Raw genomic sequence first — 187,290 nt, 5'->3', positions numbered from 1 at the left:
TGCTTTTCGGTCACTTGCTTGACCGCCTGGATTTTGAATTCTTCGGGATAACGCTGGTTGCTCATGGCACCTCCTAATGGGCCTCATTTTAAGGCTTGGAGGTGTCTACGAAACTAGGGGCGATTCAAGGACCTAAAGAAAATACCGCTAAAAAAACCTTTTAGCCGAGAAGCGCACACCTTTCTCTTAGAAGAAAAAAGCAAGCCCGCACCACTTCTCACAACAACCCGCACCACTTCTAACATCAACAAACCATGTGAACTTAGCATGTATTTTTTAATAACTACAGCATAACCAATTGCATACATCTGATATTTTTTAGGTAGAATATCAGACCCACAAAAATCATCATCGTGAAATACGGAAGCCTTGTCACTGAAATAAGCTTGATAACCGTACTTTATCAATCTGAAAAACAGTTCAGTTTCTTCAGAACCACCTAGATTAGTACCAGCCCCCAACCTTTCATCAAATCTGATGTGAGATCTATCATCGAGCGACCGCAATGAAATGAATGTCCCCACACTTAATGAGTATTTAATTACACCCAGATAGTTAAGTTTTTTGAATTTTGCAGGATAGGAGCGTGAGGCATAAGCTTTTCCAGTTACACCATCTCGCACAGGAAATGAAATAACAGCGCCGCGCTCTAAGCCACCAACTAATTCTGCAAGAATATCATTATTATAATAAGCATCGTCATCACAAAACCCGATAACCTCACCTAATGCATAATCAAGAGCTATATTTCGGGCAACAGACAACGGGCAAGGCTGACTCTTTAACAACTTGAAGTTTACGACACCAAAAAAATCATTGAAAATAGTTTGTAATTTGTCACCAGAAGTTTGGTCTACAAAGATTATCTCTAATGAATCAAAGTAGCCTACCAAACTATTTAATAAACGGCGTACTTCTTTCTCGCGCCCACCCTGACTTGTTCCAATTAACGACAACCGCACGTTACTCATCTCACACGCATCCTTATTTTTTCAAAAAAAACTTGGCAACTTTAACAATAGATTTAGGAAGTAACGATTTGACAAGGTACAGGCAGCGTAAGCGATAACTTTCACCCTTAGCTGACCTGATCATTGCGAGGGTAAATGGAACATCGGGAACACTACTGGCCTCCGCTGCAGACGTTAAATACGCCCGATTGACGGCACGAGAATAAAGATGACTCTGTGTAAAAAAGCTGAGTATTTTCAATCGTTGCTCATGCATCAACTTGTATTTTTTTGCGGTGTTATTTTCATGTAACCGGTATTTGACAACGGGTTCTTTGATCGATCGCAAACGCTGCCCGGTGTTGGTTAACGTCAACCACATGTACCAATCTTCGACACTCAAAGATTCAGGGTACCCACCTACACGTTTTAATACAGGCGTTCTCATCAGCCCGGCAGGCGCTCCGGGGACTGTTTCCCCCATGATGATCTCATCAAATGTGTGAACTTTATCAGCCCCGTACACACTGGCAACAGGACGGTTTAGATCATCAATCAATTCAAGGCCGCCAAAGGCTGCCACGATGGAATCGTCTGTCTTTAAAACGTCAACCAATACGCTGGTTTTATTCTCCAGCAAAATATCATCACTGGCGATTAATGAAAAAAATTCACCTTGAGACCACTCCAAGGCTTCATTGAGGGTGGCGCATAAACCTTTATTGGGTCGCGAGCGAAATTCGAATCGCTTGAAGCGTTCACGGCAAGTGTCCAGCATGGATTCAATTCTAGACACTGAACCATCCGTTGAGCCGTCATCAATAATAATTAACTCAACGTTATTATAGGTTTGAGACACCACCCCTTTTATACTATCCACGACATAGCGTTCATGGTTATAGGAGGGAATCACAATGGTTACTAACGGCTCAGAACTCATAAATTGCCTACTCAGTTAATGTCGGACTGCTTATTCAGGACTCAAGACGATCGATTCTTTTCCAGACGATAGACCCCATCACAAGCCAATATAAAAAGTATGTGAAGGCATATCCAATAGCTGCGCCCTGAAAACCCAATACCACAGTGAAAAACTTAACACTCGCGACAAAAACTAACGCACAGATTATTTCGGAAACAATGTATAACCGAATCATTGCCTTGCTGATCATTAGATAACCAATGATCCAGCTGCCAATTTTTAGCGTATCACCTGTTAACTGCCATGCAAAAAGGTCGCGCATGGGATAAAAATCAGGCGTAAACAGCACACTGATGATGAAATCCTTCAAAACATAAACGCTGACACCGATAATAACAGCGACCGGTAGTATGTATTTGTAACCATTGATGATTTCAGCACGTATGTCCGTTGATGCTTTCAATTCAGATAATTTTGGAAGGTAATACACCCCTAACGTCGTCGTGACCAACATCAGATACGCGGTGCTCAAGCGCCACATTGCTTCCCAATAACCAGCACTGTCCCAGCCAAAATGTTCGCCAAGTGTGTTACGAATTAAAATTGACGTGAGGGGTAAACATGCTGCGGACGTGAGTGCCATCGCTGTAAATTTTGAGAGATTAAGAGCAATCGTTCCATCAATACGCCCGATCATATCCTTCACACGGAACCAGGGTTTTCGCCCACAGATCGCTAATGTGACAAAAAACGAAATAGACTGGTAAATAGCCAACGCGACTAAAGCACCGTAGAGCTTGTAGTACATCGTCATTAACACGGTTACGGCTAAAGAAAATATACTCCCTGCAATATTGGCCAATACATAACTATGGATTTCTTTTTTTCCATTAAGAATAGCGAGTAGCAAGGCATTGAATGTAAATAATACCAAGGTCGCTGCAAACCAGAGAAATACACCAGACAACGTCACATCATTGAGAAAATAGCGTGCAAGCGGAACACAAAAAATGGCAACCAAGAGTGCGACTGCAGTAGAGGCACAAATCACAATCATGCCTGCCGTTTTCCATAACCGGCGTGTCAACTCAACATCGCCTTGGTATTCGGCGGTATATTTTGTAACGCCAGTATTGATTGCCCCACTGGAAAAAGCGGTAATCATCTGTACAGCGTTTTGAAACTGCCCTATCGCTGCATATCCAGAAGGACCAACGTACACGGCAAGCACCTTATTGATCCCCAACAAGGTGAGCATTTTTATGATGACTGCAATCGCATTGAGCAGACTCGTTTTGATTAGCGTCATACTTAATGTTTGACGCTAAAGCTATTGCAGACTGACACAATATGACGTGCTTCTTCGGAACTTAACTCAGGACCAATAGGTAAACTTAACACTTCAGCGTGCAGTTGTTCACTCACGGGCAGTTGGAGGTGCGCAAACTCCTTATAAGCATCTTGCTTGTGAGGTGCTATCGGGTAATGAATTAACGTTTGCACGCCATGTTCTTGCAAATGGTGTTGCAGGGCTGCTCGGTGTTTAGTCCTGATGACGAATAGATGCCAAACCTGGTTCGACACGTCCACGCCAGGCAAACTGATTTCCGGATTTTTAATTTCATTCAGATACAGAGAGGCGATGAGTTGTCTATGTGCAGTCTGGGCATCGAGGTACTTCAACTTAACACTTAGCATCGCAGCCTGAATTTCATCCAGACGGCTATTCACACCCTTGTATAAGTTTTTATACTTTTCTTGAGATCCGTAGTTTCTAAGCGCTCTCAGTGTGTCAGCTAACGCATCATCATTTGTAGTGATAGCACCCGCATCCCCCAAAGCGCCCAAATTCTTCCCTGGGTAGAAACTGAAGCCTGAGGCATGTCCCCAACTACCTGCTTTTTTTCCATGCAAACTTGCCCCATGGGCTTGAGCGGAATCTTCAAGAACAAGCAAATTGTATTCTTCGGCTATCTGCATGAAAGCAGGCATATCAGCTAAATGCCCGTATAAATGCACGGGCAAAATGGCTTTGGTCCTGGGCGTTATTGCCTGCCTGGTGTTTTCAGGGCATAGATTATACGTATTAACATCCGGCTCTGTTAACACAGGCACCAGACCGTTCTCACTGACAGCAAGAATACTTGCGATATACGTATTTGATGGAACTATAACCTCATCTCCCTCTGATAGCTTACCAAGCTCCTTCCAGGCTCGTATAGTCAAACTCAATGCATCAAGACCATTTGCAACGCCGATGCAATGCTGTGCTCCGCAATAATGAGCAAACTCAGCTTCGAAGGAGGAAAGTTCACTACCACCAATATACCAACCAGAATCTATTACTCTGGCACAAGCCGCTAACAGCTCAGAAGACATAGTTGAGTTTATTTTTTTTAAATCAAGAAATGGAATCATGCTTCACCGTCCTTATCCAAGTGATTTCTGCAAATCGCAAATCTGAGCAGAAGTCAGATAGTCATACAACTGCTTCCCTGAGTAATCTACCTGAACTAGGTCAGCGCCAGCACTCATTAATAAACCAAAGGTTTTAAAGCATCTCCCGGAAAAAAACGCATCCTTCGCATACATCAAAGGCGTGGTGCCCTTTATATTAGGCCTCTGGGGATCAGCACCTTCACTCAATAGGTATCTCACCACTTCAAATGAACCAAAAAAACTAGCGACAATCAATGGTGTCCAGCCGTTGACAATAGCATCATTGATTCCAGAAATATTAAATCGCAAACGCTTAACTGCAACAAGATCATTGACTTTACAGGCCGCCAAAAACTCATCAAGGCAATCGAAATACAAGCGAAGATCATAATCTATCGACGCCAGATCGACATAATTTTTAGTTGCATTAAAAAGCTCTCCACATTTAGCTGTGGACTTAGCAGGCAAGATTTCTGCCCAAACTACTTTACTACCCTCCACACTAACGAACTGATATTCCCTGAATGAAAATGCTCTTATATAATTCCTATACTCCCAAGCGGTAGCTTTTTTGGGCAGTAATAGATTCGAGAAATCGATGGATTTATTTGAGTAATATGTGGAACCTATACACTCTTGAGGCTTACCCTTGCATAAGCCACTGACAACCGATTCAAAATTCTCCTCTAACAAAGAACAAGAGTATTTGATATAGGCAAAATAAACATCACGCGAAACCCAATTACTTTCTATTGAAAACTCAACTTGGGATATAACATCGCCGGTGTCAATACCTTTATCAAGGTAGTGGAGTGTCACACCAGACTTTTTGTCAGCGTTGTATATAGGCCACACCGAGGTGAACATGCCTTTGTATTTTGGAAGCAAAGAAAAATGTATATTAAATATATTTTCTGTTTTGAAACGTTCAGGCACAACTAAAGAATCGAATTCTAAGGACAAGAAACAAATAGACGTACGCGCATATGCTTCTTCTAGGGTTATTTCTTGAACCAGATTATCTAAAGCAAATTTACGTAATGATCTTTGCCAACCATCTACACCCGTTTCATTCTTATTACATACCACTGCTATCTGATTACGATCATATTTACGCAGCGCAAGCTCCAACCCATGGACTGCTATATTATTTTTTCCCGCAATTACTATCATGATTTAGCTCGCACGATTTCCAGAAAATCATCATATATTCTTATATAGTCTGCTTCATCATAGATATCACTAGCCAAAACTAATAGCACACAGTCTTCGCTAAAATTATGCATTTCATGCCACACCATTGGCTCAATAAGAATACCGCGCTCAGAAGAGTTCATTAGCACAGTTTCCCTTACATACCCATCATCCATCACCATCTCGCACTCGCCCGAAATGCATACGGCCATTTGTCTCAATGCAATATGCGCATGAAAACCGCGAGATACTTTTGGTTTAGTCCGTGTGAGGTAGTAAACGCGCTTAATTTCGAAAGGGAGGTCATTCCCACCCTCCAATACAGTCAGCCCACCTCTGTCATCGCCAAGCGTTCGCAAAGGAATCAAATCAGTCAAAAACATAGCGTTAATTTCCTGCAAGAGAAAGAATATATTTCCCATAACTATTCTTACTTAATGCCTGACCGATACGATACATCGAATCAACTGACAACCAACCATTGTTAAATGCAATTTCTTCCAGGCAGGCTATTTTAAAACCTTGCCTCTTTTCAATGGTTTCAACAAACTGACTTGCTTCGAGCAGGCTTTCATGAGTACCGGTGTCTAACCAGGCAAAGCCACGACCGAGCAATTCAACGTTCAGTTTATTACGATCCAGGTAGGCTTGGTTGATACTGGTTATTTCAAGCTCACCCCGCGCCGAAGGCTTGACTGACTTAGCAATTTCAAGCACTTCATTGTCGTAAAAATAAAGCCCAGTCACGGCATAGTCAGATTTCGGTTTAAGTGGCTTCTCTTCAATCGAAATAGCTCGCTTTTCTTTATCAAATTCAACCACACCGAAGCGTTCAGGATCTTTAACCTGATAACCGAAAACTGTAGCACCATCGGTTATTTTGGCTGCATTGCGCAACATGGTGCCAAAACCATGACCATAGAAAATATTGTCGCCTAGCACTAAACACACTGAATCCTGACCGACGAATGATTCCCCGATAATAAAGGCTTGCGCCAGCCCGTCAGGTGATGCTTGCTCCGCGTAACTCAAATTAATACCGAAGTCTGAACCATCTCCTAAAAGGCGCTTGAAGCTATCAATATCTTGCGGCGTACTGATGAGCAGCACATCTTTAATGCCCGCCAACATCAATACCGAAAGCGGGTAGTAAATCATCGGCTTGTCGTAGACGGGTAAAAGTTGCTTAGAGACGCCTTTAGTAATCGGGTACAACCTTGTACCCGATCCGCCGGCTAAAATAATGCCTTTCATGACTTAGTCGTCCGTAATAATTTTTCAGCGCTTGGTGAGCACTCAACCAACCGAAGTGTCAGCTTAAAGTTTAAACACGCTACCGCCCCAGGATTGATCGTCAATTTCCTGAGAACGGTTTAATCCATAGCTGCCCAGGATGCGATCCTGAGTATTGCTTTAGCGACTGGCGATACTCGCCAGAGGCAAACTGATCTGTTGCTGCCGATTTAGCAGATTGATAAGCAAAATGACCCTTTCATCTCCCTCCATTGCCATGAAGATGGATTCAACGCCTTCAAATCCGTGATCCTTGATGACAACGTGCTCACCTGGCGTGAACTGGGAGATCAGCTGCGTTTTGACACGCGACTGGAGTGTTTCGATGAGATCGTCAGCGACTGCCAAGGGGCGTCCACCAAACGCAACAATACGTGCCACACCTCGCGTCGAGCGCAGAGGCGCCCAGTTTGAACCGGCTGGCATGTGGATGAAGAGATAGCCTGGAAACAACGATTCTTCGATGATTTGACGCTTGCCTCTTAGCATGCGCTCACGGCGGCAGACTGGACGTGAACATCCAAAGCCCTGACGCATAAGGTTTTCTTCTGCGCGCTCATCTTGTTGAGGTTTGCACTGCACCAAGTACCAGTTGCCCTGCTTTGGCGCAACGGATGTCGGGGCATTGTGGTTGCTTCTCAGGTCCATGGGTCAATCATCAAGCGGTCTTCCGTGGTCTGCCATCGTGCCTGTCATGATTGCGCGGGCAAACCGTCAGGGTCTTTTGATAGTGGCGATATGTCATCGCACGTGTTCAGGTTTAATCTTCAGGAATCAGCAGCTCAAGTGATTGGCTTCGAGTGTTGTAGAACTGGCAGAGTTCATTCGCTAAGGTTTGTTTTGCAAAAAGCTCGCCGTGCACCAAGCGTATTTGTTTGGGCAACGGGTCGATACCGGAGACAAAATTGAGCAAGTCTTGTTGGTCAGCATGGGCAGAATATCCGCCTAAGCTCGAAACGCCTGCACGGATAATACAGCGCTCACCTTCTAACTCAACAAAACCACCTGTCGATCCGTATTTTTGAATATTTGCGCCAGCTGTACCCTGCGCTTGGTAACCCACAAAAAGGACATTATGCCTTGGGTCTGAAAGCATGGCTTTGAGGTAATTAACAATTCGACCGCTGGAGCACATGCCACTTGCCGCTATCACAATGGCGGGGCGACCCGTACTGCTCAAATAGTTGACCGTTTGCAGGTGTTTTGCGTGGCTATCGATAGTGATTAATTGCTCAAAAAGCAGAGGGTTACGATTATCGCGCAAGCGCTCACGTGCAGGCCCATCCCAGTAAGGTTCCAGTTGGCGATATGCAGCTGTTAGCCGACCTGCCAGGGGGGAATCGATGATGACAGGCAATTGCGGCCAATTCACCGGCAAGGATTGATCCTTGTTCGCCGCTGCAGGATTCACTGCAAGGATTGCTTTTCGGTGCAGGATGTCTTCAATTTCGCAGAGCAGTTCTTGGGTACGGCCTATGCTGAATGCCGGAATCAACAAAGTGCCGTGGTCTGCCAATGCCTTGTCGATGGCGTGTTCAAGCTTGAACTGACGGCAAGCTCTGTCCTCATGTAAACGATCGCCGTAGGTGCTTTCCAGGACCAGTACATCCGCACGTTCGGGAGATTGAGGAGACGGTAACAAAGGGGTATGCGGAGCACCCAAATCGCCAGAAAACACGATTCTTGAGTTATGGTCATGAGCCGGGTAGCTCAGATCACATTCCACATACGCCGAACCCAGGATGTGGCCTGCGCGCTGTAAGCGGATTCGCGGCAGTACATGCTCACCGGATTCAATCGCGTGCCATTGTCCGTAGGGCAACGCCACAATGCGGGCATCTACATACTCTAGATAACGCTCAACTTTTTTGGAGTCGCGACTTATTTCAAGCTTGAAAGCATCCTCAAGAACCAATGGCAAAAGCTTGGCCGAGGGTTCGCTACAAATGATTGGCCCATCGAAACCCGCTGCCAGCAACCAAGGAATTCGACCCACGTGGTCAGCATGCACATGCGTAACCACCAACGCCTTGATACCTTCCAGGCAAAAATCGATGCCTTGCTGCTGGCCATGAACGCTGGTATTGGCACTTTTTTCATTTCCCTGAAAAAGGCCACAGTCAATCAACAGACTGGCATTAGCGTCCATCACCAGTTGGTGGCATGAACCTGTGACGCCATTAACGGCCCCATGGTGAATGATGTGTGGATACGGCATAGGCTTGCTCTCGGCTCAACTCTATGAAGAGGCAATTAGTCCACAAGTCAGGTCGAGATGCATCCAGGCATCTAACCGATCAGCGACGATCACTTTGCAAGACTTTTCCGTTACCGCTCACCACACCCTGTGCTCCGCTTAACGTTGCAGAGAGCACTGGCGACAGTCTTTGCTGCTGAAGTCGATGCGACTTGACCCAGTAACGCATCAGCGCAATGAAGACTCCAAACATGCCACCGAGCAGCAACCCCATCACTACAATCAACGACTTTTTGGGTTTAACAGGCGCCATAGGTTCCAACGCTTTACGGTCGATGGAAACAAGCTTCAGGTTTGTGAAATCCAGATTGTTCAAGTTGCCCAACCGTACGACTTCAGCACGCAGAGGTTCAACCCCACTCAAAAACACGTCTTCATTTTGACGCTGCTTGAGCACTTCTACTTCCCTGTTGCTTTGCAGTAATTGCAACTCACGGGCGATCTGTGCAATGCGCCCTTCGGTAAAGTCATCTGTTTTACGCTGCTGCAAGGCCGCACGCTCCGCCTCCAGGGCTTCAACACCCATAAAGTACAGAGGAATCTGCTGGTTGTTGATTTCGGTGCGCATGACGCTGGTATCGCCCGAACGTACAGAGTCGCCCAAGGCAGAAGGCGTGGTTGGCTTTTGAATCCCCAAGGTTTTGGCAATGCCAATCGCTTCGGACAATTGCGCCATTCTGTCTGAACGCGCTACTTTCAGCTGCTGACGCAAGGCTTTCAGCTCGTCTTGTAGCTGAGCACGCTTGAGGTTATCTGCCTCCTGCAACGTGGCGATACGAGCGGCCTTGTCATTTTCATAACTTGAGCGGGCAGCGTCGATCTTGCCTTTAAGCTCAGTCAGACGGTTATTGACGATGACTTTCAGGTCAGCAGCGATCTGCTCGCGCTCTGCATTGATTGCGTAATCAACAAAGCCATTGAGAATCTGCACACCCTCCACGCCCTTGGGGTAATTCAGCTCAAGACCAATGAAAGCACTGAGTGCATCCGCTTTTTTAGGGTCTGGCAGAACCAGCTTGAGCGAGTCACGGTTGAACTCTTCGAAACTTTGCTCAAGTGTCCGGCCTGGACGCTTGAATTGCCTGAAGAGTTCCTGATTGTCCCGGAAGAAGCCCAGGCGCGAATCGTACGACTCCAGGCTGGCCCCCACTTTCATCAACGCTTCGCTGGGTGGCAGCGTGTAGACGCCTGACCGGTTCAGCGCGTCCAGCTCATTGATCGCCGCAGGGCGAAGAACGCTGGTGACTTGATATTCAGGCGTTGCGTAATAGGCATAGCCCAGTGCTATCATCCCGCTGATGATAGTTGTGGCAATGATCATTTTCTTTTGTTGCCAAATCGCCTGAAACAAGGCAATCAGGTCAATCTCATCGGATGATGAGCCACTGGGTATACGAGAAATACTGGTCACAACAAGGGCCTGCCTTCAAAAGAAACTGCGGGCTCGTCATGCAGAAATTTTTCTTGCGTGCTTGAAATACGATTTATTTTCAACCGGGTAATGGCATCACTGCGCACCTGGTGAAGCACAAAAAATAGCTGGCAATCGAGAACAGCCCGCATTCTGCCAGTATTACAAAACAATACAAGGCTTGAGAATAAGTAGGGGTTCTCCTGAGAAATCGCTTACACAGAAAAAGCCGTATTTCTTACACCGCCTCACTCAACGCGCCTGACTCGCCTCGTAAAAGCTCAAGCGCATGAACGTTGAACGCGCAGGTCAGCTAAGGTGCATGCGGCGCTTCAAGCCGGCGGTTTTTCGCCAGTAGGCAAGAAAACCAATAAGCGGGCCAATTGCTAGCCCTAACAACAGAGCCCCGACAAAGAACATTGCAGCTGGCAGCTGTGGCGTATTCCAGCCAAGAAACGTCAGTGATGTCGCTTGCTGATTTTCAAGAATGAAAATAATCACGCCAAAGAAAATCAGCAGAGACACCACCACGACGGCTGTGCGCTTAATAGCACGCATGAGCAGCTCCTTTACTCTTCAGGATTAAAGTCATCTTCCTCGTCCTCATTCACCCGATCCCGCAATTCCTTGCCCGGCTTGAAATGAGGGACGAACTTGCCGTCCAAACTGACAGACTGCCCGGTTTTTGGGTTACGCCCCACACGCGGTGCACGGTAGTGCAGTGAAAAACTGCCAAAACCGCGGATCTCTATTCGATCTCCGGTCGCCAGGGACTGTGACATTTGTTCAAGCATAGTCTTGATGGCCAGCTCCACATCCTTTGATGAGAGTAGCCCTTGATGGGTGACAATTCGTTCGATCAACTCCGACTTCGTCATATTTTTCCCTTCTTTTTCAAGCAGCTAGATCAGCGCTTGAAAGGTTTTAGCATGATCAAGTGACTTTGAACAGCCCAGGGATTGACTTATCTGAAGAAATATTGAAGGGGAACTTTTAGGTATGTTCGGGTTAATGAAGAGAACCACAGACACGCTGCGATCAGCCCTGCAATAAGCGACACCTGGATTGGCTTGAATTCGACTCAACCAGCGAGAACGCTCCACAACCTCGCAGGGCATGAGAACCCCCCAGGAAAGCAAAACACAAAGGACAGAAAACACTATCAAACCCGCGCGCACAAAAAAGGGCGACCGAAGTCGCCCTTTTTAATGGTCAATCAGAACTTAGTTCTGCTTTTCCATTTGTGCACGCAGCAGGTCGCCCAAAGTGGTCGGACCAGCAGCAATGTCAGAGGTAGCTGGCTTGTCGCGCAGGCTCTGGATTGCTTCTTTCTCTTCAGCATCATCTTTCGACTTGATGGAGAGTTGGATTACGCGGCTCTTACGATCAACGCTGATGATCTTGGCTTCTACTTCTTCGCCTTCTTTCAGAACGTTGCGCGCGTCTTCAACGCGGTCACGGCTGATTTCGGAGGCTTTCAGAGTCGCTTCGATATCGTTGGCCAGAGTGATGATGGCGCCTTTAGCGTCAACTTCTTTCACGATGCCCTTAACGATTGCGCCTTTGTCGTTCTCTTGTACGTACTCGGAGAACGGATCGCTTTCCAGCTGCTTGATACCCAGGGAGATGCGCTCACGCTCTGGGTCAACAGACAGGATAACGGTGTCCAGCTCGTCGCCCTTCTTGAAACGACGTACAGCTTCTTCGCCCACTTCGTTCCAGGAGATGTCGGACAGGTGAACCAGACCGTCGATGCCGCCGTCCAGACCAATGAAGATACCGAAATCGGTGATCGACTTGATGGTGCCGGAGATTTTATCGCCCTTGTTGAACTGGCCAGAGAAATCTTCCCATGGGTTAGATTTGCACTGCTTGATGCCCAGGGAGATACGACGACGCTCTTCGTCGATGTCCAGAACCATAACTTCCACTTCGTCGCCGACTTGTACGACTTTCGAAGGGTGGATGTTTTTGTTGGTCCAGTCCATTTCGGACACGTGTACCAAACCTTCAACGCCTTCTTCCAGCTCAGCGAAGCAGCCGTAGTCGGTCAGGTTGGTTACACGAGCGGTAACGCGAGTGCTTTCTGGGTAACGGGCTTTGATAGCAACCCATGGATCTTCGCCCAGTTGCTTGAGGCCCAGGGAAACACGATTGCGCTCGCGATCGTACTTCAGAACCTTTACATCAATCTCGTCGCCAACGTTGACGATTTCGGAAGGATGCTTGATGCGCTTCCACGCCATGTCAGTGATGTGCAGCAGGCCGTCAACGCCACCCAGATCCACGAACGCGCCGTAGTCGGTGAGGTTTTTAACGATACCTTTAACTTGCTGACCTTCTTGCAAGGATTCCAACAGCGCTTCGCGCTCTGCCGAGTTCTCTGCTTCCAGTACGCTGCGACGCGAAACAACAACGTTGTTGCGCTTCTGGTCAAGTTTGATGACCTTGAATTCCAGCTCTTTACCTTCCAGGTGCGTGGTGTCGCGCACTGGACGAACGTCAACCAGAGAACCTGGCAGGAACGCACGGATGCCGTTAACGTCGACAGTGAAGCCGCCTTTAACCTTACCGTTGATAACGCCCTTGACCACTTCTTCTGCTGCGAAGGCTGCTTCCAGAACGATCCAGCATTCAGCGCGCTTGGCTTTTTCACGGGACAGTTTGGTTTCGCCAAAGCCGTCTTCGACCGCGTCCAGCGCAACGTGAACTTCATCACCGATGTTGATGTTCAGTTCGCCAGCGTCGTTGTGGAACTGCTCCAGCGGGATGAGGCCTTCAGACTTCAAACCAGCGTGAACGGTAACCCAACCAGCTTGGTAATCGATATCAACGATGATAGCGGTGATGATCGAGCCAGCCTGAAGATTCAGGGTTTTTAGGCTTTCTTCAAAGAGTTCTGCAAAGCTTTCGCTCATTTTAATTCCTGTTGAATAAGGGCGAAGGAATACGCCCATCTGCCACATTCCAGACAATGTGGGTTACGTTCATATAAAAGAAGGCATACAGGACTATTTCTGGTCTCCTGCATGCTTTCTTGGTCATCCAGCGATATCGCGCAGGGCGATTTCACTTCTGATGCGTTCAAGCACCTGCTCGACAGACAACTCCGTAGAGTCAAGCTGTATGGCATCAGCCGCCGGCTTAAGCGGGGCTATTGCACGCTGCGTATCACGCTGATCGCGGGCACGTATCTCGTCCAGCAGACGCGGGAGACTAACATCATCGCCCTTGGCCTTCAACTGCAAGTAGCGACGCCTCGCCCTCTCTTCAGCGCTGGCGGTGAGGAAGATCTTGAGCGGAGCGTCCGGAAAAACCACCGTCCCCATATCACGCCCATCCGCAACCAGGCCCGGCAATTCCTTAAAATCTCGCTGACGCTGCAGCAAAGCCTCACGAACAGCGGGCAACGCCGCAACAGCAGATGCCCCCGCCGCTACCGCTTCATTGCGAATATCCAGTGTGACATCCATCCCTTCCAGGATGATCTTGGCAGGCTGACCATTTGTCGCTCCGACGAACTGCACGTCCAGATGCGCCGCCAACTGCTGCAGCAACGTCTCGTCATTCAGTGCGACACCATGATCCCGGGCTGCCAGCGCCAGCAGACGATACAAGGCACCTGAATCCAGCAGCTTCCAGCCCAACTCCGTGGCCAGCCGCCCCGCTACTGTGCCTTTACCCGAACCGCTCGGTCCGTCAATGGTAATCACCGGCGCCAACGGATTCACGACTGCGCCTCTTCAGCGACATTCATGCCGACCTGCTTGCACAGCGCCAGGAAGTTGGGGAAGGACGTGGCAACGTTTGCGCAGTCATGGATGCGAATAGGCGCAGTGGCACGCAACGAAGCCACGCTGAACGCCATCGAAATACGATGATCACCATGACCATGGACTTCGCCGCCCCCTATCGCACCACCGTCAATGATGATGCCGTCCGGGGTCGTCTCGCACTTTACGCCCAGTGCATGCAAGCCATCAGCCATTACCTGAATACGGTCCGACTCCTTCACACGCAACTCTTCGGCGCCTCGCAGTACAGTCCGGCCTTCTGCCACCGCAGCCGCCACAAACAATACCGGGAACTCGTCAATAGCCAGTGGCACCAATGCTTGCGGGATATCGATACCTTTGAGCTTCGCTGCACGCACATGCAGGTCTGCAACCGGCTCGCCCCCCACCTCGCGCAGGTTCTCGAGGGTAATATCGGCCCCCATCAGACGCAGAATGTCGATCACACCGGTACGGGTCGGGTTAATCCCGACATGTTCAAGCACCAGATCCGAACCTTCAGCGATCGAAGCGGCAACCAGGAAAAACGCTGAGGAGGAGATATCACCCGGCACTTCAATGTGTGTCGCTGTCAGCTTATGGCCCGACTCAACGGAAGCAGTGGCACCGTCGACCGTCACCGGATAGCCGAAGCCACGCAGCATGCGCTCGGTGTGGTCGCGTGTTGGCGCAGGCTCGGTCACCGAGGTCTTGCCTTCAGCGTACAAGCCAGCCAGCAGCAGACAGGACTTAACCTGGGCACTTGCCATCGGCAGGGTGTAATTCATGCCCTTGAGCGCATGCCCGCCTCGAATCGTCATTGGCGGACGCCCTTCGGCAGCGGTTTCAATGACGGCGCCCATTTCACGCAATGGATTGGCCACGCGATTCATTGGACGCTTGGTCAGCGAGGCATCCCCGGTCAGGGTGGTATCAAACGGTTGCGCCGCCAACAAACCTGACAGCAAGCGCATCGAGGTGCCGGAATTGCCCAGATAAATAGGCCCCGGTGGCGCTTTCAGGCCGTGCAGCCCGACACCGTGAATCGTGACGCGCCCCTGATGCGGCCCTTCGATGACCACGCCCATGTCACGAAAAGCCTGCAATGTTGCCAGCGCATCTTCGCCTTCAAGGAACCCTTCCACTTCGGTCGTGCCTTCAGCCAGCGAGCCAAGCATGATCGAGCGGTGAGAAATGGACTTGTCGCCTGGTACACGGATGCGGCCGATTGCGTGTCCACCAGGATTTGCCAGGAAAATCAGATCATTCGTATTCATAGGGTCCACATATGCCCGGCGGGCCAGGATTTTACCGAAATGCTCGCGAGCAACACGGGCGCGCGTGAACACGCCCAATAATTGATGCCCGTCCCCTGCATCGACCGCGTCGCGCAAGGCGTCGAGGTCTGTGCGAAATGTATCCAATGTGCGCAGCACTGCCTCGCGATTGGCGAGGAAAATGTCATGCCACATCACCGGGTCGCTGCCCGCGATTCTTGTGAAATCGCGAAAGCCACCCGCAGCGTAGCGAAAAATATCCAGATTCTCGTTGCGCTTGGCCAGAGAATCCACCAGACCAAATGCCAGCAAGTGTGGCAAATGGCTAGTCGCCGCAAGGACTTCATCGTGACGCTCAACCTGCATGTGCTCGACGTCAGCCCCAAGGGCGCGCCACATCGCATCCACAACCTTGAGCGCTCCGGGGTCCGTGTCGGCTACCGGGGTCAAAATAACTTTGTGCCGCTCGAACAGACGCGCATTTGACGCTTCTACCCCACTTTGCTCGGAGCCCGCAATCGGATGGCCCGGAACAAAGCGCGGCGGCATGCCGCCAAACGCTTGAGTGGCTGCGCGCACAATATTGCCTTTGGCGCTGCCGACATCGGTCAGGATGGCCTGGCCCAGATCCATGCCCGCCAATTGAGCGAGCATTTTTTCCATGGCCAGGATCGGCACCGCCAACTGAATCACATCAGCGCCGCGGCAGGCTACTGCCAGATCCGCCTCACAGCGATCAACCACGCCCAGCTCTACGGCCAGGGCACGGGATGCAGCATTGAGATCGACGCCGACCACTTCCACGCACAACCCGCTTTCACGCAGCCCCTTGGCAAAGGAGCCGCCGATGAGCCCCAATCCGACCACTACCAGTCGGCCCACCAAGGGCTTGGCCGACTGTTTCGAGATGACATCACCCACGAGCGAGAACCTTGGTCAACGCTTCAAGCAAGCGGGTGTTTTCAGCGGGCAGCCCCACGGTGATGCGCAGGTGGTTCGGCATGCCGTAGTTGGCGACAGGGCGCACAATCACCCCCTCCTGCAGCAACCCGTGATACACGGGCGCTGCGTCTTGCCCTACATCCAGCGCAATAAAATTGCCCTTGGACGCAATCCAGCTCAGGCCCAGCGCCTGGAAACCCTCTTGCAACTGCTGCATACCGGCCTGGTTCAGACGCCGGCTTTGTGCCAGATACTCCACATCGCGTAACGCAGCGCAGGCAGCCGCCAATGCCAGACTGTTGACGTTGAAGGGCTGACGCACGCGGTTCAGCACATCTGCCACGCCGGCCGCTGACAGGCTGTAACCCACACGCAATGCCGCCAAGCCGTAAGCCTTGGAGAAGGTACGCGATACCAGCAGGTTTGGATAAGCAGACAGGAATTCCAGACCATCTGGCAAATCGCCGCCATCCGCGTATTCGATGTAGGCCTCATCCAGTACCACCAGCACCCGTTGCGGAACATCCTGCAAAAACTCGTTCAACGCATTCGCATCGAACCAGGTCCCGGTCGGGTTGTTCGGGTTGGCAATGAACACCACTCGCGTGGACTCGTCGATCACGGACAGCATGGCGGGCAGATCATGACCCCAGGCTTTGGCTGGCACTACGCGCGCTTGCGCACCCACAGCCTGCGTGACGATCGGGTACACCGCAAACGCATGCTCGCTGAAGACGGCATTCAGGCCCGGCCCCAGATAGGCTCGCGCCACCAATTCCAGAATGTCATTGGAACCATTCCCCAGCGTGACCTGATCCAGCTCGACGCCACACTGCTCTGCCAGCAATGTCTTGAGTGCGAAACCGTTGCCATCGGGATAACGCGTGAGTTCTGCCAGCGCGTCGCCAATAGCCGCCAACGCTTTAGGGCTGGGCCCCAACGGGTTTTCGTTACTCGCCAACTTGACGATCGTGTCCGGGTTAATCCCCAGCTCACGCGCCAGCTCGTCCACAGGCTTGCCTGGGACGTAAGGCGAAAGTTGTTGCACGCCCGGCAATGCCAGGGCGAGAAAATCACCGCTCATGTGAAATCGCCTTAAAGAACCGCTTTCGGGTAGGAACCCAACACTTTGAGTGCTACAGCTTCCTGACTGATCTGTTCCAGCACGCTTTTGACCAACGGATCTCGGTGGTGGCCAGCAAAGTCAATGAAGAAAACGTAAGTCCATTTACCACTGCGCGAGGGACGCGTCTCGATGCGCGTGAGATCGATGCCGTTTTCATGAAACGGCACCAGCAACTCATGCAGCGCACCCGGCCGGTTGCTCATGGACACAATGATCGATGTTTTGTCATCACCGGTCGGTGGCACTTCCTGATTGCCGATCATCAAGAACCGCGTGGAGTTGTCCGGGCGGTCTTCAATCTTTTCGGCCAGTCGCGTCAACCCGTAGAGGCCCGCCGCCATATCGCCAGCAATGGCTGCCGAGTTCCACTCACCTTTCACGCGCTTGGCCGCTTCGGCGTTGCTCGATACAGCAATACGCTCGACGTTCGGATAGTGCGCGTCCAGCCACTTGCGGCACTGGGCCAGCGACTGGGCATGGGAATAGATACGGCTGATGCTGTCGGTCTTGGTGTTCTCGCCCACCAGCAAGTGATGGTGAATGCGCAACTCAACCTCGCCGCAAATCACCATATCGTGCTCAAGGAAGCTATCCAGCGTGTGGTTAACGGCCCCTTCAGTGGAATTTTCCACCGGCACCACACCAAAATTCACTGCCCCGGCCGCCACTTCACGAAACACCTCATCGATGGCAGCCATTGGCTTGCTAATGACGGCATGACCGAAGTGTTTCATTGCGGCGGCTTGCGTGAAGGTCCCTTCAGGCCCCAGGTAAGCCACTTTAAGCGGCTGCTCCAGCGCCAGGCACGACGACATGATTTCGCGGAACAAGCGCGCCATCTCTTCGTTACCCAGCGGGCCTTTGTTGCGTTCCATCACCCGCTTGAGTACCTGCGCCTCACGCTCAGGCCGGTAAAACACCGGCACCTCGCCCTCCGCCAGCGAGCCCATTTTGACGCGCGCGACCTCTTGCGCGCAGCGCGCACGCTCACTGATCAGCTCCAGGACCTTTTCGTCCAGGCTGTCAATGCGCAAACGCAGGGCTTTGAGTTCCTGTTCGGACATTAGCCGTGTTCCTTCTCGAACGCCGCCATGTAATCCACCAGCGCATTGACGGCGTTGATGTCCACAGCGTTATAGATCGAAGCCCGCATACCGCCTACCGAACGGTGACCCTTAAGGTTCAACAGGCCGCGTGCCTCGGCACCCGCCAGGAACGGTTTGTCGAGACGGTCATCGGCCAGACGGAACGGGACGTTCATCCACGAGCGGTCTGTCTTGTTGATCGGGTTGCTGTACAGGCCGCTGGCATCGATGAAGTCGTAAAGCGTGCGCTTTTTCACTTCATTGAGCTTGCCAATGGCTTCTACACCGCCCTGCTCTTTCAGCCACTCGAACACCAGGCCAGACAAGTACCACGCCAGGGTCGGCGGCGTGTTGTACATCGAGCCGTTATCGGCCGCGACCTTATAATCAAGCATCGTCGGGCAGATGGAGCGCGCACGCCCCAGCAGGTCTTCACGGATGATATTGACCACAATGCCGCTCGGACCGATGTTTTTCTGCGCACCGGCGTAAATCATGCCAAAACGCGATACATCCACAGGGCGCGACAGGATGTCAGAGGACATGTCGGCCACCAGCGGCACATCACCGGTTTGCGGAATCCAGTCAAACTCCAGGCCACCAATGGTTTCGTTAGGCGCGTAATGCACATAGGCCGCGTCCTTATTCAGATTCCATTCGTTCTGACCCGGGATCGCGAAGTAGTCATAAGGCTTGGCCGTGGCAGCCACATTGACCGCACCAAAACGCGACGCTTCTTCAATGGCCTTCTGGGACCAGATGCCCGTGTCGATGTAATCGGCCTTGCCATTTTCCGGCAGCAGGTTCAGCGGGATCTGAGCAAACTGCTGACTTGCGCCGCCTTGCAGAAACAGAACCTTGTAGTTCGAGGGGATAGACAGCAGGTCACGCAGGTCCTGCTCAGCCTTGGTGGCAATGGACACGAACTCATCGCTGCGATGGCTCATTTCCATGACCGACAGGCCTTTGCCATGCCAGTCGAGCAACTCGGACTGGGCACGCAACAGGACAGCTTCAGGAAGCGCAGCTGGACCTGCGCAGAAGTTATAGGCTCGTTTGCTCACATCCACTCTCGCTCTGATTTGGTGGGTCATGCAATAAATCGGTTCTCGGCACTGCGGTTGAACGCGAGACCGCGCCCACGGGGATGCCGATTTTTCATACGGGACAAACAACAAGGGGGCGAATTCTCATCCGCCCCCTGTGTGTCCGCTTATTCTTGCGGTGCTTCTTCGTCAGCGGCAGCCTCTAGCGGTTGCTCGTCGTCAGCGCCGTCCCGGAGGACCTCGCCTTCGATCTCGATACCGTCTTCGCCCTCACCTTCGAGTTCTTCGCCTTCGACTTCCGAAGGCTCCTGAACCCGCTCAAGCCCGACCAGCGTTTCATCGCTTGCCAGCTTGATCAAGGTGACGCCCTGCGTGTTACGCCCCAGACTCGATACTTCATCGACACGGGTACGCACCAGAGTGCCCTGATCGGAAATCAGCATGATCTCTTCACCGTCCAGCACCTGAACCGCACCGACCAGACGGCCATTGCGCTCGTTGCTGACCATGGCAATCACGCCCTGACCGCCACGCTTGTATTCAGGGAACTCACTGATCGGGGTGCGCTTGCCATAACCACGCGCCGAAGCCGTCAGGATCTGGCTGCCCTCTTCAGGAATCAGCATCGAAATCAGCTTCTGGCCTTCCGGCAGACGCATGCCGCGCACGCCTCGCGCCGTACGGCCCATGGCACGCACGTCAGACTCTTTGAAGCGCGTCACCTTGCCGCCATCGGAGAACAGCATGACTTCGCGCTCGCCGTCAGTAATCGCGGCGCTGATCAGCACGTCGCCTTCATCCAGTTCCAGGGCGATCAGGCCGACGCTGCGCTGGCGGCTGAAGGCTTCCAGAGGGGTCTTCTTCACAGTGCCGTTGGCAGTGGCCATGAAGATGAAGTGACCTTCGGTGTATTCCTCGACTGGCAGCATGGTGGTGATGTATTCGCCATCATCCAGCGGCAGCAGGTTGACCAACGGACGACCCCGGGCTGCACGGGAGGCTTCCGGAATTTCATAGGTCTTGAGCCAGTACACCTTGCCTTTGCTGGAGAACAGCAACAGCGTGGTGTGGCTGTTGGCTACCAACAGGTGAGCGATGTAGTCCTCATCCTTGACGCCGGTAGCCGACTTGCCCTTACCGCCACGGCGCTGAGCCTGATAAGCCGCCAGTGGCTGGGTCTTGGCGTAACCACCGTGGGAAATGGTGACCACACGCTCTTCTTCCGGAATCATGTCGCCCAGCGTCAAGTCGAGACGGGCATCCAGGATTTCAGTACGACGCACATCACCGTATTCGGCGCGGATCACTTCCAGCTCTTCGCGAATCACTTCCATCAAACGCACAGCGCTGTTGAGGATACGGATCAGCTCGCCGATCTGATTCAGGATTTCCTGGTATTCGGCCAGCAGCTTCTCGTGCTCAAGACCGGTCAGGCGGTGCAGACGCAATTCAAGAATGGCCTGAGCCTGCTCAGGCGACAGGAAGTATTTGCCATCACGCAGGCCGTATTGCGGGTCCAGGTTTTCCGGACGGCAGGAATCGGCCCCTGCGCGCTCGACCATGGCCACCACGGCGGTAGACTCCCAAGGCGTGCTAACCAGCGCTTCCTTGGCTTCCGACGGCGTGGGCGACGCTTTGATCAGGGCAATCACAGGGTCGATGTTGGACAGTGCAACGGCCTGACCTTCAAGGATGTGACCGCGCTCGCGGGCTTTGCGCAGCTCGAATACCGTACGGCGGGTAACGACTTCGCGGCGGTGGCGCACGAAGGCTTCCAGCAGATCCTTGAGGTTCAGGATGCGCGGACGACCGTCGATCAGGGCCACGATGTTGATGCCGAACACGCTTTGCAGCTGTGTCTGGGCATACAGGTTGTTCAGGATGACTTCCGGGACTTCACCGCGACGCAGCTCGATCACGACACGCATACCGTCTTTGTCGGACTCGTCGCGCAGCTCGGTAATACCTTCGAGCTTCTTCTCTTTGACCAGTTCGGCGATCTTTTCGATCAGACGCGCCTTGTTCAACTGGTAAGGGAGCTCGGTGATCACGATCTGCTGGCGACCACCGACCTTGTCGATGTCTTCGATGATCGAACGGGCACGCATGTAAATACGGCCACGACCGGTGCGATAGGCTTCGATAATGCCGGCACGGCCGTTGATGATGGCCGCTGTCGGGAAGTCCGGCCCGGGGATGAACTGCATCAGCTCATCGACGCTCAGCTCAGGGTTGTCGATCAGCGCCAGGCAGCCATCGATCACTTCACCCAGGTTGTGCGGGGGAATGTTGGTGGCCATGCCCACGGCGATGCCGCTGGAGCCGTTGACCAGCAAGTTGGGAATACGGGTTGGCATGACCGCCGGGATCATTTCCGTGCCGTCGTAGTTCGGCACCCAGTCCACGGTCTCTTTGTGCAAGTCGGCCAGCAGTTCGTGGGCCAACTTGCTCATGCGCACTTCGGTGTATCGCATGGCGGCGGCGTTGTCGCCGTCGACCGAACCGAAGTTACCCTGACCGTCTACCAGCAGGTAGCGCAGGGAGAATGGCTGAGCCATTCGAACGATGGTGTCGTACACCGCAGTATCACCATGCGGGTGATACTTACCGATTACGTCACCGACCACACGGGCAGATTTCTTGTACGGCTTGTTCCAGTCGTTGTTCAGTTCGCTCATTGCAAACAGCACACGCCGGTGCACGGGCTTCAAGCCATCGCGTGCATCAGGCAGTGCCCGCCCGACAATTACGCTCATTGCGTAGTCGAGGTAGGACTGTTTCAGCTCGTCTTCGATATTGACCGGGAGGATTTCTTTGGCCAGTTCGCCCATGAGAAGCCTGATTCCTTTTTCGGGTGAAACTTCGCCACATCCATTCGGGACGAACGAAGCTCGCCGATGCTGGCCACGTGCCAAGCAACGACTTACGACAAATCAACGAGTTATGACACGGATTTGCGCATTAAGGGCAACCCCTGCGGGCCACCCTGGAAACCGCTGGATGTTATCACAATCGCCGCCACGCACCTATCCCCCTGATGCGCATGGCACACAGTAAGTGCACCAATTATCGGCTTAAACGCGCTCTGGGGAGCCGAGAGCGTCTTAATGCAGCCGCTTGCGACACATTAACTGGGCCATTTTGGCGGCATCCGGACGTTCGACGATGCCCTTTTCGGTCACGATCACATCGATCAGGTCCGCGGGCGTGACGTCAAACACCGGGTTGAACGCTGACACCTGCGCGCCCACGCGCTTGCCGCCCACGCTCAGCAATTCTTCGCCGTCCCGCTCTTCGATCGGGATCGACTCACCGCTGTCCAGCGCCATGTCAATGGTCGAGCTGGGGGCGACCACCATAAACCGCACGCCATGGTGCATGGCATTGACGGCCAACTGGTAGGTGCCGATTTTGTTCGCCACATCGCCGTTTGCCGTGATGCGGTCAGCCCCCACAATCACCCAGGTCACCCCTTTGGTCTTCATGATATGCGCCGCCGCCGAGTCGGCATTCAACGTCACCGGGATCCCTTCATTGGCCAATTCCCAGGCGGTCAGGCGCGAACCTTGCAGCCACGGCCGGGTTTCATCGGCATAGACCTGCTCAATCATGCCTTCCAGGAAGGCCGCACGAATCACCCCCAGCGCCGTACCAAAACCGCCAGTCGCCAGCGCACCGGTATTGCAGTGGGTCAACACGGCCTGGGCGTTGCCTTGATGCCGACGAATCACATCGACACCCAGTTGCGCCATGGTCAGGTTGGCTTCGCGATCACTGTCATGAATGGCCAAGGCTTCGGCTTCGAGCGCCTGCAGCGCATCCTCGCGATGCTGCACGCGGGCCAGGCGCTCGCGCATACGGTTCAGCGCCCAAAACAGATTGACCGCCGTCGGCCGCGAATCAGCCAATAGCAAAAAGTCGGCTTCCAGCGCCGCCACCCAATCACCGCCAGCCGCCTTGCGCGTGCGTGCAGCGAGCACCACGCCGTAGCCGGCGGCGATACCGATCGCCGGCGCGCCACGCACCACCATGTCGCGAATGGCCTGTGCGACACCCTCAGCGCTGGTGTAGGGCAACCAGCTTTCTTCGAACGGCAAAATACGCTGATCCAACAGATACAGGGCCTCGCCCCGCCAGTCGATGGCCTTCACCTTTTCCGCCGCCAACAGTCGATCGCGCATGCCTTCCCCCATCACCCAGAAACAAAGCCGCCGATTATAGCGAGCCCTCCAGCAAGACGCTCGGGTATACTTCGCCTCCTTTTTATAAAGCACTGGACACCCTTTTCGATGCCGACTGCGACTGCGCCCCTCGACTTATTACTGTTGCCAACCTGGTTGGTGCCTGTCGAACCGGCCGGCGTCGTACTCAAGGACCACGGTGTCGGTATTCGTGACGGGCGCATCGTGTTCATCGGCCCGCGCGCGACCGCCCTGAAGCTCACCGCTGTCCAGACCCGCGAACTGCCCGGCAATCTGCTTTGCCCGGGGCTGATCAACGCCCACGGCCATGCAGCCATGACGCTGTTTCGCGGGATGTCCGATGACCTGCCGCTCATGACCTGGCTGCAAGATCATATCTGGCCCGCCGAGGGCAAGTGGGTCGACGAAGCGTTCGTGCGCGACGGCACCGACCTGGCGATTGCCGAACAGCTTAAAGGCGGCATCACCTGCTTCAGCGACATGTACTTTTTCCCCAAGGTCGCCTGCGACCGTGTTCATGAAAGCGGCATCCGCGCGCAAGTCGCGATTCCGATCCTCGACTTCCCGATCCCCGGCGCGAGTTCGGCGGACGAGTCGTTGCGCCAGGCGGTGGAACTGTTTGGCGACCTTAAATTTCATCCACGGATCAACATCGCTTTCGGCCCGCATGCGCCCTACACCGTCAGCGACGAAAACCTGGAAAAAATCCGCGTGGTGGCCGATGAGCTGGACGCGTCGATTCATATGCACGTGCACGAAACCGCCCATGAAGTGCATCAGGCGCAGGCGCACACGGGCGAGCGGCCGCTGGCCCGCCTCGCTCGCCTGGGGTTGCTGGGTCCGCGCTTCCAGGCCGTTCACATGACCCAGATCAGCGATGACGACCTGGCGATGCTGGTAGAAAGCAACGCCAGCGTGATTCACTGCCCCGAGTCCAATCTGAAACTGGCCAGCGGCTTCTGCCCGGTCGAGCGTTTATGGCAGGCCGGGGTGAATGTGGCGGTAGGCACAGATGGCGCGGCCAGTAACAATGACCTCGATTTGTTGGGCGAAACCCGCACCGCTGCCTTGCTGGCCAAGGCCGTCGCAGGCTCGGCCACGGCACTTGACGCCCACCGCGCGTTACGCATGGCGACCCTTAACGGCGCCCGCGCCTTGGGCCTTGAAAGCGATATCGGCTCCATTGAACTCGGTAAATATGCAGACATGGTGGCTTTCGACTTGAGTGGGCTGGCCCAGCAGCCGGTCTACGACCCCGTGTCGCAACTGATCTACGCCACAGGCCGGGACTGCGTCCAGCACCTGTGGGTGGGCGGCAAGCAGTTGGTCGAAGACCGGCGCCTGACCCGCCTGGATGAACAACAGCTGATCGCGAACGCCAAAGCCTGGGGCGAGCGCATCGCCAGCCACACCCATTGAGACCAACGCGGGGGTGTCAGCCCGCCGCATTACCCGGATTTTTCAGTTTTAGAGGATTGACCCATGAGCAACGTTGACCACGCCGAGATCGCCAAATTCGAAGCGCTTGCCCATCGCTGGTGGGACCGTGAGAGCGAATTCAAGCCACTGCACGACATCAACCCGTTGCGCGTCAACTGGATTGACGAGCGCGTGCAACTGGCCGGCAAAAAAGTCCTCGACGTGGGCTGCGGCGGTGGCATTCTCAGTGAATCCATGGCCCAGCGCGGCGCCCAGGTGACGGGCATCGACATGGGCGAGGCGCCATTGGCCGTAGCCCGCCTGCATCAACTTGAATCCGGCGTGGAAGTGGATTACCGCCAGATCACCGCCGAAGCGCTGGCCGAAGAAATGCCAGAGCAATTCGACGTGGTCACCTGCCTTGAAATGCTTGAGCACGTGCCCGATCCGGCCTCGGTCATCCGCGCCTGCCATCGTCTGGTCAAACCGGGCGGCCAGGTGTTCTTCTCCACTATCAACCGCAACCCGAAAGCCTATCTGTTCGCGATCATTGGCGCCGAATACATCATGAAGCTGATCCCGCGCGGGACCCACGACTTCAAGAAGTTCATTCGCCCTTCCGAGCTGGGTGCATGGAGCCGTCAGGCCGGACTGAGCGTCAAAGACATCATCGGCCTGACCTACAACCCGCTGACCAAGCATTACAAGCTGGAGTCGGACGTCGACGTCAACTACATGATCCAGACCCTGCGCGAGGAGTAAGCCATGCGTTTAAGAGCAGTTCTTTTTGACATGGACGGCACCCTGCTCGATACCGCGCCGGACTTCATTGCCATCTGCCAGGCGATGCGGGCCGAACGCGACCTGCCACCTATCGCTGACAAGCTGATCCGCGACGAAATCTCCGGCGGCGCACGCGCCATGGTAGCCGTGACGTTCAACATGGACCCAGAGTCCCCGGGGTTCGAAGCCCTTCGCCTGGAGTTCCTGGAACGCTACCAGCACAATTGCGCCGTTCATACGCGGCTGTTCGATGGCATGGCCGAGCTGTTGGCCGACATCGAAAAAGCACACCTGATCTGGGGCGTCGTCACCAACAAACCGGTGCGCTTTGCACAGCCGATCATGGAGCGGCTGGGGCTGGCCGAGCGCTCGGCACTGCTGATCTGCCCGGACCATGTCACGCGCAGCAAACCGGACCCCGAGCCGCTGACACTGGCATGCAAGATGCTCGATCTCGACCCGGCCAGCGTGCTGTACGTCGGTGACGACCTGCGCGATATCGAATCGGGCCGCGATGCAGGCACCAAGACCGCCGCCGTGCGCTTTGGCTATATCAACCCCGACGACAACCCGGATCACTGGGGCGCTGACGTCGTGGTCGATCACCCCTGCGATTTGCGCAAAGTATTGGATAACGCGATGTGCAGTTGCTAAGCAACAAGCGCCGCCTTAGACCCCATCTTCTCGTAGAGGCTTTATATGTTTGATTACACCGCCCGCCCCGACCTGCTTCAGGGCCGCGTCATTCTCGTTACCGGCGCTGGCCGGGGTATCGGCGCTGCCGCCGCCAAAACCTACGCAGCCCATGGCGCCACGGTGCTGCTGCTGGGCAAAACCGAGGCCAATCTGAGCCAGGTGTACGACGAAATCGAAGCCGCAGGCCACCCACAGCCTGCGGTTATCCCGTTCAATCTGGAAACGGCACAGCCACACCAGTACGACGAACTGGCCGCCATGATCGAAAGCGAATTCGGTCACCTGGACGGCGTGCTGCACAACGCCTCGATCATCGGGCCGCGCACGCCTTTGGAGCAGTTGTCGGGTGAGAACTTCATGCGCGTGATGCAGGTCAACGTCAACGCCATGTTCATGCTCACCAGCACCCTGCTGCCGCTGCTCAAGCTGTCGCAGGACGCCTCGGTGATCTTCACCTCAAGCAGTGTGGGTCGCAAAGGCCGGGCTTATTGGGGGGCGTACGGCGTGTCCAAGTTCGCCACCGAAGGTTTGATGCAAACCCTGGCCGATGAAGTGGACGGCATCGCGCCGGTTCGCGCCAACAGCGTCAACCCGGGCGCAACCCGCACCAGCATGCGGGCGTTGGCATACCCGGGCGAAAACCCGGAAAACAACCCGCTGCCCGACGCGATCATGCCGGCGTACCTGTACCTGATGGGCCCGGACAGCACCGGCATCAACGGCCAGGCCTTCGACGCGCAGTAAGCGTCAACTAAAAAACCGCAGGTTGCGCTGTACGCGACCTGCGGTTTTTTATGCGCTCACATTCAAATCAAACGCCTTAACCGGCCTCGACCATCTCCTGGCGCTCGCGCGCCACGGGCGCCTTCTCGTACTGCAGGCAGCTTTGCAGGAACAGGTATTTGTAGTCATAACTTTTGCAAATCGCTTTGCGCAGTTCAGTTTGCAGCGCCTCGCTCGGGTTCAAGCCCGCCAGCGTGCAAATAATCTCCAGGGCTTCCCAGGGATGCTCGTCATCGTACTGAGCATGCATCTTCAGCCACTTCATGGCGCGCTTGCGCCCCTCCTGCGGGAATGAGTCCTCATACACCGTACTGGAACAGACCACCGCTGACCATTCACCCACGGCGCCCTCAATGGCGTAGTTGGTCGCTGCCATCGAGACCGCCAGCGAGTCCGCCGTGCACGTGTGCCAGCACCAGTCGTTCAATGCCTGGAATTCTGCCGGGATCTCCTGGGCGATCATGTCGTCCAGGCTCACATCATGGGCACGCGCCCAATGCACCCAGTAATCGGCATGGTTGAGTTCGACGCGAATGTTGCGAATCAGCCAGCGACGCGCCATGTCTTCGCCGGGGTGGCGGCCATAGCGGGTTTTGCCCAGGTTATGCCCCATGTACAGCGAGAATTGCTCGACAACCGGCCAGCCACCGATCAGGTACATGCGCATGGTTTTGGGGTTGATCGTGTTGTCGCGCATGCGTTGGTAGATTTCATGCTCCACGACCCGGCGTTTGCTCGGCGCGCAGTCACGAATCAGCTGCTGAGCCCATTGCGGATAACTGGTGGCTTCCATGAGCGGGCCAGTACGAACAAATGTATCGATCACAATCGGGTTCCTTTTGAGAGGTGATTAGACAGACCTGCAAAACCTCAACGCAACGAGCCCGGCGCCTTCAAAGCCAATGGCCATGAGCGCTTGGGGCGGGACAACAGGCTGTCACTGGTGAACAATCGCGGCCGTTCAATGATGTAACCCTGAGCATAATCGACACCAATCTCGATCAATGCCTGCTCAATCTGCGGCGATTCAACGAACTCTGCAATAGTGCGTTTGCCCATAACATGCCCGATATGGTTAATAACCTCAACCATAGCGCGGTTAATGGGATCGTCCAGCATATCCTTTACAAAACTGCCATCGATCTTCAAAAAGTCGACGGGCAGATGCTTGAGGTACGCAAACGATGACATTCCGGCGCAAAAATCATCCAGCGAGAAGTGGCAGCCCAACCCTTTGAGGTCATTGATAAAGCGGATCGCACTGCCCAGATTGGAAATCGCGCTGGTTTCGGTTATTTCGAAACACACCCGCTCCGGCGCCACGCCATAACACGCGAACTGTTCATGCAGGAACTGCAAAAAGTCCTCATCACCGATGGTGGAGCCCGACAAATTGATGGCACACATTGCCATCGACTGATCAGAACCCAAGGCCGAGCATTCAGAAATCACTTTGAACACGTTCTCGACCACCCAGCGGTCAATCGATGTCATCAAGCCATAGCGCTCTGCGGCCGGAATAAAGCTGTCGGGCAGGATGATGTGCCCCGATTCATCGTGCAGCCGCAGCAGGATTTCAATATGCCCGTCTTGCACGCCCTGCCCCAGCGGCGTGATTTCCTGGGAATACAGGCAAAACCGGTTCTCCTCCAAGGCCACGTGCAGGCGTTGCACCCACGCCATTTCGCCAAAACGCAAAGACAACTCCGAGTCGTCGGCATGGTAGACCTGCACCCGGTTACGGCCTTTTTCCTTGGCCATGTAACAGGCCATGTCCGCTGCGCGCAGCGAGCCTTCCAGCGTCACAGGGGCTTGGTGAATGTGTACCAGACCAATGCTGATGGTGTTAAGGAAAGGACGGCCTTTCCAGGCAAAATGCAGGCTTTGAACGGTCTGACGCAAACCCTCGGCAATTTTTTCCGCCATATCCGGCGCGCAGTTCTCCAACAGGATGCCGAACTCATCACCGCCCAGACGCGCCAGGGTATCGCCCTCGCGCAAACCCGAATGCAGCAGCGCACAAATATGGCGCAACAGCTCATCGCCTGCCGCATGGCCACAGGTGTCATTGACCAATTTGAACTGGTCCAGGTCGAGGAACATCAAGGCGTGCCGCCCCTGCTGACGGCCCAGGTTTTGCAGCACCAGATCCAGGCGGTACTCAAACTCACGGCGGTTGGCCAGTCCGGTCAGAGCGTCGTGGGTCGCTTGCCAGGAGAGATTGGCGATGTATTGCCGCTCCTGGGTCATGTCATGCAGCACCAGCACAGCGCCGCTCACTTTACCTGCACTGAAAATAGGCGCGCCCACCAGCGTCACGGCGACCGTGGTGCCATCCATGCGCTGAATCAGCTTGGAGTGGTCGCTGCTGTTGCCCAACTGGCCGCTCAAAATATGGTCGATCAGCTTTAAGCCGTCATCGGGCGCATTTTCATCCAGCAACCTGAACAGTGCCGCCAACGGCACGCCCTGCGCCTGCTTGGAGTTCCAGTGAGTGAGGTGTTCGGCAGCCGGGTTCATGTAGTCGATGGCGCCGTTGACATCGGTGGTAATCACCCCGTCGCCAATCGACTCCAACGTCACCAGCGCACGCTCTTTCTCCACCTGCAACGCCTCGGCAAAGGCCCGGCGCTGCGCCAGGATTTTATGCGTGCGCAACAGGGCCAGCAGAATCAACATCAGGGCGGTGGCGAGGTTAATGAAGATCAACAACTGTTGAATGAAGCGCGAACCTTCACCCAGGGCGTCACTGAACGCTTTGGCGGCCGGAGTCACGCCTTCGTTGATTTCGAAAATCCGCTGCTTCCAGCGCTGCACGTCCGCGTCGGTGGCCTGATTGGCACTGATTTTTTGGTGCATTTCCTGCGCCAGCGTATCGAGCTGAATCAGGTATTCGTCACCCACCGTCCATTTTTGGATAGCGGTGTCCAGGTAACTGAAATGGCGAAAGTGGCGATAGAACCAAATAATGCTCGCTACATCATCCGGGCTGTTGCCGCCCTGCAAGATGCCTTCGCGGGCGGCATTCAGATCGGGGGGGGACTGGTCCAGCGCCAACCGCAGATTATGACCACCTTGCGGCACCCGGATAGCCTGCTGATATTTGTCAAAAATGGCCGGATCGCGGCTGTCTGCGTACAGATTGAGGTAGTAAATGGCATCTTTTTGACCCTTGGACCACAGGCTTTCGCCCGCCACATAACCCCGAACCGCCGAGAGCATATACAGGCTCACGCAGCCTAATAACGCCTGGAACAGCACCACCGCGATAAACGGCCACACAATGCCCAACAGCCGCGGTGTACCAAGTTCACGCTTACGCTTCATGAGTTCCCTTTCATTCAGATTGCTGGATGAAAACCAGAGAAAATGCCTCACGGCTACTTGAGACTAGGTCAATTTCTGACAAGCAAAACAACCAGACGTGCAGACCCACTCTAAAGGCTTCGGGCGGGCAATCAGGCACAAAAAAGAGATTGATGTTGGGGATTCAAGCACTCAACAGGGAAAACGCAACGTCGACGCAGGCTCAACTTTGCTGCAAGTGCCCGTATAACTTGGCGTAGAGCCCGCCTTCAGCCATAAGCTGTTGGTGATCGCCCTGCTCGGCAATGCGGCCGCCATCAAACACCAATACCCGATCCGCCTGTTTTACCGCAGATAGGCGGTGGGCAATGATCAAAGTCGTGCGCCCGCTCAAGAATTTTCCCAAAGCGTGATGCAGGTTGTATTCCGTGGCAGCGTCCAGCGCACTGGTCGCCTCATCGAGGATCACCACTTTGGGATCGGCCAACACCATGCGCGCGATGGCCAGCCGCTGACGCTGACCGCCGGACAGGCGCACGCCGGAGCGCCCGACAATGCTGTCCAGCCCTTGGGGCAAGGTATGAATGGTGCCGTCGAGCTGGGCGATTTCCAGCGCCCGCCAGCAGGCTTCGTCGGTGCGCTCGCGGCCCATGGTCAGGTTGGCGCGCACCGTGTCGTTGAACAGGGCCGGATGCTGCAAGACCACGGCAACATGCTCACGAATGGTGTCGAGCCCGATGGCCGGCTGGCTTTCGCCAGCAAAGAAGATGCTGCCTGACTGAGGCGTGTACAGCCCCAACAGCAACTGAACAAGGGTACTTTTGCCGCCACCGCTGGCCCCGACGATGGCCACCTTTTCGCCCGGTGCAATGGTCAGGTTCAAGTGATCGAGCACGCGCTCTTCGCCATAGCTGAAACACAAGTCCCGCACTTGCACCCCGACGGTCTGCCGGCCCGTGAACGGATCGGCCCCACCGGGGTACTGCGGCTCGTCAGCGCGGGCCAGCAATTGGTTGATACGCGTCACCGCCCCGCCCGCCGCATAAAACGCATATTGCAGGTTCAGCAACTGCTCAACGGGGCCGATCATGAACCACAGGTAACTGAAAACCGCGAGCATCTGGCCAATCGACAAGTCCGAGAACAGCACGGTCAACATCGCGGCAGCGCGGAAAATATCGATCCCGAACTGAAACAACAACCCGCTCGCCCGGTTGGAGGCGTCGCTTTTCCATTGCGAGGCCACAGCAAAATCACGCACCTCTTTAGCCCGGTGCCCAAGGCGCCCGAGGAAGTAGCCCTGACGATTGCCGGCGCGCACCTCCTGGATAGAATCCAGGGTTTCAGTCAGCGCCTGGGTGAAGCGCGCGGTGCTGTCGTTTTCGAGCTTTTTGAGGTGCTTGACCCGCTTACCCAACTGCACCGTGGCGTAAATCACCAGCGGGTTGAACAGCAGGATCAACAGCGCCAACTGCCAGTGCATCCACAACAAAATCGCGGACGTGCCGACCAGCGTGAGCATCGCCACCAAAAACCGGCTCAGGGTCTCGCCCACGAACTTGTCCAGGGTGTCCAGGTCGGTCACCAAATGCGTGGTCACGGTACCGCTGCCCAAGCTCTCGTATTCCGCCAGCGAGATGCGTTTCAGGCGTTCGATCAACCGCAGGCGGATGCGAAACACGATGTCCTTGGCCAACCGCGAAAACAACCGCGCTTGCAGCACGTTGAACAACAACGCGCCACAACGCAGCATCAACGTCACCAGCAGCATCAGGCCGATATACCCCACTGAAGACTGCAGCGTGGTCGGCAAGAACTGATTCATCACCTTGAGCGCGGCATCGCCATTGCCCAGCAGCACTTCGTCCACCAGCAAGGGCAGCAACAACGGGATCGGCACGCTGCACAGGGTGGCCAGCACTGCGACGCCATTGGCAATCCACAGCGCTTTTTTGTGACGCAGGGCCAGCCGACGGATTTCAGCCCAGGTCAGGCGATCCGGTTGGGAAGTACTCAGAGGGGATTCCTTGGGGTTACCCACGCGCGGCACGGTCCAGCCAGCGCCCGAGCAGATCAGATAAAGGGTCGAGCGGTTGATAGCCATTGGTGAGCAACGCCAACTGGCCATTGCGCTCAGCCAGCAGCGTCGGGAACCCGGCAATGCCCAAATCTTGCACCCATGTAAAATCAGCCGCCGTCGCGGCGTGTTGCTCGACACTGTCGAAGGCCGCCGCAAATTCGATGCGCGGCACACCGGCTGTTTCAGCCAGCTCCACCAGCACACTGGCCTGGGTCACATCACGGCCCTGCACGTAGAACGCTTGCTGGATCAAACCCGTCAGGGTCCACGCACAATCGGGGGCCAGGCTGCGCGCGGCAACGATCGCCCGACAGGCGGGTTCGGTGTCATACACGAAACCCTCGGGCAACGCTCCGTCAACCGTAAACGGCTGGCCGGTGGCCTCAGTGACCGCCTGCCAATGCTCCAAAATGTAGCGTCGGGTGTGCGGTTCGAGGGCTGATCCACTGCCCGTGCGCAACTCGCCGACCACCAGATGCAACTCCACTCCGGCGGCCTGCGCCTGCTCGACCAAGGCCCGGGCGACGGGCGCAAAGCCCCAGCACCACGAACACATGGGGTCCATCACATAGAGCAGGCGCGCTGACATGGCTCAGGCCTCGGCAGGTTTACGGTAGTTGTGGCCAATCGGATGCGGCTGGTTACGGGCTTTGGCCAATTCGATCTGCTTTTGGCGGTCGATGGCGCTGCGACGGGTTTTCTCGCTCAGTTTGTCCCAGCAATGCGGGCAACTGATACCCGGCTGATAATGCTCGGACTCACGGTCGGCCGCGCTGATCGGCGTACGGCAGGCGTGGCATTGATCGTACTCACCTTCGGTCAGGTCATGGCGCACGGTGACGCGGTTGTCGAACACGAAACAGTCGCCCTGCCATTTGGTTTCTTCCTGCGGCACCTCTTCGAGGTATTTCAGGATTCCGCCCTTGAGGTGATACACCTCGTCAAAACCTTGGCTGAGCATGTAGCTGGAGGCTTTTTCGCAACGAATGCCGCCGGTGCAGAACATGGCGACTTTCTTGTGTTTGGCCGGGTCGAAGTTGGCTTTGATATAGTCCGGGAACTCACGAAAACTGGTGGTTTTCGGGTCGATAGCGCCTTCGAACGTGCCGATGGACACTTCGTAGTCATTGCGGGTATCGATCAGCAAAACTTCTGGGTCGCTAATCAGCGCGTTCCAGTTTTCGGGGTCGACGTAGGTACCGACTTTCTTGTTCGGATCTACGCCTTCAACGCCGAGGGTGACGATTTCTTTCTTGAGCTTGACCTTGGTCCGGTAGAACGGCTGGTCGTCGCAGTAGGATTCCTTGTGGTCGATATCGACCATGCGCGGGTCATTCCTGAGCCAGGCCATCAGCCCGTCGATGCCTTCCCGGCTGCCGGAAACCGTACCGTTGATGCCTTCTTCAGCGATCAGCAAAGTGCCCTTGATGCCATTGTCGACCATGGCCTTGAGCAGCGGCTCACGCAGTTCGACGTAGTCTTCAAGGGTGACGAATTTATACAGTGCAGCGACAACGATTGGCGCAGTCATGGGACTCTCTCCAGGTGGCTACCCTCGTAAGGGGTGAACCGGATGCAAAAAAAACGCGCCGGCTAAGCGGCGCGCTGCGGATTCTAACAAAAAGCCCCCGGGTTAAGCCAACGGGCGATCACCGCCAGCACAAGTCGGCGATGCCGGGGCCGTGCCGATTTTCGCCCATTCTTCAGGCGTGTACGTGTGCAAGGCCAACGCATGGAACTCGCCCATCAAGTCACCCAGGGTGGCGTATACCTTTTGGTGACGCTTGACGCTGTTGAGACCGGCAAACTGCTCGCTGACCAGCACGGCCTTGAAGTGCGTCTGCAACCCGCGGCTGTGCATGTGACTTTCATCGAGCACGCTTAGGTGCACGGGCTGCAAGGCGGCAAGCGTCGATTCAATACGTTGTTGCATGTTCATTGAGGCTCCGCTTACTTCTTCTTGGCCGGGGCCGCTTTTGGCTCCAGCTCTGCGGTCATGTCTGCCAGCAGCTTATTGACCACCGGTACGGCGCTTTCGAGTTTGGCCTGGGTCATTTGTGCCGATTGCTGGGTCAACTGAGGCATTTTTTCCAGGACTTTTTTACCCAGTGGCGACTGGTAGAACGCAACCAGTTCCTTGAGCTCGGGTTCGCTGAAGTTGGTGGTGTACAACTTGACCATGTCCGGCTTGAGCTTGTCCCAGCCAATGGCCTGATCCAGCGCAGTGTTGGCCTTGGCCTGGTAGGTTTCCAGCAGGGCTTTCTTGGAGGCAGGTGCTTTGGTCTGCTCAAAGCGTTGAGCGAACATTTGCTGCACTTGCATGTAGACCGGGGTACCCAGCTTGTCGGCATGGGCCAGCTTCAGGAAGGTTTCAGCACTGGCAGCGTGGCTGGCAGCATCGGCAAAAACCTGGCCGCTGGCGCATACCAGAGCAACTGCTGTACAGATGGCGCGAAGACGGGTCATCGAGTTTCCTTTATCTAGCAAGCGAGGTCGAACCCCAAGGACGCCCATTCTGCGCCTAACAAAGTGTGTCACTCAACCCCGAGGGTGATAAGGGTTCTCATCCTGTCGACAAAAGTCGATAAAACCAAAGATTGAACCCCTTTCCCCGATCCGGGCCTAAGCTCAGTGATCCATTTCTGAGAGGAAGCCACCAGATGAGCCGTATCGAAACCGACAGCCTGGGTGAAGTGAATGTGCCGGAGGAGGCCTATTGGGGCGCGCAGACCCAACGTTCGCTGATCAACTTTGCCATCGGCAACGAGAAAATGCCGCTGCCCGTGCTGCACGCCCTGGTGCTGATCAAAAAAGCCGCTGCCCGGGTCAATGACCGCAATGGCGACTTGCCTGCCGACATCGCCCGCCTGATTGAACAGGCCGCCGATGAAGTGCTGGCCGGTGAACACGATGACCAGTTCCCGCTGGCCGTCTGGCAAACCGGCAGCGGCACCCAAAGCAACATGAACGCCAACGAAGTGCTGGCCGGACGCGCCAACGAGCTGGCGGGCAAGGGCCGGGGTGGCAAGTCGCCGGTGCACCCCAATGACCACGTCAACCGCTCCCAAAGCTCCAACGACTGCTTCCCCACTGCCATGCACATCGCCGTGGCCAAAGCGGTGCATGAACAATTGCTGCCCGCTATCAGCGAACTGACCGGCGGCCTGGCGGAGCTGTCGGCACGCCACATGAAGCTGGTGAAAACCGGGCGTACCCACATGATGGACGCCACGCCGATTACTTTTGGTCAGGAAGTGTCGGCGTTTATCGCGCAACTCGATTACGCCGAACGCGGCATCTACGCGGCCCTGCCTGCGGTCTACGAGTTGGCCCAGGGCGGCACAGCCGTCGGCACCGGCCTGAACGCACCCCACGGGTTTGCCGAAGCGATTGCCGCTGAACTGGCAGCGCTGTCCGGCCTGCCCTTTGTCACTGCACCCAATAAATTCGCCGCGCTGTCGGGGCACGAGCCCCTGACCAACTTGTCAGGTGCGCTGAAAACCCTGGCGGTCATGCTGATGAAACTGGCCAATGACTTCCGCCTGTTGGGTTCCGGCCCACGCGCGGGACTGGCCGAAATCAAACTGCCCGCCAATGAGCCGGGCAGCTCGATCATGCCGGGCAAGGTCAATCCGACGCAGTGCGAAGCCCTGTCGATGCTGGCCTGCCAGGTGATGGGCAACGACGTGACCATCGGCTTTGCCGCCAGCCAGGGTCACTTGCAACTGAACGTGTACAAGCCGGTGATCGTCCACAACCTGCTGCAATCGATCCAGCTGCTGGCAGACGGCTGCAGCAACTTCCACAAGCATTGCGTCACCGGGCTGGAAGTCGACGCGGCGAAAATGGCTGAACATCTGGAACGTGGCCTGATGCTGGTGACGGCACTCAATCCGCACATTGGTTACGACAAATCGGCGGAAATCGCCAAAAAAGCCTACGCCGAAGGCCTGACCCTGCGCGAAGCCGCGCTGGAGCTGGGTTACCTCACAGACGAAGAATTCGACCAGTGGGTGCGGCCAGAGAACATGTTGGGCACCGGTAAGCACTGACGGCAGGCGCGCAGCGACGACACCACTGTTGTCGTCGCTGCCGAACACCGAGAAAGATCGCGTTAGTTACTTCTTGTGCTTTTTATCGTGCCGGTCGCGTTTCTCGAACGCGGCTTGCAGCGCATCGTTAAGGGTGCGCAACACTTTGACCCGCGCCCAGCGCTTATCATTGGCTTCTACCAGGGTCCAGGGCGACACTTCAGTACTGGTGCGGTCCACCATGTCGCACACGGCCGCGCGGTATTCGTCCCACTTTTCGCGGTTGCGCCAGTCTTCCTCAGTGATTTTGAAGCGTTTGAACGGGATGGTTTCGCGCGCCTGAAAACGCTCCAGCTGGGTGTCCTTGTCAATCGCCAGCCAGAACTTGACCACGATGACGCCCGCATTGTGCAACTGTTCTTCGAAGTCGTTGATCTCGCCATAGGCGCGCAGCCAGTCCTGTTGAGCGCAAAAGCCTTCAATGCGCTCCACCAGCACGCGCCCGTACCAAGAGCGGTCGAAGATCGTGAACTTGCCGCGCGCCGGGATCTGCCGCCAAAAGCGCCACAGGTACGGTTGCGCCCGTTCGTCTTCCGAAGGGGCGGCAATTGGCACGATGCTGTATTGACGGGGGTCCAGGGCGGCGGCCACGCGCCGGATCGAGCCGCCCTTGCCCGCCGCATCGTTGCCTTCAAACACCGCCACCAACGCGTGACGGCGCATGCGTTTATCGCGCATGAGTCCGGACAGACGCGCCTGCTCGGTAATCAACTGCTCCTCGTAATCGTCTTTGTCCAGACGATGGGTCATGTCCAGACAATCGAGCAGGCTCTTGCCGTCTATAGGGTCCGGCAAAGGCGGCACCGTGATGGAGTGCGGCTTGACTTTGGGGGTATTGATTGCTGCTTGCAGGCCTTCGAGCAGGATTTTGCCCACCGTCAGGCTGCGGTAATACGGGTCCACGCCTTCAACGATGTTCCACGGGGCGAAGTCGCGGCTGGTGCGACGAATCATCCGCTCACCGAAATGCACCACCTTGTCGTAGGTTTCGGACTGTTGCCAGTCCAGCGGGCTGATGCGCCAGCTGTGCAGCGGATCGTCCTTCAGGGCTTTGAGCCGGGCTTTCATCTGTTTTTTGGACAGGTGAAACCAGAACTTCAATATCACCGCGCCTTCATTGCAGAGCAGTTTTTCCAGCCGTTCAGCGCCGTTGATTGCCTGATCGAGCACCGCATTCTTGAACTGACCATGCACGCGCCCTTGCAGCATCTGGCTGTACCAGTTGCCGAAAAACACCCCCATTCGCCCCTTGGCCGGCAACTGACGCCAATAGCGCCAGGCCGGCGGGTGCGCCAGTTCTTCATCGGTCTGGGTGTCGAAGGTGCGCACTTCGATCAGTCGCGGGTCCATCCACTCGTTCAGCAACTTGACGGTTTCGCCCTTGCCAGCCCCTTCGATCCCGTTGATCAGCACAATCACTGCAGAACGTTTCTGCTGATGCAGCTCGTATTGCGCTTCGAGCAAGGCCTCACGCAACGCGGGCACTTCGTTGTCGTAAGTTTCTTTGTCGATGACATGGCCAATTTCAGCGGATTCGAACATGGAAAACTCCCTGGCACGATGCCCACAAGACTAGCGGAATGATCTGTCATGCGTAGGGGAGAATGATCACAAATCTGTCATGGGTCATGCTGTCATCTGCCAATCCGCTAGAATGGCCGCCTTGCCGATACCGAGCCCCCCATGACAATTGAAATGCCCAATGCCCAGCTCGACTGGGATGACCAGGGTCGCCCCCACTCGCGACTGTTTGACGACGTGTATTTTTCGGACAAATCCGGTCTGGAAGAAACCCGTTATGTGTTCATTGAACAAAATGCCTTGCGCGAGCGCTTTGCCGCCCTGCCCGCCCACGGGCATTTTGTGGTGGGCGAAACCGGTTTCGGCACCGGCCTCAACTTTCTGTGTACGTGGCAATTGTTTGAAGAAACCGCCCACCCTGACGCCCGACTGCATTTCGTCAGTGTCGAAAAATACCCGCTGACCCGCGAGGACCTGCAACGCGCCCTCAGCCTCTGGCCAGAGCTGGCGCCGTACAGTGAACCCTTACTGGCGAGCTATTTCGCGATTCATCCGGGGTTCCAGACCCTCAGTCTGGCCAACGGGCGGGTCACGCTGACCTTGCTGATTGGCGATGTGCTGGAACAATTGCCGCAGCTCGATGCGCGAATCGACGCCTGGTTTCTGGACGGCTTCGCTCCGGCAAAAAACCCGGCGATGTGGACCCCCGAACTGTTTGCGCAGTTGGCGCGTCTGGCAGCACCCGATGCCACGATCAGCACCTTTACCAGCACCGGCTGGGTGCGCCGCGCGCTGAATGAAGCCGGCTTCAAAATGCGTCGCACGCCCGGGATCGGGCACAAGTGGGAAATTCTGCGGGGCGTGTTTTTGGGGATGCCTGAAACTGCGGTGGCCGAACCCGGCGTCAAACCCTGGTTCGCTCGCCCGCCGCAAATCAACGGCCCGCGCACGGCATTGGTAATTGGCGCCGGGCTCTCGGGATGCGCCAGCGCCAACAGCCTGGCCAAACGCGGCTGGCAAGTGACCCTGCTGGAGCGTCACGAACGATTGGCCAAGGAGGCTTCGGGCAACCCGCAGGGCGTGTTGTACCTCAAGCTTTCCGCGCACGGCACCGCGCTGTCGCAGATGATCGTCTGCGGCTTCGGCTACACCCGTCGTGTACTTGAACACTTGCAGCGTGGTCGGGACTGGGACGACTGCGGCGTACTGCAACTGGGTTTCAATGCCAAGGAGGCTGACCGTCAGGCACAACTGGCCGCCGCCTTTCCTGCTGCGCTGGTTCACTTGCTGGATCAACCCCAGGCCCAAGCCCTGGCCGGTGTCGAACTGGCCCATGGCGGCCTTTTCTATCCTGAGGGCGGCTGGGTTCACCCTCCAGCCCTGTGCCGCTTCCAGACACTGCACCCGAATGTGAAGATCCTGACGCACCATGACGTGCTGCACATCGACAAGGTAGACGGCCAATGGCACGCGTTGCATAACGATCGCGTGCTGGCCAGTGCTTCAGTGGCCATATTGGCGGGGGCCGCCGAGGTTAAACGCTTCCCGGCCAGCAGCGGCTTGCCCCTCAAGCGCATTCGCGGGCAAATCACCCAATTGATCGAAAGCCCCGGCAGTGCCGCGCTGAACACCGTCGTCTGCGCCGAGGGTTATGTGGCGCCCGGCCGACTTGGCGAGCACACCGTGGGCGCCAGCTTTGATTTCCATAATGACGATTTGACCACCACGCCCGAAGGCCATCAGGGCAATCTGGAGTTGCTGCAAGAAATTTCGCCGGATTTGGTGCAACGTCTGGGCAAGGAACACCTTGATCCCGAGTCATTGCAGGGCTGGGCTGCGTTTCGCTGCACCAGCCCGGACTACCTGCCCATCGTCGGGCCGCTTGCCGACCCGCAGGCGTTCGACCAGGCGTATGCCGTACTGAGCAAGGACGCCCGGCAAGCGCCGGACGTACCGTGCCCATGGCTCGACGGTTTGTATATCAACAGCGGTCATGGTTCACGCGGCCTGATAACCGCGCCTTTGTCGGGCGAGTTGTTGGCGGCGTGGATCAACAATGAGCCCCTCCCCCTGCCGCGTGACGTTGCCCAAGCCTGTCACCCCAATCGCTTTGCCGTACGCGCGTTGGTTCGCAGGCGCTGACGCCGCCCCTCAACGGGACGGGGGCGCTGGCAATATGGCCTGTGTTTTGGCCAGGCTCCACCCGTCAACGGCCGTGTCCATTGCGGCACGAACCTCATTCACCAACCTGAGGTAGCGTTCACTGTTCATTTCCGGGGAGTTGCGCAGCAATTCACTCAATTGCTCAAAATACGGGGCCGTCAGCTGAGAAAATTCAGACTGATATTTTCGAATCAAATGCTCACGCCAGAACTCGGTGCTGCTGACAAATTCACCTAACGCTGGTGTTTTTTCGGCGGCTTCAACCCGCTCTTTGGCAGCGTCCAGGTCCGCTTGCCTGACACCGGCAATCTCTTTAAAGGGCATGCTGCGAGGCTGATCAGGCAGGTTCAGGGCCTGACTTAAGCCAATCCTGTAAGCCAGATGGACTTCCACCTCATCGGGAGCAGGGCCTCCTGCAGTCAATCGCGCCTCACACGCATCACTGGCCACTTTGCCCACTTGATCGAGCCTGAACAGACCCGTGGCGAAGTTCAGCAGGTCGGATTCCTGCGCTGACCCGCCAGCACTCAGCTTGGCCAGTTGCATGGTCACCTCCAATGCGCTGAAAGTCAGGGCAACACTGTCTGTGCAACTGCGCGGCGCCGCGGCGATATTCATCAAGTCGCGACGCAGCGTGTGATTTCGGTTGGCCGCCTCAATCATCTCCCAGATCCGGCGGCTCAAGTCCTGGCGCACGGTCTGGGCATCTGCGGTTGAGGTCAGACGGCCAATCACCGTGAAGAAGTCTTCTGAAGACGGGTCTGTTTTCAACTCGGCCCAGAGTGCCTCACGTCGCACCAACTCATGATTGGTGATACCGGTGGTCCAGAAATCAAAAGCCGCCGTTTCACTCATCAAGGTCTCCGTGTTGATCCCGAAGCTGCTGCCACCGTCCTGGGCGACAAAGCGTGAAAGGCGCAAGCGGGTCGCTGCTGACAATGGGTTGCCCGACAAGGAAATATTACGCGTGACCGTGGCAGAGGCCTGATAAATCAGTTCGGGAATATCCACCAACTGATTTTCTCGCAGATCGGCCGCTTCCAGCATGGGCCGCGAGAGCAGCCCCATTGGCCACTGCTCAATCCAGGTGCGGCGCAGATACACCCGGCGCAAGTACGGCAGTTCACTCAGATCCAGCGAGGGGCCCAGCAGATTGTCATTGAGATTCAACGTTTCAAGCACATGCAGTGAACCCAGTACAGCGGTGTCTTCTGCCGTGAAGTACAACAGGTTGTGTGCCAGTGAAAGCTGTCGTAACTGCCGCATAGTCTTCAATTGCGAGGGCAGATTCACCAGTCGGTTATGGTCCATCTGTAACGACCTCAGCCCCGTGAACGACTCAAGGAACGTGTCAGCGTTATGACGGCAATCCATGTTGCTGAGGTTCAAATCCGTGATGTGGCTGAAATCGATCTGCGTGGGCAATCTGGGCATATTGCCCACGCGCAAGCCGTCAAGATTCAACTCATAGGTTTGATGACGACCGATCCAGGGCATGTGGGTCGGATCTTTACGCCAACTGCGTTGAATCATGCGCGATGCCTGATACCGGCTTTCCGGGTAATCGTGCAAAGCGGGGGCACCGGCCATGTCCAGAGGGGCTGCATCAATCCACGCCTGAAGCGCCTGACGCAGTATTTTCCTCTGCCGCTTGCGTGCCCGCAGATAAACCAGCGGTTCAAGCTGGCTCTCGGTGATGGAATCCAGGTACGCCTGCACGTGATGGTCGGCAAATTCAGGGTACAGATCGCGCACCCGGCGTTGTAACGACTGGGCATAACGCCCCTGATCCAACCCGCAAAGCGGATACCCGATTTGACCGTCGAGCATGCGCACCGGCGGTTTGAATTGCGGTTTGATCGATTGCATACCCAACGCGTGTGCGGATGCTTCACGCTGACTGACCGCCACTGAACCCAACACTGCGTTAAAAGCAGGCGCGTCATTGGCTGTCGAGAACCCTAACGCCTCGCGCTCGCGATTGTTCAACAACTTGAAAACCGCACCTGACAACAGCGCATCCTCACCCGGTTCCAGGGCATAACGCTTGTCTTTAAGTGCATACCGCTGATAACCGTGTTGTGTTTTGACCAGCAAGCGCGTCGGTTGTGTAGAGCGCCCCCACCGTTGCAATACCGCACCCAAAGGAGAAGCATCGCGCAGTTCAAATGAGGCACTGACCGGCCAATGGGGCATCTGACCGAGAAAATGACCGGCCAGACGATTGGTATCGATGGCGTTCGGTATGTGGGAGGTCAGGTAAAAGCCTTCAAACGCGCGATTCAAACGCCCGTCACGCAGGTAGGCACGGGCGTGTTCAGCCAGCGGCAAGGGCACCTTACCGGTGCGCAACGTATCGCGTTCAACATCGGTGGCCGACTCGACCAGCGACTGGGCCACCGGTTTTGGCAGCCCGGAAAAAGCCGTTTCAATGGGTGTGACCAGCGCGGAATCGGACACATTGAAACGTGCGTAGAGGCGCTCAAACAAGGCCGCCCGATTATCACTGGCATAAGCACTCAAGGCGTTGGACAAGGCTGCGACAGGGAGGGGCGACACCGAGATGTCGCTGCCCAGCAACGTCTTCACTTGCTCTGGGGACAGCGCCGCCAGCACCGTCTCAAGCACCTTGCCTTGTTCAAGCGCCGTGTGCGTGAGAGTGACAAGGTCGGGGCGTTCCCCTTCCACAACGCCGTACTCAAGGTGGGAGCCTCCCGCCCCATTGACCAGCACCAGCCCTTTGCCTTCGGGCCAACCCGACAAGTGCGGCAGCAGGCTCAGTTGCAAATCCGCCCACTTGGGCTGTGTGTACCCCCCCGCCCTCATCTGTTCGATAAACCCGGTGATCTGGCGGTCCATCTCGAAGCGTTTGAGGCTGACGTTCAACATCGGGGGCGGCTTCAGGTTTTCCAGATGCACACGACGCATTACATCGGCTTCTGTCCCTGTCAACGCACGAATCTGCTCCAGCGTCGATTCATCCAGACCTGTCGAACCGTGCCCCAATCGCCCTATCAGCACCCCACTGCCCTGCCACTCAAGGGGACGTTCGTGCGCGTGCTGCCATGCCCCTTGCTGATTGTGCAAAAGCCCGGGCTTGAATGCCTTTGGCCGACGCGGGTGGACGATGCGCCACTGCCTGGCGGATCCATCGTGTTCGACGGCATAGTGTTTGCCATCCACGGTGACCAGTTGCTTGCCATCGACCTTGAAAAAACCGGTTGCATCGCGCGTGTGCTGGCGGTGCTCGGCCGCCCCGGTATAGGCATAGTGCTCAAGCTGCTTGTTCCATAACCGCGCCGTGCCGTCTTCGCGGCGAATGGGTTCGAAATCTTCAAAAAAGGCGGTGGTGGTCTCGCTCAAGCGGCTGGCGACCTTTTTGACCACCACGCCCCCGACCACGGTGGCAGCCGTGGTCACGATGTCCAGTGCGACGTTCAACAGGTGCTCGCGCGCATGATCAACATCACCATGCGCCCAGTCATCAACGCCTTCATACACTTCTGAGAGCATTTGTCCTACCGCAACGGCCAGCATGGCACCCCCTAGCACCGGGACAAACAACGACGCCACGTTAACGATAAACAGGCCGACGCTCTGATAGAGCTGCCACTTTTGCTCGCGTTCCTGCTCGTCCAGCACCCCCGTCGGCACGGCCAACACCCGGGCATCGGCAAACATGTTTTTCAACTGAACCGTACACAGATAATGCGCGGCGCTCACGCGCAGCGGTGAGGTCACCAGCGCCAGCCATTGAGGGGCGGCCTTAACCTTTTGCAAAAAGCCGGGCCTTGCGCCAAGTGCGACGAAACGCGAGAAGAAATCCACGTACTCCGACCGTTTGAGGCGCACCTGCAACTCTTCAATAAACACCTGCAATGAGTTGAACTCAAAGAACGGTGAAACCGGGTCGTTGGGGATGTAAACCAGCACGCGTTCATTGGGGTGCAACAACGGTGGATGGGCCGAAAAAATCACCACACCGTCAATCACGGTGTCCAGTATCGACAGCGAGCTTTGTACTAACGCGTTGCCGTCAAGCGTGGGGCTGCCTCGTCCTCTGGGGTCAGCACTCTGCGACAACAACCCCACGAGGGCATGATAGGCCGTGTCGCTGAGGTTGTTTTTCAGGTGCGCAATGTGGGCATCCACCTCCATGTCATAACGCTTGAGTACACGCAGATTGGACACAGTTTGGGCGTGAGCGTCCGTTTGTTCAGACGCCCCCGTGGGGGCAACACCCAAAAACGCCTGCAAATACTGCTGATATTTGAGTCCCAGGTTCAGTTCACGGCTCAAGGCGGCGAATTGGTGAGGATGAACAGGGCTCGCCGTCCCTGGGTAACGTGCCAGACGGATTCGACTTTGCGGGCTAAAACCGCCGGGCAGGGCCTCGCCTTCCGAAAAATTTTGCAGGGCCGCCCACAGCAGGGTTTTGGGTTCATCGAGTACGGTGTAATGACGAAGCGTGCCCAGCAGCGTGTCATCTGTCATCAGGTGCACGTGTGCCACATGCAGATGGTCATGAAAAATGTCGAGCACATTGCCGAACCTGCGTTTGACTTCAGCCTCAAGCAACGGGGCGCAATACGCTTCGATGCCTTCCAGCTCGGAAAAACGCTGCCCTGACACGGCATGGTAAGCACGGCTCTGGGCCATGGCGGTATTCAGCGCCTTGAGGGTGTTCGCCGGAGCATCCAGCAGCCACTTGGGCATGTGCCCGCGTACCAGTTCAAGGGGCTGCAGATCACTCAGGGTTGAATCGCGTGCATCAAGGGGCAACGTTGCGAGGGTATCGGTCATATCAACAGCTCTGCCTAGGTCGAATAAGCTCACCAACCTATCCCTGCAACCCCTGCCTAATGACCTAAATAAATATGACCGGCTGATGTTTGAGTACGCGTTCACGGCCTTCAGAAAACGACCATTTGTAATTTTTTTGAACGATCACGCTTTTCAGGGACTCACAAAAACCATGTCACTCACAGCGGCGCGCTCTGACTGTGTATTCGCGCCGGAAGGATCGGGAGACAGGTCAGAGCATTACGTCCGATCCAAAACAGGGCCTGAACGCTACTGGTTGTTAGCACTGCGCACGCTGGGTGTGAGGCACCGCAGGATGCATGACACCCGGCACACGTGTGCCAGGGTGTGTTTGATGTCTATCGCCCGACTTGATCCACGCCAGCAGACCGTGCTTTTAACCGGTGCAACACGCAGCCACTGCTCCATGACGGGGTGCGGGCTGTACACGCTGAACATCCTGCAACACGGTGCCCAGTGCGTACCGCAACCCGGCAGTAGCGTGAAAGGCCCCGATTTAAAAGGGTTCAAGCAGTATGTGCGGATTAGCTGGAGTATTTCAAAGGCGCTAGACAAGGGGTTTCAGCGCCTTCTGAGGCCCCGGAGAGTCCCTCAAGGGAACATCAGTTGGTACAAAAAGTGGTACGAGATCCATCCTCCCCCGGCGTCCTGCCGACCTATATCAAATACCCGCTGTACACCTACTGCTACGCTGTTCATTCAACCGAGGAACAGACATGCCTAATTCAGATTTACTACCTACCCTTTTTTCCAAGTTCAACGAAAACCAAGTCGCCCTAGGAGCCGCCATCATGGAACTCGCGCAATGGGTCGAGCGACACGGCGGCGTCGAAGCAACAGCAAACGTCCGTGGCGCACTAGAAATACTTGATTACAATGACGAATTCATCAAGCTAACTCTTGCTGTCCTGATGACTCCTGAGTGATAGGCAGACAGCTCAGCTGAAGAGCCACATAACGTCAATCACCGCAATTACCCAGCAGAGAGTCAACAAGAACGATAGCCCCGCCAGTCTTTTATCCACAAGGTCCTTCCCGTTTGGATGGATGTTGATGGCTCTCACTGTAGGCCGACCAACTCAGCGTAGCCGACTCTGTGCGCCATCATAAGCCCGGCACCCTTAGAGCGCGATCAGACCTTGATCGCGTGTTACTGGCAGCTCACCGCCGCAACGACTCTCCTTTTTTTATCCGATCTGCTGCCGGCGCTCAGTAAGTAACGTGCGCATCTTTCGATCCATGCCTGAAACACCCACCCCCGACGTCCCGCCGACCGATTACAATCTCCTATAGTCGTAGTGAAATATCCGAAAGTCGCTGGTAATCTCCCAGCCACGTTCGTCAGCCATTAAGGGATGGAGGCGAAAATAGAAGCCCTGGAGCCGCGAACCTCCGGGGCTTTGCTTTTCTACTTGGCCGCTACGTAAATAATAAGCGCAATGGCAACCATCCAGGCGATGACCAGCAGCACTCCCAGCCCTACAAAATCCTGACCCATAGCCTTTCCTTGTGCGCGATTCAATCCATTCGGTCTAGCTTAACGCAACACAGCCCTGACGTACGCCTGGCACGCCCGTAACGCGATCAGTCCTTGGTCGCCGGCGTCGGTGATGGCGATAATTCGTTGAGCATGCGCTGGGTCAAGTTGGGCTCGACGGGCTGCATGAACCACGCCGACGGCGCTGGTGGTGGAAGGCACGTTGCAGCCACTGGCTGAATCCGTGGCGTCGATAAGGACTGACAGCCGCACATCAGCAGTGGCAAGGCGATCACGCAGCCTTGAAATATTTTTCTGTGCATCACTAAATTCCTTGAAATGCGCTTCGTCTATAGATTGAAGACGGCCTTCTAGGCCCAGGCGCTTGTCCTGCTCGATACGGGCCTGGGCGGCCGCGGCATTGCCGATAGCTGTCAGGTCCGACTGGTGCAAGCCGTCCTGCACGGCCAGTCGCTCGCCCATGCGCCAGTCCTGCACCTGCCAGGCACCGCCAAATCCGATGGCGAGCGCCAGCAGGATAGCGGCCAGGACTTGACCGGGCGTCATGCCAGCACCTTCAGCGCCTTGTCGTACAGCCCCTGGCGGTCGGCCTGGCCGTTGAGCCCACCGTTGATGCGCCGAGTGATCTTCACGAAATCTCCCTTGTCCGCCAGCGTGTTCAGGTCTTTCATAGACCAGAACCAAGCCGCCGACATCGCGGCGTGCTGCGGCAGCTCCAGCAGTTCTGGCTTGCTGAGCAGGTCCAGGCCCAACGCTTCGCCGCACGCGTTGTAGTTGGCGCGGCCCGTGATCTGGATCAGGCCACGGCCGCGATACTTGGAGCCGTCACCCGGCTGAGTGTTGCCCAGATCAGCGCGGCCTTCGTATCGGGCTTGAGCAGTGGTAGGCCCCCAGATTTCTTTGACGTATTTGAGCTGGCCCGATTCGTGACCAATTTGGGCGATGAAGGCGGCGACACGCTTCGGGCCGACGATCTGATACCGGTTCATGGCGGAGTTTAAGACAGAAACAAAAACGCCGGCTGATTGGCCGGCGTTTGGGAGGATCTGCAACAGTTGCTGCGTGGTGATGGGCATGGCTTTCTCCGGGCAAAAAAATACCCGCACTCGGCGGGGTTCGGGATAACGGCCGGGCTTACTCTGGCGCCAACGGCCAATCGATGGCGTCTGGGTACCCACTCTGTTCAAACACACGATTAAGCGCCACGCGGTATTTCTTCCAGGCTTTGAGCCGGACGGCGTCTTCTTCTGAGGCTTCGTCGATATCGACAGCATCCTGAAGCGGGGCGATAGCGTAGTCGGCGATGGCGCGCAAGTGAGTGTATTCGCGCTGGGCCTCTTGGGCTGGATCCATGTCAGGCACCTGCTCAGGGGGTGGCATGGATGAGACTGGTAGCTCATCGACGGCCACGTGCAAGGTAATGCTGTGGCTCAGGTCGGTAGGCTTGTCGTCCAGGGACACACAGACGCGCAGCACCTGCTCGTCATAGGAGATGGCCACGGTTTTATCCACGTCCATCTGGTTGACGACATAGCCCCACCCCTCTGGCGCCCTGGCCATGCCCTGCGTTCCGATCAGTTGGTAAATACCGGGGCTTTCTCGCTTCGATTCGATGGTGCTCACGCCCAGCGATGTGATGTCGATGATTTCACCGGTGGAGCCGAGAATGTTGATAGCTGCACGAGTCGTCATTTAAATAGCCTTCAGTGTGCCGTCGGCGGCGCGGGTGGTGTTACCAGAGTGGTAGAACTCAACCCATGGGGAGAACGAGCCACCATATTGATTGCGCATCATGTATCGAGGATTTGGAGACGATGAAATCGCCTCTTGGGTCTGGTACCCGGGCGCGGCTGTTGTGAGCCGGACATGCGGGAACACACCAGCGGGCACGTTCTGACCCCCGTTGGAGTAGAGATAGATCCCTGAGCGCCCCAACAAATTCGCGTCACCCGATGCAGACTGGGCCAAGGAGTTACCACCGTTCCAGCCCAGGGCACCGACCTGCAACACTTTACCTGCCCCGTAATCCTCGGGAGAGCTTGTGAGGTTTGCAGTCGCTGCGGTCCCCAGCCCCAGGGCTGTACGAGCACCCGCTGCAGAGTTTGAGCCCGTGCCGCCATTGGCAATCGGAGCAATGCTTACGCTGGACAAAGGCCCCAACCCTGCCAAGGTCGCGCCCCATTGCTGAACGATCGCCCTCACCTGGTCAGCCAGGTCTTTGACATACCCCTGCATGGGCGCGAGCGCATAGCCGCCGGCAGCGACGGTGGGCCCTTGATAGTTTGGAGAAATCGACAAGGCCGTATCGCTGGCGATGTTGGTGACCTCATACCACGCACCATCCGGGCCGCGAAACGCATCACCCGTTCGTGCGTTCGCAATAAAAGCCGTGCCCGTTCCGATAATGGCGTTGCTGTTGTTGGTGGTTTTAACAGTCCCGGCTTTATACCAAGGCATAGGCTACTTCCTTAATCATTGTAGTAACGCTCAATTGGAAACTTACATACCGGTATCGAAAAGGCCGAGCCTGCTGTGCCTTGAAATAGACCGATATCGGTACGATTTAAGTTAGTTAATATTTTAATCACAGGGGCGCCGCCCTCCCTGATCCTTAGCCCCGCATAATCCACCGACCCCATGAACCATGCATTACCCCGATCCACACTGGATATACTGATAAAGTCATCGTGAGCCAAAGGTAGGTTGCTATTAAAAACAGCTACCAGCCCGTAGGCGACTTGGGGAGGCACATAGGTCCAGTTCTTCGTAAACTTACCGAACCTCACTACCCTGTCACTGGATGTATAGACTACCCCCTCTTGAGCGTCGTATATCTCAAGCCCATACTCATCAACACTCTTTTTATCAGAGTATTTACACGATACATATTCAAGGTTGAAATTTTGCACCACCCCACCGCCAAGAGCCGCACTCACTACGCTAAAGCCTGTCCAGTTACCGGGACTTCCGAGCACCCTTGTATAAAACGATAACGCCGGGTGGGATGCGGAAATGCACCTGACAAATATTTGAGGCGGCTCTTGTGTCTGGATCGGTTTTACAAATGTAACTGCCCCATACCCCTCACCATCTGAGTAGCGAGACAGTATCTGGAAATTCCCTCTCTCAGAAAACACTAAGGTTTTATAATCGCTGCTGATTACAACGGAACCGCCGTTATTTGTCGCAGACAGGCCGTAGCTCATTAAATAACCCTCACCACTTCGACAACACTTTCAACCACTTCGGACTTCCACTTGAATATCCAATCCCCCTTGTAGTCTACTTCAAAGTAATTGCCATACGTGATGATCCCTATCTGCGTTCCACCGAGGTCTTTGTAAGTCGGCACACACCCCCAGTACGCCTGCCCCGCACCTTGTGGGTACGGGGAGTACGCTTTGGGTGTAATGGTCACGAAGCATGTGGCGGGATCATAGCCATCCACATTAATGAGGATGTAATCACCCCTAATGCCAAGCCCACCACTTCGACTTGCAGGGATGGTCATGGTGGCCAGTCTCTGAATGGTGAAATCCTCCATCCCCAGCGTCTGCACGCCTTTCGCATCGAGCACTTCTAACCCATAAATCATGACTTCAGCCTCCGGCCTTCAGTAGCGTTAGATTCCCTGCCCGCAGACGAACGCTGTCATCTTCATCCTGCACAAGCAGTCCGTTGTTATTGAGCGTCGTAGAGCCGCCTGCTCCAGGGCTGCGCAGGGTCAGCATTCCTTGTGGAATATTGATTTCCAGCAACGGCAAGCCCTTGGCATTCAAAGCGCTGGATCGCAGCGTCATCCCCAGCACCAGGTTCTGAATGAACGCCGTATCGATCATCGCGTAGTTGATGAACACCTGACCGCCCTGCACCACAAAGGGTGTTCTGAGCTGCCCAGTGACTTCGTCGATGATGGCGAAGCGTTGCGCAAAGGCCAGAATCTCCGAGGTGTCCCCATCAGAACCCAGCGCGAGACCCGCCATGACCTTGCGCCCGCCCACGATGGTTTCGGCCTTGATCGTGGTTTGGGCCGACACCCGCCCATTCACATCGACCACGGCCTTGCTGACCTGCTCCACGGAAGCCGTGGTTTGATTGAGGTTGACTTGCAGCTGCTCAGTTTTCATCGCCAAGGCTTCTTCCGCCGTAGCGCGCACCTTTTTCTCCAGCGCGAAGTTGGCTGTTGAGCTCCAGGCTTCCAAAGCACCCGCCAAATCCCCCTCGCCTGTGTCACTTCGCGCGTCTGCTCGTAGTGATTCCAGGCTGCTGGCCGTTGCTACAACCGCCCCATCTATACGAGATATTTCACCGCTGAGTGTTTCCAGCGCCTGAGTGTTACCCGTCACGCCTGAACCGACATCGCTCAGCTCGCCTTTCAGTTCCGTGATGCGCTTGGCAGCGACTGAATCATTGGTGGCCACGACCTTTTCAAGGCTCGAAAGCCCGGCCTTGTTCTCCCCGACCTGCGCACCGAACGTGGTCACACGCTCGGAAATCGCCTCGTCTTCAGTGGCCCGCACACGCTTTTCAACGGCCAGCTCAGCCGTGGATTGCCAGCTCTTGAGGGCGTCGGCCAGCTCGCCCTCGCCCGTGTCGCCCCGCGCCGCGGCCCGCAAGGCTTCCAGCGATGACGCAGACGCCGTGACCTTGCCGTCGAGATCTTTGATGCTGGTGGTGTTCTGGTTGACCTGAAAGGCCAGGCCATTGGCGGTTTCGAGGATCTCGCCGATGTCCTTCCAGTAGGCCGGGTTGGGCGGCGGTGTATCGAGTGGTACGGCCTGCAGCGCCTGATAGATGTGCCGTCCTTCGCGGGCGTTTTCGCCGGTCTTGTAGGTCAGTTTTGGGTCGTAGATGAAGGTGTCGACCAGGCCTTCGACCTTGTCGCCCAGCTCTTTAACCTGCTCAGCCAGCTCCTTGACCGAACCCGGCCCGTCACCGGTGATGAGCTCGATGTCCTTCTTCAACTCCGGGTAAAGCGCGCCCGTGCCGATTTTCCCCGCAAAGTACTTCTCGTACTCCGTCTGGTCCGAACTCGGCTGGCCATTGACCCCGAACTTCTCCGGAAACCACGGCCCGACATTGCCGGTGCGGTCCACCAGCCGCGCCCAGAAAAACAGGCTGGTCCCGGGCACGATGTTTTGCAGTTCGTGTCGGGCCTGCGGGTAGGCGTAGTCGCCAAGCTTTATTGCGGACTGCAGGTCATTGGCCTTGTTCTGCCAGATCTCAGTGCGCTGGGTGTCTTCGGCGCCAGGTGGGAAACCCCAGTTCAGGCGGATGCCGTAGACCAGGCTTTCTGTGGTCAGGTGTGTGATGGCAGGCGGCAAGCCTTCCTTGCCTTTCAATTGCGTCAGTTGCGAGTTTCTCCAGATGGACGAAATTTCAAATGCACTGACCGCACGCACCCGAGCCAAATAAGCGCCAGCGTAAATACCAGGTACCTCAACACTGGATGAGCCGGTGCGCTGCACCTTGATCCAGTTGCCATTGTCTTTACGCCACTCCACGTCATAGGCGACTGCGCCGGGTACCGACGCCCAGGCAATGGTCATGGTGGTCACGGCCAAGCCTTGGGCAACCGACGAACTCGACGTCAGCGCCACGCTGGCCGGTGCCGGAACCACAGTGATTGGGATTACGCTGATCGGGCGCTCTTCCAGTCGGGCCCCAGTGTCGATATGCGCGAACTTGCTCGGGTCGTACTGCACGGCCGAGATTTCAAATACGCCAGGCTCCGGCCGCGACACGCTGGTAACCCGGTAAAGCGGTACCGCCAAATCATCGGCATCCAGGCACCAGACCAGCTCGGATTCAGGCGCAACGGAGTAAGCCGTGGTCACCGTGAGTTTGCGGCCGCTGACCAGTTGAATGGTTCGGCCCTCACACTTGCCGTCGGGAAGGTTGAGAATCAGACGGTCGCCTGGCTTGGCCGAAGTGTCGCGATCCAGCGTGATGACCTTGCCTGCTACAGCAGACACAAGCCCGCCAACCGGCCGCCCGGCAATCAACTCGTCTGCAATCGGGATGACATAACCCGGCAGCGGAATGCGCCCGGCCAAGCCGGTCCTGAACGTAACGGCGCGGTCTTTGGCATTGGTCAGCAGCGCCCACTTACCCCGGCGCTGCGCCTCGGATTCACGCGTGCAGCCAATAGCGCTGATCTCCAGCGGATTGTCGCCGTAGCGGCGCTGCAACTTGCTGTCGGTTACCGCCGTGACGTCAGTGTCGTAGTTGTTAGCCGGGTTGTCGTAGCTGATCAGTGCCCGGCTGTAACGGGTGCGCTCCGAGGCGCTGGCATAGGTGAACTTGCCATCGATCACGTTGGCGCGGGTGTAGGCGAAGTCGAAGTCAGTGGCGCGTGGCATATCCGACAGCGAAAACACCTGGCCCTGCGCCCAGTAGGTCATGCCGCGGTAAATTGCAGAAATATCCCGCAGCAACGTCCAGGCATCCGCCTTGCCTTGCAGGTTCAGATTGCAGATAAAGCGCGGCTCCATCCCGCCTTTGCCGTCTGGTACCAACTGATCGCAATACTGAGCAATGCGGTACAGCTCCCACTTATCGACCTGCCATGGCTTGATGCGCCGGCCAAGGCCGAAGCGGTCGTTGACGGTGACGTCGTAAGTCATCCAGACCGGGTTATCGGTCCATGCCTGTTTGAACGTGCCGTCCCAGATACCGCTGTAGCTCCGGGTGCGCGGATCGTAATTGCTTGGTACCGACATCTTGCGTGCATCACATTCAATCGTGACCGCCGGGATGTTGCGGAACTGCTCAGCCGAAAACTCAATGTAGAGCAGCGCGGTGTTCGGATAGCGCAGCTTCGCATCGATGACCTCGGTGAAGCCCGCGATCTGCATGGTGTCGGCGATTTTGTTGTTGTTCTGGTTGGCGGTTAGGCGCGTGATCCGCAGCAACCAGCCGCTCACAGCTTTGGGCAAGTCGATGCGCCGCGTGCGCTCGTAAACGCTTGTGGTCTTCCCGTCTACCGCTTCATTCAGCACCTCTTTGTAAGCACCGCCATCGGTGGCCACTTCGATCTTAAATTCGATCCGGTAACCGTTGATGTTTCCACTGGCATCAATCGATTGCAGCATTGGCCAGGCAAAGCGCAGACGCACAGCAGAAAGCTGGGTATTGCTGATCGCCCTCACCCACGGTGTACCGCTGCGCAGCTCAATGCCCAAGGTGGTCTCATTCTCCACCGATGGAATGCCTGGGATGTAAGGCTGCTCAACGGAGCCAGTACGCCACTCCCACTTAACATTCGGGAAGTTGAGATTGCCTTGCTCGTCCTGCAGCGGGGTATTGTCGAGAAAGATGTTTTTGGCCGTAGGCGTTCCGTCAAATTCGCCCTCACCCACAGCAATCAGCATTTTCGCCAAGGCAATAGAGCGCAGGCTGTCCGGGGCTTCGGTTGGGGTCTTCGGCTTGTCTGATCCGCCCTTGGCGCCGTGGATATCGATTAACTGTGCTGCGCCCATGCTTTTCTCCAGGCAATAAAAAACCGCCTCATGGGCGGCGTGGCGTTCGGTAGTGTCTACATCTGGTCTTCGGCATAGATCGCAGCACTGATGATTGCCCCACCCCAGCGCCGACGGCCGTAGCACAGTGAGACCGGATTGCCGGAGGCTGTGGTGTTCTTGGCGCTGCCGAAGGCGTAGCCGGGGGTGTTCTCAGGCGCTGCGCTGGTCTTCAAACCGCCGGCCTGGGGACTGAGCATTTGGATCACGCCTCCAAGCGCAAGAGAAGCGCCCATCATCATCATTCCAGAAGTAAACGGTGTGGCAGTACCGCCAGAGGCATAAGTCAATACCGCCCCTACCGCTAGCAAAACAACACCCACGACTGTTTGAAGCACACCACCACGCTTACTCCCGCAGATAACCGGAGCAATACGAATATCTCCAGTTCCGCCGTAGCTAAGCTCTTTTTCTTCGAGATTCTTGCTTCCGCGAAATATAGCGAACTCGATGCCTCTCGATTTTGCATTTGAGATGAATCGCTCAAAACCAGGAATCTGGACGCAAAGAGCTTTAATTGCCTCGGCGGGCGACCTGACGGAAAGCCTGAAAGATCGCCCAAACTGGCGGAGCTGCCCATACAACAAAATCGTAGTCATGGGCTGATATTCGATAGCGAGTGCGGCCATTACTTTTCTCCAGATAATAAAAAACCACCCGAAGGTGGTCTGCATGCCTGATCTAGCGGTCACATGGATGTCGGCCTGATATCAAGGCCGACTTGGGTGTCACCGCCTATCCTGAATTTTTTAACGCTTCCGTCCTGAACAATTGTTGACTGCTCCTTTCTCAAACTACCCCAGCCGCACGTTCCTCCGCTGCGCTCATCACCAGACAGCCCAATTAGGTGCTCTCCGGATGGGACGTACAAGCGAACCACCTCTCCAGTATCGATGCGCGCTGAAAACTTACCATCGACTAATACTCCTACGTAGCACGCACCACCTACAAATCCTGTATCTCGCGTGACGATAACCGTCCCGTGCGGTCCAGATGGCTTTTTCGAGAATGCCAAAACCCTATCAGCCGGCACAGGCTTGGCCTTGTCCGCCGACACTTGAGATGTCGAGCACCCCGCCAGCGCAACCAGGGCCATCGCCCCTATGAATAATTTCATGTCGTTCCCTCGTTGATGTGTGGCGAGACTTTATCACCAACGAGAGAGCAACACGAAAGCCCCGCATGGGCGGGGTTCTTCGGGTTCGTGGGAGGCTAGGCTGCGTCGAGGCCGAGCGTGAGCTGCAATTGGTCTCGCCAGTAATCAACGTCATGCACAAGCTTCGGTTTTTTCCACCGAAACTTTGAAAGCTCTTTTCCGCTGAGGCTGGCAATGCTCTGAGCGTCGTTCAGGGCCTTGCATGCCCGGTCAAATTGTTGCTTTTCGTTGAGCTCGCCACGCAGGAGCGCATCAATATGAAGGTCAGCCCAGACCGCAAAGTCGTCATCCAGCCATCGGGCAAACGCAACCGCAAGCTTTGGATGCAGCCAAGTACCGGCGCGACCACGAACCCGGGAAGCCTCGACCATTTTGAAGTCCGAATTGCGGACATCAAAACCGAGGTGCCGAGAAAGCGCCGCCATGTAGTTTTTCGTGCTGGCCAGCTCTAGCCACTTGATTGGCTTCTTCCCGTAACGCGCCGCCACTTCAGTGGCATTGATCCAGCCATCACTATTGAAGCTGACGGCCTGCCCCTCATAGTGGAACGGAATAATTCCTGTATTCATGCCGCCACCTCCGCACACATTGCGCCTGGAGCGCCAGGGTTAAAGCCGTCCAGAGGCATCAGCGTCTTCTCGCTGACCGAGTAGCGCTTGCCCTCGACCAGCATCAGCCAGTTTTCTTCGACCTTGCGGATCAGTTGGCCGGAGCGCCCGACCAGATTTGGCCGCTCCAGGGAAAGGATCAAGGCGCGGCCGCCAGCTTTGAGGGTGAAGTTCATGCTGCCTCTCCCGAATCAACCGCGTAGCGATGCGGCTCTTCGACGACACGATTCAAACCGGTGACAAAGCTGCTGATCCCCCTCAGCTTATTGCGGTAGGTCGCGAGCTCCCATTGGGCGGCGTCGACAACGTAACCGGCACGCTGAAGCTCGAAGATGATCAGCTCGCAAAGCGAATCGTGGTGGTAGCCGACATCCTCAAGCCGAACATCCAGCCATGCCCGACCATCGCCACGATCCGTCAGCATCCCCTGGCGACGGCCGGCGAGCGCCTGAATCGGGAAGTGAATGTTCAACCGCTCAGATTTTGGCTCGCGCGGAAGGTATTCGCCCTCAAGCACCACATAAGCGGCGATGAAGTTACGCGCAGAATCCAGCTGATCGGCTGGGATGTCCGCTGCCGACCGAACGCCGAATGCGGCGTGGGTCTGTGCCCAGATCTTTGCGGTAGCGCGGCGCTGAGCTGGAGCAGGGAGATTAGAAACCTTCCCCTTCACCACGGCTCCGAGCATGTGAAATCCGTCCGTGCCGATGGTTTGGCCGAGAACGGTCATCGCCTGATCGGGACCGCGATGGTTCACGGCGCGACCTTCATTCCAGTACGCCCACAGCGCGTCGTCGCACTCGTCCTGATAAGCCAGCACGTTCTCGCGCAGATCGGGACGGACCTTGCTCGCGTGAATCGACATAAGCCAGCCCGGAAGCTTTTTCAATGGCAAGCACGCCATTTCGTACTGCTTACCATCAAATCCAGTTGTCACCATCATGGTGATAACTGAAGCAAAGCGTCCAGCCATCAGCTTACGGTGCTGGGTTTGCCAGGCCAGGCCCATCCCCTCTACTACTGGCTTCATTGGCACGAAAGGCTGTCCGTCGCGCTCAACGAGTAACAGCTTGGTCGAGCGGAACGGGATGACATTGGATTTCGCTACAGCTGTGCTAATATCGCTCATGACGATTTCTTCCTGGTAGTTGATCTCGTTAACCAAGACCTCAGCGCCTGCCAGCACTGAGGTTTTTTTATGCCTGTTTGATTTGCTGTTCATCCTTCCGCTTCGCCTCCTCAATAAGCCCTAGAACAACGGCTTGCATGCTATGGAAGCCAGCTTTTGCCTTCCGCTCGACCCAGTCTTTATGTTCGTCGGGCAAACGAAGCTTGAATTGCGCTTTTGGTCTCAATGCTAAATCCTCCGATGGACCCAATGGGTGCAACACAAGTAGAACCCATTGGGTCCGTTTACGTCAAGACCCATTTGGTCCATTATTTCAAAATGAATAGAACAGACCCCCAATTCAAGCTTCGGATACCCGTCGAACTCAAGGAAACCCTTGACGCAAAGGCGGACGAGAACTCGCGATCGTTGTCCAACGAGATGCTTAAACGCCTTGAGGTAACGATTGAACTGGACGAGCTGCTAGCCGTCAGTGGCGGCTTTATCTATGCCGCTGGGGTCTTGGCCAACTTGATCAAAGAGAACCAGGCACTTAAATCAGAAAGGGATGAGTTCAGGTCTCTTGTTAAGAGCGAATTTTCAAAACTACTCGATGAGCGAATAGATCTTCTTGAGTCCAGGCTGCTCAGCCTTCCAGGCTCGTCCTTCGGGAAAGCTGTTGCGAAGACTAAGACCTAGCCTCCCCCAAGCCCGGCCCGCTGGGCTTTTCTCGCCTGTACCAATACTCAGAAACGAAAAAGCCCAGCGGTTAGGCTGGGCGTTCTGGCACACGGCAAAACGGTTTTATGGGGGGCCGGCTGAAATCCACTCAGGAGACGGGAAATATTTTCCGATATCCTGCCTCTCTGTTTCAAAGAAAACGCCCAACCCCCTTACAAGGTCCGGCTGCTCCATGAACGAGTGCCCAGGATCAAGAATAGTCAGTAACAGATAAGGGTTATGCTTCATCTCACCAAGCTGCCCATATACGAGCACTCGGTTTGATGTAAATCGCTGAGGGTCTGTAATCCCACGGCGTATCCCGCGGTCCCACTCTTGGGAGACGGAAGGCTCTTCCAGATGAACCTTCCTCAAGCCCATATCAACTAGACTCTTCGGTTTCTTAAAAGCTGAGTCTTTACCGAACGTATCGCCTGGCCCAATACCACCTTCGCGCCATAGCTTAAATTCGGAAACGAGGGAAACCGCTTCCTGTCGCGGTATCAGAAGAGTGAGCCTCCTGCTCAGGATGACTGCTGTCATTTAGCGCCGGACTTCTTACCCAATTCAATCAGATAGGCGGCACTATCCTGAGCAATGTAATCAAGCGTGGCTTGATTGAGAAAAGCAGGGCGCTGACGGGCCATCTTGCGCTCGTAGGCGCTAAGCGTGGATTTCTTTCCATCCAACCGGATTTCAGTATTTGTCATTTGATTCGCCCTACTTGGGTCGATAGCGTTTCAGCTGCCTATTCGGCTTTGTAGCTGGTGTCAACCAATTATAACGTTTGCCCAACCATTTACAACCGTAAACAAGTATTCGCAACCTTTTGCAAGGATCTATTCGGATTATCATTCAGGGTTGAATGCTGTTTTGTGCCTCAGGATCAAGCGTGTTCTGTCTAAGTATGGCCCCCCGTAGACGATGATCTCGGAAGGCCTGCCGTACAGGTGGTGTAGTAGGAACGGGCCAGGGCCGAACGTGCCTGACTCTTCACCCGGCAGCACCGGATCCGTGCCGAGGTAGATCCCGGCATGGTTTGGGTGAGCCGTCCGCCCGACCTGCATAACAATCATGTCACCGCGCTGCGGCCGGTCGACGCGAACGAACCCGGCCGCCTCGTAGTTCGCCTCGTACAGGCTGGCGTTCTCAGCACTCTCCCACCAGCCATCGGCGCGCTGGAAGGCTTCGAACTCCAGCCCCCACTCACGCTTGTACCAGTCAGCGCACACCTGCCAGCAGTCCCAGACACCATGCACGAAAGGCCTATTCAGCAACGGCGTGCTTCCGGTCGGGGTAATGCTGCGCAGATCCGCCTCGGGCCAGCTCAGGATGTGCCAGGGCAGCCCCGTCGCCTCGCACATGGCCAGGTCGCGCGGTGACGGTCGGCTGGTAGCGTCCGGGTGGGAGTGAACAATGCCAATCACTTCGCCCAAGTCTTCCGCGGCGGCGTAGTCCTCAGGATCAAGGCGAAACTCTTCGTTCGGCTCACTGGCAATGTTCCGGCACGGGAAGTACTGCTGCTTGCGCCCAATTGCCAGCAGCAGGCCGCAGCTTTCTTTGGGGTATTCGGCAGCTGCATGCGCAGCAATCGCGCTCAGTATGTGTTTGCGCATGATCAGCTCCGGGCAATCAGTGACACAGCGGGGAATCCGCCGTGGGGAAGCTCTTCGTTTTCGCCGAAGCGTAACTTGCAGGACGACAGGCAGCCTTTGCAGATGTCCTTGCTGGGATCGTCTGTTGGGACGTCCTCATCATCGAACATCTGCCTGCCGGTGTAGCCACAGTTCGGGCCACGATAGCCGCCGGTCATTGCCCAGTGGCAGAAAGTCGTCATTTGGCGCCCGGGCAAGCCGTGGTTGTCGATTTCGCCAGGCGAGGACAGTTCCCATTGCACCTGTTCGCCGTCTTCACCGGTTTTCTGGTCGATAAACCAGATTTCCAGTGCTTCTTGCGTCGGGTCGGCCGTGGGATTGCCTTCGGGGAAGTTCTCGGCATCCAGGTACTGCGCCAGTGTCTCGCGTACGGTGAGTTTGAACTTGAGCAGGTCTTCAAAAGCCAAGCACAGCGCCGTCACCCGGCCGTTGATGTTGCCTGCTATGAACGTAGGCCGAGTGGCTGTGCCGTCGCTGTCAGAGCCAATTCCTTCAATGTTCACGGGCCACGCAGCGTATTCGTTGCCCTGCCAGAAAATCGACTTGGCAGGCAGATCTTCGTCAGAGCCTTGATAGGCCAGCAATTCATCCGGGGTATGTGGAATGGCATGCCCATGAAAGCGCAGGTAATCCGCGCCGTATTCAGTCCCGTCGATTTCGAACAAGCGAATTTCGCCGCCGGGTTCCAGTTTCTGGATGTCCGTGATTAATGCCATGTGAGGATTACCTTAGGGGTGAAACACTTGCTCGAAGGTGGCCGACAGGGAGTAGGTCAGCCCGCCACGGGGTGAAGGCTTGTAACCGTTGCACTTGTAAAGACCCAGCTCGCCCAGTGGCGGTGTCCAGAGGAAGGCTTTCGCCCCTTGGTGCCGATCCAGAAACGCCATAATGGCCTTGATTCGGTCCTTGGGGCCGGTGTGCATAAACGGCCAGGACTGGGATTTGTTGTTGATCCCGTCCGTAGTCGTCTGCGCGTAGCCGTCGCCGAATTGCTTGGTGCGCACGCGCTGTTTGATCTCGCCTTCGCCCTTTTCGGTTTGCCAGGTGAATGTTTCGATTGCCATAAATCATCCTTTTACGTTTCGGCTGCTGACCCCGCCTTGGCGCCACGACTTGGCGATTTCTTCCTTGGCCACGACGCGCATCCGGTCTTGCATGTTGCGCTGGAAAGCTTCGGTATCGAGCTCAGCCCCATCCGGGCGGCCTGACTCTTCGTCGGTCATCACCATTAAGGGCATGTTGAAGCTCAGGGAAGTACCGCCGCCCCCGCCGCCCACAGCCATTACGCCGAGTTTGCCGTTAGCTGTGCGGGTCAGTGGCATGATTGCTTCAGGCCCGGCTTCGGCGAATACGCCCGCCCCTTTCGCGAACGCAAACATTTGCGGTGAGTCATGCACCTGATTGCTAAAGCTCGAAAGGCTTGGCGAATCGTAAACACCGCCCTTGGCGTTCGCTACCGGCGTCAAGTTCTCGCTGAATCCCGTTATGCCGCTATTTGAACCGCCACCGAAGTACGCGCCCAAAGCAGACCCCGCAATACTACTCAACAGTCCTGAAGCCGCTTGCCGGGTCGCAATCCTTGCCATGTCCGCCAAAATTGACTTGGTGAAGTCCGCAAACGAAAGCTTCCCGGTCATGGCGAAGTTAACGACCGCATCTTCCATCGAGCTGAACGCGTTGCTGAACAGGCTTTTTGTTTGCCCTGCCACATCCCGGGCACTGTCCATGTAGTTCTGGAAAGCGGCCGTTGCCCCGTTGCGCCAATCACTTTGAGCGGCCGACATCTGCTCATAATTGCTGAGCGTGGTCTGCGCAAGGTCGGATTCGCTTTTATTGATGGCAGCGAGCTTCTGGTTGTACTCGTCCGCACTCATGTTGCGCGCGGCGTCGGCTTTGTCCCGGGCCAGATCTAGGCGCTGCTGGTTGGCTTGGTCAGCAATGCCATTCAGCTCACCGTTGAGGGCGTTTTGACGGTCACCCTGACCAACGCCGAGCGCGGCCCGCTGCCCCGCCTGCTGCAACGCTTGATTCTGCCGACTCAGCGCATCGGTGTAGTTATTGATCGCCAAGGTTTGCTTTTTAAGGCGCCCCTCTTGATCAATCTCCAGCACTTTAAGCTTACTGTCCGCGTCCTGCTGAGCTTTAACCATGTCAGTGCGGGCATCGGCGATCTTTTTGTCGAGTTCGATCGCTTGCGCAGCAGAGGTGGTCTTTCTGGTTTTGGCTGACTCAAGCGCTGCTATCTCGGCCTCATACGCCGCGGTGATTTCGTCTTTCTCATTGCCTATCAGGCCTGCGCGCTTCCAGCCGTACTCTTCCTGCGAAACCAAGCCAGCCTTTTGCAGTGCATCCAACTCCTTTTGGGCGTTGGTGTACTCGGCGAGGATTGTTTTGATAGCGTTTTGAGAGGCGTTGAACTCCGTCAGGTCTACGGCGCCGACCGCTCCTTTTGGGACTTTCGGGTCTTTGTACTTGTCTTTGATGTTCTGAAGGGATTTAGCCACAAACTCTGCCTGGACCAGAGGATCGTCCGGATTGGCCTTCTTCAGCACTTCTACATCACGTAGATAAGCCTTGGTGAGTTTGTCGCGCTTTTCTGCATTTGTAAGGCTGGCATCACTAATTTGCTTCAGCCGCTGCCCGGCATCTATACCTTCTTTTTGTATTCGGTTTCGCTCGCCGAGATAGCTGTTTTTGGATTTCTCCGCATCAATTTGAAGCTCGAGATAAGCCAGCTCACGCTGATCATTAGCAATGTCTCTGGTCTCAATACCAAGCGATGCTACTCGCCCGCGTCGACCCTGATTGGTTGCGAGGCGATCCCGAATGACCTGCGCCTGCTGCTCCATGGTCAGCACCCGACCGATATTTAACGTCGCATCCAGCGCGCCGGCAGCCGCATCCTTGATCCCTTTCCATGCCCGTTCAATCGTCCCGAGGTTGTCGGTAATCTGCCTGGATCGATCTTGAACCGTTTCGGCGTAGGTTTTGGTGAGAAGGTCGGTCGCTGCCGTGGTATCGCCCTGCTCCTTCAGCGCGACAATTTGCGAGTAAACCGAGGCGGTCAGGAAGTGATATTGATCATTGAGTTCTTTTGCTGCCGCCACCGGGTCCTTTGCGATTTTGACGAACTCGGCAATGGTTGCATCTACCGACCTGCCAGTAGCGTCTTCCATTGCTGAAGCTGCATCAGCTATTTCCTTGAAGCTGCTACTTGCAATCACACCACTACCTGCGAGCTTAGCCAGTATGGCTGCCGCATCGCCGATCGTGCCATTGGTAGCGCTGACCTGCAGTGCCAAGTCAGCCAATTGCCCGGCGCTGGTTCCGGCATAGTTACCGGTGAGGATCAGTGCCTTGTTGTACTCATCAGCCTCCTTGCTCCCCTGGCTATAGCCATAGATCAGTACGCCTACCGCTGCCGCTGCGGCAAGTACGGCGAGCGCCATCCCTGCCGCACCAAGCGTCACGCCACTCATTGCTGGGCTGATCGCCCCTACGGCTTTCTGTGCGTTCTCAGCGGCCTCCGCTGCTGTGTTCGAGCTTTCAGCCAGATCAGAAAGACTCTCGCCAGCTTCGCCAGCACTCTCAGCCAAATCTTGTGAGTTCACTGCCATGCCGGCCAAAGAAGCCCCTAAATCAGCGGCGCCGGAGCCACCTGAAAACAGCGACCGAAACTTCTCCTTGAGCACGGTCAGGGTGTTATCAATGCCTCCAAACGAGTCCTTGATCTGCCCGCCCTGTTGGATCAACACCATCAGCGGGTTTTGCCCGCCTGCCAGGCTGGTAAATATATCGGTGAACTGAGCTGGTAATTGACGCAGTGCCGCCTCGGTTTGCTTCGCACTCAGGCCGGTTTTCGACAACCCATCGTCAAACCCGCCAAGGCTCTTGCGCGTCGAATCGATGCGCGTCGAGTAATCCTTGAAGGTCTCTGCATCAATCAGCCCGGCCTTGCGGTATTGCTCGAGCTTGGCCTGCTGTTCATCAAGACGCCCCAGCGCTGCAACGGCAGGATTGATTTGCCCCAGAAGCTTGGCCAGACCGTCGGCCTGCACTCCGGTCGCCGCTGCTGCTTGGCGGGTGGATTGCGCTTGTTGGTCTACCGTTCCAACCAAAGCGTCAGCATCCGCCTTAAGTCGCCGGTTGAGTGCAGCAAAGTCGGTGGTGGTGGCTCGAGCCGCATCCATGGCGGCGGTATTGGTGTTTACGCTTGAAGCCAGGCTCTTCAGATACTCGCTTGAGTCCAGAGAGGCCTTGGCCATTGCAAGCAGGCGAACCTTGGCATCCTCCGTGGTTTCAGCCAGTTTGGTTTCTGCGCCCGACAAACCAGAAGCCGCCGCCGAAGCCTTGTCGAAACCATCACTGATCCCTGCTGCTGCCTTTTCAGCTTTTTCACCAACCTGAACGAGTTTTTCCAGCTCGTTATTGGCCTTGGTGACTTCGCCGGTCTGCACGGCAATCCCAAGGCTCGCAATATCGCCACTCATGCCGTCACCCTTTATTCATTTGCTCAGACATGACGAGCATGGCCTCGGCTTCCAAAACCCGAAGGTCAGGGAAGAGCTTAATTGTGTGTTTTTTGGTAAAGCCCGAGAGGCTGGCGGTGTCGTAGATCGCCGAATAATCAAGGCCGGTAGCCCCGCACGCGCCGGTGCGCCACTGCGTCGACAGGGCTTCAAAAAGCCGGAATGCCTGCCAGTTATCTGGCCAGACTTCGACGGTGTCGTCGTAGTCTGTCGAGGTCAGACCGAACAGACTGAGCTGCTCGGATGACGCCGAAGGTTCATACAGCGCGCGACCGACCTCGATCAGTTTCCCAAGCGTGCCGCTTCGAATGCACCCTGATAGGCTTTAACGATTGCATCCCCAGCGCCCGCTGACGTTTCCACCAGCGCCCGAATGGATTCTTGGCTGAGTTTGACGTCATAGCCCCAGCCAACAACCAAGGCTTCGACCTGACTCACTTGGTGCTCGATATTGGCTTCCGTCAGAGCAACGATGGTCAGCTCGGCGCCCATCTCCTTGAAGCGCACCTCATCAGCTTTGAACGCCTCCTGCCACGACAGGAACAATGCAGCCAAGGCCTTGCGGTCTCGATACTTGAACTCGAAAGGTACCTTGTCGGGCTCAGCGCCAACGCGAGGGATTTCAACGGTGACCTTGAACGTGGGGTTTTGCTGAATTTTGAACTTGGCCATGAGTGCTCCTTACACCAGATAGCGGGTCGGTTCGGCCTGCAAAGCCAGGTTAACGGTGCGAGTCAGGACGTTGTTGCGCGAGACCGTTGGCTGCTTGGAAAACGAGGTATAGGCACCGTAGAAAATGGTGTCATTGCCGGGTAGATTCAGGCGCGCAGCTTCCACCTTACGACCTGCGTCAGCGGCCTCCAGTACTTTCACGAATGGCTTGCCCGGGTCATCGGCAATGGTCAATGCCATGCTCGCTGCCGACTTGTCGGTTGGAACTTGACGACCTTGTTTGTCTTCCAGAAAAACCACGTCCGTGTACTGCTGCTCGCCGCCGGAAAACGCCACGTCAGTGACTTGCGGAATCTGCACCCACGTTTCGATCTTCTTCAGGGTTCCGCCGCCCGAGCCTGCGGGGAAGCTTTGCGTGTCCGAGGTATCGATATCCTCAAGAGTGATCGACACCGCTGTTGCGGCCTTAACACGTACAACGCGCCCATTGAGGGTGCTCCAGCCGGACTCAACCAGCACGATATCGCCCACCTCCAGATCGGCGTCTGCGACCGTGGCCACGGCTTCAGTCGCGTTACTGATTGCAGTGAACGCCAGAGCAGCGGCATAGGTGGCGGCATGCTGGAATGTTCCGCCGTTGGGGAGTTTGTAGCCCATGGTTTTTACCTCTCTCAGAAATAACAAAACCCGCTCAAGGCGGGTTCGGGGTTTGCCCAATGGGCGGGATTAGTTGGTGTCGGCGCGATATGAAAACGAAACAGGTACCGTGTAAACGGAATCGCCCGTGATACCTGGGCCCGGATCAACGGGCGACATGGTGATCACAGTGACTTCACCTTTCGTATTTCTGGCATAGAGCGGAAACAGGCTTGTCAGCGCAGAAACGAGTGGATTGGTTTCGAACTTCCCAGTGCCCGCCGGGGCAATGATGCTTACCTGAAACACGCCGGTGTAGAGCCGGTGATCGCCACCGAGCGTGTTGCTCGCGGTATCACCCGGGATCGTGAACGCGCGAAGGTAGGTCTCACCCGCCGCCGGCGTGTAGGCCTTGTTCTCGAAAACAATCTTCAGCTTCTCCGACCTGGCAGCGTTCCAGGCGATGAGCTTTGCCTCGTAGATCGAAGCGATGATTGCGTGTGACATTCGGAAGCCCTGTATGATTGCTCTGTGCAGCTAGGGTCGCCCCCGAAAAGCCGTCTAATCACCGGCCTGCTGCACTCCATTAGTGATTACCCTCTGTGATGGAGAGCAAAATGAATGAGATATGGAAGCCTGTTCCCGGCTACAACAACGCCTATGAAGCGTCTTCGTTCGGCCGCATACGCTCAATCGACAGAGTAGGATTGGGCCGTTTTCGCTCCGGGAAGCAGGTCGCGCGCAAATTTTCAGGCGTGGTACTCAGTCCCAGGATTAGCAATTCCGGATATCTACGCTGCCTGATGGCGGGAAAAACGGTGAGCGCTCATCGAGTGATCGCAGAAGCATTCATCGCTAACCCCTCCGCACTGCCTTGCGTCAATCACATAGACGGGTGCAAGACAAATAACCAGCCAGCAAATCTGGAATGGTGCTCCCACAAAGAAAATACGGCACATGCTCACTCAACAGGGCTTCTGGTTCCCAAAACGTGCCAAGAAAGCCACGCAGCCAAACTCACAGATAATCAAGTTCGAGAAATTAGGAACCTGATGCAAGAAGGCGTTTCTCAGCGCCAGATTGCTGCAATGTTTGGCATGAGCCAGCGCGCTATCGCTGCTATTAGCACGGGCCGGTCTTGGGCAAACCTTGCATGACGCACAGACTCATACCTGGTTGTTCCTGATGGCCTCCAGCACGATCTGCTGGAAGCGAGCTACGGTTACCCGGACCATACCGCCGGGCGCCTGGGTCGAATGGCCGAACTCCAGCGGGATGGCATAACCGAGACTGTTGGTGATGTAGCAGGTGTCGCCCGCCTTGAATTCAATGGCGCCGGCCGTAATACGTGCCGTTGACTTGGTGCCCGTAGGGTCGACCTCTTCTGTCGTGGCGCTGTTCGGTGTACCGATGCTGAACATCCAGTTACCGCGGAACCTGCCGCCGACGTAGCCCTCCGGTGCGACGATGTCCATGCCGTCGTGCACCTTGCGCCCTGGCCTTAGCCTGCCCGCCTTTGTGAGGTTGGCCGAGTCGCTACGCAGCGCGCTGTTGTGGTCGTCGACGGCCTTGTTGTACTGGGTCGCTACAGCGTTATGCGCCCAGATCTCCGGGTTACCCACTGGAGACATGCGAATCAGGCTGCTGCCCACCTCGATGATGATCTCGCGCAGGCTTGCGTCGAGGGCTTCGGTAGCCTGGGCGGCAAACGCAGCGAGGCTCAGAGCGAAACTGCCCGACTGGCCGGCGCCTGCCCTACTCATGACCGCACCTGCAATTCATACAGGATCGGCGTGCCGGCGGGGTTAACCTCTTTCAGTGGCGGAACGATTGACCAGGTGCGCCCTTGGACGACCACCTTGTCGAGCAGGCCGGGCACCCACTCAAGTCCCTGGGCAGCGATCTTGAGCTTCTTGTCACCCTGCCGGATGAGACTGTTGTTTTGAAATTCTTGGCCGGTGAAGTCGAGCAGGATGCCCTGGGCGATCTGTTCGACAGTTGCCCCCGGAGCTTCGCCGCCCGTCTCTGGGTCGTACTCACCCGGCTCCGTCTTGCTGATGGTCACGGGCTGGCCGAACTCTGTGATCATCTCCAGAGCCATCGCGGCCATTTCGTCGTAGAATTCCATAAATCACAACCCAAGGAAGAATGATGAACTACCAGAAAATTTCTGACGAGCTCAAAGCCCGTATAGCTGCCATACCCCGACCGTCCTTGCCAGGGCAAAACCCGTCGATCGAGGACAAATTCACTGCTAGAAAGGCTTTAGTCACTGCTATTTCGGCTACCGACTACCCCTTCATTGCGGAGAGAGCCGGATCTAGAGTGGTGCCACTCTGCGCGCCACTCAGCTTTTCAGACTTGGCGGATGCCGCGAACGCTATCGAGAAAGGGCGTGACGGGATGATGGATTACTTTGGTGATGACATGACTGGCGCAATGCTCGATTACTGATCAGGCTCTTACCGAAAACAATCCTCGCTTCTGCAGATAGTCGGCAAACTGCGTGACGCTTGGACGATTTGGAGCAGCCGGCATCAGCCGGTTGCTGGTCGACGGAATCGCCGCGTACTGTCGCGTCACCGCGCCCTCGACGCGATCCAGCAGCACTGCACCCTTGCGCTTCTCCACCGGGTCAATGTCGTCCTGGTGAATCTCAGCGGCCAGGGCCATCTGCCCGTACTGGATGCGGGCCGGCAGGTAGTTGTTCGGCTTGATCTCGTGATCCAGCAGCACTTCCCGGCGCGGCCATGACAAGGCCTGCTCGCTATTCATCTTGCGTCCCCTCCAGGTCATGCCATCCATCGCCAAGGCGGCCCGGCGCAGCAGCGCTTCCTGCTCGGCAACACCTGCAGGGATGACCGTGCCAAACTTCACGGCATACAGGGCCAGGTCCTCGGCGCTTGCATAGCTTTCGGCGTCAGGAAGACCTTGCCCGGTCTCGATGATGAGTGTCATGCGTCAACTCGCTGGAATGGTTTGTAGATTGGCCGCCGGGTGACCGACAGCCAGCAGTATTACTCCTTGGTCAGCTCGGCGACGAGCTTTTCCAGGGATTCTTTGGAGGCGTTGCCCCGATACTGAATCTTGGCTTCGTCGAGCTTTGCTTTCAGCGCCGAGATTTCACCGGCCTCATCAGCTGGCGGCGTGAGAGCAGACTTCTTCAGCGCTTCAACCTCGGCGCGCAGCGCGTCGACAGTCAAGGCCAGGCCGTCACGTTCAGTGGTCAACTCACCAACCGAAGCATGAATGGTGCCCAGCACATCAAACAGGCGTAACGCCAGTTCCCCAGACTCTGGACGGTGGATTTCGCCAGCCTCCAGGCCGTCGACCAGCAGAACCATTGCGCCACTCTCGTCTTGCAGAGCGGCAAGCAACTGAGACAGCTCTCCAGATGCCACCGCCTGCGTGCCGACAACAACAGGCTCTGGCAACGCAACCACCTCAACATCGACGCCAGCATCTTCGTATGCCGTGACGATTTCGGGATAGTCACCTACCACGGTCACTGCCGTTGCATCGCGCTCAATACTGCGGAATAGGCCCGGGACGCGGTAACGCTTGCCAGGCTCAAAGCCGTCAAGCTGGTTTGTATAAACGAGTTCCATCGGAATCTCCGTGGCGGCCATCGCTGGCCGCTTCCTGGGGTGGTTATCAGCCGCCGACTGGTGGCGTGGTGGTGAGGTTGATCATCACGCCGGCGGTGACCTTATTGCTGTCCGAGTGCTTGACCCAGTTCGCAGCAGAGCCGACGGCCGCCAGGGTTGGGTTGGTGCCGCCGGTGGTTTCCTTCCAGCTGTAACCCAACACATCGATGTTGACGGTACCCTCAGCGCGGTAACCGATAGCCAGGTTTTCCTCGTCGTTCACGTCGTACGAACGGAAACCCGGGGCCTGTGATTCGGTGATGACCACGGCATTCGGCAGCAGGCCGAAGATCGCATCCACTGGCGCCTTGTCGGTCACCAGCACCGGCTTGCCCAGGGTGCCAGGCAGGCCGCCGTAGATAACGACGCCCGCTTCTTCGTAGACTTTGTTCGCAATCGCTTCATCAACGATGTCGAAGTAAGCCGACGAGTGCATGACCCACAGCGCGATGCGACCGAACTTGTCACCGAATTTGCGCATGCCACGGGTCAGCGTCTTCTTGCCGTCGGTTTCGATGTTGGCAGACACCACCATTGCGGCGTTGGAACCGATGGCAGCCTTGAGCGCGCCGGTGGCGTACTCAATGAAGCCTTCGATGGTAGCGTCAGCGACGTCGGCGCCGATGATCTGGGAGAACTCATCTACGGCACGACCGCGACGCTTGAAAGCCTCTTCGGTGGTCTGGTACGGGCCGTATTTCCACGGAGCCTTGACGCCTACAGCTTCGCCAGCGCCGATTTTCTTGGCGGTGACCTTGCCCTCGGAGTTGACATCGCGGTGTTCCAGGCCGCCGCCGAGCTTGTAGAACGCACGCTTGCGGAAGTCGCCTTGGATCAGTTCGTTGTCGAGGACGATTGCGCCGTTGGACGAGGCGTTAAACACATCCAAGTTGTCCTGGATGCGCTCCAGGTATGCGGTTTGCGCCTCATCGTTGTAGATGATCAGGTCGCTGTTGACAGTTGTAGCCATGGGTATTTCCCCTTACTTGGGCAATGCGAGATATGCGGTTTGGCCGTGCTTGCGCTGGAAATCGCGCTTCTGCTCGGAGGTCATTTCGGAGCGCTTGGATGCAGCCTGGCCGCCGCCCCCGCCCGGGGCATGTGTCCCTGAAGCCCTTGGCCACAGGTGGGGTGCGCTTTCGCGCAGAGACTCGGCCCATTCGAGCGGAGTCAGAGGGGTCTTGCCGTCTTTGCCGAGGATGGTCTGGCCATGCTCATCGACAGCGACCGCTTCGCCCTCTTCGTTCAGAGAGAACACGCCTTTGGCGCGCAAGATGATGTCGTCGGTGGCTTCCGGCAGTGCGCCGGCCTTCAGTGCTGCACCACGCACCGAGTCGCCCAGGACTTTGCCCTGGAACTTGGCGGCGAAGGCTTCAGCCTTCTCAGCGCGACCGGCGAGCGTCTTCAGTTGCTTGTCGTGCTCACCACGCAAGCGCTCGGTGCGCTTATTGAACACCTCGTCAACCTTGCCCTCGGTCAGCAGCTTGGTTTCTTCATCCTGTCCGGCGCGGCTGAGCAGGCCTTTGACGGCGTCGATGTCGATGCCCTCAAACTGGGTTTCGAACTGGGTCAGCTTGCCGGAGGTTTCCTTCAGCTTGCCCAGCAGTTCCGAGTTCTTGGTTTTCAAGCCAGAAACGGATGCTTCAACGGCAGTCGCGATAGCGGCCTTGATTGCCGGGTTTTCCAGGTCGATTTCGTTTTCTTCTGCCACGTTGATGCACCCCTTGGGTTTGGTTTGCCCGCTTTGCAGGCAATAAAAAACCGCCCGAAGGCGGCTGATTGAATGTGTTCGGTTAGATCCCTGCTCGCTCGAAGGCCAGCGGCTCCAGCCCCTTCATCTGCACCAGAGTCAGCGGCGCAAAGTTGCGATCAAGCTGCAGCTCGGCGAAGCGCTCGACGGTCAGCCCACCCTCCCTGAACAGCTTGGCCCTGACAGGACCGATGGCGACGTCCTGGAACGAAGTAGGCTGCTGCTGGAGCCAGTGGTAGTAATCGAGGGCAGCACTGACCTGCTGTCCGCCATCAGCACCCACCGAGGCACGCGTTGCGCCCTTGGCGAACATCGCGCTGAGCTTGGTCAGCAAGATGAACGTGGTTCGGCAGTTCGGGTGGAATGGCGGCCTTGGGCCTGAATCCACCGGAAACCGGCGCTTGTCCATCGAGCGGCATAGCTGGCTGGTCTTGCTGTCCAGCGTGGCGATCATCTGGATCTCAAGCACCACATCAGTATTGGCCTTGGCCACCTCCATGCGCGCCTGGGACGACACATGCTGAATCGCGGTGTGCACGACCGTGCTGGCATTGCGGTTGGTGGTGGCGAGAACTCCATCCTTGTAGCCTGCCGCCTTGGTGCCGCGAATGTTGCGAATGATCTGGAAGTTCGTTTGCCCTTCGAAGAAGCCCTGTCGAATCGTGCCGGTGACGCGCTCGCGCTCAGCAATGGTCCAGCCCTTAATGAATGACTTCATCAGCTTGCCGCCGCCGGTGCCGCGCACACTGAGGGGGTTGGTCAACACCGCGGTGCGGATAGCCACTGCCGTCGGCGCGACCACATCCAGCGCGACGCCCACCGGCGCTGACCGGACCAGACTCGACGCCTCAAATTCAGCCTCGTAGTTGGCGATATCGATCAGGTCGAGGTTCAGTTGCAGGCTGTAGCGGTCGAAGATACCCAGCAGCAGGCTGTCGACCTCCTTCAGCAACGCTTCCAGGCGCTTCGTGTTGTATTCGGTCAGATCCGACTGGGTAAGCCGGTCGCGGATTGAGCGGTCGATCTCCTTCAGGAAGGGAGCGAACTTGCCGACCTCACCTGCCTTCAGCTTTTCGAGGAAGACCGCGTGCCGAATCGTGGCGTCAAGGACTGCTTGATTTGCCGCCATCTAATTTGTCCTCGTCGTCTAGGCCCAGGCCGTCGCCCTGCTCTTCCAGTTCGCCGTCGATTTGCTGGTCAGTGCGCTCTGGTGCGATTAACCCCAACTTACGCAAATACGAACGCAGGTCAGCCTTGGCGAAACCGCCGTTCTGCCACAGCCCAACAAGGGCAGTGATCATCTGCGGATCAGCTGTCAGCTCTACGAATTCCTGATTGATCTGGTACGCGACCTTGTCAGTCATGCCCATGTAAGCGCCGCACCACATGATGGCCCGGGTATACGCCTCGCTGACGTTTGCCACACACCCCGCAAGTACTGAAGTAGATGCTGACTGGTCGCCGCGGGCCTCGGTGGCGGTCTTGGACGATACCGAAGCCACCACCATACGAGCGCCCAGCTCAATCATCATCTGGTTTTTGTCTGCCATGGCCTCTTTGACCAAGGTGTTTGGCAACGGCTGCGCGTAAGCGAAAGAACCGCCCGCCGGAAGCAACATAGGCGCCCGGGAGCCGACATAAATGCCGTTCTTCTCCATGTGATCGCGCCACTGCTCATCAAGGCCTGAGATATAGGGCTGGGCCTGGCCGCACCAGAACACGCTGTCTTCATAGTCAGCACTGTTTCGATAGTGGCCAAGGTTGATCATGGCGATGTCGTACAAGGGCGACTCATCGATGGTCGGATCGTTGTTCTGCGCGCCGACAAAGGTAAACGGGATCTCTTTGAGGCGGCCACCTGTGCCTGTGGGTGCAAAAGCCTCGACTACCTCCAATGGCCCGCCACCTCTGGGCCCAGACCTGCGCCAGACACGGCAAACAAAACCCTCCGGCTCCAACGCCAACTCCCGATATTGCTCGACCACTTTGAAGCCGAAGCCGTCTTCAATTTCTGGCGCCTCGCGCAGAACTACCATCGTCAGCACGTTATGGCCGTTAACCATCCCGGTGCGCCAGTTGATGATGTCTTCCGCGCAGTAGGAAAGGATCACCGAGTGCCCGCCCACGCCTTCATCTTGGTGATAGTCGACATAGAGGCCGTGACGCCCGGCCTCAAGCACCTTTTCCAACGTGCCTTGCGAGTGCTGATAGATGCTGACGCCAGAACCGTTGGCATTGTCTTGCAGGTACTCCAGCTTCTTCGGCACAGTCAGCGTCGGGTCTTTGTGGAATGCCAGGCCAAGCAAACCGTTCCGAGTGTGACCGGTGGCATTCTTGAACACCGCCCGTTCACGGTAAGCCTTGTTGCGATCAGCATTTTCTGGGGATTTGTCGTGCGAGTTGATATAAGGCAGCCGGGAGACAACACGATGCTGGCCGGCGCAAACATCGCGCACGGTGGCCCAGCGATCCAGCACTTCGGTGTAATCAGCCCGCTTGTAGGAGACGTCGTTGCTCATCGGGCGAATCCCATTTTGATAGAGGTGACAACCGTTTTGATTGGGTAACGCTTGGCGATGAAGTAGCCCGCAGCGTCGTTCATATGGTCATGGCCCTTCTTAGGGTCTTTGTCAGGCTCTCCCTTGTCGGTATAAGTCTGACGCTCTAGGCACAAGGTGAGCTGCGGGCACTGATCGACATTGACCTTTAAGCGGCGCTCACCGTAGGTGTTCAGGAACATGGCGTTGACCGCATTCACACGGTCTTTAACCCCCGGATTTGTCGAATCAACAATGACTGAAAACCCGGCCTTCTTAAGCAGCGACAAATCTGACTCACTGGCGTTCTTACTACTGGTGTTCTGGCCACTAGCATCTGGGTAAACGGCAATGTTGTGTCCCGAGAAGCGAACCTTGATCTTTTCGATCATCTCCGGCGTGTCACGCACAGCGTGGAACTCATCCAGAGCCAACGGCAGATCGTCGCGAACCACGTAGACCACGGCGCTCATTTTCATGACGTTGAAGTCCATGCCAATGTGCAAAGCCTCGCCCGGCTTGATCCGCTCGCTGGTGCGACATTCAGCACGATTGAACGTGTAGTAAACGACGCCAGCGTAATTCTCAAAACCGGCCTCGTACTCTTGCCGAAACGTCCGAGGGTCCATCTTGCGGCGGGCCGCATCCAGCTCTTCAGGAGGAACATTGCCTCCCTGTAATGACGTGTACTGCCAGCTCTTGTGGTCAGGCTCGCCGCCTGGTTTGCCGTCCAGATACGTGTCGTAGCAGTGATTGAAGCCCTTAGGTGTGCCAATCCGCAGCGCATGGCCGCCCTTGCGCACTCCGATACCCGGAATCGTGTATTGGCAGGTCGAGAGCATCGGCCGCAGCACTTCTTCCCACGCGGCCCACGGGCAGTCCGCCCATTCATCCACCAGAACGAAGAAAAGGCCGGAGCCCCGCAGGTTATCGTAGTTGTCGAGCCCCACCACGCGCATGACGTGGCCGGACTTGAGGGTGATAGAGCATTCGGTCTCGTTCGGGCGGTGCGCACGCCACGCCTCAGGGATGGCTTGCTTCAGGCGCCGCCAGAACACGCGCTTGGCTTGTTTGAACGTCGGCGCGCCGTACCAGATCTCGTCTTCAACACTCACGCCCCATTCAGCAGCCAGTCGCGCAGCGCGCCGCATCTCAGCCTTGCCCAAGAATGTCTTACCGAACCGGCGCCCACACACCGCGTCGCGAAAGCGCGCCTCAGGCTGGAAGCCCCAGCAATAAATGTTCGCCTGCTTGGGCGTCAGCTTGACCGGAGGATCAAAGGTGCGGGGAAGTCGGGACATGCTCATCAGGCTCCAGCGTGTACTCAGCAATGGCGTGCTGCTGGTCCGCGTGGGAGCCAAGAGGTTTTTCAGGTTCAAGGCGGCGATTTACGTAAACGTCGCCGACTTCTTTGGCGGCCTGCTCGTACAACTGAGCGGTCAGCGCCAAGTTGCGCATGGTTTCGGCCTTCTCAGCCATTCTCCCAAGACCACGCAAACGGAAGGCGCGGTTGGCTATAGGGATCTCGGCAGTTTCTTCCCTGAATCGCTTGCGGGTGTCGTGAAACAAGGTCATCCACTTCACTGCGAGCCCCTTCCCGGCAGACTTGGTTGGGTCGTGCGTCTCCACCTGCTGGCGGCTCACCACAACCCCGTATTCGTTCTTGACGGCTTCCACCACCTGGGACGGTGTGTCAAAGCACGCCAGCGCCTGAACGATGAAGCTCTTCACCTCATTTTTCAGGACTGCCATAAATTCTCATCCGTCTAGAGCCTGTCAAGAATCAGGCCGACTTGAGCAGACAGGTTCCGCAGGCCCTCGATATGTTCAATTTACCCACCTCGGCGGGCTTGTTTGCAGCATCCACCATCGCTTGAACATCAGGGCTTGCGCCATAGCGGCGGACAACACCAACGAACTCTTCCACGTCGTGGCCCTGCAGCTTGATCTTCGGTGCGCCGTCTTGGGTGAATGCAGGTTGACCGTATTTGTCGGTCGCGTGAGCCAGGTGATACAGCTCGTGCTCCAGGAGCGCACAGAACTCAAGGTCGCTGCACTGGGCGCAGTAGTCGGCAGCCAGCGTGATGATGAAAGCCGGCACATCGCCGAACCAATCACGCATCTGTTGCTCCATACGGGCTTTCTGCCAGCCACCGGCGCGGAACGCTACCTGTTCGGCCTGACCGAGGACTGTGCGGCCTTGCTTCTCGAAGCTCGACGATGCCCACATGATCTGGATGTCTGCGTCCAGTAGATGGGCATGGTCTTCGTTGTGAATGCTGCCGGTATCGGCAAGTATCTCGGCTTGGAGCCATTCCCAAACTTCAGGGGCGGGCGTCAGGCGGACACCGAAGTCCGAGAGGTCCGATAGCTCAAGCAGTGACGCCGGGGGTAGTGGTCTTTGCATCAGCCATCCCCTCGTTGATGAACGCACTGCGGATCGTGCCGCCTGTGTAGATGTCTCGCTTCATCGCAGCACGCACCGCATCTTCTGCGCTTGCACCCATATCCATTGCGGCAATTGCATATGCAGAGCCACTGCCAATGGCATCTGGATTGGAAAGGTCGAGCTCCTGTTTCCAGATTCCTGTCTTATCGTCATGACCTACCATCATTAGATTGCCGCCATCGACGACATAGCCTGAGCATTCGACAGGGACCGCCGAGGGAGTGCCGAAGTAGGCCGCGATAAGCGCCTTCTCGTCGCACACCGCACCCGACAGAAAGAAGCTGACCCCACTGACAACCTGGCACTTCGGGGCATTGTCAGAGACAATGCGATCGTTTCGGGTTTGGCGAGAGTCATAGGCGATCACGCCGTCTTTGTAGGCAATGGTCGTCATCAAGTCACCTTCGACGATACAGGCTGCCACTGACATTCCGTGGAAAGCACATAGCGAGAGTCGTCCAAACGGATGATCATCACCCCTGGAGCCTCGGCGTCATCGCGGATGACCTCCCCGAAGATGCAGGCCGAAGTGTCGTAGTTGAAGCACACCCGAACCCTGCTGCCTGTAAATGAACCCTGCTTTGGGAAAGCTGTAGCGGAAATGTTACTTACACAACCCATGATTTTTCCTCGCGCCACGATTTGGCGCATTCGAAAACGTGGCGCGGCTCAATCCATCCGCAGAATGCGAGCGACATTGCCCCGAGCGCGATATACCAGTACCGACAGAACAATCAGTACCATCAACAGGAAAGGCGACACCGTCGGCACGGGCTTGGAAAACATCACCGACAACGTGATAAGTAGTGACTCGCACCCTGTGCCAACGGCCAGCAAGTAAGCCAGCCATGACACTCCTGCGCGGTACCGAGCACCGTCACGGCGATAAGCCGCAATGCGGTAGCAGATGGCACCGCACAAGGTGCCTGCTATTAACGTCCAAGGGTCAACCATTGCGACCTCCAAAGCGGTCAGCGATGAAGCGCAACCAGCCAGGCGTCTTTCCGCCTTGAACCCACTCCAGCAGGCTGATGCAGATCACCACGCAAAACAGCGCGCCGAAAAAGGCCACCAGACCCGAGGTGTTGGCCCAGTTACGCCCCATCACTTCGCTCGATACGTAATAGCCCAGCACCCAGGAGGCAAGGAAGTAACCGAAGCGCGACCATGGCGTCAGCTCTCTGGCAAATACCACAAAGAACATGGCACCGGCAAAAGCCCCGACCACTGCATTTACATCAATTCCAGGGATAAGGCTGGCAGTGGTCATGCCAACAGCAGCCGTCACCGCCAGCGCACCGGTACTCGGTTCGGCCATCGTTGATACTCCACAAAGAAAAAACCCGCACAAAGGCGGGCGTATGGCTCCGTGCTATCGTCGACGCCCCTACAGCAAGACGATGGACCGAGCCATGGCAAAAACAAATATCGAGCGTTTTGATGAGATGAGCGCAGACATACTCGCCCACCTGTATGAAGCATTCCCTGTGCACACAGGTGTATCGCCCCGGACTGCAGGCCTCGCCGAGGTCGAAATCCTGGACTATGACCCTGTGACTGGAACTTCCGAAACCGCCGGAGAGCGCGACCCGGAAACCGATTTCTTTGAGGCGACTTTGGCTTGGCTGGTCCAGTCAGGATTTGTGCTGCGCAAAGATAACGGTCATTTCTCCTGTACCTACGTACTGACCTCGCTCGGACTTCAGGCGCTTAAGCACGTACCAAAGCCATCACTCGGCAGCGAGACCCTTGGAGAAAAGCTCTCCACCGCCACCAAGAGCGGAGCCAAGGAGATGGCCAAGGAGGCTCTGAATCAGGCTTTGTCCATCGGCATGCGAGTGCTTACAAAGAGCACCGAACTTTAGATCTCGGTTCTCACGCTTTCCCGACAGAGCAGCCGTACAGACGCTTGCAGCGACTTGACGTCTCCCCTGAGCGCCCGGATCTCAGCACCACCATCGGTCGGAGCGAGATCCTGGGGCGCCGCTTTACCGCCACCACTCGCCGGACGAGCCCGATCAAGCAGCTCATCTAACCGGCTCAGCTCTATACGCCTGGAGTCAAGGCGCTTACTGACAGCGACAAGTGTTTCTGCAGCCTTCTGAAAGCGCTCCAGCGCCTCCGCATGGAGCTTCGTCGCCTCGGCCAACTTCCGCTCGTCGCTAATAATCATTTCAACCAGGCAGCGGTATTCACTCTTCATCGCCGAACTCCGAAAGCAAATGCCCTGCGCATGCAGAGACACGAATGAGGCCCTCGTTGAACTTGCAGGCAGAGGTTCCGAGGGGTTTGGGTAAATCGTGGGCACAAAAAAACCCGACACAGTGGCCGGGTTCTTTGTTGTCATTCTTAACACGCAAGAAGGACAAGATAGGCATTAATCTATGCCATTCTGCCACTATCCGTCAAGCAGCATTTTGAGCAATCAACCCTTCCCCATCCAGAATGCCCTGAGCCTCACTCAGCGCCTCATCAACTCTGCGCCGCAGGTCCTTGCAGATGGCGGACTTCCAGCGGTATTGGGTGCGCTCGGGTACCGGATCATCTAGCCAGTTATCCATCGAATACCAGCCCGCAGGCAGGACGCTAGTTGAGCGCTTGCCCTCCTGACCTGGGAGCTTGGGCATAGCCCATGTCACGACGGCCGCATGTCTGAATCGCTCCGGCGCTGGCGACCTAATGGCCTTGGCAATCAAGATTATCGCGGCGTGTTTGCGCTCCGCGTGGGTCGAGTACTGGGCGACCAGCGCATTCCAATGATCAGGGGCGAGCTGGGCACGAAGCCTTGCGTGAACCATGCAGTCGACGAGGAATTCAGCCTCCTTCCCGACGATCTCCCCCTTCTGCTTGGCGCACTGCACCTTTGGCTCGAAGTCATTCCCGCCGGCTGAGTTGATCGTTTCGGCGGCCAGGGCCCGGACTACTGCTGCCACAACATTTCTGTAAGTCATGCCGCCTCTCCTTTCTTCAGTTCTCTGGTCAGCGCCCGGTAATGCGCGGTCAGCGCCTTCAGCTCATCGATCGTGTATTTCTTCACCGACTGGTCAGCCTCGAGCGCTTCGACGGCAGCCAGCCCGATCCTGACGATCAGCCCGATCCGGTAATCCACGGCATTGCCAGACAGAAACCGGTTGTCCTGCTTGCTTTGTGCATGGCAGTTGCGCTCATCGAAGCGGAGGTGCGGTGCCGAGCCGACGCTGCGATAGTGGCCAGCATCTGTCTGGTTGCCGCTCCAATCCAGCGGCCGGCCGCTGGAGATGCACGCACGGCCCGCCGACCGGTCCCGCCACCGGATGAACTCGTTGAAAGCCTGCTGGGCGTCTTTCATGTGGTCGCTACGTGACTTCAGCTTCTCCTTGCGAACCTTGATCTCGCGGCGCTCAACCAGGGCCAGCGACTTGCGCTTTTTCTCCTGCTTGCCGCGAGCAATGACGACAGCGCAGTCCGGCGAACACCAGGTCTGGAAGCTCTCCCGGGGGACGAATGAGGCCCTGCACTGTGGAACGCTGCATTTCTTGGGGCGAGGCTGCTTGACTGCGAGACTCATGCATAGCCCCCGATCTGATCAGCAGCACTCAAGGCGTCCTGCTCCGTTTCGAAGTGCGCCGACAACACCAGCCGCCAGCAGGCATTGAAAACGTCGCGATACAAAGGCTCAAATGCCAGATCATCCATGCTCGACCAGCTGATCGACTTGGCTTCTTTGCGAACGCCTTCAGGGGTGTGCACCAGGTGGAAGTGTCCCGCCTCAATCGTCACCCACTCGCGAAATGCTTCACGGCTTTTGTCCACCGCTGGAAAACGATCTGCGCGAGAGGACTCAAGGCCTGAGATGTACGCAGCCACCGCATCCGACAGCTGCCCAGGCTTACCGCTTTGCGCTTCGAAGAACTTGGCCAACCCTTGAATCCCGCGGAGCTCTTGCCGAGGAATCAGGCCGCCAACCGGCTCCCAATACTCCCAAGCCAGATCCAGCATGGAGAAGAACTTGCCATGAAATTTTGCGTTGCGCATTTTGGTGAATTTGCCGTGGATGACCTGGCCCAGCTTCCACTTCTGGGTCAGCTCGCGATCAGCTTCAGTGGCTGGCACGAGGCCTTGGGCGGTACGAATAAGAGCGACCTCAGCCATTTTTCACCCCCGTCTTCATACTCACTTTCCCCTCAGCCTCAAGCTGGCGCATGGTTGCGCGCAGGGTCTTGAGGTCGTAGATGCGGATCAGCGCGCGAAGGCTCTTGTTGGCGACCGCAGCAAACGCGCAACCGCCAACGAAGAGCATCGACGTGATCAGCAGCACGGCGCCAACAATCATTGAGCCGTAGCCAAGCCACAAAGCGATTGAATCCAGGGTCATGGCTGCTCTCCCTTGCCCATGGCGGCCGCATGGAACTTTGCTACGCAGCCAGCAAGGTCATGCTTTTCCTGGAAGTAATCACTTGCGTATGAGCCCCATGCATCAATTTCTTCGGCTGCATCCAGTAGGGACTTGCGCAGCTCCTCCACCTCAGCCTTCAGCTCAGCATTCACCCGCTCGTAGGCTTCGTAGCCGGTGCGTAGGCCGGCTACTTCGGCCTTGAGTTGAACGACCATCGCCATGTGTTCACGCACCGAATCCTGTGCGGCTGCTGCGCGGTCCCATTCAGGGTTGAATCTCGCCAATCCGGCATAGTCGGCACGCAGCCGCTCGTTATCGGCCTTGAGCTGGTCGCGCTCGGAAACTACCGTCTTTACACGGGATGGTAGGTCGTGGAATCCGTGGCGCGATTTAGGCTCTTCCGGGCCGCGCACCGCCACTGCGATTTCCCCGAGAAGAACGGACAGGGTGTCGCAAAGCTCGGTCGCCTCTTGATCGCTCTCATGAAGCCGCTCGTTCTCGGCGATCAGGGCCAAGACTGCAGCAGGCGTTGCAGCAGCTTCAAACTCACCCCAGGCCTCACCAATCGGTTCTCCGCCGTCAAGCGCCTCGATGTCGATTACGCGCTGGGCCAGCCGCTTCAGATCGGTGTTGTCGCTCATGACTTCACCTTCACGCCAGCGGCTTCGATGGCTTCACGAACCTCAATGCTGCGACACAGAGCAAACACCTCATCAGCATCGAAAAGCTCGCTGCTTTGTGAGGCGTATTCGTTTTCGCGGATCGAGTCGTAACCGGCCTCGTACCCAACGATCTGGGGCAACTCAATCACCAGCACCTCGCGGGATTTCTTCCATGCCCACCAGCAATGCTCAATCGTGGTGCTTTGGTACTCGCCGGTGGCGAATTTGCCCATGTTTTGATTGGGGTATTCGCTCAGCACCGAGGCTTCAAACTCTTCACGCATCTTGTCGGTCATGTCCGCTTCTCCGCGCCGCACACCGGCTCGCGCTTGATGTTCATTTTCGCCAGCAGCAGCTCGCGGGCTGACTTGCCGTCGGCCGGGATGCCTTGCTGAAGGATTCGCGCCTGGGCTTGTTGGTCGGCCAGTTCGTTGGCGAGTTCGAAGTCCGTCTTCTGGCTGTCGTGGCCGATGCCGGTGAGGATCTTTCCGTCGAGCGGCTGACCTTCCTGGGCGCGGCGGATCACGACGGCGTAGTTGTGGTCGAAGCGCTGGCGGAGGCCCTTGTCTTCCTGCTTGGCGGAACGCAGGTCGAACAGCCCGGTGGCGATGGCAGCGATGCGCACGCCTTCGTGGCTGTAGGCCTCCATCAGCGCCTCCATCCACGCCCCGGCGGCCGAAGGCATGCCGAAGTCTTCCGGGCCTGGCACGCACATCGCGATGAACTCCCCCACACTCGGCGCGAAGGGCTTCTTGAGCTTTCGGCACTTCTGGATACCGAACTCGATCTGCTCCAAGGTACGAATGCCTTCGTCGGCAAACTCCTTGATCCACTCGGCCTTGGCAGCGTCGAGCGCTTCCGTGGACGGCCACGCCTGACGCCATGCCGGGAATATCCCGCGCAGGCGACGGAACAGGTCATTCACCACTTCTGCCGTCTGCGGTGTGACGTGCAACGGCTGAGCGTGAATGGCTGGCGGCAGGTTGCCCATGGTCGCCATCAATTGGCTGACTGGCTTCATGGGCTCACCACAAGCCCTTCGGCCCAGGCATTGCTGTCGAAGTCGGGCTCATTGCTCTGGCGCGGCGTGAACTGCCTGACGTTCGACGATGCTGCTCGATTCCGATCGCTCAGCACCCACTTCACCAGCATCTGCACCCATTCGGCCTGGGTATTCACTTGGCCGCGCGGCTCGTAGTGGGCAGTGAATGCCCGGCGCGCATCTTCGGTGAACAGGTCCAGCGCTACGCCTGAGTGAACCGAGTAGGTTTTCAGCAGCTTGTCGTCCGGGTGCCAGTCGAGGGTCATTTCGCTGGGCATGCGAGGGTCGACAGCTTCCCGCGCAGAGAGAGGGTTTTGATCTTCTCTTCTCTTCTCTTCTCTGGTCCGAATTTCGTCCGCATCACTTGCGGACATTTTGCGGACACTTCCCGACTTTCGTGCGGTGCGCTTCCTCTCATTGTCGTTCGCACGGCGCTTGGCGCTTGCCCCGTTGTGCTCGTCAAAGCGAGGCATTACAAGGCTTCCAGCCTCATCTATAGAAGCCCACTGCACGTCGATCATGGCCTGCGTGAACCCTGGCCAGCCGATCACAGCGTCCATCGCATTGCAGTCATAGCCCAGCAGCACGCCATCAGCAGAATGAGTGTCGAAGATGCTCCAAGCGACATGCAGTCCGCCAATCACCCGCAACCTGTCCGCTTTCAATGCGGACACAATGCGGAAAACTTTCGGGTGGGTTTGGAGGTCGATTCGCATTTTTATCCAGTCTCCGGCCATTACGCGGCCTCCAATTTGGCGATGATGCGTGCGGCTTCGCGCTCAATTGCGAGGCGTTCGGCTTCTGGCATCTGGTTGTAATAGAACAGCGCGCGCTGGAGCTTCTTGGTTGTCTCGAGAAGCTCTGATTGGTCGCCGAGGCATGCGCTTGTGAGGCGACCGCCAGCTAGCGTCATGCCCAAGTGGATTGGCTCTGTGGGGCTGTCGAGAACGATCGTTATCCGGCTCATGCAGCACCCCGCATAGCCTTGTCGTGAGTGAACAGGCCGTCCCAGGTCTTCTTCATGGGCAGCTCGCCGGCCAGGTACAGGTCGTACAGGCGTGCAGCGCCCTTCTTCAGCAGGATGGGTGTGTAGGAGATGAATGCGTCTTTCCCATGCGGGGTGACTTCGTGCTGGTGCTCGGTCATGTACTTGTCGCGGGCATAGGAGGAGACGCGCCACCGGGTGCCGGACCGGCCCTCAGTGAACAGCCAGTTTTTAGCCTTCAAGCAGGCGTTCACCTGCATGACGTTCAAGCCGTTTAATCGCTTGCAGAACTGAGCTGCCGTCTCGCCCTCCCTGAACAGGTCTTCCAAGCATTGAATCTTCGTGGCCTGCTGGTGGTTTTCTACGCGCAACACCTCTGTCTGCTCGATCTGGTCGGCATACAGGCGCAGGGCCTCGGCGTATGAAGGGAGTGCGACCTTTTGCGAAAGTCGCTCCTCCAGCGCTGTCATATGGTCGAAAACTGCGGCCTGGAGATCGTAGCTGTACGACATTGCCATCAGGCAGGATTCGCGCTTTGGGAATGAATAGCCCTTTCGCGGGCGCCCATAGCTATCAGGGAGATCGGCAATAAATTTTGCCGATGCCTGCTCGCCCAAAACCTCGGGCACTTTGCCTAAGAAGCTCTTGTGCATGAGCAAAGCAAATTTAGAACCGGTCTCGGCGGATTGCCGTGAGCGATGAGCATTTATGAATTCGACAAGCTCAAGGCTGGTCATCGAAACTTCCCGCGCCACGTTTTGCGATTGCAGAAAACGTGGCGCGGATTCGTTGGTGTTGACGATCGATTGGGGAATAGGCATTATTCGCTCCAGACATTAGTTTTAAGTGCTGCACAAGAAGCCACCATTGCCCGGTGGCTTTTTTGTGCCTGCGATTCGGTAATCAGTTGTTTCATTGGCAGCTCCTTAATAGTCCCTAAGGGGCTAATCAGCCCTTCGCCCTAGCGACCTGACCTTGCCCCTGCTTGGGGGTGGTCTAGACATTCGGTCCAATTCCTTGTTGATGATTCTTGCTGCCAGCTCTTCCGGTGTTACGCCTGCTTGCCTGGCTAAAAACTCCAGATTGCTGACTCCTTCCCATTCGAGCTGGACATCCAGCTGTTTTGTTTCAGGCACAGGGCCTCCTCGGCAACTTCAGGCCACATCGGTCTTTGCGTTAAGCTCTTCCATCATCTGGTTCAGTCCGCGCTCAAGTATTTCCCGAGCAAGAACGGCTTTTTGTGTGCGCTGGTATCTCGCCATTGCGGTAAGCAGATCGTCAGCCACCTCGTCGAGGCGCACCTTTGTCGGCTTGTCGTGCATGTGGCTTGGGTCGTAATGCATGTGTTGCTCCTTGTGGCTGATGAATTGGGTTTAAGCGGCTGTTAATGGCTGTTTTTCGGGAGGGAAGGCGTCATCCAGCTCGCACTCCGCGCCGAGCACATTTAAGGCGTTGACGATGAGTCGGGCCTCGCTGAGCCCTGGGCAACGAAGACCGGACTCGTAATTCGCCAGGCGGGATTGATTCCAGCCGAGCGCCCGGCGCAGCGCTGCCTGTGTGACGCCAGCCCTCTCGCGGATCATTCGGACTTGATTCATCTGGTGCTCCTTCATAATTAAACACAGGATAAACACGCATCGTGTTAAAGGCAAACACAATAAGTGAAAGCCGGGTATTTCAATTCGTGATTGAATCCCGCGAATGAACGAATCTTTAGCGCAGCGCATAAAGCGCCTCAGGAAAGAAGCTGGCCTCTCCCAGGCCCAGTTGGCAGATGCTTGCGGCTGGAAGTCTCAGTCGAGAGTGGGTAATTACGAGGCGGGGACCAGAGAGCCAAACCTGGCTGACATCTCCGCGATAGCCAAAGCGCTCAGAATTGATGACGCACAGCTACTGCTAAGCACACCACCAGCCGACCTTAGCCCCCTCAGCTTTGAGACTGCGCAGACCTCGGTCGCCCCAGGCAGCGCCGCCGATGCAGTCCGGGCAATGCTCGCCAAGAGCGGGAAGAATGTGCCGGAGGCTTTGAAGCAGAAAATTATTGCCGTAGCGGATACTGCAGACAGCAACGTCGTCACGGTGGACTTCTCCCGCCCCGGCCTTGTTGGGGACGAGGTATGGATTGCTCACTACGACGTGCGCGGAGCTTTGGGCGGCGGCGAAATTGCTCATGATTTCCCCGAGATGCTCCAGGACGTGCGCGTCAGCCCCTCCAAGCTCCGAGCCATGGGCGTCGAGTTCAAAGAGCACTTCCATCTGAAGATGATCACCGGCTGGGGGCAGTCCATGACGCCAACCATCAAGCATGGCGATCCGCTACTGGTCGATGTCAGCATCAAGGAATTCATCGGCGACGGGATTTACTTCTTCTCCTATCAGGGCTTCCAGTACATCAAGCGCCTACAGATGAAGGGGAAAGACAAATTCAAGATGATCTCGGACAACCGTAAGCACAAAGCCGAGGACATTTTTATCGATGAGACCTACATCCAGGCGCGCGTGCTCCTCGTCTGGAATGCCAACTTGGTGTAATGCCATGCCCCTCACCAAGCCCAGCCAAGACCTCAAGCGCTACCTACAGGGCATCGCCTCAGACCTGAAGTGGTCGGCCGTAGAGCTGAAGAGGATCGCTGATGGGCTGAGTCAAGCGGGGAATGAGGCGGATGCGCAGGCGGCACTGAAGATGTGCACTGTGTTTCATGCTGGGGAGGATCGGCTGGCGGGGTATGCGGATGAGGTGAAAAACGGTCAAGTGACGCGAGCCAAGTCTAGATAGGTATCCCGACGCAGCATTAATAGATTTTGAATTGGAGAGCAGCATGGATGACGATAAAAGCGCGGATCAATTTCAGGAGGTACTGAAGCTGAAGCTTTTGGTATCCAGGTTGCACGCCCTCAGTATTGCGAACACCGAAACAATCATGAATTTGGTTTCCTCCATGGCCCAGGAGCCAGACCTCCCCTCTACGCTCAGATCAAAAATGCTCGATGAGTTCAAAGGCTTGAAAAAACAGATGGATATTCTGGACGAGCTTTCAAAAATACAGGTGCTCAACGGTGGAAGTTAAGGCTGGCGACCCTATGCCGGAAGGAAATGTGTCCTCAACCCTGCTCCAGCGACAGTACGCAAAGCAAGAAGAAACAATTGCTGACCTGGAGAAGAAGATAGCCATAGCCGCACATGACAAAATGCTCTTAGCGCGCGATACTGATCCCATGAACGACATCACACGCGAAGAATTCAACGCTCGAATGGAGACCATCGAAGTCAAGATGGATGCTCGGGTTGAATCTGTCTCGTCCAAAATTGATGGTTTCCTTGCAGCTCAAGCTGAGAGAGACAAGGCGCAGGCTGAGCGCGACAAGCGATTTGAGATGCTCGCAGAGCGGGCTACAAAGGCAGCCGAAGGCGCGGAAGAAGCAGCCAAGCAGGCCGCGACAGTAAAAAACAACTATTGGGCCGCCGTTGGTGTGCAGCTGCTGGCAGTGGCTGCAATCTTGGTCGGTGCTTATTTTACCAACCAAGGGAATGCCCTTATGGTTGCCCAAACTACGCTGGCGGCCTTTTCATCAGGCAAAGACTCCGCCTCAGGTAACGAAAGTAACAAGGCCAACCCGCCCGCTACACAGCAGCCCACCAAGTAATCTCATTCAAAGCCCGGCCCAGCGCCGGGCTTCTTGTATCTGCCCTTCGTCATGCCACCATTGAACTGGCAATCCGAGGGATTGCACACTGGCAGTGCTGAAGGATCGGCGTCCCAGGTGTTACAGAAAGCCCGCCACCGAGCGGGCTTTTTTGCGACCTTCAGAAAGGCGCTGGCTCCTCCTCTACCGCCTCGACCACTTCAATTGGGCGCTCATCATCCGCGCTTGCTTCCCACCTTAGCGTCACCGTCTCGTCATCGTTGAAGGTAATGTCGATGCCGTCCGTCTCGGCCAGCAAGCCCATTACCTCGCCCCACTCCCTATCCCCGTCGGTATCCAGCCGATGAATCTTCACCCAGCGCCGCTCTTGCGAAAATGGGTGATTGATCATTCCTGAAACTCGCAGCCCTAGGCGCTCTACTCCGCTCATTTCCTGCCGTGCTGTAGGTTTCGCATGCTTATGCCCCTTCGCCATTTCAATCCTCCTTAGCTGTACATATAACCAGTAGTAGAAAAATCATAGCTCGACCATGTAGCAGGCGTAAACAGATTTCGGCCGTGTTTATTTGCAAAAATAAATCACATTTTGTGTTGACGAAATAAACACGATGCGTGATAGTTCACCCCATCGAGTCACCCAACAGGGACTCGCCAGGGCCTCAGGGCCTGATCGCTCTTTACACAACCTGACGTGACCCAACGACGTACCGGCAACCCCGGTGGTGAGAAAGCTAAACCGTCGTCCATGCAGCCTCTGGTAGCTGCCGTACTCCCTCATGTGAGTACGCGAAACCACGCAAGCCAGCCAGGAAGAACACCGGACACGAAATGTGTGACCTGGCCAGAGATATGAATCCGGCGATTCGCGTGGTGGAGAAAACAGATTTCCTCGATGACCTTCTCACGAGGGGTATCAGGGAAATCAAACCGGAGAATTAGCAGATGAAGATTGAAGGATTGACGATTGAAGTAATTCCAAAGCCAGGCACCGACGAATTTGATCAGTTGGCCAAGCAGTTCGCCGAATCTGCTTACCGGCACTTTGTTGAGTTGTGGCGACAAGGTGCTGAGCAGGACCCAGCCGCCACTTACTCTCAGTTCCTGGCTACTGAATGATCTCGACCTGGTTTGCTCTCGGCACCTGAGGCGGCTCAAAAGGCTTTGCAAACACTGAATGGATGTTTCCGCAGTCGCCACAGCTTGCAACCAGGATGTTCTTGTTTGCCGGGGCGGGTTGGATGGCGACCTTAGTCAATCCTTCGACTCCGCATGCCGAGCATTTCGGTTTAGCAATTTCCATGTTGTTGCCTCAACGGTTGTAGGGACTGGAGAGGCTAGCACGGCCCGGCGTGGGTAAATATCCGGGCACCAAATTCAAGTCGGATGCTCTCCAGGTGGCCCTACTCAGGGCCACGCGGAAAGCAGGAGAGTGAGATGAACGAAGATCAGATTGAGCGGTTTCGCCAGATTATTCAGGAGATCGCGACGGATGAAAGCGTCACTTTTGATGAGGCTTTCGCCATCGCTTCAAACTACCTGGCCTACTGGGTAAGTGAAATGCCCAAAGGAAGACCTTCCGCTGGCGGCGGTAGTTCGTCTCAGGCTAGTCGAAGCCAGCCAGACCAGTCGCTTGACTCAGAGACAAACACTGAAGGATCGGCAGGGTAGGAGAAGGGGGCGGCAATAGTCTTAACTTTCTCCCTCAGCTCATAGGTTCCCAGCGAGCTTGCTCCGTAGTAGGTGCCAGGCGGCATCCTGAGAACCCCATTATCCCCTTGAACCGTCCTTTTGAGGCCAAGCGATTCCAGTGCCTTATGCAGGTCTGCGTATTCCTCGCCGTCAGCCTTGAAGATCTCAACCCGCACCATGTAATTCGCCATAACTGCATTCCTTGTTTCGACTGTGGAGGTCAAAGCATATGGATTTCCCTCGACTGTGGAAAGCGAGGAAACAGGGAGCCTGCCCCTGTAAAAACAGGCACCACGTCAGCACTGTCGTTAACTGCCCGATCCTCTCTATGAGAGCGCATCGGGGTGTAATTTGGAGTATGCCTCGGCGGATCAGGGGCGCCACACCAAGCTGGTGCAGTTGAGGACGGCGGCGCCGCTGAAATCGACGTAAGTCTTTTGGGTTCGAATCCCTGCCAAATCACACCCCGATGCGGACGAAATCGCGGCCTATAACCGCCCACCTGCATCACCGCAACAAGCAGATGAATGCCCAGGCTGATGGGATCACGTACGGGAAAACACCCCTGATGTAGTTCAGGGATCGGATACGAAAGCATAGTCCGCCAGCAACGGTGGAACGGTCAGACCCGCTTGATGCTGGTGAATCGACACCATAGCGCCCGGCTCGCAAGGGTCGCGGTCATTCGTAAAACGTAGGCTGGTTTGAGTCCAGTCATGCCGGGATCAGCTCCGGCCATCTGCACTTATTCGGCGAAAGCCAAAACAAACCGATAAACGCGAGTAGTGGCGACGCAGTAGGTGGGCACAAGCAACGTGTGTTCCTGCCGACCCTATGCACCACGAAGAGCGATGAGGTGGCGCACCGCCAAGCTACCGGGCTGACAGATCGGAAAGACGATCACCCACCCTTCCCGCCTCTATTACGTCAGCACTCCTCCCCCGCGCCCATCGGCAACCAGCGGGAGGCATGAGTGTTGACGAATACAGGTGAACCAATGAATGGAGAAAGTCATGGAAACGAAGCATACGCCTGGGCCCTGGTCGTATTGGTCTGGCTACAACCACGTCGACAAGATCGAGGCGCAGGTAACGGCCGAAGATGGCGACATCGTGATCGCCTCCTACAACCACCTGATCGAAGAGGGAGAAGCCAACGCAAAGCTGATGGCGATGTCGCCTCAACTGCTTCTGGCCCTTGTAGATGTTGTGACGATATTTCGCGGTCTCGTCGATGTGATGCCAGTCCTGCGCGAGCGAGTCGAGGCATACGACAACCTCATCGCCAAAGCCACCGCCTAACCCCAAACACTGGAGGTCGCCATGAGCGATTGGATCAAGGTTGAAGACCGGCTGCCGGGTTTCCCGATTGAGGTAATCGTGGCTTACCACTCCGACGCTGATGGCGAGCCATGCCTGGATACGGGCTTGGCAATTCTTCACCCGGACGGAATCTGGCGCGGCGCTGGTGTGTTCTACCAGCTTGGACAGGTTCAAAAGTTCGCTATCCGGGAATGCATTAAAAAAGTAACCCACTGGCAGCCACTCCCCGCCCCGCCCACCGAATAACGCCACGCCCTATGGGCAAGAGAGTAAGTAATGAGCCGATCTCTAGTCTATGGCGTAGGGATAAATGATGCTCCTTGGGGTGGGATAGGCCGCGCCGATGATCAGCGTTACCGGGCTTGGGTCCGGATGTTGGGCCGGTGCTATTCACCCGAGTACCTTGCTTTGTATCCGACCTATCAAGGCTGCTCGGTTGATCCCGATTGGCTTAAGTATTCGCGCTTTAAAGAATGGATGGACACACAGCATTGGGAGGGCATGGTTCTCGATAAAGACTTGAAAGTTATCGGAAACCGAATCTACAGCCCGGAAACCTGCCTTTTCATTCCTGCATGGATCAACTCTCTACTGGCCAATCTCTCTACAAAAAATAGAGACCTTCCGATGGGCGTTCACATGCATGGGAAGAGATTCAGGGCTCGTTACAAAAGCTTCGGGAAGACCAAGAGTATCGGGATTTTTGATAGCGCCGACGATGCTCACGCCGCCTACCGCGCCTACAGGCTTGGCGAGATAAAGGCACGCGTAAATCTCTATTGCGATAGCGCCGATGCCGACCAGGTTATATGCGTCGCTCTTCTCAGGATGTACGAGAACGAAGCCCGCCAGGTCGGTGAGTATCCAACGGTTGAGCCACGCCCAAGGAGGCGACCATGAACGCAGCATTGAAGATATGCCAAGAGCGTTACGACGCTCAGTTGCCTCCAGATATCAGCGAGGCGAACCCGGAACAGGAATGGCTGGAACACTCGGCCGAGCAGTTGGTGTGCGGCATGGACATCAAGTGGAAGCGGCGCTTTGGCCGTCCGCAGGTCGTGACCTTCGACCGGTACTGCACCTATCTGCAAGGCATCCTGAATCAGCGCCAAATAGACGGACTGGATGAGCGCGACTCACTCGCCCGACTGTTCCTTTCGGCAATCCTTGGAAGTCAGAGCGATGCCAGGACACACGCCGCCGACCTGATCGGCCAGCAGCGTCCCATAGAAGCCGCCGAGCGCATCGCCATGGAGCTTCTGAATCCATACGCCGCCGACGCTGTTGCAGCAGAACGGGAAGAGCGTGAAGACGATGTGGATGGTGATCTATGAGCCCTCACGTACTGATCGGCGAAGAGCTTGAGACCCTTGAAGATAGCCAAACACCGGTCAGCTGGTCGGTGATGATCCAGAAAACGCTGAGCGAAATGATGCTAGACGATCGCATCACCATCGCCGAATTCAACCACTACTGCGGGCGCCTCAACAAGATTGTTGCCCGGCGCAAGGAGGTGTCATGACCATCATCGCCGGATCATTTACAGGAATCGTGGAAGCCTTGAGAAATCGAGGCTTCTTGCTTTTGGCCGAAGTGAAATGGATCGAGCAGCCTTGCAAGTGTGCGGGCCGCTGGACTTGCAAGGTGGCAATGTGAGCGTCCAAGAGATTTGTGATCACCCTGTTGGCTGGATGGTTGAAATATCAGGCGCTGACAAATTCTTCTACTCAAAGAAAGCCGCAGAAAATGCTCGTCGTCGTTACGAGAAAATGTTCGATGCGGAGGTAATTAATCCATATCCGGTTTATCGGCGAATTTTCCCGGAAACAAAGCCATGACCTCCTACCAAAGAGCCAAGCGCTACTGCTTCTGGCGCGGGTCTGCCATAGCACTCGCATTCTTTACTTTCGTGATGTTGCTCAGCGCTCTCGCCGATCGAATCACTCAATAACCAACACCTTCAATCGCTGCGAGCATCGCGGCAAGGATTCTGTCGTGTCCGAATTAACCACCAAGCAAAGTTTCAGCCTAACGCCGTCATCGTTGACCGAGGCAATGGCTTTCGCCGACATCCTGGCCAAGTCGACCATTGTGCCGAAAGAGTTCCTCGGCAACCCGGGCAACATCCTGGTTGCGATCCAGTGGGGTTTGGAGTTGGGCCTGCAGCCGCTGCAAGCGATGCAGAACATCGCGGTCATCAACGGGCGCCCGGCGCTCTGGGGTGACGCAGTGATTGCCCTGGTGCGCGGCTCCCCTCTTTGCGAGTACGTCTACGAAAGCGACGACGGACACACGGCAACCTGCCGAGTGAAGCGCCGCGGCGAAGACGAGCAGGTCCGCACCTTCGACATGGACGATGCAAAAACTGCGGGTTTGATGGGCAAGCAAGGCCCCTGGACCCAACACCCGAAGCGAATGCGCCAAATGCGGGCCCGAGCTTTCGCCTTGCGTGACGTGTTCCCTGATGTGTTGCGCGGCATGCCGGTCGCGGAAGAGTTGCAGGACATGCCGAAAGAGCGCGAGAACGGCCAGCCGCTCGCCAGCGTAGCCAAGATCGCGGCGCCGACGGAGCTTGAGGCGTATCCCGACGAGAAGCTGACAGAGAACCTGCCGAAATGGCGGAAGGCAATCGAAGGTGGCAAGTCGCCCGAACAAGTCATCGCCACTGTCAGCAGCAAATACACGCTGACCGCCGAACAGATTGACTCCATCAACCAGCTCAAGCCACTTGAAGGTGAAGCCGCATGAAAATTCACAACGTAGCTCAAGGCTCCGCCGAGTGGCACGCCCTGCGCGCCCAGCACTTCACCGCCTCCGAAGCCCCCGCCATGATGGGCGCCTCGAAGTACCAGACCCGTACCGAACTGCTGACCCTGAAGAAGACCGGTATTACTCCAGACGTCACGCCGTCACAGCAGTTCATCTTCGACAAAGGCCACGCCACTGAAGCGGCGGCCCGCCCGCTGGTAGAAGTGCAGATCGGCGAAGAGTTGTATCCGGTTGTCGGCACGCTGGGCAACCTGCTCGCCTCGATGGACGGTGCGACGATGCTCGGCGAGACGCTGTTCGAGCACAAACTCTGGAATGAATCCTTGGTCGCTCAGGTAAAGGCTGGCGAGCTCGATCCCCATTATTACTGGCAGCTTGAACAGCAGTTGCTGGTCAGTGGTGCCGAGCGGGTGATTTTTGTTTGCTCCGACGGCACCGCCGAAAACTTTGTCAGTATGGAATATCGCCCGGTCGCGGGCCGCGCCGAGCAGTTGGTCGAAGGCTGGAAACAGTTCGAGGCGGATCTCGCTGCGCACGAAGTGGCGGACACCCCATCAATCGTGGTCGGCAAGGCCCCGGACGAGCTGCCAGCGCTGCGCATTGAGCTGACCGGCATGGTTACCGCCAGCAACCTGAAAGTGTTTGAGCAGTCGGCACTGGCGGTCATTGACTCGGTAAAAACCACGCTGACCACTGACCAAGACTTCGCCGACGCGAAGAAAGCCGTCAAGTGGTGCGGCGATGTTGAAGACGCAGTGACGGCGGCGAAGAAACAGGCGCTTTCGCAAACCCAGACCATCGACGAGCTTTTCAGCGCACTGGAGCGCATCAGCAAGCATGCCCGCGAAACCCGCCTGAAGGTCGACAAATTGGTGAAGGCGCAGGAGCTCGCCGTAAAGACCAACATCAAGCAGAAGGCCGAACAGGCGCTGATCGATCACGTCGCGGCGATCAACAAAACCCTGGGCAAGGTAGTCCTGCCGAGCGTGCACGCGGACTTCGTCGGCGCCATGAAGAACAAGCGCACCATCGCCAGCCTGCAGGACGCTGTTGATACCGAGCTGGCCCGGGCGAAGATCGATGCGAGCCAAACGGCCGACAGCATTCGCTTGAACCTGACAAGCCTTGCCGAACTGGCCGCCGACCACGCCTTTCTGTTCAACGACCTTCAGCAATTGGTTATGAAGGCCAATGACGACCTGGTGACGCTGGTCAAGTTTCGGATCGATGAGCATCAGAAGGCCGAAGCAGTCAAAGCGGAAACCAAGCGCCTGGCGGACGAAGCCGAACAGAAGCGTCTGGCTGAGGTAAAGCCTGCTCCAGTCGTTGAAGCCGCTCCACAGCCTGCCCCCGCGGTTGCCCGAGTTGCTGCAGTCCCGTCTACGAAGGTCCAGGCCAAACCAGTACGTCACGAAGCGCGAGTCACTGACATGGAAGCGTTGGTCAAGGCAGTCGCGGCCGGAGAGGTCCCTATTTCGGTGCTGACGGTCAACTGGCAAAACCTCGACGACATGGTTGAGTCGCAAGGCTCTGAATTCAATATGCCGGGGGTAACCCTGGAGCAGGTGGCAGCATGATGACCACAGAACTGAGCGCAATTCAGCGCAACAGCGTCGAATCGGCGCGCCTGGCTGCGGCCATGGCCGAGTTTGAAATGCGTGGCGGCGAGGTGCGGCAGGTAGGGGTTTTCCGGCCTGAGCCGAAGCCGCCACGGAAAAGCTGGATCGACCCCGACACGGTACTCAAGCGCAAAGGCGTGCTATTCACGCGGGCTGAGCGGTTCAGGCTGCGCAAGCTGGCGGAGGCGATATGAGCAAAGTCCGCAAGCCCTGCAACCGGCGCGCTCAGATTGACCGGTCCCGCCGCGCCCTGGTGCGAACCAATCACGCCGCAGTGGTCGACGTTCAGCCGCCAGACCGACAGGTGATGCTGAACTGGAAGAACTGCCGACAAATCACCAGCCTCCCGGTGGCGAACGCGCTTTGCGACCTGGCCCACCGCTGGACGATCTACATGAGCGTCTTCTGCCAGCAGCCGGACGGCAGCCAGTACAGCAAGTCAACCGAGTTCTCGCCCGTCGGCGTGCACCTGGTGGCGAATCTGGAACAGCTGATGATCGAGAAGCATGCAGAGCTGGTCGCGGCGAGCAACCCGAATCACATGATCGGGTCGGGCTGGCTTGCCATACCGGACGACGTGACGCTCACTGAGGTCGAGGCCAACCGCGTATTCACCGCCATGGGCGTGTGGCGCCAGCGGGCCCAGGCAGCATGAGGCGCATTAGTAAGCAGGTTCGAACCCGGCGCAGAGCCGAACAACTAAAAATTCCACCGAGCGGTATTCAGTATGACCCCAATCTGGCGTTACCTCACTCAATCGGCCGGCATGACGGCTCAGATGCTGGCCGAGTCGACCGGCATGACCATCCAGGCAGTGCGCGCAGACCTTGCCGAACTTGAACTGAAGGGCAAGGCCGCCCGAGAGCGCGCAGCAATCGGCAAACCGCACTTGTGGTGGCGCGCCGAGAAACGCCCGGTAGATGGCCTGCATGTGCTGCTGGTCATGGCGTTGGCCGCCGAACTTCAGCCCTCCGCCACGATACTCAAGGAAGTGCTGGCAGATGTCGGCAGTCGAGCCAAGAGCCCGGCAATCAGCAAGATCGTCGCGATGTGCGCTATGTCGAAAGCGCCCCGCGAGATCATCTGGGCATCGCTCGAAAACCTCGATCATGAGGATGAAGCGCTGAGGGCTGCGTGATGGCACTGAGTCAGAAGCAACGGGACGAGCGGACATCGCTCAGGCGGTCCAAGGCTCAGGAAGAGGAATTGCGCCTGCGGGTCAGGCCAGGCACGCGACAGGCACTGGCTGATCTGATGGAGTGGGCTGGAATCGAGGAGCAAGGCGAGGCTCTGACGTTGATGATCCACCACATTCAAGCCCTTGGCCGTGACGGTGTGATTCGATTCCTCTGCTCGCGCCCGGTTTTGGATTATCACGAAAACGTGGCGCCGATCACGGGCGGCGAGATGATCCGCTTCCGCATCAGGCAAGGGACACGAAACGCACTAGCGCTGCTGGTCGAGTGGTCGGGCGCGAAGGATGAATGCGCGGCGATGCGGCTGGCGATTCAGGCCTTACATGAGTGCGGTCCAGTGCAATGTATGCCATTCCTGACGGCGCCGCCCCGCGAAAAGTATGTGATGCCAGATCGATACGCTCGACTGCTTGACGCTGAATTCAAGCGCAAGACCCTGCGCATCTGTCACGACGAATAACCATACCCCATCAACGAATCACGCCAGCCGGCGAGGATCCCCTATGCCCGATATCACCTACGGCTCTGTGTGCAGCGGCATCGAAGCCGCGACACAAGCCTGGCACCCGCTGGGCATGCGCGCCGCCTGGTTCGCCGAGATTGAGCCGTTCCCCTCGGCGGTTTTGGCTCACCACTACCCCGACGTGCCGAACCTCGGCGATATGACCAAGCTGGCCGCGTTGGTGCTGACCGGCAAGATCACAGCGCCGGACGTGCTGGTCGGCGGCACCCCGTGCCAAGCCTTCTCGGTTGCCGGTATACGCGAAGGCCTCACCGACCCGCGCGGCGCCCTCACCATCAAATACGTGGAGCTTGCAGATGCAGTTGACTATGTTCGCGCCAGCCAGCGAAAGCCAGCCAGCGTTATCGTCTGGGAGAACGTCCCCGGCGTCCTCAGCGACAAAGGGAACGCCTTCGGATGCTTTCTTGGCGCGCTTGCTGGGGAAGACTGCGAGCTGCACCCTTCAGGGAAAAGGTGGACGGACGCTGGTTGTGTGTATGGACCCAAAAGAGCAATCGCTTGGCGGATCTTGGACGCCCAACATTTCGGCCTGGCCCAACGACGCCGACGCGTGTTCGTTGTGGCAAGTGCTAGAGAAGGGTTCGATCCCACATCGGTACTTTTTGAGCGCGATGGCCTGCGCCGGGATTCTCCGCCGCGCCGAGGCGAGATCAAGGCAGTTGCCGCACTCACTGCAAACGGCGTTGGAACATGTGGCGCAGACGATAACCAGGCTCAAGCAGGACACCTGATTGCCGGAACGCTTAACGCCAATGGAAAGGCCGCTGGCAGCGCAACCCAGCAGGACGCCGAAGCCGGTCTACTGGTAGTGCATGGCACGCAAGACCCAGGAACAAGCGAGCACCTTGCCTTTGCCCTGGGGCGAAACAATGGGCAAGAGAACGCGGTGCTTGCCTTCACCTGCAAGGACTACGGCGCCGACGCCGGGCCAATCGCTCCAACCCTGCGCGCCATGAACCATAGCGGCAGCCATGCAAATGCAGGTGGCCAAGTCGCGGTATGCGTAACCGGCGAAATCACTCACACACTCAAGGCCGAAGGCTTCGACGGAAGCGAGGACGGCACGGGGCGGGGTCAGCCAATTGTGACTCACGCAATCCAGGCGGGCGCACTTCGCACAAACCCTGCGAGCGGACCGGATGGTGTGGGAGTACAGGCCGATCATGCCTACACGTTGGAAGCTCGCGCCGAGGTACAGGCCGTTCAGTCTGGGTCAGCAGTTCGCCGCTTAACTCCCACCGAATGCGAGCGACTTCAGGGATTCCCTGACGACCACACTCTAATCCCCTGGCGCAACAAGCCCGCCGACGAATGCCCGGATGGCCCGCGCTACAAGGCAATCGGCAACAGCAAGGCGGTAACCGTGGTTCGCTGGATCGGCAGGCGCCTTCTGCAGCAGCTTTAAGCCCGCTCGGCAATCAAACGGGCCCCGACCTCACGCCCGGCAACCTGCGCCAGGCCACGGTCAACATAGGTTCGGTCACCGGCAACAACCGGCACCACCACCTCACCACCACTCTTTACCTCGACGTTGATACGCCAGGTCTCCCGGCCTTCCTCGTCCTTGTCGCACTCCATGTAGTTCCAAACCTGAAAGCCTTCGATCTCATCGTAAATATCGTGCTTGGTCATGGTCCAGCCCATTTAGAGGAAGGGGCCATCGTAGCACCACACCCCGGGCATGGCCCGGCAGGAACTCGTAATGTCCATATCTCAGGCAAAGCTGAAAGAGCTGCTGCATTACAACCCGGTCACCGGCGTGTTTACCTGGGTTATTGGCCGCAGTCGAACTGCCGCCGGTACCGCGGCGAACACCAAAGACCGGAAGGGCTATTTGAAGGTGGTAATCGACAAAAAGCCCTACTACCTACATCGACTCGCATTCCTGTTTATGGTCGGTGAGTTTCCTCCTGACCTGGTTGATCACATAAATGGCGATCGCGCGGACAACCGGTGGAGCAATCTCAGGCCCGCCACCTACTTGGAAAACGCCAGGAATCAAAAACTCAATAGCGGGAACCTGACCGGTGTTCGCGGCGTTTCCTGGGATGAGCGCTCGAGCTGGAAGGCATACGCCTATCAAAACAACAGGCAGATTTTCCTCGGAAGATTCGAGTCTCTGTTTGAGGCCGCAGCGGCGCGGAAATCGTTCGAATTACAGCACAAGTACCACGGCAACCACGGCCGCAACCCGGTGACCATGCGCAGCAAAATACCTGTCGTGTATGTGGCTGGCCCATACCGGGCGGCCAGCCGGGAAAAGATTGCTGACAACATAGCGGCAGCGAGGTCCGTAGCCGTTTCCACGGCGCGTTTGGGCTGGTTTCCAATCTGCCCACACACCAATACCGCTCACTTCGATGACGAGCTACCCGATCAGGACCAGTTCTTCCTAGACGGCACACTGGCTCTGATGGAGCGATGCGACGCAGTTGTTCTGATTGATGGTTGGCGGTACAGCGCCGGCACGCTGGGCGAGGTGCATCGGGCCCGCGAGCTGGGAATGCCGATATTCGGCTGCCTTGAAGACTTGCCTACTGCCGAAGAGTTCTCCGGCATGACGGTTGTGAATGCCCATGACCTGCTGCAAAAGCAAATCGAGTGCAAACCTACATTCTAATTCCCAGTCGCAACAAAGAACCCGTACAAACAAAAAGCGATAGTCCAAGCGGCAAGTGCAAAAATAGCCACTACTTCAGTCCTTGAAAATCGAACTAGCTTTCCAACTAGGCTAGCCAAGGACAAGCCAATACCAGCGAGAACGAACACCATAATTGCTCGGCCAATGGTGTCATGAGTTTTCCAGGTTGTACTCCTTGCGATAAATCCGACTGCGTACCCCGTCAAAAACGCCATCACCAACGTCGATACGGCAACCATAGAGGCCTTGAATACACTGCTAGTTTTTCTTATCACGCGAAAGTACCAATCCAAATTTTCAAATTAATTGGCCCTACTCACTCGAAGAAGTGGGCCAAAAAACATTTTAACAGTGAACCCGCAAATGGACCAATTGAGCCGCTATAGCGGCAAGGACGAAGTCATGCCTGAAGAAATCAAGTTGATCCAGCCAGCCCCGGTCGTGCGCGATGAGTACGGCATGTTCGCTCACCCCGATATGCCCGACTTCGACGAGGGCGACGGTGATAAGTGCAAGGCCTGGGTAGCCGAACAGCGCTTGCACGTGAAGATGGTGAGCCTCGAATACCACAGCGACGAAGCGGTATCTGAGCGCTATTTCGAAGCCGGCGACCCGGACTGCAGCTACTGGGAGCCGGATCGGCCTGATGGCGAGGGCTGGTTCTGCCTGGCCATTCACGACACCGACGACGGTCCGGTCTGCTGGTGGGCTCGCCGCGAGGTGACGCCATGATCGCCACCCTCTGGTTCGCCTACCGGCCCACATTGAGGCTCAGGCGATCTTACTTATCTCACACTGAGCGTCACGCTTCGGATGCTTGGCTATGCAAAGAAGGTATGAGCGCCAAGCCTTGAATGCTAACTGCTGCCTATCAAAAGCTGCCTGCCATTGCTCACCGCCGACAAGCTCGATGGGAATGGACATCATTAGCTCAGTCGCAAGATCAAGCTCCTCGACGAGCGCGCGCCCATTAGGCATATCAAGAATTAGAGATCGCATAGCTGCTTATCTATTTTAGGTTATTGATCGACCTTCCAAAGCAGTAAAAGTTCTTGGAAGCCCAGCAAGGGGCGCGATCGAAATATGGTTTTGTGATCTAGAACCACTTTTCGCAGGCAAAACCCTACTCCCAATACCCCTACATGCCTGCCGGTGAGCGGCGGGCGAGGTATTTCTGCATGCTCGAAAATATCGAGGTGTCGCGCGTGAAGCGCTTCGCCGCAAATACTGCTGGCCGCGACTTCGCGGTTGGCGACATTCACGGGCACTTCACCCGGTTGCAAGCGGCGCTGGATGCTGCCGGATTCGATCCTGCAGTTGACCGACTCTTTAGCGTTGGCGATCTTGTGGACCGCGGGCCTGAATGCGAAGACGTGATCAAGTGGCTGAACAAGCTGTGGTTTCACCCGGTGCGCGGCAACCATGACGATTACGTGTGCCGATTTGACACCTGCGATATCGGCAACTGGATGTACAACGGCGGGACGTGGTTTGTCGGTATGCCACTGAACGAGCAGCAGAACTACCAGGTGATGTTCCAGGACTTGCCGATTGCGATCGAGGTTGAGACGGCCCAGGGCCTGATCGGCATCGTCCACGCAGATTGCCCCTTCCAGTCTTGGGGCCAGTTACGCGCTGAACTTGAATCACCCGAGAGCAGCAAACGGCTGAAGCAGGTGCAGAACAGCTGCATGTGGTCGCGCAGCCGAATTCAGGACGGCGACGCCTCAGGGGTTGCAGGTATCCGCGCGATGGTGGTCGGGCACACCCCGCTGCGTCAGCCGGCAGTCCTCGGCAACGTCTATCACATCGATACCACCGGATGGATGGACGGGCACTTCACGCTGCTTGATCTGGCATCCCTGCAATGCATCCCACCTATCAACCCTGCGCTCAGTTACGACTGGGAATAACCACCTTCTGCCGCCCAGCGCGGCGCGGAGTATCACCATGGCGACAGCCGAGAAGCTGGGCGATGAGTCCGGCCATGACAAGGTCACCGAAAAGCGGATGGCCGAACTGCTGGGCACCACGCCGAAAGCCCTGCAGCGCAAACGAGAACGTAACATCATCCCAGCCGGCGTCTGGTCGAAAATCGACGGGCGAATCATGTACAGCAAATGGAGGTATGACGAATGGCTAGAGAGCCAATGGAGCTGCCCACCGGAGTTGAGCTTGTCGGGAAGTCGATCAGGATCAGGTTCTCCTGGAACAAGAAGCGGCACTGCGAAACGCTCACTCTCCCGCAAACCGCTCGGGGAATCGCAGCAGCCGAGGCTTTACGTTCTCAAGTAATACAGCTGGCCAAGCTGGGCGCGCTTACACCGGAGAAATACAGGGAGTTGTTCCCTAATAGTCGGAGCGACTCCACTGGGCAAATGCCCATATTTTTCGATTACGCCCAGGACTGGCTGAACAGCCTCCAGATCGAAGACAGCACGCGCAAGAACTACAGAAGCACCATGCAAAACTACTGGGTACCGCACCTGGCCACGTACCCGCTCGACAAGATCACGCCGGTGCTCATGCGGAAAATCGTCAATGGTATTACGTGGACTTCGCCAATCCGCAGGAAGGGCGCCATACGGCTGGTGACCGGCCTGCTGACCCAGGCCGTGAATGATGAGTTGATTCTGAGGAACCCGGCCAACTCGATCCCGCCGACGCGTGTCACCAAGCGCGAGATCGACCCGTTCAGTCGCGAAGAGGCTGACGAATTGATCGAGAAGCTGTACGAAGTGACGAGCGGCTTGCAGGCTATTTACGCGTGTTTTTTTGAGTTTTCTTTCTATACAGGAATGCGTCCAGGCGAGGCGATGGCCCTGCGCTGGAGCGAGGTTGATACGCGCTCTCGGCGCGCCAAGGTGTGCCGTATCAGGCTGTACGGCAAGATCAAGGAGAGGACCAAAACGAAGGTCTCGCGGGAAGTTTTATTGAACGATCGAGCCTTGCAGGCACTCGAAAAAGCCAGACTACTTACGGCGGCGCGCTCTGATTACGTTTTCGCGCCGGAAGGCTCGGGTGAAAGATCAGAGCTGTACATCCGATCCGAAACTGGGGCTAAGCGTTATTGGTTGTCAGCCCTGCGCAAGAGCGGAATACGGTATCGCCGGATGTACGACACCAGGCACACCTACGCAACAATGTGCCTGATGTCCGGAATGAATCCCGCATTCATCGCTGCGCAACTTGGACACAGCGTCCAGGTACTGCTTTCGACCTATGCCAAGTGGATCAGCTCTTCGAGCGATTTCGCGGAGCTTGAAAAGCTGGATTTACCGAAAAACGGTACAAAATTGGTACTTGAATCACGGTAGATACGCCTAGGCCCAGCAAATACAAGGCCCAATGGAATATGTGCGGATTAGCTGGAGAGTTACGTTTTGATCAACAACCTGCCGACCTGGCAGCCATCGAACGCATCACCCACCACCTTGCACCCCGTGGTCCCGATGCCTGGGGATTTCACAGTCAAGGGCCGATAGCCCTCGGTCATCGCCGCCTGAAAATCATGGACCTGTCCGATGGTTCTGCGCAGCCCATGATCGACAGTCAATTGGGCCTTTCCCTGGCGTTCAACGGGGCGATCTACAACTTCCCTGAACTACGCGCCGAACTGGAAGCCCTGGGGTATGCCTTTTATTCCGGGGGCGACACTGAAGTGCTGCTCAAGGGGTATCACGCGTGGGGCGAGGCGCTGCTGCCCAAGCTCAATGGCATGTTTGCCTTTGCCATTTGGGAGCGGGACGCCAAGCGCCTGTTCATTGCCCGCGACCGTTTGGGCGTCAAGCCGCTGTACCTGTCGCGCACCGGCGAACGGTTGCGCTTCGCCTCAACCCTGCCAGCCCTGCTCAAGGGCGGCGATATCAGCCCGATGCTCGACCCGGTTGCGCTTAACCATTACCTGAATTTTCATGCGGTGGTGCCGGCACCGCGCACGCTGGTTGCGGGTATTGAAAAGCTGCCGCCTGCGACGTGGCTACGCATCGATGCCCAAGGCAATACGGAGCAGAAAACCTGGTGGACCTTGCCCTATGGCCCCCACGCCGACGAGGCTCACTTCACGCTCGAAGACTGGCGCGACCGCGTACTCGACAGCACCCGTGAAGCCGTGACCATTCGTCAACGCGCGGCGGTGGATGTCGGCGTGCTGCTCTCCGGCGGTGTGGACTCCAGCTTGTTGGTAGGGTTACTGCGCGAGGTGGGCGTACAAGACTTATCGACCTTTTCCATCGGTTTTCAGGACGCAGGCGGTGAACGGGGTGATGAATTCCAGTATTCAGACCTGATTGCCAAGCATTACGGCACCCGTCATCACCAGCTGCGCATTGGCGAACACGAAATCATCGAGCAATTGCCTGCGGCTTTCCGCGCCATGAGCGAGCCGATGGTCAGCCATGACTGCATCGCCTTTTACCTGCTGTCGCGCGAAGTCGCCAAGCATTGCAAAGTGGTGCAGAGCGGTCAGGGCGCCGATGAGCTGTTCGCCGGTTATCACTGGTATCCGCAGGTCGATGGCGCCAGCGATCCGTATGCGGCCTATCGCGAGGCGTTCTTTGATCGCAGCTACGACGAATACAAAGCCACCGTGCAGCCACAATGGCTCACGGCCAATGACGCTGCCGGGGACTTTGTGCGCGAGCACTTCGCCCAGCCGGGGGCCGACGCAGGCGTGGACAAGGCGCTGCGCCTGGACAGCACGGTGATGCTGGTGGATGATCCGGTCAAACGGGTCGACAACATGACCATGGCCTGGGGCCTTGAGGCACGTACGCCGTTTCTCGACTACCGGCTGGCCGAACTCTCGGCGCGCATCCCGGCCCGTTTCAAACTGCCCGATGGCGGCAAGCAGGTGCTTAAAGAAGCCGCCCGGCGGGTGATCCCCAGCGAGGTGATCGACCGTAAAAAAGGGTACTTCCCGGTCCCCGGCCTGAAACATTTGCAGGGCGATACCCTGAACTGGGTGCGTGACTTGCTGCTCGATCCGAGCCAGGACCGCGGCCTGTTCCAGCCCGCCATGCTGGACCGCCTGCTGACCCACCCACAAAGCCAGTTAACGCCGCTCAATGGCTCCAAACTGTGGCAACTGGCAGCCCTGAACCTGTGGCTGAGCGAACAAGGAATCTGACCCATGAAACCCCTCGCCACTGCCTACAGCCAACGCTTGCTGCGCGGACAAGCGCCCTCCTACGAACGTCTGCAAGCGCGCTTCGCCGAAGACGGCAGCGCACTGGATACCCAACCGGTTGCTGTGCACTGCGGATGGGGGCGCTTGCTGATCGGGCACACCTTTCCCGACCCGGCCAGCCTGGCCAACGAACTGCTGAATGAGCAAACCGGCGAGCGTGACATCGCCCTGTATGTGGCCGCGCCGCAACAGGTGCTGGCGCAGTCGCCCCAACAGTTGTTTCTCGACCCCTCGGACACCTTGCGCCTGTGGTTTACCGATTACCGCCAGGCCACCCGCGTGTTTCGCGGCTTCCGCATTCGCCGGGCGCAAACCGATGCTGACTGGGAGGCCATCAATTCGCTGTACATCGCCCGCAGCATGTTGCCGATTGACCCGACCCTGCTCACGGCCCGCCATCAGGGCGGCCCGGTGTACTGGATTGCGGAAGATGAAGACAGCGGCGCCGTGATCGGCAGCGTCATGGGTTTGAATCACCACACCGCGTTTCACGACCCGGAAAACGGCAGCAGCCTGTGGTGCCTGGCGGTCGATCCGCTGTGCCCGCGCCCCGGCGTGGGCGAGGTGCTGGTGCGCCATCTGGTGGAGCATTTCATGAGCCGTGGCCTGAGCTACCTCGACCTGTCGGTGCTGCACGACAACCAACAGGCGAAGAACCTCTACAACAAGCTGGGGTTTCGCACCCTGTCGACCTTTGCCATCAAGCGCAAGAACGGCATCAATCAGCCTCTGTTCCTGGGCCCCGGCCCTGAAGCCGGGCTCAATCCTTATGCGCGGATTTTGGTGGAAGAAGCCTACAAGCGCGGGATTGACGTGCAGATTGATGACGCCACTGCCGGTCTGTTTACCCTGAGCCACGGCGGGCGGCGCATTCGGTGCCGCGAGTCGCTTTCGGACCTGACCAGCGCCATCAGCATGAGTTTGTGTCAGGACAAAAGCCTGACCCACAAAGTGTTGAGTGAGGCGGGCCTGAGCTTGCCTACGCAACAACTGGCGGGCGAAGCCGACGACAACCTGGCGTTTCTGGAGCAACACGCACGCATCGTGGTCAAACCGCTGGACGGCGAGCAAGGCAATGGCGTGGCCGTTGACTTGAGCGACATTCAGCAGGTGCAGCAGGCCATTGAAGCCGCACGGGCGTTTGACAGTCGCGTGCTGCTTGAGAGTTTCCACGAAGGCCTCGACCTGCGCATTGTGGTGATCGGCTTTGACGTGGTGGCCGCCGCTATCCGGCGCCCAGCCCAAGTGGTGGGCGATGGTCATCACAGCATCCTGCAATTGATCCAAGCGCAGAGCCGCCGACGGCAGGCCGCCACCGACGGGGAGAGTCGTATTCCGATCGACGCGGAAACCGAGCGCACGGTGCAGGCTGCCGGGTATGAATACGCCAGTGTGCTGCCCGCGGGCGAAACGCTGGCGGTGCGCCGCGCTGCCAATCTGCACACCGGCGGCTGCCTGGAAGATGTCACCGACATCTTGCACCCGGTGCTCGCGGATGCCGCTGTGCGGGCCGCGCGCGCACTGGATATCCCGGTGGTCGGGCTCGACTTGATGGTCCCAGCCGCCGATCAACCCGAGTACGTGTTTATCGAAGCCAATGAGCGGGTCGGGCTGGCCAACCACGAGCCGCAACCCACCGCCGAGCGCTTCATCGACTTGTTGTTCCCTCACCGTCAGCCTGCGCCCTAGGCCAGCCGCTGAACATCCCGTCAGGCCCGCCGCACGCCGTGCGCGCGGTGGGCCTCGTTTCAGGAGTCTTTATGAACCGCACTGTTCCCGAACCCGACCTCGATTACCTGCAACGGGTATTGCTGGAGATGCTCGCCATCCCCAGCCCCACCGGTTTCACCGACACCATTGTGCGTTACGTAGCAGAGCGCCTTGAGGAGCTGGGCATTCCCTTTGAACTGACCCGTCGCGGCACTTTGCGCGCCACCCTCAAGGGGCAGAAAAACAGCCCGGATCGCGCGGTGTCTGCGCATTTGGACACCATTGGCGCCAGCGTGCGTGCGATCAAGGACAACGGCCGTCTGGTGCTGGCCCCGGTAGGCTGCTGGTCCAGCCGTTTTGCCGAAGGCAGCCGCGTGAGCCTGTTTACCGACAACGGCGTGATCCGTGGCAGCGTGTTGCCTTTAATGGCATCAGGGCATGCCTTCAACACCGGCGTCGATGAACTGCCGATCAGTTGGGACCACATCGAGCTGCGCCTTGATGCGTACTGCGCGACCCGCGCCGACTGCGATTCGCTGGGGGTCAACGTGGGGGATTTCGTGGCGTTCGACCCATTGCCGGAATTCACCGAAAGCGGCCACATCAGTGCCCGGCATCTGGATGACAAAGCCGGAGTAGCCGCTTTGCTGGCCGCGTTGAAGGCGATTGTGGAAAGTGGCGAACAGCCGCAAATCGACTGTCACCCGCTGTTCACCATCACCGAAGAAACCGGCAGCGGGGCTGCTGCCGCCCTGCCTTGGGACGTGAGTGAGTTTGTCGGGATCGACATTGCCCCGGTGGCCCCCGGCCAGCATTCCAGCGAACACGCGGTGAGCGTGGCGATGCAGGATTCCGGCGGCCCGTATGACTATCACCTGTCGCGGCATTTGCTGCGCCTGGGCGCGGAGAACGAATTGCCGGTACGCCGGGACATGTTTCGCTACTACTTCAGCGATGCGCATTCAGCGGTCACGGCGGGGCACGATATTCGCTGTGCGCTGCTGGCATTTGGCTGTGATGCCACGCATGGCTATGAACGCACCCACATCGACAGTCTGGCGGCGTTAAGTCGCTTGCTCGGGGCGTACATGATGAGCCCGCCGGTGTTTGCCAGCGATGCGCAGCCTGCGCAAGGCTCGCTGGACAGGTTCAGTCACCAGCTGGAGCACGACACGCAAATGGAGAGCGACACACGGGTGCCGTCAGTGGATAGCCTGGTGGGCGATAACCGCACGTGATAAAAGCCCCTCACCCAAGCCAGGGTGAGGGGTAGAACTTAGACCTCGGCCTGCGCCCCTTCAAACCACGCAAGTTTCTCACGCAGCAGTACGACTTCGCCCACGATCACCAAGGTCGGCGCATGGACTTCGTGCTCAGCGACCAGCGTGGCCAGATTGCCCAGCGTGCCGGTGAATACCCGCTGATTGGTGGTCGTGCCCTGCTGGATCAAGGCGGCCGGGGTGTCCGCAGAACGACCATGGCGGATCAACTGCTCGCAGATGATCGGCAATCCCACCAGCCCCATGTAAAACACCAGGGTTTGCGCCGGGGCGACCAGATCGCTCCACGGCAAGTTGCTGGTGCCGTCTTTGAGGTGACCGGTGACGAATCGCACAGACTGCGCGTGGTCACGATGGGTCAGCGGAATACCGGCATACGCCGCACACCCGCTGGCGGCCGTAATGCCCGGCACCACCTGAAACGGAATCCCGTGGGCGGCCAGTTCTTCGATTTCCTCCCCCCCGCGACCAAAGATGAACGGGTCGCCCCCTTTGAGGCGCACCACACGCTTGCCCTGCTTGGCCAGATCCACCAGCTGCTGGTTGATCTGGTCTTGCGGGACCGCATGATCGGCACGGCGCTTGCCGACATAAATACGTTCGGCATCACGGCGACACAGTTCCAGAATCGCAGGCGCCACGAGGCGGTCGTACAGCACCACATCGGCCTGTTGCATCAAGCGCAGTGCGCGGAAGGTCAGCAAGTCCGGATCGCCCGGCCCGGCCCCCACAAGGTAAACCTCGCCGGTGGCCAGCGTCGCTTCGCCATTGATTTTGGCGAGCAACAGGCGCTCGGCTTCTGCGCCCTGCCCGGCCAGTTGGCGGTCGGCAATCGGCCCCTGAAACACGTCTTCCCAAAACGCTCGACGCTGTTGCACGTCTGGGAACAGGCCTTTGACCTGGGCACGAAAACGCGCTGCCAGACCTGCCAGTTGACCGTAGGTCGAAGGAATCCAGGTTTCAAGCTTGGCGCGGATCAAGCGGGCCAGCACGGGCGCATCGCCCCCGCTGGACACCGCAATCACCAGCGGCGAGCGATCAACGATCGCCGGGAATATCACACTGCATAGCGCTGGTGCGTCCACCACATTGACCGGCACGCAACGCCGATGAGCATCGGCGCTGACTTGGGCATTGAGTGGTTCGTCGTCCGTTGCGGCAATGATCAGTACACACCCTTGCAGGTCTGCCTCCTCATAGCCGCGCAAGACTTGCTCACCACCGCTGCTGTCGATCAACGCGCACAACTGCGGCTCAATGGCGGGTGCAACCACCCGCAACACCGCACCGGCATCTGCCAGCAGGCGGGACTTGCGCAAGGCAATCTCCCCGCCGCCGACCACCAGGACACGGCTGCCACGCAGGTTATGAAACAGCGGCAGAAACTCCATTTAGCCGATGACCTCGATGCCGCCCATGTAAGGCTTGAGCACGTCCGGTACACGGATCGAACCGTCTGCCTGCTGGTAGTTTTCCAGCACGGCCACCAGCGTACGGCCCACCGCCAGACCCGAACCGTTCAAGGTGTGCACCAGCTCCGGCTTGCCGGTTTCCGGGTTACGGAAACGCGCCTGCATGCGGCGCGCCTGGAAATCGCCACAGTTGGAGCACGAGGAGATTTCGCGGTATTTGTCCTGGCTCGGAATCCACACTTCCAGATCGTAGGTCTTGACCGCACTGAACCCCATGTCCCCGGTGCACAGCGCCAGGGTGCGGTAGGGCAGTTCAAGCAGTTGCAACACTTTTTCCGCGTTACCCACCAGGCCTTCCAGCGCATCCATCGAGGTGGACGGCTCGACGATCTGCACCATTTCAACCTTGTCGAACTGGTGCTGGCGGATCATGCCACGGGTATCGCGACCCGACGCACCGGCTTCACTGCGGAAACACGGGGTGTGAGCCACGAACTTGATCGGCAGGTTTTTGTGGTCAACGATTTCGCCGGACACGATATTGGTCAACGACACTTCAGCGGTCGGGATCAGGTACAGGTCCGCTTCGCCTTCGCGGCTGATCTTGAACAGGTCTTCTTCGAACTTGGGCAACTGACCAGTCCCCTGCAACGCCGGGGCCTGAACCAGGTAAGGCGTGTAGGCCTCTTCATAGCCGTGTTCATTGATGTGCAGGTTCAACATGAACTGCGCCAGGGCGCGGTGCAGGCGGGCAATCGGGCCACGCAACAAGGCAAAACGTGCACCGGACAATTTGGCGGCCGTTTCGAAATCCAGCCAGCCGTGTTGCTCGCCGAGCGCGACGTGGTCCTTGATATCGAAATCGAACGCAGCCGGTGTACCCCAGCGACGGATCTCGACGTTGTCGTCTTCGTCCGCGCCCACAGGCACAGAGGCGTCCGGCAGGTTAGGCAGGCTCAGCAGGATCGAATCCAGTTCAGTCTGGATCGCGTCCAGCTCAACCTTGCCGTTGGCCAGATCGCTGCCCATGGTTTCTACGCTGGCCATCAGCGGCGCGATGTCTTCGCCGCGCGCCTTGGCTTGACCGATACTTTTGGAGATCGCATTACGCTCTGCCTGCAGCTTCTCGGTCAGGGTCTGGACTTCCTTGCGCTTGGCTTCGAGCGCGTCAATGCGCGCCACGTCCAGCGTGAAGCCTCGGGATGCCAGGCGGTCCGCTACGTCCTGAAGGTTGCTACGTAACAGTTTGGAATCGAGCATGTCGGTTTCTCGTTTATCAAAGTTTGGTCAGGGACAGGCCAGCCCAGGTTGCGAGCAGCCCGCCGAATACGCTGAGAGCCGCATAGCCCAGTGCCAGTGGCACTTGCCCGCTTTCAAGCAGGCGCACCGTATCCAGTGAAAAGGATGAAAAGGTGGTCAAACCACCCAGGAAACCCACCAGGAGTCCGGCACGGACCTCGATCGGTACTTCCGGGCGGATCAGGAAAAGTCCGTAAAGAATGCCAATCAACAGGCAGCCCACGATATTAACGGCCAATGTCGCGGTATAGAAGTGTCGCGGCCAATTGGCGTTGATCCAGTTTCCGGTCGCAAAGCGCAACAACGTGCCGGCGACACCGCCGATAGAAACAGCTGCGACCAATGGAATCAAGGTTTTCTCCGCTGCAAGGGGCTGGCACGGTCCAATGCGGCCAAGTGTTTGAGCTTCTCGCCGATTTTAAGCTCAAGGCCGCGCGGCACCGGTTGATAGAGCGGCAAAGGCGCCAGTTCATCGGGGAAATAATCCTCCCCGGCTGCGTAGGCATCCGGCTCATCGTGGGCGTAACGGTACTCGTCGCCATAACCGAGCTGCTTCATCAGTTTGGTCGGCGCATTGCGTAAGTGCAGCGGCACTTCAAGCGAGCCATATTCCGACGCACTGCGCAGCGCAGCTTTGAACCCCATGTACACCGCATTGCTTTTGGGCGCGCAGGCCAGGTAGGTAATGGCCTGCGCCACAGCCAGTTCGCCTTCAGGGCTGCCGAGACGCTCTTGTACGTCCCAGGCGGCCAGACACAGGCTCAGGGCCCGTGGATCGGCGTTACCGATGTCTTCACTGGCCATGCGCACCACCCGGCGCGCGATGTACAGCGGGTCGCAGCCGCCATCAATCATCCGCGCGAACCAGTACAGGGCGCCGTCGGGATTGGAGCCGCGTACCGATTTGTGCAAGGCCGATATCTGGTCGTAGAACGCTTCGCCGCCTTTGTCGAAACGACGCTGGGTATCGCCGAGCAAGCTCTGCAGCAGGTCAGTCCCGATTTCGCTGTGGTCTTCAGCCAGGTCAGCCGCGTTTTCAAGCAGGTTAAGCAGGCGCCGACCGTCACCGTCGGCAGCCCTGAGCAGCACGTGAAACCCCTCATCGCTAAGCGTCAGCCCCCGCTTGCCCAAGCCCTTTTCTTCGGTCAGGGCACGCTGTACCAACTTGAGCAAGGCCGCTTCATCCAGACTTTTGAGTACGTACACCCGCGCCCGCGACAGTAGTGCGTTATTGAGCTCGAAAGACGGGTTTTCCGTGGTAGCGCCGATAAAAATCAGCGTGCCGTCTTCAACATACGGCAGGAACGCGTCCTGCTGCGACTTGTTGAAACGATGGACTTCATCGACGAACAGGATGGTACGACGGCCATATTGAGCGGCCTGCTGCTTGGCCACTTCCACGGCCTGGCGAATCTCTTTAACGCCCGCCAGCACCGCTGATACGGTTTCAAAGTGCGCGTCAGACACTTGCGCCAGCAACCGCGCCAACGTGGTTTTGCCCACCCCCGGCGGGCCCCAGAAGATCATCGAGTGCAACGCGCCCTGTTCAAGCGCTTCACGCAGGGGCTTGCCGCGGGCCAACACATGTTGCTGGCCCACGTACTCATCCAGATTGGCGGCGCGCAACCGGGCTGCCAGGGGCTGAGCGATTGGCGCACTTCGAAACAGGTCCATCACTGCTTAAACAACCTCACGTGTGTGCTGCGGGCCAATGCCATGGCGATGCTCACGCCCTGCCACAGGGGCGCTGACTGCGCGAAAAAAACCGCTCTGGCACGGCCAGAAAAATACTAGCCGCGCGTCACCGCCCGATCGGCACAGTGAGTTACTCCTGGATGACATCAGCGCCTTTGGGCACGACAAACTTGAATGTGCTGGCAGGAATGTCTTCATTCACCTTCACCCCGCTGAACAGGATATTGGTACGCTGACCGACACTGTCGATCAATTGCATATCGTTGATCTTGCCGTTGCGAAAAGACAACGTGAGCGAGTCGAACAGGGTGTCTTTGGTTTTGGGTTTCAACGTGAACACCAACACCTCTCCCTGCTCCTTAGAGGTTACGTCGAAGCTCTGATCAATTTTTGAGACGTCTCCCGACAACAGCAAAGCAGGTGTCTGGTTCAAGCGCTCATCCAGCTTCTTGATGGTCACCTGCTCCAGATCCGGGTCCCAGAGGGTCACTTTCTTGCCATCCGAGGTCATGGTCTGTTCTTGAGGCGCATCGGTGTGCCAGTAGAACAGCCCCGGGCGCTTGACCGACATGACACCGGCCGTTTCCTGCAATTGAGTGCCGCTGCCATCCAGCGTCAACTGACTGAAACGGGCACTGATGGTGTTGGACTGCCCCAGCAGTTGGCCTAACCGCTTTACATCCTGTTCGCCGGCATGAGCCGCAAGAGAAGACATAGCCAGAACCGGTAGCAACAGCATGCTGAAAAAACGCATGAAAACCCTCTTTGATTAGTTAAACCCGGCCCGCGAGTGCGCCGCGGGCCGATCAGTCGCGTAGTGGGGCCGGCGCCAGAACTTCACGCGAGCCATTGGTGTTCATGGAGGTTACAACCCCGGCCATTTCCATGGATTCAATCATGCGCGCCGCGCGGTTGTAGCCGATCTTCAATTTTCGCTGAACGGCTGAAATAGAGGCGCGACGGCTTTCCAGTACAAACTGGACAGCTTCGTCATACAAGGCGTCGGTTTCTGCATCATCACCGCCTTCGCCACCACCGCCTTCAAAGCCGCTGCCTGCTTCTTCCACCCCGCTGAGGATGTCGTCGTTGTAATCCGGGCTGCCGCGCAGCTTCCAGGCTTCAACCACACGGTGCACTTCTTCGTCGGACACAAACGCGCCATGCACGCGAATCGGCAAGCTAGTGCCAGGCGGCATGTAGAGCATGTCACCGTGCCCCAGCAGTTGCTCGGCACCGCCTTGGTCGATGATGGTCCGGGAGTCGATCTTGCTCGACACCTGAAACGCCATGCGGGTCGGAATGTTGGCCTTGATCAGACCGGTGATCACATCCACCGAAGGACGCTGGGTCGCGAGAATCAAGTGAATCCCCGCCGCACGGGCTTTTTGCGCGATGCGGGCGATCAGTTCTTCCACCTTCTTGCCGACGATCATCATCATGTCGGCAAACTCGTCGACCACCACGACGATGGTCGGCAATTTGGTCAGCAGCGGCGCTTCGTCGTGGATGCTTTCGCGCTTGTACAGCGGATCGGTCAACGGCTCGCCCGCTTCTTGGGCGTCCTTGATCTTCTGGTTGAAGCCCGCGAGGTTACGCACGCCCATCTTGGCCATCAGCTTGTAGCGACGCTCCATCTCCGCCACGCTCCAGCGCAAGGCGTTGGCGGCGTCTTTCATGTCGGTCACTACCGGGCACAGCAAGTGCGGGATGCCTTCGTAAATCGACAGTTCGAGCATTTTCGGGTCAATCATGATCAGCTTGGCGTCTTCCGGGCCCGACTTGAACAAGATCGACAGGATCATTGCGTTGACGCCTACCGACTTACCGGAACCCGTAGTACCGGCTACCAGCAAGTGCGGCATTTTCGCCAGATCGGTAATCACCGGTTTGCCGCCGATGTCATGCCCCAGGGCCAAGGCAACCGGCGACTTGGCATTATCAAATTCAGGGGTCGACAGCACTTCGCTGAAGCGCACGATCTGGCGGTCTTCGTTAGGGATCTCGATACCCACGGTGGTTTTACCCGGAATGACTTCAACCACCCGCACGCTGGTTACCGCCAGAGAACGTGCAAGGTCCTTGGCCAGGTTGGCAATGCGGCTGACTTTGACGCCTGCTGCGGGCTGAATCTCGTAACGGGTAATGACCGGGCCCGGGTGGATGGAGTCCACCGAGACCTCTACGCCGAACTCCTTGAGCTTGATCTCGAGCAGATGCCCCACCGCCGCCAGTGATTCAGGGGAGTAGTTGAGCTGCTTCTTTTCGGCCGGGTCGAGAATCGAGATCGGTGGCAGCGTGCCTTCAACCGCACTGTCGACAAACAGCGGCACCTGCTTCTCTTTCTGCACGCGCTTGCTGGGCTCCGGCGCCTTGGTGGGCACTGGGGCAATCACGGCCGGCACGTGTTTTTCACGTTCAGACATGTGCTTGCTCAGGGCCTGTTCGCGCTCAATCAGGCGCTCCTTGGCCTTGGCCTGCTCGCGTTTGTCGGAAACGCTGGGAGCCACCACTTCACTGACACGGGTGTCGACTTCTCGCAATTGCGCTTGCAGTTGCTTGCGTTCAGCACGATCTGACCACCAGCGATTGGCAGCGCCCTGAATCAACTCAAACAGATCAAGGGTGATCTTGCCCGTCAGGTCCATCACCTTGAACCACGACAAGTCCGTGAATACGGTCAGGCCAAACAGGAACAACGCAATCAGCAGCAGCGTACTGCCCTGCACGTTCAACGCGTTCCTGGCCAGATCCCCCAGGCTTTCGCCCAGTGCACCACCGGCGCCCGCCGGCAGGCCGGAAGCCGAGTGAAAATGAATGTGGGCCAGGGCCGCGCCGGACAGCACCAGAAACACCAGCCCGATCAGACGCCACGAAAACAGCCAGCCGCTCCACTGCCAGGGCTGATGCCGCTCACGGAAGATCTGGTAAGCCTTGACCGCCAGCAGCAGCGGAAAGATGTAGGCGAAGTAGCCCAGCACCATAAACAGGATGTCCGCGCTGTAAGAACCGGCAGGCCCGCCGAAGTTCTGCACATCCACCACGCGGCTGTTATGACTCCAGCCGGGATCGTCTTTGGCATAGGTCAGCAACGCCATCATCAGGAACAGGCAAAGGGCGCCAATCGCAATCAACGCACCTTCCTTGAGCCGGTAGTGCAATTGCTGACGCCAGAGAGGAACTTCTTTAGGTGCTGCTGTGGATTTCTTCAAAACGCGTGTTTTCCTGCGCCTGTGGCGCGCCCTACTATGGATTGACTGCAAAAATACTGCTCACGGCGAGCAGGTGACAAGTTCAGACATGAAACTGGACTAGCCTTACACACAGCCTTGTACTATTACGTGTTTTTTCATGACCAGCCCGCCATGTAAAACAGTGAATACTGTGCAGCTTAGAACAGCTCAAACAGGCGGGCCATTGTACGGGTTTGAGCCGCCGATGCCATGCTGGCACCCGAGGTTACAGAAATTGTCTTGTGCTACGCCCCAAAGCGCCAATTTGAGCATGCATTGCCTTGTGTGACAAAGACTTATAACAGGCGCCACACAGCCCCTGAATTGACTGCCAGATCGACTGAGACCGCACGTGCGCGACAGAGTTGCAGCCGCCCTCCCCTTCTACTGTAAGACTCAATGCCATGCTGACCTGGTTGAAACGCGACTCCCTGACATTCCCCCCCTTGGCCAACGCCATGCGCGAGCCCAATGGTTTGCTTGCCGCAGGCGGCGATTTGTCGGCCGACCGCCTGGTCCAGGCCTATCGTCACGGCTGTTTTCCGTGGTTTTCCGAAGGCCAGCCCATCCTGTGGTGGTCGCCAGACCCGCGCACGGTGCTATTTCCAGATGAGCTGCATGTTTCACGCAGTCTGGGCAAAGTGCTGCGCCAGCAGCGATACACCGTTACCTACGACCGGGATTTTCAGGCGGTCATCCAGGCTTGCGCGGCACCACGCGCCTACGCCGATGGCACGTGGATCACGGACGACATGCAAAATGCTTACATCGAACTTCACGAACGTGGACACGCCCATTCTGTTGAGGTGTGGGAGAACGATGAACTGGTGGGCGGCTTGTACGGCCTGGCGATGGGCCAACTGTTTTTTGGCGAATCCATGTTCAGCCGCGCCGACAACGCGTCCAAAGTCGGATTTGCTACCCTGGTCAAACAGCTTCAGGCCTGGGGATTTGTCTTGATTGACTGTCAGATGCCTACCCGCCATCTCGAAAGCCTCGGCGCACGCTCCATCCCGCGCGTGCAGTTCGCCGATTACCTGCACAACCATCTCGATCAACCGACAACCGCCTGCTGGCCCCGCCAGGCATGACCGTAGCGCAAAGTTGCCCGCGCCGGGTGCGGGAGAACACTCCAGGTTTAACGGGCGAGTTTTCCGAGCTGGCTTACACTTAATTCAAGGATTCACCGAGGGCCGATCATGACCGAGCTGGCGCGTTTGAAGTTTTATGCCACTCAACCTCACGCTTGCAGCTACCTGCCCGACGAACAAGCCACAACGCTGTTCCTCGATCCCAGCCAGCCGATGGACGTGCAGGTGTACGCCGACTTGTCCGAAATGGGCTTTCGCCGTAGTGGCGACCACCTTTACCGCCCACACTGCCTGCGATGCGATGCATGCACGGCAACACGCATCCCTGTGGCGCTTTTTAACCCGAGCCGTCAGCAAAAGCGCATCTTCAAGCGCAATGCAGACCTGCACGTGCAGGTGGCCAGGCCGGGGTTCAGCGAAGAACACTTCGACCTGTATCAGCGCTACATCGAGCAGCGCCATGCCGATGGCGATATGTACCCGCCCAGCCGCGATCAGTTTTCGACGTTTCTGGTGCGCGACCTGCCATTTTCCAGATTCTATGAATTCAGGCTGGACGGACGGCTGCTGGCAGTGGCCGTGACGGATGTGCTGCCTAACGGCCTGTCTGCGGTTTACACCTTTTATGATCCCGACGAAGAGCGCCGCAGCCTGGGCCGCTATTGCATCCTGTGGCAAATCACGGAAGCCGAGCGCCTTGGACTGGAAGCCGTTTATCTCGGTTACTGGATCAAAAACTGCAAAAAAATGAATTACAAGACCGAATACAGGCCTATTGAACTGCTGATTAACCAAAGATGGAGCACTCTTTACTGAACCCCCTTGGCGTGAACCCCACTTTTCGGGCACAATGCACGCCGCTTTTGCCTGGCGCAGTTGCACCGGGCCATTCACTGGACACCGAGGGCTTTACTGCATGTCGAAAGAAGACAGCTTCGAAATGGAAGGCACTGTCGTCGACACCCTGCCCAACACCATGTTTCGCGTGGAGTTGGAAAATGGGCACGTCGTAACCGCGCATATCTCCGGCAAGATGCGCAAGAACTACATCCGTATTCTTACCGGTGACAAAGTGCGCGTCGAGCTGACGCCCTATGACTTGAGCAAAGGGCGCATCACTTACCGCGCTCGCTAATCAAGTCAATACAAAACGCCCGGTTCTGCCGGGCGTTTTTGTTTGCCTGCGATTTGTCAGCATCCGGATCACCACGCCATAAAAAAAGCGCCTTTCGGCGCTTTTTTATGCTGGGCTGCTTTAAGCCATTTCAACCGCGGTTTCAAACTCGAAGGTCAACTCGCCGTCTTTCAGGTCGATGTGAACCACACCGCCATGATCGGCCAATTCGCCAAAAAGGATCTCTTCCGCCAGCGGGCGCTTGATCTTGTCCTGAATCAGACGCGCCATCGGACGCGCACCCATCAGCACATCGTAACCACCCGCCGCCAGCCAGCCACGTGCCGCGTCTGTGACATCAAGCTGCACGTGTTTGTCTTCCAGCTGCGCCTGAAGCTCGGTAAGGAACTTGTCCACCACGCTTTTGATGACCTCGTGACTGAGGCGACCAAACTGAATAATGGTGTCCAGGCGGTTGCGGAACTCCGGCGTGAAGCTTTTCTTGATCGCTTCCATGGCATCGGACGAGTGATCCTGGAAGGTAAACCCGATCGAAGCCCTGGAAGCGGTCTCGGCCCCGGCATTGGTGGTCATGATAATGATCACGTTACGGAAGTCGGCCTTGCGCCCGTTGTTGTCGGTGAGCGTCCCGTGGTCCATGACCTGCAACAACAGGTTAAAGACTTCAGGGTGCGCCTTCTCGATTTCATCGAGCAGCAACACGCAATGCGGCTGCTTGGTGATTGCCTCCGTCAGCAACCCCCCCTGATCAAACCCTACGTACCCGGGAGGAGCACCGATCAGACGCGAGACGGTGTGCCTTTCCATGTACTCGGACATGTCAAAGCGCACCAGCTCAACACCCAGCGCCTTGGCCAGTTGACGGGCCGCTTCGGTTTTACCCACGCCCGTCGGGCCTGCGAACAGGAAGGAACCGACCGGTTTGTCAGGCGACTTGAGCCCTGCACGGGAGAGCTTGATGGCCGTCGACAACGAATCAATGGCCGCATCCTGACCAAATACGGTCAGTTTCAAGTCACGCTCAAGGTTGCGCAGGAGTTCTTTATCGGAACTGGACACATGCTTAGGCGGAATTCGGGCGATTTTCGCCACGATGTCTTCCACCTGCTCGACCTCGATACGCTTGACGCGCTTCTCAACCGGTTGCAGGCGCTGGTAAGCACCCGCCTCATCGATGACATCAATGGCCTTGTCGGGCATATGGCGATCGTTGATGTAGCGTGATGCCAGCTCAGCCGCGGCACGCAGCGATTCGTCGCTGTATTCGATGCTGTGGTGCTGTTCAAAACGCCCTTTCAGCCCGCGCAGAATGCCGATGGTGTCTTCAACCGACGGCTCAGACACGTCCACTTTCTGGAAGCGACGCGCCAGTGCACGGTCCTTCTCGAAAATGCCACGAAATTCCTGGAACGTCGTGGAACCGATGCAGCGGATGTCCCCGGAAGACAGGAGCGGCTTGAGCAGATTGGACGCGTCCATCACGCCACCCGATGCAGCGCCAGCACCAATAATGGTGTGGATCTCATCGATAAACAGGATGGCTTGCGGGCGCTTCTTCAGCTCACCCAGCAACGCCTTGAACCGCTTCTCGAAATCGCCACGGTATTTGGTACCGGCCAGTAACGCGCCCAGATCCAGCGAGTAGACGATGCTATTGGCCAGCAAGTCCGGGACTTGATTATCAACAATACGTTTAGCCAGGCCTTCGGCAATTGCGGTTTTACCCACCCCGGCCTCACCGACCAGCAACGGGTTGTTTTTACGGCGCCGCGCAAGGATTTGAGCCACGCGCTCGACTTCATGCTCACGCCCAACCAGCGGGTCAATGCGACCCTGACGGGCCAGCTCGTTCAAGTTACTGGCATAGGCGTCCAGCGGATTGCTCGAAGAGGAGGTTTCACCGCCTTCCTCATCCTGCATGTCCTGTTCGCCGTCGGAATGTTCACCGTGGCCCGGCACTTTGGAGATGCCGTGTGCAATGAAATTCACCACATCAATGCGTGCAACGCTTTGTTGCTTGAGCAGGAATACCGCCTGGCTTTCCTGCTCGCTGAAAATGGCCACGAGCACGTTGGCGCCGGTCACTTCACGCTTGCCCGAACTTTGGACGTGAAATACCGCACGCTGCAGAACCCGTTGAAAACCGAGCGTAGGCTGGGTTTCACGGTCTTCATCGTGAACGGGGATCAGAGGGGTTGTGGAATCAATAAACTCTTGCAGGTCATGCTTGAGTTTGTCGAGGTTTGCGCCGCAGGCGCGTAGAACGGTTGCGGCTGCCTCATTATCTAAAAGCGCAAGAAGGAGGTGCTCAACCGTCATGAACTCATGACGCTTGGAGCGGGCTTCCTTGAAGGCAAGATTGAGGGTGACTTCGAGCTCGCGGTTTAACATGGCTTCACCTCATACCCAAGTGGTCGGCGTTAACCGTCCTTCTCGATTTCACAGAGTAGCGGATGCTGGCTTTCGCGTGCGTACTGATTTACCTGCATGGCCTTGGTCTCGGCAATGTCGCGGGTAAAGATGCCGCACACTGCCCGTCCTTCTGTATGAACGGCCAGCATGACCTTGGTCGCCAATTCGCGATTCAAGTTAAAAAACACCTCAAGTACTTCGACGACGAAATCCATGGGTGTGTAGTCATCGTTGAACAAAACCACCTTGTACATCGGCGGCGCCTGAAGTGCGGGCTTAGCCTCTTGCACAGCCAAGCCAGCGGAGTCGTCGTCATCAAAATCGGGTCGATCCTGATTGAATGTTAGTCGAATCTGGCTGATTGCATGCATGGAAAGAAAGGTTCGTCGTTGTGCGGTTACAGTGATGGAGGCAGGCGCATCAAATTTCAACAGCGCCGCCGCGTGACCTTGACTATCGGTAAAACGGTGTTACAACCATTGGTACCCAATGTGGGGAGTAAAGGTCCGCACAGTCAACCACTTTCAGGGTCGATGTGCGAGTGAACTGGATGATACTCCAGTGATGGAGTCGTTTGCAGCAGAGGGATATGAGTATGCAAGGCAAGGTCAAGTGGTTCAACAATGCCAAAGGCTTCGGCTTTATCAACGCGGACGCCAAGGAAGGCATAGATGAACACGGAGACAAGATCGACTTTTTCGCCCACTTTTCAGCCATTGAAATGGACGGCTACAAGACGCTCAAAGCGGGCCAGCCAGTCAATTTCGAAATCACTCAAGGCCCCAAAGGCCTGCACGCAGTGAAGATCACCAGCAATAAAGCCACCTCCCCCACGACTGCGACAGAGGCCAACACCCTCTCGGTCTGACCCGCCGATCCCACAGTCAGTGCAAAAAAAGGCCGATTCATTCACATGAATCGGCCTTTTCTGTCATTAAAGCCCTACATATGGGCAATCAGCGCATCGCCAAAACCTGAAGACGACACCAACGTGGCGCCTTCCATCAGGCGTTCGAAGTCATACGTCACGGTTTTGGCCGAAATTGCACCATTGGTGCCTTTGATAATCAGGTCCGCCGCTTCGGTCCAGCCCATGTGTCGCAGCATCATTTCAGCAGACAGGATGAGCGATCCGGGGTTGACCTGATCCTTGCCCGCGTACTTGGGCGCCGTGCCGTGGGTGGCCTCGAACATTGCGATGGTGTCCGACAGGTTGGCGCCCGGCGCAATACCGATACCGCCCACTTCTGCTGCAAGCGCATCGGACAGGTAGTCGCCGTTGAGATTGAGCGTGGCGATCACGTCATATTCGGCGGGACGCAGCAGAATCTGCTGGAGCATGGCGTCGGCAATGGCGTCCTTGACGATGACATTGCGTCCGGTTTTAGGGTTCTTGAATTGCATCCACGGGCCGCCGTCGAGCAGGGTTGCACCGAACTCCTCGGCCGCCACTTCGTAAGCCCATTCCTTGAAGGCACCTTCGGTGAACTTCATGATGTTGCCTTTGTGCACGATGGTCAGCGACTCGCGGTCGTTGTCCACCACATATTGCAAGGCTTTGCGCGCCAGACGCTTGGTGCCTTCTCGGGAGACCGGTTTGACGCCGATGCCGCAGTCCTGGTCGAAACGGATTTTGGTCACACCCATTTCTTCTTTCAGGAACTTGATCACCTTGTTCGCTTCAGGCGAACCGGCTTTCCATTCGATGCCGGCATAAATGTCTTCGGAGTTCTCGCGGAAGATGGTCATGTCGACGTCGCCCGGCTTTTTGACCGGACTGGGCACGCCTTCAAACCAACGCACGGGGCGCAGGCAGACATACAGATCGAGTTGCTGGCGCAGGGCTACGTTCAAGGAGCGAATACCGCCACCGACCGGCGTGGTCAGCGGGCCCTTGATCGACACGACGTATTCCTTGACTGCATCCAGTGTTTCCTGAGGCAGCCACGTGTCCTGATCGTAAACCTGAGTAGCCTTCTCGCCCGCATACACCTCCATCCAGGAGATGTTGCGCTTGCCGCCGTAGGCCTTGCTCACAGCAGCATCCACCACTTTGATCATGACCGGGCTGATATCGACACCGATGCCGTCACCTTCGATGTAAGGAATGATCGGGTTGTCGGGCACGTTCAGGGAGTGGTCTGCATTGACGGTGATTTTTTCACCTGCGGCTGGAACCTTGATCTTGTTGTATCCCATGCTGAACTCCATATGTGGGTTTAACATCTATGCCGCTCTCGAGCGTAACCCAGTTGAATGGGGACGCAAACCGAATGTTCTACATACCCGGTTACTTGCCTGCCACAACCCTCCTGACAAGCCCGGATACAAAGGGGTTAGCGACACAATACAGGGCGATATGCGAACGCTTCTTAGACCAATGGATGACCGCTGATCCACCTCAGCCCTCGCCGGAACATTAGTGACCTATGTATACTGCGCCGGTGACCGCGGAGTCATCGCGAAGCACCACACTGCAATGAGTCTTTCAGGCCTAGAAAGGCTGAGCCGTTACCCCGGCTCGACCGCTTGACGCTCTACTGATGCATTCACATCACCGCGAAGAACCTCGACTTTCGGCTCATTGTTCACTGTGAACGAAAGCGCCTACCCTGCGCATCTCGAGAATCTGAGCACGCTCAGCAAAGAAGAGAGTTAATCCGAAATGCCCACCCGTTCGAAGATCATCTATACCTTCACCGACGAAGCTCCGGCCCTCGCCACCTATTCACTGCTGCCTATCATCGAAGCGTTCACCGCTCCGGCTGATATCGCTGTTGAGACGCGCGACATCTCTCTGGCAGGCCGAATCCTTGCCAGCTTCCCCGAGCAATTGGGTGCCAAGGCCGTAGCAGACCACCTCGCCGAATTGGGCGCCCTGGCCGTTACCCCTGAAGCCAACATCATCAAGCTGCCTAACATCAGCGCCTCGGTCCCGCAATTGCAGGCCGCGATCAAAGAACTGCAAGCGCAGGGCTTCGATATCCCGGATTACCCCGAGTCAGTCACCACTGATGCCGAGAAAGACGTCAAAGCGCGTTACAGCAAAGTCATGGGCAGCGCCGTAAACCCGGTACTGCGCGAAGGCAACTCCGACCGCCGCGCACCGCTGTCGGTGAAAAACTACGCACGCAAGCACCCGCACAAAATGGGCGCCTGGGCCGCAGACTCCAAGTCCCACGTGGCTCACATGAGCGAAGGCGACTTCTACGGCAGCGAAAAAGCGGCCCTGATTGAAGCCCCGGACAGCGTCAAAATCGAATTGATCGCTCAAGACGGCACGACCACCGTCCTGAAAGAAAAAACGGCCGTACAGGCCGGCGAGATCATCGATTGTTCCGTCATGAGCAAAAAAGCCCTGCGCCAGTTCGTAGCGGCCGAAATCGAAGACGCCAAGAAACAAGGCGTACTGTTCTCGGTTCACCTGAAAGCCACCATGATGAAGGTCTCCGACCCGATCATGTTTGGTCAGATCGTGGCCGAGTTCTACAAGGACGCGCTGGAAAAACACGCTGACGTCCTGAAAGAAATCGGTTTCAACCTGAACAACGGCATCGGCGACCTGTACGCCCGCATCAAGGCCCTGCCGGCGGACAAGCAAGCCGAAATCGAGGCGGACATCCAGGCGGTCTACGCCAATCGCCCAGCGCTGGCGATGGTTAACTCCGACAAAGGCATCACCAACCTGCACGTGCCGAGCGACGTCATCGTCGACGCGTCGATGCCAGCCATGATCCGTGACTCCGGCAAAATGTGGGGCACTGACGGTCAACTGCACGACGCCAAGGCCGTGATCCCGGATCGCTGCTACGCAACCATCTACCAGGCGGTTATCGAAGACTGCAAGCAACACGGCGCCTTCGATCCGACCACCATGGGCAGCGTGCCAAACGTTGGCCTGATGGCCCAGAAAGCCGAAGAGTACGGCTCCCACGACAAGACCTTCCAGATCAAGACCGATGGCGTGGTTCGCGTGAGCGACAGCAACGGCAACGTGTTGATGGAACAAAAAGTCGAAGCGGGCGATATCTGGCGCATGTGCCAGGCCAAAGACGCGCCGATCCGCGACTGGGTCAAACTGGCCGTCAACCGCGCTCGCGCCAGCAACACCCCTGCTGTTTTCTGGCTGGACCCACAACGTAGCCACGACGGCGTGATGATCGAGAAAGTTCAGGCTTACCTGAAGGATCACGACACCAGCGGCCTGGACATTCGCATCATGTCCCCGGTTGAGGCCATGAAGTTCACGCTGGAGCGCACCCGCAAGGGTCTGGACACTATCTCGGTGACCGGTAACGTTCTGCGCGACTACCTGACTGACCTGTTCCCGATCATGGAACTGGGCACCAGCGCCAAAATGCTGTCGATCGTTCCGCTGATGAATGGCGGCGGCCTGTTCGAAACCGGCGCGGGCGGTTCGGCACCCAAGCACGTGCAGCAACTGCTGGAAGAAAACTTCCTGCGTTGGGACTCGCTGGGCGAATTCCTGGCATTGGCTGCTTCCCTGGAGCACCTGGGCACGACCTACAACAACCCGAAAGCGTTGGTGTTGGCCAAAACCCTGGACCAGGCCACTGGCCAGTTCCTCGACAACAACAAATCGCCATCGCGCAAAGTCGGCAATATCGACAACCGCGGTAGCCACTTCTACCTGGCTCTGTACTGGGCACAAGCCCTGGCAGCCCAGACCGAAGACAAAGACTTGCAAGCCCAGTTTGCCCCAGTGGCAAAAGCCATGGCCGAGAACGAAGCAACCATCGTTGCCGAACTCAACGCCGTTCAGGGCAAGCCGGTCGACATCGGTGGTTACTACCACGCCGATGCCGACAAGGTCAGCAACGTTATGCGCCCTAGCGCCACACTGAACGCGATCATCGCTTCGGTGTAAGAGCAACACCGCAACACCACAAACCCCGGCCCACGACGCCGGGGTTTGTGTTTTTGGGCTTCCCACTGCCGACACCTGCAGAGGTTGGGGTTGGCACACACTTTCTGTAGGATCCAGAACCCACCCTCCTTCAAGCCGAGCACATTTTATGGAATGGAAACCCCACATCACAGTTGCCACGGTCGTCGAAGACCATGGTCGCTTCCTGATGGTCGAAGAGCTCAAGCACGAGCGCGCTGTGCTTAATCAGCCTGCCGGGCATCTGGACCCCAATGAAAGCCTGATCCAGGCCGCGATTCGCGAGACCTTCGAAGAAACCGGCTATGACGTTGAATTGACTGGCGTGATCGGCATTTACCTGTACACCGCCCCCAGCAATGGTGTGACCTATCAGCGCGTGTGCTTTGCAGGCAAAGCGCTCAAGCATCACCCCGACTCACCGCTCGATACGGGGATTATCGGCCCGCGGTGGTTGACCCGCGACGAGTTACTCGCACAACGCCACCGCTGGCGCAGCGAACTGACCTTGCTTTGCATCGACGATTATCTGTCCGGCAAATTGTTTGACCTCTCGTTAATCCGCCCTTCGGTTTAGCCTTGAGCGCTCGGGCCTGCTAGAATCGCGTCCTTTTTCAAGACACTCATTGAAACCCTATGCGTGATCCAGCCTTAGTCGCCCCCGAAAAACAGCGCGTCATTGTCGGCATGTCCGGCGGTGTTGACTCTTCCGTTTCCGCCGTTCTGCTCATGGAGCAGGGCTATCAGGTGGAAGGCCTGTTCATGAAGAACTGGGAGGAAGACGACGGAACGGATTACTGCACCGCCATGGATGACCTGGCAGACGCCCAGGCCGTGTGCGACAAAATCGGCATCAAGCTGCACACCGCCAATTTTGCCGCCGAATACTGGGACAACGTGTTTGAACACTTCCTGGCCGAATACAAGGCCGGACGCACGCCTAACCCGGACATCCTGTGTAACCGTGAAATCAAGTTCAAGGCGTTTCTCGAGTACGCCCTGATGCTTGGCGCCGACCTGATTGCCACCGGCCACTACGTGCGCCGTCGCGACATCGACGGCCGCACCGAGTTGCTCAAGGGCCTGGACCCAAACAAAGACCAGAGCTACTTCCTGCACGCGGTAGGCGGCGAGCAAATTGCCCGCACCCTGTTCCCGGTCGGTGAACTGGAAAAACCCGAAGTGCGCAAGATTGCCGAGCAACATGGCCTGGCGACCGCCAAGAAGAAAGACTCCACCGGTATTTGCTTCATTGGTGAACGCCGTTTCAGCGATTTCCTCAAGCAATACCTGCCCGCTCAACCGGGCGAGATCAAAACCACCGACGGCGAAGTCATCGGCCGCCACCACGGCCTGATGTATCACACCATTGGCCAGCGGCAGGGCCTGGGTATCGGCGGCCTGAAAGACGCCAGCGACGAGCCGTGGTACGTGCTGCACAAAGACCTCGAAAACAACGAGCTGATTGTCGGCCAGGGTAACGATCACCCATGGCTGTTTTCGCGCGCCCTGCTCGCGTCGGAGATTTTCTGGGTCAACCCGATTAACCTCGACAGCCCGCTGCGCCTGACCGCCAAAGTGCGTTATCGCCAGAGCGATCAGCCCTGCACGCTGGAAAAAACCGCCAGCGGCTACCGCGCGACCTTCGATGACCCGCAACGCGCCGTTACACCCGGCCAGTCAGTGGTGTTCTACGATGGCGAAGTGTGCCTGGGTGGCGGCGTGATCGAAGTGGCCGAACCCTGGAACCACAAGGGCGAACAGGCATGAATGCCACCCAGGAACAACTGATCGCACTCGGCGGGGTTTTTCTGGCTGCCGTGCTGGTGGACAAAATCGCCCGCACCGGCCAGGTCGGCGAAGCGGATCTGGCCTGCATGCTTGGCACATTGCTGGTGCGCGACCCGAAAGACACGCTGGAAGTGTTTGGCGGTGACGACATCAACCTGCGCGAAGGTTACCGGGCCCTCATTGGCGCCCTTGAACGCGACCCCAATACGTTGCAGCGCGAGCCTTTGCGCTACGCCCTGTCGATGCTCAACCTGGAGCGCCAACTGGCCAAGCGTGACGACATGCTTGAACTGATCGGCAAACGCTTGCCGCAGATCCAGTCCCAGGTCGAGCACTTCGGTCCGGCTCATGAAAACGTCGTGGCTGCCTGTGGCGCACTGTATCAGGACACCCTCAGCACACTGCGCCAGCGCATTCAGGTCCACGGCGACATGCGCAACCTGCAACAACCCAGCAACGCCGCCAAAATTCGCGCTCTGCTGCTGGCCGGGATCCGCTCGGCTCGCTTGTGGCGCCAATTGGGCGGTCATCGCTGGCAGCTGGTATTCAGCCGTCGCAAGCTGCTCAAAGAGCTTTATCCGATGCTGCGCGGCTAACACCCGCCAGAACGCACACCTTTGTAACGTCGCTTCGCGTATGACGCCGGTCACTTGGCAACGGACCGGCCGTTTTTTCATGTATGATACGCGCCCCATTTCGTTGCCCGACTGTCCGAGAACACCCCATGAAGCTCTCTTCGCTCACTGCGGTTTCCCCTGTTGACGGCCGCTACGCCGGCAAAACCCAGGCCCTGCGCCCTATTTTCAGCGAGTACGGCCTGATCCGTGCCCGCGTATTGGTTGAAGTTCGCTGGCTCCAGCGTTTGGCTGCCCACGCCGCCATCCCGGAAGTCCCGGCCTTCTCCGCCGAAGCCAACGCCGTTCTGAATGAACTGGCCGAAAACTTCTCTCTGGAACACGCCGAACGCGTCAAAGAGATCGAGCGCACCACCAACCACGACGTCAAAGCCATTGAGTACCTGCTCAAGGAGCAGGCTGCCAAGCTGCCGGAACTGGCCAATGTCAGCGAATTCATCCACTTTGCCTGCACGAGCGAGGACATCAACAACCTGTCCCACGCCCTGATGCTGCGCGAAGGCCGTGATGAGGTGATGCTGCCACTGATGCGTCAAACCGCTGAAGCCATCCGTGAACTGGCCATCCGCTTTGCCGACGTGCCGATGCTGTCGCGCACCCACGGTCAACCGGCGTCGCCTACCACCCTGGGTAAAGAGCTGGCCAACGTGGTTTACCGCCTGGAGCGCCAGATCGCTCAAGTGGCCGCCGTACCGCTGCTGGGTAAAATCAACGGCGCCGTGGGCAACTACAACGCCCACCTGTCGGCCTACCCGCAGATCGACTGGGAAGCCAACGCCCGCGCCTTCATCGAAGACGAACTGGGCCTGGGTTTCAACCCATACACCACGCAGATCGAACCGCACGACTACATTGCCGAGCTGTTCGACGCCATTGCGCGTTTCAACACCATCCTGATCGACTTCGACCGCGACATCTGGGGCTACATCTCCCTGGGCTACTTCAAGCAGCGCACCATCGCGGGCGAGATCGGTTCATCGACCATGCCGCACAAGGTCAACCCGATCGACTTCGAAAACTCCGAAGGCAACCTGGGGATCGCCAACGCGCTGTTCCAGCACCTGGCCAGCAAACTGCCCATCTCCCGCTGGCAGCGCGACCTGACCGACTCCACCGTGCTGCGCAACCTCGGCGTGGGCTTTGCTCACAGCGTGATCGCGTACGAAGCCAGCCTCAAAGGCATCAGCAAACTGGAGCTCAACGCCCAGAAAATCGCTGCTGACCTGGATGCCTGCTGGGAAGTGCTGGCGGAGCCGATCCAGACCGTCATGCGCCGCTACAACATTGAAAACCCGTACGAGAAGCTCAAAGAGCTGACGCGCGGCAAGGGCATCAGCCCTGAAGCACTGCAGACGTTCATTGATAGCCTTGAAATGCCGGAAGCGGCCAAGGCCGAGCTGAAGCTGCTGACCCCTGCCAATTACATCGGCAACGCGGTCGAACAGACCAAGCGCATCTGAGTGCTGTAACGACCTACTAACGCCCGGCCGTGCCGGGCGTTTTTATTCCCGAATACAAAGCGCAACTTTTCAATAGGTTACACATGAATCCTGATCTTCCTCTTCAACTTCTGGGCGGCATGACTGCACGCGAATTCATGCGCGACTACTGGCAGAAAAAACCGCTGCTGATCCGACAGGCAATCCCTGACTTCGAAAGCCCGATCGATGCCGACGAACTGGCCGGTTTGGCACTTGAAGAGGAGGTCGAATCACGACTGGTCATCGAACACGGCGAACGCCCGTGGGAGCTGCGCCGCGGGCCTTTTGCCGAAGATGAGTTCGGCAAACTGCCTGAACGCGAATGGACTTTGCTGGTGCAAGCCGTCGATCAGTTCGTGCCTGAAGTGGGCGAGCTGCTGGAGCACTTTCGCTTCCTGCCGAGCTGGCGTATTGACGACGTGATGATCAGCTACGCCGCACCTGGCGGCAGCGTCGGTCCGCACTTCGACAATTACGACGTATTCCTGCTGCAAGGGGCTGGCCAGCGTCACTGGCAGATCGGCCAGATGTGCGACTCCGACAGCGCCCTGCTGGAACACGCCGACCTGCGCATCCTGGCAGACTTCCAGGCCACCGATGAGTGGACACTGGAACCCGGCGACATGCTGTATCTGCCGCCACGCCTTGCCCATAGCGGTGTAGCCGTGGACGACTGCCTGACCTACTCGGTCGGTTTCCGCGCCCCGAGCGCCGCTGAAGTACTGACCCACTTCACCGACTTCCTCAGCCAGTACCTGCCGGATGAAGAACGTTACACCGATGCCGACGCACAACCGGTCAGCGACCCGCATCAGATCCAGCGCGATGCGCTGGATCGCTTGAAAGGTTTGCTCGCTGAACACATGAGCGATGAACGCATGCTCCTGACCTGGTTCGGCCAGTTCATGACCGAGCCGCGCTATCCGGAACTCGTCGTCGGCCCCGAGCTCGAAGAAGAAGACCTGCTCGGCAGTCTCGACCAGGGCGCGGTATTGATCCGCAACCCGAGTGCCCGACTGGCCTGGTCTGAAGTGGATGAAGACCTGCTTCTGTTTGCCAGCGGACAGAGCCGTCTGCTGCCGGGCAAACTGCGCGATCTCTTGAAAATGATCTGTGCCGCCGATGCCTTGCATGCCGAAAACCTCGGCCCGTGGCTGGCAGATGAGGATGGCCGCAACCTGCTGTGTGAATTGGTCAAACAAGGAAGCCTGGGGTTCGCTGATGAATAAAATTCGCGTACGTGTCGCCGACTGGCAAAAGGATAACGCCGAACTTCGACGCATCCGTGAAGCCGTGTTTATCAACGAACAACACGTCCCGCCCGAACTGGAGTGGGATTCGGACGACAGCAGCGCCGTACACTTTCTGGCCTTTGAGGGCGATTTCGCCATTGGCACGGCCCGACTCCTGGCGGATGGCCAGATAGGCCGCGTATCCGTCCTCAAGGACTGGCGAGGGCTGAAAGTCGGCGACGCCCTGATGCAGGCCACCCTCGAACAAGCCGAAGAACGCGGCTTGAAAGAGGTGAAGCTGAGCGCACAGGTGCACGCCACGCCTTTCTATGAGCGGCTCGGGTTCAAGATCGTGAGCGACGAGTTTCTGGAGGCGGGCATTCCGCACGTGGACATGGTGCGCTGCGCCTGACACACGTGAACGCTGCTCCTGAATAAAAAACGCCCTGCCATCGTCGGATCGCAGGGCGTTTTGCTGTGTGTCATTCAACCCCGTCACATTTAGGCCGACAAACTGGCACACTGCTTTCATCCCTTTTCAAGCCTTGCGGAGATAACAGACATGGTCTTACGCCCACTCATCGCCGGTCTGATGATGCTGTTGAGCCTCAGCGCCCTTGCCGATACCCAAGTCATCACACTGCAAAACCGCACTAGCGCGGACTTACTGCCGGTGGCCCAGAACTTCATCGGCAAGGACGGCAACGTCACCGTTTACGGCAATCAACTCATCGTCGAGGCCCCGGCCCAGAAAATCCAGGGCCTGGAAGACTTGCTCAGCCAGCTCGACACGCCTGCGCGCCGTTTGCTGATCACAGTCGATACCAGCGATAGCAACCTGCCTGACAGCAATAGCAATACGCGGGTCTACAGCACCGCCAGCCGTGACGGCGGCGTTCAGCAGATTCAGGCCACTGAAGGTGTTCCCGCCTTGATCCAGACAGGCCAAAGCATTCCCCAGACCAGCACCCAGACCGACGCATACGGGCGCCTCTCGGCACAAACTGCTTATCGCAATGTGACCAAGGGCTTCTACATCACCGCCAGCGTTACGGGTGAAACGGTACACCTGGCGATCAGCACCAACCGCGACCGCATGAGCCAGGAACAGCCGGATGTAGTGAACGTGCAAAGTACCGACACGCAGGTCAGCGGCCCCCTCGGCCAATGGATCACAGTGGCGGGCATCAGCGGCCAGAATCTGGCTGGCCAGCAGGGCCAAACCCGCACTTACTCGACTCAAAGCCGGGATGACATGACATTGCGGGTCAAAGTCGACGCACTCGACCCAAAAGGCCAAAACTGACTGACGGGTCGTATTAGACCAAATATGTAGTGCCGCCAAAAAAGCACTACAAAACGTTTGACGACTCAAAAAAGCGAAGGCATGATGGCCCCGCTCCCGCCGATCAGAGGCCCTGTAAAGCGCCTCTGACCGCTAGCGAGAAGCCATTCACGCACGTATACGAACAAAATGGTTGTGTGCCTGGTGGAGCAAAAATTTTTCAACCCAGACCTATGCGACGAGGTTTATCACCATGGCACTGACACGCGAACAGCAAATTGCAGCCCTCGAGAAAGACTGGGCCGAAAACCCACGCTGGAAAGGCGTGACTCGCGATTACTCCGCTGCTGACGTGGTCCGCCTGCGCGGCTCGGTTCAACCCGAGCACACCTTTGCAAAAATGGGCGCCGAAAAGCTGTGGAAACTGGTGACTCAGGGCGCACACCCGTCCTTCCGTCCTGAAAAAGATTTCGTCAACTGCATGGGCGCCCTGACCGGGGGCCAGGCAGTACAACAGGTTAAAGCCGGTATCCAGGCTATCTACCTGTCGGGCTGGCAAGTGGCGGCAGACAACAACTCTGCCGAATCCATGTACCCCGACCAGTCGCTGTACCCGGTGGACTCCGTTCCAACCGTGGTCAAGCGCATCAATAACTCGTTCCGTCGCGCCGACCAGATTCAGTGGAAATCCGGCAAGAACCCGGGCGACCAAGGTTATATCGACTACTTCGCCCCCATCGTGGCAGATGCTGAAGCCGGTTTCGGCGGCGTACTCAATGCCTACGAGCTGATGAAAAACATGATCGAAGCGGGTGCTGCAGGCGTTCACTTCGAAGACCAACTGGCGTCGGTTAAAAAATGCGGTCACATGGGCGGCAAGGTATTGGTGCCCACTCAGGAAGCCGTACAGAAGCTGACTGCGGCCCGACTGGCTGCCGACGTGGCAGGCGTACCGACCATCATTCTGGCCCGTACCGATGCTAACGCTGCCGACTTGCTGACTTCCGACTGCGATCCGTACGACAAGCCATTTGTATCCGGTGAACGCACGAAGGAAGGCTTCTACAAAGTGCGCGCTGGCCTGGATCAAGCGATTGCCCGTGGCCTGGCCTACGCGCCGTACGCCGACCTGATCTGGTGTGAAACCGCCAAGCCGGACTTGGACGAAGCGCGCCGCTTTGCTGAAGCGATCAAAAAGGAATACCCGGACCAGATTCTGTCCTACAACTGCTCGCCTTCCTTCAACTGGAAGAAAAACCTGGACGACGCGACCATCGCCAAATTCCAGCGCGAACTGTCGGCAATGGGCTACAAGCATCAGTTCATCACCCTGGCTGGCATTCACAACATGTGGCACAGCATGTTCAACCTGGCGCACGACTACGCCCGTAACGACATGACCGCCTACGTGAAGCTGCAAGAGCAGGAGTTTGCTGACGCCGCCAAGGGTTACACCTTCGTTGCACACCAGCAGGAAGTAGGCACCGGTTACTTCGATGACATGACCACCGTGATTCAGGGTGGCTCGTCCTCGGTCACCGCCCTGACCGGCTCGACCGAAGAAGAACAGTTCCACTGATTGCCCGGCAACCAGTGAAACGACGGCCATTGCCTCGCCTGTAAAGAACAAACGCAATGCCTTGAACATAACGCCCCGACTGGTTTTCGGGGCGTTTTTTTTATCCAAATTTCGTCAAGATCCGCCCGCACATCGACGAAAACCTGATCCAGATCCATAAATCGAAAACAGAATCGGGTTAGAAAACCAAGTTCGAAACTTGCAATGGCTACATATATAAGCCAACTTGCGCAGGCAGGCTAAGCTGAAAAACAACAGACTCGGATTTAAACGATATTCATTATCATTTGGGCACCGCACTGTTCATTGCAGCGCAAACAAAACATCATCGCTGAAATAAGCTGTAATGCCCGTGCCACGTGGCCTACGTAGACTTTGGAGGAAGCTATACCACTAAAGGACTGAATTTATTCATCTTAGAAAATTTACTTGCTGGGTGTTTAGCCATAAAATCCCGCCCATCAATTGCGCTGCGACATATCGTCACTGCTTTATTACCTTTTTGAGCTCAGAGACATTGGCTCTCTGTTAAGGATTACCAGCATGCCCGAAGCGACAGGACTCATAGCCCACAACTGGGGCTTTGCCATTTTCCTTCTCGGCGTTGTCGGCCTTTGTGCCTTCATGCTTGGCGTCTCCAGCCTCCTCGGGTCAAAAGCCTGGGGCCGCAGCAAAAACGAACCGTTCGAGTCCGGCATGCTACCCACCGGTGGCGCCCGCTTGCGGCTCTCAGCCAAATTCTATCTGGTCGCGATGCTGTTCGTGATCTTCGATATCGAAGCCCTCTTTCTCTTTGCCTGGTCTGTGTCTGTTCGCGAAAGCGGCTGGACCGGATTCGTCGAAGCTCTCGTTTTCATAGCAATTCTGTTGGCAGGCCTTGTCTACCTATTTCGGGTGGGTGCTCTTGATTGGGCACCGGAAGCTCGTCGTAAGCGGCAGGCCAAGCTGAAACAATGAGGCTTTGGCGATGCAATACGAACTCACCAGGATCGACCCGGATGCTCCTAACGAGCAGTACCCGATCGGCAAACGGGAAACCGTTTCCGATCCGTTAGAAGATCAAGTCCACAAAAACATTTTCATGGGCAAACTTGAAGACGTGCTGAACGGCACGGTCAACTGGGGGCGTAAAAACTCCTTGTGGCCGTACAACTTCGGCTTGTCGTGCTGCTACGTGGAAATGACCACCGCCTTCACGGCGCCCCACGACATCGCGCGCTTTGGCGCCGAAGTTATCCGGGCCTCGCCGCGTCAGGCGGATTTCATGGTTATTGCCGGTACCTGCTTCATCAAGATGGCGCCGATCATTCAGCGCCTCTACGAGCAAATGCTTGAACCTAAATGGGTCATTTCCATGGGTTCGTGCGCCAACTCCGGTGGCATGTACGACATCTACTCCGTGGTTCAAGGGGTGGACAAGTTTTTGCCCGTGGACGTTTACGTACCCGGCTGCCCACCCCGCCCGGAGGCTTTCCTGCAAGGCTTGATGCTCTTGCAAGAGTCGATTGGCCAGGAGCGTCGCCCCCTTTCCTGGGTCGTTGGCGAGCAAGGCGTGTACCGCGCCGAGATGCCATCGCAAAAGGAACAGCGCCGCGAACAGCGTATTCAGGTGACCAACCTGCGCAGCCCCGACGAAGTCTGATCCAGCCCCGCTTCTTTTTATAGAACGAGACACTGGCTTCATTCTTTACGTTGAACGAAAGCGATAAAAAACCATGACTACAGGCTCCGCTCTGTACATCCCGCCTTACAAGGCTGACGACCACGATGTGGTTGTCGAACTGAATAACCGTTTTGGTCCTGATGCATTCACTGCCCAGGCCACGCGCACCGGCATGCCGGTGCTTTGGGTTGCCCGCGCCAAACTGGTCGAAGTCCTGACCTTCCTGCGCAACCTGCCAAAACCCTACGTCATGCTCTATGACCTGCACGGTGTCGACGAACGTCTGCGCACCAAGCGTCAGGGCCTGCCGTCGGGTGCCGATTTCACCGTCTTCTATCACCTGATGTCGCTTGAGCGTAACAGCGACGTCATGATCAAGGTGGCCCTGTCCGAAGGCGATTTGAGCCTGCCGACCGTGACCGGGATCTGGCCGAACGCCAACTGGTACGAGCGGGAAGTCTGGGACATGTTCGGCATCGACTTCGCCGGGCACCCTCACCTGTCGCGCATCATGATGCCGCCGACCTGGGAAGGTCACCCGCTGCGCAAGGACTTTCCTGCGCGCGCCACGGAGTTCGACCCATACAGCCTAAGCCTGGCCAAAGTCCAGCTCGAAGAAGAAGCCGCACGCTTCAAGCCTGAAGACTGGGGCATGAAGCGTTCCGGCGAGAACGAGGACTACATGTTCCTCAACCTGGGCCCGAACCACCCTTCGGCTCACGGTGCCTTCCGCATCATTCTGCAACTGGACGGCGAAGAAATCGTCGACTGCGTGCCTGACATCGGCTACCACCACCGTGGCGCCGAAAAAATGGCTGAGCGCCAGTCATGGCACAGTTTCATTCCGTACACCGACCGTATCGATTACCTCGGCGGCGTGATGAACAACCTGCCGTATGTGCTCTCGGTAGAAAAACTGGCAGGCATCAAAGTGCCGGACCGGGTCGACACCATCCGCATCATGATGGCCGAGTTCTTCCGTATCACCAGCCACTTGCTGTTCCTGGGGACATACATCCAGGACGTGGGCGCCATGACCCCGGTGTTCTTCACCTTCACCGACCGTCAGCGCGCCTACAAAGTGATTGAGGCGATCACCGGTTTCCGCCTGCACCCGGCCTGGTACCGCATCGGCGGCGTTGCCCACGACCTGCCAAATGGCTGGGATCGCCTGGTCAAGGAATTCATCGACTGGATGCCCAAGCGTCTGGACGAATACCAAAAAGCCGCGCTGGACAACAGCATCTTGCGTGGCCGTACCATCGGCGTTGCCCAGTACAACACCAAAGAGGCCCTGGAATGGGGTGTCACCGGTGCTGGCCTGCGCTCTACCGGGTGCGACTTCGACCTGCGCAAGACGCGGCCGTATTCCGGCTACGAGAACTTCGAGTTCGAAGTGCCGCTGGCGGCCAATGGCGATGCCTATGACCGTTGCATCGTGCGTGTCGAAGAAATGCGCCAGAGCCTTAAAATCATCGAGCAGTGCATGCGCAACATGCCGGCCGGCCCGTACAAGGCGGACCACCCGCTGACCACACCGCCGCCCAAAGAGCGCACCTTGCAGCACATCGAGACCTTGATTACGCACTTCCTGCAAGTTTCGTGGGGCCCGGTGATGCCGGCCAACGAATCCTTCCAGATGATCGAAGCGACCAAGGGCATCAACAGTTATTACCTGACGAGCGACGGCGGCACCATGAGCTACCGCACCCGGATTCGCACCCCAAGTTTTGCCCATTTGCAGCAGATCCCTTCGGTGATCAAAGGCGAAATGGTCGCGGACTTGATTGCTTACCTGGGTAGTATCGATTTCGTTATGGCCGACGTGGACCGCTAAGCATGAACAGCACGCTTATCCAGACAGACCGTTTCGCCCTTAGCGAAACCGAGCGCTCGGCCATCGAGCACGAGATGCATCACTACGAAGATCCGCGCGCAGCGTCGATCGAAGCCCTGAAGATCGTTCAAAAAGAACGTGGCTGGGTGCCGGACGGCGCGATCTACGCCATCGGCGAGCTGCTGGGCATTCCCGCCAGCGACGTTGAAGGCGTGGCGACGTTCTACAGCCAGATCTTCCGCCAGCCGGTAGGCCGTCACATCATTCGCGTGTGTGACAGCATGGTCTGCTACATCGGTGGTCACGAGTCCGTGGTCAGCGAGATCCAGACCAAGCTGGGCATCGGCCTGGGCCAGACCACCGCAGACGGCCGCTTCACGCTGCTGCCGGTGTGCTGCCTGGGCAACTGCGACAAAGCGCCGGCGTTGATGATCGACGACGACACATTCGGTGATGTCCAGCCATCGGGCGTTGCCACGTTGTTGGAGGGCTACCCATGACCCTGACTTCTTTCGGGCCTGCCAACCGCATTGCGCGCACGGCAGAAACCCATCCGTTGACCTGGCGTCTGCGTGACGACGGCGAGCCGGTATGGCTTGACGAATATCAGGCCAAAAACGGCTACGCGGCTGCCCGCAAGGCATTCGCCGACATGGCTCAGGACGATATCGTCCAGACCGTGAAAGACGCCGGCCTCAAAGGTCGTGGCGGTGCAGGTTTCCCCACGGGTGTGAAGTGGGGGCTGATGCCCAAAGACGAATCCATGAACATCCGTTACCTGTTGTGTAACGCCGATGAAATGGAGCCCAACACCTGGAAAGACCGCATGCTGATGGAGCAACTGCCCCATCTGCTGATCGAAGGCATGCTGATCAGTGCTCGCGCCCTGAAAACCTACCGCGGCTACATCTTCCTGCGTGGCGAATACACCACCGCGGCCGTGCACCTGCGCCGTGCCGTCGAAGAAGCCAAGGCAGCAGGCCTGCTGGGCAAAAACATCCTGGGTTCGGGGTTTGATTTCGAACTGTTCGTACACACCGGTGCCGGGCGTTATATCTGCGGTGAAGAAACCGCACTGATCAACTCCCTTGAAGGCCGTCGCGCCAACCCGCGCTCCAAACCGCCGTTTCCGGCGGCCGTGGGCGTTTGGGGCAAGCCGACCTGCGTGAACAACGTAGAGACCCTGTGCAACGTACCGGCCATCATCGGCAATGGCGTTGACTGGTACAAATCCCTGGCCCGCGAAGGCAGCGAAGACCACGGCACCAAGCTGATGGGCTTCTCCGGCAAGGTCAAGAATCCCGGGCTGTGGGAACTGCCGTTTGGCGTCACCGCTCGCGAGCTGTTCGAAGACTACGCAGGCGGCATGCGCGACGGCTTCACGCTCAAGTGCTGGCAGCCAGGCGGTGCCGGTACGGGTTTCCTGTTGCCCGAGCACCTCGACGCACAAATGTACGCCGGGGGTATTGCCAAAGTGGGTACCCGTATGGGTACGGGTCTGGCCATGGCCGTGGACGACAGCGTGAACATGGTTTCACTGCTGCGCAACATGGAACAGTTCTTCGCGCGCGAGTCGTGCGGGTTCTGCACCCCGTGCCGTGATGGCCTGCCATGGAGCGTCAAGCTGCTGATGGCCATCGAGAAAGGCGAAGGCCAGCCGGGCGACATCGAGACCCTGCTGGGTCTGGTGGGTTTCCTCGGTCCGGGCAAGACGTTCTGTGCTCACGCACCGGGCGCCGTGGAGCCACTGGGCAGCGCAATCAAGTACTTCCGTCCAGAGTTCGAAGCCGGCATTGCGCAAGCAAAACCCGGTGTTCCACCTCTGGCACGCCCGATTGTTATCGGCGCGTAACGTTCTGAATGGGGGCGGTCCGTGCCGCCCTCTGATCGTTCGATAACGCCGTAAGGCTGGGTTGCTTCGAACGAATAACAAGATTCCATTAGCCACGCCCGCTGACACCGGGCCAACGAAGACCTTTGAACCATGGCCACTATCCACGTAGACGGCAAAGAGCTCGAAGTCGATGGGGCAGACAACCTGTTACAGGCCTGTCTGTCGCTGGGACTCGATATTCCGTATTTCTGCTGGCACCCTGCCCTGGGCAGTGTTGGCGCCTGCCGCCAGTGTGCAGTCAAGCAATACACCGACGAGAACGACACCCGTGGTCGTATCGTGATGTCCTGCATGACCCCGGCCACTGACGGAAGCTGGATTTCCATCGACGACGAAGAAGCGAAAGTGTTTCGCGCCAGCGTTGTCGAATGGCTGATGACCAACCACCCGCACGACTGCCCTGTGTGCGAAGAAGGCGGTCACTGCCACCTGCAAGACATGACCGTGATGACCGGTCACAACGAACGCCGTTACCGCTTTACCAAACGTACCCACCAGAACCAGGAACTCGGCCCGTTCATCGCTCACGAGATGAACCGCTGCATCGCCTGCTACCGCTGCGTGCGCTTCTATAAAGACTATGCGGGCGGTACGGACCTCGGCGTTTTCGGCGCCCACGACAACGTGTACTTCGGTCGCGTTGAAGACGGCGTTCTCGAAAGCGAGTTCTCGGGCAACCTCACCGAAGTCTGCCCGACCGGTGTGTTCACCGACAAAACCCACTCCGAGCGCTACAACCGCAAGTGGGACATGCAATTTGCGCCCAGCATCTGCCACGGTTGCTCCAGCGGCTGCAACATCAGCCCGGGCGAACGTTATGGCGAGCTGCGCCGGATCGAAAACCGCTTCAACGGTTCGGTCAACCAGTACTTCCTGTGTGACCGTGGCCGCTTCGGTTACGGCTACGTCAACCGTAGCGACCGCCCACGTCAGCCGCTGCTGGCCGACGGCAACAAGCTGAGCGTCGACGCGGCCCTGGACAGGGCCGCCGAACTGCTGCGCGGTCGCAACATTGTGGGTATCGGTTCGCCTCGTGCCAGCCTCGAAAGCAACTACGCGTTGCGCGAGCTGGTAGGCGCCGAGCACTTCTACTCGGGTATCGAAGCCGGTGAGCTGGAGCGTATCCGCCTGGTGCTGCAAGTCCTCAAGGACAGCCCGCTGCCGGTGCCGAACCTGCGCGACATCGAAGACCATGACGCGATTTTCGTTCTGGGTGAAGACTTGACCCAGACCGCCGCTCGTATGGCGCTGTCATTGCGTCAGTCCGTCAAGGGCAAAGCTGAAGACATGGCCGAGGCCATGCGCGTTCAGCCATGGCTTGACGCCGCGGTGAAAAACATCGGTCAGCACGCGCTGAATCCGCTGTTTATCGCCAGCCTGGCTGAAACCAAGCTGGACGACGTCGCTGAAGAATGCGTTCACGCTGCACCGGACGATCTGGCCCGCATCGGCTTCGCCGTGGCTCACGCCCTCGATGCCAGCGCGCCTGCTGTCGACGGTCTGGATGCCGAAGCCCAGCAATTGGCCCAGCGCATCGCAGACGCCTTGCTCGCTGCCAAGCGCCCCCTGATCATTGCCGGTACGTCACTGGGCTCCAAAGCCCTGATCGAAGCGGCGGGCAACATTGCCAAAGCCTTGCACCTGCGCGAAAAAGCCGGCTCCATCAGCCTGGTCGTGCCGGAAGCCAACAGCCTGGGTCTGGCCATGCTCGGCGGCGAATCGGTAGACGCCGCGCTGCAAGCCGTGATTGACGGCCAGGCAGACGCCATCGTGGTGCTGGAGAACGACCTGTTCACCCGCGTGGACGCCGTGAAGGTGAACGCTGCGCTGGACGCTGCCAAGGTTGTGATTGTTGCCGACCATCAGAAAACCGCCACCACCGACCGTGCCGATCTGGTACTACCGGCCGCCAGTTTCGCTGAAGCCGACGGTACGCTGGTCAGCCAGGAAGGCCGCGCCCAGCGCTTCTTCCAGGTGTTCGACCCTCGTTATCTGGATTCCGCCAACCTGATCCATGAAGGCTGGCGCTGGTTGCACGCCCTGCGCAGCACCCTGCTGAACAAGCCGGTGGACTGGACGCTGCTGGATCACGTGACTCAGGCCACTGCTGCCTGCACGCCAGATCTGGCCGGCATCGTAGACGCTGCGCCTTCGGCCGAATTCCGCATCAAAGGTCTGAAACTGGCACGCGAACCGCTGCGCTACAGCGGCCGCACCGCCATGCGCGCCAACATCAGCGTTCACGAGCCGCGTACTCCGCAAGACCCGGACACCGCGTTCGCCTTCTCCATGGAAGGTTACTCGGGCTCCGTTGAGCCGCGTCAGCAAGTGCCTTTTGCCTGGTCGCCGGGCTGGAACTCGCCACAAGCGTGGAACAAGTTCCAAGACGAAGTCGGCGGCCACATCCGTGCGGGCGATCCGGGCATTCGCCTGATCGAAAGCAAAGGTGATTCGCTGAACTGGTGCGCCAACATTCCAGGCCCGTTCAACCCGGCCCGTGGCACCTGGCACGTCGTGCCGTTCTATCACCTGCTGGGCAGCGAGGAGAACTCCTCGAAAGCCGCGCCGGTACAAGAACGCATCCCGGCCGCCTACATCGCGCTGGCCAAGTCCGAAGCCGATCGCCTGGGCGTCAATGACGGTGCCCTGCTCAGCCTGAACGTAGCCGGTGTGACCCTGCGCCTGCCGCTGCGTATCAATGAAGAGCTGGGTGCTGGCCTGGTGGCATTGCCTGCCGGCTTGGCTGGCATCCCGCCTGCGATCTTTGGTCTTACCGTTGACGGTTTGCAGGAGGCAGCCCAATGACCTGGTTCACGCCTGAAGTGATCGACGTGATTCTCTCGGTGGTCAAAGCCGTGGTAATCCTGCTCGCCGTGGTGGTGTGCGGTGCGCTGTTGAGCTGGGTCGAGCGCCGTTTGCTCGCCCTGTGGCAAGACCGTTACGGTCCGAACCGCGTCGGCCCGTTCGGCGCGTTTCAGATCGCCGCCGACATGATCAAGATGTTCTTCAAGGAAGACTGGACTCCGCCGTTTGCCGACAAGGTGATTTTCACCCTCGCACCGGTAGTGGCCATGAGCGCCTTGCTGATCGCCTTCGCGATTATCCCGATCACCCCGACCTGGGGTGTAGCAGACCTGAACATCGGCATCCTGTTCTTCTTCGCCATGGCCGGTCTGTCGGTGTACGCCGTGTTGTTCGCCGGCTGGTCGAGCAACAACAAGTTCGCCCTGCTCGGCAGCCTGCGCGCTTCGGCCCAGACTGTGTCGTACGAAGTGTTCATGGGCCTGTCGCTGATGGGCATCGTGGTTCAGGTCGGCTCGTTCAACATGCGCGACATTGTTGAATATCAAGCGCAAAACCTGTGGTTCATCATTCCGCAGATCTTCGGTTTCCTGACCTTCTTCATTGCTGGCGTCGCCGTGACTCACCGTCACCCGTTCGACCAGCCGGAAGCGGAACAGGAACTGGCCGATGGTTACCACATTGAATATGCCGGCATGAAATGGGGCATGTTCTTCGTGGGTGAATACATCGGGATCGTGTTGATCTCGGCGTTGCTGGTGACTTTGTTCTTCGGTGGCTGGCACGGGCCGTTCGGCATCCTGCCGCAGATTCCGTTTATCTGGTTCGCCCTGAAGACTGCGTTTTTCATCATGATCTTCATCCTGCTGCGCGCCTCTATTCCGCGCCCTCGGTATGACCAAGTGATGGACTTCAGCTGGAAGTTCTGCCTGCCGCTGACCCTGATCAATTTGCTGGTAACCGCCGCAGTCGTGTTGTTGAACACGCCCGCCGGCGCGGTTCAGTGAGGATAGAGACCCATGTTCAAGTACTTGTTTGACATCGTGCATGGCACCTACACCCAGCTTCGCAGCCTGGTGATGGTGTTTGGCCATGCCTTCCGCAAGCGTGACACGCTGCAATACCCGGAAGAACCGGTCTACCTGCCACCGCGTTACCGTGGCCGGATTGTCCTGACCCGCGACCCGGACGGCGAAGAGCGTTGTGTTGCCTGTAACCTGTGCGCCGTGGCGTGCCCGGTGGGCTGCATCTCGCTGCAAAAAGCCGAAACCGAGGATGGCCGCTGGTATCCGGAGTTTTTCCGCATCAACTTCTCACGCTGCATTTTCTGCGGCCTGTGTGAGGAAGCCTGCCCGACCACCGCCATCCAGCTCACGCCGGATTTCGAGATGGCCGAGTTCAAACGTCAGGATCTGGTGTACGAGAAAGAAGATCTGCTGATCTCCGGCCCCGGCAAGAACCCTGATTACAACTTCTATCGTGTTGCGGGTATGGCCGTTGAGGGCAAGCCGAAAGGCGCTGCTCAGAACGAAGCCGAGCCGATCAACGTGAAGAGCTTGCTGCCTTAAGGAAGAACGATGGAATTCGCTTTCTATTTCGCATCGGGTGTCGCTGTCGTGTCCACGCTGCGCGTGATCACCAACACCAACCCTGTGCACGCCCTGCTCTACCTGATTATTTCGCTGATTGCCGTGGCGATGACCTTCTTCAGCCTCGGCGCGCCGTTTGCGGGCGTTCTCGAAGTGATCGCCTACGCTGGCGCCATCATGGTGCTGTTCGTGTTTGTGGTGATGATGCTCAACCAAGGCCCGGCCTCGGTGACGCAGGAGCGCCACTGGCTCAAACCCGGCATTTGGATCGGACCGAGCATTCTGTCCGCCATCCTGTTGGCCGAATTGCTGTACGTGCTGTTTGCACAGCAGAGCGGCGCAGCCATCGGTCAAACCACCATTGATGCAAAAGCCGTCGGCATAAGCCTGTTCGGCCCGTATCTGCTGGTGGTCGAACTCGCCTCGATGCTGTTGCTTGCAGCAGCGGTGACGGCGTTCCACTTGGGCCGCAACGAGGCGAAGGAGCAATAAGATGCCTGGAATACCTTTGGAACATGGCCTTGCAGTAGCAGGTGTCCTGTTCTGCCTCGGTCTGGTTGGACTGATGGTTCGCCGTAACATTCTCTTCGTATTGATGAGTCTGGAAATCATGATGAACGCGGCTGCCCTGGCGTTCATCGTTGCCGGTGCACGCTGGGCGCAGCCGGATGGACAAGTGATGTTCATTCTGGTGATCACCCTGGCAGCCGCCGAGGCCAGTATTGGCCTGGCGATCCTGCTGCAGCTGTATCGCCGCTTCCACACGCTTGATATCGATGCTGCCAGTGAGATGCGCGGATGAACCTTCTCTTTCTGACTTTCGTATTCCCCCTGATCGGCTTTTTGCTGCTGTCGTTCTCCCGTGGACGCTTCAGCGAAAACCTCTCGGCCCTGATCGGTGTTGGCTCCATCGGCCTGTCGGCGCTGGTGGCCGCGTACGTGATCTGGCAATTCAACGTTGCGCCGCCTGAAGGCGGTCACTACACGCAAGTGCTGTGGCAATGGATGGCAGTGGGCGAGTTCAAACCGAACTTCGCCCTGTACCTGGACGGCCTGTCAGTCACCATGCTCGGCGTGGTGGTCGGCGTCGGCTTCCTGATCCACGTGTTTGCCTCCTGGTACATGCGCGGTGAAGACGGCTACTCGCGCTTCTTCGCCTACACCAACCTGTTTATCGCCAGCATGCTGTTCCTGATCCTGGCCGATAACCTGTTGTTCGTGTACTTCGGCTGGGAAGGCGTGGGCCTGTGCTCCTACCTGTTGATCGGGTTCTACTACAGCAACCGCAACAACGGTAACGCCGCACTCAAAGCCTTCATCGTGACCCGCATCGGCGACGTGTTCATGGCCATCGGCCTGTTCATTTTGTTCCAGCAGTTGGGCACGTTGAACATTCAGGAGCTGTTGGTTCAGGCACCGCTGAAGTTCCAGACCGGTGATTTCTGGATCGTGCTGGCGACCCTGATGCTGCTGGGCGGCGCGGTCGGTAAATCGGCGCAATTGCCTCTGCAAACCTGGTTGGCAGACGCCATGGCAGGCCCGACGCCCGTCTCGGCACTGATCCACGCCGCCACCATGGTGACCGCCGGTGTTTACCTGATCGCTCGTACCCACGGCCTGTTCACCCTGGCGCCTGAAGTCCTGCATCTGGTGGGCATCGTGGGCGGCGTGACACTGGTACTGGCCGGCTTTGCGGCACTGGTGCAAACCGACATCAAACGTATCCTCGCCTACTCCACCATGAGCCAGATCGGCTACATGTTCCTGGCCTTGGGCGTCGGCGCATGGGATGGTGCGATTTTCCACCTGATGACCCACGCCTTCTTCAAGGCACTGCTGTTCCTTGCTTCCGGTGCGGTGATTGTCGCCTGCCACCACGAGCAGAACATCTTCAAGATGGGCGGCCTGTGGAAAAAACTGCCACTGGCTTACATCAGCTTCATCGTCGGCGGCGCGGCCTTGTCGGCCTTGCCTCTGCTGACCGCAGGCTTCTACTCCAAGGACGAAATTCTTTGGGAAGCCTTCGCCAGCGGTAACAACGAGTTGCTGTACGCCGGTCTGGTAGGTGCGTTCATGACCTCGCTGTACACCTTCCGCCTGATCTTCATCACCTTCCACGGTGAAGCCAAGACTGAAGCCCACGCGGGCCATGGTGTTTCGTACTGGTTGCCACTGAGTGTGCTGATCGTCCTGTCGACTTTTATCGGCGCAATGATCACGCCTCCACTGGCGGGCGTACTGCCACAAAGCGTTGGCCATGCCGGCGGCGAAGCCAAGCACAGCCTTGAAATCGCCTCGGGCGCCATCGCATTGGCCGGTATCCTGCTGGCCGCCCTGCTTTACCTGGGCAAACGTCGTTTCGTGACGGCTGTAGCCAACAGCGGCATCGGTCGTTTCCTGTCGGCCTGGTGGTTCGCCGCGTGGGGCTTCGACTGGCTGTACGACAAACTGTTCGTCAAACCGTACCTGTTGATCTGCCGCCTGCTGCGCAAGGACCCTCTGGACCAGACCATCGGCCTGGTCCCGAAGATGGCCAAGGCCGGGCACAACGCCCTGAGCCGCAGCGAAACCGGTCAACTGCGTTGGTACGCTGCTTCCATGGCTGCCGGTGCTGTACTGGTCATGGGCGCCATCGTACTGGTAGCGGTCTGATATGAACCTTCGACATTGCGAAAGGAATTGAGCCCGTCATGATTCTGCCTTGGCTAATCCTGATCCCCTTTATCGGCGGCCTGTTGTGCTGGCTGGGTGAGCGCTTCGGCGCCACCCTGCCACGCTGGATTGCGTTGCTGACCATGTCCCTCGAACTTGCGCTCGGCCTTTGGCTGTGGGCGCACGGGGATTACCACCTGGCCCCTAACCCGGGTGCCGACCCGGTCTGGGCGCTTGAATTCAAGCACGTCTGGATCGAACGTTTCGGCATCAGCGTGCATCTGGCACTGGACGGCCTGTCCCTGCTGATGATCTTGCTCACCGGCTTGCTGGGTGTGCTGTCGGTCTTGTGTTCCTGGAAAGAAATCCAGCGTCACGTGGGCTTCTTCCACTTGAACCTGATGTGGATCCTGGGCGGTGTGGTCGGCGTATTCCTCGCCATCGACCTGTTCATGTTCTTCTTCTTCTGGGAAATGATGCTGGTGCCGATGTACTTCCTCATCGCGCTCTGGGGTCACAGTTCATCGGACGGCAAGAAAACCCGTATTTACGCAGCGACCAAGTTCTTCATCTTCACCCAGGCTTCCGGCCTGATCATGCTGGTGGCGATCCTGGGTCTGGTGCTGGTCAACTTCAATGAAACCGGCGTGCTGACCTTCAGCTATGCCGAGTTGCTGAAAACCAAGATGTCGCTCACCACCGAGTACATCCTGATGCTCGGCTTCTTCATTGCATTTGCCGTGAAACTGCCGGTCGTGCCGTTCCACTCCTGGTTGCCGGATGCTCACGCACAAGCGCCTACCGCGGGCTCGGTCGACCTGGCCGGTATCTTGCTGAAAACCGCTGCGTACGGCCTGCTGCGTTTCGCCCTGCCGCTCTTCCCGAATGCTTCGGCCGAATTCGCGCCGATTGCCATGACACTGGGCTTGGTCGGGATTTTCTACGGCGCATTCCTCGCCTTCGCACAAACCGATATCAAGCGTCTGATCGCTTTTTCCAGTGTTTCGCACATGGGCTTCGTACTGATCGGGATTTACTCCGGCAGTCTGCTGGCTCTGCAGGGCGCGGTGATCCAGATGCTGGCGCACGGTGTATCAGCGGCGGCGCTGTTTATCCTCAGCGGTCAGTTGTACGAGCGCCTGCACACCCGTGACATGCGTGAAATGGGTGGTTTGTGGTCGAAGATCGCTTACCTGCCAGCCATTAGCCTGTTCTTTGCCGCGGCGTCGCTGGGCTTGCCGGGCACCGGTAACTTCGTTGGCGAGTTCCTGATCCTGATGGGCTCGTTCGCCAGCTTCCCTTGGGTCACGGCGATTGCAACGACCGGCCTGGTGTTTGGTTCGGTCTACTCGTTGATCATGATTCACCGCGCCTACTTCGGCCCTTCCAAGTCCGAAGCCGTACTGGCCGGCATGGATGCACGTGAAATGATCATGGTGCTCGGTCTGGCGGTTCTGCTGATTTTCATCGGCGTGTACCCGCAACCGTTCCTCGACACCTCTGCTGCGACCATGAATGGCGTGCAGCAATGGCTCGGCACCGCCTTCACTCAACTCGCTTCGGCCCGGTAAGAGCGCTATGGAATTCACGATCCAACACTTTATCGCGCTTGCTCCACTGTTGATTACCAGCATCACCCTCGTTGTGGTGATGCTGGCAATCGCGTGGCGCCGCAACCACTCACAGACCTTCCTGCTTTCGGTGGCGGGTCTTAACCTGGCATTGCTGTCGATCTTCCCGGCGTTGAAAGTCGCTCCACTGGCGGTCACTCCGCTGTTGATGCTGGACAACTTTGCCTACTTGTACATCGGGCTGATTCTGGTCGCGACCCTGGCCTGCGTAACACTTGCGCACGCTTATCTGGGTGAAGGCGGCACCGGTTACCCGGGCAACCGCGAAGAACTTTACCTGTTGATGCTGCTGGCAGCGTCGGGCGGTCTGGTACTGGTCAGCGCGCAACACCTGGCTGGCCTGTTCATCGGTCTGGAACTGCTTTCGGTGCCTGTTTACGGGCTCGTGGCTTATGCCTTTTTCAACAAGCGCTCACTGGAAGCCGGCATCAAATACATGGTGCTGTCGGCGGCCGGTTCTGCGTTCCTGTTGTTCGGCATGGCCTTGTTGTATGCCGAAGCCGGTAGCCTGAGCTTCAACGGTATTGGTCACGCACTGGCCGCCACTGGCGCTCCGAGCGCCATTGCCCAGCTGGGTTTGGGCATGATGCTGGTCGGTCTGGCGTTCAAGCTGTCGCTGGTTCCTTTCCATCTTTGGACACCAGACGTGTACGAAGGGGCGCCAGCTCCTGTGGCTGCATTCCTGGCCACCGCCTCCAAGGTCGCTGTCTTCGCAGTGATGGTGCGGTTGTTCCAGATCTCCCCGGCGGCCACCACCGGTGTGATGAGCGATGTACTGACCGTGATCGCGATCGCCTCGATCCTGTTTGGTAACTTGCTGGCGCTGACGCAAACCAACCTCAAGCGTCTGCTGGGTTATTCGTCGATCGCTCACTTCGGCTACCTGCTGATCGCTCTGGTTGCGAGCAAAGGCATGGCCATGGAAGCCATCGGCGTTTACCTGATCACCTACGTGCTCACCAGCCTGGGTGCATTCGGTGTGATCACGTTGATGTCCTCGCCTTACAAAGGGCGTGACGCGGATGCCCTGTATGAATACCGCGGCCTGTTCTGGCGCCGTCCGTACATGACTGCCGTGCTGACCGTGATGATGTTGTCGCTGGCCGGTATTCCGCTCACCGCAGGCTTCATCGGCAAGTTCTACATCATTGCTACCGGTGTTCAGGCGCAGCAATGGTGGTTGGTGGCTTCCCTGATCCTGGGCAGCGCCATCGGCGTGTTCTACTACCTGCGTGTGATGGTCACCCTGTACCTGGTTGAGCCAAAACTGCATCGCCACGATGCCCCGTTGAACTGGGAGCAGAAGGCAGGCGGCGTCATGCTGCTGGCGGTGTCGATACTGGTGTTCGTGCTGGGCGTTTACCCTCAGCCGATGCTGGAACTGGTGCAACGCGCAACACTGGGCTTGCTGGGCTAAACACCCTTCGCTCGCCCCACTACCCCGTGAAAGCCTGGCTTTCACGGGGTATTTTTTTGTCTGCGCGTTATCACACCCCACGCCGCGCAGGAGCCTAAGAAATCCACATCGACCCACCGACGACTGACAGTAAAAATGGTCATTTATTTAAGCCTTCTACCCATTCGCTGATAACGCCTGTCACACGGTTTAACTGTGAACTCACGCCTAACTTAAACACATGAATCAAACATTCTTTACCTATTTAAAACATTGCATATGAACACACCCTCTTACGTTTACAGCTTATAAAACATACCCAACAGAACCCTGATCAACGACGCATTGACAGTCATTGTCGCCCCTCATAAATTCATCAGCCTTTCACTTTCACGTTCAACCACTTACCTGAACTCACCCTTGCACTTCACGTTTACACATACAGGAATACTTTATGCATCCCGCCATTGAACATAGCGGTCATTATTCGACGAGCGACGGTCATCAATTATATTGGGAGCGACATGGAACCCCCCGAGGCGAGCCCATCTTCTTTCTTCATGGCGGGCCAGGCGGTTACTGCAACAACAAGCATCTGCTGTTCTTCGACCTTAATCATTTTGACGTTATTTTATTTGATCAGCGAGGCTGCGGACGCTCCACTCCCCAAGGCGAGTTAACAAACAACAACACTGATGCAGTGGTTCAAGACATAGACGATCTGCGGCACTATTTCGGTTTTGAGCGCATCAGCCTGCTCGGAGTGTCGTGGGGCAGTTGGCTGGCGTTGAAATACCAGCACCGTTTTAAGCATCGGGTAAGACGCGGCATTGCCGCCTCCGTATTTGTACCTGTCGATGAGGTTTTCGATACCTATGACCGGATACTTCAGCAGACCCTTGAACGTTTACCCGAGGCAGGACTGACCCTTCAGCGAACCTACAACACGTTATGCACCGGCACCCCGCAAGCCCGTCAGGCGGCGGCAATGTACTGGAGCAAAGCGCATCTGGGAGAGTCCATGACTGATGAGCAACTGAACGCCTTTGTGGATCACTCAGCCATTGCCTCCATCCGCCTCGAACTGCATTACCACCTCAATCACTACTTTTTCACCCCTGCCGACATGCTCCTCAGGATGAGTCCGAGGATGACCCTGATTCAGGGCATCGACGATACGTGCGGTATGGCCAGCCTTGACTGGCTTCGGAAACGGTCTCGCGCCTCAGTCGTACAGGTGAGGGCTGGCCACAATGCGCTTGAGCCAACCTTACTCAGTAAAATTCGCGAAACACTGAATCCTTGAGGCTCGTGTAAGAAAATACTGACTAATGAAGTTGAATTCATCCTCTTTTTCTTAAATCAATAAAAACCACTACACACGCCAGAAGATTTTCTACGCGGCGCAAGTACCCTATTTGAAGTTCAACTCTAAACATCTTACACGCGCCACCTTGCACTCCAACTCAATTGCCTTTTTCCTATCGGCCTGAAGCAGCACGCTAAACTGTGTGCTGCGTAACAGCACAGCGACGATATATTGAACAGCGCCGAGCAACTATAAACATATACCCAAACATTGCCCTCAACTAAAATTTTGAAAATAACGTTCATTGACATGAAATAACAGGCACCACTAAATTCAACGTGTGCTTTGACAGTCAAAGCCAATTCAAACCAACCATCCAATAAGAAAAGGTTTTCGATATGGGCTACTACATGGCAATGAACACCCAAGCGCTGCCAGATACAGAAACGCTTGATTCACAGACCGAGCAGCAACATCTGGAACAACTTGAACTGACCGACGCTGAGAAAGAAGAACTCACCGCAGACTGATACTTCAAAGAGGGGACGTTTGTGACGTCCCCTCCTTAAATCGGAATGTCTTATGACTCACTCGATTATTGCGCACGAACGTGAGCTTTCATTAGCCGAGGCCTATGCCCGAGTGCTTCAAGAACTGGCCTGCCTCGGGCTTGTCGGCTCGGCTCACACGCTCGGGAAACGCGTCGTGAATACCCGCGTCACGCTGACTGACGCACACACGGCGCCCAAGGGAGCCGGTTCCGGAAAAGGCTATGCTGACAGCGCCTTGGTAGGGGCCTATTTCGAGGCGCTGGAACACTACCTGAGCGAACACCATGAAATGCACGCGGGGATTGAGATGCGCCCTGCGAACCGTTACGCGCGCGACGGGTTCTTTCACGACGACAGTCTTCTGGATTGCGTCATTCAACACACTGAAGCGCACATCGCCAGCCGCCAATACCACAGCCCCCTCGACACTTCGACCTTCTACTACCCGGTCGCCTTCAGCTTGCCCGCGTACAGCGCCAGGCCGTTGGCCGGGGACACCTTCGACTACGCCGGTATTCGGCGTTACTTCAGCAACAGCGGCATCGCCATTGGCGCCACCTACAACGAAGCAGCACTGCACGCCATTAATGAATGCCTGGAGCGCGATGCACTTTCACTTTTCCTGCTCAGACATTTTTATTATCAACAAGACCGGCCTCTACGCCGGGTGCAGCGTCCGCAACCTCCCCATCCACTGGCCACACTCTGGCAGGACGTTGAATCAGAGTTGGATGCAGACGTGGTTCTACTCGACATCAGCAGTGAGTTTTGCGTTAACACCTACCTCGCCTTCAGCCTTGGCGATAACCGGCCTATTGGCCTTTTCGGTTGTGGTACTTCATTAAGCGCCCCCCATGCTGCCGAACGCGCCCTGACCGAACTGGTGCAATTGCGTTTGAGCGCAACCCGTGCCGACACTGCCCGACACCTGGAACGGCAATGGCGTCACTTGGCACCGTTCCCCCGGCTCCAGCGTTGTTTACATCTGGATATAGACGGCCTGATGAGCAAGTCCCGTCAGCAATGTGTGACGCTACCGGCGGACTGCGAACACCGCACGCTGGACGAACAGATTCGCGTCATTGCCCATAACGTGCGCAGCCACAACCGCGAACTGGGGATCAGCATCCTCTATCAAACCGACAGCGGTACCACGTTGGCCAATGTGGTGATTCCGGGGCTTGAACGTTTTTATATCGTAAGCACCGGTAACGTTGTCATCCCGCAAGCCCGCGGACAGGCACTCAATGAGTGTTACGGGTGACCTTATGAATCATGGCCTGAGCGTCCACCAAGAGCAGCACGTCCAGCAGCAGATCCGTGAGATCTGCTGCATTAAGCCCCACCAACACACGTCGTGGACAGAACCCGTGGGTCCCGGGCTTAACAACCTGTTCATGCTCACTATCAAGGACACCCTTTGGGTGGGCCGTAAAACACTTACAACCGCCTTCGAAGGCAGACAGCACCTGTCTAGCCTGATCCAGCCGTCCATGTTGCTGGGACGTTTTACCCGTGTTGTTTATGAGAACGATGGCATCACCGTGCAGTTCATTACGGCGTGCGAGCAAGAAAAAACTCAGCGCTTTCTCCTGGCATCCAACCTGACGGACAGCGCGCTCTACTTCCCCTACCCTGTCCTCGATAACCGCGCACAGGAACACGTCATGCGCGAGGAGCACTGGCGCTTCAGCGAAGCACTGGCCCATACACTGGACAGGGATGAACAGCACTTTCGAGAGCATTGCATCGCCCTGCTGCAATCGCGACTCACGCCCGGTGCTCAACTCCTCGACCCGGCGTGTTCCACCGGTGCGTTCATGGCGTCCATTGCCCGCGCCCTGCCCCATACCCGTTGCACGGGGGCCGATTGCTCATCAAGCATGATCGACCAGGCTCGCGCCCGTCATCGATTACCCAATCTGGAATTTCACCATCGTGCGGCGCAAGCAACGCTGGAGCCGGCGGCAGAATGCGATGTTATGTTTCTGCGCTTTCTCAACGCCGAGGTGATGAGTCGCGATCAAGCCCAACACCTGCTGGTGCTGCTTTTGGGGCAATTGAAGCCGGGGGCGATGGCAATCGTGTTCGGCCATACCCCGGTGCTACCCAATATGGGGTATTGGGCGGGCGTATTGGGCTTGAACCTCATGTCCTCCCTGGCCGCGCGGCCGGGCCAACTGGAGTTGTTTGAATGCTATGTGCTGCAATCACCAACTGATTAAACCCTCAGCCCCAAGTGCTGGTTGCGAGCGATTCTTGCCTTGTATAGGCTTGCGCGCCGCCCGACCACTCCTGGACCTGTCATTCATGCGTTCTCTCTGTTATCCGCTACTGCCTTTGGCCCTTGCCTGTGCATCGCCCTCCTTCGCAGGGCCACTTGAGCTGGGGGAAGTTCAGGTTCGCAGTGAAGAAAGCAGCGAGTTGGACTTGGCCCGAGCCCGGATGAACGAAGTGCCCGGCGCCAGCAATGTGATTGACCTGAACACGGTTGAAACCGGCCGAACAGGCAGCAATACCGACGTGCTCGCGTACCAGCCCGGCGTCTATGCGCAGTCAGCGGGCAATGACGGTGCCAAGGTTTCGGTGCGCGGCTCTGGCCTCAATCGGGTACCCGGCGCGCACGGTTCAGGTTTGTACGTGATGTTCGACGGGTTGCCGCTGACCGGTCCCGGTGGCACACCTTATGAGTTGTTTGAACCGTTATGGCTCAGCCGCGCCGAAGTCCTGCGCGGCGCCAATGGTTTTGACGCAGGGGCACTGGCTCTGGGCGGCTCGATCAACTACGTCACCCATACCGGCTACGACGCCGCCCCGCTGCAAGTGCGGTATGAGGCAGGCAGTTACGGCTATCAAAAGCGCCAGATCAGTTCGGGGCAAGTACTGGGCGATCTTGATTACTACATTTCCCTGAATGACTCCGATACCAACGGTTATCAAGACCATACCCGTGGCAGCAGCAAAGGTATGGCGGCGAACATCGGTTATCGTTTCAGCCCGCAATTGGAGACGCGCTTTTATTTGCGTTATCGCGAGACTGATAACCAACTGGCAGGCCGGGTCACTAAAGATCAGATCAAGCATCATCCCCGCTCGGCCAACCCGGTCTATGTCGCCGGAGATTACAGCCGTCCACAACCCGGCAGTACGTGGTTCGCCAACAAGACGACGATGTACCTGGACGACAATTCGCAACTTGAAGCTGCGATGGTGTATCACGACTACCCGATGGACCTGCGTGAAGGCCCTAACCGGCTGAAAGTCGCCTACACCGATGTGAGCGGCACCTTGAACTACAAGCGTCGTGACACGCTGTTCGGACAGCAAAGCAACACCACCGTGGGCTTGCGCAGTACCAAGCACCTGCCCAATAGCGGGGCTTCGGAGTATGTGCGGATACCGGCGGGCAACACCGCAGCGTACCCTCCGGGTACAAAGATGCGTGACTTCAGCTACCAAGGCTCGGACACCGTGCTGCACGCCAGCAACGATCTGGAACTGATACCCGATGTATGGCTCACCACAGGCATGGCGCTGATCTATACCCGTCGTGAAAGCGAGATGAGCTACCCCGAGAGCGGCGGCAAGGTCAGCCAACATGATTGGGACTACGCGCCACGTATCGGCCTGCGTTATGAATTCAGTCCCCAGTTACAGGTGTATGGCAATGTGAGTCGCTCCGTCGAGCCGCCTCACCCATGGTCAATGATCTGGGGCTCGCCCATCACTTTCCCCGTCGGGAATGGCCCTGCCACCGGCCGTCAAAGCACACCTGTTGCCTTACGCAATCAAACAGCCACGACTCTTGAGTTGGGGACTCGCGGCGACTCATGGCTCGGCCAATGGGATCTCGCCTGGTACTACTCGGCCATTCGCCACGAGTTACTCAGCGTCGAAACTCAGGCTGCAACCGCCACTCAAGCACCGATTGTGGGTGAATCCAACGCCAGCCCCACTGTTCATCAAGGGATTGAAGCCGGGCTCAACAGTCTGTTGTGGGAGAAAGACGGGATTGGCAACGTCTCTTTGCGACAGGCCTACACATTCAGTGACTTCCACTACCGCAACGACGATCGTTTTGGCAGTAACGCGCTGCCCGGCATTCCCCGCCATTACTATCAGGCCGAGCTTCGCTACAACCATCCGCGCGGGTTCTACGCGGGTGTCAACACGCAGGTGGCTTCACCCATGGCCGTGGATTACGCCAACTCGTATTACACCTCTTCGTACAGGCTGTGGGGCGCCACATTCGGGTATGCCTCACCCAAGAAAGACTGGCAAACCTGGCTCGACCTGCGCAACCTGACCCGCCAGCGCTACGCCGCAACGGTCACGCCCGGTTATGACGATATGGGCAAGGACGCTGCGCGCTCAACCCCCGGCGAAGGCATGGGCGCCTACGTCGGGGTGTCTTACAACTTCCGCTAGTCGCGTGGCTGAATGTCAGCGGGCAGTCGGACTTTGCGACGCGTTCCGCTGAACAGTCCCCAGCTGGAGAGAAAAAGGGCTGCGATCAACGGCCCGATCACAAAGCCATTGAGACCAAAAATGGCCATGCCGCCCAAGGTGGAGATCAGGATCAGGAAGTCCGGCATTTTGGTGTCTTTGCCCACCAGAATCGGGCGCAGTACGTTATCCACCATGCCGATCACCAACACCCCATACAGCGCCAGAACCACGCCCTCCCACACCTGGCCCGTCACCAGAAAGTAGATGGCCACCGGGGCCCAGACAATACCGGCGCCGACGGCGGGCAGCAGCGACAGAAACATCATCAACACCGCCCAGAACAACGAACTGTGGATGCCCAGGAACCAAAACATCAGCCCGCCCAAGGCACCCTGTGTGATAGCGACTGCCAGGTTGCCCTTGACCGACGCCCGCACCACGCGACGCAGTTTGAGCTGCAGCAAACGCTTCTGTTGCTCAGCCAGCGGCACCGCATTACGAATGCTGCGCACCATCTGCTGGCCATCACGGATAAAGAAATACAGCAGGTACAACATGATGAAAAAGCTCACCACCAACTCGAAGGTACTCTGGCCAAAACTGAAGACCTGCGTGGCAAAGAACTGGCTGCCTTCCAGCGCACCCTTAGACACTTTTTCACTCAAACCGGCGATATTGCCCAGGCCAAAGCGGTCCAGCCAATTCTGAACATTCATCGGCAAGATGTCTTTGAACTGCATGACGTAGCTTGCGACGTTGATCTTGCCGCTTTGCACGTCGTTGTAGAGCATCGCCACTTCCTGCACCAGCAGGGCGGTGGTGACGATGACCGGCAAAATGGCGATCACGGTACATATGCCCAAGGTGGCGAAGGTCGCCAGGTTGCGTTGCCCCTTGAGCTTGAGCAGTAATTTACGTTGCAAGGGGGCGAACAGAATCCCCAGTGCGACGGCCCAGAAAATCGCGCCGTAGAACGGCAACAGAATCCAGATGAAAGCAATTGTGACCAAGGCCAACAATAACAGCAGGGTTTTGCGTTGCAGGCTTGTTTCGTTCATAGGCCGTCCATGTCAGTAAGGCGCACATTCGTCGGTTAGCGCCTGCTTAGTCCGCAAAGCGTCTGCCAAGTGCCATCGTTGCTGCATAAAGCATAGATCCAGATCAACATTCCACTGTTTAAGCTCGATTAACATCGCGCCCTTTGCGAATGGCTCGACTATGTCCCTTGCACCGCCCGAACTCCTCGCCCCTGCCGGCACCCTGAAGAACATGCGTTACGCCTTCGCTTATGGCGCCGATGCCGTGTACGCAGGCCAACCGCGCTACAGCTTGCGGGTGCGCAATAACGAATTCGACCACGACAACCTGGCCATCGGCATTAAAGAAGCGCAAGCCCAGGGCAAACGCTTTTACGTCGTGGTCAATATCGCGCCGCACAATGCCAAGCTGCGCACCTTTCTCAAGGACCTGGAACCGGTGATCGCGATGGCCCCGGATGCGTTGATCATGTCTGATCCGGGCCTGATCATGCTGGTGCGCACGCACTTTCCACACATGCCGATCCACCTGTCGGTGCAGGCCAATACGGTGAACTGGGCGAGCGTCGAATTCTGGCGCCAGCAGGGGCTGAGCCGAATCATCCTGTCCCGCGAATTGTCACTGGAAGAAATCGAAGAGATTCGTCAGCAAGTGCCTGACATGGAGTTGGAGATTTTCGTGCATGGCGCGCTGTGCATGGCCTATTCGGGGCGCTGCCTGTTGTCCGGCTACATGAACAAGCGAGATGCCAATCAGGGCAGTTGCACCAACGCTTGCCGCTGGAAGTATGAAGCTGCGCCCGCCACCGAGAATGAATTGGGCAATATCGTCAACGTGGTTGACCCGTCTGTGGAGCCGACCCTGGGCATAGGCCAGCCGACCGACCAGGTGTTTATGTTGCATGAAGCCAATCGTCCTGAAGAGCCCATGGCGGCGTTTGAAGACGAGCATGGCACATACATCATGAACTCCAAGGACCTGCGCGCCGTTCAGCACGTGTCCCGACTGACGCACATGGGCGTGCATTCGCTGAAAATCGAAGGCCGCACCAAGTCGCACTTTTACTGCGCCCGGGCCACGCAGGTATACCGCAAAGCCATTGATGACGCCGTGGCAGGCCGTGATTTTGACCGCAGCCTGATGACTGACCTGGAGTCTCTGGCGCAACGCGGGTACACCGAAGGCTTCCTGCGTCGCCATGTGCATGACGAGTACCAGAACTACCTGCATGGCAGTTCACTGTCCCAGCGTCAGCAGTTCGTGGGCGAGCTGACAGGGGAACGGCGCAACGGCATGGCCGAGGTCAAGGTTAAAAACCGGTTTGCCGTGGGCGATCATCTGGAACTGATGACCCCGCGCGGCAACTACCACTTTGACCTTTATCAATTACACAGCAGTGCCAACTTGCCAATCGAGGTTGCGCCCGGTGATGGCCACACGGTGTACCTGCCGATTCCCGATCAAGTGGACCTGGGCTATGCATTGCTGATGCGGGACCTGACCATCAGCGAGACGATCAAACACACAGCGCTGTAACAGCCAGCGTCATTGCTGCGGGTGAAGCGATCAATCCCTGAACACTTCATCCAGCAGGTTATGCATCGCGATAAAAGCGCGCTTCGCCGTTTTGGCGTCGTACATCATCTTGCCCGGGACGTTGGCGTGGGGATCTGTGAACGAGTGCACAGCGCCACCATAGCTGAGCAACTGCCAGTCAACGCCCGCTGCATTCATCTCGTTTTCAAAGGCCGGGAGCTGCTCGTGGGGCACCAGGGGGTCGGACGCCCCGTGCAGCACCAGAACGGCGCCCTTGATGCTGTTGGCATCAACAGGATTGGGGGTATCCAGAGTACCGTGGAAGGATACCGCTGCTTTCAACGGCGCTCCGCCACGGGCCAGCTCCAGCGAGCAACAGCCGCCGAAACAAAAGCCGAAGGTTGCGAGTTTGGCGCTGTCGACCTTGGCAAACGAGGTGGTACGCAAGTTATCGTAAGCGGCCCACATGCGTTTACGCAGCAAGGCACGGTCGTTTTTCAGTGGCATCATCGCCGCACCCGCCTCGTCAGCGTTCGAAGGACGGACACCCTGACCATACAAGTCGGCAATCAGTACAACGTAGCCCTGTTCGGCCACGGACTTGGCAATCTCTTCAGCCCCGGTACTGATACCCATCCAATTGGGCGCCATCAGCAACCCCGGCAACGGATCCGCCCGGCTCGAATCATAGGCAAGACGGCCCTCGTAAGGCTGGCCATCAATTTGGTAGATCACCGATTGGAGCGTTATTGATTCCATTGAAAACCTCTGAATTTGAAACAAAAAAAACCCGCCGAAGCGGGTTTTTATAGACGTCTTACACGGACAACTCAACTAACAACTTATTGAGTCGACGGACATAGGCCGCCGGATCTTTCAGGCTGTCGCCTGCCGCGAGTGCCGCCTGGTCGAACAAGATGTGCGACAGATCGCCGAAACGCTCTTCACTCTGTTCCGCATCCAGTTTTTCGATCAACGGGTGAGCCGGGTTGAATTCGAAAATGGGCTTGGAATCCGGCACTTTCTGACCGCTGGCTTCAAGGATCTGACGCATTTGCAAACCAAGATCCTGCTCGCCAATGGCCAAAATGGCCGGGGAGTCCGTCAAACGGTGCGATACACGCACTTCACTGACGCTGTCGCCCAAGGCCGTCTTGATGCGCTCTACCAAACCTTCTTTGGCCTTGGCCACTTCTTCTGCGGCTTTCTTGTCCTCTTCGGAGTCCAGATTGCCCAGATCGAGGTCGCCACGGGCTACGTCAACAAAGGTTTTGCCGTCGAATTCGCTGAGGTAGCTCATCAGCCACTCATCAATACGGTCGGTCAACAGCAGCACTTCGATGCCTTTCTTGCGGAAGACTTCCAGGTGCGGGCTGTTTTTGACCTGAGCGTAGGTTTCACCGGTCAGGTAGTAGATCTTGTCTTGGCCTTCTTTGGCACGCTCAAGGTATTGCGCCAGGGAAACCGTCTGCTCGCCGCCTTCCTCGTGGGTAGACGCGAAGCGCAGCAGACCGGCGATTTTTTCTTTGTTGGCGAAATCTTCAGCCGGGCCTTCTTTCATCACCTGACCGAAGTTTTTCCAGAAGCCCTGGTATTTCTCGGGCTCGTTCTTCGCCAGTTTTTCCAGCATGTCCAGGACACGCTTGGTCAGCGCCGACTTCATGGAGTCGATGATCGGGTCTTTTTGCAGGATTTCACGCGACACGTTCAACGACAGGTCGTTGGAGTCGACCACGCCTTTGATGAAGCGCAGGTACAGCGGCAGGAAGGACTCAGCCTGATCCATGACGAATACGCGCTGTACGTACAGCTTCAGGCCTTTAGGCGCTTCACGCTGGTACAAGTCAAACGGAGCGCGGGCAGGCACATAGAGCAACGAGCTGTATTCCAGCTTGCCTTCGACCTTGTTGTGGCTCCAGGCCAGCGGATTTTCGAAGTCATGGGCGATGTGCTTGTAGAACTCTTGGTATTCCTCGTCCTTGACTTCAGTGCGAGGACGGGTCCACAAGGCGCTGGCGCGGTTAACGGTTTCCCATTCCAGCGCAGGCGTTTCTTCGCCTTCTGCAGCGGCCTGTTCTTTTGGCAGCTCGATCGGCAAGGCGATGTGGTCAGAGTACTTTTTAATGATGTTGCGCAGGCGCCAGCCATCGGCGAATTCTTCTTCGCCGGACTTCAGGTGCAGAACGATCTTGGTGCCGCGCTCAGGTTTTTCGATCGTGGCAACTTCAAACTCGCCCTCGCCTTTGGACGCCCAGTGAACGCCTTCGCTGGCAGGTGTACCGGCACGACGACTGAACACGTCGACTTTGTCAGCGACGATAAAAGCAGAGTAGAAGCCCACGCCGAATTGACCGATCAAGTGCGAATCTTTCTTTTGGTCGCCCGAGAGGTTTTTCATGAAATCGGCAGTGCCGGACTTGGCAATCGTACCCAAGTGGGTGATGACGTCGTCACGGTTCATGCCGATACCGTTGTCTTCGAGGGTGACGGTCTTGGCGTCCTTGTCGAAGCTCACACGGATTTTAAGTTCATCGCCGCCTTCCAGAAGTTCTGGCTTGGACAGCGCTTCAAAACGTAATTTGTCGACAGCGTCGGAGGCGTTCGAGATCAATTCGCGAAGGAAGATTTCCTTATTGGAATACAGCGAATGGATCATGAGGTGCAACAGTTGCTTGACCTCGGTCTGGAAGCCCAGGGTTTCCTTTTGAGTTTCCACGCTCATTGTTATAAAACTCCAATTTGATGGCATGAGCCACGCCCTAGAGGGTTGGCGGCGGGATGTCATGAACGTTGGGGCTGGCATCGAAATTTCAAGGCCTGTGTTTTGAATCAAAACGGACCCATTGCTTTTCGCCGGTTGCTGCACCGTGTCGAGCCCCTCTATACAGGGCATTACGACGATATTACCGGGCCATTACTAATCTGCTTGGCTTGTCCGCCGGTGACTGCGTAGAATTCGCGCGCGGCGTGCATTTATATATCTGCACACCCAAGGAACTTAAGCTATCGGCCTGTGCTCAAACGGCCGGTAGATATACTCAATAAGGAGAAACACCCCATGCGTAAGACTTTCGCTGTTGCCTTGATGTTGGCTGCTTCCCTCGGTCTCGCTGCTTGCGACAAAAAATCCGAAGACAAAGCACAAGATGCTGCTCAACACTCCGAGCAAGCTCAAGAAAAAATGAATGAAGCACAAGACAAAGTAAACGAAGCAGCAAAAGAGAACGCTGAAGCGGCTAAAGCTCAAGCTGAATCGAACAAAGCTGCTGCTGAAGAAGCCGCTCCGGCTGCTCCAGTTGCACCGGCTGCTCCAGAAGCCGCTCCTGCTACCAAGTAATTCCTTTACTTGGCTGCAAAAGAAAGCCCGCTTGATGCGGGCTTTACTTTGTCTGCAATTTGACCGATCAGAACAACAGTGTCTTGAACGTCGGGCTCAACATTAACAACAGCGTGCAAAGCATTCCGACCACCCAGGCCACGGAGCGTTGCCACGCCAGATCTGCCCAATAGCACAGCAAAAACACACTCCGCGCACAGACAAAAACGATGGCCAAAGTGTCAATCACAAAGCCCTGAGTCTGGGTGGTGTGTGCCATCAATACAGCGGCGGCAAACAGCATGAAGGCTTCAAAACTGTTTTGATGCCCTGCCAGTGCCCGCGCGCCCAAACCGGTCAAACGTGCCTGTTGTTCACGGGGCAATTGGTTGTCATAACCGCCCTGCTCTTTCATGGCTTTTGCTACGGGTATGCGTGCAATAAAAATCAGCAACGCGCTGATAAACACACACCAGAACGGAATACTCATGGGGTTGCGTCCTTGTTTGGCTCAGGCAATAGCGCCTCAGTCGGGGTGTAGACCATGACACTCAACACGTCGGAATGAAACTCGCGTCGGTATAAAACCACGACGACACCCGCACTCATGAGCATGAATAACCACGGGCTGACGAACCACGCCAGCATGGTCATGCCGAAGTAATACGAACGCAGGCCAAAGTTGAACTGGTTGGCCGCCATCGAAATCACTTTAGCGGCGCGCAATGCAAACGCCTTGCGCTCTTGTTCCGCCACATCGCGCTCGCCAATCATGGGCGCCGAACCAATAAGGATGGCGGCAAAGTTGTATTGGCGCATGCACCAGCTAAAGGTGAAAAAGGCATAGACGAACACCAGTGCCAGGCATAACAACTTGATTTCAGACATGCCCTGCGACGCTTGTTGCACCATCGGGATGTCGGCCAACAGGGACACTGCCCGCTCCGATGCACCCAGCACGGTCAGAATACCCGCCAGGATGATCAACGTGCTGGAAGCAAAAAACGATGCATTACGCTCCAGATTGCCGATCACGCTAGCGTCGGCAATGCGGTTGTCGCGCAACAGCATGCGGCGCATCCAGTCCTTTCGATACAAGTGCAGCACACTGGCCAGACAAGCCGTGTCGCGCGCTTTCCAGGTGGCATAGCGGGTGTAGCCACCCCAGCACACGACAAACCAGAGAGCGGCTAAAAGATGAGTCCAATTTGACTGAATGAACGACATGGGGTTTCCCGAAGCGCACGTGAAGGTGAGAGTTATGCACGTTCGTTCGACGCTTTGGCCAGCAAAAAGGCACGCCCATAAAAAATGCCCTGTATCAAATTGATACAGGGCATTTTGATGGGTTCATCGCCCGCTTTTGGCGGACTGAACAATCACGCCAAGGCTTCGTGACGCTTGCCCAGCATGCGGTCGCAAATCACCGCCCCGAGCAGAACGACCAGCGAAGGCACCAGCCACGCCAGACCTTGCTCACTGAACGGCATGTTGACCAGTTGGGTCGGAATCCAGCCCGCCATGCCAGCGCCTTTGAGTGCGTCAATGGAACCGAAGATGAACGACACCAGCATGACCGGGCCTACAATCCTGGCTTGAGCATGCCACAGGCCTTTGCAGAAACTCAGCGCCACCAGCACGATGCACGGCGGGTAGATCGCTGTCAGCAACGGGATGGAGAACGCGATCAACTGCGTCAGGCCCAAGTTGGACACGCCCAGCGAGAACAAGGCCAGTATGACCACCAGGGCCTTGTAGGACAGTGGCAGAACAGTACTGAAGTACTCGGCACAGGCACAGGTCAGACCCACTGCTGTCACCAGGCAAGCCAGTGCAATCAACACGGCAAGGAAGCCACTGCCCAGCGAGCCGAAGGTGTGCTGAACGTACGCGTGCAGCACCGCCGCGCCGTTGGTGGCGCCAGCGGCAACTTCATGACTGCCCGAGCCGAGACGGAACAGGCTGACATACACCAGTGCCAAACCGACGCCTGCAATCAGGCCCGCAATAATGGCATAGCGGGTAATCAGCTTGGGCGATTCCACGCCACGGGAGCGGATGGCGTTAACGATCACGATGCCGAATACCAGGGCGCCCAGCGTGTCCATGGTCAGGTAACCATTGATGAACCCTTGGGAGAACGGCGCTGCAACGTATTCCGGGGTGGCCACGCCAATGTCGCCCGCCGGCAATGCAAATGCAGCGATACCGAGGATCGCCAGCGCGATGATTTTCAGCGGCGCCAGAAAGCGCCCCACGGTGTCCAGCAGACGGCCTGGGTACAGTGAAACGAAAAACACGATAAGGAAGTACACCGAGCTGTACAGGAACAGCGCGAGCGGGCTTTCTCCGGTCAGGGGCGCAAGACCGACTTCAAACGATACGGTGGCCGTACGTGGGGTCGCGAACAGCGGACCCACCGCCAGGTACGCAACAGCGGCCAACAAGCCACCGGCGATTTTGCCGATCGGACTGCTCAGCGCATCCATGCCACCGCCGACTTTCGCCAGCGCCACAACGGTGATGACTGGCAGGCCTACAGCGGTGATCAGAAAGCCCAACGCCGCAATCCAGACATTCGGTCCGGCTTGCAGGCCAACGATCGGCGGGAAAATGATATTGCCAGCCCCAACGAACAGGGCAAACGTCATAAACCCAAGTGCCAGGATGTCCTGGCCTTTCAATACTTTCATTACGGAAATACCACACTACTGAATCGGAATTTAGAGGGGGAATTTCCCGTGCGGATGTGGGAAATGCTGTCGAACTGTATAAGTCCAACCCGTCTAGCGCGTGGCTTCCTTGTGGGATGCGAACGCAGAATTGGCCGTCAGATTACCCATTTTTTTCCTGCAACGCACTGTTGCAGGGCGTTCTGTCCGATGAACGCATGCAGTTGTCGCTTTGATGACATCGAAATTCGCCTTGGTGTGCTTTTCCTACATGGCAGCACACAACAACCTACGCACCCATTCACTAAACGGCTGGGAGTCCGGCAACAGGTTGTACGGGATTTGTCGCTGATGGCGATCAGCACGACGCTGCTTCAAGGGGGGCTGGCCCCGTCAAAGACGTTATTGAACGTCTCAAACGAACGCAATGCCTGGCAGGTAGCATTCCTGTGCAGCTAAACCTGAAGCGACCAGACCCAGCGAAGATTACAGCCTGGAGTCTGAATAATGACCCTGCCACAGGGTTTTTCAAAGTACCGGGGCCTGAACGCACAAAGGCCACCCGAAGGTGGCCTTTGTCTGGTGTAGCACTCAATCAAGCACGTGGCTTATTTGATAGCCCAGCCAGTCAGCTCGGACAGAGCCTTGCCGATGTCTGCCAGCGAACGCACGGTTTTAACGCCTGCGTCTTCCAGAGCAGCAAACTTCTCGTCTGCAGTGCCCTTGCCGCCGGAGATGATTGCGCCCGCATGGCCCATGCGCTTGCCTGCAGGGGCAGTCACACCAGCAATGTAGGAAACAACCGGCTTGGTCACGTTAGCCTTGATGTAGGCTGCCGCTTCTTCTTCAGCCGAACCGCCGATCTCACCGATCATCACGATCGCTTCGGTCTTCGGGTCTTCCTGGAACAGCTTCAGGATGTCGATGAAGTTGGAGCCAGGAATCGGGTCACCACCGATGCCCACGCAGGTCGACTGACCGAAACCGGCGTCAGTGGTCTGCTTGACGGCTTCGTAAGTCAGGGTGCCGGAACGCGACACGATGCCTACTTTGCCTGGCAAGTGGATGTGACCTGGCATGATGCCGATTTTGCATTCGCCCGGCGTGATCACGCCTGGGCAGTTAGGGCCGATCAGGGTCACGCCCAGCTCGTCGCACTTAACTTTAGCGTCCAGCATGTCCAGGGTAGGAATGCCTTCAGTGATGCACACGATCAGCTTGATGCCACCGAACGCCGCTTCAAGGATGGAGTCCTTGCAGAACGGAGCCGGTACGTAGATAACGCTGGCTGTTGCGCCAGTCGCCGCTACTGCTTCTTTTACCGTGTTGAAAACAGGCAGGTCCAGGTGAGTGGTGCCGCCTTTGCCCGGCGTCACACCGCCGACCATTTTGGTGCCGTACTCAATGGCTTGCTGGGTGTGGAAGCTGCCCTGCGAACCGGTGATGCCTTGGCAGATAACTTTGGTGTCTTTATTGATCAGGACGCTCATTACTTGCCCTCCGCAGCTTTGACAACTTGTTGAGCAGCGTCGGTCAAGCTGGTAGCAGCGATGATGTTCAAGCCGCTTTCTGCCAGTACTTTAGCGCCCAGTTCAGCGTTGTTGCCTTCAAGACGCACAACCACCGGGATTTTAACGCCGACTTCTTTCACTGCACCGATGATGCCTTCGGCAATCATGTCGCAACGAACGATGCCGCCGAAGATGTTGACCAATACTGCGGCAACATTGCTGTCGGACAGAATGATCTTGAACGCTTCAGTCACGCGTTCTTTGGTAGCACCGCCGCCAACGTCGAGGAAGTTGGCAGGCTTGCCGCCATGCAGGTTGACGATGTCCATGGTGCCCATGGCCAGGCCAGCGCCGTTAACCATGCAGCCAATGTTGCCTTCCAGCGCTACGTAGTTCAGTTCGAACTGGGCAGCGTGCGCTTCGCGCGGATCGTCCTGGGACGGATCGTGGAAAGTTTTCAGCTTCGGCTGACGGTACATGGCGTTAGCGTCGATGTTGATTTTCGCATCGAGGCAGTGCAGATCGCCGTCAGTCTTGATAACCAGCGGGTTCACTTCCAGCAGGGCCAGATCGTGGTCCTGGAACAGTTTGGCCAGACCTACGAAGATCTTGGCGAACTGGGAAACCTGCTTGCCTTCCAGACCCAGCTGGAAAGCCAGCTCACGACCCTGGAATGGCTGAGCGCCAACCAGTGGATCAATCGTGGCTTTAAGAATTTTTTCAGGAGTGTCGTGCGCGATTTTCTCGATGTCCACGCCACCTTCGGTGGAAGCCATGAACACGATACGGCGGCTCGAACGGTCAACGACAGCGCCCAGGTACAGCTCTTTAGCGATATCAGTGCACGATTCAACCAGGATCTTGGTGACCGGCTGACCATTGGCGTCAGTCTGGTAGGTCACCAGACGCTTGCCCAACCACTGTTGTGCGAATGCTTTAGCGTCTTCTTTGCTGCGAACCAGCTTTACACCGCCCGCTTTACCGCGACCACCTGCGTGAACCTGGGCTTTTACAACCCATTCGGTCCCGCCGATTTTGTCGCATGCTTCTGCGGCCGCTTCCGGGGTGTCTACTGCATAACCCTTGGATACTGGCAGGCCGTATTCAGCGAACAGCTGCTTACCCTGATACTCGTGAAGATTCATGCTTTTTACCGTCTTCGTTAGGTACTGCGCATTCGGCGCTGCACTTTTATTAGTGCCGCACCACCTGTGACTGCTGCTTGCACTGTTTCAACAAACCCGACACCCGCGTGGGCGGAGTCGGGCCTGATTGAAACGGGACAAGACTGCGTCCGGCGGAAGTTCCGCGGTGAGGCTTGCGAGCAAGGCTCACGACGGGCAAACCGCCGTGGTTTCTTATTGTCTGGTCTTAACGTTTCTTACGGTTGGCAATGTGGATGGCGCCGCCATTCACTGCCAGCGCTGCTTCGTGCAACGCTTCGGACAGGGTTGGATGGGAGAAAACCATCATGCCCAGATCCTCGGCACTGGTGCCGAATTCCATACCGATAGCGCCCTGCTGTACCAGCTCTGCTGCGCTCGGGCCAATCACGTGGACGCCCAGTACGCGGTCAGTTTTGGCATCAGCAATGACTTTTACAAAGCCACCGGTGTCGTTTGCTGCCATGGCACGGCCACTGGCGGCGAACGGGAAGGTGCCGACGTTAACTTCAACGCCTTCAGCTTTCAAGGCCTGTTCTGTTTTACCGACCCACGCGATCTCCGGGTGAGTGTAAATAACCGATGGAATCAGGTCGTAGTTCATCTCGGTCTTGTGACCTTTGATGCGCTCGACAACCATGATGCCTTCTTCGGAAGCCTTGTGAGCCAGCATCATGCCGCGCACTACGTCACCAATGGCGTAAACGCCCGGTACGCTGGTGGCGCAATGATCGTCAACAAACACGAAACCGCGCTCGTCAATGGTCACGCCGCTGTCGGCTGCCAGCAGCTCGGTGGTCACCGGACGGCGGCCTACCGCTACGATCAGCTTGTCGAAGGTGATGGTCTGTTCGCCGTTGGCGTCGGTGTAGGTCACAACGACTTCTTCGCCGTTAACCTTGGAACCGGTAACGCGGGCGCCCAGTTTGATGTCCAGACCTTGCTTGGTCAGGGTTTTGTAGGCTTCCTTGGACACAGCAGCGTCAGCCGCCATCAGGAAAGTATCCAGGGCTTCGAGAACCGTCACCTGAGCACCCAGACGCGACCATACCGAACCCAGCTCCAGACCGATCACACCCGCACCGATCACGCCAAGACGCTTGGGTACGGATTGGAATTCCAGGGCGCCGGTCGAATCAACGATGACGTTGTTATCAACTGGAGCTGGCGGAATGTCGATCGGGCGCGAACCCGAAGCCAGAATCACGTTCTCGGCTTCGATGATTTCTACGCTGCCGTCCGGCTTGGTCAGTTCAACTTTCTTGCCGGCCAGCAATTTGCCGTGACCTTGCAGGGATGTCACACCGTTGGCCTTGAACAGGGTTGCAACGCCGGAAGTCAGACCTTTAACGATGTTGGCCTTACGGCCTACCATCGCTGGCACGTCCATCTTCACTTCACCGGTGCTGATGCCGTGGATGGCGAATGCATCCTTGGCTTCGTGGTACTTCCAGGAGCTGTCCAGCAGCGCCTTGGATGGAATGCAGCCAACGTTGAGGCAGGTACCGCCCAGCGCCAGTTTGCCTTCCTTGTCGGTGTATTTTTCGATGCAAGCAGTCGAAAGGCCCAGTTGAGCGGCCTTGATGGCTGCAACGTAGCCACCAGGGCCCGCACCAATCACTACAACGTCAAATTTCTGAGACATGTAAAAGAATCCTCTTTTAGCGACAAGCTTCAAGCCGCGAGCTGCAAGCCAAAGCCAGGTCGCGAACGACCGCAGGCTTCAGTCTTGCAGCTCATGGCTGCTTCTATCAGATATCCAGCAGCAGACGCGCTGGATCTTCCAGCAGGTTTTTGATTGCTACCAGGAAACTTACAGCTTCTTTGCCGTCGATCAAGCGGTGATCGTAAGACAGAGCCAGGTACATCATCGGACGGATGACAACCTGACCGTTGACGGCCATAGGACGCTGAAGGATGTTGTGCATGCCCAGGATCGCAGCTTGCGGCGGGTTAACGATCGGGGTCGACATCATCGAACCGAAAGTACCACCGTTAGTGATCGTGAACGTACCGCCGGTCATTTCGTCAATCGACAGTTTGCCGTCACGGGCTTTTTTGCCGTAGGCAGCGATACCGCCTTCGATTTCCGCCAGGCTCATCAGCTCTGCGTTACGCAGAACAGGCACCACCAGGCCGCGGTCGCTGGACACGGCAACGCCGATGTCTGCGTAGCCGTGGTAAACGATGTCGGAACCGTCGATCGAAGCGTTGACAGCCGGGAAGCGTTTCAGCGCTTCAGTGGCGGCCTTCACGAAGAACGACATGAAGCCCAGACGCACGCCGTTGTGGGACTTCTCGAACAGGTCCTTGTACTTCGAACGCAGTGCCATGATTTCAGTCATGTCCACTTCGTTGAAGGTGGTCAACATCGCCATGTTGGACTGCGCTTCAACCAGACGCTTGGCCACAGTGGCACGAACGCGGGTCATCGGAACGCGTTTTTCAACGCGGTCGCCAGCAGCGAATACCGGTGCAGTTGCAGCAGGCGCAGCCGCTTTGGCAGGTGCAGCAACAGGCGCGGCTTTTTTGGCCGCTACAGCAGCAACGACGTCTTCCTTGGTCACACGACCACCTTTGCCAGTACCGGCAACGGAAGCGATGTTGATGCCGTTTTCTTCAGCAATTTTGCGCGCAGCCGGTGCAGCGATCGGGTCATCTTCGCCATCGGCAGCAGGTGCAGCGGCCTGAGCGGCAGGAGCAGCAGCGGCCGGTGCAGCTGGAGCCGCCGCGCCGCCTTCAACGATAGAGCCCAGCACTTCGTCGGACAGAACGGTGTCGCCTTCGTTCTTGACGATTGCGCCCAGTACGCCATCAGCGGTGGCCAGTACTTCCAGCACAACTTTGTCGGTCTCGATATCAACAATCAGGTCATCACGCTTTACAGCGTCGCCCGGTTGCTTGTGCCAGGTGGCAACGGTGCCGTCGGCAACCGATTCCGGAAAAGTTGGGGCTTTAATCTCGATAGCCATGTTCGTGGTTCCTTTAATTCGGTTCAGTGCGCGAAGGCGTTAAACAGTAAACGCGTCTTGCAACAGTTTGGCCTGTTGCTCGGCGTGCATCGATGCATAACCACAAGCAGGTGCAGCAGAAGCGTCACGGCCCGCGTACTCAAGTACGAGCGACTTGTCGTGACCGCCAATGATGCGGCGCATGTGATGCTGGCTGCAGTACCAGGCACCCTGGTTCATCGGCTCTTCCTGACACCAAACAATGTGTTTGACGTTTTTGTACGGAGCCAGGACTTCAATCAAGTCGTCCTCAGGGAACGGGTACAGCTGCTCAAGACGCACGATGGCGATGTCTTCACGACCTTCGGCACGGCGTTTTTCCAGCAGGTCATAGTAGACCTTGCCGCTACACAGGACGATGCGCTCGACGTTCGCCGGATCCTGCGCGTCGATTTCCGGGATAACGGTCTGGAACGAACCTTCTGCCAGATCTTCGAGGGTCGACACGGCCAGTTTGTGGCGCAGCAACGACTTCGGCGTCAGTACCACCAGCGGCTTGCGCAGCGGACGGATGACCTGACGACGCAGCAGATGGTAGATCTGCGCCGGAGTGGTCGGTACGCACACCTGAATGTTGTGCTCGGCGCACAGCTGCAGGTAACGCTCAAGACGTGCCGAGGAGTGCTCGGGGCCCTGACCTTCATAACCGTGTGGCAGCAACATGGTCAGACCGCACAGGCGACCCCACTTGTGCTCGCCGCTGGTGATGAACTGGTCGATCACAACCTGTGCACCGTTGGCGAAGTCGCCGAACTGGGCTTCCCAGATCACCAGCGCGTTTGGCGTGGTGGTCGAGTAGCCGTATTCAAACGCCAATACCGCTTCTTCCGACAGCAACGAGTCGTACAGGTCAAAGCGAGGCTGACCTTCGTACAGGTGCTGCAACGGAATGTAGGTGCTGGCGTCTTTCTGGTTGTGCAACACGGCGTGACGGTGCGAGAACGTACCGCGGCCGATGTCCTGACCCGTCATGCGGATCGGGTGACCTTCGAACGCCAGGGTCGCGTATGCCATGGTTTCGGCATAACCCCAGTTGATCGGCAGGCCACCGGCTTGCATTTTTTGACGGTCTTCGTAGATCTTCGACACCTGACGCTGCATGACGAAGCCTTCTGGAATTTCCAGCAGCTTGGCCGACAGCTCTTGCAGGGTTTTGAGATCAAAACGCGTGTCGTGACGCGCAGTCCAGGCATGGCCCAGGTACGGACGCCAGTCTACGAACAGCTCTTTGTTAGGCTCTTTGACCAGGCTTTTTACCACATGCAGACCGTTGTCCAGCGCGTTGCGGTATTCGTCGATCTTGGCCTGAACGCGATCTGTGTCAACCACACCTTCCTGAGTCAGACGGTCGGCATACAGTTCACGGGTGGTGCGCTGTTTGGCGATCTGCTGATACATCAGCGGCTGAGTGCCGTTTGGCTCGTCGGCCTCGTTGTGACCGCGACGGCGGTAGCAGAACAGGTCGATCACGACGTCACGCTTGAACTGCATGCGGTAGTCGATAGCCAGCTGGGTCACGAACATGACGGCTTCCGGATCATCACCATTGACATGGAGGATCGGCGCTTGAATCATTTTCGCGACGTCGGTGCAGTACTCGGTGGAACGCGAGTCCAGCGGGTTGCTGATGGTGAAGCCCACCTGGTTGTTAATCACCAGGTGTACGGTACCGCCAGTCTTGAAGCCGCGTGTTTGCGACATCTGGAAGGTTTCCATGACCACGCCCTGACCTGCGAACGCAGCGTCACCGTGGATGGAAATCGGCAGAACCTTGTCGCCCGTCTTGTCGTTACGACGATCCTGGCGTGCACGTACAGACCCTTCAACCACTGGAGAAACGATTTCCAGGTGGGACGGGTTAAACGCCATGGCCAGGTGAACTTCGCCACCGGAGGTCATGACGTTGGAGGAGAAGCCCTGGTGGTATTTAACGTCACCGGAACCCAGCTCGATCTTTTTCTTGCCTTCGAACTCGTCGAACAACTCGCGCGGGTTTTTGCCGAAGGTGTTCACCAATACGTTCAGACGACCACGGTGGGCCATGCCGATGACGATTTCTTTGGTGCCGTAGTTGCCCGAACGCTGGATCAGCTCGTCCAGCAAAGGAATCAGGCTCTCGCCGCCTTCCAGGCCGAAACGCTTGGTGCCCGGATATTTGGTGCCCAGGTATTTTTCCAGACCTTCGGCAGCCGTGACGCGCTCAAGCAGATGGCTTTTGACTTCAGCCGAATACGTTGGGCGGCCGCGCACGCTTTCGAGGCGCTGTTCAAACCAGTGGCGCTGCTCGGAATCGACGATGTGCGTGAACTCTGCGCCAATGGTGCGGCAATATGTCTGCTGCAACGCTTCGAGAATTTCGCGTAGGCTCGCTTCCTCTTTGCCGATGTACAGGTCGCCGGCACGGAAGGTCGTATCAAGATCGGCATTGGTCAAGCCGTAATGATTGATCGACAGGTCTGCAGGTGCAGGACGCTGCCACAGCCCCAGCGGATCAAGCTGGGCTGCCTGGTGGCCGCGCATCCGATAGGCCTGGATCAATCGCAGCACTTCAACCTGCTTCTTCTCGTGCTCACTGCTCACGCTCCCGGCGGAAACCGGTTGGGCGCGGCGCTGGTTCTTTGCCAGCAGCACGAAATGGTCGCGGATTGTGGAGTGCGAAACATCGTTGGCAGAGTTGCCGTCAGTCGGCAACGTCTGAAATTTGGTGCGCCATTCTTCTGGCACAGCGTTAGGGTCGTGCAGGTAGAGCTCGTAGAGCTCTTCCACATAGGCAGCGTTACCACCTGAAAGATAGCCGCTGTTCCACATGCGCTGCATCACGCTTTCTTGCATGCTTGGTCACCCTCGGTTAGGGGACACCATCGACGAGAACACCAGAGCATGCTTGAGAAAGTCCGAATACAGCGACTAAAACAAGCCACTTAGGATCACGCTGATAGTCCGGGTACCAGCCCGGATGCCCCTGCTGGTCTCATTTCTTCAAAATAAGAGCCGCAACTTTGTGAGCTGCTGCTCAGGTTAAAACTACGGCGCCGGTTGAAGCCTGCGCCGCAGCATCTTCGGTTACAGCGATCTACGGTAGAGCGGTGTATCAGACGCCGCTTTGCAGCAGCATGCTACGCACGTGGCCGATGGCCTTAGTCGGGTTCAGACCCTTCGGACACACGTTCACGCAGTTCATGATCCCGCGGCAGCGGAATACGCTGAACGGGTCATCCAGTGAAGCCAGACGCTCGCTGGTCTTGGTGTCACGGCTGTCAGCCAGGAAACGGTAGGCTTGCAGCAGTGCAGCAGGGCCCAGGAACTTGTCCGGGTTCCACCAGAAGGACGGGCACGAAGTCGAGCAGCAAGCGCACAGGATGCACTCGTACAGACCGTCGAGCTTTTCACGCTCTTCTGGCGATTGCAGACGTTCGATGGCCGGGGCCGGCGTATCGTTCTGCAGGAACGGCTTCACCTTCTCGTATTGCTTGTAGAAGATGCTCATGTCGACGACCAGGTCACGGATAACCGGCAAACCTGGCAACGGACGGATCACCAACTTGTTACCTTTTACGACAGCGGACAGCGGCGTGACGCACGCCAGGCCGTTCTTGCCGTTGATGTTCATGCCGTCGGAGCCACACACGCCTTCGCGGCAAGAGCGACGATAGGAAAAACCTTCGTCCTGCTCTTTGATCAGGGCCAGAACGTCCAGCACCATGAGGTCTTTACCATTGGTATTGACCTGGAACTCCTGCATGAACGGTGCAGCGTCCTGATCCGGGTTGTAGCGATAAACACTGACTTTCAACATATCGGCCACCCTTAGTAAGTACGAACCATTGGCTGGAAGGTCGGAACGGTTTTCGGCGAGAAGTTCACCGCACGCTTGGCTACGCGTTTCTCACCCGGGAAGTACAGGGTGTGGCACAGCCAGTTAACGTCGTCACGATCTTCGTAGTCTTCACGGGCGTGAGCACCGCGCGATTCTTTACGGGTTTCAGCAGCGATTGCAGTGGCTTCAGCCACTTCAAGCAGGTTTTGCAGCTCAAGTGCTTCGATACGGGCCGTGTTGAATGCCTGGCTCTTATCGTTGATTTTCACGTTGGCGATGCGCTTGCGCAGCTCTTGCAGCTGGGCAATACCCTTCTGCATGTATTCGCCGGTACGGAATACACCGAAGTAGTTCTGCATGCAGCTTTGCAGCTCTTTACGCAGGGTAGCCACGTCTTCGCCATCAGTGCGCGAGTTCAAGCCATCCAGACGTGCCAGGGCAGCGTCGATATCCGCCTGACGTGGACGGGCGTAATCAACGCCTTCTTTCAGGGTCTGCTCAAGGAACAGGCCAGCCGCACGACCGAACACCACCAGGTCGAGCAACGAGTTGCCGCCCAGACGGTTGGCACCGTGAACCGATACGCACGCCACTTCACCGACCGCGAACAAGCCAGGAATGATTGCGTCATTGCCTTCAGCGTCCTGAGTAATTGCCTGACCATGAATGTTGGTGGCAACACCGCCCATCATGTAGTGGCAAGTAGGAACGACTGGAACTGGCGCCAGAACCGGGTCAACGTGCGCGAACGTTTTGGACAGTTCGCAGATGCCTGGCAGACGGCTGTGCAGCACTTCTTCACCCAGGTGATCGAGTTTCAGCATCACGTGGTCGCCATCCGGACCGCAACCGTTGCCCGCGATGATTTCTTTAACCATCGAGCGAGCGACTACGTCACGTCCAGCCAGGTCTTTGGCGTTCGGCGCATAACGCTCCATGAAACGCTCGCCGTGCTTGTTGATCAGGTATCCACCTTCACCACGGCAACCTTCTGTAACCAGTACACCCGCGCCGGCGATACCGGTTGGGTGGAACTGCCACATTTCGATGTCCTGCACCGGAACGCCTGCACGCAGCGCCATGCCAATACCGTCACCGGTGTTGATCAGGGCGTTGGTGGTGGAGGAGTAGATACGGCCTGCACCGCCAGTCGCCAACACGGTTGCGTTCGCGCGAACGTAAGAGGTTTCACCTGTTTCAATGCAGATGACGATCATGCCGACAAAGGCGCCGTCTTCGTTCTTGACCAGATCGACACCGTAGTATTCGTTCAGGAATACAGTGCCGGCCTTCAGGTTGGCCTGGTACAGGGTGTGCAGCAGGGCGTGACCGGTACGGTCAGCTGCGGCGCATGTACGGGCAGCCTGGCCACCCTTACCGAAATCTTTCGACTGGCCGCCGAAAGGACGCTGATAAATACGACCCTGTTCGGTGCGGGAGAACGGCAAGCCCATGTGTTCAAGCTCGAACACGGCTTCCGGCCCTACGGAACACATGTATTCGATAGCGTCCTGGTCACCGATGTAGTCGGAACCCTTGACGGTATCGTACATGTGCCAGCGCCAGTCATCGTTCGGGTCTGCAGACGCGATGGCGCAGGTGATGCCACCCTGTGCCGATACGGTGTGCGAACGGGTCGGGAAGACTTTGGTGATTACAGCAGTCTTGTGACCGCCTTGTGCCAGCTGCAGGGCAGCACGCATGCCAGCACCGCCGCCGCCTACAATGATGGCGTCGAACGAAAGTGTATTAACTGTGTTAGCCATGACTCAGATACCCCAAAGAATCTGCACACCCCAGACGAAGTAAGCGAACATTGCAACGCCGCATACTGCCTGGAAGAGGAAACGTACTGCTGTCGCGGACTTGCCCAGCGCCATCGGCGTCAGGTAGTCGGTCGCGATGGTCCACATGCCGACCCAGGCGTGAGCGCCGAGTGCAACAAGGGCCAGCAGACTGAAGATACGCATCCAGTTGCTTGCGAACAGCTCATGCCATTGGGCGTAGCCAATGCCAGGGTTCGCAACGAGGTACCCGATCAGGAAGATGAAATAAGCCGCTAGAACGACCGCAGACACACGCTGTGCCATCCAGTCATAGAGGCCCGAACGCGACAGGTTCGTAACGCTGGTTACCATATCCAAACTCCCGCCAGAACGATCATCACCACGGAAATGACGATTACGATTTTCGAGCCCAGTTTGCCGCCTTCCAGCGTCTCACCGATGCCCATGTCCATGATCAAATGGCGAATACCTGCCACCAAGTGGTACAGCAAGGCAGAGAGCAGGCCCCACGCTACGAATTTGGCCAGCGGACTGGTCAAGCATGCCTTCACCTCGGCAAAACCTTCTTCCGAACCCAGGGATTTGCTCAATGCATAAAGCATGATGCCCAGGCCGAGAAAGAGAATGATGCCCGATACACGGTGCAGAAATGACGTAACGCCGGTAATGGGGAGTTTGATGGTCCTTAGGTCTAGGTTTACAGGTCGTTGGCTATTCACGGCTTTTTTCACACTGAAGAGCCCCTAACAATCAGGGCAAGTTTGTTGGGATGTGCACTGGTCAGGTACCCACCACCCAGGGAGTGACGACCCCCATCTAAACGGGCCCAAAAGCCCCTGGCGGTCGGCTGCCGAGTATAGACAGTTAGGTCACTAATGACAACGCAATCACCTCCCCCTAATAGCTCATTGCAATGAAGCTACAAAAGGCGTAAACGGCAGGGATAATCGCTAAAAAATGCTCCTCAAAGCCTTGTACAGCAAGACTTTAGGCAAATTGACATTCAAATTTATCTCACTATAGTGGTGCGGGCCCTGCGTGGGGGGTCTGTCTGATGATTTCAAGCATAAATAGGAGGCCACATGGCTGACAAAAAAGCGCAGTTGATCATCGAGGGCGCAGCCCCCGTCGAGCTGCCCATTTTAACTGGCACCGTGGGTCCCGATGTAATCGATGTGCGAGGCCTCACGGCCACGGGCCGGTTCACATTTGACCCTGGCTTCATGTCGACCGCGTCCTGCGAGTCGAAGATCACCTATATTGATGGTGACAACGGTATCCTGCTGCACCGCGGCTACCCGATCGAACAACTGGCCGAACATTCTGACTACCTTGAAACCGCTTATCTGCTGCTGAACGGCGAACTGCCGACCGCAGAGCAGAAAGCCCAGTTCGTCAGCACCGTCAAGAACCACACCATGGTTCACGAACAGCTGAAGACCTTTTTCAACGGTTTCCGTCGCGATGCCCACCCGATGGCCGTCATGTGCGGCGTAGTCGGCGCCCTGTCTGCCTTCTACCACGACTCCCTCGACATCAATAACCCGCAGCATCGCGAAATTTCAGCGATCCGCCTGGTTGCCAAGATGCCGACCCTGGCCGCAATGGTTTACAAGTACTCCATGGGCCAGCCCATGATGTACCCACGTAACGACCTGAGCTACGCCGAAAACTTCCTGCACATGATGTTCAACACCCCGTGCGAGATCAAACCGATCAGCCCGGTGCTGGCCAAGGCCATGGATAAGATCTTTATCCTGCACGCCGACCACGAACAGAACGCGTCGACGTCCACCGTACGCCTGGCAGGCTCCTCGGGTGCCAACCCGTTCGCCTGTATTGCGGCGGGCATCGCTGCACTGTGGGGGCCTGCTCACGGCGGCGCCAACGAGGCCGTACTGACCATGCTCGACGAAATTGGCGATGTCTCCAACATCGACACGTTCATCGCCAAGGCCAAGGACAAGAACGATCCGTTCAAACTGATGGGCTTCGGTCACCGCGTTTACAAAAACCGCGACCCGCGTGCAACGGTCATGAAAAAGACCTGCGACGAAGTGCTCAAAGAACTGGGCATCCAGAACGATCCGCAACTCGAACTGGCCATGCGCCTGGAAGAGATCGCCCTGACCGACCCGTACTTCATCGAACGCTCGCTGTACCCGAACGTCGACTTCTACTCGGGGATCATCCTCAAGGCGATCGGCATTCCAACCAGCATGTTCACCGTGATCTTTGCCCTGTCGCGTACCGTGGGCTGGATCTCGCACTGGAAAGAAATGCTCTCCAGCCCGTACAAGATTGGCCGTCCGCGCCAGCTGTACACCGGCTACGAGCAGCGTGACCTGACCAAACTCGAAGACCGCAAGTAAGCGTCCGTCTAACGACCGCGCGACACCTGCAATAAATACGGCCTCTCTCCAGAGGCCGTATTTTTTTGCCCTGAATTCTCCCCCGCCGACCCAACACAGCGCGCACGCATAACGCAACGCTACCCGCCCTAGACCCTGCCGTTCCTGTCAAGCACGCGCCCTCGGCCTCACATCAACGCCCCAGCGCGCCTGTAGATTAAACTCACCACGCACCACAACTGCCTCGGTTGCCGCACGGCATTAACGCCCCCCTTTTTCAGGCATGCAAAAAATCCCCCTGCCTTTCGACAGGGGGATTTCAGGTTATTCCAGCCTTACAGCATGACCTTAGTGAGAAACCGCCCCGCTTGCCCCCAGGCCCGTCTGTGAACGCACAAACTGAGGGAAGAACAGCGCACGCTCTTTCTCGGCCGACTTGGACTTGTCAGTAATCGAGAAGAACCAGATACCCACGAATGCAATGATCATGGAGAACAGCGCAGGGTATTCGTAAGGGAAGATGGCTTTTTCATGGTGAAGGATCTGCACCCAAATGGTAGGACCCAGAACCATCAAGCCGACGGCACTTACCAGCCCCAACCAGCCGCCAATCATTGCACCGCGCGTGGTGAGGTTTTTCCAGTACATGGAAAGCAGCAACACCGGGAAGTTACAACTGGCTGCGATGGAGAACGCCAGGCCCACCATGAACGCAATGTTCTGGCTTTCAAACAAGATGCCAAGGCCAATCGCCAGCACGCCGAGGGCGATGGTGGTGATTTTCGAGACGCGAATCTCTTCCTTGTCGTTTGCCTTGCCCTTTTTGATGACACTGGCATACAAGTCATGAGACACCGCCGAAGCACCTGCCAAGGTGAGGCCCGCCACCACCGCCAGAATCGTGGCGAAAGCGACAGCGGAAATGAAGCCCAGGAAGATACTGCCACCCACGGCATCGGCCAAATGCACGGCCGCCATGTTATTGCCGCCCAGCAGCGCGCCTGCCGCATCTTTAAACGCAGGGTTCGTGCTGACAAGGATGATCGCGCCGAACCCGATGATGAACGTCAGAATGTAGAAGTAACCAATGAAGCCAGTCGCATAAAGCACGCTCTTACGGGCTTCCTTAGCATCACTCACGGTGAAGAAGCGCATGAGAATGTGGGGCAAGCCAGCCGTACCGAACATCAGGGCCAGACCCAGTGAAAACGCCGAGATCGGATCCTTGACCAGACCGCCCGGGCTCATGATGGCTTCACCTTTGGGGTGAACCTGCACCGCCTCGGCAAACAGCGCATTGAAGTCGAAGTTGACGTGTTTCATCACCATAACGGCCATGAACGTCGCACCGGACAACAACAGCACGGCTTTGATGATCTGTACCCACGTGGTGGCCAGCATGCCGCCGAACAGCACATACAGGCACATCAGGATGCCCACCAGAATTACCGCAACGTGGTAATCGAGACCGAACAGCAGCTGGATCAGCTTGCCCGCACCCACCATCTGGGCAATCAGGTAAAACGCCACCACCACCAGTGACCCGCAGGCCGACAGGGAGCGAATCTGAGTCTGCCCAAGGCGGTAGGACGCCACATCGGCAAAGGTGTACTTGCCCAGGTTACGCAGACGTTCCGCAATCAGGAACAGGATGATGGGCCAGCCCACCAAAAAGCCGATGGAATAAATCAGGCCATCGTAGCCCGAGGTGTACACCAGCGCGGAAATACCCAGAAAGGACGCGGCCGACATGTAGTCACCCGCAATTGCCAGACCGTTCTGAAAACCGGTGATCTTGCCGCCCGCGGCGTAGTAGTCCGCCGCCGACTTGTTACGCTTTGAGGCCCAATACGTAATGCACAGTGTGGCGCCTACGAACACCACAAACATGATGATCGCCGACACGTTGAGAGGTTGCTTCTGCACTTCGCCGGTCAGGGCTTCGCCCGCCCAGACGCCAGAAGACAAGGCTGCCAGGCCCAGTGTTGCCAATAGACGCCGGATCATTGCGCAGCCTCCTTGAGAATTGCATTGTTCAGGTCGTCAAACTCGCCATTGGCCCGGTGTATATAAATAGCTGTCAACACAAACGCTGAAACAATCAGCCCGACACCGATCGGTATTCCCCACGTAATGGACGAACCGGGGCTCAACTTCGCCCCCATGATGTGCGACCCGTAGGCAATCAACAGGATAAAACCGGCATACAAACCAAGCATGATCGCCGAAAGAATCCAGGCGAAACGCTCTCTTTTTTTAACCAGCTCCTTGAAACGGGGGCTGTTTTGAATCGTGAGGTAAATGCTGTCGTTCATTATTTTTGTCCTCGCAGCACAGATGAGATGGAACGATTTCACTATTAGGGGGCTTCAATTTCTAAGCCAGACGACTTTAGTAGTAGAACCACCCATTCACTGTAGCCCCCGGTTTATCTGGCCTGCATGGAAGTTGACATCATTTTGCCTGCCCCAGAAACGCAAAAACCGCCTGACGCACGCATCAGGCGGTTACGCAAATACCGAGCTAGACACCTCGCCGCTTTTATTGAGTCCACTCAGCGACTCGATCGGGATGTTTGGCTACCCACTCCCGAGCCGCCACTTCTGGCTTCTCACCTTCCTGTATGGCCAGCATCACGTCGCCAATTTCATCTTTCGATGCCCACTGGAATTTTTTCAAAAAGGCCGCCACCTCCGGCGCTTTACTGTCCAGCGCTTTGCTGCCAACACTGTTAACGGTTTCTGCGGCCCCATAGACCTGCTTTGGATCATCGAGAAAACGCAGCTTCCATTTGGCAAACATCCAGTGCGGCACCCAACCGGTGACCACCACCGGTTCATTTTTGGCATAGGCACGCCCCAGCTCTGAGGTCATGGCCGCACCGGAGCTGGCTTGCAGCTTATAACCCAGGCCGTAATCTTTGATGGCCTGATCCGTTTTAAGCATCACACCGGACCCCGCATCAATCCCGACTATTTTCTGTTTATAACCCTTGTCCTCTTTAAGGTCGGCAATCGATTGGGCGTTGACGTATTCAGGCACGATCAAACCGATTTTCGCGTCTTTGAAATTGGGACCGTAATCCACCACCTTGCCCTTATTCTTCGCCCAGTATTCGCCATGGGTCACGGGCAACCAGGCGGACAACATAGCGTCCAGCTTACCGGTGGCCACACCCTGCCACATGATCCCGGTCGCCACCGGCATCAACTTCACGTCATAACCCAACTTTTGCTTAATCACCTCTGCGGCCACATGGGTCGTGGCCACACTGTCTGACCAACCATCGACATAACCGATATTAAGTGTGGGCTTTGCCTGCGCACAGGCCACGCCTGCCCCCATCGCCAGCACCAAGGCAGCCCCCACACTCAAGAGTCGTCGCATCTTCATCAATCAATCCTCACCGTGTCGGGCCCGACGGGTGCCGGACCGCTTGAACCCGTATTTCGATGATCGACCCCTGATTAAATGCAACCTGCTCTGACGGCGACCTTAAGGCAACTGCAAACGACATGTGCCCAGACGTAACAAAATCATTCGCACGCGCTGACTCGCCTCAATTGCAGGTAAGATGCGCGGCTTTGCTCCCATACGGCCCGACCATGTCTGCGACTGCCCGCTTTCCCGCATTCCCTTATCTCTTTGCGTGCTTACTGAGCCTGTTTGCCGTGGCCGGTTTCTGGTATGGCCTGGGCCAGCCGGTGATCCTGCCCGATGCGGCCACGCCCACCCACAAGTTGCAGTGCGCCTCCTACACGCCGTTCGACAAAGACCAATCGCCCTTCGATCAACCCTTCGTGCCGCGTATTGAGCGCATGGACGCGGATCTGGCCCTTCTGGCAACGCGCTTTGAGTGCGTGCGCACCTACTCCCAGGCCGGGCTTGAAGCCCTGCCCGAGCTGGCACGCAAACACGGGCTCAAGGTCATGATGGGGGCCTGGGTCAGCCGCGACCCGGTGGCCACTGCCGCTGAAGTCAACGCGCTGATCGCATCGGCCAATGCACACCCGGATATCGTCAGTTCGGTCATCGTGGGTAATGAGGCATTGCTGCGTAAGGAAATCACTGCCCCGCAACTGGTCAAACTGATCGAGCAGGTGAAAAGCCAGATCAAACAACCGGTGACCTACGCGGACGTCTGGGAATTCTGGCTGCAACACCCGGAAATCGCGCCCGCCGTCGACTTCCTGACCATCCACCTGCTGCCCTATTGGGAAGACGACCCTGCGGGGATCGACCAGGCGGTTAACCATGTCGCACAAATTCGCCAAGCTTTCGGCAGCAAATTTGCACCCAAAGACATCGTGATCGGTGAAACCGGCTGGCCCAGCGAAGGTCGCCAACGCGAAACAGCACTGCCCAGCCGGGTCAATGAAGCCAGGTTCATTCGTGGCTTTGTCACGCTGGCCGAGCAGAACGGCTGGAAATACAACCTGATCGAAGCCTTCGACCAACCCTGGAAACGCGGCAGTGAAGGCGCCGTTGGCGGTTACTGGGGCCTGTTCGATGCCGATCGTCAAGACAAAGGCATACTCGCCGGGCCCGTGACCAACTTGCCCCACTGGCCCGTTTGGCTCGGCCTCGGCGGCGCAGTATTCATCGCCACCCTGCTGATCGGCGGACGGGTTCGCAGTACCCGTGCAGCACTGCTATTGCCTGCATTAGGCGCACTGTCAGGGTGCTCGATCATTGCCTGGGCGCAACTGGCGTCAGTCACCAGCCGTTATGCCGGTGAATGGATAGAGGCCGCAGTACTGCTGTTGCTCAACCTCATCGTCATGGCCCACGCTGCGTCGGCATTGGGGCAAAGAGACGGATGGCGCGAGCGCCTGTTCAATGTGCTTGAACGTCGCGCTGGCTGGTGGCTGGCCGCTGCCGGGTTCGCCGGGGCCGTCCTGATGCTTGGCCTGGTGTTTGAACCGCGTTATCGCAGCTTCCCGAGCGCTGCGTTGTTGCTGCCCGCACTGGTGTACCTGCTGCGCCCCGTGCGCGGACCGCGTCGTGAATTGGGGTTGTTGGCGTTAATCATCGGTGCGGGGATTCCATTGCAGCTGTACGGTGAAGGTCTGCGCAATGAACAGGCCTGGGGCTGGGCGCTGGTAAGCGCATTACTGGTCGTGGCGCTGTGGCGCAGCGTCAGGTTGCGCCGCCCTTAGTCACGTTGGAACAACGCGAGGCGCACCGACCCGGCGTCTCGCGCAGCTCATCAGGCCCCACAAGGCAAGCGCATCGTTCAAACGCGCTTGGCCCTCACCAGGCGCAATCCTGCAATCACCACCGCAAATACAGCGAGACTGGCGTTATACAACGCCAGTGCTGGCAACCCGAAGACCAAGGCCAGCACCGCCAACGCACGGCCAAGACGGCCGCGCACAAAAAAAGCGACCGTCGCCGTGGCAATGGCTGCCCAACCCAGCACCCTGAAATGAATCAACAAGCCCAAGTTAGCGCGCAACTGGCACTCCCAACGGGGCGCCTCGGCCACGCAGGTGCCCACCCACTGCGGATCCTCCATCAAGCCATAACGCAGGCCATAACCGGCAGCCAGCCACAGGGGCACAGCCATAAACAGCAATATCAACGGCAAACGAGGGCGCATAACAACTCCGATAGGCAAAAGCGGCGCTCAGCTTAATCACACTTGTCGGGTATGCAAGCCTTGCAATCAGATATCTGTTCACTAAAGTCAATCAACGTGTATCGTCTGGTAGCCATTTGCCGCTTGCGACGCGTGGGGGGATTTATTTAGGGGTGCAAAAGGCACTTCGAAGGTAGCCCTGTGGTCATAGCCTGCGAATCTTCTCAGCTCCTTCTCTAGGATAGTCTTCATGCTTCGTTCTCTGTCCCTTGCTGCCCTGCTGGGCGGCCTTATATTGAGTGCGTCCGCACAGGCGGTCGATGTCGACCCCGCAACCTATGGCTACCCGATCACCAATCCGTTCGAAGCCACGATCGCCACCACGCCACCGCAGATGCGCCCTTATCTGCCGAGCGAAGATGACATTCGGCAATCGGATTACAGCCTGACCCTGCGCCCGGAGCGTGAGTTCACCCTGCCCGCCAACTTTTGGGCAGTCAAAAAGCTCACCTACCGCATGGCCAGACAAGACCACCCGGCCCCCTTGATGTTCCTGATTGCCGGCACCGGCGCGCCTTACAACAGCAGCCTCAACGAATATCTGAAAAAACTGTTTTACCAAGCCGGCTACCACGTGGTGCAGCTGTCATCGCCCACCAGCTATGACTTCATGAGCGCGGCCTCTCGCTTTGCCACCCCGGGTATCAGCCAATACGATGCCGAAGACCTGTATCACGTCATGCAAGCGGTCCGCGCACAACAGGCTGACGTTCCGGTGACCGACTATTACCTCAGCGGCTACAGCCTGGGCGCGCTCGACGCAGCCTTCGTCAGCCATCTGGATGAGACGCGCAAGAGCTTCAACTTCAAAAAAGTGCTGATGCTTAACCCGCCAGTCAATCTGTACACCTCCATCAGCAACCTCGACAAACTGGTTCAAACCGAAGTTAAGGGCATCAACAACAGCACCACCTTCTATGAGCTGGTACTGAACAAGTTGACCCGGTACTTCAAGCAGAAAGGCTACGTCGACCTCAACGCCGCACTGGTGTACGACATCCAGAACTCCAAGGAACGACTGACCAACGAACAAATGGCGATGCTGATCGGCACTATGTTCCGCTTTTCGTCAGCCGACATCGTGTTCACCTCCGACCTGATCAACCGTCGCGGCCTGATCACCCCGCCAAACTACCCGATCACCGAAGGCACCAGCCTCACGCCGTTCCTCAAGCGTTCACTGCTGTGCGACTTCGATTGTTACCTGACAGAGCAAGTCATCCCCATGTGGCGGGCCCGCACCGATGGCGGCACGTTATTGCAATTGATCGACCAGGTGAGCCTCTACGCGCTGAAGGACTACCTGCAAAACAGCCCGAAGATAGCCGTGATGCACAACGCCGACGACATCATCCTCGGCCCGGGCGATCTTGGGTTTCTGCGTAAAACCTTTGGCAATCGGCTGACGGTTTACCCGTATGGCGGCCATTGCGGCAACCTCAACTACCGTGTCAACGCTGACGATATGCTGGAGTTCTTCCGTGGCTAAACATTTATTACTGGTCGCCGCCCTGCTCAGCGCTGGCGTCGCCCAAGCGGACAACAGCAAGGCCAACCTTGAACGAACCGCAGACGTCGATGGTTTCACCCAACCTTTGAAACTCCTGAAGTTCAACCCCGGGCTGGATCAACGCGAGTTTGAACGCGCCACCATGAACGCCCTGAGCGTTTATGACCCGCTGGAGTCCGTGAACCGCCGGATCTACCACTTCAACTACCGTTTCGATCAGTGGGTGTTCCTGCCGGTCGTCAACGGCTACCGCTACGTGACACCCAGTTTTGTGCGCACAGGCGTGAGCAACTTCTTCAACAACCTGGGTGACGTCCCCAACCTGTTTAACAGCCTGCTGCAACTCAAAGGGCAGCGCTCGCTGGAAACCACCGGGCGACTGCTGTTGAACACCACCCTTGGCGTCGGCGGCCTGTGGGACCCGGCCACGTCGATGGGCTTGCCTCGCGTGAGCGAAGACTTCGGCCAGACCTTGGGTTTCTATGGCGTTCCAGGGGGGGCTTACTTGATGCTGCCGATTCTTGGCCCGTCCAACCTGCGGGACACCACCGGGTTAGTGGTCGACTACGGCGTCAATCAGGAAATCAACTTCCTCAACGTGCCCCACGAAAGCACGCGTCATCCGGAAATCTGGGTACTGGGCGCTGTCGACAAGCGCTACACCACCAGCTTCCGTTATGGACAGTTCGACTCGCCGTTTGAGTACGACAAGCTGCGTTATATCTACACCGAGGCGCGTAAGTTGCAGATTGCAGAATAAGTAGTCCCACACAGCCAACTAAAATATCTGTAGCACTTTAGTTGGCTGTGGAGCAAGAATTCTCTGAAAAGTGCAAAAACATCGCAATAAATGACAAAAACCCTTAAACACATAGACTCATCCGACAGACGGATTGTTAAACACCTTATTAAGGTGCGCCCAGATACGATTACTCTGGATTACACGTATGTTAACTGCCCAATGACCAGTAGATATTACTGAATCCGCCGTAAAAATTATTCTCGCTGATGACCACCCCGCAGTACTGCTTGGGACCCGAGTGGCTTTAACTAAAAGTTACAGACCTCACGTGCGCGTCATCGCAGAGGCATTGTGTACAGATACATGACTTCAAGCATTAGAGCATGATCCATGCGATCTACTTATCACAGATCTTTATATGCCGGGAGGTACATTTATTGAGGGCATCAGCTTAATAAGTTACCCGTGCAGAAAATTCAAAAATCGTTGTCATAACAATGACTAATAACGAACTCATCCTCAAGCATTTATTGGATCTCAACATACACGGGCTCTTCGACAAGCACGCCTCACTGAACGAGCTCAACAAGGCTGTTGAGCACGTCATTCAAGGCAGAAGGTATATAAGCAAGAATTTTTCATCAACACTGGCGGCGAGCCAACGTGGTGAGACCAGGCAGAAGGTGCTAACGACAAAAGAAGTCGAAGTCATGCGCTTATTGGCAACCGGGCTGGCAGGCCGAGAAATAGCCAAACAAGTAAACCGCAGCAAGAAAACAATAAGTCGACAAAAACGCTAAGCCATACAAAAAAATGGGTATCAGGCGCCTAATTAAATTGAATAATGCTACCTGGAATGGTTTATAAAAATAGCAGTGATGTTGTCATTTAAGATTCAGTAAAAAAAAGCCTGAGCAACACTTGCAAGTATCGCTCAGGCCAGTGCAATGATTGATGACTTAATGAATGACAGCTTCACTGACACTAATCAAGCGCCCTAAATCGTCATAACACAAAACACGACCGCATTCATCTCTAGTCATATTTCCATCATCATCATAATCCAAATCGATCTGTGAAGGATAACTGGCATGCGTGTTAACTATTTTACTCAACTGTACCGGGTCTCCGTTTTCATAGTAGTAGCTAGCCATATTGAATTCGCCAGCAAAAGACGTTTTCACACGGGTGATATTATCCAGCGCATCAAACCTAAATAGTTGCTCGTCAATTGCATTTCCGCGAGGATCAACAGGCTTCTGACTCCCTTCACAGGTATATTTTGTCAGTCTGGCTCGTGCATCATACTCGTATGACTCATCACGCAGTATTTCACCATCAGCCCCCTCTTCATCAAGGGCAATTAACACTCGTCGCTCAAGATTATCTACCGCTGTGTAAGTTTGCGACAGCTTTTGCTTGGAACCATTAATATCAAAAACCCTTTGCACTTCTCGACCGAATTCGTCATAGTGCAAATCAATGACAACATACCGCTCGTTTAATTCATCAGTTGTATCTGTAGTGGTAATCCTCTGGGTCTGCCCTAGTTCGTCATACGTAAAGCAAGACGCTATCTTACCCAAACGGGTCGAGCACACTCGACCACCCTTTTCAAAATCATACTCATAATCCTGAGTATTACCCAGAACATCAGTGTAGGCCAATATAAGGCCACGCAAGGAATATCGATAAGCCATCGAATATTCACCCATCACCTCACAACTAAGTTCACCAGTACTGAAATAATCACGAACAATAGTGACTCCGTTTTCAGAGCATGAGCGCATTCGAGCATTGGCGGGATCATATTCATAAATAGCCTCAACGCCATTTACTTTTCTTAAATTTGGTTCCTCTCCCAGCAGTGGTTTATATTCATAATCGATGCTTCTCTCGCGAGATTTAATAACTTTATTGGGCTGAGTCTGACCGGGAGCGTATTCATACGATTGCTCACGCTCACCGATAGAAGAGGCTGACATCCGGCCTAGCCCATCAAATGCTTGAGTCCCTAGCAATGTACCGTCCACACTGATAGAGATCGGCAGATCTTCGACGGTATGCAATGCATAATCACGCATTACGATCGCACCACCTGGTAATGTGGTGTGTGTAGTACGATCATAAGCATCATACGAATAAAGCGTTGTATTAGAGAGTGCATCCACCTCTTTCGATTTACGTCCTAGGCCATCATATTCGTAAGAGTGGGTACTGTAATAGTCGCCAACCTTATTAAACCGTACGAGCCGCACAGGGTTATCAAATCTGTCAATGTACGTCACCGTCTTGCCTGTTGTTTTGGTAACGTTACCATTAGTATCTACCGATTGCTGCCAAGCGGTTTTAATGCCTCCTTGCTGCCAATCATTAGCCCCGCGGGGTTCCATAACCTCGTAAGTTTCAACACTATCAGGTCCAACCGAACAGATTTGCTGCCCCCAATCGTCATAACGTAAGTGTGTGACAAGAGGCCAATCCTTTTCGCCCTCCCAATCATATTCAGTTTCTTCTTCCAGTTGACCCATCGCATCATACTGCGCCGCATAAGTAGGTCTAAGAAGCTTGGCTTTTAACTTACTGTCAGCGTTCATACGCTGCTCTGCAATCGTTCGATTGAAGCCGTCGAAAAAAGTAACCGTCAATACTTCCTTAACATTCTTTGTCGATTGTATTGCCTGATCCCCAGGCTGCGAACACAAAATATAATGGTAGCTGCGTGCGGCTTCATACTCAGTACCGGGCGCTACAATTTCCCGCGTAACGCGCTGCAAGGCATCGTACTCATAACGTATTTCAACATCGTTATCATCACGAACCAATAACGGCAGCCCAGAATAGATAGATACCTCACTCAAGACAGTTTTGGAGTGAGAATCCACATCTGAAGAATTGACAATTTTAGTTCGTAATGTACCAAAGCCTGAATCCTGCTCAACGAGTGCAACCAAGTCATAATCATACTCAGTGCTCATGACATGGCCATTTATATTCAGCGTTTCACGCGCCAATAACCCGTGACGTAATGGATCTTTCACATCATCGTTGTACTCATATTGTGTGCTTTGCAGCACCTGTAGAACTTGGTTATCAATAGACTCCAGCAACGCGACTCCTGGACATGCCAATGGTCTAACACATTATTGAACGAGGGTAACAACTTATACGTATACGTGGTACTCAGTACTGGGGCTGCATGCACAGCCGTGGGGTTAGGCCTGATAGTTTTATTCTTTAGATGCCGGATAAAACCTTTAGGATCAGGCGGACAGGCTTGTCCCTCCCCTTCCCAAGGATAATACGTCGACTCCTCAATCACACCATTTGCTTGTTTAAACAACGTTTCATTGCCCTGCATATCATACTCTCGATACTCAGTCTGGCTACGTAACAATGTGAATCGCCCCTAGTTTCCTAGACACTCTCCAGGCTCGCTGCGTAACGCTTTTCAAACTCTACCGGTGACAGCTGATTGTTGAAACTGTGGCGTCGTTTTGGGTTGTAAAACATCTCGATGTAATC

General features: G+C 56.9%; 187 protein-coding genes. 77 read left to right on the top strand and 110 right to left on the bottom strand.

The features are described 5' to 3' along the window. Positions 1-113 precede the first annotated feature (113 nt). From TU74_RS23375 to mtnA, 20 genes are all read right to left on the bottom strand, one after another. Positions 114-971 (bottom strand): glycosyltransferase, encoded by an 858-nt coding sequence (locus TU74_RS23375; RefSeq protein ID WP_082149853.1) that lies wholly within the window; start codon positions 969-971, stop codon positions 114-116. Between the two features lie 13 nt (positions 972-984). Continuing rightward, the gene (locus TU74_RS08570) at positions 985-1,890 is read right to left on the bottom strand and encodes a glycosyltransferase family 2 protein (RefSeq protein ID WP_048376010.1); all 906 of its coding nucleotides are present in this window, start codon (positions 1,888-1,890) and stop codon (positions 985-987) included. A gap of 34 nt (positions 1,891-1,924) precedes the next feature. Continuing rightward, on the bottom strand, positions 1,925-3,181 hold the full coding sequence (locus tag TU74_RS08565) for an O-antigen translocase (RefSeq protein WP_047292823.1): 1,257 nt from the start codon (positions 3,179-3,181) through the stop codon (positions 1,925-1,927). Between the two features lie 2 nt (positions 3,182-3,183). Further along, a complete protein-coding gene (locus TU74_RS08560; protein WP_048376006.1) occupies positions 3,184-4,290 on the bottom strand; it encodes a DegT/DnrJ/EryC1/StrS family aminotransferase in 1,107 nt (368 codons plus the stop codon). 12 nt (positions 4,291-4,302) lie between these two features. Beyond that, positions 4,303-5,484, bottom strand: coding sequence for a formyltransferase family protein (locus tag TU74_RS08555; RefSeq protein WP_048376004.1), 1,182 nt, complete (start codon positions 5,482-5,484; stop codon positions 4,303-4,305). After that, positions 5,481-5,888 carry a sugar 3,4-ketoisomerase gene (locus tag TU74_RS08550; protein ID WP_047282578.1) on the bottom strand — a complete coding sequence of 136 codons (408 nt, stop codon included), beginning with the start codon at positions 5,886-5,888 and terminating at the stop codon, positions 5,481-5,483. Before TU74_RS08550 ends, TU74_RS08555 begins: the two co-directional genes overlap by 4 nt. A 4-nt stretch (positions 5,889-5,892) precedes the next feature. Further along, the gene (rfbA, locus tag TU74_RS08545; RefSeq protein ID WP_047282579.1) at positions 5,893-6,759 is read right to left on the bottom strand and encodes a glucose-1-phosphate thymidylyltransferase RfbA; all 867 of its coding nucleotides are present in this window, start codon (positions 6,757-6,759) and stop codon (positions 5,893-5,895) included. A 159-nt stretch (positions 6,760-6,918) separates the two neighbouring features. After that, positions 6,919-7,446 (bottom strand): transcription/translation regulatory transformer protein RfaH, encoded by a 528-nt coding sequence (gene rfaH / locus TU74_RS08540; protein ID WP_048376002.1) that lies wholly within the window; start codon positions 7,444-7,446, stop codon positions 6,919-6,921. Between the two features lie 112 nt (positions 7,447-7,558). Further along, on the bottom strand, positions 7,559-9,016 hold the full coding sequence (locus tag TU74_RS08535; protein WP_048375999.1) for an MBL fold metallo-hydrolase RNA specificity domain-containing protein: 1,458 nt from the start codon (positions 9,014-9,016) through the stop codon (positions 7,559-7,561). Between the two features lie 79 nt (positions 9,017-9,095). Further along, the gene (locus TU74_RS08530) at positions 9,096-10,466 is read right to left on the bottom strand and encodes a Wzz/FepE/Etk N-terminal domain-containing protein (protein WP_088500192.1); all 1,371 of its coding nucleotides are present in this window, start codon (positions 10,464-10,466) and stop codon (positions 9,096-9,098) included. 309 nt (positions 10,467-10,775) lie between these two features. After that, positions 10,776-11,024 (bottom strand): lipopolysaccharide assembly protein LapA domain-containing protein, encoded by a 249-nt coding sequence (locus TU74_RS08525; RefSeq protein WP_048375997.1) that lies wholly within the window; start codon positions 11,022-11,024, stop codon positions 10,776-10,778. Between the two features lie 11 nt (positions 11,025-11,035). After that, positions 11,036-11,344, bottom strand: coding sequence for an integration host factor subunit beta (ihfB, locus tag TU74_RS08520; protein WP_047275326.1), 309 nt, complete (start codon positions 11,342-11,344; stop codon positions 11,036-11,038). A 345-nt stretch (positions 11,345-11,689) separates the two neighbouring features. Then, on the bottom strand, positions 11,690-13,384 hold the full coding sequence (rpsA, locus tag TU74_RS08515) for a 30S ribosomal protein S1 (protein WP_016780248.1): 1,695 nt from the start codon (positions 13,382-13,384) through the stop codon (positions 11,690-11,692). Positions 13,385-13,507: 123 nt separating this feature from the next. Then, a complete protein-coding gene (cmk, locus tag TU74_RS08510; protein ID WP_048375995.1) occupies positions 13,508-14,197 on the bottom strand; it encodes a (d)CMP kinase in 690 nt (229 codons plus the stop codon). Then, positions 14,194-16,401 (bottom strand): bifunctional prephenate dehydrogenase/3-phosphoshikimate 1-carboxyvinyltransferase, encoded by a 2,208-nt coding sequence (locus TU74_RS08505; RefSeq protein WP_048376037.1) that lies wholly within the window; start codon positions 16,399-16,401, stop codon positions 14,194-14,196. The genes cmk and TU74_RS08505 overlap by 4 nt, the downstream gene beginning before the upstream one ends. 28 nt (positions 16,402-16,429) lie before the next feature. Beyond that, on the bottom strand, positions 16,430-17,542 hold the full coding sequence (gene hisC / locus TU74_RS08500) for a histidinol-phosphate transaminase (protein WP_048375993.1): 1,113 nt from the start codon (positions 17,540-17,542) through the stop codon (positions 16,430-16,432). A gap of 11 nt (positions 17,543-17,553) precedes the next feature. Beyond that, a complete protein-coding gene (pheA, locus tag TU74_RS08495; RefSeq protein ID WP_047275333.1) occupies positions 17,554-18,648 on the bottom strand; it encodes a prephenate dehydratase in 1,095 nt (364 codons plus the stop codon). Beyond that, positions 18,648-19,733: a 3-phosphoserine/phosphohydroxythreonine transaminase gene (gene serC, locus TU74_RS08490; protein ID WP_047275388.1), complete on the bottom strand. Its 1,086-nt coding sequence runs from the start codon at positions 19,731-19,733 to the stop codon at positions 18,648-18,650. Before serC ends, pheA begins: the two co-directional genes overlap by 1 nt. A 149-nt stretch (positions 19,734-19,882) precedes the next feature. Beyond that, positions 19,883-22,546 (bottom strand): DNA gyrase subunit A, encoded by a 2,664-nt coding sequence (gyrA, locus tag TU74_RS08485; RefSeq protein WP_048375991.1) that lies wholly within the window; start codon positions 22,544-22,546, stop codon positions 19,883-19,885. A gap of 273 nt (positions 22,547-22,819) precedes the next feature. Beyond that, positions 22,820-23,896, bottom strand: a complete 1,077-nt coding sequence (mtnA, locus tag TU74_RS08480) for an S-methyl-5-thioribose-1-phosphate isomerase (RefSeq protein WP_047277871.1) — start codon at positions 23,894-23,896, stop codon at positions 22,820-22,822. 108 nt (positions 23,897-24,004) lie between these two features. On the opposite strand from mtnA, the gene TU74_RS08475 reads away from it, so the two are divergent. The 4 genes from TU74_RS08475 to TU74_RS08460 all read left to right on the top strand — a co-directional run bounded on the left by TU74_RS08475 (position 24,005) and on the right by TU74_RS08460 (position 27,559). Next, the gene (locus tag TU74_RS08475; protein ID WP_047292809.1) at positions 24,005-25,336 is read left to right on the top strand and encodes a TRZ/ATZ family hydrolase; all 1,332 of its coding nucleotides are present in this window, start codon (positions 24,005-24,007) and stop codon (positions 25,334-25,336) included. Positions 25,337-25,399: 63 nt separating this feature from the next. Continuing rightward, a complete protein-coding gene (gene ubiG / locus TU74_RS08470) occupies positions 25,400-26,098 on the top strand; it encodes a bifunctional 2-polyprenyl-6-hydroxyphenol methylase/3-demethylubiquinol 3-O-methyltransferase UbiG (protein WP_047275338.1) in 699 nt (232 codons plus the stop codon). Between the two features lie 3 nt (positions 26,099-26,101). Next, positions 26,102-26,773: an N-acetylmuramic acid 6-phosphate phosphatase MupP gene (mupP, locus tag TU74_RS08465; RefSeq protein ID WP_047275340.1), complete on the top strand. Its 672-nt coding sequence runs from the start codon at positions 26,102-26,104 to the stop codon at positions 26,771-26,773. A 45-nt stretch (positions 26,774-26,818) separates the two neighbouring features. Continuing rightward, positions 26,819-27,559 carry a YciK family oxidoreductase gene (locus tag TU74_RS08460; protein WP_048375988.1) on the top strand — a complete coding sequence of 247 codons (741 nt, stop codon included), beginning with the start codon at positions 26,819-26,821 and terminating at the stop codon, positions 27,557-27,559. 76 nt (positions 27,560-27,635) lie between these two features. Here TU74_RS08460 and TU74_RS08455 read toward each other — a convergent pair whose 3' ends face one another. From TU74_RS08455 to TU74_RS08425, 7 genes are all read right to left on the bottom strand, one after another. Then, complete coding sequence (locus TU74_RS08455; RefSeq protein ID WP_048375986.1) at positions 27,636-28,424, bottom strand: iron-containing redox enzyme family protein; 789 nt, start codon at positions 28,422-28,424, stop codon at positions 27,636-27,638. 44 nt (positions 28,425-28,468) lie between these two features. After that, positions 28,469-30,925, bottom strand: a complete 2,457-nt coding sequence (locus TU74_RS08450; protein WP_048375984.1) for an EAL domain-containing protein — start codon at positions 30,923-30,925, stop codon at positions 28,469-28,471. A 202-nt stretch (positions 30,926-31,127) separates the two neighbouring features. Continuing rightward, a complete protein-coding gene (locus TU74_RS08445; protein ID WP_230683769.1) occupies positions 31,128-33,008 on the bottom strand; it encodes an ABC transporter ATP-binding protein in 1,881 nt (626 codons plus the stop codon). Then, positions 32,938-33,573: a DsbA family protein gene (locus TU74_RS08440; RefSeq protein ID WP_048375982.1), complete on the bottom strand. Its 636-nt coding sequence runs from the start codon at positions 33,571-33,573 to the stop codon at positions 32,938-32,940. The genes TU74_RS08445 and TU74_RS08440 overlap by 71 nt, the downstream gene beginning before the upstream one ends. 3 nt (positions 33,574-33,576) lie before the next feature. Next, entirely contained in the window at positions 33,577-34,515 is a 939-nt protein-coding gene (gene trhO, locus TU74_RS08435) for an oxygen-dependent tRNA uridine(34) hydroxylase TrhO (RefSeq protein WP_047275350.1), read from the bottom strand. Between the two features lie 102 nt (positions 34,516-34,617). Then, positions 34,618-34,923 (bottom strand): BolA family protein, encoded by a 306-nt coding sequence (locus TU74_RS08430; protein WP_047275352.1) that lies wholly within the window; start codon positions 34,921-34,923, stop codon positions 34,618-34,620. Between the two features lie 11 nt (positions 34,924-34,934). Next, positions 34,935-35,450: a DUF2059 domain-containing protein gene (locus TU74_RS08425; RefSeq protein ID WP_047277713.1), complete on the bottom strand. Its 516-nt coding sequence runs from the start codon at positions 35,448-35,450 to the stop codon at positions 34,935-34,937. A gap of 194 nt (positions 35,451-35,644) precedes the next feature. On the opposite strand from TU74_RS08425, the gene TU74_RS08420 reads away from it, so the two are divergent. Continuing rightward, positions 35,645-37,036, top strand: a complete 1,392-nt coding sequence (locus tag TU74_RS08420) for a class II fumarate hydratase (protein ID WP_047275355.1) — start codon at positions 35,645-35,647, stop codon at positions 37,034-37,036. Positions 37,037-37,102: 66 nt separating this feature from the next. Here the strand turns inward: TU74_RS08420 and pap are convergent, their stop codons facing one another. After that, the gene (gene pap / locus TU74_RS08415; RefSeq protein ID WP_048375980.1) at positions 37,103-38,617 is read right to left on the bottom strand and encodes a polyphosphate:AMP phosphotransferase; all 1,515 of its coding nucleotides are present in this window, start codon (positions 38,615-38,617) and stop codon (positions 37,103-37,105) included. A 141-nt stretch (positions 38,618-38,758) separates the two neighbouring features. On the opposite strand from pap, the gene mnmC reads away from it, so the two are divergent. Further along, positions 38,759-40,738 carry a bifunctional tRNA (5-methylaminomethyl-2-thiouridine)(34)-methyltransferase MnmC2/FAD-dependent 5-carboxymethylaminomethyl-2-thiouridine(34) oxidoreductase MnmC1 gene (mnmC, locus tag TU74_RS08410; protein ID WP_048375979.1) on the top strand — a complete coding sequence of 660 codons (1,980 nt, stop codon included), beginning with the start codon at positions 38,759-38,761 and terminating at the stop codon, positions 40,736-40,738. A 9-nt stretch (positions 40,739-40,747) separates the two neighbouring features. Here the strand turns inward: mnmC and TU74_RS08405 are convergent, their stop codons facing one another. Beyond that, positions 40,748-45,562 carry an NEL-type E3 ubiquitin ligase domain-containing protein gene (locus tag TU74_RS08405; protein WP_048375978.1) on the bottom strand — a complete coding sequence of 1,605 codons (4,815 nt, stop codon included), beginning with the start codon at positions 45,560-45,562 and terminating at the stop codon, positions 40,748-40,750. Positions 45,563-46,299: 737 nt separating this feature from the next. On the opposite strand from TU74_RS08405, the gene TU74_RS08400 reads away from it, so the two are divergent. Continuing rightward, positions 46,300-46,509 (top strand): hypothetical protein, encoded by a 210-nt coding sequence (locus tag TU74_RS08400; RefSeq protein WP_047275362.1) that lies wholly within the window; start codon positions 46,300-46,302, stop codon positions 46,507-46,509. 611 nt (positions 46,510-47,120) lie between these two features. Here the strand turns inward: TU74_RS08400 and TU74_RS08395 are convergent. The 12 genes from TU74_RS08395 to TU74_RS08340 form a co-directional block, all read right to left on the bottom strand. Further along, a complete protein-coding gene (locus TU74_RS08395) occupies positions 47,121-47,627 on the bottom strand; it encodes a lysis system i-spanin subunit Rz (protein ID WP_047275364.1) in 507 nt (168 codons plus the stop codon). Then, positions 47,624-48,157, bottom strand: coding sequence for a glycoside hydrolase family 19 protein (locus TU74_RS08390; protein WP_047275366.1), 534 nt, complete (start codon positions 48,155-48,157; stop codon positions 47,624-47,626). The genes TU74_RS08395 and TU74_RS08390 overlap by 4 nt, the downstream gene beginning before the upstream one ends. A 58-nt stretch (positions 48,158-48,215) precedes the next feature. Then, complete coding sequence (locus TU74_RS08385) at positions 48,216-48,773, bottom strand: tail fiber assembly protein (RefSeq protein WP_048375977.1); 558 nt, start codon at positions 48,771-48,773, stop codon at positions 48,216-48,218. Then, positions 48,774-49,538, bottom strand: a complete 765-nt coding sequence (locus TU74_RS25080) for a pyocin knob domain-containing protein (RefSeq protein ID WP_053069984.1) — start codon at positions 49,536-49,538, stop codon at positions 48,774-48,776. It abuts the gene before it with no gap. Between the two features lie 11 nt (positions 49,539-49,549). Further along, positions 49,550-50,287 (bottom strand): hypothetical protein, encoded by a 738-nt coding sequence (locus TU74_RS08375; RefSeq protein WP_047274458.1) that lies wholly within the window; start codon positions 50,285-50,287, stop codon positions 49,550-49,552. Continuing rightward, positions 50,287-50,676, bottom strand: coding sequence for a hypothetical protein (locus tag TU74_RS08370; RefSeq protein ID WP_047274455.1), 390 nt, complete (start codon positions 50,674-50,676; stop codon positions 50,287-50,289). The genes TU74_RS08375 and TU74_RS08370 overlap by 1 nt, the downstream gene beginning before the upstream one ends. A gap of 4 nt (positions 50,677-50,680) precedes the next feature. Beyond that, entirely contained in the window at positions 50,681-54,562 is a 3,882-nt protein-coding gene (locus tag TU74_RS08365; protein ID WP_048375972.1) for a TipJ family phage tail tip protein, read from the bottom strand. Positions 54,563-54,618: 56 nt separating this feature from the next. After that, the gene (locus tag TU74_RS08360; protein WP_048376033.1) at positions 54,619-55,230 is read right to left on the bottom strand and encodes a tail assembly protein; all 612 of its coding nucleotides are present in this window, start codon (positions 55,228-55,230) and stop codon (positions 54,619-54,621) included. A 59-nt stretch (positions 55,231-55,289) separates the two neighbouring features. Next, entirely contained in the window at positions 55,290-55,718 is a 429-nt protein-coding gene (locus tag TU74_RS08355; protein WP_048375966.1) for a hypothetical protein, read from the bottom strand. 95 nt (positions 55,719-55,813) lie between these two features. After that, positions 55,814-56,326, bottom strand: coding sequence for a KilA-N domain-containing protein (locus tag TU74_RS08350; RefSeq protein ID WP_048375963.1), 513 nt, complete (start codon positions 56,324-56,326; stop codon positions 55,814-55,816). Beyond that, on the bottom strand, positions 56,323-56,541 hold the full coding sequence (locus TU74_RS08345; protein WP_048375959.1) for a hypothetical protein: 219 nt from the start codon (positions 56,539-56,541) through the stop codon (positions 56,323-56,325). Before TU74_RS08345 ends, TU74_RS08350 begins: the two co-directional genes overlap by 4 nt. Next, positions 56,538-57,587: a phage antirepressor N-terminal domain-containing protein gene (locus TU74_RS08340; RefSeq protein ID WP_082149851.1), complete on the bottom strand. Its 1,050-nt coding sequence runs from the start codon at positions 57,585-57,587 to the stop codon at positions 56,538-56,540. Before TU74_RS08340 ends, TU74_RS08345 begins: the two co-directional genes overlap by 4 nt. Before the next feature lie 225 nt (positions 57,588-57,812). On the opposite strand from TU74_RS08340, the gene TU74_RS08335 reads away from it, so the two are divergent. Next, positions 57,813-58,172 (top strand): Arc family DNA-binding protein, encoded by a 360-nt coding sequence (locus TU74_RS08335; protein ID WP_157315147.1) that lies wholly within the window; start codon positions 57,813-57,815, stop codon positions 58,170-58,172. Positions 58,173-58,277: 105 nt separating this feature from the next. Here the strand turns inward: TU74_RS08335 and TU74_RS25075 are convergent, their stop codons facing one another. From TU74_RS25075 to TU74_RS08295, 10 genes are all read right to left on the bottom strand, one after another. Further along, positions 58,278-58,736, bottom strand: coding sequence for a type II toxin-antitoxin system YafO family toxin (locus TU74_RS25075; RefSeq protein ID WP_048375954.1), 459 nt, complete (start codon positions 58,734-58,736; stop codon positions 58,278-58,280). Continuing rightward, a complete protein-coding gene (locus TU74_RS24435) occupies positions 58,733-58,903 on the bottom strand; it encodes a hypothetical protein (RefSeq protein WP_014717924.1) in 171 nt (56 codons plus the stop codon). Before TU74_RS24435 ends, TU74_RS25075 begins: the two co-directional genes overlap by 4 nt. Positions 58,904-59,044: 141 nt before the next feature. Beyond that, complete coding sequence (locus TU74_RS08325) at positions 59,045-59,809, bottom strand: C40 family peptidase (protein ID WP_048375953.1); 765 nt, start codon at positions 59,807-59,809, stop codon at positions 59,045-59,047. Between the two features lie 2 nt (positions 59,810-59,811). Beyond that, positions 59,812-60,564 carry a phage minor tail protein L gene (locus TU74_RS08320; RefSeq protein ID WP_048375952.1) on the bottom strand — a complete coding sequence of 251 codons (753 nt, stop codon included), beginning with the start codon at positions 60,562-60,564 and terminating at the stop codon, positions 59,812-59,814. Positions 60,565-60,576: 12 nt separating this feature from the next. Then, a complete protein-coding gene (locus tag TU74_RS08315; RefSeq protein ID WP_047280221.1) occupies positions 60,577-60,912 on the bottom strand; it encodes a phage tail protein in 336 nt (111 codons plus the stop codon). 3 nt (positions 60,913-60,915) lie between these two features. Further along, the gene (locus TU74_RS08310; RefSeq protein WP_048375951.1) at positions 60,916-64,338 is read right to left on the bottom strand and encodes a phage tail tape measure protein; all 3,423 of its coding nucleotides are present in this window, start codon (positions 64,336-64,338) and stop codon (positions 60,916-60,918) included. Between the two features lie 4 nt (positions 64,339-64,342). Then, on the bottom strand, positions 64,343-64,597 hold the full coding sequence (locus TU74_RS23370) for a DUF1799 domain-containing protein (protein ID WP_371304172.1): 255 nt from the start codon (positions 64,595-64,597) through the stop codon (positions 64,343-64,345). Positions 64,598-64,659: 62 nt separating this feature from the next. Next, the gene (locus TU74_RS08305) at positions 64,660-65,049 is read right to left on the bottom strand and encodes a phage tail assembly chaperone (protein ID WP_048375948.1); all 390 of its coding nucleotides are present in this window, start codon (positions 65,047-65,049) and stop codon (positions 64,660-64,662) included. 9 nt (positions 65,050-65,058) lie between these two features. Further along, complete coding sequence (locus TU74_RS08300) at positions 65,059-65,706, bottom strand: phage tail protein (protein WP_048375947.1); 648 nt, start codon at positions 65,704-65,706, stop codon at positions 65,059-65,061. A gap of 69 nt (positions 65,707-65,775) precedes the next feature. Next, positions 65,776-66,192, bottom strand: coding sequence for a phage tail terminator-like protein (locus TU74_RS08295; protein ID WP_048375946.1), 417 nt, complete (start codon positions 66,190-66,192; stop codon positions 65,776-65,778). A gap of 110 nt (positions 66,193-66,302) precedes the next feature. Between TU74_RS08295 and TU74_RS23100 the strand changes: the two genes are divergently transcribed. Further along, positions 66,303-66,842 (top strand): NUMOD4 domain-containing protein, encoded by a 540-nt coding sequence (locus tag TU74_RS23100; RefSeq protein WP_053069982.1) that lies wholly within the window; start codon positions 66,303-66,305, stop codon positions 66,840-66,842. A gap of 9 nt (positions 66,843-66,851) precedes the next feature. On the opposite strand, the gene TU74_RS08285 is transcribed toward TU74_RS23100, so the two are convergent. Both TU74_RS08285 and TU74_RS08280 read right to left on the bottom strand, forming a co-directional pair. Next, the gene (locus TU74_RS08285) at positions 66,852-67,448 is read right to left on the bottom strand and encodes a hypothetical protein (RefSeq protein WP_048375945.1); all 597 of its coding nucleotides are present in this window, start codon (positions 67,446-67,448) and stop codon (positions 66,852-66,854) included. Further along, on the bottom strand, positions 67,445-67,813 hold the full coding sequence (locus tag TU74_RS08280; protein ID WP_048375944.1) for a hypothetical protein: 369 nt from the start codon (positions 67,811-67,813) through the stop codon (positions 67,445-67,447). The genes TU74_RS08285 and TU74_RS08280 overlap by 4 nt, the downstream gene beginning before the upstream one ends. A gap of 23 nt (positions 67,814-67,836) precedes the next feature. Here TU74_RS08280 and TU74_RS08275 point away from each other — a divergent pair, with 23 nt between their 5' ends. After that, positions 67,837-68,139 carry a hypothetical protein gene (locus tag TU74_RS08275; RefSeq protein ID WP_048375943.1) on the top strand — a complete coding sequence of 101 codons (303 nt, stop codon included), beginning with the start codon at positions 67,837-67,839 and terminating at the stop codon, positions 68,137-68,139. Here TU74_RS08275 and TU74_RS08270 read toward each other — a convergent pair whose 3' ends face one another. The 12 genes from TU74_RS08270 to TU74_RS08210 form a co-directional block, all read right to left on the bottom strand. Beyond that, the gene (locus tag TU74_RS08270) at positions 68,140-68,643 is read right to left on the bottom strand and encodes a DnaT-like ssDNA-binding protein (RefSeq protein ID WP_048375941.1); all 504 of its coding nucleotides are present in this window, start codon (positions 68,641-68,643) and stop codon (positions 68,140-68,142) included. Between the two features lie 59 nt (positions 68,644-68,702). Beyond that, entirely contained in the window at positions 68,703-69,293 is a 591-nt protein-coding gene (locus TU74_RS08265) for a hypothetical protein (protein WP_048376027.1), read from the bottom strand. A gap of 46 nt (positions 69,294-69,339) precedes the next feature. After that, positions 69,340-70,302 carry a major capsid protein gene (locus tag TU74_RS08260; protein WP_047293897.1) on the bottom strand — a complete coding sequence of 321 codons (963 nt, stop codon included), beginning with the start codon at positions 70,300-70,302 and terminating at the stop codon, positions 69,340-69,342. A 12-nt stretch (positions 70,303-70,314) separates the two neighbouring features. Next, the gene (locus tag TU74_RS08255; protein ID WP_048375938.1) at positions 70,315-71,043 is read right to left on the bottom strand and encodes a hypothetical protein; all 729 of its coding nucleotides are present in this window, start codon (positions 71,041-71,043) and stop codon (positions 70,315-70,317) included. Positions 71,044-71,125: 82 nt separating this feature from the next. Then, positions 71,126-72,211, bottom strand: a complete 1,086-nt coding sequence (locus TU74_RS08250) for a minor capsid protein (protein ID WP_048375936.1) — start codon at positions 72,209-72,211, stop codon at positions 71,126-71,128. Further along, a complete protein-coding gene (locus TU74_RS08245; RefSeq protein ID WP_048375934.1) occupies positions 72,186-73,601 on the bottom strand; it encodes a DUF4055 domain-containing protein in 1,416 nt (471 codons plus the stop codon). The genes TU74_RS08250 and TU74_RS08245 overlap by 26 nt, the downstream gene beginning before the upstream one ends. Then, a complete protein-coding gene (locus TU74_RS08240) occupies positions 73,598-74,920 on the bottom strand; it encodes a phage terminase large subunit family protein (protein ID WP_047293915.1) in 1,323 nt (440 codons plus the stop codon). Before TU74_RS08240 ends, TU74_RS08245 begins: the two co-directional genes overlap by 4 nt. Beyond that, the gene (locus TU74_RS08235) at positions 74,895-75,371 is read right to left on the bottom strand and encodes a DUF2280 domain-containing protein (RefSeq protein ID WP_047280205.1); all 477 of its coding nucleotides are present in this window, start codon (positions 75,369-75,371) and stop codon (positions 74,895-74,897) included. The genes TU74_RS08240 and TU74_RS08235 overlap by 26 nt, the downstream gene beginning before the upstream one ends. A 31-nt stretch (positions 75,372-75,402) precedes the next feature. Beyond that, a complete protein-coding gene (locus TU74_RS08230; protein WP_048375933.1) occupies positions 75,403-76,026 on the bottom strand; it encodes a putative metallopeptidase in 624 nt (207 codons plus the stop codon). Then, positions 75,992-76,462 carry an Ntn hydrolase family protein gene (locus TU74_RS08225; protein WP_047282144.1) on the bottom strand — a complete coding sequence of 157 codons (471 nt, stop codon included), beginning with the start codon at positions 76,460-76,462 and terminating at the stop codon, positions 75,992-75,994. The genes TU74_RS08230 and TU74_RS08225 overlap by 35 nt, the downstream gene beginning before the upstream one ends. A gap of 275 nt (positions 76,463-76,737) precedes the next feature. Then, positions 76,738-77,022 (bottom strand): phage holin family protein, encoded by a 285-nt coding sequence (locus tag TU74_RS08215; protein WP_048375932.1) that lies wholly within the window; start codon positions 77,020-77,022, stop codon positions 76,738-76,740. Continuing rightward, complete coding sequence (locus TU74_RS08210) at positions 77,015-77,386, bottom strand: putative holin (protein WP_048375931.1); 372 nt, start codon at positions 77,384-77,386, stop codon at positions 77,015-77,017. The genes TU74_RS08215 and TU74_RS08210 overlap by 8 nt, the downstream gene beginning before the upstream one ends. Positions 77,387-77,480: 94 nt before the next feature. On the opposite strand from TU74_RS08210, the gene TU74_RS08205 reads away from it, so the two are divergent. Beyond that, the gene (locus tag TU74_RS08205; RefSeq protein ID WP_048375930.1) at positions 77,481-77,933 is read left to right on the top strand and encodes a hypothetical protein; all 453 of its coding nucleotides are present in this window, start codon (positions 77,481-77,483) and stop codon (positions 77,931-77,933) included. Here the strand turns inward: TU74_RS08205 and TU74_RS08200 are convergent. The 13 genes from TU74_RS08200 to TU74_RS08140 all read right to left on the bottom strand — a co-directional run bounded on the left by TU74_RS08200 (position 77,930) and on the right by TU74_RS08140 (position 84,730). Continuing rightward, positions 77,930-78,271, bottom strand: coding sequence for a hypothetical protein (locus tag TU74_RS08200; RefSeq protein WP_048375928.1), 342 nt, complete (start codon positions 78,269-78,271; stop codon positions 77,930-77,932). The genes TU74_RS08205 and TU74_RS08200 overlap by 4 nt on opposite strands. Positions 78,272-78,473: 202 nt before the next feature. Continuing rightward, positions 78,474-79,019 (bottom strand): hypothetical protein, encoded by a 546-nt coding sequence (locus TU74_RS08195; protein WP_048375927.1) that lies wholly within the window; start codon positions 79,017-79,019, stop codon positions 78,474-78,476. Next, positions 79,016-79,615 carry a recombination protein NinG gene (locus tag TU74_RS08190; RefSeq protein ID WP_048375925.1) on the bottom strand — a complete coding sequence of 200 codons (600 nt, stop codon included), beginning with the start codon at positions 79,613-79,615 and terminating at the stop codon, positions 79,016-79,018. The genes TU74_RS08195 and TU74_RS08190 overlap by 4 nt, the downstream gene beginning before the upstream one ends. After that, positions 79,612-80,199, bottom strand: a complete 588-nt coding sequence (locus TU74_RS08185; RefSeq protein ID WP_048375924.1) for a DUF1367 family protein — start codon at positions 80,197-80,199, stop codon at positions 79,612-79,614. The genes TU74_RS08190 and TU74_RS08185 overlap by 4 nt, the downstream gene beginning before the upstream one ends. Continuing rightward, positions 80,192-80,422, bottom strand: a complete 231-nt coding sequence (locus tag TU74_RS08180; RefSeq protein WP_048375922.1) for a hypothetical protein — start codon at positions 80,420-80,422, stop codon at positions 80,192-80,194. The genes TU74_RS08185 and TU74_RS08180 overlap by 8 nt, the downstream gene beginning before the upstream one ends. Next, positions 80,419-81,084 carry a hypothetical protein gene (locus tag TU74_RS08175; RefSeq protein WP_048375921.1) on the bottom strand — a complete coding sequence of 222 codons (666 nt, stop codon included), beginning with the start codon at positions 81,082-81,084 and terminating at the stop codon, positions 80,419-80,421. The genes TU74_RS08180 and TU74_RS08175 overlap by 4 nt, the downstream gene beginning before the upstream one ends. Beyond that, positions 81,081-81,401, bottom strand: a complete 321-nt coding sequence (locus TU74_RS08170) for a phiTE_015 family protein (protein ID WP_047274393.1) — start codon at positions 81,399-81,401, stop codon at positions 81,081-81,083. The genes TU74_RS08175 and TU74_RS08170 overlap by 4 nt, the downstream gene beginning before the upstream one ends. Then, positions 81,398-82,126, bottom strand: a complete 729-nt coding sequence (locus TU74_RS08165; RefSeq protein ID WP_048375920.1) for a replication protein P — start codon at positions 82,124-82,126, stop codon at positions 81,398-81,400. Before TU74_RS08165 ends, TU74_RS08170 begins: the two co-directional genes overlap by 4 nt. Continuing rightward, positions 82,123-82,884 (bottom strand): DnaT-like ssDNA-binding domain-containing protein, encoded by a 762-nt coding sequence (locus tag TU74_RS08160; protein ID WP_048375918.1) that lies wholly within the window; start codon positions 82,882-82,884, stop codon positions 82,123-82,125. Before TU74_RS08160 ends, TU74_RS08165 begins: the two co-directional genes overlap by 4 nt. Beyond that, positions 82,884-83,114, bottom strand: coding sequence for a hypothetical protein (locus TU74_RS08155; RefSeq protein ID WP_048375916.1), 231 nt, complete (start codon positions 83,112-83,114; stop codon positions 82,884-82,886). Before TU74_RS08155 ends, TU74_RS08160 begins: the two co-directional genes overlap by 1 nt. Then, on the bottom strand, positions 83,111-83,953 hold the full coding sequence (locus TU74_RS08150; RefSeq protein WP_048375915.1) for a hypothetical protein: 843 nt from the start codon (positions 83,951-83,953) through the stop codon (positions 83,111-83,113). Before TU74_RS08150 ends, TU74_RS08155 begins: the two co-directional genes overlap by 4 nt. Positions 83,954-84,286: 333 nt before the next feature. Continuing rightward, positions 84,287-84,475 carry a hypothetical protein gene (locus tag TU74_RS08145; RefSeq protein WP_047274383.1) on the bottom strand — a complete coding sequence of 63 codons (189 nt, stop codon included), beginning with the start codon at positions 84,473-84,475 and terminating at the stop codon, positions 84,287-84,289. 30 nt (positions 84,476-84,505) lie between these two features. Continuing rightward, complete coding sequence (locus tag TU74_RS08140) at positions 84,506-84,730, bottom strand: helix-turn-helix transcriptional regulator (protein ID WP_047274381.1); 225 nt, start codon at positions 84,728-84,730, stop codon at positions 84,506-84,508. A gap of 103 nt (positions 84,731-84,833) precedes the next feature. On the opposite strand from TU74_RS08140, the gene TU74_RS08135 reads away from it, so the two are divergent. Genes TU74_RS08135 through TU74_RS08120 form a run of 4 tightly spaced genes read left to right on the top strand, consistent with a single transcriptional unit; the run spans position 84,834 to position 86,777 of the window. Beyond that, on the top strand, positions 84,834-85,664 hold the full coding sequence (locus TU74_RS08135; RefSeq protein ID WP_048375914.1) for an XRE family transcriptional regulator: 831 nt from the start codon (positions 84,834-84,836) through the stop codon (positions 85,662-85,664). Between the two features lie 4 nt (positions 85,665-85,668). Beyond that, complete coding sequence (locus tag TU74_RS08130; protein WP_048375911.1) at positions 85,669-85,908, top strand: hypothetical protein; 240 nt, start codon at positions 85,669-85,671, stop codon at positions 85,906-85,908. 43 nt (positions 85,909-85,951) lie between these two features. Then, entirely contained in the window at positions 85,952-86,200 is a 249-nt protein-coding gene (locus tag TU74_RS08125) for a hypothetical protein (RefSeq protein WP_048375908.1), read from the top strand. Then, positions 86,190-86,777, top strand: coding sequence for a hypothetical protein (locus TU74_RS08120; RefSeq protein WP_241485551.1), 588 nt, complete (start codon positions 86,190-86,192; stop codon positions 86,775-86,777). The genes TU74_RS08125 and TU74_RS08120 overlap by 11 nt, the downstream gene beginning before the upstream one ends. A 160-nt stretch (positions 86,778-86,937) precedes the next feature. On the opposite strand, the gene TU74_RS08115 is transcribed toward TU74_RS08120, so the two are convergent. After that, positions 86,938-87,252 carry a DUF1654 domain-containing protein gene (locus tag TU74_RS08115; RefSeq protein ID WP_048375905.1) on the bottom strand — a complete coding sequence of 105 codons (315 nt, stop codon included), beginning with the start codon at positions 87,250-87,252 and terminating at the stop codon, positions 86,938-86,940. Positions 87,253-87,719: 467 nt separating this feature from the next. Here TU74_RS08115 and TU74_RS24125 point away from each other — a divergent pair, with 467 nt between their 5' ends. The 16 genes from TU74_RS24125 (at position 87,720) to TU74_RS08050 (ending at position 97,300) form a co-directional block, all read left to right on the top strand. Next, positions 87,720-87,893: a hypothetical protein gene (locus TU74_RS24125; RefSeq protein WP_157315145.1), complete on the top strand. Its 174-nt coding sequence runs from the start codon at positions 87,720-87,722 to the stop codon at positions 87,891-87,893. 318 nt (positions 87,894-88,211) lie between these two features. Then, a complete protein-coding gene (locus TU74_RS24120) occupies positions 88,212-88,445 on the top strand; it encodes a hypothetical protein (protein ID WP_139047498.1) in 234 nt (77 codons plus the stop codon). 1,034 nt (positions 88,446-89,479) lie between these two features. Further along, positions 89,480-89,767 (top strand): hypothetical protein, encoded by a 288-nt coding sequence (locus TU74_RS08105; RefSeq protein ID WP_048375902.1) that lies wholly within the window; start codon positions 89,480-89,482, stop codon positions 89,765-89,767. A gap of 21 nt (positions 89,768-89,788) precedes the next feature. After that, a complete protein-coding gene (locus TU74_RS08100) occupies positions 89,789-90,034 on the top strand; it encodes a DUF551 domain-containing protein (RefSeq protein ID WP_034135948.1) in 246 nt (81 codons plus the stop codon). Between the two features lie 30 nt (positions 90,035-90,064). Then, positions 90,065-90,688 carry a hypothetical protein gene (locus TU74_RS23095; RefSeq protein WP_053069981.1) on the top strand — a complete coding sequence of 208 codons (624 nt, stop codon included), beginning with the start codon at positions 90,065-90,067 and terminating at the stop codon, positions 90,686-90,688. Further along, positions 90,685-91,122: a hypothetical protein gene (locus TU74_RS08090; protein WP_048375897.1), complete on the top strand. Its 438-nt coding sequence runs from the start codon at positions 90,685-90,687 to the stop codon at positions 91,120-91,122. Before TU74_RS23095 ends, TU74_RS08090 begins: the two co-directional genes overlap by 4 nt. Then, positions 91,119-91,310: a hypothetical protein gene (locus TU74_RS08085; protein ID WP_047274360.1), complete on the top strand. Its 192-nt coding sequence runs from the start codon at positions 91,119-91,121 to the stop codon at positions 91,308-91,310. The genes TU74_RS08090 and TU74_RS08085 overlap by 4 nt, the downstream gene beginning before the upstream one ends. Further along, entirely contained in the window at positions 91,307-91,444 is a 138-nt protein-coding gene (locus tag TU74_RS24430) for a hypothetical protein (RefSeq protein WP_162947723.1), read from the top strand. The genes TU74_RS08085 and TU74_RS24430 overlap by 4 nt, the downstream gene beginning before the upstream one ends. Next, positions 91,441-91,626: a hypothetical protein gene (locus TU74_RS24115; protein ID WP_139047497.1), complete on the top strand. Its 186-nt coding sequence runs from the start codon at positions 91,441-91,443 to the stop codon at positions 91,624-91,626. Before TU74_RS24430 ends, TU74_RS24115 begins: the two co-directional genes overlap by 4 nt. Positions 91,627-91,783: 157 nt before the next feature. Then, a complete protein-coding gene (locus TU74_RS08080) occupies positions 91,784-92,536 on the top strand; it encodes a recombinase RecT (RefSeq protein WP_047274357.1) in 753 nt (250 codons plus the stop codon). Beyond that, a complete protein-coding gene (locus tag TU74_RS08075) occupies positions 92,533-94,134 on the top strand; it encodes a YqaJ viral recombinase family protein (RefSeq protein WP_048375895.1) in 1,602 nt (533 codons plus the stop codon). Before TU74_RS08080 ends, TU74_RS08075 begins: the two co-directional genes overlap by 4 nt. Further along, complete coding sequence (locus TU74_RS08070; protein ID WP_048375893.1) at positions 94,131-94,370, top strand: hypothetical protein; 240 nt, start codon at positions 94,131-94,133, stop codon at positions 94,368-94,370. The genes TU74_RS08075 and TU74_RS08070 overlap by 4 nt, the downstream gene beginning before the upstream one ends. Then, entirely contained in the window at positions 94,367-94,831 is a 465-nt protein-coding gene (locus TU74_RS08065) for a hypothetical protein (protein ID WP_048375890.1), read from the top strand. The genes TU74_RS08070 and TU74_RS08065 overlap by 4 nt, the downstream gene beginning before the upstream one ends. Before the next feature lie 72 nt (positions 94,832-94,903). Beyond that, the gene (locus TU74_RS08060; protein WP_139056675.1) at positions 94,904-95,314 is read left to right on the top strand and encodes a DprA-like winged helix domain-containing protein; all 411 of its coding nucleotides are present in this window, start codon (positions 94,904-94,906) and stop codon (positions 95,312-95,314) included. Then, positions 95,314-95,832 (top strand): hypothetical protein, encoded by a 519-nt coding sequence (locus TU74_RS24655; RefSeq protein WP_241485550.1) that lies wholly within the window; start codon positions 95,314-95,316, stop codon positions 95,830-95,832. Before TU74_RS08060 ends, TU74_RS24655 begins: the two co-directional genes overlap by 1 nt. 43 nt (positions 95,833-95,875) lie before the next feature. Beyond that, positions 95,876-97,300: a DNA cytosine methyltransferase gene (locus TU74_RS08050; RefSeq protein WP_048375888.1), complete on the top strand. Its 1,425-nt coding sequence runs from the start codon at positions 95,876-95,878 to the stop codon at positions 97,298-97,300. Here the strand turns inward: TU74_RS08050 and TU74_RS08045 are convergent. Beyond that, on the bottom strand, positions 97,297-97,527 hold the full coding sequence (locus TU74_RS08045) for a hypothetical protein (RefSeq protein ID WP_048376017.1): 231 nt from the start codon (positions 97,525-97,527) through the stop codon (positions 97,297-97,299). The genes TU74_RS08050 and TU74_RS08045 overlap by 4 nt on opposite strands. A 70-nt stretch (positions 97,528-97,597) precedes the next feature. Between TU74_RS08045 and TU74_RS23090 the strand changes: the two genes are divergently transcribed. From TU74_RS23090 to TU74_RS08000, 8 genes are all read left to right on the top strand, one after another. Further along, positions 97,598-98,515: a DUF1937 family protein gene (locus tag TU74_RS23090; protein ID WP_053069979.1), complete on the top strand. Its 918-nt coding sequence runs from the start codon at positions 97,598-97,600 to the stop codon at positions 98,513-98,515. A 423-nt stretch (positions 98,516-98,938) separates the two neighbouring features. Further along, a complete protein-coding gene (locus tag TU74_RS08030) occupies positions 98,939-99,268 on the top strand; it encodes a hypothetical protein (RefSeq protein WP_048376014.1) in 330 nt (109 codons plus the stop codon). Between the two features lie 446 nt (positions 99,269-99,714). After that, positions 99,715-100,449 (top strand): metallophosphoesterase, encoded by a 735-nt coding sequence (locus TU74_RS08020; RefSeq protein ID WP_048375885.1) that lies wholly within the window; start codon positions 99,715-99,717, stop codon positions 100,447-100,449. 37 nt (positions 100,450-100,486) lie between these two features. After that, on the top strand, positions 100,487-100,831 hold the full coding sequence (locus TU74_RS24650) for a helix-turn-helix domain-containing protein (RefSeq protein ID WP_240478008.1): 345 nt from the start codon (positions 100,487-100,489) through the stop codon (positions 100,829-100,831). After that, positions 100,726-101,853 (top strand): tyrosine-type recombinase/integrase, encoded by a 1,128-nt coding sequence (locus TU74_RS08015; protein ID WP_240478012.1) that lies wholly within the window; start codon positions 100,726-100,728, stop codon positions 101,851-101,853. The genes TU74_RS24650 and TU74_RS08015 overlap by 106 nt, the downstream gene beginning before the upstream one ends. Before the next feature lie 38 nt (positions 101,854-101,891). Further along, complete coding sequence (locus TU74_RS08010) at positions 101,892-103,664, top strand: N-acetylglutaminylglutamine amidotransferase (RefSeq protein ID WP_048375884.1); 1,773 nt, start codon at positions 101,892-101,894, stop codon at positions 103,662-103,664. Between the two features lie 3 nt (positions 103,665-103,667). Next, entirely contained in the window at positions 103,668-105,413 is a 1,746-nt protein-coding gene (gene ngg / locus TU74_RS08005; RefSeq protein WP_047292798.1) for an N-acetylglutaminylglutamine synthetase, read from the top strand. Positions 105,414-105,484: 71 nt separating this feature from the next. Next, positions 105,485-106,672 carry an osmoprotectant NAGGN system M42 family peptidase gene (locus TU74_RS08000; protein WP_047274338.1) on the top strand — a complete coding sequence of 396 codons (1,188 nt, stop codon included), beginning with the start codon at positions 105,485-105,487 and terminating at the stop codon, positions 106,670-106,672. Between the two features lie 38 nt (positions 106,673-106,710). On the opposite strand, the gene cysG is transcribed toward TU74_RS08000, so the two are convergent. The 6 genes from cysG to TU74_RS07970 all read right to left on the bottom strand — a co-directional run bounded on the left by cysG (position 106,711) and on the right by TU74_RS07970 (position 114,329). Then, on the bottom strand, positions 106,711-108,105 hold the full coding sequence (gene cysG, locus TU74_RS07995) for a siroheme synthase CysG (RefSeq protein ID WP_047274337.1): 1,395 nt from the start codon (positions 108,103-108,105) through the stop codon (positions 106,711-106,713). After that, positions 108,106-109,386 (bottom strand): serine--tRNA ligase, encoded by a 1,281-nt coding sequence (serS, locus tag TU74_RS07990; protein WP_047277720.1) that lies wholly within the window; start codon positions 109,384-109,386, stop codon positions 108,106-108,108. It abuts the gene before it with no gap. Between the two features lie 16 nt (positions 109,387-109,402). Then, positions 109,403-109,777 carry a fluoride efflux transporter CrcB gene (gene crcB, locus TU74_RS07985; protein ID WP_047274335.1) on the bottom strand — a complete coding sequence of 125 codons (375 nt, stop codon included), beginning with the start codon at positions 109,775-109,777 and terminating at the stop codon, positions 109,403-109,405. Then, entirely contained in the window at positions 109,774-111,099 is a 1,326-nt protein-coding gene (locus TU74_RS07980; protein ID WP_048375877.1) for a replication-associated recombination protein A, read from the bottom strand. Before TU74_RS07980 ends, crcB begins: the two co-directional genes overlap by 4 nt. Positions 111,100-111,250: 151 nt before the next feature. Then, entirely contained in the window at positions 111,251-111,874 is a 624-nt protein-coding gene (gene lolA / locus TU74_RS07975; RefSeq protein WP_047292791.1) for an outer membrane lipoprotein periplasmic chaperone LolA, read from the bottom strand. 52 nt (positions 111,875-111,926) lie between these two features. Next, positions 111,927-114,329, bottom strand: a complete 2,403-nt coding sequence (locus tag TU74_RS07970) for a DNA translocase FtsK (protein WP_047292790.1) — start codon at positions 114,327-114,329, stop codon at positions 111,927-111,929. Positions 114,330-114,754: 425 nt separating this feature from the next. On the opposite strand from TU74_RS07970, the gene aat reads away from it, so the two are divergent. From aat to infA, 3 genes are all read left to right on the top strand, one after another. Beyond that, positions 114,755-115,441, top strand: a complete 687-nt coding sequence (gene aat / locus TU74_RS07965) for a leucyl/phenylalanyl-tRNA--protein transferase (protein ID WP_047292788.1) — start codon at positions 114,755-114,757, stop codon at positions 115,439-115,441. A gap of 108 nt (positions 115,442-115,549) precedes the next feature. After that, the gene (locus tag TU74_RS07960; RefSeq protein WP_047274330.1) at positions 115,550-116,257 is read left to right on the top strand and encodes an arginyltransferase; all 708 of its coding nucleotides are present in this window, start codon (positions 115,550-115,552) and stop codon (positions 116,255-116,257) included. A 100-nt stretch (positions 116,258-116,357) separates the two neighbouring features. Continuing rightward, on the top strand, positions 116,358-116,576 hold the full coding sequence (infA, locus tag TU74_RS07955; protein WP_002553999.1) for a translation initiation factor IF-1: 219 nt from the start codon (positions 116,358-116,360) through the stop codon (positions 116,574-116,576). 120 nt (positions 116,577-116,696) lie between these two features. On the opposite strand, the gene clpA is transcribed toward infA, so the two are convergent. Then, the gene (gene clpA, locus TU74_RS07950) at positions 116,697-118,967 is read right to left on the bottom strand and encodes an ATP-dependent Clp protease ATP-binding subunit ClpA (RefSeq protein ID WP_047274328.1); all 2,271 of its coding nucleotides are present in this window, start codon (positions 118,965-118,967) and stop codon (positions 116,697-116,699) included. Between the two features lie 29 nt (positions 118,968-118,996). Beyond that, on the bottom strand, positions 118,997-119,359 hold the full coding sequence (clpS, locus tag TU74_RS07945) for an ATP-dependent Clp protease adapter ClpS (protein WP_047274327.1): 363 nt from the start codon (positions 119,357-119,359) through the stop codon (positions 118,997-118,999). A 224-nt stretch (positions 119,360-119,583) separates the two neighbouring features. Here clpS and TU74_RS07940 point away from each other — a divergent pair, with 224 nt between their 5' ends. After that, the gene (locus tag TU74_RS07940; RefSeq protein WP_139145710.1) at positions 119,584-119,856 is read left to right on the top strand and encodes a cold shock domain-containing protein; all 273 of its coding nucleotides are present in this window, start codon (positions 119,584-119,586) and stop codon (positions 119,854-119,856) included. 74 nt (positions 119,857-119,930) lie between these two features. On the opposite strand, the gene icd is transcribed toward TU74_RS07940, so the two are convergent. Next, complete coding sequence (icd, locus tag TU74_RS07935; RefSeq protein ID WP_047274325.1) at positions 119,931-121,187, bottom strand: NADP-dependent isocitrate dehydrogenase; 1,257 nt, start codon at positions 121,185-121,187, stop codon at positions 119,931-119,933. Positions 121,188-121,653: 466 nt separating this feature from the next. Here icd and TU74_RS07930 point away from each other — a divergent pair, with 466 nt between their 5' ends. The 27 genes from TU74_RS07930 (at position 121,654) to TU74_RS07805 (ending at position 153,649) form a co-directional block, all read left to right on the top strand. Further along, positions 121,654-123,876, top strand: coding sequence for an NADP-dependent isocitrate dehydrogenase (locus TU74_RS07930; protein WP_047292785.1), 2,223 nt, complete (start codon positions 121,654-121,656; stop codon positions 123,874-123,876). 148 nt (positions 123,877-124,024) lie between these two features. Continuing rightward, a complete protein-coding gene (locus tag TU74_RS07925; protein ID WP_047292783.1) occupies positions 124,025-124,471 on the top strand; it encodes an NUDIX hydrolase in 447 nt (148 codons plus the stop codon). Positions 124,472-124,530: 59 nt separating this feature from the next. Then, positions 124,531-125,664: a tRNA 2-thiouridine(34) synthase MnmA gene (gene mnmA, locus TU74_RS07920; RefSeq protein WP_048375874.1), complete on the top strand. Its 1,134-nt coding sequence runs from the start codon at positions 124,531-124,533 to the stop codon at positions 125,662-125,664. Next, positions 125,661-126,281: a high frequency lysogenization protein HflD gene (hflD, locus tag TU74_RS07915; protein WP_047274318.1), complete on the top strand. Its 621-nt coding sequence runs from the start codon at positions 125,661-125,663 to the stop codon at positions 126,279-126,281. Before mnmA ends, hflD begins: the two co-directional genes overlap by 4 nt. Positions 126,282-126,409: 128 nt before the next feature. After that, a complete protein-coding gene (gene purB / locus TU74_RS07910; RefSeq protein ID WP_048375872.1) occupies positions 126,410-127,780 on the top strand; it encodes an adenylosuccinate lyase in 1,371 nt (456 codons plus the stop codon). An 83-nt stretch (positions 127,781-127,863) separates the two neighbouring features. After that, the gene (locus TU74_RS07905) at positions 127,864-129,030 is read left to right on the top strand and encodes a ribosomal protein uL16 3-hydroxylase (RefSeq protein WP_048375871.1); all 1,167 of its coding nucleotides are present in this window, start codon (positions 127,864-127,866) and stop codon (positions 129,028-129,030) included. Continuing rightward, positions 129,023-129,445, top strand: coding sequence for a GNAT family N-acetyltransferase (locus tag TU74_RS07900; RefSeq protein ID WP_047274314.1), 423 nt, complete (start codon positions 129,023-129,025; stop codon positions 129,443-129,445). Before TU74_RS07905 ends, TU74_RS07900 begins: the two co-directional genes overlap by 8 nt. A gap of 150 nt (positions 129,446-129,595) precedes the next feature. Continuing rightward, positions 129,596-130,339 carry a secretin N-terminal domain-containing protein gene (locus tag TU74_RS07895; protein WP_048375869.1) on the top strand — a complete coding sequence of 248 codons (744 nt, stop codon included), beginning with the start codon at positions 129,596-129,598 and terminating at the stop codon, positions 130,337-130,339. A gap of 232 nt (positions 130,340-130,571) precedes the next feature. Beyond that, positions 130,572-131,897 carry an isocitrate lyase gene (gene aceA, locus TU74_RS07890; protein WP_047274311.1) on the top strand — a complete coding sequence of 442 codons (1,326 nt, stop codon included), beginning with the start codon at positions 130,572-130,574 and terminating at the stop codon, positions 131,895-131,897. Between the two features lie 543 nt (positions 131,898-132,440). Beyond that, entirely contained in the window at positions 132,441-132,854 is a 414-nt protein-coding gene (locus TU74_RS07885) for an NADH-quinone oxidoreductase subunit A (RefSeq protein WP_003446990.1), read from the top strand. A gap of 10 nt (positions 132,855-132,864) precedes the next feature. After that, complete coding sequence (locus tag TU74_RS07880; protein ID WP_019412096.1) at positions 132,865-133,539, top strand: NuoB/complex I 20 kDa subunit family protein; 675 nt, start codon at positions 132,865-132,867, stop codon at positions 133,537-133,539. A gap of 73 nt (positions 133,540-133,612) precedes the next feature. After that, positions 133,613-135,397: an NADH-quinone oxidoreductase subunit C/D gene (gene nuoC, locus TU74_RS07875; RefSeq protein WP_048375868.1), complete on the top strand. Its 1,785-nt coding sequence runs from the start codon at positions 133,613-133,615 to the stop codon at positions 135,395-135,397. 2 nt (positions 135,398-135,399) lie between these two features. Beyond that, complete coding sequence (nuoE, locus tag TU74_RS07870) at positions 135,400-135,897, top strand: NADH-quinone oxidoreductase subunit NuoE (RefSeq protein WP_047274305.1); 498 nt, start codon at positions 135,400-135,402, stop codon at positions 135,895-135,897. Beyond that, positions 135,894-137,249: an NADH-quinone oxidoreductase subunit NuoF gene (gene nuoF / locus TU74_RS07865; protein ID WP_047274304.1), complete on the top strand. Its 1,356-nt coding sequence runs from the start codon at positions 135,894-135,896 to the stop codon at positions 137,247-137,249. The genes nuoE and nuoF overlap by 4 nt, the downstream gene beginning before the upstream one ends. Positions 137,250-137,381: 132 nt before the next feature. Next, the gene (gene nuoG / locus TU74_RS07860; protein WP_048375866.1) at positions 137,382-140,096 is read left to right on the top strand and encodes an NADH-quinone oxidoreductase subunit NuoG; all 2,715 of its coding nucleotides are present in this window, start codon (positions 137,382-137,384) and stop codon (positions 140,094-140,096) included. After that, positions 140,093-141,100, top strand: coding sequence for an NADH-quinone oxidoreductase subunit NuoH (nuoH, locus tag TU74_RS07855; protein WP_047274301.1), 1,008 nt, complete (start codon positions 140,093-140,095; stop codon positions 141,098-141,100). The genes nuoG and nuoH overlap by 4 nt, the downstream gene beginning before the upstream one ends. Before the next feature lie 12 nt (positions 141,101-141,112). Then, positions 141,113-141,661, top strand: a complete 549-nt coding sequence (gene nuoI, locus TU74_RS07850) for an NADH-quinone oxidoreductase subunit NuoI (protein WP_016780194.1) — start codon at positions 141,113-141,115, stop codon at positions 141,659-141,661. A gap of 9 nt (positions 141,662-141,670) precedes the next feature. Further along, on the top strand, positions 141,671-142,174 hold the full coding sequence (gene nuoJ, locus TU74_RS07845; protein ID WP_047274300.1) for an NADH-quinone oxidoreductase subunit J: 504 nt from the start codon (positions 141,671-141,673) through the stop codon (positions 142,172-142,174). 1 nt (position 142,175) lies between these two features. Further along, entirely contained in the window at positions 142,176-142,484 is a 309-nt protein-coding gene (nuoK, locus tag TU74_RS07840; RefSeq protein WP_003446970.1) for an NADH-quinone oxidoreductase subunit NuoK, read from the top strand. Beyond that, on the top strand, positions 142,481-144,334 hold the full coding sequence (gene nuoL / locus TU74_RS07835) for an NADH-quinone oxidoreductase subunit L (RefSeq protein ID WP_048375864.1): 1,854 nt from the start codon (positions 142,481-142,483) through the stop codon (positions 144,332-144,334). The genes nuoK and nuoL overlap by 4 nt, the downstream gene beginning before the upstream one ends. A gap of 38 nt (positions 144,335-144,372) precedes the next feature. After that, on the top strand, positions 144,373-145,905 hold the full coding sequence (gene nuoM, locus TU74_RS07830) for an NADH-quinone oxidoreductase subunit M (protein ID WP_048375862.1): 1,533 nt from the start codon (positions 144,373-144,375) through the stop codon (positions 145,903-145,905). Positions 145,906-145,912: 7 nt separating this feature from the next. Continuing rightward, entirely contained in the window at positions 145,913-147,382 is a 1,470-nt protein-coding gene (gene nuoN / locus TU74_RS07825; RefSeq protein ID WP_048375857.1) for an NADH-quinone oxidoreductase subunit NuoN, read from the top strand. Positions 147,383-147,815: 433 nt separating this feature from the next. Beyond that, positions 147,816-148,667, top strand: coding sequence for an alpha/beta fold hydrolase (locus tag TU74_RS07820; RefSeq protein WP_048375855.1), 852 nt, complete (start codon positions 147,816-147,818; stop codon positions 148,665-148,667). Between the two features lie 401 nt (positions 148,668-149,068). After that, a complete protein-coding gene (locus tag TU74_RS24885; RefSeq protein WP_257011166.1) occupies positions 149,069-149,200 on the top strand; it encodes a hypothetical protein in 132 nt (43 codons plus the stop codon). 52 nt (positions 149,201-149,252) lie between these two features. Beyond that, the gene (locus TU74_RS23360; RefSeq protein ID WP_082149848.1) at positions 149,253-150,485 is read left to right on the top strand and encodes a YcaO-like family protein; all 1,233 of its coding nucleotides are present in this window, start codon (positions 149,253-149,255) and stop codon (positions 150,483-150,485) included. Positions 150,486-150,591: 106 nt separating this feature from the next. After that, on the top strand, positions 150,592-151,446 hold the full coding sequence (locus tag TU74_RS07810) for a class I SAM-dependent methyltransferase (RefSeq protein ID WP_157315143.1): 855 nt from the start codon (positions 150,592-150,594) through the stop codon (positions 151,444-151,446). An 85-nt stretch (positions 151,447-151,531) separates the two neighbouring features. Further along, positions 151,532-153,649, top strand: a complete 2,118-nt coding sequence (locus tag TU74_RS07805) for a TonB-dependent receptor family protein (protein ID WP_048375850.1) — start codon at positions 151,532-151,534, stop codon at positions 153,647-153,649. Here the strand turns inward: TU74_RS07805 and TU74_RS07800 are convergent. Then, positions 153,646-154,728: an AI-2E family transporter gene (locus tag TU74_RS07800; RefSeq protein ID WP_047274288.1), complete on the bottom strand. Its 1,083-nt coding sequence runs from the start codon at positions 154,726-154,728 to the stop codon at positions 153,646-153,648. The two genes, TU74_RS07805 and TU74_RS07800, sit on opposite strands and share 4 nt — an antisense overlap. Positions 154,729-154,888: 160 nt before the next feature. Between TU74_RS07800 and trhP the strand changes: the two genes are divergently transcribed. Further along, positions 154,889-156,244, top strand: coding sequence for a prephenate-dependent tRNA uridine(34) hydroxylase TrhP (trhP, locus tag TU74_RS07795; protein ID WP_048375846.1), 1,356 nt, complete (start codon positions 154,889-154,891; stop codon positions 156,242-156,244). Between the two features lie 30 nt (positions 156,245-156,274). Here the strand turns inward: trhP and TU74_RS07790 are convergent, their stop codons facing one another. Together TU74_RS07790 and htpG are read right to left on the bottom strand one after the other, a co-directional pair. Continuing rightward, on the bottom strand, positions 156,275-157,003 hold the full coding sequence (locus TU74_RS07790) for a dienelactone hydrolase family protein (protein WP_047277737.1): 729 nt from the start codon (positions 157,001-157,003) through the stop codon (positions 156,275-156,277). 58 nt (positions 157,004-157,061) lie between these two features. Further along, entirely contained in the window at positions 157,062-158,966 is a 1,905-nt protein-coding gene (htpG, locus tag TU74_RS07785) for a molecular chaperone HtpG (RefSeq protein ID WP_047274282.1), read from the bottom strand. A gap of 336 nt (positions 158,967-159,302) precedes the next feature. On the opposite strand from htpG, the gene TU74_RS07780 reads away from it, so the two are divergent. Continuing rightward, positions 159,303-159,581, top strand: a complete 279-nt coding sequence (locus tag TU74_RS07780) for a hypothetical protein (protein WP_047274280.1) — start codon at positions 159,303-159,305, stop codon at positions 159,579-159,581. A 67-nt stretch (positions 159,582-159,648) separates the two neighbouring features. Here the strand turns inward: TU74_RS07780 and TU74_RS07775 are convergent, their stop codons facing one another. The 12 genes from TU74_RS07775 to sdhC form a co-directional block, all read right to left on the bottom strand. Then, complete coding sequence (locus TU74_RS07775) at positions 159,649-160,050, bottom strand: MAPEG family protein (protein ID WP_048375845.1); 402 nt, start codon at positions 160,048-160,050, stop codon at positions 159,649-159,651. Next, positions 160,047-160,787 (bottom strand): DUF599 domain-containing protein, encoded by a 741-nt coding sequence (locus TU74_RS07770; RefSeq protein ID WP_047274276.1) that lies wholly within the window; start codon positions 160,785-160,787, stop codon positions 160,047-160,049. Before TU74_RS07770 ends, TU74_RS07775 begins: the two co-directional genes overlap by 4 nt. 152 nt (positions 160,788-160,939) lie before the next feature. After that, positions 160,940-162,253 carry a branched-chain amino acid transport system II carrier protein gene (gene brnQ, locus TU74_RS07765; RefSeq protein ID WP_047274274.1) on the bottom strand — a complete coding sequence of 438 codons (1,314 nt, stop codon included), beginning with the start codon at positions 162,251-162,253 and terminating at the stop codon, positions 160,940-160,942. A gap of 587 nt (positions 162,254-162,840) precedes the next feature. Continuing rightward, positions 162,841-163,722 carry a succinate--CoA ligase subunit alpha gene (sucD, locus tag TU74_RS07760; protein ID WP_016780174.1) on the bottom strand — a complete coding sequence of 294 codons (882 nt, stop codon included), beginning with the start codon at positions 163,720-163,722 and terminating at the stop codon, positions 162,841-162,843. Next, positions 163,722-164,888, bottom strand: coding sequence for an ADP-forming succinate--CoA ligase subunit beta (gene sucC, locus TU74_RS07755; RefSeq protein WP_047274270.1), 1,167 nt, complete (start codon positions 164,886-164,888; stop codon positions 163,722-163,724). Before sucC ends, sucD begins: the two co-directional genes overlap by 1 nt. A gap of 226 nt (positions 164,889-165,114) precedes the next feature. Beyond that, the gene (lpdA, locus tag TU74_RS07750) at positions 165,115-166,551 is read right to left on the bottom strand and encodes a dihydrolipoyl dehydrogenase (RefSeq protein ID WP_047274268.1); all 1,437 of its coding nucleotides are present in this window, start codon (positions 166,549-166,551) and stop codon (positions 165,115-165,117) included. 106 nt (positions 166,552-166,657) lie between these two features. Further along, on the bottom strand, positions 166,658-167,878 hold the full coding sequence (gene odhB / locus TU74_RS07745; RefSeq protein ID WP_048375844.1) for a 2-oxoglutarate dehydrogenase complex dihydrolipoyllysine-residue succinyltransferase: 1,221 nt from the start codon (positions 167,876-167,878) through the stop codon (positions 166,658-166,660). A 39-nt stretch (positions 167,879-167,917) separates the two neighbouring features. Continuing rightward, complete coding sequence (locus tag TU74_RS07740) at positions 167,918-170,749, bottom strand: 2-oxoglutarate dehydrogenase E1 component (RefSeq protein ID WP_047274264.1); 2,832 nt, start codon at positions 170,747-170,749, stop codon at positions 167,918-167,920. Between the two features lie 259 nt (positions 170,750-171,008). Next, entirely contained in the window at positions 171,009-171,713 is a 705-nt protein-coding gene (locus TU74_RS07735) for a succinate dehydrogenase iron-sulfur subunit (RefSeq protein WP_047274262.1), read from the bottom strand. A gap of 11 nt (positions 171,714-171,724) precedes the next feature. Then, complete coding sequence (gene sdhA / locus TU74_RS07730) at positions 171,725-173,500, bottom strand: succinate dehydrogenase flavoprotein subunit (RefSeq protein ID WP_047274260.1); 1,776 nt, start codon at positions 173,498-173,500, stop codon at positions 171,725-171,727. A gap of 3 nt (positions 173,501-173,503) precedes the next feature. After that, positions 173,504-173,872 (bottom strand): succinate dehydrogenase, hydrophobic membrane anchor protein, encoded by a 369-nt coding sequence (gene sdhD, locus TU74_RS07725; RefSeq protein WP_003446906.1) that lies wholly within the window; start codon positions 173,870-173,872, stop codon positions 173,504-173,506. Continuing rightward, positions 173,866-174,252, bottom strand: coding sequence for a succinate dehydrogenase, cytochrome b556 subunit (gene sdhC, locus TU74_RS07720; RefSeq protein WP_070411961.1), 387 nt, complete (start codon positions 174,250-174,252; stop codon positions 173,866-173,868). The genes sdhD and sdhC overlap by 7 nt, the downstream gene beginning before the upstream one ends. A gap of 351 nt (positions 174,253-174,603) precedes the next feature. Here sdhC and gltA point away from each other — a divergent pair, with 351 nt between their 5' ends. Beyond that, positions 174,604-175,893 carry a citrate synthase gene (gene gltA / locus TU74_RS07715; protein ID WP_047274256.1) on the top strand — a complete coding sequence of 430 codons (1,290 nt, stop codon included), beginning with the start codon at positions 174,604-174,606 and terminating at the stop codon, positions 175,891-175,893. A gap of 327 nt (positions 175,894-176,220) precedes the next feature. Here gltA and TU74_RS07710 read toward each other — a convergent pair whose 3' ends face one another. From TU74_RS07710 to TU74_RS07700, 3 genes are all read right to left on the bottom strand, one after another. Then, the gene (locus TU74_RS07710; protein WP_047292758.1) at positions 176,221-177,879 is read right to left on the bottom strand and encodes a cation acetate symporter; all 1,659 of its coding nucleotides are present in this window, start codon (positions 177,877-177,879) and stop codon (positions 176,221-176,223) included. Next, entirely contained in the window at positions 177,876-178,187 is a 312-nt protein-coding gene (locus TU74_RS07705) for a DUF485 domain-containing protein (protein WP_047274253.1), read from the bottom strand. The genes TU74_RS07710 and TU74_RS07705 overlap by 4 nt, the downstream gene beginning before the upstream one ends. A 226-nt stretch (positions 178,188-178,413) precedes the next feature. Further along, positions 178,414-179,265 carry a glycine betaine ABC transporter substrate-binding protein gene (locus TU74_RS07700; RefSeq protein ID WP_047292757.1) on the bottom strand — a complete coding sequence of 284 codons (852 nt, stop codon included), beginning with the start codon at positions 179,263-179,265 and terminating at the stop codon, positions 178,414-178,416. Between the two features lie 212 nt (positions 179,266-179,477). On the opposite strand from TU74_RS07700, the gene TU74_RS07695 reads away from it, so the two are divergent. Then, positions 179,478-181,031, top strand: coding sequence for a glycoside hydrolase family 17 protein (locus TU74_RS07695; RefSeq protein WP_048375841.1), 1,554 nt, complete (start codon positions 179,478-179,480; stop codon positions 181,029-181,031). 77 nt (positions 181,032-181,108) lie between these two features. Here the strand turns inward: TU74_RS07695 and TU74_RS07690 are convergent, their stop codons facing one another. Continuing rightward, the gene (locus TU74_RS07690) at positions 181,109-181,474 is read right to left on the bottom strand and encodes a hypothetical protein (protein WP_048375840.1); all 366 of its coding nucleotides are present in this window, start codon (positions 181,472-181,474) and stop codon (positions 181,109-181,111) included. A gap of 229 nt (positions 181,475-181,703) precedes the next feature. Between TU74_RS07690 and TU74_RS07685 the strand changes: the two genes are divergently transcribed. The 3 genes from TU74_RS07685 (at position 181,704) to TU74_RS07675 (ending at position 184,565) form a co-directional block, all read left to right on the top strand. After that, positions 181,704-183,002: a serine/threonine protein kinase gene (locus tag TU74_RS07685; protein WP_047274245.1), complete on the top strand. Its 1,299-nt coding sequence runs from the start codon at positions 181,704-181,706 to the stop codon at positions 183,000-183,002. Beyond that, complete coding sequence (locus TU74_RS07680; RefSeq protein WP_048375839.1) at positions 182,995-183,783, top strand: MlaA family lipoprotein; 789 nt, start codon at positions 182,995-182,997, stop codon at positions 183,781-183,783. Before TU74_RS07685 ends, TU74_RS07680 begins: the two co-directional genes overlap by 8 nt. A 479-nt stretch (positions 183,784-184,262) precedes the next feature. After that, positions 184,263-184,565, top strand: a complete 303-nt coding sequence (locus TU74_RS07675) for a LuxR C-terminal-related transcriptional regulator (RefSeq protein WP_048375838.1) — start codon at positions 184,263-184,265, stop codon at positions 184,563-184,565. 159 nt (positions 184,566-184,724) lie between these two features. Here TU74_RS07675 and TU74_RS07670 read toward each other — a convergent pair whose 3' ends face one another. Both TU74_RS07670 and TU74_RS24110 read right to left on the bottom strand, forming a co-directional pair. After that, complete coding sequence (locus TU74_RS07670) at positions 184,725-186,875, bottom strand: RHS repeat domain-containing protein (protein WP_053069978.1); 2,151 nt, start codon at positions 186,873-186,875, stop codon at positions 184,725-184,727. A gap of 307 nt (positions 186,876-187,182) precedes the next feature. Next, on the bottom strand, positions 187,183-187,290 hold a 108-nt coding region (locus TU74_RS24110; RefSeq protein ID WP_138762977.1), incomplete at its 5' end, for an IS3 family transposase.

Origin of the sequence: Pseudomonas lundensis, from assembly GCF_001042985.1 — a bacterium.
GTDB classification, from domain to species: Bacteria; Pseudomonadota; Gammaproteobacteria; order Pseudomonadales; family Pseudomonadaceae; genus Aquipseudomonas; species Aquipseudomonas lundensis.
Note: the sequence above shows the minus strand (reverse complement) of the source record. Positions and strands in the feature narration are given on the sequence as shown.

Bases quoted from the DNA above. Each gene is read 5' to 3' on its own strand.
- TU74_RS23375 (WP_082149853.1), bottom strand. From the start codon at position 971: ATGAGTAACGTGCGGTTGTCGTTAATTGGAACAAGTCAGGGTGGGCGC.
- TU74_RS08570 (WP_048376010.1), bottom strand. From the start codon at position 1,890: ATGAGTTCTGAGCCGTTAGTAACCATTGTGATTCCCTCCTATAACCAT.
- TU74_RS08565 (WP_047292823.1), bottom strand. From the start codon at position 3,181: ATGACGCTAATCAAAACGAGTCTGCTCAATGCGATTGCAGTCATCATA.
- TU74_RS08560 (WP_048376006.1), bottom strand. From the start codon at position 4,290: ATGATTCCATTTCTTGATTTAAAAAAAATAAACTCAACTATGTCTTCT.
- TU74_RS08555 (WP_048376004.1), bottom strand. From the start codon at position 5,484: ATGATAGTAATTGCGGGAAAAAATAATATAGCAGTCCATGGGTTGGAG.
- TU74_RS08550 (WP_047282578.1), bottom strand. From the start codon at position 5,888: ATGTTTTTGACTGATTTGATTCCTTTGCGAACGCTTGGCGATGACAGA.
- rfbA (WP_047282579.1), bottom strand. From the start codon at position 6,759: ATGAAAGGCATTATTTTAGCCGGCGGATCGGGTACAAGGTTGTACCCG.
- rfaH (WP_048376002.1), bottom strand. From the start codon at position 7,446: ATGGACCTGAGAAGCAACCACAATGCCCCGACATCCGTTGCGCCAAAG.
- TU74_RS08535 (WP_048375999.1), bottom strand. From the start codon at position 9,016: ATGCCGTATCCACACATCATTCACCATGGGGCCGTTAATGGCGTCACA.
- TU74_RS08525 (WP_048375997.1), bottom strand. From the start codon at position 11,024: ATGCGTGCTATTAAGCGCACAGCCGTCGTGGTGGTGTCTCTGCTGATT.
- ihfB (WP_047275326.1), bottom strand. From the start codon at position 11,344: ATGACGAAGTCGGAGTTGATCGAACGAATTGTCACCCATCAAGGGCTA.
- rpsA (WP_016780248.1), bottom strand. From the start codon at position 13,384: ATGAGCGAAAGCTTTGCAGAACTCTTTGAAGAAAGCCTAAAAACCCTG.
- hisC (WP_048375993.1), bottom strand. From the start codon at position 17,542: ATGAGCGGTGATTTTCTCGCCCTGGCATTGCCGGGCGTGCAACAACTT.
- pheA (WP_047275333.1), bottom strand. From the start codon at position 18,648: ATGTCCGAACAGGAACTCAAAGCCCTGCGTTTGCGCATTGACAGCCTG.
- gyrA (WP_048375991.1), bottom strand. From the start codon at position 22,546: ATGGGCGAACTGGCCAAAGAAATCCTCCCGGTCAATATCGAAGACGAG.
- mtnA (WP_047277871.1), bottom strand. From the start codon at position 23,896: ATGCGCGATCGACTGTTGGCGGCGGAAAAGGTGAAGGCCATCGACTGG.
- TU74_RS08475 (WP_047292809.1), top strand. From the start codon at position 24,005: ATGCCGACTGCGACTGCGCCCCTCGACTTATTACTGTTGCCAACCTGG.
- ubiG (WP_047275338.1), top strand. From the start codon at position 25,400: ATGAGCAACGTTGACCACGCCGAGATCGCCAAATTCGAAGCGCTTGCC.
- mupP (WP_047275340.1), top strand. From the start codon at position 26,102: ATGCGTTTAAGAGCAGTTCTTTTTGACATGGACGGCACCCTGCTCGAT.
- TU74_RS08460 (WP_048375988.1), top strand. From the start codon at position 26,819: ATGTTTGATTACACCGCCCGCCCCGACCTGCTTCAGGGCCGCGTCATT.
- TU74_RS08450 (WP_048375984.1), bottom strand. From the start codon at position 30,925: ATGAAGCGTAAGCGTGAACTTGGTACACCGCGGCTGTTGGGCATTGTG.
- TU74_RS08445 (WP_230683769.1), bottom strand. From the start codon at position 33,008: ATGGCTATCAACCGCTCGACCCTTTATCTGATCTGCTCGGGCGCTGGC.
- TU74_RS08440 (WP_048375982.1), bottom strand. From the start codon at position 33,573: ATGTCAGCGCGCCTGCTCTATGTGATGGACCCCATGTGTTCGTGGTGC.
- trhO (WP_047275350.1), bottom strand. From the start codon at position 34,515: ATGACTGCGCCAATCGTTGTCGCTGCACTGTATAAATTCGTCACCCTT.
- TU74_RS08430 (WP_047275352.1), bottom strand. From the start codon at position 34,923: ATGAACATGCAACAACGTATTGAATCGACGCTTGCCGCCTTGCAGCCC.
- TU74_RS08425 (WP_047277713.1), bottom strand. From the start codon at position 35,450: ATGACCCGTCTTCGCGCCATCTGTACAGCAGTTGCTCTGGTATGCGCC.
- TU74_RS08420 (WP_047275355.1), top strand. From the start codon at position 35,645: ATGAGCCGTATCGAAACCGACAGCCTGGGTGAAGTGAATGTGCCGGAG.
- pap (WP_048375980.1), bottom strand. From the start codon at position 38,617: ATGTTCGAATCCGCTGAAATTGGCCATGTCATCGACAAAGAAACTTAC.
- mnmC (WP_048375979.1), top strand. From the start codon at position 38,759: ATGACAATTGAAATGCCCAATGCCCAGCTCGACTGGGATGACCAGGGT.
- TU74_RS08405 (WP_048375978.1), bottom strand. From the start codon at position 45,562: ATGACCGATACCCTCGCAACGTTGCCCCTTGATGCACGCGATTCAACC.
- TU74_RS08400 (WP_047275362.1), top strand. From the start codon at position 46,300: ATGCCTAATTCAGATTTACTACCTACCCTTTTTTCCAAGTTCAACGAA.
- TU74_RS08395 (WP_047275364.1), bottom strand. From the start codon at position 47,627: ATGACGCCCGGTCAAGTCCTGGCCGCTATCCTGCTGGCGCTCGCCATC.
- TU74_RS08390 (WP_047275366.1), bottom strand. From the start codon at position 48,157: ATGCCCATCACCACGCAGCAACTGTTGCAGATCCTCCCAAACGCCGGC.
- TU74_RS08385 (WP_048375977.1), bottom strand. From the start codon at position 48,773: ATGACGACTCGTGCAGCTATCAACATTCTCGGCTCCACCGGTGAAATC.
- TU74_RS25080 (WP_053069984.1), bottom strand. From the start codon at position 49,538: ATGCCTTGGTATAAAGCCGGGACTGTTAAAACCACCAACAACAGCAAC.
- TU74_RS08375 (WP_047274458.1), bottom strand. From the start codon at position 50,287: ATGAGCTACGGCCTGTCTGCGACAAATAACGGCGGTTCCGTTGTAATC.
- TU74_RS08370 (WP_047274455.1), bottom strand. From the start codon at position 50,676: ATGATTTATGGGTTAGAAGTGCTCGATGCGAAAGGCGTGCAGACGCTG.
- TU74_RS08365 (WP_048375972.1), bottom strand. From the start codon at position 54,562: ATGGGCGCAGCACAGTTAATCGATATCCACGGCGCCAAGGGCGGATCA.
- TU74_RS08360 (WP_048376033.1), bottom strand. From the start codon at position 55,230: ATGGCCGCACTCGCTATCGAATATCAGCCCATGACTACGATTTTGTTG.
- TU74_RS08355 (WP_048375966.1), bottom strand. From the start codon at position 55,718: ATGAAATTATTCATAGGGGCGATGGCCCTGGTTGCGCTGGCGGGGTGC.
- TU74_RS08350 (WP_048375963.1), bottom strand. From the start codon at position 56,326: ATGAATACAGGAATTATTCCGTTCCACTATGAGGGGCAGGCCGTCAGC.
- TU74_RS08345 (WP_048375959.1), bottom strand. From the start codon at position 56,541: ATGAACTTCACCCTCAAAGCTGGCGGCCGCGCCTTGATCCTTTCCCTG.
- TU74_RS08340 (WP_082149851.1), bottom strand. From the start codon at position 57,587: ATGAACAGCAAATCAAACAGGCATAAAAAAACCTCAGTGCTGGCAGGC.
- TU74_RS08335 (WP_157315147.1), top strand. From the start codon at position 57,813: ATGAATAGAACAGACCCCCAATTCAAGCTTCGGATACCCGTCGAACTC.
- TU74_RS25075 (WP_048375954.1), bottom strand. From the start codon at position 58,736: ATGACAGCAGTCATCCTGAGCAGGAGGCTCACTCTTCTGATACCGCGA.
- TU74_RS24435 (WP_014717924.1), bottom strand. From the start codon at position 58,903: ATGACAAATACTGAAATCCGGTTGGATGGAAAGAAATCCACGCTTAGC.
- TU74_RS08325 (WP_048375953.1), bottom strand. From the start codon at position 59,809: ATGCGCAAACACATACTGAGCGCGATTGCTGCGCATGCAGCTGCCGAA.
- TU74_RS08320 (WP_048375952.1), bottom strand. From the start codon at position 60,564: ATGGCATTAATCACGGACATCCAGAAACTGGAACCCGGCGGCGAAATT.
- TU74_RS08315 (WP_047280221.1), bottom strand. From the start codon at position 60,912: ATGGCAATCGAAACATTCACCTGGCAAACCGAAAAGGGCGAAGGCGAG.
- TU74_RS08310 (WP_048375951.1), bottom strand. From the start codon at position 64,338: ATGAGTGGCGATATTGCGAGCCTTGGGATTGCCGTGCAGACCGGCGAA.
- TU74_RS08305 (WP_048375948.1), bottom strand. From the start codon at position 65,049: ATGGCCAAGTTCAAAATTCAGCAAAACCCCACGTTCAAGGTCACCGTT.
- TU74_RS08300 (WP_048375947.1), bottom strand. From the start codon at position 65,706: ATGGGCTACAAACTCCCCAACGGCGGAACATTCCAGCATGCCGCCACC.
- TU74_RS08295 (WP_048375946.1), bottom strand. From the start codon at position 66,192: ATGTCACACGCAATCATCGCTTCGATCTACGAGGCAAAGCTCATCGCC.
- TU74_RS23100 (WP_053069982.1), top strand. From the start codon at position 66,303: ATGAATGAGATATGGAAGCCTGTTCCCGGCTACAACAACGCCTATGAA.
- TU74_RS08285 (WP_048375945.1), bottom strand. From the start codon at position 67,448: ATGAGTAGGGCAGGCGCCGGCCAGTCGGGCAGTTTCGCTCTGAGCCTC.
- TU74_RS08280 (WP_048375944.1), bottom strand. From the start codon at position 67,813: ATGGAATTCTACGACGAAATGGCCGCGATGGCTCTGGAGATGATCACA.
- TU74_RS08275 (WP_048375943.1), top strand. From the start codon at position 67,837: ATGAACTACCAGAAAATTTCTGACGAGCTCAAAGCCCGTATAGCTGCC.
- TU74_RS08270 (WP_048375941.1), bottom strand. From the start codon at position 68,643: ATGACACTCATCATCGAGACCGGGCAAGGTCTTCCTGACGCCGAAAGC.
- TU74_RS08265 (WP_048376027.1), bottom strand. From the start codon at position 69,293: ATGGAACTCGTTTATACAAACCAGCTTGACGGCTTTGAGCCTGGCAAG.
- TU74_RS08260 (WP_047293897.1), bottom strand. From the start codon at position 70,302: ATGGCTACAACTGTCAACAGCGACCTGATCATCTACAACGATGAGGCG.
- TU74_RS08250 (WP_048375936.1), bottom strand. From the start codon at position 72,211: ATGGCGGCAAATCAAGCAGTCCTTGACGCCACGATTCGGCACGCGGTC.
- TU74_RS08245 (WP_048375934.1), bottom strand. From the start codon at position 73,601: ATGAGCAACGACGTCTCCTACAAGCGGGCTGATTACACCGAAGTGCTG.
- TU74_RS08240 (WP_047293915.1), bottom strand. From the start codon at position 74,920: ATGTCCCGACTTCCCCGCACCTTTGATCCTCCGGTCAAGCTGACGCCC.
- TU74_RS08235 (WP_047280205.1), bottom strand. From the start codon at position 75,371: ATGGCAGTCCTGAAAAATGAGGTGAAGAGCTTCATCGTTCAGGCGCTG.
- TU74_RS08230 (WP_048375933.1), bottom strand. From the start codon at position 76,026: ATGCAAAGACCACTACCCCCGGCGTCACTGCTTGAGCTATCGGACCTC.
- TU74_RS08225 (WP_047282144.1), bottom strand. From the start codon at position 76,462: ATGACGACCATTGCCTACAAAGACGGCGTGATCGCCTATGACTCTCGC.
- TU74_RS08215 (WP_048375932.1), bottom strand. From the start codon at position 77,022: ATGGTTGACCCTTGGACGTTAATAGCAGGCACCTTGTGCGGTGCCATC.
- TU74_RS08210 (WP_048375931.1), bottom strand. From the start codon at position 77,386: ATGGCCGAACCGAGTACCGGTGCGCTGGCGGTGACGGCTGCTGTTGGC.
- TU74_RS08205 (WP_048375930.1), top strand. From the start codon at position 77,481: ATGGCAAAAACAAATATCGAGCGTTTTGATGAGATGAGCGCAGACATA.
- TU74_RS08200 (WP_048375928.1), bottom strand. From the start codon at position 78,271: ATGAAGAGTGAATACCGCTGCCTGGTTGAAATGATTATTAGCGACGAG.
- TU74_RS08195 (WP_048375927.1), bottom strand. From the start codon at position 79,019: ATGACTTACAGAAATGTTGTGGCAGCAGTAGTCCGGGCCCTGGCCGCC.
- TU74_RS08190 (WP_048375925.1), bottom strand. From the start codon at position 79,615: ATGAGTCTCGCAGTCAAGCAGCCTCGCCCCAAGAAATGCAGCGTTCCA.
- TU74_RS08185 (WP_048375924.1), bottom strand. From the start codon at position 80,199: ATGGCTGAGGTCGCTCTTATTCGTACCGCCCAAGGCCTCGTGCCAGCC.
- TU74_RS08180 (WP_048375922.1), bottom strand. From the start codon at position 80,422: ATGACCCTGGATTCAATCGCTTTGTGGCTTGGCTACGGCTCAATGATT.
- TU74_RS08175 (WP_048375921.1), bottom strand. From the start codon at position 81,084: ATGAGCGACAACACCGATCTGAAGCGGCTGGCCCAGCGCGTAATCGAC.
- TU74_RS08170 (WP_047274393.1), bottom strand. From the start codon at position 81,401: ATGACCGACAAGATGCGTGAAGAGTTTGAAGCCTCGGTGCTGAGCGAA.
- TU74_RS08165 (WP_048375920.1), bottom strand. From the start codon at position 82,126: ATGAAGCCAGTCAGCCAATTGATGGCGACCATGGGCAACCTGCCGCCA.
- TU74_RS08160 (WP_048375918.1), bottom strand. From the start codon at position 82,884: ATGGCCGGAGACTGGATAAAAATGCGAATCGACCTCCAAACCCACCCG.
- TU74_RS08155 (WP_048375916.1), bottom strand. From the start codon at position 83,114: ATGAGCCGGATAACGATCGTTCTCGACAGCCCCACAGAGCCAATCCAC.
- TU74_RS08150 (WP_048375915.1), bottom strand. From the start codon at position 83,953: ATGCCTATTCCCCAATCGATCGTCAACACCAACGAATCCGCGCCACGT.
- TU74_RS08145 (WP_047274383.1), bottom strand. From the start codon at position 84,475: ATGCATTACGACCCAAGCCACATGCACGACAAGCCGACAAAGGTGCGC.
- TU74_RS08140 (WP_047274381.1), bottom strand. From the start codon at position 84,730: ATGAATCAAGTCCGAATGATCCGCGAGAGGGCTGGCGTCACACAGGCA.
- TU74_RS08135 (WP_048375914.1), top strand. From the start codon at position 84,834: ATGAACGAATCTTTAGCGCAGCGCATAAAGCGCCTCAGGAAAGAAGCT.
- TU74_RS08130 (WP_048375911.1), top strand. From the start codon at position 85,669: ATGCCCCTCACCAAGCCCAGCCAAGACCTCAAGCGCTACCTACAGGGC.
- TU74_RS08125 (WP_048375908.1), top strand. From the start codon at position 85,952: ATGGATGACGATAAAAGCGCGGATCAATTTCAGGAGGTACTGAAGCTG.
- TU74_RS08115 (WP_048375905.1), bottom strand. From the start codon at position 87,252: ATGGCGAAGGGGCATAAGCATGCGAAACCTACAGCACGGCAGGAAATG.
- TU74_RS24125 (WP_157315145.1), top strand. From the start codon at position 87,720: ATGAAGATTGAAGGATTGACGATTGAAGTAATTCCAAAGCCAGGCACC.
- TU74_RS24120 (WP_139047498.1), top strand. From the start codon at position 88,212: ATGAACGAAGATCAGATTGAGCGGTTTCGCCAGATTATTCAGGAGATC.
- TU74_RS08105 (WP_048375902.1), top strand. From the start codon at position 89,480: ATGGAAACGAAGCATACGCCTGGGCCCTGGTCGTATTGGTCTGGCTAC.
- TU74_RS08100 (WP_034135948.1), top strand. From the start codon at position 89,789: ATGAGCGATTGGATCAAGGTTGAAGACCGGCTGCCGGGTTTCCCGATT.
- TU74_RS23095 (WP_053069981.1), top strand. From the start codon at position 90,065: ATGAGCCGATCTCTAGTCTATGGCGTAGGGATAAATGATGCTCCTTGG.
- TU74_RS08090 (WP_048375897.1), top strand. From the start codon at position 90,685: ATGAACGCAGCATTGAAGATATGCCAAGAGCGTTACGACGCTCAGTTG.
- TU74_RS08085 (WP_047274360.1), top strand. From the start codon at position 91,119: ATGAGCCCTCACGTACTGATCGGCGAAGAGCTTGAGACCCTTGAAGAT.
- TU74_RS24430 (WP_162947723.1), top strand. From the start codon at position 91,307: ATGACCATCATCGCCGGATCATTTACAGGAATCGTGGAAGCCTTGAGA.
- TU74_RS08075 (WP_048375895.1), top strand. From the start codon at position 92,533: ATGAAAATTCACAACGTAGCTCAAGGCTCCGCCGAGTGGCACGCCCTG.
- TU74_RS08070 (WP_048375893.1), top strand. From the start codon at position 94,131: ATGATGACCACAGAACTGAGCGCAATTCAGCGCAACAGCGTCGAATCG.
- TU74_RS08065 (WP_048375890.1), top strand. From the start codon at position 94,367: ATGAGCAAAGTCCGCAAGCCCTGCAACCGGCGCGCTCAGATTGACCGG.
- TU74_RS08060 (WP_139056675.1), top strand. From the start codon at position 94,904: ATGACCCCAATCTGGCGTTACCTCACTCAATCGGCCGGCATGACGGCT.
- TU74_RS24655 (WP_241485550.1), top strand. From the start codon at position 95,314: ATGGCACTGAGTCAGAAGCAACGGGACGAGCGGACATCGCTCAGGCGG.
- TU74_RS08050 (WP_048375888.1), top strand. From the start codon at position 95,876: ATGCCCGATATCACCTACGGCTCTGTGTGCAGCGGCATCGAAGCCGCG.
- TU74_RS08045 (WP_048376017.1), bottom strand. From the start codon at position 97,527: ATGACCAAGCACGATATTTACGATGAGATCGAAGGCTTTCAGGTTTGG.
- TU74_RS23090 (WP_053069979.1), top strand. From the start codon at position 97,598: ATGTCCATATCTCAGGCAAAGCTGAAAGAGCTGCTGCATTACAACCCG.
- TU74_RS08030 (WP_048376014.1), top strand. From the start codon at position 98,939: ATGCCTGAAGAAATCAAGTTGATCCAGCCAGCCCCGGTCGTGCGCGAT.
- TU74_RS08020 (WP_048375885.1), top strand. From the start codon at position 99,715: ATGCTCGAAAATATCGAGGTGTCGCGCGTGAAGCGCTTCGCCGCAAAT.
- TU74_RS24650 (WP_240478008.1), top strand. From the start codon at position 100,487: ATGGCGACAGCCGAGAAGCTGGGCGATGAGTCCGGCCATGACAAGGTC.
- TU74_RS08010 (WP_048375884.1), top strand. From the start codon at position 101,892: ATGTGCGGATTAGCTGGAGAGTTACGTTTTGATCAACAACCTGCCGAC.
- ngg (WP_047292798.1), top strand. From the start codon at position 103,668: ATGAAACCCCTCGCCACTGCCTACAGCCAACGCTTGCTGCGCGGACAA.
- TU74_RS08000 (WP_047274338.1), top strand. From the start codon at position 105,485: ATGAACCGCACTGTTCCCGAACCCGACCTCGATTACCTGCAACGGGTA.
- cysG (WP_047274337.1), bottom strand. From the start codon at position 108,105: ATGGAGTTTCTGCCGCTGTTTCATAACCTGCGTGGCAGCCGTGTCCTG.
- serS (WP_047277720.1), bottom strand. From the start codon at position 109,386: ATGCTCGATTCCAAACTGTTACGTAGCAACCTTCAGGACGTAGCGGAC.
- TU74_RS07980 (WP_048375877.1), bottom strand. From the start codon at position 111,099: ATGGACCTGTTTCGAAGTGCGCCAATCGCTCAGCCCCTGGCAGCCCGG.
- lolA (WP_047292791.1), bottom strand. From the start codon at position 111,874: ATGCGTTTTTTCAGCATGCTGTTGCTACCGGTTCTGGCTATGTCTTCT.
- aat (WP_047292788.1), top strand. From the start codon at position 114,755: ATGCTGACCTGGTTGAAACGCGACTCCCTGACATTCCCCCCCTTGGCC.
- TU74_RS07960 (WP_047274330.1), top strand. From the start codon at position 115,550: ATGACCGAGCTGGCGCGTTTGAAGTTTTATGCCACTCAACCTCACGCT.
- infA (WP_002553999.1), top strand. From the start codon at position 116,358: ATGTCGAAAGAAGACAGCTTCGAAATGGAAGGCACTGTCGTCGACACC.
- clpA (WP_047274328.1), bottom strand. From the start codon at position 118,967: ATGTTAAACCGCGAGCTCGAAGTCACCCTCAATCTTGCCTTCAAGGAA.
- clpS (WP_047274327.1), bottom strand. From the start codon at position 119,359: ATGCATGCAATCAGCCAGATTCGACTAACATTCAATCAGGATCGACCC.
- TU74_RS07940 (WP_139145710.1), top strand. From the start codon at position 119,584: ATGCAAGGCAAGGTCAAGTGGTTCAACAATGCCAAAGGCTTCGGCTTT.
- icd (WP_047274325.1), bottom strand. From the start codon at position 121,187: ATGGGATACAACAAGATCAAGGTTCCAGCCGCAGGTGAAAAAATCACC.
- TU74_RS07930 (WP_047292785.1), top strand. From the start codon at position 121,654: ATGCCCACCCGTTCGAAGATCATCTATACCTTCACCGACGAAGCTCCG.
- TU74_RS07925 (WP_047292783.1), top strand. From the start codon at position 124,025: ATGGAATGGAAACCCCACATCACAGTTGCCACGGTCGTCGAAGACCAT.
- mnmA (WP_048375874.1), top strand. From the start codon at position 124,531: ATGCGTGATCCAGCCTTAGTCGCCCCCGAAAAACAGCGCGTCATTGTC.
- hflD (WP_047274318.1), top strand. From the start codon at position 125,661: ATGAATGCCACCCAGGAACAACTGATCGCACTCGGCGGGGTTTTTCTG.
- purB (WP_048375872.1), top strand. From the start codon at position 126,410: ATGAAGCTCTCTTCGCTCACTGCGGTTTCCCCTGTTGACGGCCGCTAC.
- TU74_RS07905 (WP_048375871.1), top strand. From the start codon at position 127,864: ATGAATCCTGATCTTCCTCTTCAACTTCTGGGCGGCATGACTGCACGC.
- TU74_RS07900 (WP_047274314.1), top strand. From the start codon at position 129,023: ATGAATAAAATTCGCGTACGTGTCGCCGACTGGCAAAAGGATAACGCC.
- TU74_RS07895 (WP_048375869.1), top strand. From the start codon at position 129,596: ATGGTCTTACGCCCACTCATCGCCGGTCTGATGATGCTGTTGAGCCTC.
- aceA (WP_047274311.1), top strand. From the start codon at position 130,572: ATGGCACTGACACGCGAACAGCAAATTGCAGCCCTCGAGAAAGACTGG.
- TU74_RS07885 (WP_003446990.1), top strand. From the start codon at position 132,441: ATGCCCGAAGCGACAGGACTCATAGCCCACAACTGGGGCTTTGCCATT.
- TU74_RS07880 (WP_019412096.1), top strand. From the start codon at position 132,865: ATGCAATACGAACTCACCAGGATCGACCCGGATGCTCCTAACGAGCAG.
- nuoC (WP_048375868.1), top strand. From the start codon at position 133,613: ATGACTACAGGCTCCGCTCTGTACATCCCGCCTTACAAGGCTGACGAC.
- nuoE (WP_047274305.1), top strand. From the start codon at position 135,400: ATGAACAGCACGCTTATCCAGACAGACCGTTTCGCCCTTAGCGAAACC.
- nuoF (WP_047274304.1), top strand. From the start codon at position 135,894: ATGACCCTGACTTCTTTCGGGCCTGCCAACCGCATTGCGCGCACGGCA.
- nuoG (WP_048375866.1), top strand. From the start codon at position 137,382: ATGGCCACTATCCACGTAGACGGCAAAGAGCTCGAAGTCGATGGGGCA.
- nuoH (WP_047274301.1), top strand. From the start codon at position 140,093: ATGACCTGGTTCACGCCTGAAGTGATCGACGTGATTCTCTCGGTGGTC.
- nuoI (WP_016780194.1), top strand. From the start codon at position 141,113: ATGTTCAAGTACTTGTTTGACATCGTGCATGGCACCTACACCCAGCTT.
- nuoJ (WP_047274300.1), top strand. From the start codon at position 141,671: ATGGAATTCGCTTTCTATTTCGCATCGGGTGTCGCTGTCGTGTCCACG.
- nuoK (WP_003446970.1), top strand. From the start codon at position 142,176: ATGCCTGGAATACCTTTGGAACATGGCCTTGCAGTAGCAGGTGTCCTG.
- nuoL (WP_048375864.1), top strand. From the start codon at position 142,481: ATGAACCTTCTCTTTCTGACTTTCGTATTCCCCCTGATCGGCTTTTTG.
- nuoM (WP_048375862.1), top strand. From the start codon at position 144,373: ATGATTCTGCCTTGGCTAATCCTGATCCCCTTTATCGGCGGCCTGTTG.
- nuoN (WP_048375857.1), top strand. From the start codon at position 145,913: ATGGAATTCACGATCCAACACTTTATCGCGCTTGCTCCACTGTTGATT.
- TU74_RS07820 (WP_048375855.1), top strand. From the start codon at position 147,816: ATGCATCCCGCCATTGAACATAGCGGTCATTATTCGACGAGCGACGGT.
- TU74_RS24885 (WP_257011166.1), top strand. From the start codon at position 149,069: ATGGGCTACTACATGGCAATGAACACCCAAGCGCTGCCAGATACAGAA.
- TU74_RS23360 (WP_082149848.1), top strand. From the start codon at position 149,253: ATGACTCACTCGATTATTGCGCACGAACGTGAGCTTTCATTAGCCGAG.
- TU74_RS07805 (WP_048375850.1), top strand. From the start codon at position 151,532: ATGCGTTCTCTCTGTTATCCGCTACTGCCTTTGGCCCTTGCCTGTGCA.
- TU74_RS07800 (WP_047274288.1), bottom strand. From the start codon at position 154,728: ATGAACGAAACAAGCCTGCAACGCAAAACCCTGCTGTTATTGTTGGCC.
- trhP (WP_048375846.1), top strand. From the start codon at position 154,889: ATGTCCCTTGCACCGCCCGAACTCCTCGCCCCTGCCGGCACCCTGAAG.
- TU74_RS07790 (WP_047277737.1), bottom strand. From the start codon at position 157,003: ATGGAATCAATAACGCTCCAATCGGTGATCTACCAAATTGATGGCCAG.
- htpG (WP_047274282.1), bottom strand. From the start codon at position 158,966: ATGAGCGTGGAAACTCAAAAGGAAACCCTGGGCTTCCAGACCGAGGTC.
- TU74_RS07780 (WP_047274280.1), top strand. From the start codon at position 159,303: ATGCGTAAGACTTTCGCTGTTGCCTTGATGTTGGCTGCTTCCCTCGGT.
- TU74_RS07775 (WP_048375845.1), bottom strand. From the start codon at position 160,050: ATGAGTATTCCGTTCTGGTGTGTGTTTATCAGCGCGTTGCTGATTTTT.
- TU74_RS07770 (WP_047274276.1), bottom strand. From the start codon at position 160,787: ATGTCGTTCATTCAGTCAAATTGGACTCATCTTTTAGCCGCTCTCTGG.
- brnQ (WP_047274274.1), bottom strand. From the start codon at position 162,253: ATGAAAGTATTGAAAGGCCAGGACATCCTGGCACTTGGGTTTATGACG.
- sucD (WP_016780174.1), bottom strand. From the start codon at position 163,722: ATGAGCGTCCTGATCAATAAAGACACCAAAGTTATCTGCCAAGGCATC.
- sucC (WP_047274270.1), bottom strand. From the start codon at position 164,888: ATGAATCTTCACGAGTATCAGGGTAAGCAGCTGTTCGCTGAATACGGC.
- lpdA (WP_047274268.1), bottom strand. From the start codon at position 166,551: ATGTCTCAGAAATTTGACGTTGTAGTGATTGGTGCGGGCCCTGGTGGC.
- odhB (WP_048375844.1), bottom strand. From the start codon at position 167,878: ATGGCTATCGAGATTAAAGCCCCAACTTTTCCGGAATCGGTTGCCGAC.
- TU74_RS07740 (WP_047274264.1), bottom strand. From the start codon at position 170,749: ATGCAAGAAAGCGTGATGCAGCGCATGTGGAACAGCGGCTATCTTTCA.
- TU74_RS07735 (WP_047274262.1), bottom strand. From the start codon at position 171,713: ATGTTGAAAGTCAGTGTTTATCGCTACAACCCGGATCAGGACGCTGCA.
- sdhA (WP_047274260.1), bottom strand. From the start codon at position 173,500: ATGGCTAACACAGTTAATACACTTTCGTTCGACGCCATCATTGTAGGC.
- sdhD (WP_003446906.1), bottom strand. From the start codon at position 173,872: ATGGTAACCAGCGTTACGAACCTGTCGCGTTCGGGCCTCTATGACTGG.
- gltA (WP_047274256.1), top strand. From the start codon at position 174,604: ATGGCTGACAAAAAAGCGCAGTTGATCATCGAGGGCGCAGCCCCCGTC.
- TU74_RS07710 (WP_047292758.1), bottom strand. From the start codon at position 177,879: ATGATCCGGCGTCTATTGGCAACACTGGGCCTGGCAGCCTTGTCTTCT.
- TU74_RS07705 (WP_047274253.1), bottom strand. From the start codon at position 178,187: ATGAACGACAGCATTTACCTCACGATTCAAAACAGCCCCCGTTTCAAG.
- TU74_RS07700 (WP_047292757.1), bottom strand. From the start codon at position 179,265: ATGAAGATGCGACGACTCTTGAGTGTGGGGGCTGCCTTGGTGCTGGCG.
- TU74_RS07695 (WP_048375841.1), top strand. From the start codon at position 179,478: ATGTCTGCGACTGCCCGCTTTCCCGCATTCCCTTATCTCTTTGCGTGC.
- TU74_RS07690 (WP_048375840.1), bottom strand. From the start codon at position 181,474: ATGCGCCCTCGTTTGCCGTTGATATTGCTGTTTATGGCTGTGCCCCTG.
- TU74_RS07685 (WP_047274245.1), top strand. From the start codon at position 181,704: ATGCTTCGTTCTCTGTCCCTTGCTGCCCTGCTGGGCGGCCTTATATTG.
- TU74_RS07675 (WP_048375838.1), top strand. From the start codon at position 184,263: ATGACTAATAACGAACTCATCCTCAAGCATTTATTGGATCTCAACATA.